The sequence below is a fragment of the Pseudomonas sp. So3.2b genome (assembly GCF_019464415.1).
Classification (GTDB): Bacteria; Pseudomonadota; Gammaproteobacteria; order Pseudomonadales; family Pseudomonadaceae; genus Aquipseudomonas; species Aquipseudomonas shahriarae.
This window is the reverse complement of the sequence record NZ_CP080494.1, coordinates 4,536,265-4,766,950: the sequence shown is the minus strand read 5'-3', so window position 1 is coordinate 4,766,950 and position 230,686 is coordinate 4,536,265. Positions and strand designations below refer to the sequence as shown.

Sequence of the window (230,686 nt, the reverse complement as noted above, 5' to 3'; positions counted from 1 at the left end):
TGGCGGCATGGGCAGCATCAAGCTGTCGCAAATTCAGACTATCGGTACATAGAGCCGGCTAAATACGGCAAGAGGAGAGAAACATGTCTTTTAATATCGGCCTTAGCGGCCTCTATGCGGCCAACAAACAACTGGACGTGACCGGCAACAACATCGCCAACGTCGCGACCACCGGTTTCAAGTCGTCCCGCGCAGAATTCGGCGACATTTATGCCGCGTCCCGCCTGGGCACCGGCAATAAAACCATCGGCACCGGCGTGAACCTGGCGGCCGTTTCCCAGCAGTTCACCCAGGGTGAAGTCAACGGCAGCGGCGGCGTGCTGGACATGGGTATCCAGGGCGGCGGCTTCTTCGTGCAGAAGGGCAGCGACGGTTCGCTGGAATACACCCGTAATGGCTCGTTCCAGGCGAACAAGGACGGCTACATCACCAACAACACCGGCACCTCGCGCCTGCAGGGCTATGCTGCCGATGAAGATGGCAAGATTTCCAAGAGCGGCCTGACCGATCTGCGGATCAACCTGTCCAACCTGCCGCCTAAAGCGTCGACCAAGGTTGACTCCAGCAGCAACCTGAACTCCTCCAAACCGGTGATCGACCAGACGACCAACCCGTTTGACCCGACTGTAGCGAGCTCGTTTACCGAGCAGTACGGCACCACCTTGTATGACACTCAAGGCAACGCCCATGAGATGGTGCAGTACATGGTGAAAACCGGCTCCAATACCTGGAACTCCTACACCCTGATCGACGGACGTAACCCTGACGGTACGCCGCTCAAGGGAACCGGTGCGGTTGCTCCGGTGGCCTCCACGGTGACATTTGATACCTCAGGCACCTTGACGGGGATCATTACCCCGCCAAGCACCGTATCCAATACCACCCTGACCATCAGCGACTGGAAGCCGGGCGTCATGGAAAATGGCGTGTGGAACCCTGACAACGGGGCTGCTGCCAACCCGGGCGGTATCGCGATCAACATGTCCGACATCACTCAGTACAACTCGGCCAGCTACCGTAACCCGCCGATCACTGATGGCTATGCCACCGGCGAAATCACCGGGCTGAAAATCGACGGCAGCGGTGTGCTGTTCGCCACCTTCAGCAACCAGCAGAGCAAGGCCATTGGCCAGATCTCCCTGGCCAGCTTCAACAATGAGCAAGGCCTGCAGCCTGCCGGTGGCACCACCTGGAAAGAAACCTTTGCCTCGGGCCAGCCTGGCTACGATACACCGGAAGCCGGGACCCTGGGCTCGATCGTGGCCAACTCCCTGGAGAACTCCAACGTCAACCTGACCAATGAGCTGGTGGACCTGATCAAGGCCCAGAGCAACTACCAGGCGAACGCCAAGACGATCTCCACCCAGAGCACCATCATGCAGACCATCATTCAGATGACGTGATGCGCTAGCGCTGGACAAGAAGCCCCTCGGAAGAGGGGCTTTTTTGTGGGCGTTGGAAAATCCCCCGCGACGCGTCAGGTAACGCGGTGAAATCCTTAGGAAGGAACACGCCGCTTCTGCCTTGCCACTGATTGGTCCAGAGCCCTGCGGGCTCATCCATCAGGGGGGCTGAGAATGTGGAGTTCAGGGGTGTCTGCGCCAGGTGCTGGGCGCGCAATGTTTGTACCTGCAGCATCAAGTGTGCCATCGCCTGCCCAGTCCGTAAGCGCAAAGTCTACGGTCAAGACGTCGCTGCGCCAGATGTTCGATGCTGAGCAAGGCGCCAGGACCCAGACGGTTCAGGATCTACGCGACAAATTGAATGTTCTGCGCGAGAAGCTGGGTGACGAGAAATTCAAGGAAATTCTCAACAGTGAGATCAAAGACGCGGATGACAAGTTTCTTGAATTTCTCAAGCGGTTGCTGGAGGAATGGTTTCCCGAGGATGTAGCACCACCGACCCCGCCATCGCCAAGAGGTGGCGGCGGGGGGGGTGGTGGCGGCGGTGGCGGTAGAGTGAGTCCGGGTGGGTTTGGCCCCACCGAGTCCATGAGCAATAAGCCGATTACCGAAGGCTCAAAGTATTACAACTACAAACCGGACAATAGTAACCCCGGGAAAAAGCCGAGCAATATCTGGAGCGGCTTCAGCCAGGGCGATGATGGCAACTGCATTACCGTTTCGGCGATAAAGGCCGCCATGATGCGGTACGGCCAGAAACCTACGGACATCTTCAAGGAGGTGAAGGAGACGGCCAACGGCTATGAAGTGACCATGCGCGATGGGGTCAAGGTGTCTTTTACCAAGGACGAATTGAAGCAGGCGGCCACACACGCTCGTTTCAAGGGTGACGACCCTCAGATGTTGACCGATGCCAACTTCCTGTATGCCGCAAGTGCCAAGCGCGCGCAGATGGAAAACAACGACGGCACGGCCGGACGCAGTTTCACGGCTGCGATGGACAGCCTCAACGATGGTGAGTACTCCCGCGAGGGGTTGGATCGTTTGGGCCTGAAGGGGCTTTACCGGCCGGCGACCGATGCTGACTTGAGAAACAGCAAGGTGGGAACCGTGGAATATAATGGCCACTCAATGGCCGTGATTGATGGCCGCATCGAGTTGTGGGGGCGGCGAGGCGGTGTACCTCAGTCGGGTCTGGCGACTGTGTTGATCTAGCCTGGGCCGGGTTTTTTGCCAGGCAAAAAAAGCCCCCGATACACCACTGGGCATATCGAGGGCTTTTTAGCCTAGGGAGTTAAACCCAAGGCGGGCTCAGCTTATTGGCAAGCTTCGCAATCCGGCTCGTCAATCGCGCAGGCCTTTGGCACTGGTGCCGGGCCGGCTGGAGCAGCGAGTACCGAATCGTCACCGTGGTTGCCGCTGGATACAGCGTTCAGCTTACCGGTGTTGATGGTCGACTTCTCGGTGCTGGTCGCGGCCAGGGCACGGAGGTAGTACGTGGTTTTCAGGCCACGGTACCAAGCCATGCGGTAGGTCACGTCGAGTTTCTTGCCCGAAGCGCCGGCGATGTACAGGTTCAGGGACTGGGCCTGGTCGATCCACTTCTGACGACGGCTGGCGGCGTCAACGATCCACTTGGTGTCCACTTCGAAGGCGGTCGCGTAGAGCTCTTTGAGTTCTTGCGGGATGCGCTCGATCTGCTGCACGGAACCGTCGTAGTACTTCAGGTCGTTGATCATTACCGAGTCCCACAGGTCGCGGGCTTTCAGGTCGCGGACCAGGTACGGGTTGATCACGGTGAATTCGCCCGACAGGTTCGATTTCACATACAGGTTCTGGTAGGTCGGTTCGATCGACTGCGATACGCCGGTGATGTTGGCGATGGTCGCGGTCGGTGCGATGGCCATGATGTTGGAGTTACGAATGCCTTTCTGCACACGGGCACGTACCGGTGCCCAGTCCAGGGATTCGTTCAGGTCAACGTCGATGTACTTCTGGCCACGCTGCTCGATCAGGATCTGTTGCGAGTCCAGCGGCAGGATGCCCTTGGACCACAGCGAACCCTGGAACGTCTCGTAGGCGCCGCGCTCGTCGGCCAGGTCGCAGGAAGCCTGGATCGCGTAGTAGCTGACCGCTTCCATGGACTTGTCGGCGAACTCGACCGCAGCATCCGAACCGTAAGGAATGTGCTGCAGGTACAAAGCGTCCTGGAAGCCCATGATCCCCAGGCCGACCGGACGATGCTTGAAGTTGGAGTTCTGCGCCTGTGGCACCGAGTAGTAGTTGATGTCGATCACGTTATCGAGCATGCGTACGGCGGTGTTGACGGTGCGTTCCAGCTTGGCGGTGTCCAGCTTGCCGTTGACGATGTGGTTCGGCAGGTTGATCGAGCCCAGGTTGCAGACGGCGATCTCGTCCTTGTTGGTGTTCAGGGTGATCTCGGTGCACAGGTTCGAGCTGTGGACCACGCCCACGTGCTGCTGCGGGCTGCGCAGGTTGCACGGGTCTTTGAAGGTCAACCATGGGTGGCCGGTTTCGAACAGCATCGACAGCATCTTGCGCCACAGATCTTTGGCCTGGATGGTCTTGAACAGCTTGATCTTGCCTGGGTACTGGGACAGGGCTTCGTAGTACTCGTAACGCTCTTCGAAGGCCTTGCCGGTCAGGTCGTGCAGGTCCGGCACTTCGGATGGCGAGAACAGGGTCCACGGGCCGTCATCGAAGACGCGCTTCATGAACAGGTCAGGGATCCAGTTGGCGGTGTTCATGTCGTGGGTACGACGACGATCATCACCGGTGTTCTTGCGCAGCTCGATGAACTCTTCAATGTCCATGTGCCAGGTTTCCAGGTAGGCACATACCGCGCCTTTGCGCTTGCCACCCTGGTTCACTGCGACGGCGGTGTCGTTCACTACCTTGAGGAACGGCACGACGCCCTGGGACTTGCCGTTGGTGCCCTTGATGTACGAACCCAGTGCACGCACCGGCGTCCAGTCGTTGCCCAGGCCGCCAGCGAATTTGGACAGCATGGCGTTATCGTGGATCGCGTGGTAGATGCCCGACAGGTCATCCGGCACGGTGGTCAGGTAGCAGCTCGACAGCTGTGGACGCAGGGTACCGGCGTTGAACAGGGTCGGGGTCGACGACATGTAGTCGAAGGACGACAACAGGTTGTAGAACTCGATGGCACGGTCTTCTTTGTTCTTCTCTTCGATCGCCAGGCCCATGGCCACGCGCATGAAGAACACTTGCGGCAGTTCGAAGCGGATCCCGTCCTTGTGGATGAAGTAACGGTCGTACAGGGTTTGCAGGCCCAGGTAGGTGAACTGCTGGTCACGCTCGTGGTTGATCGCCTTGCCGAGTTTTTCCAGGTCGAAGGTGGCCAGGATCGGGTTGAGCAATTCGAACTCGATACCCTTGGCGATGTAGGCAGGCAGGGCCTTGGCGTACAGGTCGGCCATTTCGTGGTGGGTCGCGCTCTCGGCGACTTTCAGGAAGCCCAGGCCTTCGGCACGCAGGGTGTCCATCAGCAGGCGGGCGGTGACGAACGAGTAGTTCGGCTCACGCTCGACCAGGGTACGGGCGGTCATCACCAGGGCGGTGTTGACGTCGGTCAGGGCCACGCCGTCGTACAGGTTCTTCAGGGTTTCACGCTGGATCAGGTCGCCGTCGACTTCTTCCAGGCCTTCGCAGGCTTCGGTGATGATGGTGTTCAGGCGGCCCAGGTCCAGCGGCGCGAACGAACCATCAGCCAGGGTGATGCGGATCGACGGGTGAGCTTGCACGGCTTCGGCGGACGGCGCGTGTACGGCACGCTCCTTGGCGCGCGAATCACGGTAGATCACGTAGTCGCGGGCCACTTTCTGCTCGCCGGCACGCATCAGGGCCAGTTCGACCTGGTCCTGGATTTCTTCGATGTGGATGGTGCCGCCCGAGGGCATGCGACGCTTGAAGGTCGCGGTAACTTGTTCGGTCAGGCGGGCAACGGTGTCGTGGATACGCGACGAAGCGGCAGCGGTGCCGCCTTCAACTGCAAGAAACGCTTTGGTGATGGCGACGGTGATTTTGTCATCGGTATAAGGAACGACAGTGCCGTTACGCTTGATCACGCGCAATTGGCCGGGCGCGGTGGCGGACAGATCCATATTCGAATCAGCGGCCTGCGGCACGGAGCCTTGCGGGTTCTCGCGAGTTGTGTCGGTTTGCATGGGGGGGTGTCTCCACATTCTATATTTATTTGGGCACCATCACGGTGCCCACCGTTCCGTCCTGAAGCACTTACAACAGGCCTTGGCCTGGCATAACAACCTCGGGGCAGGAGGAAGGGAGCTGTTCGCGCCGCTTCCATGCCGAAGTCTTCGGTTCCGAGCCTTAAGCTCTTTGCCGTATTCCTGAGTGGGTGTTGCTTGTATTGCAACACCCGTACCGCTTTCTCCCATTCGGGGTTGGAAAACAGCAGCCATCCGCGTGCGCGGTTTGGGCTTTCGAAAAAGGTTTAAGTTCCACCAAACAGGAGCAAGAAAGGGCTTGAGTTTCTTGTCTGATTTGTGTTTGGTCTTTTCGCTTGAAACCCTACATGTAGGGTTTTTTTAGCGACGAGGTACAAGATAATGCGTTTTGGAAGGCTTAGCAACGCACTGCCTGTGGATAACGCTGTGGGTAAAATGTGTATGAAAGGTGGAACCGCCGTGTAGGCCGCAGTACTGCTGCATCGCACCGTTTGTCACCGAATATGCCAAGCCGAGAACACCCGCTTGGATTTTTGCGGGCGCGAACCCTATCACAAAAAAAGGCGATCACCGAATGCATTTCCTGGCTTGTGTTTGAGGGCGGGGCCATGGCTACAATCGGCCTTCATTCCTACACGATTATGCCCTTTGTGCATGACAAATTAGGTACGGCTGGCGAAGATCAAAATAGGGGGGCTGGCTTGCCCGCTGCCACATTTGAACCTGCGCAGTCCTGACAGATCGCTTATAAAAACGAGGACCACCCGTGGAGCAAGAAGCCTGGCAGGTATTGATTGTCGAGGATGACCAGCGTCTGGCTGAGTTGACCCGTGACTACCTGGAAAGCCACGGCCTGCGGGTCTCGATAGAGGGCGACGGGGCCCAGGCGGTGGCGCGGATCATTGCCGAGCAGCCGGACCTGGTGATCCTCGACCTGATGCTGCCCGGCGAAGACGGCCTGAGCATCTGCCGCAAGGTGCGCGAGCGCTACGACGGGGTGATCCTGATGCTTACCGCGCGAACCGACGACATGGACCAGGTCCTGGGCCTGGACATGGGCGCCGACGACTATGTGTGCAAGCCGGTGCGCCCGCGCCTGCTGTTGGCGCGGATCCAGGCCTTGCTGCGGCGCAGCGAAAGCCCCGAGCCCGCCGTCCCGGAAAAGCAGCGGCGCCTGCAGTTCGGCCCGCTGGTGGTGGACAACGCCCTGCGCGAAGCCTGGCTGCACGACGGCGGCATCGAACTGACCAGCGCCGAATTCGACCTGCTGTGGTTATTGGTGGCCAATGCCGGACGTATCCTGTCCCGCGAAGAAATCTTCACCGCCCTGCGCGGCATCGGCTACGACGGCCAGGACCGCTCCATTGACGTGCGCATCTCGCGGATCCGCCCGAAAATCGGCGACGACCCCATCCACCCGCGCCTGATCAAGACCATTCGCAGCAAAGGCTACCTGTTCGTCCCCGAAGCTGCTGCCGATATGCTGCCGTGAACTCGATCTTCCTGCGCATCTACGGCGGCATGTGCGCGGCGCTGATCCTGGTGGCGCTGCTCGGCGTCCTGGCCCTGCACCTGCTCAATGAGGTGCGCAGCGGCCAGTACCGCGAACGCCTGGCCCACGGCACCTTTGCCCTGATGGGCGACAACCTGCAACCGATGAGCAGTATCGAGCGCCAGCGCGCCCTGGCGGTGTGGGAGCGGTTGCTGGGGATTCCCTTGCAATTGCAGGCGGTAGCGGACGCCCGCCTGGACCTGAGCCAGCGCAATCGCCTGCAACGCGGCCAGGTCCTGGTGGAGCAGACCGGACCCCATGCGGCGCGGGTCTTGCGCCTGGTCAGTGAGAAAGAGGAACTGCTGCTCAGCGGCGAAGTGCAGCAGATCAGCGAGCAATTGGCCCGGGCCACCATTTATTTGCTGGCCGACGAACTGGTGCGGTTTCCGGTGGCCGAGCAGCCGCAACGCTTGGCTGACTTGAAAGAGGCCAAGGGCTTCGGCTTTGAAATGCACCTGCTGAAGCTGGATGAAGCCGATATGGACGAGGACCAGCGGCGTCGCGTGGCCGAAGGCGATACGGTGATGGCCCTGGGCAAGGGTGGCGACTCAATCCGCGTGTTTGCCGGCATGGTCGGCACGCCATGGGTTCTGGAAATCGGCCCGCTGTACCAAATGAACCCTTATCCGGCGCAATGGCTGGTGCTGATTGCCCTGATCGGCCTGACCCTGATCGGCCTGATCGTGTACTTGCTGGTGCGTCAACTGGAGCGCCGCCTGCGTGGCTTGGAGGCGGCCGCCACGCGCATCGCCAAAGGCAACCTGGAAGCCCGGGTGCCGGCGCGCGGGGCCGACTCGGTAGGGCGTCTGGCGGCGGCCTTCAATGGCATGGCCGAGCACTTGCAGCGCCTGCTGGCGATCCAGCGCGAACTGGTGCGCGCGGTGTCCCATGAGCTGCGTACGCCGGTGGCGCGCCTGCGTTTTGGCCTGGAGATGATCGGCGACGCCGCCACGCCCGAAGCCCGGCGTAAATATATGGAAGGCATGGACAGCGATATCCAGGACCTCGACGGCCTGGTGGATGAGATGCTGACCTATGCGCGCCTGGAGCAGGGCTCGCCGGCCCTGAGTTTCCAGCGGGTCGACCTGAGTGCCTTGCTCGATCAGGTGATCGAGGAACTGGCGCCGCTGCGGCCGGGGATCGAAGTGGCGCGGGGGGTGTGCCTGTCATCGGCCCATCTGGACGCTGCCTGGGTCGATGCCGAGCCGCGCTACCTGCACCGCGCCCTGCAAAACCTGGTGAGCAATGCCATGCGCCATGCCCAGTCGCGGGTGCTGATCAGCTACCAGGTGGGCCAGGTGCGATGCCGTATCGACGTCGAAGACGATGGCCCGGGAGTTCCGGAAAGTGCCTGGGAACGGATCTTTACCCCCTTCCTGCGCCTGGATGACAGCCGCACCCGCGCCTCGGGCGGGCATGGCCTGGGCTTGTCGATTGTGCGGCGGATTATCTACTGGCACGGCGGGCGGGCGTTGATCAGCAAGAGCAACAACCTGGGTGGCGCCTGCTTCAGCCTGAGTTGGCCTCGGGACCAGGACAAAACTTGAGCCTGCGGTAGCTATCTATCAGGCGCCGATAGCCACCAAACTCAACAACTGCCCCTCGTGCACCACAAACTGCGCCTCCAGCTCCTTGCCATAACACCACTCACTGGACAGGTCCGTCAGCAACCGCAGGCGCAGCGAGCCTGCCTCAGACCACTCCAGCACCTCGGCATGTTCAAAATAGAAGCGCTTCTGCACGATCGGGTAGAGCGCCTTGAACAGGCTCTCCTTGGCCGAAAACGTCAGCGTCACCCATTGCGCAATCTGCTCTCGTGGCCCGGCGGCCATGCGTTGCAGTTCATCCGGGGTGAGGATTTCCCCGGCCAGGCGCTCGGCCCGTTCAAGGGACAGCAGGTTTTCCAGGTCCATGCCCAGCCCGCGCCATTGCGACTTATGCCCGACGATGGCCGCGGCGTGCCCGGTGCTGTGGGTGATCGAACCGCTGATATGGCCGGGCCATACCGGGGCGCGGTCCTCGCCGATGGCGGGGATGCAGTCCAGGCCTTCGAGCTGTTGCAAGGCGGCGCGGGCACACAGTCTGCCGGCGAGAAACTCGGCCTGGCGCTTGGCCACCGAGCGCTGGATACTGGCCGGTGGCGGCACGGCGCAGCGCTGGAAGTCGCCGGCCTCAAGCAATTTAGGCTCGAAGCGGGTGCTCAGGAACACCGTGCCGGGCAACGTGTCGGGCAGCGGCCAATGGTCATCAAGTGGGGTGCAGCAGGCGGGTATCGGGTTCATGGCGGCTATTCTGCACGGGGCGGCACACACCTGGGTAGCCCGCCGGTTCAGACTGTGTTCAGTTCAATGGCCGTAAACTGCGCAAGCATACCTGCAGGGCCGCTATGATGTTTCCCTGCAGGACAGTGGATTGGCCTTGGAGAGTGTTATGAAATTGCTGGTTGTCGAAGATGAGGCGTTGTTGCGCCATCACCTGTTGACCCGTCTTGGCGACAGCGGCCACGTGGTCGAAGCCGTGGCTAACGCCGAAGAAGCGCTGTACCAGACCGGGCAATTCAATCATGACCTGGCGATCATCGACCTGGGCCTGCCAGGCATGGGCGGCCTGGACCTGATCCGTCAATTGCGGGCCCAGGCCAAGACCTTCCCGATCCTGATTCTCACGGCACGCGGCAACTGGCAGGACAAGGTCGAAGGCCTGGCCGCCGGGGCTGACGACTATGTGGTCAAGCCGTTCCAGTTCGAAGAGCTGGAAGCGCGGATGAACGCACTGCTGCGCCGCTCCAGCGGTTTTACCCAATCGACCATCGTCGCCGGCCCGTTGCTGCTGGACCTCAACCGCAAGCAGGCGTCCCTCGACGAGCAGCCCCTGGCGCTGACGGCCTATGAGTACCGGATCCTCGAATACCTGATGCGCCACCACCAACAAGTGGTGGCCAAGGATCGGTTGATGGAACAGCTCTATCCCGATGACGACGAGCGCGATCCGAATGTGATCGAAGTGCTGGTCGGTCGCCTGCGTCGCAAGCTCGAGGCCCCGGCCGGGTTCAAGCCCATCGACACCGTGCGCGGCCTGGGCTACCTGTTTAACGAGCGCTGCCGTTGATCCGTTCGCTCCGTGTGCGCCTGATGCTGGCGGCCACCACCCTGGCCGTGTTGTTCATGCTGGGGCTGTTGCCGGCGATGCAGGGCGCGTTCAGCCTGGCGTTGCAGGATTCCATCGAGCAGCGCCTGGCGTCGGATGTGACCACGCTGATTTCTGCCGCGCGGGTCGATAACAACCGCTTGCTGATGCCGGCACAGTTGCCCGATGAGCGCTTCAACCTGACCGACAGCCGCCTGCTGGGCTACATCTATGACCGCGAAGGCCATCTGGTCTGGCGTTCGCGGGCCACCAGGGAAGAAAACATCAACTACCGCCCGCGCTACGACGGGCGCGGCAGCGAGTTTGCGAAGATTCGCGAGGCCAATGGCCAGGAATTCTTCGTGTATGACGTCGAGGTCAAGCTGCTGGGGGGCAAGAGCGCGGCGTTCAGTATCGTTGCCCTGCAACCGGTGCGCGAATACCAGGTGACCCTTGAGGGGCTGCGGGAAAACCTCTACCTGGGCTTCGGCGCCGCCTTGCTGGTGTTGTTGAGCCTGTTGTGGATCGGCCTGACCTGGGGCTTGCAAGCCTTGCGCCGGCTCAGCCAGGAGTTGGATGAAATCGAAGGCGGCACCCGCGAAAGCCTCAGCGAGCAACACCCACGGGAGCTGCTGCGCCTGACCGGCTCCCTCAACCGCCTGCTGCACAGCGAGCGCGAGCAGCGCACCCGTTACCGCGACTCCCTGGATGACCTGGCCCACAGCCTGAAAACCCCGCTGGCGGTATTGCAGGGCGTGAGTGAAGACATGGCCCAGCGCCCCCAGGACCTTGAGCAGGCGCGGGTGCTGCAGTCGCAGATCGAGCGCATGAGCCAGCAGATCAGCTACCAGTTACAGCGTGCCAGCCTGCGCAAAAGTGGCCTGGTGCGTCACCAGGTGCGCCTGCGCCCGGTGTTGCAGAGCCTGTGCGACACCCTGGACAAGGTCTACCGCGACAAGCGGGTGCGGGTGTCTTTTGCGTTGCCGGAGCAATGCGATGTGCCCATCGAGCAGGGCGCTTTGCTGGAATTGCTTGGCAACCTGCTGGAAAACGCCTACCGCCTGTGCCTGAGCGAGGTGCGCGTGACCCTGGATGAAAGTGCCGATGGCGTGCGCTTGTGCATCGAAGACGATGGCCCCGGCGTGCCACCCGACCAGCGCGCGCGGATCCTGCAGCGCGGCGAACGCCTGGATCGCCAGCATCCAGGGCAGGGGATCGGGTTGGCGGTGGTCAAGGACATTATTGAAAGCTATGGCGCGCGGTTGACCCTGGGGGACTCTCCTTTAGGGGGCGCGGCGTTCAGGATTCATTTTCCGGCGCTGTGACCTTTATTGATTCGCCGGCCCCATCGCAGGCAAGCCAGCTCCCACATTTAACTGTGTTCGCACATCAAAATGTAGGAGCTGGCTTGCCTGCGATGACGCCCGACCAAACACTGCATCTTCAACTCTCCTGCGCCCGATAAGCCCCCGGCGTCACCCCCGTCCACTTCTTGAACGCCCGATGAAACGCCGACGGCTCGGAAAACCCCAGTTGCTCGGCAATTTCCTGCAACGACAAATCCGCCCGCCCCAGATGAAAAATCGCAATATCGCGGCGCAATTCATCCTTGAGTGCCTGGAAACTGGTGCCTTCCTCCCGTAAATGCCGGCGCAGGGTCTGCGGGCTGATGTGCAGGTGCTGTGCCACGGCTTCCAGGTCTGGCCAGGGTGTGCGGTCGCGGCTTAGCAGGCGACGTAGCTGGCTGCTCAGGCTGTCGCCTTCGTCTGGCCGGGACAGCAGGTCGGCGGGGGAGCGTTCGAGGAAGTGTTTGAGGGTGCGTTCATCCTGCAACAGCGGCAGGTTCAGGTAGCGACTGGGGAACACCAGGCTGCTGCTGGCCGCGCTGAACACCAGGGGGCAAGGGAACAGCAGGTCGTATTCGCTGGCATGGGCCGGCATCGGGTAGCTGAAGGTCGCTTGCTCGAGGCGGATACGCTGGCCAATCAGCCAACTGCCGAGGCGATGCCAGATCACCAGCAGGGACTCGCTCAAAAAGTGATCCGGATCCCACAGGTGCGAGTCATCCAGGCTCAGGCGTGCCATATCGCCTTCACGGCTCAACCGCCAGCGCGGCCCCTGGGGGAACAGGCTGTAGAACAACAATCCGCGCTCCAGCGCCTTCTCCAGGGTGCGGCAATGAATCAATGCGTGGCACATCATGGCGAAAGTCCCGCGCTTGCTCGGTCCATCGGCAAAGCCCAGGTACTCGTCATCCAGCGCCTGCCACAACCGCTGCAACAGCTGCGTGAATTGCTCTGGCGCGATGCGCGCGCGGGGTTCTGCCAGCAGTTCCGGGGCAATCCCCAGCTGCTGCAACAGGCTCGAGTAATCGTAGCCGGCCCGGCGCGCGCCGCCCAGGGCAGCGCGGGCGTAATGACTGGCGATGGTGCGTTCGCGCATGCAGGGGCCTCGTCCATTGAGTGGCCGATGGTAGCCATCGCGCCTGGGGCGGACAAGGCGGATATCCGCCAAATTGTAGGACGAGATTGGAGTGGTGGGCGGATATCCGCCACCTGACTCAACCAAGAATGCTGCCGGTGCACAGCCGACAGGCCCATGGTTTGTGGGCTCCAGGGCTTTTGCGGAAAGTGGCACGCCGTTTGCGATAAGGAATACAGATCTGCCAGCCAGCAGCTCGCCAAAACAAATCCCTCCAGTGCAGGAGGGTTCGCAATTCAAGTGTCGTGGGCAATGGCGGATATTTGCCCCACGGGACTCTTGAGGAAACTTTGCAATGACGACTCGTCAGCCGTTCTACAAAACCCTGTATTTCCAGGTAATCGTTGCCATCGTTATCGGTATCCTGCTCGGTCACTTCTACCCGCAGACCGGTGTGGCCCTCAAGCCATTGGGTGACGGCTTTATCAAGCTGATCAAAATGGTCATCGCCCCGATCATCTTCTGTACCGTTGTCAGCGGCATTGCCGGCATGCAGAGCATGAAGTCGGTGGGCAAGACCGGCGGCTACGCGCTGCTGTACTTCGAAATCGTCTCCACCATCGCCCTGCTGATCGGCCTGGTGGTGGTCAACGTGGTGCAGCCAGGCGCTGGCATGCACATCGACGTTGCGACCCTGGACGCTTCGAAAGTCGCAGCCTACGTCACTGCCGGTAAAGACCAGAGCATCGTCGGCTTTATCCTCAACGTGATCCCTAACACCATCGTCGGCGCCTTCGCCAACGGCGATATCCTGCAAGTGCTGATGTTTTCGGTGATCTTTGGTTTCGCCCTGCATCGCCTGGGTGCCTACGGCAAGCCAGTGCTGGACTTCATTGATCGCTTCGCCCACGTGATGTTCAACATCATCAACATGATCATGAAGCTCGCGCCGATCGGTGCCCTGGGCGCCATGGCGTTCACCATCGGTGCCTACGGTGTTGGCTCGCTGGTGCAACTGGGCCAGTTGATGATCTGCTTCTACATCACCTGCATCCTGTTCGTGCTGGTAGTCCTGGGTGGCATCTGCCGCGCCCACGGCTTCAGCGTCCTGAAACTGGTGCGCTACATCCGTGAAGAGCTGCTGATCGTACTCGGGACTTCCTCCTCCGAGTCCGCACTGCCACGCATGCTGATCAAAATGGAACGCCTGGGTGCGAAGAAGTCGGTGGTGGGCCTGGTTATTCCGACCGGCTACTCCTTCAACCTCGACGGTACTTCGATCTACCTGACCATGGCTGCCGTGTTCATCGCCCAGGCGACTGACACCCACATGGACATCACCCACCAGATCACCCTGCTGCTGGTGCTGCTGCTGTCCTCCAAAGGCGCTGCTGGCGTGACCGGTAGTGGTTTCATCGTACTGGCTGCAACCCTGTCGGCGGTTGGCCACTTGCCGGTTGCCGGCCTGGCGCTGATCCTCGGTATCGACCGCTTCATGTCCGAAGCCCGTGCCCTGACCAACCTGGTCGGTAACGCCGTAGCGACCATCGTTGTGGCCAAGTGGGTCAAGGAACTGGACACCGACAAGCTGCAAAGCGAGCTGGCTTCCGGCGGTACCGGTATCTCCGAAACCCGCGAACTGGATGACCTGGGCGTGGCCGAAGGCCCGGCACCAGCGCTTAAGTAAACGCTGACGCAGTACTGAAAAACCCATCTTCGGATGGGTTTTTTTATGGGCGTACGAGCACAACGGTCACTGTCGATGATGCTTACGGTGATTGCCGCTGCCGCGCAAGATTGCCTACTCTGTGTTCCATCGAATCGGAATCGGAGCTCCCATGTCAGGCCCCTTGGCGTCCCTCAAAGTGCTGGATTTCTCGACCTTGCTGCCGGGGCCTTTTGCTTCGCTGCTGTTGGCAGACATGGGCGCCGAGGTACTGCGCATCGAATCCCCCACGCGCATGGACCTGCTGCGGGTGTTGCCGCCCCACGACCGTGGCGTGTCGGCCAGCCATGCCTACCTCAACCGCAACAAGCGCAGCCTGGCCCTGGACCTCAAGCAGCCCGAGGCGCTGGAGATCGTGCGGCAACTGGTGGCGGAGTACGACATCGTGCTGGAGCAGTTCCGCCCTGGGGTCATGGAGCGCCTGGGGTTGGGGTATGAAGCGTTGAAGGCGATCAACCCGAAGCTGATCTATGTGTCCATCACCGGCTATGGCCAGACCGGCCCCTACAAGGACCGCGCCGGGCATGACATCAATTACCTGGCTTTGTCCGGCGTCGCCAGCTACACCGGGCGCCAGGACAGCGGCCCAGTGCCCCTGGGTGTGCAATTGGCGGATGTGGGCGGCGGCTCGTTGCATGCCGTGGTCGGCCTGCTCGCGGCGGTGATTGCGCGTCAGCACAGTGGGCTGGGGCAGTACCTGGATGTGAGCATGACCGACTGCGCCTTCAGCCTCAACGCCATGGCCGGCGCGGCTTACTTGGCGTGTGGGGTGGAGCCTGGGCGCGAAGACCAGGTGCTCAATGGCGGCAGCTTCTACGATTACTACCGCTCGCGGGACGGGCGCTGGCTGTCGGTAGGCAGCCTGGAACCGGGGTTTATGCAGCAATTGTGTACTACGCTGGGGCACCCGGAGCTGGCGGCCCAGGGCTTGTCGCCCAAGCCCGAACAGCAAAAGGCCCTCAAGCAGGCGCTGCAAGTGGAGTTTGAGCGGCACAGCTTCGAGGAGCTGTGTGCGTTGTTTGCCGGGGTCGATGCTTGCGTCGAGCCGGTGCTCAGTCTGGGCGAAGCCCTGCAGCACCCGCAGTTGCAGGCCCGCGAGCTGGTGAGCCAGGTGCCCCGCGGGGATGGCTCGTTCCAGGCGCAGATGGCCTGCCCGCTGAAGTTTTCCGAAGGGGTGCCGGAGCCGAGGCATATCGGTGCTGCGGTGGGGGCGCACAGTGATGAGGTGCTGGGGGAGTTGGGTTTCAGTACTCAGCGGATAGCCGAGCTGCGGGGGGCCAAGGTGGTGGGGTAGTGGCTGTTCGGGCCCCATCGCGGGCATGGGTATCTAGACAACTCTTTTATCTAGTGCTGATTGGGTTTGTGTACATATCCGTTGCTGCGGTTACGGCGGCTATTGGTTCCGCCCTTACGGCGGCTCACTTTGGAGAAGCGCCAAAGTAAGCAAAGCGCTCTTGCCCCACCACTCGGTGCCTCGCCTAGGCTCGGCATGCCCGCAGTCAGGCATTGCTCCGTGGGCCCGCCGCGATCGGCCATCCCTGGCCGTGTCGCGGCTACCCCGGCATCCATGCCGGGGTGCCCACTGCGCAATACCTGCCTGCGGCCATCGTGGTTTAACGGGGCGCCTGAGATCAAAAGCCAGATCAAAAGCAGAGCAACAGCAACAGCAAAGCCGGGGCGCGAAGCTGCATTCCCCCCTGTGGGAGCTGGCTTGTCGGGTCGCCGCATCGCTGCGATGACCCGACAAGCCAGCTCCCACAGGAGTTCGCGCACGCCTCGACGATCAGGTCGGCTGTCAGGCCGCCTCGCTTTGCTTGTGATTTTGATCTTAGGCGCCCCGTTAAACCACGCTGGCCGTCATCCGATTTTGATTTGGGGGTAAACCGGCAGGACGCCGGTTTAGCCGCGCTGGGCCATGGATGGCCCATCGCGGCGGCCCCCCAAATCAATGTCGGATGACGGGCACACCGAGCCTAGGCGAGGTGCCGAGTGGTGGGGCAAGAGCCCTTTTGGTTACTTTTGGGGCTCTTTTCCAAAAGTGACCCGCCGTAAGGGCGGAACCAATAGCCGCCATGACCACAGCAACGGATATGTACACAAACCTAGGAATCACTAAAGAGATGTGTAGATACCTATGCCGCGATGGGGCCAGTGAAACCACCCCAAAACCTCACTCCACCCGAGTCTCCCCGGTAAACACCAACGTCCCCCGACACTTGCGGCACAAGTACCGCCGACCCTGGTTCACCAACCCATGGCGCTGGGCCGAGAACGGAAAGTCACTGTCGGCACACGGGCACCGATAGATATAGCGGGTCACCCGCCGACGCTGAATCTCATAGGTATGGCAGCGATCGGGCGGCAGTTCGTAGACCCCGCGCATGATTAACTGCCATTCCTCGCCATGGGGCTGGATGCGCTCGCCGAACAATTGGTGGGCGATCAGGTGCGCCACTTCGTGGGCCACCGTTTGTTTGAGAAAGTGTTGGCTGTTTTCCCGGTACAACTGGGGATTGAAGCGCAGCAGGTTCTCGTGCAAATGCGCGACACCGGCTTTCTGCCCACGCAGCTTGAGGCTGACCTGGGGGCGTTTGAAGCTTCGTTTGAAAAAGGATTCGGCTTGCAGGAAACAATCTTCGACGCGGGTATTGAGTTGCTCGGGCATGCTGTACATATCTCCAGAGATGTCCAGTATGCCGCATCCAGGGGTGTTTCCGAATCGGTCAGGCGCCGAATGGTCATGCATAACGCAAAAGCCACCTTGCGGTGGCTGTTCCTGCGCTGAGAAAGACGGCTAGTTGGTGTAGATCGGACCGACGCCCAGGCCCCAGACAATCACGGTAAACGCCATGATCGCCACCAGGACCACCAGGCCTACCGCCAGTACCGAGCTGGAAAACAGGAAGCCTTCATCGGGGTCGATGCTCATAAAGGTCGGTAGCCCCACATAGAGCAGGTACACCGTGTAGCAGATGGCGGCCGTACCGACGATCATGCCCAGCCACATATGCGGATACAGCGCTGCCAGCCCGCCGATAAACAGGGGCGTGGCGGTATAGGTGGCGAACGCCACGCAGCGCGCCATGCTGGGGTTGGCGTCATAGGTGCGCGCCATCCAGTGGATGAAGGCGCCCATTACCGCAACGCCGCCGAGCATCGCCAGGTAGGACATGATGGTCATCCACAGCGCACTTTCCTGGGTCAGCATGACCGGGGAGCGATTGCCGATGACCCAGCCGACCTGGGTGGTGCCGATAAAAGCTGATACGGCGGGGATCGCCGCGAGAATCAGCGTATGGGTGAGGTACATGTGGCCGATGCTTTCTTCTTTATCGCCACGAATTTCCCGCCATTCCTGGTCGGGATGGGTGAAAAGCCCCACGACGTGATGGATCATGCCAGTCACTCCTGTCGTTATTGCCATCGCCCCCCAAGCGGAGCGCCCGCCGGCCAAGTGGCCTGAAAGGTCTGGATATGTGTGCGACCTTATGTCGCAGTATAGGAAGTCATGACCGGAAAAAGTGTGGGGCTTTAGAGCAAATTGCGCTGTAAACACTGGGCTTAATCGCGCCTGGGTCTGTGACGTGGAATGCAGCCCCCTGTGGGAGCTGGCTTGCCTGCGATGGCGGTGGGTCAGCCATGAATTTGTCGACTGACCTACCGCCATCGGGAGCAAGCCCCTCCCACATTGGAACTCGGTCGTTCATATCGTTAAAATACCCGGCTTTTCGTCCCACACCTTTTCGCGGATCCAAGCGCCATGGGCACCCTTACCGTCAATCAGAACAAACTGCAAAAACGCCTGCGGCGCCTGGCCGGTGAGGCTGTCGCTGACTTCAACATGATCGAAGAGGGCGACAAGGTCATGGTCTGCCTGTCCGGCGGCAAAGACAGCTACACCATGCTGGACGTGCTGCTGCACCTGCAAAAGGTCGCGCCGATCAAATTCGACATAGTGGCCGTCAACATGGACCAGAAGCAGCCCGGGTTCCCCGAGGACGTGCTGCCGGCCTACCTCAAGACCCTGGGCATCGAGTACCACATCGTCGAGAAAGACACCTATTCGGTGGTCAAGGAGCTGATTCCGGAAGGCAAGACCACCTGCTCGCTGTGTTCGCGCCTGCGCCGTGGCACGCTGTACACCTTTGCCGATGAAATCGGTGCAACCAAGATGGCCCTGGGTCATCACCGCGATGACATCGTCGAGACCTTCTTCCTCAATATGTTCTTCAACGGCTCCCTCAAGGCCATGCCGCCCAAGCTGCGCGCTGACGACGGGCGCAACGTGGTGATCCGCCCGCTGGCGTATTGCAACGAGAAGGACATCCAGGTCTACTCCGACTTCAAGCAATTCCCGATCATCCCCTGCAACCTCTGCGGTTCCCAGGAGAACCTGCAGCGCCAGGTGGTCAAGGACATGCTCCAGGAGTGGGAGCGCAAGACGCCGGGGCGTACCGAAAGCATCTTCCGCAGCCTGCAGAACGTGATCCCCTCGCAGTTGGCCGACCGCAACCTGTTTGACTTCACCAGCCTGCGCATCGACGAAACTGCGGCTTCGCGCTTCGTCAACATTGTGAACCTCTGAGCCTTTTCCAGGCTCTGACAGACGGCGCTGATGGGCGCCGTTTTCATTTCAACCCGTAGGAGAGGGCATGCGCGATTACAAATGGCTGCACGAATACTGTCTGAACCGCTTTGGTTCGGCAGCCGAGCTGGAAGCCCACCTGCCCGTGCCCAAGACCCCGGCGCAACTGCGCCAGATCAGCGACGACCGCTACCTGTCGACTCTGTCGCTGCGGGTGTTCCGCGCCGGGCTCAAGCACAGTGTGGTGGACGCCAAATGGCCGGCGTTCGAGCAGGTGTTCTTCGGCTTCGATCCTGAGAAAGTCGTGCTGATGGGCGCCGAGCACCTTGAGCGCCTGATGCAAGACACGCGGATCATCCGCCACCTGGGCAAGCTCAAGAGCGTGCCGCGCAATGCGCAGATGATTCTCGACGTCGAGCAGGAAAAGGGCAGCTTCGCGGCATTGATCGCCGACTGGCCGGTGACCGATATCGTCGGTTTGTGGAAATACCTGAGCAAGCACGGCCATCAACTGGGCGGGTTGTCGGCGCCACGCTTCTTGCGCATGGTCGGCAAGGACACGTTCGTGCCGAGTTATGACGTGGTTGCGGCATTGAATGCGCAGGAGATTGTCGACAAGGCCCCCACCAGCCTGCGGGACCTGGCGACGGTACAGGCGGCGTTCAACCAGTGGCATGCCGAGAGTGGGCGGCCGATGTGCCAGTTGTCGATGATGCTGGCGTTTACCGTCAACCATTGAGACCGCGATGGGGCCTGATCGGCCCCATATAACCCTCAGGCTGGCTGACCTTCCCCCGCCAACCGCCGATTCAACTGGAACCGCCAGCGCACATACAGCAGCGCTGTGCAGAACACCGCCAGGCTTGCCAGCATCTCCAGCACGCCAAACCACTGGCGGTTCGGGTCATAGGCCGCCAGGGCGCCTTTGATGAAATACAGGTTCACCACAAAGCACATCCACGAATGCCCCCGCGCACTGCCCATCAGCATGCCCGGCGCAAGGATCAGCAGAGGCACCAGTTCGATCAGCAGGATGACCCAGGGCCGTGCGCCATGCAGGTCGGCGATCAGCAGGTAATACACGCAGAGCAACCCCACCAGGCCGAAAAACGCCAGCAGGCTCAAGGCCCGTGCCACTTTGACCCGGGGCTCCAGCCAGGCCTGGGCCGGCAGGACTTTAGGCTTCTTGGCCACGGCCACTCTCCAGTTTCGCCGCAGTCTTCGCCAGGCGCAGGCCCAGGGCACGGCACAGGGCGATTTCATGGGGGTCCAGGGCACGTTTGCCATCGGCGCCGGAATGGTGGCTGGCGCCGTAGGGCGTACCGCCGCCCTGGGTGTCGAGCAGGGCCTGTTCGCTGTAGGGCAGGCCGGTGATCAGCATGCCGTGGTGCAGCAACGGCAGCAGCATCGACATCAAGGTGGTTTCCTGGCCGCCGTGCAGGCTGGCGGTCGAGGTGAAGACCCCGGCCGGCTTGCCGACGAGGGCGCCGGTCAGCCACAGGTTGCTGGTGCCGTCGAGAAAGTACTTCAAGGGGGCGGCCATGTTGCCAAAGCGCGTCGGGCTGCCCAGGGCCAGGCCCGCGCAGTTCTTCAGGTCGTCGAGGCTGGCATACAGCGCGCCTTCGGCCGGGATGCTCGGGGCGACGGCTTCGCACTCGCTGGAGATCGCCGGCACGGTGCGCAGGCGCGCTTCCAGGCCGCCTTGCTCGATGCCTCGGGCAATCTGCCGGGCCATTTCGCTGACCGAGCCGTTGCGGCTGTAATACAGCACCAGGATGTAGGGCGCGCTCACGGCAGAAGCTCCAGGATGTTTTCCGGCGGCCGGCCAATCACGGCCTTGTCGGCAGTGGCCAGGATCGGCCGTTCCATCAGCTTGGGATGGGCGGCGATGGCGGCAATCAATTGCGCCTCGCTGAGGCTGGCGTCGGCCAGGTTGAGGGTCTTGTATTCGTCTTCGCCGGTGCGCAGCAATTGCCGGGCGCTGATCCCCAGCTTGCCGAGCAGGGCATCAAGCTGCGTGGCGTCCAGCGGGGTTTCCAGGTAGCGCACCACGTTCGGCGTGAGGCCACGGGCCTGCAGCAGTTCGAGCGCACCGCGGGATTTCGAGCAGCGCGGGTTGTGATAAAGCGTCAGATCGGTCATGTGCGGGTCGCATCTTGCGTAAGGTGGCGGGTATTCTACCTGCGCTGCGGTGTGTCCTTAAACCGTAAGAGGCGATCGGCCGCAGCCCACGTTCATTTTTGCTAAGGATTACCCCATGACACGGCGACTGATAGGCGCACTGGCAGTTATCACCACACTCCTGCTCAGCGGCTGCGGCAATGATTATGGCGTTGACCAATACGGCCAGAAAGTCGCGTCCGAGCGCGTCGACAAACAATGGTTGGTGATCAATTACTGGGCCGAATGGTGTGGCCCGTGCCGCATCGAAATCCCCGAGCTCAACGCCCTGGCCGAGCAGCTCAAAGGCCAGCCGGTAAGCGTGTTCGGCGTCAACTTCGATAATGTGCAGGGCGAAGAGCTCAAGAGCGCCAGCGAGAAGCTGGGCATCAAGTTCACGGTACTGGCACAGAACCCCGAGGCGATTTTTGATATCCCGCGCAGCGAAGCGTTGCCGGTGACCTACATCATTGATGACAAGGGCAAGGTGCGGGCGCAGATGTTGGGCGAGCAGACGGCGGCGGGGGTATTGGCCAAGCTCAAGGAACTGCGCGGCTAAACGGTTGTTCGCTGGCGATTGCGGTATGACCGGCACACCGCAATCGTCAACGGATCAGCCTTCTTCCAGCCACAAACGCAGTGGCTTGCCCTCGGCAGGCCAGAAACGGGTCTGCTCGATGGGCGAGATGTCCCAGCGCTGCACGGTTTCCAGGGCCTTGAAGAAGCGCTGTTCCTGCTCCATCAGGGCTTCGGCACACAGCTTGCGGGTGCTGCCGATCTTGCCGAAGCTGAGTTTGTCACCCTCCAGGCTGTACGGCGCGAACCAGTGGTTGCAGCCGCCATTGCCATAGGCCCGGCCATCGGCACCGAGGGTCACGGTCAGGTGGGCGTAATCCATCAGGGGCCGTTCGCCGATCCACTCCACGATGTAGCTGTGATCCTGCTTGAGCTTGACCTCGTCGCTGGCGCAGCCGGCAAGGCCTGCGCCCAGCACTGCGATCATCAGCAGGCTCTTCATGGCGCGGCCTGCTGGCATTTCGGGCAACGGTGCGTGTCGCCGACGGTGGCCCAGCCCAACTCGGCAATGCGCGCAGTGGCGGCCGGTTGCAACGGTTCCTTGGTCAACTTGGTTTCCACCGCGAACTCAAACTCCAGCACGGCGTCGCAGCTGTCGCAATTGACCTTCCAGGTGTGAATCTCCAGCTCGCCGAACTTCGGCCCTTGCGCCATGGCAACCCATTGCCCGGCCGGGCGGATGGAGTAGCGCGCATCGCCTTCGACGGTCAGGCGCATCGACAGGGTTTTGCTGCCGCGCAAAGTGACGATCAGCACGTCGCCATGCTTGATCGAGCCACCATTGCCGGTGACTTGATAACGACCGGGCACCAGGGCGCGGCATTCGATCAGGGTGTGTTGTGGGCTCAGCAAACTGAAGCGGAAATCGTGTTCGGCCATGGATCCTCCAAATAGGCGCGGCATCCTATCACGCTCGCCTGTTCACCATGCGCGCGGTAGATGACCGTTGATCATCCCTGTACCAGGTTTTGCGCCTGGCCGTTGGCCCAGGCCTGGATATTGGCCAGGGTGGTCCCGGCAATCGCCGCCAGGGCCTCGCGTGTGAGGAATGCCTGGTGCGCGGTAATGATCACGTTGGGGAAGGTCAGCAGGCGTGCTAGCACGTCGTCCTGCAAGGGCAGGTCCGAACGGTCTTCAAAAAACAGCTGGGCCTCTTCTTCGTACACATCCAGGCCCAGGTAGCCCAGCTGTCCATCCTTGAGCGCTTCGATCAATGCCGGGGTGTCCACCAGGCCGCCGCGCCCGGTGTTGATCAGCATCGCTCCCGGCTGCATATGGGCCAGGGATTGCGCATTGATCAGGTGCTTGCTGTCGGCGGTCAGCGGACAGTGCAGGCTTATGATCTGTGCCTCGGCCAACAACTGGGGCAGGCTGACATAGCGCGCGCCAAGGGCTTCGACCTGCGGATTGGGGTAGGGATCGTATGCCAGCAAGCTGCAGCCAAAGCCGGCCATGATCTTGGCAAAGGTCGCGCCGATCTGCCCGGTCCCCACCACACCCACGGTCTTGCCCACCAGGTCGAAGCCGGTCAGGCCGTGCAGGCTGAAGTCGCCGTCGCGGGTACGGTTGTAGGCGCGGTGCAGGCGGCGGTTGAGGGCCAGCACCAGGGCCACGGCATGTTCGGCCACTGCATGGGGCGAGTACGCGGGCACCCGCACGATGGTCAGGCCCAGGCGCTTGGCGGCGGCCAGGTCCACATGGTTGTAGCCGGCCGAGCGCAGGGCAATCAGTTGCGTGCCGCCGGCCGCGAGGTGTTCGAGCACCGGGGCGCTGAGGTCGTCGTTGATAAAGGCACAGACCACTTTGTGCTTATCGGCCAGGGCCACGGTGTCGAGGTTCAGGCGTGCCGGTTGGAACTGCAACTCCATGCCCGCGGGCAAGGGTTCGGCGAGAAAACTGTCGCGGTCATAGGTCTGGCTGCTGAAGAGGATGATGCGCATCAAGGGGCTCTCTGCAAAATAGCGTGTGGTGACACAAAACCTGTGGGCGCCGGCTTACCGGCGCCCACAGGAGATGTTGCCCGTCATTGGCGTTGGGCGTGTTGCTCTGCATCAGGCGTTGACCCGGGCCTCGCTGGCAAGGCGGGCGATGGCCATGTCCAGTTCATCCAGGGCAGCCATGGCCTTGGCGTCATCCTGCTTGAGCAAGGTTTCGGCGCGTTGGCAGGCTGCGCGCAATTGCGGCACGCCGCAGTAGCGGGTGGCGCCGTGCAGGCGGTGGACGCGTTCGATCAGGGCATTGTTGTCGTTGGCTTCGCGGGCGACGCAGACGGCCTCACGGTCAGCTTCCAGGGACGCCAGCAACATGGCCAGCATATCGGCGGCCAAGTCCGCCTTGCCGGCCGCCAGGCGCAGGCCCTCTTCATGGTCGAGTACCGGCAGTTGCGCGGCAGGGCCATGGCCTTCGACTGCGCGTTCCGGGCCTTGATTGCGCAAGGCCAGGCCGGTCCATTTCAGCACCACCTGGGCCAGTTGCCGCTCGCTGATGGGCTTGGTCAGGTAGTCATCCATGCCGCTTTGCAGCAGGGCGCGTTTTTCATTGGCCATGGCGTGGGCCGTCAGGGCGACGATAGGCAGTGGCGTGCCGTGGCGCTCGCTTTCCCACTGACGAATCGCCTCGGTGCTCTGGCGCCCGTCCATGCCGGGCATCTGCACGTCCATCAGCACCAGGTCGAAGGCTTCTTTCTTCACCGCTTCGATGGCGCTATAGCCGCTTTCCACGGCCTGGACCTTGGCGCCCATGTCTTCGAGCAGGGTCTGTACCAGCAGCAGGTTGGCCGGGTTGTCGTCGACACACAGCACCCGTGGCGCACGGCTGGACAACGGCTCGCCCGGTTCACTGCGCAAGGGGCGCGGGCTGATCAGGTCGGACAGCGCCCGGCGCAATTTACGGGTGCAGGCCGGCTTGGCCTGCAACTGGCTATTGGGGTTGGGCACCGACAGGTTGAACAGCATCTGCTCGGTGGTCGGGCACAGCACCAGCACTTTGCAGCCCAGGTGCTCAAGGTCCCACAGGTGTTGGTTGAGGCGCTCCGGCGGAATATCGTTGGCGGTGATGCCCAGTACCGCGAGGTCGATGGCCTGCTCGGTCTGGTGTGCGCTGGTGATGCCGTTGGTCAGGTTCTCCAGGCTGTTGAACGGCGTGACCTCCAGGCCGCAGTCTTCCAACTGGTGTTGCAGGGCCTGGCGCGCCAGTTCGTGGTTCTCCAGCACCGCCACACGCCGGCCCAACAGCGGCGGGGCGGGCAAGTCTTCGATATCGTCGCGGGTTTTTGGCAGGTTGAGGCTGATCCAGAACTCCGAACCCTCGCCTGGCGTGCTGTCGACGCCGATTTCGCCGCCCATCTGCTCGATCAGGCGCTTGGAAATCACCAGCCCCAACCCGGTGCCACCGGGCTGACGGGACAAGGAGTTATCCGCCTGGCTGAAGGCCTGGAACAGGGCGCGCACATCCTGGTTCGACAGGCCGATGCCGGTGTCCTGCACGCTGATGCGCAGTTGCACGCTGTCTTCCTGCTCGTCTTCGAGCATGGCCCGGGCAACGATGGTGCCTTCGCGGGTGAACTTGATGGCGTTGCTGACCAGGTTGGTGAGGATCTGCTTGAGACGCAGCGGGTCGCCCACCAGGGACAGCGGAGTATCGCGGTAGACCAGGCTCACCAGCTCCAGCTGTTTGGCATGGGCGGCCGGGGCGAGGATGGTCAGGGTGTCTTGCAACAGGTCGCGCAGGTTGAACGGGATACTGTCGAGCACCAGCTTGCCGGCTTCGATTTTCGAGAAGTCGAGAATCTCGTTGATGATGCCCAGCAGGTTGTCGGCGGATTTTTCAATGGTGCCCAGGTAATCCAACTGACGGGGCGACAGTTCGCTTTTCTGCAACAGGTGGGTGAAACCGAGGATGCCATTGAGCGGTGTGCGGATTTCATGGCTCATATTGGCCAGGAACTCCGACTTGATGCGGCTGGCCTCCAGGGCCTCCTTGCGGGCCAGGTCCAGCTCGATGTTCTGGATCTCGATGGTTTCCAGGTTCTGGCGCACATCTTCGGTGGCCTGGTCGATGCTGTGTTGCAGTTCTTCCTGGGCGTTTTGCAGGGTTTCGGCCATGCGATTGATGCCGGACGCCAACTGATCCAGCTCCTGGCTGCCCAGGGGCGGCAAACGGGTTTCCAGGTTGCCGTCCTTGAGCTGCGCCACCGCTTGTTTGATCTGGCCGATAGGCGAGTTGATCGTGCGGCTGATGCGCAGGGCCAGGGCCGCCGTGCAGATCAGGCCGATGGCAATCAACAGCAGGCTGGCGAACAGGCTGCGATAGCCGCGCAGCAGCATGCCGTTGTGGGACAGTTCCAGCTCGACCCAGCCCAGCAGGCGATCGGCTTCGTCGGGAATCAGCTCGCCGGCGAGATTGCGATGGCGGCCGAACACCGGCAGCAGGTAGCGGGTGGCGTCATTGCCGGTGCGTTGCAGCAGGTGTGAGCTGTTGCCGATGGGCGGCTGGTTGAGCATGGTCGGGCCGGCATGGGCCAGGGCCGAGCGGTCGGGCGCCAGGAAAGACACGGCCCGCACGTCGACTTGCTCCAGGGACTGGGTGGCGATGCGTTCCAGCAGGTCGGTGTTCTTGTTACCCAGTGCCGGTGCCACCAGCGGCGCTAGCTGTTCGGCGATCATCTCGCCGCGATTGAGCAGTTGGGTTTGCAGCTCCGAGAGCTGCATCCAGGTGAAATATCCGCCCAGGAGCAATGCCATCAGGCTGGTAGGCAACAAGGTCAGCAACAGTACGCGGCCTTTTATCCCCATTCTTCTTAGCACGCCACTCTCCTGCTACCACACTGATGTCGAGATTCTACGCAGGCATCCGGCCTGCGCTACCTGGGCAGTGTAGCCATATGAGGGGCTTGGAATCTTGCAAAAGATGCTTGAGGGGGATGATGGCGGGCTTATTGAGCCCATGTCCATTGCTGCGGTGCTCACCGGGACACCTCGGGTTGTCAGGCAGACAAACCAGCTCACAACAGGGGCGTTCGCCGACTACCGATTACGTTGCTGCCGTTTTTTCCACTGATGCCCCACCCACCACCGCCAATACACCATGGTCATGCAGTACGCCAGCGCGCCCAATACCAGGCCCATCACCACCGAGCCCAGGAGGAACGGCTGCCACATGGTCGACAGTTGCCCGCTGATCCATTCCCAGGTCAGTTCATCGGGCAGGGTGCGGGCGGGGATGTTCATCAGCCAGGTGCCGGTCATATAGGTGCAGAAGAACACCACGGGCATGGTAATCGGGTTGGTCAGCCACACCAGGCTCACGGCAATGGGCATATTGCCGCGCACGGAAATGGCGAGGAAGGCCGCCAGCAGCATCTGCATGGGTATGGGAATGAAGGCGGCAAACAGGCCGACAGCCATGGCCCGGGCAACTGAATGCCGATTGAGGTGCCAGAGGTTGGGGTCATGGAGCAGCGTTCCGAGAAAGCGTAAGGACTTGTGTTCCCGAATGCTGGTCGGATCGGGCATGTACCGTTTGAATAAGTGCCGTGGCATAAGGGGTCCAGATCAGTTCGAGGGTCAAGTATGCCCGTATTCTACGAACGGGAAATTCAGACTTTGTGACAAAAAATCATAGTTTGCCCTGAACCACTCGGCTAACACTCAATGGGTCACTCTCAAGGAATGATCCATGCGTACAGGGATGTTTGCGCTGGCGTTAGGGCTGCTGGCGTTGCGCCTGCTGCCCGTCTTGCCGCCGGTCGGTTGGTTGCTGGTGTTGCCGGTGGTGGCGTTGATGCTACTGCCGTTTCGTACTTATCCGCTGGCGTTTTTCCTGTTGGGCCTGGCGTGGGTCTGTTTCAGCGCGCAACGGGCGCTCGACGACCGGCTCGTACCTGCGCTGGACGGCCAGACCCGCTGGCTGGAAGGGCGCGTCAGCGGGCTGCCGCAGCAGAGTGGTGGGGTGGTGCGCTTCGAACTGAGCGACAGCCGGTCACGCCAGGACCGGCTACCCCAGCGCATCCGTGTGAGCTGGCAGGGCGGCCCGCCCGTGCGCAGTGGTGAGCGCTGGCGTTTGGCCGTGACCCTCAAGCGACCCTCCGGCCTGTTGAATTTCCAGGGCTTCGATCAAGAGGCCTGGCTGTTGGCCCAGCGTGTGGGGGCGACGGGGTCGGTCAAGGATGGCCAGCGCCTGGCGCCGGCCCGACATGCCTGGCGCGATGGGGTCCGCCAGCAGCTATTGGCGGTAGACGCCCGGGGGCGTGAAGCCGGGCTGGCCGCACTAGTGCTGGGCGATGGCTCCGGCTTGGCCGCCGAGGATTGGCGCATTTTGCAGGACACCGGCACCGTGCATCTATTGGTCATTTCCGGCCAGCATATCGGCCTGTTGTCGGGGTTGATCTATGCCTGGGTGGCCGGGCTGGCCCGCTACGGCTGCTGGCCCAGGCGTTTGCCCTGGCTGCCTTGGGCCTGCGGCCTGGCATTTGCCGCAGCGCTGGCCTATGGCTTGCTCGCCGGCTTTGCCGTGCCAGTGCAGCGGGCCTGTGTGATGGTGGGGCTGGTGTTGCTGTGGCGCCTGCGGTTTCGCCACCTGGGGATCTGGTGGCCACTGCTGCTGGCCCTGAATGCGGTGCTGCTCCTCGAACCCCTGGCCAGCCTGCAACCGGGTTTCTGGCTGTCATTTGCCGCCGTGGCCGTGTTGCTGCTGGCCTTTAGCGGCCGCCTGGGGCCCTGGCGGGCGTGGTGGGCCTGGACCCGTGCCCAATGGCTGATCGCGATAGGGCTGTTTCCGCTGCTACTGATCCTCGGTTTGCCGATCAGCTTGAGTGCGCCGCTGGCCAATCTGTTTGCGGTGCCGTGGATCAGCCTGTTGGTGTTGCCGCTGGCGCTGGCGGGCACGCTGTTGCTGACGGTGCCATGGCTGGGCAGTGGCCTGTTGTGGCTGGCGGGGGCGCGCTGGATTGGCTGTTCAAGGCCCTGGCCTGGCTGGCCGGGCACGTGCCCGCCTGGATGCCGGCCGAGGTGCCTGTGGGCTACTGGTTGCTCAGTCTGCTGGGCGCGGTGCTGTTATTGATGCCCAAGGGCATTCCCTTTCGCCTGCTGGGTTGGCCCCTGTTGCTGCTGGCGGTGTTCCCGCCCCGTGAGTCGATCCCGTTGGGCCAGGTGGCGGTGGAGCAACTGGATGTCGGCCAGGGCTTGTCGATCGTGTTGCGCACCCGCAACCACGTGCTGTTGTATGACGCCGGGCCACGGGTGGGGGATTTCGATCTTGGCGAGCGCGTGGTATTGCCGGCGCTGCGCAAGCTGGGGGTTGGCCAGGTGGACTTGATGCTGCTCAGCCATGCCGACGCCGATCATGCCGGTGGCGCGGCGGCGGTGGCCCGTGGGTTACCCGTCCGGCGCGTGGTGGGCGGGAAACCCAGGGGTTGCCGGCGTTCCTCGACACCCAGGCCTGCGTCAGCGGTGAGCAGTGGGAGTGGGACGGCGTGGTGTTCCAGCTGTGGCAATGGGCAGATGCCCGCAACGGTAACGCGAAGTCGTGCGTGCTGCAGGTCCAGGCCAATGGCGAGCGGTTGCTGCTGACCGGCGATATCGACCGCGAGGCCGAGCGGGCCTTGCTGGCCACGCCGCTGGCGGTCGCCACGGATTGGCTGCAAGTGCCCCATCATGGCAGTCGCAGTTCCTCGTCCTGGCCGTTTGTCCAGCAACTGGCACCCAAGGCGGTGCTGATCTCCCGTGGGCGAGGCAATGGTTTCGGTCATCCGCACCCGCAAGTGGTGGCGCGTTACCAGCATTTGCGCAGCACCCTTTATGACAGCGCCGAACAGGGCGCGGTGCGTCTGCGCCTGGGGGCTTTCGAGGCGCCGGTCATGGCACGCAGCCAGCGCCGTTTCTGGCGCGCGCCTGTCATCGACAGTTACCAAAGGCCGGTGCCTGCGACATGATGGCTGTCGGCCGGCAGGCCCTTCCTCGCCAGCCTATATGCTAAAGTGGCGCACTTTTTCGAGGGGACATTCACTGTGTGGGAATTGGTCAAATCCGGCGGCTGGATGATGTTGCCGATCATTCTGAGCTCCATCGCCGCACTCGGCATTGTTGCCGAACGCCTGTGGACCCTGCGCGCCAGCCGTGTAACCCCTGATCATCTGCTGGGGCAGGTCTGGCGCTGGATCAAGGACAAGCAACTGGACAAGGAAAAGCTCAAGGAACTGCGGGCCAATTCCCCTCTGGGCGAGATCCTCGCTGCGGGCCTGGCCAACTCCAAGCACGGTCGCGAGATCATGAAGGAGTGCATTGAAGAAGCCGCCGCCCGGGTAATCCACGAACTGGAGCGCTATATCAATGCCCTGGGCACCATCGCGGCAATGGCGCCATTGCTGGGCTTGCTTGGCACCGTGCTGGGCATGATTGATATCTTCAGTGCCTTCACCGGGTCCGGCATGACCACCAACGCCTCGGTATTGGCCGGGGGTATTTCCAAGGCCCTGATCACCACGGCGGCGGGCCTGATGGTGGGGATCCCAGCGGTGTTTTTCCACCGATTCCTGCAACGCCGCATCGACGAGCTGGTGGTGGGCATGGAGCAGGAAGCAATCAAGCTGGTGGAAGTGGTCCAGGGCGACCGTGATGTCGACCTGGTCGAGGGCAAAGCGTGAAATTTCGCCGCAAGCCCCGGGAAACGGTCGATATCAACCTGGCGTCGTTGATTGATGTGGTGTTCATCCTGCTGTTGTTTTTTGTCGTCACCACCACCTTTACCCGGGAAACCCAACTACGGGTCGAACTGCCGGAAGCCGTCAGCGGCTCGCCGGCCGAAGACCAGCAGCTCAAGCAACTGGAGATCACCATCAGCGCCGAAGGGGTGTTTTCGGTGAACAACCAGTTACTCGAGAAAAACGACGTGGCCAGCGTGATGGATGCGCTGCAGAAGGAGTCCGGCGGTGATACGCAAATGCCGCTGTCCATCAGCGCCGATGGCAAGACCCCGCACCAGGCTGTGATCACCGCGATGGATGCAGCCGGCAAGCTCGGTTTCAGCCATTTGCGCATGACCACCGTCGAGGCGGCGGGGCAACCCTGATGGCCTTGTCCGATCGTTTGCTCAAGGCCTGGTATGACGGCCACCCGGCGCTCAAGCTCCTGCAACCACTGGAGGCACTCTATCGCCGGGTGGTCAGGCGCAAGCGCGAGCGGTTCCTGGCGGGTGAGGGCACGATCTACCAAGCGCCGGTGCCTATAGTAGTGGTCGGCAATATCACTGTGGGTGGCACCGGCAAGACGCCGTTGATCCTGTGGTTGATCGAGCATTGCCAGCGCAGTGGCCTGCGGGTCGGTGTGGTCAGCCGTGGCTACGGGGCCAAGCCTGCGCAGTTGCCATGGCGGGTGCAGGCCAGCGACAGCGCGCAAGTGGCCGGCGACGAGCCCTTGTTGATCGTGCAGCGCAGCGGCGTCCCGCTGATGATCGACCCCGATCGCAGCCGGGCGGTGCAGGCGCTGTTGGCCAGTGAGCCCCTGGACCTGATCCTGTCCGACGATGGCTTGCAGCATTACCGTCTGGCCCGTGACCTTGAGTTGGTGCTGATCGACAACGCCCGTGGCCTGGGCAATCGCCGCTGCCTGCCTGCCGGGCCGTTGCGCGAGCCGGCCGAGCGCCTGCGCAGCGTCGATGCCCTGCTATATAACGGCGCCGGAGCTGATCGCGAGGATGGCTTTGCTTTCCGTCTGCTGCCGACCACGTTGGTCAACCTGCTGACCGGCGAGCGGCGGCCGCTGGACCATTTTCCCGTGGGGCAACGGGTGCATGCGGTCGCGGGCATCGGCAACCCGCAACGTTTCTTCAATACCCTCGAAACGCTACACTGGCTGCCGATACCCCATGCGTTTGCCGACCATGCGCCCTACAGCGCCGAGGTCCTGAATTTTACGCCGTCACTGCCGCTGGTCATGACCGAAAAGGACGCGGTGAAGTGCCGCGCCTTTGCCCAGGCACACTGGTGGTACCTTGCAGTCGATGCCGCACCGTCACCGGCGTTTATCGCCTGGTTCGACACGCAACTGATGCGTCTGCTGCCCGCTCGACTTTTGCCTTAAAACGTTTTTATCCAGGAAACCCCCATGGACACCAAACTGCTCGATATCCTCGCTTGCCCGATCTGCAAAGGCCCGCTCAAGCTCAGTGCCGACAAGACCGAGCTGATCAGCAAGGGCGCCGGCCTGGCGTACCCGATCCGCGACGGCATCCCGGTGATGCTGGAAAGCGAAGCCCGCACCCTGACGACCGACGAGCGCCTGGATAAATGACCACTGCCTTCACTGTTGTCATCCCCGCGCGCTACGCCTCCACCCGCCTGCCCGGCAAACCGCTGCAGATGATCGGCGCCAAGCCGATGATCCAGCTGGTCTGGGAGCAGGCCTGCAAAAGCAGCGCCCAACGCGTAGTGGTGGCCACTGATGATCTGCGGATCATCGAGGCCTGCAAGGGTTTTGGCGCCGAAGCGGTACTGACCCGTGAAGATCACAACTCCGGCACCGACCGCCTGGCCGAAGTGGCCACGCACCTGGGCCTGGCGCCGGACGCCATCGTGGTCAATGTGCAAGGCGACGAGCCGTTGATCCCGCCGTGTGTCATCGACCAGGTCGCGGCCAACCTGGCCGCCCACGCCGAAGCGCGCATGGCGACCCTGGCCGAGCCTATCGAAGACCTCGAGACCCTGTTCAACCCGAACGTGGTCAAGGTGGTCAGCGACATCAATGGCCTGGCCCTGACCTTCAGCCGTTCGACCCTGCCCTGGGCACGTGACGAATTCGCCAAACAGCGTGATGTGTTGCCGGCGGGCGTGCCGTATCGCCGCCATATCGGCATTTACGCCTACCGCGCCGGCTTCCTGCATGACTTCGTCACCTGGGGCCCGTGCTGGCTGGAAAACACCGAGGCCCTGGAGCAATTGCGGGCCCTGTGGCACGGCGTGCGCATTCATGTCGATGATGCGATAGAAGCGCCGCCGGCCGGTGTCGATACGCCGGAAGACCTCGAGCGCGTGCGTCGGTTGCTGGGGGCTTGATGGAAGTCCTGTTTGTCTGCCTGGGCAATATCTGCCGCTCGCCCACCGCCGAGGGCGTGCTGCGCCACAAACTGCGGGCCGCCGGGTTGGCGGACCAGGTCGAGGTGGCGTCTGCCGGTACCGGTGAATGGCATATCGGCAAGGCCCCGGACAAGCGCAGCCAGCAAGCAGCGCTGCGTCGTGGCTACGACTTGTCGGCCCAGCGCGCTCAGCAGGTGTCGCGCGCCGACTTTGCGCGCTACGAACTGATTCTGGCGATGGACCAGAGCAACCTGCGCAACCTCAAGGCCATGCAACCGGCCCAGGGCAAGGCCGAGCTGGACCTGTTCCTGCGCCGCTACGATGGGGCGGTGGATGAAGTGCCGGATCCGTACTACGACGGCGAGCAAGGTTTCGAGCAGGTCCTGGACCTGATCGAGGCCGCTTGTGATTTGCTGGTGATCGAATTGAAGGGGCGGTTATGAGTCTGGATGTGCAGCCCCAGGTTTCCCTGAAGGCCTTTAACAGTTTTGGCATTGATGTGCGTGCGCAATGGTTCGCCGAAGCCCATAGCGACGCCGATGTGCGCGAGGGCCTGGCCTATGCGGCCGCACAGCAGTTGCCGTTGCTGGTGATCGGGGGCGGCAGCAACCTGCTGCTGACCCAGGATATCCCGGGGTTGGTGTTGCGCATGGCAACCCAGGGGATCCGAGTACTGCACGACGACGGCCAGCAGGTGGTGGTGGAAGCCGAGGCGGGCGAGGCCTGGCATCCGTTTGTGCTATGGACCCTTGCACAAGGGTTCTCTGGCCTGGAAAACCTCAGCCTGATTCCCGGCACTGTCGGGGCGGCACCGATGCAGAACATTGGCGCCTACGGTGTCGAGATCAAGGATGTCTTCGCCGGGCTGACCGCCCTCGACCGCCAGACGGGCGAGTTGCGGGATTTCAGCCTGGAGGAATGCAACTTCGCCTACCGCGACAGCCTGTTCAAGCACGAAGTGGGGCGCTGGCTGATCCTGCGGGTGCGTTTTGCCCTGAACCGCGTCGCACACCTGAAACTCGGCTATGGCCCGGTGCAGCAGCGCCTGGCGGAGCAGGGCATTGCCCAGGCGACCCCGAGCGATGTCAGTCGGGCCATTTGCAGTATCCGCAGTGAAAAGCTGCCCGATCCTGCGGTCTTGGGCAACGCCGGCAGTTTCTTCAAGAACCCACTGGTCTCCCAGGAGCTGGCGGCGCAGTTGCAGCTGCAATATCCCGATCTGGTGGCCTATCCCCAGGCCGATGGGCAAGTGAAGCTGGCGGCCGGCTGGTTGATTGAAAAGGCCGGCTGGAAGGGCTTTCGCGAGGGTGATGCCGGCGTGCATCGCTTGCAGGCGCTGGTGCTGGTCAATTATGGCGCGGCCACCGGCCTGGATATTTCCAGCCTGGCCCAGCGCATCCAGCGCGATATCGCCGAGCGCTTCAAGGTCGACCTGGAAATGGAGCCCAATCGTTATTGAGCTACGCTTCTAGCGTGTTGAACCAAGCCCTGCATTGCAGGGCTTTTTTGTTAATGCTGGGTTAACTTAGCAGGCTAACGATGCCTGTTTATTGTTCGATAGACCCTGTTTATCAAAGGCCCGGTGAAGACCTGTCTTCACAAGAGAGCCCGATTAGCCTGAGCCATCTGCGTGTACCGACTCCGCTCCCTTGAAAGCGGCAGATAGCTCGACCCCATAATCCAATCACTATGCGGGCGTGCCCATGATTACTCTGAAACTCAACGGTCAAGATCATCCACTGGATGCCACCGAGGATATGCCTCTGCTGTGGGCGATCCGCGATGTAGCGGGTTACAACGGCACCAAGTTCGGTTGCGGCATGGGGCTGTGTGGCGCCTGCACCATCCATATCGACGGTGCGCCGGCGCGCAGTTGCATCACGCCCATCGGCTCGGTCAAAGGGCAGAACGTCAGCACTATCGACAACCTGCATAACGACCCGATTGGCCAGGTGGTGCAGCAGGCGTGGCTGGATACGGCGGTGGCGCAATGCGGTTACTGCCAGGGCGGGCAGATCATGTCGGCCACGGCCTTGCTGAAAACCAACCCCAACCCCAGCGATGCACAGATTGAAGAAGCCATGGTCGGCAATATCTGCCGCTGCGGCACCTATAACCGCATCAAGACGGCGATCCGCCAGGCCGCGACTCAGTTGCAGGGGGCCAAGGCATGAGCCAGTTACCGAGCAATTTCGCCCTGAGCAACCTTAGCCGGCGCGGTTTCCTCAAGGGCGTCGGCGCGACCGGCGCCCTGGTGGTGGCTGCCAGTTGGGGCTTGCCCCAGGCCTTTGCCGACGAAGTGAAGCAATACGGCGGGGCCGCGATGCCCAATGGCCTGGTCGATGATCCCAAGGTCTATGTCAGCATCGCCACCGATGGCACCGTCACCGTGATCTGCAACCGCTCGGAGATGGGCCAGGGCGTGCGCACCAGCCTGACCATGGTGGTGGCCGATGAACTGGAGGCCGATTGGGCGCTGGTGAAGGTTGCGCAGGCGCCGGGTGACGAAGCGCGTTTTGGCAACCAGGATACCGACGGTTCGCGCAGCATGCGCCATTGGTTCGAACCGATGCGCCGGTGCGGCGCCGCCGTGCGAACCATGCTGGAACAGGCCGCTGCCGAGCAGTGGAAAGTCCCGCTGGGCGAATGCCGTGCACAGTTGCATAAAGTCATTCACCAGCCCAGCGGCCGCGAACTGGGCTATGGCGCCCTGGCCGCTGCCGCCAGCGCGTTGGCAGTGCCGGCGCGCGACAGCCTGCGGCTCAAGCAGCCCTCGGAGTTTCGCTATATCGGCAAGGAAGCCACCAAGGCCATCGACGGTGCCGATATCGTCAACGGCCGGGCGGTGTACGGCGCCGATGTGCATTTTGACGGCATGCTGTTCGCGACCATTGCGCGGCCCAAGGTATACGGCGGCAAGGTCAAGTCGTTCGATGCCAGCGCGGCGCTGAAAGTCCCCGGGGTGATCAAGGTCCTGCAAATCGAAAGCCGACCCATACCCTCGGAATTCCAGCCATTGGGTGGTGTGGCGGTGGTTGCTAGCAATACCTGGGCGGCGATCAAGGGCCGTGAGGCGTTGCAGATTGTCTGGGACGACGGCGCGAATGCTGGCTACAACTCCATCGACTATCGCAAGACCCTGGAGGCCGCGGCGCTCCAGCCCGGCAAAGTGGTGCGCAATACCGGCAGTATCGAGCAGGCCCTGAACGATGCCGACAGCACCCTCGAAGCCACGTATTACTTGCCACACCTGGCGCAGTCGCCGATGGAGCCGATGGTGGCCGTAGCCCGTTATCAAGACGGGCGATGCGAGGCCTGGGCTCCGAGCCAGGCGCCGCAGGTCACGCGGGAACGGGTGGCCGAGCGCCTGGGCTTGCCCTTCGATAACGTCACGATCCACGTCACCCTGTTGGGCGGCGGCTTTGGGCGCAAGTCGAAACCGGACTTCATCATCGAAGCTGCGCTGCTGGCCAAGGAATTCCCCGGCAAGGCCGTACGCGTGCAGTGGACCCGTGAAGACGATATTCATAACTCCTATTTCCATACCGTCTCCGCCGAGTACCTCAAGGCCGGCCTGAACAAGGACGGCCTGCCCTCTGGCTGGCTGCACCGCACCGTGGCACCCAGCATCACTGCGCTGTTTGCGCCGGGAATGAACCACGAGGCGGCGTTCGAGTTGGGCATGGGCTTTACCAACATGGCCTACGCCATTCCCAATGTGCGCCTGGAAAACCCCGAAGCGGCTGCCCACACCCGCGTGGGTTGGTACCGTTCGGTGTCGAACATCCCCCATGGGTTTGCCATTCAGAGCTTTGTCGATGAACTGGCCCATAAGGCCGGCCAGGATCCGCTGAAATATCAACTCAAGCTGCTGGGCCCGGATCGTCAGATTGATCCGCGAACCTTGAGTGAAGAGTGGAACTACGGCGAGTCCCCCGAGCGTTATCCGATTGATACCGCGCGCATGCGCGGCGTGCTGGAAACCGCCGCCAAGGCCGCCGGCTGGGGGCGCATGCTGCCCAAGGGGCGCGGCCTGGGGCTGGCGGTGCACTACAGCTTTGTGACCTATGTGGCGGCGGTGATCGAGGTGGAGGTCAAGGATGATGGCACGCTGATCGTGCATAAGGCTGATATTGCGGTGGACTGCGGGCCGCAGATCAACCCGGAGCGCATCCGTTCACAGTTCGAGGGCGCCTGCGTCATGGGCTTGGGCAATGCGGTCCTGGGAGAAATCAGCTTCAAGGATGGCAAGGTCCAGCAGGACAACTTCCATATGTATGAAGTGGCGCGCATGTCCCTGGCCCCCCGGGAAATCGCCATACATTTGGTCACGCCAGAAGGAGAGGTGCCCCTGGGTGGCGTCGGTGAGCCGGGCGTGCCACCGATTGCGCCAGCGCTGTGCAACGCGATATTTGCCGCCACCGGCAAGCGTATCCGCAGCTTGCCCGTGCGTTATCAACTGCAGGGCTGGCAACAGGCGGCGAAAGCCTGATGGACAGCGTGGATCTGAACGTCCTGCGCAGCGTGCTGGAGTGGCGCCGCGCGGGGCAGCGGGTGGTGCTGTACAGCGTGGTCCAGACTTGGGGTAGCGCGCCACGGCCGCCGGGGGCGATGCTGGCCCTGCGCGGCGATGGGGTGGTGATCGGCTCGGTTTCCGGTGGCTGCATTGAAGATGACCTGATCGCTCGGCTTTACGATGGTCGCTTGCCTGACGAAGGGCCGCCGGTGCAACTGGTGACCTATGGCGTGACCCGGGATGAAGCGGCGCGCTTTGGCCTGCCCTGCGGCGGCACCTTGCGCCTGACGGAGGAGCGGGTAGGTGATCCTGCCTGGGTCGCCGAGTTGCTGGCGCGTTGTGAGGCCCATGAAATAGTGGCCCGGGAGTTGGACTTGGCGACGGGCACCGTGCGTCTGAGCGCGGCGAGCCAGTCCGACATTGTCAGTTTTGATGGTGAGCGCTTGCGGGCCATCTACGGCCCGCGCTGGCGCCTGTTACTGATCGGTGCGGGGCAGCTGTCGCGCTATGTGGCAGAAATGGCGCGGCTGTTGGATTTTGAAGTGCTGATCTGCGATCCACGCCAGGAGTTTGTCCATGGCTGGGAAGAACAACACGGGCGCTTTGTGCCGGGAATGCCCGATGAGGCCGTGCTCAATATCCAGACGGACGAGCGCACGGCCATTGTGGCCCTGACCCACGATCCGCGCCTGGACGACATGGCGCTGCTGACCGCGTTGAACTCCCGAGCGTTCTACATTGGTGCCCTGGGCTCGCGGGCCAATAGCCGCAAGCGTCGGGAGAACCTGGCGGTGTTGGGGCTGGGAGCCGAGGCGATTGCGCGGCTGCATGGTCCGATCGGTCTTCATATCGGCAGCCATACGCCGGCAGAGATTGCCTTGTCGCTGATGGCACACATCGTCGCGATCAAGAACGGTGTGGAACTGTTGCAAGCAAAACCGGTGCGGGAGGCGGTCAGTTGACGAGCGCCATTACCGCCATCGTCCTGGCGGCGGGGCAGGGCAGCCGCTTCCGCGCGCAAACCGGCCAAGACAAACTGCTGGCCCCTTGTAGGGGGCGAGATGGAGTGACACGGCCGGTCTTCGAGCAGGTGTTGGTCAATTTACCGGCCAGTATCACCCGGCGCTGGGTCATCACCGCGCCTGCGCGCAGCGAGGTCATTCGCCTGGCCAGGGCATACGGTTGCGAAGTGCTGCTTGTGGATTCGTCGGGCATGGGCGACAGCATTGCGGCTGCCGTGGCCGCCAGTGGCCCGGCGGCGGGTTGGCTGGTGGTGTTGGGGGATATGCCGTTTATCCAGGCGGCGAGTATTGAGCGGGTGATAGAGCGAGTGGAGGGTGTCAGTGTGCCGGTGCATGCCGGTCAGCAGGGCCATCCTGTTGCGTTTGGCCCTGAATTGGGGCCGGCCTTGATGGGGTTGACTGGGGATCGTGGGGCCAGGGCGGTGTTTGCCCTGGCTGAGGTGCGGGAAGTGCAGGTGGATGATCCTGGGGTGTTGTGGGATGTGGACGTGCCGCAATCACTGGAATTCAGGTAGGGGCTGGAAGAGCTGGTCGGGGTGTCAGGTATTTATCCGTCATCGTTAACGATCATCGCAGGCAAGCCAGCTCCCACATGTCGCATAAAAAAGCCCCGCCTGATTGCTCAGGCGGGGCTTTTTAATTGCCGTTGGAATTAAGCGAGGGGTTTAGGCTCGTGCTCTTCTTCCAGGGCTTTTGGGTTGTGCTCTACCACTTCTTCAACGGAACGCAGGTTCTCGTCGATGGTTGGGGCAGTGTGCTCAACTTCTGCTTCGATGGCCGGTGCTGGCGCAACCGCTTCGACGACGGCCGGGGCCGCCGCCGCTGCTGCTTCGGCTTCTTTCTGCAGACGCTCGGCTTCACGCTTGCGACGACGCACTTCACGCGGGTCGTTAGGCGCACGGCCGTTTTCGGTCAGGGCGCTGACAGGGGCTTCAACCACTGGGGCGACCACTTCGGCAACCACTGGGGTTTCCACAACCACCGGAGCAGGCTCGGCAACCACAACCGGTTCTGCAACCACCGCTGGTTCGGCGATAACCACTTCAGCAACCGGTGCTGGAGCTTCTTCTACCGGTGCCGGGGCAGGTGCTTCGGCGACGACGGCCGGCTCGGCAGTCCACTGGAAGGCGGTCTGTTCTTCGCGAACTTCACGCACTTCTGGGGTTGCTTCAGCGGCTGGCGCGTCGACAACAGCTTCGACCACAGGCTGGGGCTCAACCACGATTGCAGGTGCAGCCACTACTTCGGCTTCAGGCTGGGCTTCGCGGACCGGTGCAACTTCCACTTCTACAGCGGCAGGTGCTTCGACCACGGTGGTGGCTTCGACAACCGGTGCTTCAACTGCGGCAGTTTCCTGCACGGCAGCGGTGGCACGCTCGGCCTGCTGGTTGGCTTCGGCTTCGGCAGGAGCACTGATGACCGAGCTGGCAACTGCAGCGGTAACGGCCAGGCCAGCAGCCAGTTCGGTGCTGGTCGGTTCGTTGTTGGCGCTTTCTTCAGTGGCTTCGCCGGTCTCTTCCGAGCCTTCGATCACATTGCCGTTGGCGTCACGCTGACGCTCACGACGGTTGCTGCGGCGACGCTGGCCACGGGAGCGGCGGCGTGGACGATCGCCTTCGGCGTTGTCCTGGCCATCTTCCTGTGGCTGTTCGTCGTTGTTCAGCAGTTCTTCTTCGCTGGCTGCGGCAGCCTGCTCGGCGCGTGGTTGACGCTCTTCACGCGGTGGGCGTGGAGCGCGTTCTTCACGGGGCTGGCGGGCCGGGCGTTCTTCAGTCGCGACATCAGTTGCTACGGCGGCAACAGCTGGGGCAGCGTCCAAAGGTTCACGCAGTTCACGTACACGCTCTTCACGCTCGCCACGTGGCTTGCGATCTTCACGCGGGGCGCGAGGGGCACGCGGTGCGCGTTCTTCACGTGGTGCACGCTCTTCGCGCGGAGCACGTTCTTCACGGGCTACGGCCGGGGTTTCTTCACGGGCTTCGCGCGGCTGGCGCTCTTCACGGGGGGCGCGTTCTTCACGCGGTGCACGTTCTTCGCGAGGCTTGCGCTCTTCGTCACGGCGACCGTTGCGGTTACGGCTCTGCTGGCGACCGTTGCGACGCTCTTCGTTGCGGGCAGGGCGTTCAGCGGCTGGCTTCTCGACCACGGCTGGAGCAACAGGCTCTTCCTTGGTGGCGAACAGGCTGACCAGCGACTTCACCAGGCCCTTGAACAGGCTTGGCTCCGGCAGGACGGCAGGCGCGGCCACCGGGGCGGCGACTTCAGTCGGTACCGGTGCGTTGGCACGGGCCGGTGCGGTCTTGACCGCGGCTTCCTGGCGCACCAGGGTGCGGGTTGCGGCGGCTGGCTGGACTTCTTCGACTTCGGCAGCGGCAGCGGCGATTTCGTAGCTGGACTGGCCGCTGTGGGCTTCCGGGCTGTCATCACGCAGGCGCTGGACTTCGAAGTGCGGCGTCTCGAGGTGATCGTTCGGCAGGATCACGATACGGGCACGGGTGCGCAGTTCGATCTTGGTGATCGAGTTGCGTTTTTCGTTGAGCAGGAAAGCTGCAACCGGGATCGGCACTTGTGCGCGGACTTCGGCGGTGCGGTCTTTCAGGGCTTCTTCTTCGATCAGGCGCAGGATCGCCAGGGACAGCGATTCAACGTCACGGATGATGCCGGTGCCGTTGCAACGCGGGCAGACGATGCCGCTGCTTTCGCCCAGGGATGGACGCAGGCGCTGACGGGACATTTCCAGCAGGCCGAAGCGCGAGATACGGCCAACTTGTACGCGGGCACGGTCGGCTTCCAGGCATTCGCGGACTTTTTCTTCCACGGCGCGCTGGTTCTTGGCCGGGGTCATGTCGATGAAGTCGATCACGATCAGGCCGCCGATATCACGCAGGCGCAGTTGGCGAGCGATTTCTTCGGCTGCTTCCAGGTTGGTCTGCAACGCGGTTTCTTCGATGTCGCTGCCTTTGGTGGCGCGCGCCGAGTTGATGTCGATGGACACCAGGGCTTCGGTCGGATCGATCACGATGGAGCCGCCGGACGGCAGTTCGACCACGCGCTGGAAGGCGGTTTCGATCTGGCTTTCGATCTGGAAGCGGTTGAACAGCGGTACGCTGTCTTCGTACAGCTTGATCTTGCTGGCGTACTGCGGCATCACCTGGCGGATGAAGGTCAGGGCTTCGTCCTGGGCTTCAACGCTGTCGATCAGCACTTCGCCGATGTCCTGGCGCAGGTAGTCGCGGATGGCGCGGATGATCACGTTGCTTTCCTGATAGATCAGGAATGGCGCGGAGCGGTCCAGGGACGCTTCTTTAATAGCGGTCCACAGTTGCAGCAGGTAATCGAGGTCCCACTGCATTTCTTCGCTGCTGCGGCCAAGGCCGGCAGTGCGCACGATCAGGCCCATGTCGGCCGGAGCGATCAAGCCGTTCAGCGCTTCACGCAGTTCGTTGCGCTCTTCGCCTTCGATGCGACGGGAGATGCCGCCGGCACGCGGGTTGTTCGGCATCAGGACCAGGTAACGGCCAGCCAGGCTGATGAAGGTGGTCAGGGCGGCGCCCTTGTTGCCACGTTCTTCTTTTTCGACCTGGACGATGACTTCCTGGCCTTCGCTCAGGACGTCCTTGATGTTCACGCGGCCTTCAGGGGCTTTCTTGAAGTATTCGCGGGAGATTTCTTTGAGGGGCAGGAAGCCATGGCGCTCAGAGCCAAAATCGACAAAGGCAGCCTCAAGGCTTGGCTCGATGCGAGTAATCCGGCCTTTATAGATGTTGGCCTTCTTCTGCTCGCGTGCACCGGACTCGATGTCCAGGTCGTAGAGGCGTTGGCCATCTACCAGTGCAACACGCAACTCTTCGGGTTGAGTTGCGTTAATCAGCATTCTTTTCATGTTGTACCGTCGGTTTCCGGGCTGCCGGAAACGGCGTTCGGCACACACGACTTCTCACGGTCGGTGTCAGGTGCGTCAAGAGTGGTTGGCCACTCCAGTGTCCAGCAATACCGGCCAATTGGGCTGGTATCGCGACTTACGCGTCCTGCTTGCTGTGGTGACTTAATAAGCACTCAGTCAGGAGGAGGAATCAACCGGCGACTGTGGACGAGATGAAGCGTCTAAATATAAGCCTAGTGCTACACAGTCCGACGGTTGTGCATCTCCACCCTACACGTATCCCTGATAATTCGGGTGCTGCCGCGCGCAGAATCCGCAGCGGGTTGGCATTTACCGTGTTCTCCAATGGGGAGTTCACGCTCATGGCTAATAACAGGCGTTGTTTCCGAAGCATTCGCCGTGGTCTGGTACAAGACTGACTGCACTTTGTGAACTGGCCGTAAATATCGGCGCAAGAGACGAGTAATCACTCTGTTTCTTGCACTCGCTTCAGGCCTCATGTCACCTGCGCTTGTTACAATCTTGAGCCTTCCAGTGTGGCAAGAGCCCCGTAGGACGGCCTCGCGTCCTGATGAATTGCGATGGTCAGGGGCGGCAGTTTGCCGCGAGTCCTCTGTCCAGGCCGCTTTTGGCGGCGTTCGCGACTATAGCAGCAATGATTAAGTGCTTCAATTCCATAAAAAATTGTTATCATTCCCGACATGACGACTACCACCCCCCCGACCCCCAGCGTCCAGCTGCTTGAGGTCTCGCCGGAATATGCCGGCCAACGCATCGACAATTTTCTTCTGGCCAGGCTCAAGGGCGTGCCCAAGACCTTGATTTATCGCATTTTGCGTAAAGGCGAAGTGCGGGTGAACAAGGGCCGGATCAAGCCTGAGTACAAGCTGCAGGCGGGCGATATCGTCCGGGTGCCGCCGGTTCGCGTGCCTGAGCGTGACGAGCCTGTGCCGCTGGCCCAGGGCCTGTTGCAGCGCCTTGAAGCGTCGATTGTCTTCGAAGACAACAAGCTGATCGTGATCAACAAGCCGTGCGGCATTGCGGTGCACGGCGGTAGCGGCCTGAATTTCGGGGTGATCGAAGCCTTTCGTCAGTTGCGTCCGGATGCCAAGGAGCTGGAACTGGTCCATCGCCTGGACCGCGACACCTCCGGCCTGTTGATGATTGCCAAGAAGCGCAGCATGTTGCGTCACCTGCATACCGCCCTGCGCGGCGATGGCGTGGACAAGCGCTATATGGCCCTGGTGCGTGGCAACTGGGCGTCCTCGATCAAGAGCGTGCGGGCACCGTTGCAGAAGAGCAACCTGCGCTCCGGCGAGCGCATGGTCGAGGTAGACGAGGAGGGCAAGGAGGCGCTGACCCTGTTCAAGGTGCTGCGGCGCTTCGGTGACTTCGCAACCATGGTCGAGGCCAAGCCGGTGACCGGGCGTACCCACCAGATTCGTGTGCATACCCTGCATGCGGGTCACTGTATTGCGGGCGATACCAAGTACGGCGACGAGGGTTTCTCCAAGGAGATTCGTGACCTTGGCGGCAAACGCCTGTTCCTGCATGCCTACATGCTGACGGTGCCATTGCCCGATGGTGGCGAATTGAAATTGCAGGCCCCTGTGGATGAGATGTGGGCCAAGACCGTGGAGCGCCTGAGTGTCGCGCCCTGACTACAAGCTGCTGATTTTTGACTGGGATGGCACCCTGTGCGATTCCATTGGTCGGATTGTCGAGTCCATGCACGTGGCCTCGACCCGTTCCGGCTTCGAGCTGTGCAGTGATCTGGCGGTCAAGGGCATTATTGGCCTGGGATTGCCCGAAGCCATTCGCACCTTGTACCCGCAGATCGCTGACAGTGAGTTGGTAGCGTTTCGCGAGCATTACGCCGATCACTACATTGCCCTGGAGTCCGAGCCTTCGCCTTTGTTTGAAGGGGTGGTGCAGTCGTTGGCGGCATTGCGTGAGCAGGGCTATCACCTGGCCGTGGCCACCGGCAAAGCCCGGCGTGGCCTGGATCGGGTGCTCAAGGCCAATGGTTGGGAGGACTATTTCGACGTCACCCGCGCTGCCGATGAAACCGCGAGCAAGCCCCATCCATTGATGCTGGAGCAGATCATGGCCCATTGCGGCGTGTCTGCCCGTGAGTCGTTGATGGTCGGCGATGCTTCGTTCGATCTGTTGATGGCGCGCAATGCCGGCATGGACAGTGTCGCCGTCAGCTACGGCGCCCAGTCCCCCGAAGCCTTGCAGGCTTACGAGCCGCGACTGACGATTGATCGGTTTTCGCAATTGCACGCCTGGCTCAACCAGGCCCATTAAGTTTTTGCTGGGGTAGATGGCATGACCGATGAGTGGAAGGCACCGACCAAGTCCGGTGCTGACAATGGCGATGATAAAAGCTGGAAGTTGTTGGAAAAGACCCTTCTGGCGGGCGTCCAGGAACAGCGCCGCGCCCGGCGCTGGGGGATCTTCTTCAAACTCCTGACCTTCACCTACCTGATTGGCATGCTGGTGTTGTTCAGTCCTTTGGTCGATATGGAAAAAAGCGCCGCCCGCAGTGGTAGCTATACCGCGTTGATCGAGGTGAGCGGGGTGATTGCCGACAAGGAGTCGGCCAGTGCCGACAATATCGTCAGCAGCTTGCGCACGGCTTTCGAGGATCCCAAGGTCAAGGGCGTGGTGTTGCGCATCAATAGCCCTGGCGGCAGTCCGGTGCAGTCGGGTTACGTCTATGACGAGATTCGCCGGCTGCGTGCCTTGCATCCAGAGACCAAGCTGTACGCGGTAATCTCTGACCTGGGCGCCTCGGGTGCCTATTACATCGCCAGCGCCGCCGACCAGATCTACGCCGACAAGGCCAGTCTGGTGGGTTCGATTGGCGTGACGGCGGCCGGCTACGGTTTTGTCGGGGCAATGGAGAAGCTGGGGGTTGAGCGTCGTACCTACACCTCCGGGGAGCACAAGTCGTTCCTTGACCCGTTCCAGCCGCAAAAGGCTGACGAAACCCAGTTCTGGCAGAGCGTGCTCGACACCACTCATCGCCAGTTCATTGCCAGCGTCAAGCAGGGGCGCGGTGAGCGGCTCAAGGATAAAGAACATCCGGAGTTGTTCTCGGGCCTGATCTGGTCGGGTGAGCAGGCATTGCCGCTGGGCTTGATTGATGGTCTGGGCAGTGCCAGTTCAGTAGCACGGGATGTGATTGGCGAGAAGGAGTTGGTGGACTTTACCGTCCAGGAATCGCCGTTCGACCGTTTCTCCAAGAAGCTGGGGGCCAGTGTGGCGGAGAAACTGGCGCTGTACATGGGTTTCCAGGGGCCGGCCTTGCGCTGATCTCGCGATTGGCATAGCTCAAAATGTGGGAGCGGGCTTGCCCGCGATTGCGGTGGATCAGCCAGCCAATGGGTTGCTGACAGGCCGTCATCGCGGGCAAGCCCGGCTCCCACATTGGTTTTTGTGGGGCTCTCAGGGGATTTGCACGCCTTCGGCCAGCAACATATCCACCAGGCGGATCAGTGGTAGTCCGACGAGGCTGGTGGCGTCTGGCCCTGCGGTGTTCTGAAACAGGCCCACTCCCAGTCCCTCGGCCTTGAAGCTGCCAGCGCAATCGTAGGGCTGCTCGATCCGCAGGTAGCGCTCGATCTGTGCCGGCGCCAGTTGGCGCATTGTGACGGTGAAGGGGATGCAGTCCACCTGGCAGTGCCCGGTGTCGCTATTGAGCAGGGCCAGGCCGGTCAGGAAGCTGACCTGTCTGCCACTGGCCGCCAGCAATTGCTCGCGGGCCCTTTCAAAGGTGTGGGGCTTGCCGATGATCTGGCCGTCCAGGGTCGCCACCTGGTCCGAGCCGATGATCAGGTGCCCTGGATGACTACCGGCCAGGGCGCGGGCTTTCTCTTCGGCCAGGCGCTTGACCAGGTCGATCGCGGACTCATTTATGCGATGGCTTTCGTCGATATCCGGAGAGCTGCAGATGAACGGCAGATGCAGGCGGTTCAGCAGTTCCCGGCGATAAACCGAGCTGGAAGCGAGTAATAAAGGCAACATGTGGCTCTCCTCAAGGCAGTCGCGGATTCTAGCGAGCGGACAGTCTGGCGCACAGGGCTGAATTTCCTTTGACATGGGCGGGTGCATCCCTATAATGCTGCGCCTATGTTGAATGACCCGATTCCACCTCACGTTGACCCGCGCAAATTGGCTGATCGTGGCACCACCCTCCAAGGTGAAGTGTTGCTGGCCGATTTGGAGAGACTCTGCGACCCGCTTTCCGACACTGTCGGTACGGTGCAGGCTAAATTCGTTTTTGAGCGAGATGAACGTAAATCTGTGGTAATCCACAGCTTTATCGACACCGAGGTCAAAATGGTTTGCCAGCGTTGTCTTGAGCTGGTCACCCTGCCGATCCACAGCGAATGCAGTTATGCTGTGGTGAAAGAGGGTGCGAATACCCAGTCGTTGCCGAAAGGTTATGACGTGCTGGAACTGGGCGAAGATCCTTTGGATCTGCATGCACTGATCGAGGAGGAGCTTTTGCTCGCCTTGCCCATTGTGCCTGCTCATCATCCGGAAGAATGCCAGCAGCCGGCGGGGCTCGATGACGAGTCCGAACCGAGCGAGGACGAGGTAACGCGGTCCAACCCGTTCAGTGTATTGGCGCAGTTAAAGCGTGACCCAAACGTTTAGGAGTTAATCAATTATGGCTGTTCAGCAGAACAAAAAATCCCGCTCTGCCCGTGACATGCGTCGTTCGCACGATGCCCTGACGGCAAGCACTCTGTCTGTAGAAAAAACCACCGGTGAAGTTCACCTGCGTCACCACGTATCGCCAGAAGGCGTATACCGTGGCCGTAAAGTGATCGACAAGGGCGCTGACGAGTAATCACTTGTCTGCTCAAGTCATCGCGATTGACGCAATGGGCGGGGACTTCGGTCCCCGCAGCATTGTCCAGGCATGCATTGCCAGCCTGTCTGCTACGCCCTCGCTGCACCTGACCCTCGTCGGTCAACCTTCCCTTCTTGAAGAACTGATTGCCAGTCATCCGGCTGTGGATCGCGCGCGCCTGACAATAATGCCGGCCAGCGAAACCATCGGCATGGATGAAAAGCCGGCCCAGGCCCTGCGTGGCAAACCTGATTCGTCAATGCGCGTGGCGCTTGAGTTGCTGCGCGATGGCAAGGTCCAGGCCTGTGTCAGCGCTGGCAATACCGGGGCCTTGATGGCGCTGTCGCGGCATGTGCTGAAAACCCTGCCGGGTATTGATCGGCCGGCGATGGTCGCGGCGATTCCGACACAGGGTGGCTATTGCCAGTTGCTGGACCTGGGGGCAAATGTCGATTGCAGCGTCGAGCACCTGCTGCACTTTGCCCTGATGGGCTCGGTCGCGGCCGAGGCGCTGGGTGTGGTGCGGCCACGGGTGGCCTTGCTGAACATCGGCACCGAGGACATCAAGGGCAACCAGCAGGTCAAGTTGGCCGCTAGCCTGTTGCAGCAGGCGCGGGGCTTGAATTACATCGGGTTTGTCGAAGGCGATGGGTTATATCGTGGCGAGGCCGATGTGGTGGTTTGTGACGGGTTTGTCGGAAATATCCTGCTTAAGTCCAGCGAAGGCCTGGCTACGATGATTGCTGCGCGGATCGAGGCGTTGTTCAAGCGCAATCTGGCTTCGCGGCTGGTGGGTGCCTTGGCGTTGCCGTTGATGCGGCGCTTGCAGGCGGACCTGGCCCCGGCGCGGCATAACGGCGCAAGCTTCCTCGGTCTGCAGGGTATTGTGGTAAAAAGCCACGGTTCTGCAGGTGTCCAGGGCTTTCAGAGTGCTATTGCGCGCGCGCTGATCGAGATCCAGGAGAACCTGCCGCAACGCTTGCATGGCCGTCTTGAGGATCTGTTGCCTTAGGCGAATCGGGCCGGGAATGCTTAAATGTGACCGGCCAGTTCAATTGACCATCCAATCTGTCAGTTTCTTGCGCTCCCAGCTGTGGGGCGTCAATTCACCGACGACCAGATCATTAGGGGCTTGTTACATGTCTACATCCCTCGCATTCGTCTTTCCAGGGCAGGGTTCGCAGTCCCTCGGCATGTTGGCCGAGCTGGGCGCGCAATACCCGCTGATCCTGGAAACATTCAAGGAAGCTTCCGCGGCCTTGGGCTACGACCTCTGGGCATTGACCCAGGACGGTCCGGAAGAACTGCTCAATCAAACCGATAAAACCCAGCCGGCCATCCTGACGGCGTCCATCGCGCTGTGGCGCGTTTGGCTGGCCGAAGGCGGCGCACGCCCGGCTTTTGTTGCCGGTCACAGCCTGGGCGAGTACAGCGCCCTGGTTGCGGCAGGCAGTCTGACCCTCGCTGAAGCGGTCAAGCTGGTAGAGCGCCGTGGCCAACTGATGCAAGAGGCGGTTCCGGCCGGGCAGGGCGGCATGGCCGCGATCCTGGGCCTGGACGACGCGGTGGTGATCGAAGCCTGTGCCGAAGCGGCCCAGGGCGAAGTGGTCAGCGCGGTCAACTTCAACTCCCCTGGCCAGGTGGTGATCGCCGGTGCCAAGGCTGCAGTTGAGCGTGCCATCGAAGGCTGCAAGGCCCGTGGGGCCAAGCGTGCCTTGCCGCTGCCGGTCAGCGTACCGTCCCACTGCGAACTGATGCGCCCGGCGGCCGAGCGTTTTGCCGAGTCCGTCGCCGCCATCAACTGGCAGGCACCGCAGATCCCGCTGGTGCAAAACGTCAGCGCCGACGTGGCCCCGGACCTGGAAACCCTCAAGCGCGACCTGCTGGAGCAACTGTACAAGCCGGTGCGCTGGGTTGAATCCGTGCAGACCCTGGCTGCCAAGGGCGCGACCCAACTGGTTGAGTGTGGCCCGGGCAAAGTCCTGGCCGGTCTCAACAAGCGCTGCGCCGAAGGCGTGTCGACTTCCAATCTCAATACCCCGGATGGCTTCGCAGCCGCCCGCGCCGCACTGGCCTGAACTAAGGAGAAGCCTGCATGAGTCTGCAAGGTAAAGTTGCACTGGTTACCGGCGCAAGCCGTGGCATTGGCCAGGCGATTGCCCTGGAACTGGGCCGTCAGGGCGCGGTAGTGATTGGTACTGCCACCTCCGCCTCGGGCGCCGAGCGTATCGCCGCGACCCTCAAGGAAAACGGCGTGCAGGGCACCGGCCTGGAACTCAACGTGACCAGCGATGAGTCCGTGGCTGCCGTGCTTGCCGAGATCACCGCACAATTCGGTACGCCGGCTATTCTGGTGAACAACGCCGGTATCACCCGTGACAACCTGATGATGCGCATGAAAGACGACGAGTGGTACGACGTGGTCGATACCAACCTGAACAGTCTGTTTCGCCTGTCCAAGGGTGTTTTGCGCGGCATGACCAAGGCGCGTTGGGGGCGAATTATCAATATTGGCTCCGTAGTGGGTGCCATGGGCAACGCAGGCCAAGTAAACTACGCCTCTGCCAAGGCCGGCCTGGAAGGTTTCAGCCGTGCCCTGGCGCGTGAAGTCGGCTCGCGGTCGATTACGGTCAACTCGGTGGCTCCAGGGTTCATCGACACCGATATGACCCGCGAACTGCCAGAAGCGCAGCGTGAAGCGTTGCTGACGCAAATTCCGCTGGGTCGTCTGGGCCAGGCTCAAGAGATCGCCAATGTGGTCTCTTTCCTGGCATCTGACGGTGCGGCATACGTGACTGGGGCTACAATCCCGGTGAACGGCGGGATGTACATGAGTTAAATTGTGACGGATCGCTTCAAAAAAATGTCATACGAGCTGTCTAAAATCCGTTATAAAGCTGCAATCTATTTATAGACAGGTGGTCGGTAGGGTACGAGGGTGAAGCTTTCAGTTGAAAAGCTGAAAAGCCTTTCTATACACTTACCCACTGGCCAGCTGCCTGAATTTGTCCATTAGGAGTGAAAACAAGGTATGAGCACCATCGAAGAGCGCGTCAAGAAAATCGTTGCCGAGCAACTGGGCGTTAAAGAAGATGAAGTGAAAAACACTTCTTCCTTCGTTGAAGACCTGGGTGCCGACTCCCTTGACACCGTTGAGCTGGTGATGGCTCTGGAAGAGGAATTCGAGACCGAAATCCCGGACGAAGAAGCTGAAAAAATCACTACTGTTCAAGCTGCTATCGACTACGTTACTGCTCACAACGACAAGTAATTTGTAGTCGTCGCTTGCTGTTGGGAAAAACCGCACTGCTATAACGGCGTGCGGTTTTTTCTTTAGGTTTGATGCAAAGTGTCGTCATCAAGAAAAAGGAGAGTGCTGTGTCGCGTAGACGCGTCGTAGTCACCGGTATGGGTATGTTGTCGCCACTGGGCACGGATGTGCCGAGCAGTTGGCAGGGCATTCTGGCTGGCCACAGTGGTATTGGTCTGATTGAGCATACGGACCTTTCTGCCTATTCCACCCGTTTTGGCGGCTCGGTAAAGGGCTTCAATGTCGAGGAATATCTCTCGATCAAGGAATCCCGCAAACTCGACCTGTTCATTCAATACGGCCTGGCAGCCGGTTTTCAGGCAGTGCGTAATGCAGGCCTGGAAGTCACCGATGCCAACCGTGAGCGCATCGGCGTGGCCATGGGTTCGGGTATTGGCGGTTTGACCAATATCGAAGAAACCAGCCGCACGCTGCACGAATCCGGCCCTCGTCGAATTTCACCGTTCTTCGTCCCGGGCTCGATCATCAATATGATTTCCGGTTTCCTGTCCATCCATCTGGGTGCCCAGGGGCCTAACTACGCCATTTCCACGGCGTGCACCACGGGCACTCACTGCATCGGCATGGCGGCGCGCAATATCGCCTATGACGAGGCGGACGTGATGATTGCCGGTGGCGCCGAAATGGCCGCCTGTGGCCTGGGCATGGGCGGCTTCGGCGCGTCCCGTGCGCTGTCGACGCGCAATGACGAGCCAACCCGCGCCAGTCGTCCGTGGGACAAGGGCCGTGATGGCTTTGTACTGTCCGACGGTGCCGGTGCCCTGGTCCTCGAAGAGCTGGAGCACGCCAAAGCGCGCGGCGCAACGATCTATGCCGAGTTGATCGGTTTTGGCATGAGTGGCGACGCGTATCACATGACGTCGCCACCCGCCGACGGCGCAGGCGCTGCGCGCTGCATCAGCAATGCGTTGCGCGATGCGAAGATCAATGGCGATCAAGTGCAGTACATCAATGCCCACGGCACCTCGACACCCACTGGCGATCTGGCGGAAGCGCAGGCCATCAAGTCGGTGTTCGGTGAGCACGCCTACAAGCTGGCGGTCAGTTCCACCAAGTCCATGACCGGTCACCTGCTGGGTGCGGCAGGCGCGGTTGAGGCGATCTTCAGTGTGCTGGCGATCAAGGACCAGGTCGCACCGCCGACCATCAACCTGGATGAGCCGGATGAAGGCTGCGACCTGAACTTCGTACCTCACGAGGCGCAGAAAATGCCGATCGACGTGGTGCTGTCCAACTCGTTCGGCTTTGGCGGTACCAACGGTTCCCTGGTGTTCCGCCGGTTCGCCGAGTAATGCGCAGCTGGGTCGACGGTCAGCCAGCGGACGCAGTGCCGCTCAAAGATCGCGGCCTGGCCTACGGCGATGGTTTGTTTGAAACCCTCGCGGTCAAGGCCGGGCAGCCCGTGCTGCTCGACCGCCACCTGCAACGCCTCGACGAGGGTTGCAGGCGCCTGGCGCTCGTTGCGGATCAGGCACTGATCCGCAACGAGTTACTGGCCTATGCGGCGGCCCTCGGTGACGGCGTTCTCAAGTTGATCCTGACCCGAGGCGATAGCCTGCGGGGGTATGGCATCAACGCAGGCGCACCCGTGCGCCGTATCCTGCAAGGCAGCCCACCTGCTACCTATCCCCCGGCCCACGGTTCATCAGGTGTCCGCCTGTTCCCATGTGTCACGCGTTTGTCCGAGCAACCCTTGCTCGCCGGCCTCAAACACCTCAATCGCCTCGAACAGGTCCTGGCTCGCGCCGAGTGGCAGGATGCCAATCACGCGGAAGGATTGATGCTGGATATGTCCGGGCGCGTCATCGAAGGCGTGTTCAGCAACCTGTTCCTGGTGGATAACGGCCAGTTGCTGACCGCCGACCTGAGCCGCTGTGGTGTGGCTGGCGTCATGCGGGCCGAGCTGTTGGCCCGTGCCGAGGCGTTGGGGCTCGTCACGACCGTGACCGATATCAGCCTTGCGCAGCTGCAACGGGCTGACGAAGTGTTTGTCTGCAATAGCGTATATGGCATTTGGCCGGTGCTTGGATGTGGGCCAATGAGCTGGTCGGCCGGGCCGCTCACCCGTAAACTGCAAGGCATTGTTCGCGCGCTATTGGGTGTTTGATTTGAGACGTAAAATTGTATTGCTGCTGGAGATCGGTCTGGTCCTGGCGGGTTTGCTATTGGGCTTTTCCGCCTGGAAGCTGAACTCGGCCTTGAAGCAACCGCTGAATCTGCCCCAGGAGCAATTGCTGGATGTAGCTGCTGGCGCGACCCCTACGGGCACTTTCAATCGTCTGGAAAGTGACGGTGTGCTGGAGGATGCCTTTTGGCTGCGTCTCTACTGGCGCTTCAACCTTGACGGCCAACCGCTGCACAGTGGCGAATACCGCATGACGCCAGGCCTGACGGCCCAGGGCCTGATTGGCCTGTGGCAGCGTGGTGAAGTGGTGCAGTACAGCCTGACCCTGGTGGAGGGCTGGAACTTCCGTCAGGTACGCAGTGCCTTGGCCAAGCATGAAAAGATCGAGCAGACCCTGTCGGGCTTGAGTGACACTGAGGTGATGGAAAAAATCGGCCATCCCGACGTGTTCCCCGAAGGGCGGTTCTTCCCCGACACCTACCGTTTCGTGCGCGGCATGACCGATGTCGAATTCCTGAAGAAAGCCTATAACCGCCTGGACGACGTACTGGCCCAGGAATGGCAGCGACGTGCCCCGGATGCGCCCTATACCGACCCCTACCAGGCGCTGATCATGGCGTCGCTGGTCGAGAAGGAAACTGGCGTGCCTGAAGAGCGTGGGCAGATTGCCGGGGTGTTTGTGCGGCGCCTGAAGATTGGCATGCTGCTGCAAACCGATCCCACGGTGATCTACGGCATGGGCGAGCGCTACAACGGCAAGTTGACGCGCGCGCACCTGAAAGAAGCCACACCCTATAACACCTACATGATCAGCGGCCTGCCGCCGACGCCGATTGCCATGGTTGGCCGCGAGGCGATTCATGCCGCGTTGAATCCGGTACCGGGCAGCAGCCTGTATTTCGTGGCCCGGGGCGATGGCAGCCATATTTTTTCCGATAGCCTGGACGCCCATAACGCGGCGGTGCGCGAGTACCAACTCAAGCGTCGCGCCGATTACCGCTCCAGCCCGGCACCCGCGCCGACCACCGTTGAGCCTGCCGCGCCTGACGCTGCGCCCGCGCAAAGCCCGCAATGACTCTGACTAAGGACTGCCTGTGACTGGCTTGTTTATTACCCTGGAAGGCCCGGAAGGCGCTGGCAAGAGTACCAACCGTGAATACCTGGCCGAGCGCTTGCGGGCTGAAGGTATCGAGGTGCTGCTGACCCGCGAGCCTGGCGGCACGCCCCTGGCCGAGAAGATCCGTGAGGTGTTGCTGGCCACTGGCGACGAGGTCATGCACCCGGACACCGAGCTGTTGCTGGTGTTTGCCGCCCGTGCCCAGCACTTGGCCGAAGTGATTCGCCCGGCGCTGGCCCGGGGCGCGGTGGTGATCTGCGACCGCTTCACCGATTCCACCTACGCCTATCAGGGCGCTGGCCGCGGCCTGTCCCTGGAGCGCATTGCGACCCTGGAGACCTTCGTCCAAGGCGACCTGCGCCCGCACTTGACCCTGGTCTTCGACCTGCCGGTAGACATCGGCCTGGCCCGGGCCAGCGCCCGTGGGCGCCTGGATCGTTTCGAGCTGGAAGGCCGAGCCTTTTTCGAGGCGGTGCGTGCGGCCTATCTCAAGCGTGCCGAAGCCGCGCCGTCGCGCTACTGCCTGCTGGATGCCGCTCAGCCCCTGGAACAGGTGCAGCGGGCCATCGATGAGCTGCTCCCCAAACTGTTGGAGCTGTACCGTGGCTGAAGCCTATCCGTGGCAGGACAGCCTCTGGCAGCAATTGGCCGGGCGTGCCCAGCACGCCCATGCCTATCTGCTCCATGGGCCGGTAGGCATCGGCAAGCGTGCCCTGGCCGAGCGCTTGATGGCCCGCCTGCTCTGCCAGCAGCCGGCAGGGCTGGAGGCGTGCGGGCACTGTAAGTCGTGCCTGCTACTCAAGGCCGGCAGCCATCCGGACAACTACGTGCTGGAACCGGAGGAGGCGGACAAGGCGATCAAGGTCGACCAGGTGCGCGACCTGGTGAGCTTCGTGGTGCAGACCGCGCAGATGGGCGGGCGCAAGGTGGTATTGATCGAGCCGGTGGAGTCGATGAATATCAACGCCGCCAACGCCTTGCTCAAGAGCCTTGAGGAGCCTTCTGGTGATACGGTGTTGTTGCTGGTGAGTCACCAGTCCAGCCGTCTGCTGCCGACCATTCGCAGTCGCTGCGTGCAACAGGCCTGCCCACTGCCAAGCGAGGCCATGAGCTTGCAGTGGCTGGGCCAGGCCTTGCCCGAATGCACTGAGCAGGAGCGGGTCGAATTGCTGACCCTGGCAGCCGGCTCGCCCTTGGCAGCGGTCAGCCTGCAGGCCCAGGGCGTACGCGAGCAGCGTGCGCTGGTGGTCGACGGGGTGAAGAAGCTGCTCAAGCAGGAGCAGTCTGCCACGCAGTTGGCCGAAGGCTGGAAAGACGTGCCGCTGTTGCTGCTGTTTGACTGGTTCTGCGACTGGTCCAGCCTGATCCTGCGATACCAATTGACCCAGGACGAAAACGGCCTGGGCTTGATGGACATGCGCAAGGTGGTGCAATACCTGGCGCAGAAAAGTGCCCAGGACAAGGTATTGAACATCCAGGACTGGATCCTCGCCCAACGCCAGAAGGTGCTGGGCAAGGCCAACCTGAACCGGGTGCTGCTGCTTGAGGCCCTGCTGGTGCAGTGGGTCGGGCTGCTCGGTCGACGTTGATATTTTCGGGGCCGACGGATGTTTCGTCGGCCAGACACTTCCTGTGACGCAAGTTGTAACTTCTTATGCTCGTAGATTCCCATTGCCACCTTGATCGCCTCGACCTCGCCGCCCACAACGGCTCCCTGGACGCTGCCCTCGACGCTGCGCGTCAGCGTGGCGTCGGGCACTTCCTGTGCATTGGCGTCAGCGCCGAGAACGCCGCCGACGTCAAGGCCCTGGCCGAACGCTATGCCGATGTGGATTGCTCGGTGGGCATCCACCCCCTGGACCTCAAGCCCGGTGAAGCCCCGGCCCTTGAGTGGCTGCTGGACGAACTCAATCACCCGCGGGTGGTGGCTATTGGCGAGACCGGCCTGGACTACCACTACGAGCCGGAAGCCGCCGAGTTGCAGCAAGCCTCGTTCCGCCTGCACCTGCAAGCGGCGCAGCAGACCGGCAAGCCGGTGATCGTGCATACCCGCGGCGCCCGCGCCGACACCCTGGCCTTGCTGCGCGAAGCCGCTCTGCCCCAGGCGGGTGTGTTGCACTGTTTTACCGAGGACTGGGAGATGGCCAAGGCGGCCCTCGACCTGGGGTTCTATATTTCCTTGTCGGGCATCGTCACCTTCCGCAACGCCGAGGCCCTGCGGGACGTGGCGCGCCAGGTGCCGGCCGATCGCTTGCTGGTCGAGACCGATTCACCCTACCTGGCGCCGATCCCCCATCGCGGCAAACCCAACCTGCCGGAATATGTGCGGGATGTGGCGGATTACCTGGCAATGCTGCGCGGCGAGTCGGTGGAGCGTTTTGCCGAGCAGACCACCGCCAACTTCAAGCGTCTGTTCCCGCTGGCCCACGTTCGCTGAATCCCAGGCAAAAAAAACCCGGGTTCTGGGGGGTGAATCCGGGCTAAGACCATTAGGAGTAAACAAGGATACGCGGTCCGTTGGTACCCATATCGGTGTGTCACTTGGGGGAGATGTCACACCGACAGATGAAGTATTGATCAGTATCCCGTGCAGTCCAGCCGCTTCTGGTCGTTTTTTAAACAGATTTGGAATACATCCGCTTCGCTTGAGTTCTCATGGGGCGGCAGTACATCGTGCGAATCTATGCTTTATTTCTGACCGATAGCGCCTGATTCGTTGGCGTGCTGTAAGTTTAGTGTATGGGTTGTTCATATAGACGTTGCCCAACGACCGTGCAGTCGGGATAATCCCTCGCACCGGGTAAAACGTTCCGTCATCGGCACGCTCATCCCTTCCAATACTGACCTCTGCAGACCTCTTTCTATGCACAAAGAACCCCGTAAGGTCCGTGAGTTTCGCCGCCGTGAGCAGGAAATTCTCGACACCGCGCTCAAATTGTTCCTCGAACAGGGTGAAGACAGCGTCACCGTCGAGATGATTGCGGATGCCGTGGGTATCGGCAAAGGCACGATCTATAAGCACTTCAAGTCCAAGGCCGAGATTTACTTGCGCCTGATGCTCGACTACGAGCGCGATTTGAACGAGTTGCTGCATTCGGCCGATGTCGACAAGGACAAGGAAGCCCTGTCCCGGGCGTACTTTGAGTTCCGCATGCGTGACCCGCAGCGTTACCGCCTGTTTGACCGCCTGGAAGAAAAAGTGGTCAAGGGCCACCAGGTGCCGGAAATGGTCGAGGAACTGCACAAGATCCGTGCCTCGAACTTCGAACGCCTGACCCTGCTGATCAAAGGCCGGATCAGCGAAGGCAAGCTGGAAGACGTGCCGCCTTACTTCCATTACTGCGCCGCGTGGGCGTTGGTGCATGGCGCCGTGGCGCTGTACCACTCGCCATTCTGGAGCAATGTGCTGGAAGATCAGGAAGGCTTCTTCCAATTCCTGATGGACATCGGCGTGCGCATGGGCAACAAGCGCAAGCACAGCAGCGACCAGCCTAACCCCGAGACGCCTGCCACCTAAGGCATTCATCCGGGCAATGGCCGGCTGATTTACTGCCGTATGTGATAACCCAGGAATATACTCAGGCAAGGACCTTGCTAAAATCTGATTTATGAGTCAGGTTTTAGCGCGCCCGAATTATCCTCTGCCGGAGTGATCCATGATCGTTGATCGTCAAGGCAGGCGTTTTCGCAATTTGCGGATCAGCCTGACCTCAGCCTGCAATTACGCCTGTACCTACTGCGTGCCCAACGGCAAGCGGCTGGTGGCTGCGCAGGACGAACTCTCGGCCGAGGCCATGGCGCGTGGCGTGGCCTACCTGATCGAGGCAGCGGGCATTGATCGCCTGCGGATCACCGGCGGCGAGCCGCTGGTCAGCCCCAAGCTCGAAACCTTTATGCAGGCCGTCGGGCAGATGGGCTTGAGTGATATCAGCCTGACCACCAATGGCCAGTTACTGGCGCGCAAGTTGCCACTGCTGGTGGATGCCGGCATTCGTCGTATCAACGTGTCCCTCGACACCCTGGATGCCGATGCCTTTCGCGGGATTGCCCGGGGCGGCGACCTGGCCACGGTGCTTGATGGCATGGACCAGGCACGTGCGGCGGGGATCAAGATCAAGGTCAATATGGTGCCGCTGCGCGGGCAGAACCTCGACCAGGTGATGCCGCTGCTGGAATATTGCCTGGCGCGCGGTTATGAACTGCGTTTTATCGAGTTGATGCGCATGGGCCACCTGGCTAGCGACTCCAACGCCTTCCTGCAGCAATTTGTCAGCCTGCAACAACTGTTGAGCCTGATTGGCGAACATCACGAATACCTGCAGGCCGACGCCCCGGTGGATGCCACGGCCGTGCGCTATGAAATTCCCGGCCAGGGCCACTTCGGCGTGATCGCCAATGAAAGCGTGCCGTTTTGCCGAACCTGTTCACGCCTGCGTCTGTCTTCCACAGGTTGGCTGCACGGCTGTCTGTCTTCGAGCAACCGCCACTATGTCGGCGACTTGTTGGACAAGCCGCGTCATCAGGCCTTGCCGGCGTTACAGGGCTTGCTGGTCAAGGCCTTGGGCGATAAGCAGGAAGTGGCGTTTTCGGGCGGGGCGACGGTGATGAAGATCATTGGCGGCTAGCCAGGCAAGCTGGCGCAAAATCTGCATCTCGTGCCCATTCGCCGGTTTTCCGTCACCGGCCTCTGGAGGATAGGATGCGTAGTCTGGTTTTGTTGCTGGCGTCGTTTGCGCTGGGTGGCTGCATGACAGTCAGCGATATGGCCGAAGGCACTCGCTATCAGATGAGCGATGCCGGTTTGCTGGACCACAGCGACACACGTCGTTCCAACTCGGTTCGCATTCAGCCCGATTCCTTTGTGTTTATCGCCCAGGGTGCGTTCACGCCGCCGGGCAGTGCCTACCCGCGACCCAATGTGGTGGCCGAAGAAGCCTTCAACGGTTTTATCGAATACTTCCCCATGGTCCGCCGCGCCCGCGCCCCGGAAGGTTTGGAGCAGGCCATGGCCGAAGCCCGTGAAGCAGGTGCCCATTACCTGTTGTACACGCGGTTCGCCAAGGCTGATGATCGCATTGGCAATGCAGATGAATGGGCCGACCAGGAAGCCCTGGACCGGCTGGGTGTCGACAGTGGCGTGATCCAGATTATGTTGATCGAGACCAGCACCCAGTATTTGATTGATACTGCACGGATCCGCAGTCGTGGCGGTTTACTGACGTTCCACGACAATAAACCCGAAGATTTGCTTGGCCCACCGTTGCGGCAGTACGCCCGCAGCCTGCTGGGCATGAGCGACCAGTAATTCAAAGGAGAACAGCATGACGGGTTCGGCCAAGGCCAATGATTTGTTGGCACAGTTGCCCAAGGGCAAGGGACCGGCTCCGGTTCATCTGTGGAACCCGGATTTCTGTGGCGATATCGACATGCGTATCGCCCGCGACGGCACCTGGTACTACCTGGGCACCCCCATCGGGCGTAAACCGATGGTCAAGCTGTTCTCCAATATCATCCGCCGCGATGGCGATGATTACTTTTTGATCACTCCGGTGGAAAAGGTCGGGATCAAGGTAGATGACGCGCCATTTGTGGCGGTGTCGATGGAGGTCGAGGGGCAGGGCGAAAGCCAACTCCTGCGGTTTACCTCCAATGTCGAAGACGTCATCGAAGCCGGCCCCGAACACCCGTTGCGGGTGGTGATTGATCCGCAGACCCAGGAACCGTCGCCCTACGTGCGGGTGCGCAACAACCTTGAAGCACTGGTTCATCGCAACGTGTTCTACCAGATGGTGGAGCTGGCGGTGACGCGCCTGATCGATGGCGAGAGTTGGCTGGGCATCTGGAGTGGCGGGGTGTTCTTTCCGATAGGCCTGGAACCCAGGGATTGATACCGGCGTGACGCAGAATATCTACGATACCCCAGCCTTTTTCGCGGGCTACAGTCAAATGGGCCGCTCCCTGCAAGGGTTGGCAGGTGCGCCGGAATGGCCCGCGTTGCAGGCGTTGTTGCCGCTGATGCAGGGATTGAAGGTGGTGGACCTGGGCTGTGGTTATGGCTGGTTCAGCCGCTGGGCCCAGGAACAGGGCGCCGAACAGGTGCTGGGGCTGGACGTCTCACAGAAGATGCTGGCGCGGGCGAAGGAAATGACTTCATCCTCGGCCATTACTTATGCCATTGCCGACCTCGAGCAGCTTGATCTGCCCGATGCGGCTTATGACCTGGCCTACAGCTCGCTGGCCTTTCACTACATCACCGATCTACCCGGGCTGTTTGCCCGTATTCATAAAGCCCTGAAGCCGGGAGGACGGCTGGTTTTCTCTATCGAGCACCCGATCTTCATGGCGCCCCGGCAACCGGGCTGGCAGGTCGATGAGCAAGGGCGTAAAAGCTGGCCGCTGGACAGTTATCAACTGGAAGGGCCACGGGTCACCGACTGGCTGGCCAAGGGTGTGATCAAGCAGCACCGTACCCTGGGCACGCTGCTCAACATGTTGATCAAAGCAGGCTTGAGCCTGAGCCATATTGAAGAATGGGGCCCGAGTGCCGCGGACCTTGTGGCCCGGCCAGAGTTGGCGGAGGAGCTGGAGCGGCCGATGATGTTGCTGGTGGCTGCGCAACGCCCAACGCTGTAGGTGATGCCTGGCGAAAGGGCGAGCACTGCGCACTCAAGCGCAGCCTCGCCAGGGCTCGACAGCCGCTACGGCTGGCTTTCCAGCTTGCGGGCGGCGTCCACGCCAGAGGCCGTCAGTTTGATCGGCAGGTGCAGCGCGTGTTCGCCGGCCTCGTTGCAGGTCACGTGGCCTTCCTTGATCAGTCCACGCTCCTGAAGAGTGGCCAGGGTGCTGGCCACGATTTTTTCGCCCCGGTAGTTATCCAGCACCTCCTTACCCAAACCGTTCGGGTGCGCGTGCAGCAGGCGGGTGAGGACTTCTTTCTCCAGGTTTTTATCGACGTTCATGCATACCTCTTCAGGGTCAGTGGTGGGGTAGTGTTCGTCTGTCGGTCAAGGGGTCAAGGTTGTTTCGGTGCGCCGGGCAGGTTGTCATCGTTGCCGCTCGGAGCGGCGTTCTTGCCGGGGCCGATCTTGCCGTTCTCCACATCGGTACCCAGGCCCTGGCGGTTGCCGTCATTGCCTTGGGTGCGTGGGTCGGCACCGTTCTGGATGATGGCTCCGCCATTGGTATCCAGGCCGGTGCCCATGGAGTCTTTGCTCTCTTGGGTGGCAGGGTTGGGCGGGCTGCCAATCGGGTCGGTCTTGCCGGTGGAAGGGTCGGACGCGGCGAAGCTGCCTAGAGATACCGCAGACAGCAACCCGGCGAGGGCGAGGGCAGTCACTTTGGAAGTATTCATGGTGGAGCCTCCATAGGAATAAAGTCCTTACCTTAGGTTGGTCTGCCCGCCCTTATTGTTGGTGCCTGGATCACGACGAACGGTGTCAGCTCACCTGTAAGATTTTGTGTTTGGCAACCCGGCGCCAGATCAGGCGCGCCAGCGTAATCAGCCAGTTGAGCAAGGCGATGCCCAGTACGCTCGCCAGTAGGGTCGGTACGCCTTGCTCGACGATCAGCTTGCCGGCCAGCAGCGGGAAGCCGAAGACCCCTATAAAGTACGACAGGCTGAACAGCAGCAAGGCCTGGGACGTGCTGGCGTTCGGCGCTTCATTGGCGGCCAGGCCGTTGATCACCGAATAGGTCAGGCCGTAACCGACCCCCAAGGTAACGGCCGCCAGCAAGTAGCTGAAGCTGTCATGCACGCCGAAGCTCAACAGCAGGATCGACACCACCATCAACCCAGACAACACACAGGCCGACCAGTACGCATCGCGCCTGACCACAAAGCTGGCAATCAACAAACGACTGGTGATTGCCGCCCCCATGAAGCCCAGAAAGAACAGCGAATAATCCAGCCCATGGCGTGCCGCGTAGCTGGTCTGGAAACTCGACAGCCCGCCAAATACACAGCCGCCCAGGCCGACCATGATGATCGCGAATACCGCCTTGGACCCCAGCACACGCCGGGTGCTGGCCCAGGAGATTTTCGAGACGGCGCCGGCGCCCAGCGAGTTGGGTTGTTGCTGGAGATGGCTGCCCAGGCGCCAGAAGATCAGCACGCCCACGAGGCTTGCGAGGGCCGCGATATAAAACGCGGTTTCCAGGGGCAGGCCCAGGGCGCTGGCCGCCCGTCCCAACAAGGGGCCCGAACCGATGCCGGTCATCATGCTGCCCGACAGCCAGGCGAAATATTGGGCTCTTTGGCTGGGCTGCACCAGCATCGCCACGATGATCGGGCCCAGGGTATAGAACACGCCCCAGCCCAGTCCGAGGGCCAGGCCGAACAGCATCAGGCCCTGGCCAAAACCCGGCGTCAGGGCAAAGCCCAGGCAGGCGGCCACCAGCAGGCTCCCCAGGCAGGCAATCGCGCGCGCGGCACCCAGGGCGTCGGCCAGGTGCCCGGACACAATCACCGCGATAAACGTACTGAGCATCGCCATGGAGATCACGCTGCCGGCGTCATGCTCATTGCCGCCTCTGGAATCAATCAGCAGCGATAACAAAAACGTCGAACCGTACGACAGTGACAGCAGGTAGCTGGCAAGGCACAACAAGGCGAAGAGCTTTCCGCCAACCGGAGCAGTGGGGTGCATGGGCGAACCTGGGCGTCTGTTGGATTTATGGCGGACTTTTTACCATGCGCTACCGCCCGGTTTGTTCTGTGGTTACCGGTGCCAACATTGCTGCAGGGCGGAGTAATCACCTGCATAAAACCCTGCAAGCGGTCATCAAAGGGCCTTAGTATGTGTCCTTTCTTTTTTAGCCGCAGGCCTGTTCATGACCATCGAGATTCGCCCCGCCGTGCCCAGCGATGCTGCGCAGATCCTGACCTTCATCACTGAACTGGCCGAGTACGAAAAAGCCCGCCACGAAGTGATCGCCAGCGTGGTGGACATCGAGCGCAGCCTGTTCAGCGAAGGCGCTACTGCCCATGGCCTGATCTGCCTGCGTGATGGCTTGCCGATTGGTTTTGCGGTGTTTTTCTTTAGCTATTCCACCTGGCTGGGCAGCAACTGCCTGTACCTGGAAGACTTGTATATCAACCCGGAACAGCGCGGCGGGGGGGCGGGCAAGAAGTTGCTGCGCCACCTGGCCAAGATCGCCTATGACAATGGTTGTGGGCGCTTTGAATGGAGCGTGCTGGACTGGAACGAGCCGGCCATTGCCTTCTATAAGTCCATCGGTGCCCAACCCCAGGAAGAATGGGTGCGGTACCGCATGGAAGGCGACGCATTGCGCGACTTTGCCCAGGGCTGAGATCGGCCCTGTCTTGGGGCCTGGCATTTGCCATAATGGCCGCCGCTTTCGCATTTCTAGATAGGCCCTACATGCAGGAAAACCCACCCATTCCCGCCAAAGACCCCGCGCCCACGGGCACCCAGACCCTGCTGCGCGGCCTCGGCGTGGTGCAGGCGGTGGCGGCCGGCGCGCGTGACCTCAAGGAAATCGCCCGGCGCATCGGCACCACCCGCAGCACCACCCACCGCCTGGCCAGTTGCCTGGTGGATGAGCGCTACCTGCGAGTGGTGCCGCAAGTCGGTTACCTGTTGGGGCCGAAGCTGATCGAACTGGGTTTCCAGGCGCGGGAAGAGCTGCCGCTGGTGACGCTGGCGATACCCTATCTGGACGAGCTGTCGGCGCTGACCGGCGACACCATCCACCTGGCGATCCGCGAGTTCGACGATGTGCTGTACCTGCACAAGAACCCCGGGCGCAATGGTCCGGAAATGCGTTCGCGGGTCGGTCACCGCATGCCCCTGGCACGTACCGGAATCGGCAAGGCCTTGTTGCTCGATGACTCGCAAGAGGAGTGGCAGCGCCTGTATCAGGTCAGCTTGCCGGTAGGCGGGAAAAACCTGCACTGGCCGCAGCACCCGGAGCAATCCTGGGAGCAGTTTGAGCAGCGCATGCGTGAATACGTGGCGGGTGGCTATGCATTCGACCTGGAAGACAACGAACCGTCGATCCGCTGCGTCGCCGCACCGGTGCGCGATGCCAGCCGGCGGATTGTCGCCGGCATCAGCATCGCCAGTACGGTGCCCTACATGCCGCTGGAAAAAATGGCCGAGCTGATCCCCCTGGTCAAGCAGGTCGCAGCGCGGCTGTCCGCAGAGTTGGGCGCGAAGGCCTGATCAGGCTTTCAAGGTGGTCATGTCGATCACGAAGCGGTACTTCACGTCGCCCGCAATCATGCGCGCATAGGCTTCGTTGATCTGGCGGATATCGAGCATTTCGATGTCGCAGGTAATGCCGTGCTCGGCGCAGAAATCCAGGACTTCCTGGGTTTCGGCAATGCCGCCGATCAGCGAGCCAGCCAGGACTTTACGGCCCAATACCAGCTTGGCGGCATTGACCGGCGGGTCGACCGGTTCGATCAAACCTACCAGGATATGCACGCCGTCAAAGCGCAGAACATCGAGGTAGGGGTTCAGATCGTGCTGCACCGGAATGGTGTCCAGCAGGAAGTCGAAGCTGCCGGCGGCGGCTTTCATCTGCTCGGCATCGGTGGACACGATCACATGATCGGCACCCTGGCGTCGGCCTTCTTCTGCCTTGTTCGCCGAGCGGGTGAACAGCGTCACTTCGGCGCCCATGGCCTTGGCGAACTTGATGCCCATATGGCCCAGGCCGCCCATGCCGAGAACCCCCACCTTGTCGCCGGCCTTGACCCCGTAGTGCTTGAGTGGCGAGTAAGTGGTGATGCCCGCGCAGAGGATCGGCGCGGCGCTGGCCAGGTCGAGCTTGGCCGGGATCTTCACCACAAAGTGCTCGCTGACCACGATGCTGTCGGAGTAGCCGCCCATGGTGTTGCTGCCGTCTACCCGGTCCGGGGTGGCGTAGGTCATGGTCGGGCCTTCGAGGCAGTATTGCTCCAGGTCCGATTTGCACGCTTCGCAGTGGCGGCACGAATCCACCATGCAGCCCACGCCGACCAGGTCGCCAACCTTATGGGCGGTGACGCTGGCGCCGACGGCAGTGACCTTGCCGACAATCTCGTGGCCCGGCATCAATGGGTACACGGCGATGCCCCATTCGTTGCGTGCCTGGTGGATGTCGGAGTGGCAGACGCCGCAGTACAGGATTTCGATCGCCACGTCATCGGCGCGTGGGCTACGGCGCTCGAAGGACATGGGGGCGAGGGGAGTGGTGGCCGACTGGGCGGCATAACCGATGGCAGTGTACATGGTGCAAACCTCGCAAAAGCGTGGACGGGAGAGGTGGCGAATTCTGCGCGTCGACCCTGTGGGCGAACATGGCAAATGCTCCGAGTCTCATGCCTATTCGTCCGGGAGTGCCCGTGGATTGGATTCATTGGTCGCCAGACCTGCGATGATGTTCCTATCCCTTTTTCGCGAAGTTTTTTGCCATGTTGTTGACCCGCCATCTTGATGCCAACGCCACGCTGGTTTCCTTGATTGAGGGGCTTACGCCCTGCGACGGTTTTTCCCCGACCCACCTGGCAGGCGTGCAGGTGCTGCGCGCCAGTTGCGACGTGGCGCGCGGGCCGCAGATCTACGAACCGAGCCTGATGTTCGTGGCCCAAGGCAGCAAGCTCGCCTACCTGGGCCCGCGCACCCTGGAGTATGGCGCCGGGCATTACCTGATCCAGGCGATGCCGGTGCCGTTCGAGTGCGAGACGTTTGCCATGGCCGCCGATGCCCCGCTGTATGGCGTGACCGTAGGCATTGATCGGGTGGTGCTGGGCGAATTGGTGATGGCTATGGGCATGCAAGCCGGCCCGCCGCCGGCGGCGCAGACCTTGGAGTCGATGAGCTCGGTGGTGCTCGATGACGCGATGCGCGGTTGCGTCGAGCGGCTGTTGCAGTGCCTGCACGATCCACTGGAAGCCCGGATCATGGGGCCGGCGCGGGTGCGGGAATTATTGTTCACCGCCTTGCGCGGGCCACAGGCCGATGTGCTGCGGGCCCTGGTGGAACAGCAGGGGCAGTTCTCGCGGATTGCCACCTCATTGAATCACCTGCATGCCCATTACGCCGAACCGCTGAACATCGAGACCCTGGCCGGTTATGCGCATATGAGTGCGTCGACGTTTCATGAGCATTTCAAGCGCTGCACCCTGCTGTCGCCGGTGCAGTACCTCAAGCGCTTGCGCCTGCTCAAGGCCCAGCAGTTGTTACTGGCAGAAGGCATGGGTGTGGCGCAGGCGGCGCATAACGTGGGGTATCAGAGTACGTCGCAGTTCAGTCGGGAATATAAGCGCTATTTCCTGCGCAACCCGGGTGAAGAGCGAGCGGCATAGATGATCGTTCCCACGCGGAGCGGGGGAACGAGCAGGCAAGCCCACATTGACTCGAGTCGCCCATAAAAAAGGCTCCCATTTGGGAGCCTCAGTTGGCTTACATATTCGGGTAAGTCGGCCCACCCGCGCCTTCCGGCGTCACCCAGGTGATGTTCTGCGAAGGGTCCTTGATGTCACAGGTCTTGCAGTGCACACAGTTCTGGGCGTTGATCTGGAAGCGCTTCTCGCCGTCTTCCTGGGTGATCACTTCGTACACGCCAGCCGGGCAGTAGCGTTGCGCCGGTTCATCGTAGAGCGGCAGGTTGGTGCCGATCGGGATGCTCGGGTCCTTGAGTTTCAAGTGGCACGGCTGTTCTTCTTCATGGTTGGTGCTGGAGAGGAACACCGAGCTCAGCTTGTCGAAGCTCAGCTTGCCGTCGGGTTTGGGGTAGTCGATCTTCTGGCTGTCCTTGGCCAGCTTGAGGCAGGCGTAGTCCGGCTTGGTGTCATGCAGGGTGAACGGCATTTTGCCGCCGAGGATGTTCTGGTCGAACCAGTTGAAGCCGGCACCGATGATCGGGCCGAACTTGTGCATCGCCGGGCCGAAGTTACGGGTGGCGAACAGTTCCTCATAGAGCCAGCTGGCTTTGAAGCTGTCGACGTAGGCCGTCAGTTCATCACCGCCTTCGGATTCGGCGAACAGACGGTCAGCCACGGCGTCTGCGGCGAGCATGCCGGACTTCATGGCGGTGTGGCTGCCCTTGATCTTGGCCACGTTCATGGTTCCCAGGTCGCAACCGATCAGGGCGCCGCCCTTGAATACCATCTTCGGCAGCGAGTTGATGCCGCCCTTGGCCAGGGCGCGCGCGCCGTAGCTGATGCGCTTGCCGCCTTCCAGGTACTGGGCCAGCACCGGGTGATGCTTGAGGCGCTGGAACTCATCGAACGGCGACAGGAAGGTGTTGCTGTAGGACAGGTCGACGATCAGGCCTACGACCACCTGGTTGTTTTCCAGGTGATAGAGGAACGAACCACCGGTGTTCTCGTTGCGCATGATGTCCAGCGGCCAGCCGGCGGTGTGGACCACCAGGCCTGGTTGGTGCTTGGCCGGGTCGATTTCCCAGATTTCCTTGAGGCCGATGCCGTAGTGCTGTACGTCGGCATCGCTGTCCAGGTTGAAGCGCTGGATCAGTTGTTTGCCCAGGTGCCCACGGCAGCCTTCGGCGAACAGCGTGTACTTGCCGCGCAGTTCCATGCCTGGGGTGTACAGGCCTTCTTTGGGATGACCTTCACGGTCGACGCCGAGGTCGCCGGTGATGATCCCGCGCACTACGCCGTTTTCGTCGAACAGTACTTCCTGGGCCGCGAAACCTGGGTAGATTTCCACGCCCAGGTTCTCGGCCTGCTGGGCCAGCCAGCGGCACAGGTTACCCAGGGAGATGATGTAGTTGCCTTCGTTGTGCATGGTCTTGGGCACAAAGAAGTCAGGCACCTTGGTGGAGGTGTCGCTGCTGCGCAGTACATAGATGTCGTCGCGCACCACCGGGGTGTTGAGTGGAGCGCCCAGTTCTTTCCAGTCCGGGAACAATTCGTTCAGGGCGCGTGGTTCAAACACGGCGCCGGACAGGATATGTGCGCCGACTTCCGAGCCTTTTTCGACCACGCAGACGCTGATTTCCTTACCGGCTTCGGCGGCCTTCTGCTTCAGTCGGCAGGCGGCAGACAGGCCCGACGGCCCTGCGCCGACGATGACCACGTCGAATTCCATGTATTCGCGTTCCACAGGCTATCTCCTACTCAAGGCTCAACAGTTTTTTTTCTAATGGGTGGAGGTTCGGTGTTTTATCTGTCGTCTTCTGCGCCAATTTCTTACAAAAGGGCAGGGGACGACCCACCTTTCTCTCTAGGTGGCGCATTATATCTACACCACTCTCAGCGTCCAATACAAACGTTTGTTTGAATTGCCCGCGAGCTAGGTAAATCAAAGCAACGCGGCTTATATCTGACCATTTTGCTGTATTGACCGGAAAAGGTGTTCCGGTCAATATACGGTCGGTTTTGCGCTTCTCGTAGGCGGACTGCCGGTTTCAAGGCCACGTCCAAAGACAAGGCACTGCTCATGCAGGTTGACGCGCACGTAATGCTGGCGCGCAGTTTACACGTTGCAACGATGAATGACTTGTCAGTCACCCCTGACGAACGGTCTTTATTATTGAGTACGTGCAACGTTACCTGTCATGAAGGCCTGCGTTTTTAGAGGTGCCCTTGTGCGCCGTTGAGCATCTACCGCCAGGTTTATCCGGGCGGCTTCCTTTTCACCGGAGAGTAACGAGGAATCCATGAAGGTTCTTGTAGCTGTCAAACGCGTTGTCGATTACAACGTGAAAGTTCGCGTCAAGGCGGACAATTCCGGCGTCGATCTGGCTAACGTCAAAATGTCGATGAACCCCTTCTGCGAAATCGCCGTGGAAGAAGCCGTACGCCTGAAAGAAAAAGGTGTCGTGACTGAAATCGTCGTCGTTTCCATCGGTCCGACCACTGCTCAAGAGCAGCTGCGTACCGCCCTGGCCCTGGGTGCCGATCGCGCGGTTCTCGTCGAATCCGCTGAAGAGCTGACCTCGCTGGCCGTGGCCAAGCTGTTGAAAGCCGTTGTCGACAAGGAACAGCCGCAACTGGTGATCCTCGGCAAACAGGCCATCGACAGCGACAACAACCAGACTGGCCAGATGCTGGCTGCACTGACCGGTTACGGCCAGGGCACCTTTGCCTCGAAAGTCGAAGTCAGTGGCGACAGCGTTGCCGTGACCCGCGAAATCGACGGCGGCGCGCAGACCGTTTCCCTGAAACTGCCAGCCATCGTCACCACCGACCTGCGTTTGAACGAGCCGCGTTATGCGTCCCTGCCAAACATCATGAAAGCCAAGAAGAAGCCGCTTGAAGTGCTGACTCCGGATGCTTTGGGCGTTTCCACCGCCTCTACCAACAAGACCGTCAAAGTCGAAGCGCCAGCTGCACGCAGCGCGGGTATCAAGGTCAAGTCGGTGGCTGAACTGGTCGAGAAACTGAAAAACGAAGCGAAGGTGATCTGATCATGACTATCCTCGTAATCGCCGAACACGATAACAAGGTGCTGGCCCCGGCCACCCTGAACACCGTGGCTGCCGCTGCGAAAATCGGTGGTGATATCCACGTGCTGGTCGCTGGCCAGAATGTGGGTGCCGTGGCTGAAGCCGCCGCGAAAATCGCCGGTGTGAGCAAAGTACTGGCCGCCGACAACGCTGCCTACGCTCACCAGTTGCCGGAAAACGTTGCCCCTCTGGTTGCAGAGCTGGGCGCTGGCTACAGCCACATCCTGGCTGCCGCCACTTCCAACGGCAAAAACATCCTGCCGCGCGTTGCTGCGCAACTGGACGTTGACCAGATCTCCGAGATCGTTTCGGTCGAAAGCGCCGACACCTTCAAGCGCCCGATCTACGCCGGTAACGCCATTGCCACCGTACAGTCCACTGCTGCGGTCAAAGTGATCACCGTCCGTGCCACCGGTTTCGACCCGGTTGCCGCTGAAGGTGGTTCGGCTGCCGTTGAAGCGGTGGCTGCCGCGCACGACGCTGGTACTTCCAGCTTTGTTGGCGAAGAGCTGGCCAAGTCCGATCGTCCTGAGCTGACCGCTGCCAAGATCGTCGTTTCCGGCGGGCGTGGCATGCAGAACGGTGACAACTTCAAACACCTGTACGCCCTGGCCGACAAGCTGGGCGCTGCGGTCGGCGCTTCCCGCGCGGCTGTTGACGCAGGTTTCGTACCCAACGACATGCAGGTCGGCCAGACCGGCAAGATCGTTGCGCCACAGCTGTACATCGCGGTCGGTATCTCCGGCGCGATCCAGCACTTGGCCGGTATGAAAGACTCCAAGGTGATCGTTGCGATCAACAAGGACGAAGAAGCACCGATCTTCCAGGTGGCGGATTACGGCCTGGTTGCGGACTTGTTCGAAGCTGTACCTGAGTTGGAGAAGCTGGTCTAAACCAGCCGCTTCACTTATAAAGAGCCCGGTCTTATGACCGGGTTTTTTTTTGCACGCCACTCTTGATCGGGAAACACGCCATGGAACTGCGTCGCTGGACTGTACTGCTGGGCCTGTCACTGCTGCCGACCGTGTCTATCGCGGCTGGCAAATGCGAGCGCCTGGTGGTGACCGGCAGCCCGGATGCGCCGCCCTACCTGTGGCGTGACCCCCAAGCCCCCACCCACCTGATCGGCGCGAATGCCGATGTGTTGCAACAAGTGGCCAAGGAACTGGGGCTGAAAATCGACCTGCTGTACGGCGGCAAGCGTTCCCTGGCCCTTGAAGAAGTGCGCAGCGGGCGCATGGACATGCTGCTCGACGCGCCGCTGAACGTCAGCGAGCTGGAGACCCTGGACTACATCCACCCGGCGCTGATGCAGGCCGATTACCGGGTGTGGACCCGCGTCGACTCGCCCCTGGTCTACGCCAGCGCGGCCGATTTGCATGGCCACAAGGGTGCGGTCTCGGAGCGGGCGCGCCTGTCCCCTGAGTTTGAAACCTTTGTCAGCGAGCACCTGACCCTGGAACGCGTGCCAACCCTGACCCCGGCCTTGCAGAAACTGTTGCTGGGTGAAGTGGACTACGTGCTGGCGGGACGTTACTCCGGCATGGCCATGGCCCAGACCCTGGGGATGAGCAAAGACTTGCTGGCCCGTGAGCTGCCGATTGATCAGCCGGGGCTGTTCCTGGCGATTTCCCACAACTCTGCCTGCAATGATCCGTGGTTGCGCGGACAGCTCGCGAAAAAGATGACAGAATTGGCCGCGTCCGGTCTGACGGAAGCCGCGTTGCAGCGCAATATCGAACGCTGGAAGACGCAGTTGCAGCAACCCGTCGGTGCCCCAACAAAGTAGGGATTTTTAGTGACTATTCGACCTCTTTTCGCCGCCCTCGCCGTAGTAACGCTGGCGGGCTGTGCCGCAGATCCTGCGCCGAATGAGCAAATGCGCCTGACCCAGCAAGCCCTGGAGCAAGCCGCCGCCGTGGGGGCCGTTGCTGACGACGTGCCCGAGTTGAAACTCGCCGAAACGAAGCTGGCCCAGGCCAAGGCCGATATGGCGGATGAATCCTACAAGGATGCCCGCATGCTGGCTGAACAGGCCGAACTGGATGCCCGCTTGGCAGAGGCACGGGTGCTGACGCAAAAAAGCCAGGAACAGTTGAATGTCCTCGACACCCGTATCACCCGCCTGCGCAAACAGCTGGGAGATGCTCAATGAACCGTCTGACCTGTGGGCTGCTATTGAGCAGCTTGGTGCTCGGCGGCTGTGCCAGCCACCCCAATAGCGACACTGCGTTGCAACAGGCCGGCAGCGACTTCCAGAAGGTCAAGGAAGACTCCAATGTATTGCGCATCGCGCCCAAGGACGTGATCCGCGCCGGTGAGTCCCTGGCCCGCGCCGACCGTCTGTCCAGCTACTGGGGCAGTGGTGGCGACGTGGTGCATTACGCCTACCTGAGCCAGCGCTACAGCGCGATTGCCCGGGAACATACGCAACTGGTGCTCAACGAAGAACGTGCCGCCAAACGCGAACTGGAGCGCCAACGCCTGCAACTGGCGCTGCGCGAGGCCAAATTGTTGAGCGTGCAACAACAGGGCAAGTGGCTCGAAGAGCAGATCGCCAGCCTGACCACCACCCAGACCGATCGTGGCCTAGTGATGACCCTGGGCGATGTGCTGTTCGACACCGGCCAGGCTGAACTGAAAAACTCCGCCAACCGTACAGTGCTGAAGATCGTGCAATTCCTGCAACTGAACCCCAAGCGCGTAGTGCGGATCGAGGGCTATACCGACAGTACCGGCGGCGAGCAGGAAAACCTCAAACTGTCCCGTGACCGGGCACAGGCCGTTGCGGATGTACTGGTTGACCTGGGCATTGATGACAAACGCATCCAGGTGGAAGGTTATGGCGATCAGTTCCCGGTGGAAGTGAATGCTTCCGAACGGGGGCGGGCGCAGAACCGGCGTGTGGAGATTGTCTTCTCCGATGACAAGGGCCAGCTCGGCGCTGCGCGCTGAACCTCAGTTCTTGTGGGCGCCGACTTGCCTGCGATACAGGCGACGCGGACTTTCAACTGAACCGCAGCGATGCCATTGCAGGCAAGCCAGCTCCCACAGGGAATAGGCTGTGTGTCTCGCCCCGTAACCCGATCCTCGATCGGGTTTTTCATGCCCGCCATTGCGTGCTCAACCCCTACAGTTTTTTCTATCACTGCCGCCCGTCCTCGACTATTGTGGCAACTGTCCCCGTACACTTCTAAACTGTGCCGGTATGTTTCACACAAAAATAAAATACCCGTGAAATCGAGTGCTGCGTCATGACCAATCTCTTGCTTTACCAACGTATCGCCCAGCAATTGGCTGAGGATATCCGGCGCGGTGTCTATCAACCGGGTGAGCGCGTGCCTTCGGTGCGCAAGATGAGCTCCCAGCTCAATGTCAGTCATGCCACGGTGTTGCAGGCCTACGCCAATCTTGAGGATCAGGGGTTGATCCGCGCGCGGCCGCAGTCCGGGTATTACGTGCACCAGACCCCGGCCCTGACCGCACCGACGCCGGATATTGCGCGGGTCGAGCGCCCGGGCCTGGTCACACGCAGCAGTATCATTCAACAGGTCTTGGTCGAGTCCCGTCGTGAAGGGGTGTTCCCGCTCGGCGCCGCCGTGCCCAGTGTCGATTACCTGCCGGTACGCGCGCTGCACCAGCAACTGGCCAAGGTCACGCGCTTTCAGAGCCCACGGGCGTTCAGCTATATGTTCAGCCCGGGCTTTGAGCCGTTGCGGCGCCAGGTTGCGATTCGCATGCGCGATGCTGGTGTGGTGGTCGACCCGTCCGAAGTGGTGATCACCCACGGGTGTGTCGATGCGTTGCAGATGTCTTTGCGCGTGCTGACCCGTCCCGGCGACCTGATCGCCGCCGAGTCCCCCACCTATTACGGCCTGTTGCAACTGGCGGACTTGCTCGGCCTCAAGGTCATCGAGATCCCCAGCGACCCGGCCACCGGCATGAGCCTGGAGGCTCTGCAACTGGCGGCCAACCAATGGTCGATCAAGGCCCTGGTGCTGACCACGCGCCTGAGCAATCCCCTGGGCGGCACCATGCCCGAAGAGCGGCAGAAACAGTTGCTGCGCCTGGCCTCGGATTTCGATATCCAGATTGTTGAAGATGATATCTACGGCGAATTGATGTTCGAATTGGGCCGCACCAAGGCCCTCAAGGCGTATGACCGCCTGGACCGGGTGATCTACTGCTCGAGTTTTTCCAAGACCCTGTCCCCCGGCGTGCGCATCGGCTGGATGATTGCCGGCAAATACCAGCAGGAGATCCAGCGCCTGCAGATGTTCAGCACCCACTCGGCGTGCAGCGTCACGCAGATGGGGGTGGCGGCGTACCTGGAGAACGGCGGTTACGACCGGCACTTGCGCTACATTCGCCAGGAATACCGCAAGAACCTCAGCGCCTTCCAGTTGGCGGTGCAGCAGTATTTCCCCGAAGGCACGCAGATGAGCCGACCGACCGGCGGTTTTATCCTGTGGGTCAGCCTGCCGGGCAGGGTCAACACCCAGGAACTGCATGTGCGCGCCCTGCAGCAGGGCATCAGCATTGCGCCGGGGCTGATCTTCAGCAATACAGAACAGTTCAACCACTGTATCCGGCTTAATTGCGGTACCCCGTGGAACCGTGAAGCCGAGCGCGCCTTGATGACCCTGGGCATGCTGGCCAACCAGTTGTGCCAGGAGGCGGCGAGCGGGTTTTGAAGGGCCAAAGACGGGCATGAACGGTAGGTGGCTAATCACCGCGCTTGTCATGCCGCGCTCAACAAGCGAGCATATGGCCTTCTGCCGTTAATGCTGTAGGCGATATGACTTATATTTTTCCTGCCGCGCTGTTGATCTGTCTGGCGGGCCTGTGCAACGCCACGCCCGTACTGGCAGCACCTGCCAGCGCGCCGATCGTGCTGGCAGCCGCTGAACAAAAGCCGGCGCCGGCTAAAAAAACGGTCCAGGCGAAAAAGCCCGCCCCGGTTAAAAAAGCCGCCAAGGTGAAAAAGCGCGCACCTACCGCCAGCAAATCCAAGTCGGCCCGTGAAGTGGCCCAGACCAAGCTGGCGCCTGCACAACTGGACCTCAGTCTGCCCCAGGAAATGGTCCGCCATCTGCAGCCCCTTGGCACCATGCCGCAACCTAGAAACGTACCGTTGTTGCCGCCGATGTTTGATGAGAAGCCGGTCGATAACAGTGCATTTCAGATCAACGGGCGCTTGCTCAGCAATGAAATGCAGTTGCAAATGCGCAATGAAGAGCGGCGCGACGTTGAAGGCGCGGCTCTGGATTTTGAATTCAAGAATTAATCTTCCCCGCAAAGTGACCTGATCCACTGACCTTCTGTCGCAGACTGGTCGGTCACTTTTGTTTTCTGCGAAAAACCCCTGTTAGACCATTTTAAAACGGATGTTTTAGGGCGTACTCTAGCCCGGCCATCAACACTATGTCGTCGAGGACCTGTTGGTCATGAAATGCCGTGAAGGCTGTGGCGCCTGCTGTATAGCCCCCTCCATCAGTTCGCCGTTGCCCGGTATGCCTAATGGCAAACCCGCAGGCGAACGCTGCCTGCATCTGTCGGTCGAACAGCTGTGCCAATTGTTTGGCCAGCCGGAGCGGCCTGCGGTGTGCGGTGCCTTTGCGGCAGATCTTGAGGTCTGTGGTAGTAGCCAGGAAGAAGCGATCAGGTTGATCGGCTGGTGGGAGCAGATGACGGCGGCTTAGTGGGCTTTAATGTCAGAACTTCAACAATAAGGAATACAACAATGGGTTCGCTGAAACGAATGGCTGTGTTGTGCGGTTTTACGGTGTTGTTTGCGGCTGCTGCACAGGCAGAAGAGTGGCAGGTTGCCAAGGATGAAGAAGGGATCAAAGTTGCCTTGAGTGAAGTGGCTGGCTCCAAGTACAAGGCTTATCGCGGCGTTACTGTGATCAAGGCGCCATTGGCCAAGGTCCAGGCCCTGCAGGACGATGTCGTCGGTGCCTGTAAGTGGATTCACGAATGCAAGTCGCAGAAGTTGCTCAAGAAGGAAGGCGACAAGAGCTGGACCTACACCCAGTTCAAGGCGCCGTTCCCGGTGACCGATCGTGACTCGATCCTGGAAATCACCACCACCCAGGCTGCCGATGGCAGCGTGACCCGCAAGCTGCTGGAAGTACCCACCTATCTGCCGGAAGAGAAGGGTTATGTGCGTGTGGCCCAGGTAGAAGGCTTCTGGAAACTGGTGCCCAAAGGTGCCGACCAGACCGAAGTGACCTACCAGGTCCACACCGAGCCAGGCGGCAGCGTGCCTTCCTGGTTGGCCAACAAGTTTGTGGTTGAAGCCCCCTTCAACACCTTGAAAGCCCTCAAGGCAGCGGCCGAGAAGCCGTAAGCCCAACCGATCAGGTGCCTCCTGCCTTGAGTGGAACGATCGCCGCGCCCTCAAGGTCCAGATAGGTATAAGCCCATCCATGGGCTTTATCGAGGAGGCACTGATGCAAAACTGGCAAGTTACCTTCGTTGATGATCACGGCGTGCAGTCCGTGGAGCAGTTCAGCTGCGCGCAAAAGCCCAGCCTCGAAGTCGCCGCACAGATGATTCGCGCCAAATTACTGCCCATCCCCGCCAAACTGGACCTCAATGACCTGGACGGTCGCATCGCCGAACCGACGGTGAAAAGCCTGAAGGATCAGAACAGTATCCAGATCCTCGACATCTCTCCCGCCCCCTGAATATTCCCTGTACGTTGTTAAAGCGCTGCTGGTGGAGCTGATAGCTTCGCGCTACTCTGCAAGGGAGATCAGCGAATGAATCGCTAAGGTCTGGTCTTGTCAGCTACATGCTTGTTTTCCTGCGGCGATGTCATTGCCGTCTACCTGCGCTGTTCACGCGCAGGCCCTGGGAAGCACGGAAAGTCTATCCATCGGTTCAGGAGGACGTTTCATGAGCACAGCCTATCAAGAAGACATCAGCACCCACGTGTTACGCCGCATGAAAGAGGGCGGCTTTGACTTTTCACGTTTCCACCCCATCGAGTTCTACGCCATTTTCCCGGATGAGGAACGTGCGCGCCGGGCTGCGGGTCGGTTTCGTGGCGAGTCGATCAATGCCCAGGTCAGTGCGCGGGATGATGGCGCCTGGTTCCTGGAACTAAGCAAGGTCATGTTCGCCACCTATGACGGTATAGGTGATTTCGAGCAGGACTTTGAGGCGGTAGTCGAGCCCTTGGGCGGGATTATCGAAGGATGGGGCGTGAAGCACGAGGTTCGTGGGTTACCCATGTAGTCGCATGATCAATAAAGCAGCGTATCGGCTGACCCTTGGGTCGGCCGATTTTGTTTGTGGCGCGGCAAAGTACTTGGAACTTATTGCGAAAAATCCTCCACAAAAAAAAGGCCACCCGAGCAGGGTGGCCAAAAGGGAAGACCGGAAAGAAGGGGAACCGGTCGGTACTTGCACGAGCAAATTACCGGCGGTGCTGTGGGGATGCTGTAGGACGAATCCTGTTCAGCGAATGAGGGTGATTATCCGCAGGCTTTCCCGGGCAGTGAAATCAACTCTGACTATGCTGGTGATAGGCAATGCCTGCGTCGCTTTGAAGCGCGCGTGGCAACGCGTGGGCGTTAACTGCACCAGGACGGTGCGTAGCAGCCTTTTACTGTATCCAACTGATTGATACTTAAGTGTTTATGCCGCTGGCACGGGCCTTGCGACAGTCCGTTGCGTCCGGGTGACAAGGAGTTCGGCATGATCCGCACTTATTACGATGAAATGTACGATGAGGTCGGCCAGGTCCGGCCTCACTATCGCGAGTTTGCCCGCTGGCTGGCTGAAACCCCGACCGAACTGCTGGCCCAGCGCCGCCGTGAAGCCGATCTGCTGTTTCACCGCGCCGGTATCACCTTCACCCTGTACGGCGACGAACAGGGCACCGAGCGCCTGATTCCCTTCGATACCATCCCGCGCAGCATTCCCGCCAGTGAGTGGCGGGTGGTCGAACGTGGCTGTATTCAGCGGGTCAAGGCATTGAACCTGTTCCTCGCCGACCTGTATCACGACCAACGCATTATCAAGGCCGGGATTATTCCTGCCGAGCAAGTGTTGGCCAATGAGCAATACCAACTGGCGATGCAGGGCCTGGACCTGCACCGTGGTCTCTATTCCCACGTCTCTGGGGTCGATCTGGTACGGGATGGCGACGGCACGTACTACGTGCTGGAAGACAACCTGCGCACCCCCAGCGGTGTGAGCTACATGCTCGAAGACCGTAAGATGATGATGCGCCTGTTCCCTGAACTGTTCGCCGCCCAACGCATTGCGCCGATCGACCATTACCCCAACCTGCTGCTCGACACCCTGAAAAGTTCCAGCCCGCTGGACAACCCCAGTGTGGTGGTACTGACGCCAGGGCGGTTCAACAGTGCGTTTTTCGAACATGCGTTTCTCGCCCGGGAAATGGGCGTGGAACTGGTGGAGGGCGCCGACCTGTTCGTGCGTGACGACCGGGTATTCATGCGCACCACCGACGGGCCCAAGGCGGTGGACGTGATCTACCGGCGTCTCGACGATGCCTACCTCGACCCGTTGGCCTTCAACCCGGAGTCGATGCTCGGCGTGCCGGGCCTGCTGGCCGCCTATCGCTCGGGTAATGTGGTGCTGGCCAATGCCATTGGCACCGGGGTGGCGGATGACAAATCGGTGTATCCCTTCGTCACCGACATGATCCGCTTTTACCTGGATGAAGAACCCATTCTGAAGAACGTTCCGACGTTCCAGTGCCGCAAGCCTGACGAGCTGTCCCATGTACTGGCCAATTTGCCAGAGCTGGTGGTCAAGGAAACCCAGGGCTCCGGTGGCTACGGCATGCTGGTCGGGCCAGCCGCCACGGCCGCCGAGATCGAAGCCTTTCGCGCACGGATCAAGGCCAAGCCCCATGCCTACATTGCCCAGCCGACCCTGTGCCTGTCGACGTGCCCGACCTTTGTCGAAAACGGCATCGCACCGCGGCATATCGACCTGCGGCCGTTCGTCCTGTCGGGCAAGGAAACCCGCGTGGTGCCGGGCGGGCTGACCCGTGTCGCGCTGCGTGAAGGCTCGCTGGTGGTCAACTCGTCCCAGGGTGGCGGCACCAAAGACACCTGGGTGGTGGAGGATTGAAGCCATGTTGAGCAGAACTGCCTCGGATTTATATTGGATGTCGCGCTATCTGGAGCGCGCGGAAAACCTCGCGCGCATGCTGGATGTCAGCTATTCGCTGTCGCTGATGCCCCAGGATGGACGCGGCGATGGCCTGCACGAACTGGCCATGCCCCTGCTGATCACCGGCACCCTGGACGACTATCACGCGCGTCACGGCGAATTGCATGCCGAGCGTTTGTTGCACTTCTTTGCCCTGGACGCCGCCAATCCGGCGAGCATCTACAGTTGCCTGGGTGCCGCCCGCGCCAGTGCCCATGCCGTGCGTGGGCGAATCACCGCCGACATGTGGGAAAACATCAACGCCACCTGGCTGGATATTCGCGTCATCGCCCAGGAAGGCCTGAGCCGTTATGGCATGAGCCGTTTCTGCGAATGGGTCAAGGAACGCTCCCACCTGTTTCGCGGCGCCACCTACGGCACCATCATGCGCAACGACGCTTTTCGCTTTATTCGCCTGGGCACCTTTATCGAACGGGCGGACAACACTTTGCGCCTGTTGGATGCCCGCTACGAGATGGCCGGTGACCAGGCCGAAGTGGTGATTGATGGCACCGCCCACGCCTACTACCAATGGAGTGCGCTATTGCGGGCCTTGTCGTCGTTCGAGGCCTACACCGAAATCTACCGTGATGCCCCTGGCGCTCGTCAGGTGGCCGAACTGTTGCTGCTGCGTGCCGATGTGCCGCGCTCTTTGCGCGCGTGCAGCGAAGAAATCGACCAGATCCTCGCCAGCCTGCCCGGCCTCAACGGCCGCCCGGCGCAGCGCCTGGCCGCCGAGATGGACGCGCGCCTGCGCTTTACCGCGATTGACGAAATCCTCGAGGAAGGCCTGCACGCCTGGCTGACCGACTTCATCCCCCTGGTGCGCCAGTTGGGTAACGCCATTCACCATTCCTACCTGGAGGCGGCATGAGACTTTCCATCAGCCACGAAACCACCTACCGCTATGAAGACCAGGTGCGCGCAAGCATCCAGTACCTGCGCCTGACCCCTCACGACAGCGAGCGCCAGCATGTGCTCAGTTGGCAGCTGGATCTGCCGCGTCCGGTACGGGCCCAGTTGGACCCGTTCGGCAATATCCTGCATGTGCTGACCCTGGATGAGCCCCATGAATCAATCATCATCGGCGCCAGGGGCCAGGTGGATATCGACGAGTGGCGCGAGGCCGAGCATGACAGCCAGTCGCCATTTCCTTTCCAGCGTTGCACGCGCCTGACCGAGCCGGACGAGGCCCTGCGCGCCTTTGCCGAGCAGCACTGCGGCAAGCGCCGGGATCGCACTGCCCTGATTGACCTGATGCACGCCCTCAACCAGCACATAGCCTATGTGCCGGGCGCCACCCAAGTGGAGACCAGCGCGGCCGAGGCGTTCGCCGGGCGGGCCGGGGTTTGTCAGGATCATGCCCATGCCTTCCTGGCCTGCGCGCGCAGCCTGGGGATCGCCACGCGTTATGTGTCGGGGTATTTGTACAGCGAGGACAGTGAACACCTGGCCAGCCACGCCTGGGCCGAAGCCTGGCTGGATGACGCTTGGTATAGCTTCGATGTGACCAACCAGTTGGCGCGCCCGGAGCGGCATTTGAAACTGGCAGTGGGCCTGGATTACCTCGATGCATGCCCGGTGCGCGGCATGCGCCGTGGCGGCGGGCACGAGCAGATGCATGCCAGGGTATTTGTGGCACCGAGCCCGGTGATTCTGGTGCAGCAGCAATAATCCCCGCCGCATCCTGCTGAAGCCGGCTAGCCGGCTCTATCAGTGCGCGTCGGTTTTGCGCGTGGCCATATGCTTCAAATACCCTACCAGCAACTCCAGGTCGGCATCCGGCAACACGCTGGCGGCAAACGCTGGCATTTTGGCTTGCGGCCAATGCCTCAGGCTCTGGGGATCACGGATATAACGCTTGAGGAAGTCGCTGCCGAAATACTCGGTCGGGCTGTAGGGCAGATTCAGATCCGGCCCTACCTGCGCGTCACCCGCGCCGTTCAGACGATGACAGGCCAGGCAGTTTTTCTGAAACAGGGCAAACCCCTGGTTGATCGGGTCATTCACCGTCAACGCCGGGTCCGGCAGCAGCGCCGGGAAGCGTTCGGCAACGGTTTTCAGCTGTTTGATCGTCGAGATCTGAAATGGCCATTGTTCCGGGCTGATCCCGCTCGCCTGGGGCCGGGTCCATACCAGATAGAACGGCCCGGCACTGGGTTTGCCAGTGGCCAGTGGCGGCCAAGGATGAACCGGATCTTCCACCGCCAGCCACGCCTGGGCGCCGCTTTGCTGAAGCAGCGGCGCGGCGGCCAGTTCGGCGGCAAAACCATCCAGCGCCACCGCCTGCACATGGTTATGCGCCAGCAGGCCCGGTAAGAGTGCGGCCAGCGGCACCGCGCGGTAGGTCATAGTGCGCTTGTAGGAAACGTCATCGACGATCTGCACGGTCTGCGCAGCCGGGTGCTTGAGCAGGTCTGCGGTTTGCCACGTGGTGCGGCTGTGATCCAGCTCGATGGTCAACGAGGCGGCGTTGGCGGGGTAGGCCAGGATCAGCAGCAACAGAACGATAAGGTGTTTCAAGGCAGGGCCCATCCGGCAATGGCGATAGGGTCTCAGGATACCGGACAACCACCACCAAACCGCAGGCAAAAAAGGCAGCCCCGGTTACGGGAACGCTCTAGGCGGTTTCCCGGACGGTGCTGCCAAAAGCTTGAGTATTCAGGTGTGATCGGCCCGCTCAACCAATGATCTTGGTCAGGTTGGGCAAAATCAGAATCAGTGTGGTGGCGAAGAGAATAAGCCCCGCCTGGCGAACTTTCGATTGTTTGAACATGGCTGACTGCCTTTTGTTGTTATTCCTGAGCCAAGCACCATCATTGACTACATTAAGCCGGCTAGATGGCATTTTTCTTACAGCTGCTCCAGCAAGACCCGGCAGCAGCGTCATACACTTCTTACTGATTCAACCTTAGAGCCCTTGTCGGGCTTGACTTAGAACGCTTTCGTATCAAGTTATATTGAAAGCCGTTTAAAAAAGCATGAGGCATATAGCCATCTCCGCCCCAGCCCCTTGGCTAGACAGCTAAAACGATTAACCCGGTGTTTCCGATAGTCTCCTACCGTTCGTCTGAGCGTGGTCGTCAAGGTCAATGAGCGCATCGGTCATTGAATCTGCCCTCGCGGCGCTTAAGGTAAGGGCACGGTCGGCTCTCCCCTTGAGAGCTCCATTGCACAGTGGTTCGAGGACGTCATGACCCAAGCTTTGATCTTTGATGCGATACGTACGCCCCGGGGCAAAGGCAAGGCTGATGGCGCCTTGCACAGCGTCAAGCCGGTGAACCTGCTGGCCGGCTTGCTCACCGCCCTGCAACAGCGCAACGACCTGGACACGCGCCAGGTGGATGACATCGTGCTCGGTTGCGTCACGCCGGTCGGGGATCAGGGTGCGGACATCGCCAAGACCGCCGCGTTGGTGGCCGACTGGGACGTCAGCGTCGCCGGTGTGCAGGTCAACCGCTTCTGCGCGTCGGGCCTGGAGGCGGTCAACCTCGGTGCGATGAAAGTGCGGTCCGGCTTCGAGGACCTGGTGGTGGTGGGCGGTGTCGAGTCCATGTCCCGCGTGCCCATGGGCAGTGACGGCGGTGCCTGGGTGCTGGACCCGCAGACCAATATGCACAGCCACTTCACGCCCCAGGGGATTGGTGCCGACCTGATTGCCACCCTGGAAGGCTTCTCCCGCGAAGATGTCGATGCCTTCGCCTTACACTCTCAGCAGAAAGCGGCGCGGGCCAGGTCAGAGGGTTCCTTCAAGAAATCCCTGATCCCGGTGCAGGACCAGAACGGGATCGTGTTGCTCGATCACGACGAATTTATCCGTGGCGACTCAACGCTCGAGGGCCTGGGCAAGCTCAAGCCGAGCTTCGAAATGATGGGGCAGATGGGCTTTGATGCCACGGCGTTGCGGGTCTACAGCCATGTCGAGCGCATCCAGCATGTGCACACACCGGGTAACAGCTCCGGGATTGTCGATGGCGCGGCCTTGATGCTGATCGGCTCCGAGGCCCGTGGTCGTGAACTGGGGCTGCATGCGCGTGCGCGCATCGTTGCCACGGCGGTGACCAGCACCGACCCGACCATCATGCTTACCGGCCCCGCGCCCGCCACTCGCAAGGCCCTGGCCAAGGCCGGCCTGCGGGTCGAGGACATCGACCTGTTCGAGGTCAACGAAGCCTTTGCCTCGGTGGTGCTCAAGTTCATCAAGGACATGGGCATCGACGCTGCCCGGGTCAATGTCAATGGCGGCTCGATTGCCATGGGCCACCCGCTGGGGGCCACGGGGTGCGCGATCCTCGGCACCTTGCTCGACGAACTGGAGGCGCGCCAGCAGCGCTACGGCCTGGCCACACTCTGTGTGGGCGGCGGCATGGGTATCGCCACCATTATCGAACGCCTCTGAGCCTAAGGAATTTGTCATGACCGACGCCATTCGTTACGAAAAAGGCCAGGACCAGATCGTGGTGCTGACCCTCGATATGCCCGGCCAGAGTGCCAACACCATGAACGCAGCCTACCGCGAGGCCATGGCCGCCACCGTCGCGCGTCTGGACGCGGACAAGGACGCGATTGCCGGGGTCATTATTACCTCGGCGAAAAAAACCTTTTTTGCCGGCGGCGACCTCAATGAACTGATCAAAGTCGACAAGCCCCACGCCAAGGCGTTCTACGACATGGCCCTGGGCCTGAAGGCGCAACTGCGCAGCCTGGAAACCCTGGGCAAGCCGGTGGTGGCCGCGATCAACGGCGCGGCCCTCGGCGGTGGCTGGGAGTTATGCCTGGCGTGCCAGCACCGTGTGGCGCTGGATCACCCGGCCGTGCAGATCGGCTTGCCGGAAGTCACCCTCGGCCTGCTGCCGGGCGGCGGCGGGGTGGTGCGCATGGTGCGCATGCTGGGCCTGGAGAAGGCTTTGCCGTACCTGCTGGAAGGCAAGAAGATCAGCGCGCAAAAGGCTCTGCAGGCCGGTTTGATCGACGAGTTGGCGGCGGATCGCGACGAACTGCTGGCCAAGTCCCGGGCCTGGATCCTGGCCAATCCAACGGCCAGGCAGCCTTGGGATATCAAGGGCCATCAGATCCCCGGTGGCACACCGTCCAATCCGAAAGTCGCGCAAATGCTCGCCATTGCGCCGTCGATCCTGCGCAGCAAAACCAATGGCTGCTTCCCCGCGCCGGAGAAAATCCTCTGTGCTGCGGTGGAAGGCGCCCAAGTGGACTTCGACACCGCACACCTGATCGAGACCCGCTATTTCACCGAACTCACCACCGGCCAGGTGGCGAAGAACATGATCGGCACCTTCTGGTTCCAGCTCAACGAAATCAACGCCGGTGGCTCACGCCCTGGGGGATTTGCGCCGTATGTCACACGCAAGGTCGGCATCCTCGGCGCCGGCATGATGGGCGCGGGGATTGCCTATACCAGCGCATCGGCGGGCGTGGAGGTGGTGCTCAAGGACGTCACGCTGGCGGCGGCAGAGAAGGGCAAGGCCCACTCGGCAGCGTTGCTGGACAAGAAGGTCAGCCGTGGGCAACTGACCCCTGAGCAGCGCGAAAGCACCCTGGCGCGGATCCATCCTACCGATAGCGATGCCGACCTGGCCGGTTGCGACCTGATCATCGAAGCCGTATTCGAAGACCGCGACCTCAAGGCCAAGGTCTCGGCCGCCGCCCAGCAGGTGGTAGGCGCTGACGCCGTGATCGCTTCCAACACGTCCACCTTGCCCATCAGCGGCCTGGCGAGCGCGGTGCCTGATCAAGGCAAGTTTATCGGCCTGCACTTCTTCAGCCCGGTGGAAAAAATGCCCCTGGTGGAAATCATCAAGGGCGCCAACACCAGCGACGAAACCCTGGCTCGTGGTTTTGATTTCGTACTGCAAATCAAGAAGACCCCGATTGTGGTGAATGACAGTCGCGGCTTCTTCACCTCGCGGGTGTTCGGCACCTTCACCAATGAAGGCATTACCCTGCTCGGCGAAGGCGTGGCCGCGCCGATGATCGAGACCGAGGCGCGCAAGGCCGGGATGCCGATTGGCCCGCTGGCGATCTCTGACGAAGTTTCCCTCAGCCTGATGAGCCATATCCGCCAGCAGACAGCCAAGGATCTGCATGCCGAAGGCAAGGCCCTGCCCGAGCATCCGGCGTTTGCAGTGATTGACCTGCTGCTCAATGAGTACAAGCGCCCAGGCAAGGCGGCGGGCGGTGGTTTCTACGAGTACCCCAATGGTGGCCAGAAATACCTGTGGCCAGAACTCAAGGTGCGCTTTGAAAAGCCGGGCCAACAGATTTGCGCCCAGGACGTGCGCGACCGCCTGCTGTTTATCCAGGCCATCGAAACGGTACGGTGTGTGGAGGAGGACGTGTTGATGTCCACTGCCGATGCCAATATCGGCTCGATCTTCGGCATCGGCTTTGCGGCCTGGACCGGCGGGGCGCTGCAGTTTATCAACCAGTATGGGCTGAACGACTTTGTGGCCCGGGCGCGTTACCTGGCCGAGCAGTATGGCGAGCGCTTCAGCCCGCCAGCGCTGTTGCTGGAAAAAGCCGCCCAGGGCACGACGTTCTAACCTCCCGACCGGGCATGGGTGGGGCTTGCCTTGAAAGGGTATTTCAAGGCAGGCTGGTGGGTGTGCGTTATTCCCATCACCGTGTCAGGTATTTTTTATGTCGCTACGCGTCTGCATTCTGGAAACCGATATCCTGCGTCCGGAACTGGTCGATCAATATCAAGGTTACGGGCAGATGTTCCAGCGCCTGTTTTCGCAGCAGCCGATTGCCGCCGAATTCGTCGTCTACAACGTCATGGAAGGTCACTATCCGGCGGACAGCGAAGTGTTCGACGCCTACCTGGTCACGGGCAGCAAGGCCGACTCCTTCGCTACCGACCCGTGGATCGAAACCCTCAAGGCCTACCTGTTGAACCGCTATGAGCGGGGCGACAAGCTGCTTGGCATCTGTTTCGGCCATCAACTGCTGGCGCTGCTGCTGGGCGGCAAGAGCGAGCGTGCGAGCCAGGGCTGGGGCGTGGGCACCCACAACTATCAATTGGCCGCCAAGGCACCGTGGATGAGCCCGGTGGTGGAAGAATTGACCCTGTTGATCAGCCATCAGGATCAGGTCACGGCATTGCCGGAAAACGCCACGGTGATCGCTTCCAGCGACTTTTGCCCGTTTGCTGCCTACCACATCAATGACCAGGTGCTGTGCTTCCAGGGCCACCCGGAATTTATCCACGACTACTCCCGGGCCTTGCTCGATATCCGCCAGCTCAACCTGGGCGAGCAGATCTATCAGCAAGGTGTCGCCAGCCTTGCACGCGACCACCACGGCGTGACCGTGGCGGAATGGATGATGCGTTTTGTGGCCCACAAGCCGCAGGTTGCCTGACTGTGAGCGGTCGGGGTGGGCAGGCTACAGCCACCCCGAGCGCTTGAAGCTGGCCCACAACCCCGTGCACCCCACCGCGATAAACCCCAGCACCGCAAAATAGCCGTAGTGCCATTGCAGCTCCGGCATATTCTGGAAGTTCATCCCGTAGATCCCGGCCACCGCCGTGGGGAAGGCGAGGATCGCCGCCCAGGCTGCAAACTTGCGCTGCACCACGCTCTGGCGCGAGGCTTCCAGCAGCACGCCGATCTCGATGGTCTGGCTGGCGATGTCGCGCAGGGTCGAAAGGTCTTCCATCTGCCGCGTGACGTGGATCTCCACATCGCGGAAGTACGGGCGCATGTTCTTGTCGATAAACGGGAAGTCCAGCTTCTGCAGTTCCTCGCTGATTTCCACCATCGGCGCCACATGCCGGCGCAGCCGCAGTACGTCGCGGCGCAGGCCATGCAGGTTCTGGATATCGCGCTCATTCAGGGAGTTGCACAACACGTTGTGCTCCAGCGCGTCGATCTCGGCATGAATCGCCTCGCTCACCGGCTGGTAGTTTTCGGTGACAAAATCCAGCAGCGCATAGAGTACGAAATCCTCCCCGTGCTCCAGCAACAGCGGCCGCGCCTCACAGCGCTGGCGCACATAGCCGTAGGACGCCGAGTGGCCGTTGCGCGCGGTGATGATATAGCCTTTGCCGGCGAAGATATGGGTCTCGATAAACTCCAGCTTGCCCTCATGGCGCACCGGCGAGTAGGTCACGATAAACAGTGCGTCGCCAAAGGTTTCCAGCTTGGGGCGGCTGTGTTTTTCCAGGGCGTCTTCGATGGCCAGTTCATGCAGGTTGAACTGGCGTTGCAGGTTGGCCAGCTCCTGGGCGTCGGGCTCTTCCAGGCCGATCCACACAAAGTGACCGGGCTTGGCCGCCCAGGCGGCGCCTTCATCGAGGGTGATATTCTGGATTTTTTTCCCGGCGCTATAGACGGCCGCCGCAACAACTCTACCCATAATGCTGATCGCTTCTTTACAAGTGGCAGTAACCGGCCAGCTTAGCCTGAAACGCCACCTTGTAGGAGCCGGCTGGCCTTCAGGGTTGTTGCAGTGCTTGATCCATGGCTTCAATACACTCGGCCATCTGCCCCCGGCATTTCTCCATCAACTCGGGCATGTCATCCATCGTCAATCCTGCTGTAGGAATTGGCGCTAATGACCGGATCAAAATATCGCCACTGTTCCAGCGATTGAGCTTCATATGGGTCACATAGGTACTGACGCACACCGGCACAATCGGCACCCCGGCGGCAATCGCCATCTGGAACGCGCCCTTCTTGAACGGCAACAACGATTCGCCCAGGTTGCGCGTGCCTTCCGGAAACACCCAGATCGAAGTTTCTTCGTGTTGCAGGGTATGGGTGGTGGTCAACATCGACCGCCGCGCCTTCTGCGCATTGCCCCGGTCAATCAGCACATTGCCCGCCAGCCAGAACAACTGGCCGAACAGCGGCACCCACTTCAGGCTTTTCTTACCGATGCATACGGTGCGATAGGGCACTACGTTGCCGAATACGAACAAATCATAGTTGGACTGGTGATTGGCAATAATCACGCAACTGTTCGGCTTGTCGCGCAGCGAGTCCACTTGTGCCTTGACCTGCAGGCGTAGGATCCACATTGCGGGCAGGGCATACAGGCGTGCGCACAGGCGACTGTTATCCGGGTTGAACGGCCGGCACACACCCAGCAATACTCCGAGCACACCGGCGATCAGAAAATGCAGGCCCATCAATAACATGCGTAAAAAATAAAGCATCGACACGGCCCATCGGACAAAAGGTGGCGCAGTGTACGGACGTGCACTGTATTCGGCAATTACCCCAGTAGAGGTAGGAGATGGGCGATGTTTAAGGACATGTTTCAGCAGATGGAGACAGATGCCATCTAGAGCGGCTGCAAGGCGATTAACACTAGGCCGTAAGAAGAATCCCTGTGGCGAGCGGGCTTGCCCGCGTAGGGCTGCGAAGCAGCCCCAAAACTACCTGTAGGATCTGACTGGATAATTGCGGTGGCTTTAAAGGGGCTGCTCTGCAGCCCTACGCGGGCAAGCCCGCTCGCCACGGGCTTTGATTGAGGCCGGTGTTGGTGATTAGCCCAGATGTTCCTGGTCCTGGATGATCGCGTTATCCAGCAACTCCAGCAGGGCCTTACGCACCTTCAGCTTGGTGTGCTTGTGGGCATTCATATTGATCTTCTTCAACTGCCGCGCCGCTTCCAGGGCCGCGGCTTGCAGCTCTTCGGGTGCCACCACCTTATCGAGGAAACCGGCGCTCAGGGCGTCCTGCGGGGTGAACATCTCGGCATTGATCACCGAACGATGAAACGCCGACTTGCGCAAGCGATCCCGCGCCAGTTCAATCCCGGCATGGTGCATGGTCATGCCGATCATCACTTCATTCAGGCCAATGCTAAAGGGCCCCTCGACACCAATCCGGTAATCGGCCGACAACAACAGGAACGCCCCCTTGGCCACCGCATGCCCGGGGCACGCCACAATCACCGGGAACGGGTGCGACAACAGTCGGCGCGCCAGGGTCGAACCCGACGTCACCAGGCTGACCGCCTCTTTGGGGCCAGCCGTCATCACTTTCAAATCATAACCACCCGACAGAATCCCCGGCGTACCGGTGATAATCACCACTGCACGATCCTTCTCGGCCTGGTCCAGCGCTTCATTAAACGCACTGACCACGGCAGGGGAAATGGCATTGACCTTACCGTTGCTCAAGGTCAGGGTCGCGATACCGTCTTCGAGGTGGTAGGCAATCAACTCACTCATGACGCGATTCCTTGTAATACGTTTAATAGAAGGGCAGGCCGCAGACGTTACCCAGCATGACCGCCCCGGTAAAGCGCCATGACTGACTGGCCAGTCAGACTTTCCCCAACCACCGGGCCTGCAGCAGCCTACGACAGCGCTCGCCAGCCCCTGCGCACGCCTGCCGACAAGCCTTGAAAATGGCACAATCGCCACCCTTCACCCCGCGCCGCAGAGAAGGGAGCCGAGATAACCGTCTAAGCGCATGAAAATTCTGAAAAAAACCTTTGCCATCGGAAAAGCTTTCGACTACATTAGCGCGCCTCGACAGACTGAATCAGTTTGACGAGATACGGTGAAGTGTCCGAGTGGCTTAAGGAGCACGCCTGGAAAGTGTGTATACAGGAAACTGTATCGAGAGTTCGAATCTCTCCTTCACCGCCACATTCTACAAACACAAACCCCCAGTTTTCCTAGAGAAAGCCGGGGGTTTGTGATTTCTGCTGCATGGAAAACAGCAATATGGGAATAATGTGGAAACACGTAGAGCCCCTGCGTGTACTCGCTCCCCTCAAGGAAGATCCCATTGAAAGCAGCCCTAGTCGCTCTGCTCCTCACCTGCGCCACCACCACGGCCCTTGCCACTAACAACCCTGTCGGCTTCCAAACCTCGACCCTGGCAGACCCAAACAAAGAACGCCCGCTGGAGATGGTGGTCTGGTACCCCAGCTCCACTACTGCCACGCCAAAGGTGATTGACGACAACCCGGTGTTTTTCAGTGCCCTGGCCGTGCGTGATGCGCCTGCGGCGGTGGGGGAGTACCCGTTGGTTGTGCTTTCCCATGGTTTCGGCGGCAGTTGGGGCAACCAGGTGTGGTTGGCCAGTGCGATGGCCCAGCGGGGGTTTATCGTGGCGGCGGTCAATCATCCTGGCACTACCAGTAAGGACCGCAGTGCTCAAGCCGCCGCGCAGTTATGGCAGCGGCCGGTGGATATTCGTCGAGCTATCGACGCGGTGCTGGCGCAGCCAAAGCAATTTGGCAAGGTACAGCCCGATCGAATTGCGGTGGTGGGTCATTCGCTGGGGGGTTGGACGGCGCTGGAAGTCGCCGGTGCCCGTTTCGACCCCGAGCGTTTTGCCCAGGACTGCAAGGTTCACCTGCAGTTGGCCCCTTGCGCGGTCTACCAGCAGATGAACCCAGTGCAGGCGCCGTTGGCAGCGGATTTGAGTGACAAGCGGGTCACTGCCATTGTTTCACTGGACCTGGGTCTGTCCCGTGGCTTTACCGATCAAAGCCTGGCGGCGTTGCCGGTGCCGACGTTGGTGATTGCTGCGGGCGTGCCCTCAACGGAGCTTCCCGCCGAGTTGGAATCCGCTGACTTGGCCAAACGCCTGCCAGCGGCAGCGACGCGCTATGTCGAAATCAGCGACGCCACTCACTTCAGCTTTATGGCCGTGTGCAAGCCGGGTGGAGAGGCGTTGATTGAAAAAAGCTCACCAGGCGACGGCATGATCTGCCGCGATGGCGAAGGTGCCCGCCCGCGTGAGGTGATCCAGCAGCAGGTCACTTCATTGATTGTTGAGTTTCTGGCGCAGCCAAAAGGCTAGGCCAACACGTTCAGTTCCCCGCCCGTGGCCCTCGCCTGATCAGGCGTGCGTACACCGCAATATTAATCAGCAAGACCAGGGCGCCCAGGCCCAGTTGGATCTGTGGCGTCAGCCCCGCGGGGTAGATCAGGGCAATGATGTAGTGCTCGATAAACCCTGCGCCATAACCCTCTTGCCCGGCGAGGTGGCGCAGCAGGTTTTCCCAGCGGGTCAGGGGGCAGGGCAGGTGGAAGACTTCTACGGCAACGCCCCAGGCCGCAGCGGGCAGGTGCAGCCACATGACCGGTCGCCACTTGAGGGCAAGCAGGCCGCCGAACAATACGAACAGGATGAAGCCAAGGTGAAACAACACCAGGGAGTCGGCAGCGAGTCGCAAGAGCATAGAAGGGGTCGCGTCAGGTGAGGCTGCCAAGTGTGCTGGATAGAGCCGCTTGAAACCAGAGGCGGGCGGTTGCGGTTGCTTGTAGGCCCGAGGCCCCGTTATTGTGCTGAATCCTTTTAGTCATCTGCCACGGATCTGTTGTGATGAACGCACCGCGTACTGCTGTTGGCCCGATCAAGGCCGTGATTTTCGATATGGACGGGTTGTTGCTGGATACCGAGGGTATCTACACCGAAGTCACGCAGATCATCGCCGAGCGCTACGGCCGTACCTACGACTGGGGCATCAAGCAGCACATCATTGGCCGTGGCGCCCAGGACCTGGCCGAGTATGTGGTCAAGGCGCTGGACTTGCCGATCACGCCTGAGGAGTTCCTGCGTATCCGTGAGCCCTTGATGAGCGAGCGTTTCCCCAAGGCGCTGGGCATGCCGGGCGCCGAGGCGTTGGTGCGGCATTTAAGTGCGCACAACATCCCGATAGCCGTGGGCACCAGTTCGTCGCGCAATTCGTTTGGGCACAAGACCACGTTGCACCGCGAATGGTTTGGCTTGTTCGGTACGATTGTCACCGCCGACGACCCTGAAGTTGGCGCAGCCAAGCCTGCGCCGGACATCTTCCTTACCGCTGCCCGCCGCCTGGGCGTTGTGCCCGAGGATTGCCTGGTGTTTGAAGACTCACCGTTTGGCGTGACCGCTGCCAAGGCCGCGAACATGACTGCCATCGCGGTGCCCGACGAAGCCATGGCCGACAGCAAGTACGCTCACGCTGACCAGATCATCCGCAAGCTCGCGGAGTTCGATCTGGCTGCGTATGGCCTGCCGCCAATGCGCTGAGCGTTGCAAGAGCCGGCAAGCCGGCTCTTATAGGGTGTTCAGGCGCTGAAACCGCCATCAATGGTCAGGCTGGCGCCGGTGATGTAACCGGCTTCCGGCCCTACCAGATAGGCGACAAAGCTGGCCACTTCCTCGACGTGCCCATAACGACCCACCGCCATAAAGCCAATCAGGCTCTCGGCAAATTCACTGTCGGCCGGGTTCATATCGGTGTCCACCGGGCCCGGTTGTACGTTGTTGATGGTAATCCCCCGTGGCCCCAGGTCGCGCGCCAGGCCTTTGGTCAAACCCACCAGCGCGGCTTTGCTCATGGCATAGGGGCCGCCACCGGCGAAAGGCATGCGCTCGGCGTTGGTGCTGCCGATATTGATGATGCGACCCCCTTCGCCCATGTGCCGGGCAGCTTCCTGGGTGGCAATAAACACGCTGCGCACGTTAATGGCCAGGGTCTGGTCAAAGTCTTCCAGTTTGAAATCCTCCAGCGGGCCGACCGCCAGCACCCCGGCGTTGTTCACCAGGATATCCAGGCGCCCGAACGCGTCGACAGTGGCATTGACCGCATTGCGAATGGCCACGGCATCGGCGCTGTCGGCGTGAATCGCCAGGGCCTTGCCGCCGTCGCTGATCACGCTGTTCTGCAGGGCCTCGGCCTTGGCCGCAGAGCTGACGTAAGTAAAGGCAACGGCTGCACCTTGCGCGGCCAGGCGCTTGACGATGGCGGCGCCGATGCCGCGGGAACCGCCCTGGATCAAGGCAACTTTGCCGCTGAGGTTTTGCGTGGTCATGTCGATCTCCCAATGATGCAAGGCGCAGGTGCCTTGTTGTTGGCACCGAGTATTGCCCTCGCGGGCATCCCTCGGTAGACCGTGATTGCTATAGTCTGTGTAAACCAAAAGTTTAGAGTGGTGCGATATGGAAAGCTTCGGCAGTATCGAATGCTTCGTGCGCAGTGCCGAAGGCGGCAGCTTTGCCGAAGCGGCCCGGCACCTGAGCCTGACGCCGGCCGCCGTCGGCAAAAGCGTGGCCAAGCTTGAAGCGCGCCTGGGGGTGCGGCTGTTCCAGCGCAGCACCCGGCGCCTCACATTGACCGAAGCCGGCAAGCTGTTTTTGGAGCAGGTCAGCGCCAGCCTCACCACCATCCAGAATGCCGTGGCCAACCTGGCCAGCGCCGAAGGCCGGCCGGTGGGCACGCTCAAGGTGAGTATGGGCACGGTGTTCGGCAACCGTTATGTGGTGCCGTTGCTGGCGGAGTTTCTGCGGCGTTTTCCCGATATCAGTCCGGATTGGCATTTTGATAATCGCCAGGTCGACCTGATCGGCCAGGGCTTTGACGCGGCCATTGGCGGCGGGTTCGAGCTGCCCCAGGGGGTGGTCGCCCGCAAGTTGACCCCGGCCCACCGGATTCTGGTGGCCTCGCCCGATTACCTGGCCAAGCGCCTGCCCGTGCGCGTCCCCGAAGATTTGGGGCTGTGCAATGGGATCCTGATCCGCTCGCCGCAAACCGGCCGCGTGCGCACCTGGCAACTGACCAACCGCGCCCGCGAACAGCGGCCGTTGATGCTCAAGCCACGCATGACCATGGGCGACTCCGAAGCCGCGTGCTGCGCCTGCACCCAAGGTCTGGGTATTGCCCTGGTCAGCATGCCGATGGCCGTGCCGTTCCTCGACAGTGGCGCGGTGGTGCGGGTGCTGCCGGACTGGTACGTCGATGACGGCAACATCTCCCTGTACTACGCCGAACACAAGTTGCTGCCGGGCAAGACCCGGGTATTTGTCGACTTCATCCTCGAGCAGTTTGCCGAGCAACGCCTGGCGCAGCGGTTCAGCGCGGTATAGCACTCACTGCTGAACTTGCTGCCCGCTAGTGTTCTAAGCTGATACGGGCCAATGGGGCTTGCGACTGTCGAGACCGATCATGTCCATATCACGCGCTTTACTCGTATTTACCAGCCTGGCGTTGATTGCAGGCTCCCCGGCGCTGCTGGCCGATCCCGGCAACGGCAACGGCAAGGACAAAGGCAGTGCCCATGGCAATAAGGGGGGCGGCCAGGGTAATCAGGGCCAGGGTGGTGGCAAGAAGGGTGCAAGCGCCCATTACAGCGGCCCGCAAATTGATATCGGGGGTGTGCGGGTAATCCTTGGTGACAACCGCGACTACTGGCGCGGTGGTTCGTCCCTGCCGCCGGGCATCCAGAAAAACCTGGCCCGTGGCAAACCCCTGCCACCTGGAATCGCCAAGAAACTTGATGGGCGCCTGTTGGGGCGGCTGCCCCATTACGACGGCTACGAATGGCAACAGGCTGGCACCGACCTGATCCTGGTGACGATTGCCACCGGGATCATTTATGAAGTGCTCAATGACGTCTTGAACTGATCGAGATCGGCGATTCAGCGTGCGAACCTGCCCGGCCAACCGATGATGTTCTTTGGCCGGGGTGTCCCATAGGTGCGCACCTTCGACGTCGACAACCCCAGCCTCACCAAGGATTCGGCCAGGGTTACCGCTGCAGTCACTCCATCCACCACCGGCACACCGGTGCGTTGGCGGATCTGTTCATCCAGCCCGGCCATGCCGCCGCAACCCAGGCAGATCACTTCAGCCTTGTCTTCGCTGATGGCCAGTTCGGCTTGGCGCACAATCGCTTCCATGGCCCGCAGCGGGTGTTCCTCCAACTCCAGTACCGCCATGCCGCTGGCCCGTACGGAGGCACAGCGTTCATACAGCCCGGAGAGCTTGAGCCGGTCTTCGATCAGCGGCACCGTGCGATCCAGGGTGGTGACCACTGAGTAAGCATGGCCGAGGAACATCGCGGTGCTGGCCGCGGCATCGGTGATATCCACCACTGGCACGTCCAGCAACTCCTGCAGGCCTTCGCGGCCATGCTCGCCATAACCTGCCTGGATCACCGCATCGAACGGCTGATCGTAGGCCATTACTCGGTCCATCACCGCAATGGCCGCCAGATAGCTTTCGAAATTGCCTTCCACTGATTCGGCACCAAAAAACGGCGTCAGCCCGACAATTTCGGTGCCCGCTGCCGCCACGCTGCGAGCCTGTTGGGCAATGGCTTGGGTAATGGATTCGGTGGTGTTGACGTTGACGACGAGAATGCGCATGGGATGACCTCCTGATCAATGACTGACGTTGTCGACAGCGATGCTCTCGCCGCTGATATCGGCATAAAACGGCTGACGCTTGGCGATCAGCAGATACAGCACCCCGGCAATGCCAGCGCCAAACAGCCAGGAGAACGGCGAGACGCTGGCAAACCCCGGCAACAGCGCCAGGACAATGGCAATCACCGCAGCCGGGACAAACGCCGCCACCGCCCGCAGGTTCACCCCGTGGCTGTAGTAGTAAGCGCCGTTGGGGTCTTCGCTATACAACTGCGGCACGTCGATCCGGCCCTTACGGATCAGCCAGTAGTCCACCATGATCACGCCATACAGTGGGCCCAGCAGCGCGCCCAGGCCGGAGAGGAAATACACAATCACCAGCGGGCTGTTGTAGAGGTTCCACGGCAGGATGAGCACCGCGAGGAACGCGCTGATCAGCCCGGCGCGCCGGAAGTTCAGGTACTTGGGGGCCAGGTTGCTCAGCACAAAGGCCGGGGCAACGAAGTTGGCCATGATGTTCACCGCCACGGTGACGATCAGGAATGCCAGGCAACCCAGCACCAGGAACAAGGTATTGGGAATGGCCGCGATGATCTGTGTGGGGCTTTCGATTACCTGGCCATTGAGTTGGAACTGCCCGCCGCACAGCAGCACGGTGATGATTGCGAACACCAGGATGTTCACCGGCAGGCCCCAGAAGTTGCCGACCTTGATGGTCTTGCGGCAAGGCGATGAGCGGGCGAAGTCGCAGAAATTGAGGATCAGGGTGCCGTAGATCGCCAGCCACAAGGCGCCGCCGGCAAAGATATTGCGCCACATCTCGCCACCGCTCAGGGGCTCGCGGATCGACCAGGCGATTTGGCCGTCGGCCTGGAAGTACATCCAGCCGGCCAGCGCCGCGACGGTCAGCAGGATAACGGGGCCGGCAAAGCCTTCGTAGCGTCGGACCATTTCCATGCCGTAGGCCAGAATCACCAGTTGCACAAACCAGATCATCACAAAACACGCCCAGCCCAAGGTGGACAGGCCGAGGATCGTGTTGTGGTCGTAGTCGGCAAATCCTGGATTAATCGCCACCAGCAGTACGCGAAAGACGACGGATGCGAGGTAGGTTTGAATCCCGAACCAGGCGATGGCAATCACGGCGCGGATCAACGCAGGAATTTGCGCGCCATGTATACCGAAACTTATCCGGCTGATCACCGGAAACGGCACACCGGTTTTCTGGCCCATGTAGCCGGACAGGTTCATAAAGAAATACACCAACGCCGCGCCGATCCCCAGCGACAACAAAATCTGCCAGGCACCGAGGCCCAGGGCGTACAAGCCGATGGCAAAGGAGTAGTTGGCGATGTTGTGCACATCGTTGGTCCACAGGGCGAAGATGCTGTAGCCACCCCAGCGTCGACCTTCGACTTTGGTGGGCGCCAGGTCCTTGTTGTGCAGGCGTGGGCTCAGCACCAGCGGGCCGGAGTTTGCCGCCGTGGGGTTGGCTGTGGAGGAGGGCAGATCCAGTGCAAGGTTATTGGAGAGACTTGTAGGCATGCCGGCAGGCTCCTGGCATCTGCAGCGAGCGCGAGGGTTAGGCGCGGCTAGCGTGCGGACACGAAGTGTATGTGGGTTGTTGTTTAAGTTGTATACAAAAACTCCAACTCCATAAGCCACTTGTGTGCCAGGTTTATATCTAACAAAACTGTCGCTAATTTCGTTTTTATAGGTCGATTGAGTAACCGGCTGAATTTGAAGAAATATAAATTGACCGATTGAACAAGAATTTATTTTTTGGCGGGGATATGGGGATCAAGAATGTAGGAAGTTAGCAGAAATGGGGTGTAACGTTTCGGTGCGTAAAGATTAAAGTGCACACAAAAATGGCACTGTTGGTTACGTTTGTGTGTACAGGTTTAATGGTCGCTGGAAACAAATGTGGGAGCTGGCTGGCCTGCAATGGCATCACCCCGGTATTCAATTACACCGGGGTGATGCCATTGCAGGCCAGCCAGCTCCCACACGCGCTTGTTGCGAGATTTTTCGCAGGTCAGGCTTCAGGCCTTGCTGATGATATTTCCCGCGTGCAGCCCACATTCCTTCTGGGTTGCTTCTTCCCACCACCAGCGGCCTTCACGCTCGTGCTGGTTCGGCAATACCGGCCGGGTGCAGGGTTCGCAGCCGATGCTGATAAAGCCGCGCTCATGCAGGCTGTTGTACGGCAACTCGAGCATACGGATATAACCCCAGATCTCTTCACTGGTCATTTGCGCCAGCGGGTTGAACTTGTAGAGGGTGCGCTCGGGGGTGGAGAAGGCGCTATCGACTTCCAGGGCCGCCACCTGGCTACGGGTGCCGGGGCTCTGGTCGCGGCGCTGGCCGGTGGCCCAGGCACGTACGCCGGAGAGTTTGCGGCGCAGCGGTTCGATCTTGCGCACGCCGCAGCATTCGCTATGGCCGTCCTTGTAGAAGCTGAACAGGCCCTTTTCCTTGACGAAGGGCTCCAGCTTGCTCTGGTCCGGCGAGATCAATTCGATATCGATCTTGTAGAAGTCTCGTACCTGCTCGATAAACCGGTAGGTCTCCGGGTGCAGGCGGCCGGTGTCGAGGCTGAAGACCTTGACGTTTTTGTTCAGCTTCCAGGCCATATCCACCAGCACCACATCCTCGGCACCGCTGAAGGAAATCCACAGGTCATCGCCGAACTGGCTGAACGCCAGCTTGAGGATGTCCTGGGCGGACTTGTTGGCATAGGTCGCGGCGAGTTCAGCGACGTCGAAGGCTTGGTTCATCAGGGCGGTTCCTACAGGTCAGTGGCGCTGAGCGCTCTATAGGAGTGGGATGTTAACAAAATCCGCTCTGCGTTGCGGTGGCCAGCGCGAATCGCTAGAGTTCGGCAGTCCTTTTGCTCGCTCAACTGAAAAAAAATCCAAATGGGAGTGTCTTGTGGAAATTGCCTGTCTCGACCTGGAAGGGGTGCTGGTTCCGGAAATCTGGATCGCCTTCGCTGAAAAAACCGGTATTGAATCCTTGCGGGCCACCACCCGGGACATTCCCGACTACGATGTCCTGATGAAGCAACGCCTGCGCATTCTCGACGAGCACGGCTTGAAGCTGTCGGACATCCAGGAAGTGATTGCCACCCTCAAACCGCTGGAAGGTGCGATCGAGTTCGTCGACTGGCTGCGCGAGCGCTTCCAGGTGGTGATCCTGTCGGACACCTTCTATGAGTTTTCCCAGCCGTTGATGCGTCAACTGGGCTTCCCGACCCTGCTTTGCCACCGCTTGATCACCGATGAAAATGACCGGGTGGTGAGCTATCAACTGCGCCAGAAAGACCCTAAGCGTCAGTCGGTACTGGCCTTCAAGACCCTGTACTACCGGGTAATTGCTGCAGGCGATTCCTACAACGACACCACCATGTTGGGTGAGGCGGATCGTGGGATTCTGTTCCATGCACCGGAAAATGTGATTCGCGAGTTCCCGCAATTCCCGGCGGTGCATACTTTTGAGGACTTGAAGAAAGAGTTCATCAAGGCGTCGAACCGTTCGTTGAGCCTGTAAGTTATTGGGCGAGGCTGGTTGCCTCATCGCGAGCAAGCCCGCTCCCACATTCGACCGCGTTTATCCTTTGGGAGCACGGTCGAATGAGGGAGCGGGCTTGTTTGCGATGAGGCCCTCGAAAACGCCAAAGATCAAACTCCCGCAAGCAACTGCTCATAAGGAATGCGCAAACCCTCGTGCAGGCGCTTGATCATGGCCAGGCTCAATTTGCGTTTGTGGTTCAGCACTTCCGACACGCGTCCGCTGGAGCCGATAAAGGGTTCCAGGTCACGGGCCGTCAGGCCCAGTTGGTCCACGCGCGCCAGCGCAGCGGCCAGGTCTTGCGGCGTGTAAAAGGTGGACTTCTCCCTATGGCGATACCCTTCAACCAGGGGTGTTTGGGAGTCGGTGTAAGCCGGATGATTCCCAGAACTCCCTTAAGGCGGCTCTTGCGATTAGTCGCATAAATCAAGCCTCCCAATTTGGGAGAAATTAGGTGTCGCTTCCTGGATTTGTAACTCTTCACAGGGAGCGCGATGTGTAGGAAAAGGGCTTTGTTTTAACGGTGCAAACGATAAAGCGACAGAAGCAATAAGCAGTCGACCCATGTGATCCCTCACAGACGGCCAGGTGGAGTGCCAGAGCCAGACGCTATCCCTGCGCCCTGATACTGACCACGGTGGTTCTGATTCAGGTTCTTTCCCTGGGAGGTTGGCTTACAGCCCTTCCAGTGTTTCCAGCAACACCCGCACCTTGGTCATCGACTCCTGGTACTCCGCCTGCCACTCGGAATCGGCGACGATCCCGCCGCCGCCCCAGCAACAGACCTGGCCATCCTTGACCAGCAGGCTGCGAATGGCGATGGAGCTGTCCATCTCGCCACGCACGTCCAGGTACAACAATGAACCGCAGTACAAGCCGCGCCGGGTCGGTTCCAGTTCGTCGATGATCTGCATCGCACGGATCTTCGGGGCGCCGGTGATCGAGCCGCCGGGGAAGCTGCCGGCGATCAGGTCCAGGGCGTCTTTGTCGTCGGCCAGTTCGCCGGTGACACTGCTGACCAGGTGATGCACGTTGGGGTAGCTTTCCAGGCTGAACAGCTCCGGGACCTTGACCGAGCCGGTGCGGCAGGTGCGGCCCAGGTCATTGCGCAGCAGATCGACGATCATCAGGTTCTCTGCACGATCCTTGGGGCTGGCCAGGAGTTCGGCGGCGTTGGCCGCATCCTCTTGCGGAGTCAGCCCGCGGGGGCGGGTGCCCTTGATCGGACGGGTTTCCACCTGGCGCTGGTTGACCCGCACGAAACGCTCCGGTGACAGGCTGACTACCGCGCCATCATCCGGCAGGCTCTGAAAGCCCGAGAACGGCGTCGGGCAGGCGGCGCGCAAGGCGCAGTAGGCGACCCATGGATCGCCGTTGCAGGCCGCGCGAAAGCGTTGGGCGAAGTTGACCTGGTAGCAGTCGCCGGCCTGGATGTAATCCTGGATCCGCGCCAGGGCCTGTTCATAGGCTGCGGCGCTCAGGTCTGGGGTCATCCGGGTATGCAGCTTGAAGCTGGCCGGGGTGTCGGCGGCCGGTTGGCTGAACAGGGCCAGCAGGCGCAGGCGTTCGCTTTCCGGAAGTTTGGGGTGGAACACCAATTGGCTGGTGCGCGCCTGATGGTCGCTGACCAGTGCCCAGGCGTACAGGCCAAAACGGGCATCGGGCAGGCCGATATCGTCGATAGCCTGATGCGGCAGTTGCTCCAGGTGGCGGCCAAAATCGTAGCTCAGGTAGCCGATCAAGCCGCCGGCGAACGGCAGTTCATAGGGTGCGGGCAGGCTAGCCTCACCCAGCATCTTCAGATTTTCCCGCAGCCGTTGTAAGAAATCGCTACCGCTTTCGTCCGGCCATACCGCCAGGGTTGCTTCCGGCCAGGCGCTGAGCAAGTCATAGCGACCACGCTCGGCTGCCGGTCGGCCGCTGTCCAGCAGCACGGCGCCGGGTGCATGGCGGATCGCCGCAAAATACTCGGCGGGGTTTGCCCGATAGGGCAGGGGATGTACAGAGCAGGTCGACATGCGGGGTGAATCAGCCATGGGGCGGGGAGGGGATTGTAGTCCCCTGTAGGATTTGCTCCTAGAGGGGATGTCGGGGATGGTTGGATAGAGGGCGCAGCCGCGGGGCGCTGTCAGCCTTCTACGGGTGGAATATGCCCAAACATTTCCTGGGCAAACTTCACCCGTTCTTCCGCCGTTTCTGTCACGCCCGCCGCCTTCAGCTCTTCCAGTCGAGCTTCTACGGCATGGGTACGCAAGGTCAGGCCGCAATCGTTGGCAATCTGGATATTCAACCCGGGGCGCGCATTGAGTTCGAGGATCAGCGGGCCTTTTTCCTGGTCCAGCACCATGTCTACACCGATGTAACCCAGTCCGCACAGCTCGTAGCAGCCGGCGGCGAGTTTCATGAAACCGTCCCAGTTGGGCAGTTGCACACCGTCCACCGCGTTGGTGGTGTCGGGGTGCTTGGTAATGATGTTGTTCAGCCAGGTGCCGCGCAGGGTCAGGCCGGTGGCCAGGTCCACGCCCACGCCAATCGCGCCCTGGTGCAGGTTGGCCTTGCCGCCGGACTGACGGGTCGGCAAGCGCAGCATGGCCATCACCGGGTAGCCCATCAACACGATGATGCGGATATCCGGCACGCCTTCGTAGCTGATGCTCTTGAAGATCTGGTCGGGCACCACCCGGTATTCGATCAACGCGCGGTCGCGGTGACCGCCCAGGGAATACAGGCCGGTGAGGATGCTGGAAATCTGGTGCTCGATTTCCTCGTGGCTGATGATTTTGCCGGACACCGTGCGATAGCGCCCTTCAAAACGGTCGGCGATCACCAGGATGCCGTCGCCGCCGGCGCCCTGGGCCGGCTTGATCACGAAGTCGCTACGGCCACCGATGATTTCGTCGAGCTTGTCGATTTCTTTCTCGGTGGAAATGATCCCGTACATCTCCGGCACATGGATGCCGGCCTGGATCGCCCGTTCCTTGGTGATGATTTTGTCATCGACAATCGGATACAGGCTGCGCTTGTTGTACTTGAGCACGTAGTCGGCATTACGCCGGTTGATGCCCATGATGCCCCGCGCTTCCAGGGCCTTCCAGGTCTTCCAGAACCCGAACATTACGAATCAGCCTTGAGGAAGGCTTTGAAACGCACCAGCTCGGTCAGGCGGTAGCCACGGTAGCGACCCATGGCCAGCATGAAGCCCACCAGGATCAACAGGATCGCCGGGAAGGTGAACACGAAGTAGATCAACTCCGGCACGCTCATGATCAGGTGGGCCAGGGAGGCAGCGAACAGGGTGCCAATCGCGACTTTCATCGCATGGCCGCCGCCGCGCTCTTCCCAGGTAATGGACAGGCGTTCGATGGTCATGGTCAGGATCACCATCGGGAACAGCGCCACCGACAGGCCGCGCTCCAGGCCCAGCTTGTGGCTGAACAGGCTGATGGCAGCAATCAACACCACGACAAAGGTCAGGACCACCGAGAGCCTCGGCAGCATCTGCAGTTTCAAATGCTCCAGGTACGACCGCAGGGACAGCCCCAGTGCCGTAATCACCGTAAACAGCACGATGCCAAAGCCCAACTGGGTCTCGCGGAACGCCAGGGCAATCAGCACCGGGGTGAAGGTGCCCAGGGTCTGCAGGCCGATCAGGTTACGCAGGATCAGGATCACCAGCACGCCAATCGGGATCATCACCATGATCATGAAGGTCTGCTGGGTTTGCAGCGGCAGGCCGTAGAGCGAGTATTCGAGGAAGTTGGCGTCGGTGTTCTCGTCCGTCAGCTTGGCCAGGCGGATCGCGTTCATCTCGCTGTTGTTCAGGCTGAAGGTCACGGCGGCTTTCTTGCCGCCGTCGACGGTGATCAGGTTTTCATCGCCGGTCCACCACTGCAGGCGGTCGGAGGGCAGGCCCTGTTCGCCGGTTTCCGGGTTGAAGTACAGCCAGTCGTTGCCATTGAAGCTGCGCAGCCACAGTTCTGGGGTTTGCGGTTGGTCGGCTACCAGGCGGATGGTGTGGACCTTTTCCACCGGCACGTGGGCGATGGACAGCAGCAACTCGATGATCTTGGCCTTGTGCGGCGTCGACGGATCGCCCGCCAGCAGCAGCTTGACGTTGTCATCGTTGAGGTTGTTGGTGCGCTTGATGGCTTCGCTGATAAAGGTCTCGACATCGGCCGAGTGCTGGCGGATCGGTGCCAGCAGGGCCTCGGCGGCGATTTTTTCCGGGCCTTCCACGGCGATGCTGTCGCGGAAGGTCGGCCCCTTGACCTTGACCTTTTCGCCGCTGTAGCGCTTGGTCAGCACCAGGCGGTAGTAGAGGGTCTGGTTGCCCTTGGCGCGCCGGGCCGACCAGGTGACCTTGCGGTTGCCGTCGATGCGGTTGACGCTCACCCCATAGTTATTGGAGATGAAGCTCTCATTGAGGCTGACGAAGTCGCGGCTCAGGGGCGGCACGAACATCTGGACCTTGACCGGATCCTTGGCGTTGGCCACGAACTCGACCTTGGCGTCGATGTTCCACAGGTCGTCAGTGGCGTCCTCGGTCACCGGGATGCCGAGAACCAGGATCTGATAGGCCGTGACCGAAATGCCCAGTACCACCAGGATGGCGATCAGAATCTTCAAGTGCATATTAAGAGAGCGCATTGGAATTACTCGGCGGTATGAGCGTCGGCGGCGCAGGCAGGTTTGCCTGCTGCGTATTTAAGACTGGGGTCGACCAGCGCATCAAAGCGTTTCAAGGCTTCGGAGCCAATCAGCAGCGGATATTGGAAGGCGCTGCGGTCAGTCAAGTTCACTTCGATGCTGCGTAAAGCAGTGCCCATGCAGATGTCCAGGGCAATCACCGGACGGGCGGTGTAGTTCTTGTCCTCATCGGGGTCGTAGTCGCCGGCGCGGCGCTTGATCTTGCTGACGCGGGCCAGGGGACGCTCGATGGGGTGCGAATGGGCGGTGTCGATGGCCAGGTAGAAGCGGACCCAGGACTCACCGTTGCGCTTGAAGCGCTTGATGTCCCGGGCACTCAACGACGCAGTCTTGGCGCCGGTGTCGAGCTTGGCGGCGACTTCCAGGTCAATACCCGCCAGCTTGGCGTATTCATTGAGGCCATAGACGGTCTTCTCGGCAGCGATGCCAAGGCCCGGAAACATCAGTAGGCAAAACAATAGGGGGAAGGGCTTGAGTCTCATAGATCCTGAGGCGGTGCAGTGCGATGTTTGATTCAAGGCGACTGGCATTGCTGCGCAAGCTCCCTCGTGCGCCTTTTCATCCGGGGATGTCAGGCAAATGCGGCGGGCATTCTAACATGAAGGTTTTCTGGCGCCAGCGCTGGCAGCCGGCCATGCCCTTGTAGGATGCAAGGCAGGTTATTAGACGATTGTCGACAATGTGCATTTATTCTTTGACTATCAGGGGCTGATTGGCTAGTTTTTGCGACATTGCTTTTAAAGGTGTCGACAATCATGCTGGATCAGCTGGAAATTCCGGTAGTAGGGCAGGACGATTCCCAAACGATGTCTGAGAACGTCTTCCGTCGCATCCAGGCCGCCATCGTCAAGGGCGAGATTGCCCCCGGCAGCAAGATCTCCGAGCCTGAGCTGGCGCGCACCTACGGCATCAGCCGTGGCCCGCTGCGTGAGGCGATCCACCGCCTGGAGGGCCAGCGCCTGCTGGTGCGCGTGCCCCATGTCGGCGCTCGGGTGGTGTCCCTGAGCGAGGCTGAGCTGGTGGAACTCTACGAAATCCGCGAATCCCTCGAAGGCATGGCTTGCCGCCTGGCCGCCGAGCGCATGACCGACGAAGAAATCGAGGAGCTGCGCCAAGTCCTGCATACCCACGAGCGCGATGCCGCATTCCAGGCCGGTGTGGGCTACTACCAGCAGGAAGGCGACTTCGACTTTCATTACCGGATCATTCAAGGCGCGCGTAACCGCACCCTGACCCAAATGTTGTGCGGCGAGCTGTATCAACTGGTGCGCATGTACCGCATCCAGTTCTCCGCCACCCCCAATCGTCCACGCCAGGCATTTGCCGAGCATCACCGCATTCTTGACGCGATTGCCGATCGCGACGGTGAACTGGCCGAGTTGTTGATGCGCCGCCATATCGGCGCCTCCAAACGCAATATCGCCCGTCACTTCCCCGACGGCGCCCCCTCGAGAGGTGAGTCATGAGTTCCTATAAAAACAGCACCCCCGGCCAGCGTTTCCGTGATGCGGTCGCCAGCGAACACCCCCTGCAAGTGGTCGGCGCGATCAATGCCAACCACGCGCTGCTGGCCAAGCGCGCCGGTTTCAAGGCCATTTACCTGTCTGGTGGCGGGGTCGCCGCGGGCTCCCTGGGCGTGCCGGACTTGGGCATCACCGGCCTGGATGATGTGCTGACCGATGTGCGCCGTATCACCGATGTCTGCGACCTGCCGCTGTTGGTGGACGTGGACACCGGTTTCGGCTCCTCGGCGTTCAACGTGGCGCGCACCGTCAAGTCGATGATCAAGTTCGGCGCCGCCGCGATTCATATCGAGGACCAGGTGGGGGCCAAGCGTTGCGGCCATCGCCCGAACAAAGAGATCGTGTCCCAGCAGGAAATGGTCGACCGTATCAAGGCCGCCGTGGATGCCCGGACCGATGACAGCTTCGTGATCATGGCGCGTACCGACGCCCTGGCCGTGGAAGGCCTGGAGTCCGCCCTGGAACGTGCCGCCGCGTGCATCGAGGCCGGTGCCGACATGGTGTTCCCGGAAGCCATCACCGAGCTTGAGATGTACAAGCTGTTCGCTTCGCGGGTCAAAGCCCCGATCCTGGCCAACATCACGGAATTCGGCGCGACCCCGCTGTACACCACCGAACAGTTGAAATCTGCCGATGTTTCCATCGTGCTGTACCCGCTGTCGGCTTTCCGCGCCATGAACAAGGCCGCCGAGAACGTCTACACCGCGATCCGTCGCGACGGCACCCAACAGAACGTGATCGACACCATGCAAACCCGCATGGAGCTTTACGATCGCATCGACTACCACACCTTCGAGCAGAAGCTCGACGCGCTGTTCGCCGCCAAGAAGTAAGCGCAGCGCCTCCCAGATAACTACAAAATTGGAGAAGAACCATGGCTGAAGCAAAAGTACTGAGTGGCGCCGGCCTGCGTGGCCAGGTGGCCGGGCAGACGGCACTGTCCACCGTGGGCCAGGCCGGTGCCGGCCTGACCTATCGCGGCTACGACGTGCGTGAACTGGCCGCCGACGCGCAGTTTGAAGAAGTCGCCTACCTGCTGTTGTACGGCGAATTGCCGAGCAAGGCCGAGCTGGCGGCCTACAGCGCCAAGCTGAGCAAGCTGCGTGACCTGCCCCAGGCGCTCAAGGAAGTGCTGGAACGCATCCCTGCCGACGCCCACCCGATGGACGTGATGCGCACCGGTTGCTCGTTCCTCGGCAATATCGAACCGGAAAAAGACTTCAGCGTGCAACGCGATGTCACTGACCGTCTGCTGGCCGCGTTCCCGGCGATCATGTGCTACTGGTACCGCTTCAGCCACGACGGCAAGCGCATCGACTGCGTGACCGACGAGCCGAGCATCGGCGGGCATTTCCTGCACCTGCTGCACGGCAAGAAGCCGAGCGAGCTGCATGAAAAAGTCATGAACGTGTCGCTGATCCTCTACGCCGAGCACGAATTCAACGCCTCGACCTTCACCGCTCGTGTGTGTGCCTCGACCCTGTCCGACCTGTATTCCTGCGTCACCGCCGCCATCGGCTCGCTGCGCGGCCCGCTGCATGGCGGTGCCAACGAAGCGGCGATGGAAATGATCGAGCGTTTCTCCTCGGCCGAAGACGCCGTGAAAGGCACCCTCGGCATGCTGGAACGCAAGGACAAGATCATGGGCTTTGGCCACGCGATCTATAAAGACAACGACCCGCGCAATGAAGTGATCAAGGGCTGGTCGAAAAAACTCGCCGATGAAGTGGGCGACAAGGTGCTGTTCCCGGTCTCCGAAGCCATCGACAAGACCATGTGGGAACAGAAGAAACTGTTCCCCAACGCCGACTTCTACCATGCCTCGGCGTACCACTTCATGGGCATCCCGACCAAGCTGTTCACCCCGATCTTCGTCTGCTCACGCCTGACCGGCTGGGCGGCGCATGTGTTTGAGCAGCGCGCCAACAACCGCATCATCCGTCCAAGCGCCGAGTACATCGGCGTCGAGCAGCGCAAGTTCGTGCCAATCGAACGTCGCTGAATGAGGAGACCGACAATCCCGAATTGGTAGCCGAATCAAAAGTGTGGGAGCGGGCTTGCTCGCGAATGCGGGGTAGCAGTCACTGAATGTGTTGAATGACACACCACATTCGCGAGCAAGCCCGCTCCCACATTTTGACCTCATTCCAATTCTGGGGCGGCACAGGTCTTCCTTTTGTAACTACCGTGACCGAGTCCTGACGATGAACACTGAATTTCGCAAATCGCTCCCCGGCAGCCGCCTGGATTACTTCGACGCCCGTGCGGCTGTCGAGGCCATCACCCCCGGTGCCTACGCCACGCTGCCTTACACCTCCCGCGTGCTCGCCGAAAACCTGGTGCGTCGCTGCGACCCGGCGACCCTCAACGCTTCCCTGAGCCAATTGATCGAGCGCAAGCGCGACCTCGACTTCCCCTGGTTCCCGGCCCGGGTGGTATGCCATGACATCCTCGGCCAGACCGCCCTGGTAGACCTCGCCGGCCTGCGTGACGCCATCGCCCTGCAAGGCGGCGACCCGGCCAAGGTCAACCCGGTGGTGCCGACCCAACTGATCGTCGACCACTCCCTGGCCGTCGAGGCCGGAGGTTTTGACCCGCAGGCCTTCGAGAAAAACCGCGCCATTGAAGACCGCCGCAATGAAGACCGTTTCCACTTTATCGAGTGGACCAAAAAGGCTTTCAAAAACGTCGATGTGATCCCGCCGGGCAACGGCATCATGCACCAGATCAACCTGGAGAAAATGTCCCCGGTGATCCAGGTGCGTGACGGCGTGGCCTTCCCGGATACCTGCGTCGGCACCGACAGCCACACCCCCCACGTTGACGCCCTGGGCGTAATCGCCATCGGCGTCGGCGGCCTGGAAGCCGAGAGTGTGATGCTTGGCCGCGCGTCGTGGATGCGCCTGCCGGAAAGCGTTGGCGTCGAACTGACGGGCAAGCTGCAACCGGGCATCACCGCCACCGACATGGTGCTGGCCCTGACCGAGTTCCTGCGCCAGCAGAAAGTTGTCGGTGCCTGGCTGGAGTTCTTCGGCGAAGGCGCCTCAGCCCTGACCCTGGGCGACCGGGCCACCATCTCCAACATGGCTCCGGAATACGGCGCCACGGCGGCGATGTTCTACATCGACGCGCAGACCATCGCTTACCTCAAGCTCACCGGGCGTGAAGACGAACAAGTCGCCCTGGTCGAGCAGTATGCGCGGCACACCGGCCTGTGGGCCGATGACCTCAAGGGCGCGCAATACGAGCGTGGCCTGAGCTTCGACCTGTCCAGCGTCGTGCGCAATATGGCCGGCCCGAGCAACCCGCACGCCCGCGTGGCCACCAGCGACCTGGCGGCCAAGGGCATTTCCGGGCAATGGGATGACGTGCCGGGGCAAATGCCCGACGGCGCGGTGATCATCGCCGCCATCACCAGTTGCACCAACACCAGCAACCCACGCAACGTGATCGCCGCCGGCCTGCTGGCGCGCAATGCCAACAAGCTTGGGTTGGCCCGCAAGCCGTGGGTCAAGTCGTCCCTGGCGCCGGGTTCGAAAACCGTGGCCATGTACCTCGACGAAGCCGGGCTGACCAGCGAGTTGGAGCAGCTGGGTTTTGGCGTCGTGGCCTTCGCTTGCACCACTTGCAATGGCATGTCCGGTGCACTCGATCCGGTGATCCAGCAAGAAATCATCGACCGCGACCTGTACGCCACCGCCGTGCTCTCGGGTAACCGCAACTTCGACGGGCGCATCCACCCGTACGCCAAGCAGGCATTCCTGGCTTCGCCACCGCTGGTGGTGGCCTATGCGATTGCCGGTACCATCCGCTTCGATATCGAGAAGGACGTGCTGGGCCTGGACGCCACCGGCAAGGAAATCCGCCTGCAGGACATCTGGCCGAGCGATGAAGAAATCGACGCAGTGGTCAAGGCCTCGGTCAAGCCGGAGCAGTTCCGCCAGGTCTACATCCCGATGTTTGCGATCCACGAGGACACCGGCCCGAAAGTCACGCCGCTGTACGACTGGCGCCCGCAGAGCACCTACATCCGCCGCCCGCCGTACTGGGAAGGCGCCCTGGCCGGTGCGCGTCCGCTCAAGGGCATGCGCCCGCTGGCGGTGCTGCCGGACAACATCACCACTGACCACCTGTCGCCGTCCAACGCGATCATGCTCGACAGCGCCGCCGGCGAATACCTGGCGAAAATGGGCCTGCCGGAAGTCGACTTCAACTCGTATGCAACGCACCGCGGCGACCACCTGACCGCCCAGCGCGCGACCTTTGCCAACCCCAAGCTGTTCAATGAAATGGTCCAGGAAAACGGCAAGGTCAAGCAGGGTTCCCTGGCGCGCATCGAGCCGGAAGGCAAGGTCACACGGATGTGGGAAGCCATCGAAACCTACATGGAGCGCAAGCAGCCGCTGATCATCATTGCCGGCGCCGACTACGGCCAGGGTTCGTCCCGCGACTGGGCGGCCAAGGGCGTGCGCCTGGCGGGTGTGGAAGCGATTGCCGCCGAAGGCTTCGAACGCATCCACCGCACCAACCTGGTGGGCATGGGCGTGCTGCCCCTGGAATTTTTGCCGGGTACTGACCGCAAGACCCTGCAGATTGATGGCAGCGAAACCTATGACGTGATCGGCGAGCGCACCCCGCGTGCGCAGTTGACCCTGGTGATCAACCGCAAGAATGGCGAGCGTGTCGAAGTGCCGGTGACCTGCCGCCTGGACACCGCTGAAGAAGTGTCGATCTACGAGGCGGGCGGCGTGTTGCAGCGTTTTGCCCAGGACTTCCTGGAATCGGCGGCGACCGCCTGAAGAGGATAACCATGACACACGTAGCGCAAATCAAGATCGCCGCCACCTACATGCGTGGCGGCACCAGCAAGGGCGTGTTTTTCAACCTCAAGGACCTGCCCGAATCGGCCCAGGTCCCGGGTGCGGCGCGCGATGCCTTGCTGCTGCGGGTGATCGGCAGCCCCGATCCCTATGACAAACAGATCGACGGCATGGGCGGTGCCACCTCGAGTACCAGCAAAACCGTGATCCTCGCCAAGAGCACCCGCGCCGAGCATGACGTGGACTACCTGTTTGGCCAGGTCTCCATCGACAAGCCGTTCGTAGACTGGAGCGGCAACTGCGGCAACCTGTCAGCGGCGGTCGGCTCGTTTGCCATCAGCAGCGGCCTGGTGGATGCGGCCCGCATTCCCCACAACGGCGTGGCCGTGGTGCGGGTCTGGCAGGCGAATATCGGCAAGACCATCATCGCCCATGTGCCCGTCACCAACGGCGCGGTGCAGGAAACCGGCGACTTCGAGCTGGATGGTGTGACCTTCCCGGCGGCGGAAGTGCAACTGGAGTTCATGGACCCGGCAGCGGAAGAAGAGGGCGGCGGCGGTTCGATGTTCCCTACCGGCAACCTGGTCGACGACTTGGAAGTACCGGGTGTCGGCACCTTCAAGGCGACGCTGATCAACGCCGGGATCCCGACGATTTTTATCAACGCCGAAGACCTCGGCTACACCGGCACCGAGCTGCAAGGCGCGATCAATAGCGATCCCAAAGCCCTGGCCATGTTCGAGCAGGTACGGGCCTATGGTGCATTGCGCATGGGCCTGATCAAGCACCTGGACGAAGCGGCCCAGCGCCAGCACACGCCGAAGGTGGCGTTTGTGGCCAAGCCTGCGGATTACCTGGCCTCCAGTGGCAAGGCGATCAAGGCCGGCGATGTGGATCTGCTGGTGCGCGCGCTGTCCATGGGCAAGCTGCACCACGCGATGATGGGGACGGCGGCGGTGGCGATTGGCACGGCGGCGGCGATTTCCGGAACCCTGGTCAACCTCGCGGCGGGCGGTGTGGAACGCAACGCCGTGCGCTTCGGGCATCCGTCCGGCACCTTGCGCGTGGGCGCCGAAGCCAGCCAGGTCAACGGCGAATGGGTGGTAAAGAAAGCCATCATGAGCCGCAGTGCGCGGGTCTTGATGGAAGGCTACGTGCGCGTGCCCGGCGACGCATTCTAAAGCTCTGCGCCGGCCCCGATATGTGAGCGGGCTTGTGTGGGAGCGGGCTTGCCCGCGAGAGCGGCGTGTCAGTCACGCAGATACCAACTGATCCAGCGCTATCGCGGGCAAGCCCGCTCCCACAAGGGGGCGGCGGCCTCTGGATTTATGTACGAGAGCAGGCATTCAGACCTGCCACAAACCACCCACCCTGAGCCTGAGGAAGGAACACACCCAACCCATTTTGGAGTACTGCCATGAGCGCCAACGTCGACCAGAACAACCGCCCCGACTACGACCCGGTTTTGCAGGACATTGCCGATTACGTCCTCAACTACCGCATCGACTCCCCGGATGCCCTGGACACCGCCCGCAACTGCCTGATGGACACCCTCGGTTGTGGCCTGCTGGCCCTGCGTTTTCCCGAGTGCACCAAGCATTTGGGACCGATCGTCGAAGGCACAGTGGTGCCGTTCGGTGCGCGGGTGCCGGGTACGTCCTATCGCCTGGACCCGGTCAAGGCCGCGTGGGACATCGGCTGCATCGTGCGTTGGCTCGATTACAACGACACCTGGCTCGCCGCCGAATGGGGCCATCCTTCGGATAACCTCGGTGGCATTCTCGCCGTCGCTGATCACCTGTCGCAAAAACGCGTGGCCCATGGCGAGGCGCCGCTGACCGTGCGCGCGGTGCTGGAAGCGATGATCATGGCCCACGAAATCCAGGGTGTGATTGCCCTGGAAAACTCCTTCAACCGCGTCGGTCTTGACCATGTGCTGTTGGTGAAAGTGGCCTCCACTGCGGTCTGTGCCAAGTTGATGGGGGCCAACCGCGAACAGATGCTGTCGGCACTGTCTCATGCCTTTGTCGATGGTCAGGCCTTGCGGACCTACCGGCATGCGCCAAACGCCGGGTCACGCAAATCCTGGGCGGCGGGGGATGCATCCAGTCGTGGTGTACGTCTGGCGGATATCGCTCTGCGTGGCGAGATGGGCATCCCCGGCGTGCTGAGCGCACCGCAGTGGGGCTTCTACGACGTGTTGTTCAGTCACACCAACAAGGACCTGGCCCTCAAGCCTGAGGACAAGCGCGCATTCAGTTTGCCCCAGCCCTATGGCACTTATGTGATGGAAAACGTGCTGTTCAAGATCAGCTTTCCTGCAGAGTTCCACGCCCAGACCGCCTGTGAAGCTGCTGTCACCTTGCACCCGCAGGTCAGGCACCGCTTGCACGAGATCGAGCGCATCGTGATCACCACCCACGAGTCGGCCATTCGCATCATTTCCAAGGTCGGCCCACTGGCCAATGCGGCCGACCGCGACCATTGCCTGCAATACATGACAGCCGTGCCCCTGGCGTTTGGCAACCTGGTCGCCGAGCAGTACGAAGATGAGTTCCATACAGCGCACCCGATCATTGATGAGTTGCGCGGCAAAATGGAAATCGTCGAAGATCCACGCTACAGCCGCGAGTACCTGGAAGCGGACAAGCGTTCCATTGCCAACGCGGTGCAGGTGTTCTTCACCGATGGTTCGAGCACCGAGCAGGTCGCGGTGGAATACCCGATTGGCCATCGTCGGCGCCGGGCGGATGGCATTCCTTTGCTGGAAGACAAGTTCAAGGCCAACCTGGGGACACGCTTCCCCGCGCAGCGCAGCGCCGAGATTTTTGCACTGTGCAAGGATCAGGCACGGCTTGAAGCGACGCCGGTGAACCGGTTTGTGGATTTGTGGGTGATATGAGGGCGTCGGGCGGCGAGTTGTGAAGTGGACATACTTTGCTATTCGTACGCCCGACATCGCCGGAACCTTATTCCGATAATGACCAATCAGATAGCCAGATGACCTGTTTTTGCCGGGGCATCCGGGATGCAATGCCCGTGAATCAACTACCTGAATCTGAGAGGTCCACTATGACGAGCGTAAGTCATTCGCAGTACGCACCCAGCCAGCCCTATGAAATGCCTCCCAAACCAGCGTCCGTGCAGAACGAAGGCCGTGCTGAAACGGATGCCCCGCCCGGCGCGCAAGCAGATTCAACTCCACCCCGCCCACCGATGACTGCGCAGCAGCGTGGGCAGTTTGCGGCACATAAAGGCCTGGTCAATGCACCGTCATCCAATGCCAGTACTAACTCGCCTCAACTGGCGCAGCTCTCCCAGGAAAACAACCAGCTGCGTGACAGTCTTAACCAGTTGGTTGCCCACTTCACGCCGATAATCACTGAGCTTGAACAGCAGATAGCAAACCTGGGGCAGCAAGCCGGCATGATGGAGAGCCCTGCAAAAGGGGGCGCCCCATCGAAACAAGATGCCAGTGGCCGCGCAGAAGCAGGGCAGGGCAAAGTGCCGCCTGAAGCCAGTGCTCGCGCAGACAACAACACGCCGGTGTCGGGGTCGGAGGCACCTCGTAGCCTCGAGCAACTGACTGCTGAAAATGACCAACTGCGCGAGACGATTGAGCGCCTGCAAACCCAGTTCACGGCGGTGGTAACTAAGCTGCAAGAGCAGATCCAGGCGTTGACCCAGAAAATGGGGGGGGCAGATGCCTCCGCAAACGAAGCCCCTGCCGCAGGTCCGAAGACTGACAGCAATGCCCCGTCGGCCCCCACATCGGCTGAGCAAGCGCCCGGTGCCAAGGACGCTCCAGCAGCGGCTCAGCCCCATGAGCCAACGCCACCGGCGAACCGCAGCGCTGACGATCTCATGCGCGACAACCAGCAACTGCGCGCACGTATAGATCAAATGATGACTGAGTTCACCCAGGTGATTACCCAACTGCAACAGCAAGTCCAGCAATTGAGTGCCCAGATCAAAGCCCAGGCGAAGTAAAGGCAAGCGTGCCAATAGGGGCGTTTACCCCCCCCCGTTGGCAGCTTGACGCTTCACTCGAACCGCAAGATCACCCGCCGGTTGTGCTTGCTTTTTTTCTCGATTTTCTCGCAGAACACCCGGCCGATTTCTTCGGTGTTGACCACATGGGTGCCGCCACACGGCTGGATATCAATGCCGGCAATTTCAATCACCCGCACCGCGCCCTGGATCACCGGGGGCGCGACCGCCTGGGTGCGGGTGATCTGCAACAGGGTGGAGTATTCGGACGCCGGCATCGACAGCGACTTGACCTCATGGGCCTGCTCGATCAAGGCATTGAGGTCGCGGGTGATGCTCTCCTTGTCCAGGGTCATTTCCGGTAGGTCGAAATCCAGGCGGCCCTTGTCGGCGCTGATGCTGCAACCGGTCACCGGCGCGTCGATGATCGAGCACAGCAGATGCAGGCAGGTGTGCATCTTCATGTGCTGGTAGCGCCGTTCCCAGTCCAGGCCGGCGTCTACCTGTGCGCCTGCGCGCAATGACTCGGGGCAGTGGTCCACTTGATGCCAGATGATCGAGCGCAGTACCGGGTCGCGCACAGTCCCGGTCACGTTGACTCGGCTGCCGTCCGCCAGAGTGAAGTAACCGGTGTCTCCGGGCTGGCCACCCCCGGTGGGGTAGAACAGGGTGTGCTCCAGGGCCACGCCCTGTTCGCTGACGGCAATCACGCGGGCGCTGAAGGCGTTCTGGTAAGGCGCGCTGTCAAACAGCGCCAGGGTTTCCATAGTGTGTACGGACATGTTCATCCTCCAACGATCAGTGGGCTGGTTTGCAGCAGGCGCCGCACCATTGCGCTCAACCCGGGTGGGGAGAGCAGGGTGACTTCGAACTTCGCCCCGCACACCTTCAGGTTCAGGGGCAGGCGCGGGGGATAGGTGGGGGCCTGCAGCGTACGCAGGCGAAACTGCAGGTGATGACGCTCCTTGACCGTGGGCTCCAGCACCACGCCGGACAATGGATGGAAGTCGGCATCCAGCAGCGTGACCCGGTGGCTGATGTCGACTTCACCGACCACATGCAGGCGCTCGTCGAGGGCAAAGGCTCCGAGGTAGTTGCTGGCGTCCGATTCGTCGTTTTTCTGCAACTGGATCTGGTTGACCACCTTGACCTTGGTGCCTGCGGGCACGTCCTGGGTGATGACACAGGAGGGGCTGATAAACACGTTGTCGCCGATCAGCACATACCCGAGCACCCTGGCGCCTGCGCCGACTTCCACGTTATTGCCCAGGCGCGGGTGGCGCTTGCCGTCCGGGTTGTTGGCGATGCCCCGGGCGCCCAGGGTCACGCCACACAGGATGTAGCAGTCATTGCCGATCTCGCAGGTTTCGCCGATTACCGTGCCAAAGCCATGATCCAGCACAAAGCGCCGGCCAATGCGGGCGGCCGGGTGGATTTCGGCGCCGGACAGGAGCTTGCCCTGGTTGCTCAAAGTCAGCGCAATGGCGCAGAACTGGCCGTGGGCCGGGTCGGGAAGGTTCCAGACACAATGCGCCAGCCGGTAATACAGCACGGCCTTGAACGAGGCGTAGGACTCCAGGATCAGTTCACCCCGGCCGCGGGACGCCGGATCGCGCCAGGCGTAGGCGATCAGGTCCTCGGCCACTTCCTGCGCCGCTGGCTGGATCAACTCCGCCAGGTGTGGCTGCAACTGTGCCATCTGCGCTGGCGACAGGGTGGCGATGAGGTGGGTCAGCAACTCATCGTGCAGCTGTTGCATGTCGATAAAGCCTCCCATGGAAGGCACCCCCGTAATTGTCGTTATTCGAAACAGGGCAGATAACTGTCGGCGCTGTCGTACACCATGGTCAGGACGACGGTGTCGGTGGGCAGTTCCGGGGCGAGCTTGGCGATGGCCACCATATTGGCGGCCGACGACAGTCCCAGGCTGATGGCGTCGGTACGCATGATGCGCTTCATCATTTCCAGGCAGTCGAGGCGCGAGACCTTGAGCATGCCGTCCAGCACATTCAGGTTGAGAATGCTCGGGATCAAGCCGATGGACAGGCCCTGGATATGGTGCGGCGCATGGCGGTCGCTGAGCAGGTCGCACTCCTCGGGTTCTACACCCATCACGCGGATCTGCGGCCAGGCGGCCTTGAGGGTTTCACCGATCCCGGTGATATGGCCCCCGGTGCCGATACCGCTGACGAAGTAGTCGACCTGGCGCTCGCCAAAGGCGCGGATGATTTCCGGGGCGGTGGTGTCGCGATGGGTCTGGGGGTTGGCGCCGTTGCGTTGCTGGTTGAGCATGACGAAGCTGGGGTTTTCCAGCTGCAGCTCCATGCACTTTTCGCCATGGGAGTTATTGCCCAGGCGGCTGTCCGACAGCACCACCTTGGCCCCATACAGGCGCAGCAGCTTTTGCTTTTCGGGGCTGTAGTTGTCGGGAATCACCAGCACCACTTTGTAGCCCAGCACATTGCCGGCCATCACCAGGCCGATGCCAGTGTTGCCCCCGCTGGGTTCGATGATGGTTTGCCCTGAGTTACGAATCAGGATGCCCCGGCGCTCGGCGTCGAGGATCATGCCCAGGGCAATCCGTGCCTTGTGGCTACCGCCCGGGTTCAGGGATTCAAGCTTGGCGAAGACCTCGATGCCGAGGTCTTCGGAGAATTGTTCCAGGCGCACGATGGGCGTTTGGCCGATGGCGTCGAGTATGGAGTTGTGCAGCATCAGATAAGTACCCCCAGGCCTGTGATCAGTACAAAGGCATGTCGGGTTCGACGTCGCGCACCCAATGTTTCATGCCGCCTTCAAGCACCCGGGTGTTGGCAAAGCCAGCGGCTAGCAAGGTGCTGGCGGCCTGCTCGGCGCGGATGCCGGCGTAGCAGATCAGGTAGTGGGTGTTGTCACGGCTGAGCGTGTCGAGGTGCTCGTCGAGCTGGGCCAGGGGGATGTGCACCACGCCGGGCAGTTGGCATACCTCCAGCTCGCTGGCGTCGCGCACATCCAGCAGGATGTCGGCGCTGCTGCGCTGCTCCAGCAACTGCTTGAGCATCTGGGGCTTGATGTAGTGCTCTGCGGCCAGGCTTGGAGCGCTGCGGATGGCATCGGCACAGACGGTGGCTGGGGGCTGATGTTCTTCACGCAGGTCGGAGCAGCACGGGCAGTCGGCGCGGCGCTTGAAACGGATTTCACTGAACTTCATGGCCAGGGCATCAAAGCGCATCAACCGGCCGGACAAGGACTCGCCCAGGCCGATCAGCAGCTTGATCGCCTCGGTGGCCTGGATCATCCCGACCACGCCGGGCAGTACACCGATGACCCCGCCAGCACTGCAATTGGGCGCCAGTTCCGCCGGCGGGGCGTGGGGGTACAGGCAGCGGTAGCAGGGCCCGCCCTGGTAATTGAACACGCTGATCTGGCCGTCGAAACGGTAGATCGCGCCATACACCAGCGGCTTGCCCAATTGTACGCAGGCATCATTGACCCGGTAGCGGGTCTCGAAGTTGTCCGTGCCGTCGATCACCAGATCGTAGTCGCCGACCAGTTCCAGGGCATTGTCGGCGTTCAGCGCGGTGTCGTAGGTGTTGATCCGGATGTGCGCGTTGAGGTCCTGCAGCCGGCGCTTGGCGGATTCGACCTTGGGCAGGCCCAGGGTGCTGTTGCCATGCACCACCTGGCGTTGCAGGTTGCTGCTTTCCACCACATCGAAGTCCACCAGGCCCAGGGTGCCGATGCCGGCAGCGGCCAGGTACAGGCTGATGGGCGAGCCCAGGCCGCCGGTGCCGATGATCAACACCCTGGCTTTTTTCAGGCTCAGTTGCCCTTCGCGGCCGACACCCGGCAGGGTGATATGGCGCACATAGCGCTGCACTTCCTCGTTGCTCAAGGACTCGATGTCCATGCCGCCGGAGGTGGCGAGCAGCACTTCGATTTTTGCTTTTTCGGGCAGCGGCTCGTCGGGGCCGATCAGTTCTTCCCCGGCCGTGAACAGGAAGTGTTCCTTGAGCCGGCCGTTGTTCTCGTGGAACAGGTGCGCCCGCAGCTGCGGGTAGCGGGCACAGAGGCCTTCAATGACTTCGCGCAATGTCGATCCGGCACCCTCGAGGGTCGATTCTGGCAACTTGGCCACACGGGCCAGGATGTCGGGGAAAGAGACAGCGTTCATGTACAACTCCGTTTGCAGGTCGTTGAAGGGGTTGAGGGCGAAGTGCGTGCCATCCCAGGCAAACAGCTTCGACCCAAGGGCCTTGCCCTGGCGGACATCCACCACCAGGTAACTGACGGGGTAGATCGGTTCCCCCATGTAGAGGGCCTTGTCCTGATCCTCGTCGCTGAAGTAGGCACCGACATCCGGGTGGGAGTGGTAAATCACCACCACCGGGTTGTCCGTGCGAAAGGCCTTGTTCATCAGCAGCGTGTCGGTCACCGAGAAGGTGTAGCCGTTGGCCGCGCTGCGGGGGTAGGCCTCGGGGTTCTTGCGGTGCAACTCGTTCTGGATATTGCTGCCCAGGTACACGCTGCCGTCGGCAAAGACAAAGCCGCAGCACTCTTCGGGATAGGTGCTGCTGGCGTGGGCGTAGATCTGCTCCAGGGCGGTTTGGCGGAGGACTTCCATGTTTCTCTCGCGTGGTGGGTAAAGGGTCAATTGGGTTTTGCCAGCAGCTTTTCGATCGGCAGCTTGGTGATTGCAAAGCCGGCCAGCAGGATCGCCGAATACAGCATCAGGTCCCGGGACAGTTCCAGGCCTTCGTACCAGGCACCGATGATCACGGCGAACACCGGGAAAATAATGAAGACGAACGACAGGATGATCGGGCTCAGGCGCTTGAGCAGCATGAAGTACACGATAAAACCGCCCACCGACGCTACCAGGCCCAGGTAGAACAGGGCGCTCCAGGACCGCAGGGTGATGGCCTCGAAGGTCGGCGATTCAAACCAGAGGCCGGCGACGAACAGCATCAGCCCGGCAATCCCGATGGGCAGGGTGTTGTAGGTGATCACGCTGATGGCGCTGCCTTTTTGCTTGGTAATGACATAGCACAAGGCATGCATGATCGCGGCGGTCAGAATCGCCAGTACGCCGAAGAACTCGGCATGGTCAAGGTGCAGTCCCTGACTCTTGAGGATCATGTACAGGCTGCCGAAACCGATGCCGATCCCGATGACCTGGGAAAAGTAGATGCGCTCGCGTAGGAACAATGCCGAGAAGATCAGGATAAACACTGGCATACAGCTGAACAGCAGGGCGGTCAGGCCGGACGAGACGTGCATCTCGCCGTAGTTGAGCAGGTAATACGGAACGCTGAAGTAGCACAGGGTCACGAACACAAAGAACCAGCGGCTCTCCCGTGGAAACAGGATTGGTTCGCGCCGCACCAGGGCAAAGCACAGGAACAGCGGAAAGGCGATGAGGAAGCGCAAGCCCGCCGAGGTCAGTGGCGGCACGCTTTCCACCGCGATCTTGATCCCCAGCCAGGTGGTGCCCCAGCTCAGGCAGACAATCAGAAACATCACACTGGTGATCAGGCCAGCCAGCCATTGTTTGTGGTTTTTGGTTTTTTCGGCATTTTCGATGACGGCGGACATTGGCATTGTTTATTGCTTCCCTGAGCCGGAATTGAACTCTATATTGAACTTGTAATTAGAGGTTTCACCCGGTGAATGAACCCGTAAAAGCACACTATTAGGGCGAATGATGGCTGTCAAAACAAATATTGACATGGTGTCAATCATGCGAGAGGGACTGTCCAATGGGCAGGGTGTGAAGTACAAGCGCCTGTCAGATGTCATGGAGCGGGGCATCCTCGAAGGCTTGATCGAACCGGGGCGCAAACTGCCCCCTCATCGGGTGCTTTCCGACAATCTGGGGGTGACCATCGGGACCATCAGCCGTGCCTACGGTGAACTGGAACGCCTGGGCCTGGTGGTGGCACGGGTGGGCGACGGAACATTCGTGCGCAAGCGTGGGATGGAGCGCCAGCGTGACGAAGGCTTTCGCAACGTCAGCGAGGAGCCGCGGCAGTACTTCGATATGAGCCGCAATATGCATATCCCTGGGCAGGAGACCACGTTCCTGGCCCAGAGCTTTGAAACCCTGGCCACCAATGCCAAGTTCCTGCAGGACATCAGTGCCTACACCCCGGACGCCGGCTTGCCCCGCTACCGCGCGGCAGGTGCGCAATGGTTGGTGCAGCGCGACTTTCATCCGATTCCCGAGCAGGTCATCTGTGTCAATGGAGGCCAGCATGGGTTGCTGTGCGCCTTGATGGCGTTGGTGCGCGCGGGCGACACGGTGGTGACCGAGCAGTTGACCTACCCCGGCCTGATCACCGCCGCGCGGATGCTGGGCATTCGCCTGATCGGCCTGGAAATGGATGAGGAAGGCGTGTTGCCAGCAGCCCTGGAGGAAGTCTGTCGTAATCACCGGGTGGCCGCCCTGTACTGCACGCCGACCATCCAGAACCCGACGACGGCGGTGTTGTCGGTCGCCCGCCGTGAGGCACTGGTCAGGGTGTGTCGCGAGCACAACCTGCTGATCCTCGAAGACGAGGCCCACGGTGTGCTGGTGCAAGATCGCCCACCACCCCTGAGTCACTTTGCCCCGGAGCGCACGATTCTGATCAGCAGCCTGAGCAAGGCCGTGTCGGCCGGCTTGCGGGTGGGGTATGTGCATGCGCCACCGGCGCTGGTCAGCCGTATTTCTGCGGCCCTGCGTTCAACCTGCTGGATGGCCACGCCGGTGACCCTGGAGCTGGCCACGCAGTGGATTGAAAACGGCACGGCAGAGCATCTGCTGCGTCAACAGGTCAGTGAAATCAGCCGCCGCAAGGCGTTGGTCGAAGACCTGCTGAGCGGCTTGGAGTACCGGACTCACCTCAACAGCCCGCACTTCTGGATTGAAGTCCCGGAGCCTTGGCGGGCGTCGGAAATCGAGGCTGAACTCAAGCAGAACAATTACCTGATCGCCACGGCAGAAGCGTTTGCCGTAGGGCAGACGGCGGTGCCGCAGTTTATTCGGGCGAGTATCTGCAATACGTCTGAGGATGATCAGTTGCTGAGGGCCGGATTTGATGCGCTGGCTACGGCGCTGGGGCAGGGGGGGGGCCGGTTCCACCTGTAAATGTTGTGGCGAGCGGGCTTGCCCGCGTTGGGCTGCGCAGCAGCCCCAAAACCAGGCCCCGATGAGTGTCTGGTGTACCGTGTTCTTCTCTATTTAGGGCTGCTTCGCAGCCCAACGCGGGAAGCCCGCTCGCCACAGGTTATTTGAAGCGCCGCTCAACACCTTTTTCAACAAGGATCTTTGCCGAAATCTCTTCCACCGAAAAGTGCGTGGAATTGATGTGCGCAATGTTTTCCCGGCGGAACAGATTTTCCACTTCCCGCACCTCGAACTCGCACTGGGCATAGCTTGAATAACGGCTGTTGGGCTTGCGTTCGTTACGGATCGCCGTCAGCCGGTCCGGGTCGATAGTCAGGCCAAACAGCTTGTGCTGATGGGTGCGCAGCACCGCCGGCAGTTGCAGGCGCTCCATATCGTCTTCGGTCAGCGGGTAGTTGGCCGCACGGATGCCGAATTGCATGGCCATGTACAGGCAGGTCGGGGTCTTGCCGCAGCGCGACACGCCGACCAGGATCAGGTCGGCCTTGTCGTAGTAGTGGGTGCGGGCGCCGTCGTCGTTGTCCAGGGCGAAGTTGACCGCCTCGATCCGCTCCATGTAGTTGGAGTTATGGCCAATGGAATGGGACTTGCCCACGGAGTATGAGGAATGTTCACTCAGCTCCTGTTCCAGGGGCGCGAGGAAGGTCGAGAAGATGTCGATCATGAAACCATTGGAGGTCGCGAGGATCTCACGGATGTCCTGATTGACGATGGTGTCGAAAATGATCGGGCGCATACCGTCTTTTTCGGCGGCCAGATTGATTTGTTGTACCATGGCCCGCGCTTTATCCACGTTATCGATATAAGGCCGGGTGAATTTGGCGAAGGTGATGCTTTCGAACTGCGCGAGCAGGCTTTGACCCAGGGTTTCGGCGGTAATGCCGGTGCCGTCGGAGATAAAGAAAGCAGATCGTTTCATTTGAGCCTTGGGCCTTAAGCTGATGACGAATCTTGGATATGATAGGCGCGGTTTTGCCGTCCCACAGTGGGCTGCATTCTCACTTATTTTCCAGGTCCAGGCCACAAACGCCGGTAAATGCTCCTACTGAGCCACCGGCGCCCTGAGCTTTTCCAACACAGTTAGTGGAGAGATCACCTTGGTAGAGTACGTAGTTTCCCTCGATAAGCTCGGCGTCCATGATGTAGAGCATGTGGGGGGCAAGAACGCATCCCTCGGCGAGATGATCAGTAATCTTGCGGGCGCTGGTGTTTCGGTGCCCGGTGGTTTCGCCACCACCGCCCAGGCATACCGCGATTTCCTCGAACTGAGCGGCCTCAACGACCAGATCCACGCTGCCCTGGACGCGCTCGACGTCGATGACGTCAACGCCCTGGCCAAGACCGGCGCACAGATCCGTCAGTGGATCATGGAAGCCGAGTTCCCCGAGAAGCTCAACGCAGAAATTCGCACCGCCTTCGCCACCCTGTCGGCCGGCAACCCGGACATGGCTGTCGCCGTGCGTTCCTCGGCCACCGCCGAAGACTTGCCCGACGCCTCCTTCGCCGGCCAGCAGGAAACCTTCCTGAACATCCGTGGCGTGGAAAACGTCATCCGTGCAGCCAAGGAAGTATTTGCCTCGCTGTTCAACGACCGCGCCATTTCCTACCGTGTGCACCAGGGTTTCGACCACAAACTGGTGGCCCTGTCTGCCGGCGTGCAGCGCATGGTGCGTTCGGAAACCGGGACTGCCGGCGTGATGTTCACCCTGGACACCGAATCGGGCTTCCGTGACGTGGTATTTATTACCGGCGCCTACGGCCTGGGCGAAACCGTCGTACAAGGCGCGGTCAACCCGGACGAGTTCTACGTGCACAAGCACACCCTTGAAGCCGGCCGCCCGGCGATCCTGCGCCGCAACCTGGGCAGCAAGGCTATCAAGATGATCTACGGCGACGAGGCCAAGGCCGGTCGCTCGGTGAAAACCGTTGATGTCGACAAGGCCGAGCGTGCGCGTTTCTGCCTCAGCGATGCCGAAGTCAGCGAATTGGCCAAGCAGGCGATGATCATCGAGAAGCACTACAAGTGCCCGATGGACATCGAATGGGCCAAGGATGGCGACGACGGCAAGCTGTACATCGTCCAGGCCCGCCCGGAAACCGTGAAAAGCCGTACTTCGGCCAATGTCATGGAACGCTACCTGTTGAAAGAAACCGGCACCGTGCTGGTGGAAGGCCGTGCCATCGGCCAGCGCATCGGCGCGGGCAAGGTGCGGATCATCAAGGACGTGTCCGAGATGGACAAGGTCCAGCCAGGTGACGTGCTGGTCTCCGACATGACCGACCCGGACTGGGAACCGGTGATGAAGCGCGCCAGCGCCATCGTCACCAACCGTGGCGGGCGTACCTGCCACGCGGCGATCATCGCCCGTGAACTGGGGATCCCAGCGGTTGTCGGTTGTGGCAACGCCACCCAATTGCTCAAGGACGGCCAGGGCGTTACCGTTTCCTGCGCCGAAGGCGATACCGGCTTCATCTTTGAAGGTGAGCTGGGCTTCGATATCAAGCAAAACTCCATCGACGCCATGCCCGACCTGCCGTTCAAGATCATGATGAACGTCGGCAACCCCGATCGCGCCTTTGATTTTGCGCAGTTGCCGAACGCCGGTGTGGGCCTGGCCCGCCTGGAATTCATCATCAACCGCATGATCGGCGTGCACCCCAAGGCCCTGTTGAACTACGACGGCCTGCCGGTGGAAATCAAGGACAGCGTCGACAAGCGCATTGCCGGCTACAACGATCCGGTAGGTTTCTACGTCGAGAAGCTGGTGGAAGGCATCAGCACCCTGGCGGCGGCGTTCTGGCCGAAGAAAGTCATCGTGCGCCTGTCGGACTTCAAGTCCAACGAATACGCGAACCTGATCGGCGGCAAGCTTTACGAGCCGGAAGAAGAGAACCCGATGCTGGGCTTCCGTGGCGCCTCGCGTTATATCAGCGAAGCATTCCGCGATTGCTTCGAGCTTGAGTGCCGCGCCCTCAAGCGTGTGCGCAACGAGATGGGCCTGACCAACGTCGAGATTATGGTGCCCTTTGTGCGCACCCTGGGCGAAGCGAGCCAGGTCGTTGACCTGCTGGCCGAGAACGGTCTGACCCGTGGTGAAAACGGCCTGCGCGTGATCATGATGTGCGAGCTGCCGTCCAACGCCATCCTCGCCGAAGAGTTCCTGGAATTCTTCGACGGTTTCTCCATCGGCTCCAATGACCTGACCCAGTTGACCCTGGGCCTGGATCGCGACTCCGGGATCATCGCGCACCTGTTTGACGAGCGTAACCCTGCGGTCAAGAAGCTGCTGGCCAACGCCATCCAGGCCTGTAACAAGGCCGGCAAGTACATCGGGATCTGCGGCCAAGGCCCTTCCGATCACCCGGACCTGGCCAAATGGCTGATGGAACAGGGCATCGAAAGCGTCTCGCTGAACCCCGATTCCGTGCTGGAAACCTGGTTCTTCCTGGCTGAAGGTCAAGCCTCGGCGTAATTGCCATTTGCCGGCCAGCCAGTGTGGCAGGCCGGCATTTCTCATTCTGTACAGGGCGGAACTCCTACCGGACGCCGCCCTTTTTTGTGCAAGAACATTATGCAAAGCAGCAGCAACCTGTTTCCCGTCGCCTTGATCAGCGCTGAGCGTCGTGGCGACCTGAGTGAAGATGTCTATCGCCTCAAGCCTGGCAACAGCCCGGATGGCACCGTAGAACTGGCGGTGACACGCCTGGGCCTGGCCGATGTCGCGCAAAGCCGTGGCATACCGGTGGTGTTGGTGCATGGCAGCTTTTCCAATCGGCGGTTCTGGTATTCGCCCAAAGGTATTGGCCTGGGGGCGTACCTGGCGCGCCAGGGCTTTGATGTGTGGATCCCGGAGATGCGCGGCCACGGGCTTTCCCGACGTAACCACGACTACGCCAAGAATCGCGTCGCCGACTATGCTCGTTACGACTTGCCAGCCATCGCTGCTTTTGTGCGTGAGCAAAGCGCGCAGATTCCGCACTGGATCGGCCACTCGCTGGGTGGTACGACTTTGGCGGCAGCCTTGGGTGGCCAGTATCTGGGCGCGCCGGCTGTCGCGTCGGTGGCGCTGTTTGGCTGCCAGGTCAGTCGTACTTACTGGCCGTTGAAAATTCCGCCGGTGGAGTGGGGAGGGCGCTTGATTTTGAAGCGTTTTGCCCAACTCTCCGGTTCGCGGCTCAAGCGTGGGCCGGAAGATGAGCCCATCGGCCTGGCCTTGGAAAGCATGCGCTGGCACGGTTTGTTCGGGCGTTTTGGCGATGCCGAGCGCGACTGGTGGAAAGGCCTGGCTGAGGTCGATGTGCCGCTGCTGGCAGTGAGTGCCGCAGGCGATCATCAAGACCCGGACTGGGCCTGCCGCAAGCTGTTTGACCAGGTCGGCAGCGAGCACCGCCAATACCTGTGCCTGGGGCGCAAGCAGGGGTTCAGCGGTGATTTCGGGCATGTCGAAATGCTGGTCAGCAAAGCCGCCCAGGCCGAAGTATGGCCATTGGTGCAGCGTTGGTTGAATGATCCACTGACACCTTTGGTCGGCTCGCAGGCGCCTGTGCTCGAGAGCGTCTGAGAAAAGGCTCTGCCAAGGGCGTTTCACTCGCGGTGGCTTGCGGCTAAGATATGACGCTTCGGGATGTTTTGGTCATATTCAGTCGCGCAGTGGCTATTGCGTTACGGTCTGGTGGGTCTGATCATGGTCGCCTGCGCAGTGGCAGGGCTTAAAGAATGCCCCTTGCGATGCGTTTTCCTGATGTAGCTGTGGATGTTCGACACCTTCTTTCACCGACAGGAGCTTCTCGATGAACCATTACGTTACCCCCGACCTGTGTGACGCCTACCCGGACCTGGTGCAGGTGCTGGAGCCGATGTTCGCCAACTTTGGTGGCCGGGACTCCTTCGGCGGCCAGATCGTGACCGTCAAGTGTTTTGAAGACAACTCCCGGGTCAAGGAACAGGCTGAGCTGGACGGCACCGGCAAAGTGCTGGTGGTCGACGGTGGTGGTTCGCTGCGCTGCGCCTTGCTGGGCGACATGATTGCTGATCGAGCGGCGAAAAATGGCTGGGAAGGCTTGGTGATCTACGGTTGTGTGCGTGACGTTGACGTGTTGGCGCAGACCGACCTGGGCGTGCAGGCCCTGGCCAGCCACCCGAAAAAGAGTCATCGCCAGGGTGTGGGCGACCTGGGCGGGGCCGTGACTTTTGCTGGCGTGACATTCCGTCCGGGCGAATATGTCTACGCCGACAATAACGGCGTGATTGTTTCGCCCAGCCCGCTGAAAATGCCGGAATAACCGCAGTAGTCGATGGGGTGAGGATGTTCGAGGAAGAAAACGCGCAGTGGGGGCTGGTGCATGCCCTGGTGCTGGACGGTAAAGGTGGTGCGCGTTCGATTGCCCGGACCGAGCTTGACGACCTGCAACTGCAGCCCCAGGAAAGCCTGTGGCTGCATTGGGACCGCAGTCATCCCCAGACCCAGACCTGGTTGCGCAAATCCAGTGGCCTGAGCGAATTCGCCTGTGACCTGCTGCTGGAGGAGAACACCCGCCCGCGGCTGTTGCCGTTGCCGGACGACGAATTGCTGCTGTTTCTGCGCGGGATCAACCTCAATCCGGGGGCTGAGCCGGAAGACATGGTGTCGGTGCGTATCTTCGCCGCGGCTGAACGGGTCATCTCCCTGCGTCTGCGACCCTTGCGCGCCACCGACGAGTTGCTGGTGCAGTTGGCGGATGGAAAAGGCCCCAAGAGCGCTTCCGAGCTGATCTTGTACATGGCGCAGTACCTGACTCATAAAGTGCAGGATCTGGTCAGCGACCTGTCTGAAATCGTCGATATTGAAGAAGAAAAACTGGATGCCGACGAACGGTATACACCGGAACATGGCAACGTCCTGCAGATCCGTCGGCGTGCTGCTGCGCTCAAGCGTTTTCTGGCTCCGCAGCGGGATATTTTTGCGCAACTGACACGTATAAAATTGCCCTGGTTTGTCGATGACGATGCCGACTATTGGAATGAATTGAATAACAGCCTGACCCGTTACCTGGAAGAGCTGGAACTGAGCCGGGAGCGCGTGGGGCTGGTGCTGGAGGCCGAGGATCGGCGTTTGAGCGTGCGTATGAACCGCACCATGTACCGCTTCGGGATCATCACCGGGATCTTTTTGCCGATGAGTTTCCTGACCGGTTTGCTGGGGATCAACGTCGGGGGGATTCCGTTCTCCGAGAGTCCTTATGGATTCGTGGTGGCCTGCCTGTTGATGCTGTCGGTGGCCCTTGGACAATGGTGGTTGTTTCGACGTTTACGCTGGGTTTGACCTGAACGTGACCTGAACGGTCGGAGGGGTCATGTGACCCGACGAATTTTGCCCTCGTCTTTTAATTCACTTGCGAGAGGTCCCTATGCACGATCCGTTTGAACAGTCTTTGCGTGACATGCTTAACGCTTCGCCGTCCAACCGTGACGACGATGCTTGCCTGGGCCGCGTGCTGAAAACCGCCAACCGCCAGGTAGGCGCGGGCGACCTGTTTGGTCTGCTCGGCCGCTGGGTGCCGGCACTGATGATGGCGCTGAACAATGGTTCGGCCCATGTATCACCTGTTTCTCGTCGTAAACCTATTGCTCGCACTGCTGATAAGGCTGATTGAATATGGAACTTGATCTCTGGACACAGAGTCTGGTCACTGCAATGACTGCGTTGTGGACCAAGGTGGCGAATTTCATTCCCAACCTGTTTGGTGCGCTGGTGCTGGTATTGCTGGGTTTTGTCGTGGCCAAGCTGCTCGACACCCTGCTCTCCAAATTACTCGCCAAGCTGGGCCTCGATCGCCTGATGGCTGGCACCGGGTTGACCAAGCTGCTGGGGCGCGCCGGGCTGCAAGTGCCGATCTCTACGCTGATCGGCAAGATCGTCTATTGGTTTGTTTTGCTGATTTTTCTGGTTTCTGCGGCGCAATCACTTGGACTTGAGCGAGTTTCAGCTACGCTCGACATGCTTGCGCTGTATTTGCCGAAAGTATTCGGCGGCGCGCTGGTGTTGCTGGTGGGTGTGTTGCTGGCGCAACTGGCCAATGGGCTGGTGCGCGGCGCTGCCGAGGGTGTAGGCCTGGACTATGCCGGCGGCCTGGGGCGAATTGCCCAGGGCCTGGTGATCATCATCAGTATTTCGGTGGCGATCAGTCAACTGGAGGTCAAGACTGACCTGCTTAACCATGTGATTGTGATCGTTTTGATTACCGTTGGTCTGGCCGTTGCGCTGGCCATGGGGTTGGGAAGCCGGGGAATTGCCGGGCAGATTCTTGCGGGAATTTATGTGCGTGAGTTGTATCAGGTGGGGCAACACGTGCGTGTTGGCGAGGTCGAAGGGCAGATTGAAGAGATCGGTACGGTGAAAACCACGGTGCTGACCGATGATGGCGAACTAGTGTCGCTGTCCAATCGGGTTCTGCTGGAACAGCAGGTCAATAGCCGCTAACCCGGTAACCCTGCTAATGTACGCCGCCGCAAACCTGGGTATCCAGGCTGTGGCGGACATTGACCTGACTGTCGGCACGACTTGTTTTGAATAAAGCCCAAACGCTGTCCACGCGCTATGACCCCCGTGAGCTCTCTGATGAGGAGTTGGTCGCGCGCGCGCACACGGAGCTGTTTCACGTAACACGCGCGTACGAAGAATTGATGCGCAGGTATCAACGCACTCTGTTCAACGTTTGTTCAAGGTATTTAGGGAACGATCGTGATGCGGATGATGTCTGTCAGGAAGTGATGCTCAAGGTGTTGTATGGCCTGAAGAACTTCGAGGGTAAATCGAAGTTCAAAACCTGGCTCTACAGCATCACGTACAACGAGTGCATCACGCAGTATCGTAAGGAACGGCGAAAGCGTCGCTTGATGGACGCGTTGAGCCTTGACCCCCTTGAGGAGGCGTCTGAAGAAAAGACGCCGGCACCCGAGGAGAAGGGCGGGCTTGATCGCTGGTTGGTGCATGTGAACCCAATTGACCGGGAAATTCTGGTGCTACGATTTGTCGCAGAACTGGAATTTCAGGAAATTGCTGACATTATGCATATGGGTTTGAGTGCTACAAAAATGCGTTACAAACGTGCTCTTGATAAATTACGTGAGAAATTTGCGGACAGTACTGAAACTTAGTTCGGTGCAAATATCTCTTACGTGTAGGCAAGTTCTGTTAGACTTGTCGCCGAGTTGTCCCCCGGTATGTGGGACTGCTTTACAATCACCAGATGGGGATTTAACGGATGAAACTGAAAAACACCTTGGGCTTGGCCATTGGTTCTCTTATTGCCGCTACTTCTTTCGGCGTTCTGGCACAAGGCCAAGGCGCAGTTGAAGGCGAGCTGTTCTACAAGAAGCAGTACAACGATAGCGTCAAGCACATCGAAGACGGCTTCAATCCTGGCGCTCGCATCGGTTACTTCCTGACCGACGACCTGTCCTTGAACTTGTCCTACGACAAGACCAACCACACCCGTTCGACTGACGGTACTGGCAACCAGAAGATCAAAGGTGATACCGGCAGCCTCGTTGCTCAGTACCACTTCGGTCAAGCTGGCGTCGACTCCCTGCGTCCATACGTAGAAGGTGGTTTCGGTCACCAGAGCCGTGGCAACGTACGTGCTGACGGCCACACCGGTCGCGATCAGACTACTTTCGCTACCGTTGGTACCGGCGTTAAGTACTACTTCACCAACAACCTGTACGCTCGTGCCGGTGTTGAAGCTGACTACGGTCTGGACAACGGCAAGTGGGACTACTCCGCACTGGTCGGCCTGGGCGTAAACTTCGGCGGTAACGCTGGCGCAGCTGCTCCAGCTCCTACCCCAGCACCAGCTCCAGAGCCAGTTCCAGAGCCAGAAGCTCCGGTTGCTCAGGTTGTTCGTGTTGAGCTGGACGTGAAGTTCGACTTCGACAAGGCCGTTGTTAAGCCTAACAGCTACGGCGACGTGAAAAACCTGGCCGACTTCATGGCTCAGTACCCAGCTACCAACGTAGAAGTTGCTGGTCACACTGACTCCGTCGGTCCAGACGCCTACAACCAGAAGCTGTCCCAGCGTCGTGCTGACGCTGTTAAGCAAGTCCTGGTTAAAGATGGCGTAGCTCCTAGCCGTATCACTTCGGTTGGTTACGGCGAATCCCGCCCAGTTGCTGACAACGCAACTGAAGCTGGTCGCGCTGTTAACCGTCGTGTAGAAGCGTCGGTTGAAGCTCAAGCTCAGTAATTACTGAGTGCTAGAAAAAAGCCCGGCTTAGGCCGGGCTTTTTTTCGCCTGCCATTTGCTTCAGGCGCTTGCCAGCAAGGCGGCTTCCACGGCTGTGGCTGCTACCGCGCCGATCACCAGGATGGCTGGGCTCTTCAAGGCAAACCCCTGGGCATCCTCCTGCATGCGCGCCAGGGAACTGCGGCATTCGCGCTGCTGGGGCATCGAGGCGTTCTCGATCATGGCCACCGGCATATCTGCGGCCATGCCTCCTTCCAGTAACTGCTGGGCAATCTCTGCAAGCTTCGCCACACCCATGTAGACCACCAGTGTCGTGCCACCCTCGGCCAGTGCCCGCCAATTAAGGCTGCTGTCGTCCTGGGTATGGGCGGTGACAAGCGTCACGCCACGACTGATTCCCCGCAGTGTCAGCGGTATGTCGCAGTTTGTTGCACCCGCCAGCCCGGCCGTGATGCCATTGACCAACTCCACGCTGACCCCTCGCTCCTTCAGCTAACTGGCCTCTTCGCCGCCGCGTCCGAAAATGCACGGATCGCCGCCCTTCAGGCGCACCACGCATTTACCCTGGCGCGCATAACGCAGCATCAAGCGATGAATGAAATCCTGGGGTGTGGAACGGCACCCCCCGCGCTTGCCGACGGTAATCACCCGCGTACCGGGGCAATGCTCAAGTACCGCCGGGTTGACCAGATCATCAATCAGCACCACATCGGCCTCGTGCAGGGCCCGTACGGCCTTGAGGGTCAACAACTCCGGATCACCCGGGCCTGCGCCCACCAGCCAGACTTTTGCATTCATAGGTATTGCCCTCACACACTGATAGCGATTGGCTGCGAGGTGCTTGCCAATAGCCGTTTGATTTCGGGGACGCAGGAGCCACATTGCGTGCCGCAGCCCAATGCTTGTTTCAGCCCGTCCAGGTTCAGGCCGCGGCCGATGCCGGCGCATATCGCGCGTTCACTGACGTTTTTGCAGTTGCAGAGGATTCTGTTGCTGGTCGTTCCACCACCGGGCGGCGCGCTTAGCGGTGCCAGCAGCCAGCGGCGTAACTGTTCGTCGGCGCGGCCTTCCAGCCACAGGCTTTGCAGCCAGTGGCGGGCGAGGGTTTCGCCGGCCAGGCGGATCGCGGTAATCCGGCCTTTCTCGATCTTTACCCGTTTACCGATGGAGCGGCGCGGGTCGTCATAGGCCATGACCGGGCCGTCATTGAGGCCCAGCAATCGGTCGATGCTGTTGAGCAGTTGCAGGTCCGGTGCTTCGGTATGGGCAGCCCGCACCAGCAGGGCCGGCCGCTCACGCCCGGTCAGGCTCAGGCTGACGTAGGCAAACTGCTCACAAAGGGGGCGCAAGGCTTCGAAGTGTTGCTGCACATCGCCCTCGATCAGCGCGAACAAGTGCCAGGGCAATTGCACGGCTTCCAGGCGTACGCCGCTGTGTTTGAGTTCCGGCTGTTTCGACAGTGGGTCGAACGCCGGCTGGGTCAGCGCATTGACGCCACCCTTAAGGAAGCGATCGCCCCAATGCATCGGCAGGAATGCCTGGCCGGGTCGCACGCTGTCATCACTGGTCACCGCCACAATCACGTTGGCGCGACGGCTTTTGAGATTGACCAGGTCGCCTTCTTTGAAACGGTGCCGGCGCAGTTCGTCCGGGTGCAGGCTGAGCGATGCTTCGCTGACATGGCCAAAGAGTTGCGCCGCCGTGCCAGTACGGCTCATGCCGTGCCATTGGTCACGCAGGCGGCCGGTGATCAGGGTCAGTGGAAAGCGCGCGTCCCGCTGCTCTTTGGCGGCGCGATAAGGATCAGCGACAAACTGCGCACGACCACTGGCGGTCGGGAAGACGCCATCGGTGTACAGCCGTGGCGTGCCGGCCTGGGCCTTTGCGGGAAACGGCCATTGCTGCGGGCCGATGCGGTCGAGCAGGGCGTGGCTGAGGCCCGACAGGTCCAGGTCCTGACCACGGGTCAGCTGTTTGTATTCATCAAACACCTGCGCGGGCGTTTCAAAGGCAAACAGGCCGGTTTTTTGAGGACGCAAGCGGCGCTCCAGGCGCTGTGCGAAATCCACGGTAATCGCCCAGTCTGGTCGCGCTTCACCCGGTGGGGCGATGGCCTGGCGCACGTGGGAAATGCGCCGTTCGGAGTTGGTCACGGTGCCTTCTTTCTCGCCCCAACTGGCGGCGGGCAACAACAGGTCGGCAAAGGCGGCGGTTTCTGTGGTGCGGAAGGCCTCCTGCAACACCACGAACGGGCACGCGGCCAGGGCCTGGCGCACGTTGTTCTGGTCTGGCAACGATTGCGCGGGGTTGGTGCAAGCGATCCACAACGCTTTGATCTTGCCGGCCTGTACCTGCTCGAACAGTTCAATGGCGGTCAAGCCGGTGCTGCAGGGCAGTTGTTCAACCCCCCAGTAGGTGGCCACTTCGGCGCGATGCTCGGCGTTGCCGGCGTCGCGATGGCCAGGCAGCAGGTTCGACAGGCTGCCGGTCTCCCGGCCGCCCATGGCGTTGGGCTGGCCGGTCAGGGAAAAGGGCCCGCAACCCGGGCGGCCAATGGTGCCGGTGGCCAGGTGCAGGTTGATCAGCGCACTGTTTTTTGCGCTGCCGGCGGTGGACTGGTTCAACCCCATGCACCACAGCGACAGGAAGCTGGGCGAGGTGCCCACCCACTGTGCGCACTGGCGCAGTTGTTCGACACTGATCCCACACAATTGCGTGACCATCTGTGGCGTGTAGTCGTGGACCAGCCGCTTCAACTCGACCAGACCCTCGGTATGGGCCTGGATAAAGTCGCGGTCGATCCAGTCTTCCCACAGCAACAGATGCAAAATCCCATGGAACAACGCCACATCAGTACCGGGCAGGATTGCCAGGTGCATATCCGCCAAGTCGCAGGTGTCGGTGCGCCGGGGGTCGATGACCAGCACTTTCATCTCGGGTCGGCGTGCCTTGGCCTCTTCCAGCCGGCGAAACAGTACGGGGTGGGCGTAGGCCATGTTACTGCCGACGATCATCACGCAATCGCTGGCCTCCAGGTCCTCATAGCTGCACGGCGGCGCATCGGCGCCCAGGCTGCGCTTGTAGCCGACCACTGCCGAAGACATGCACAGCCGGGAATTGCTGTCGATATTGTTGGTGCCCACCAGGGCCCGCGCGAGTTTGTTGAAACTGTAGTAGTCCTCGGTCAACAGTTGCCCGGAGATATAGAACGCCACGCTGTCGGGGCCATGCTCGGCGATGGTGTCGGCGAATACATTGGCCGCGTGTTCCAGGGCCGTGTCCCAGTCGGTGCGGCCGCGGGCCAGCTCTTTGCCCAGGCGCAGCTGCGGGTACAACGCCCGCGCCGTCAGATCGCCGGTCAGGTGCAGGCTGGAACCCTTGCTGCACAACTTGCCGAAGTTGGCCGGGTGTGCCGGATCGCCGCTGACCCCGAAGATCTGCGTGCCATCGTGCTCGATCAGCACGCCGCAGCCGACCCCGCAGTAGCAGCAGGTCGATGCCGTGACCTGGCGGTTCATCAACCGGCGTCCCGCAGGGCCAGCATCACCCGGCCGTTTTCCACCCGGGTGTGGTGATGGTGGGCGCAGCCGATATCCGGGGCCTGGGCTTCGCCGGACGCCAGGTCGATCTGCCAGTTGTGCAGCGGGCAGGCCACGCGTTTGCCATAGATCAGCCCCTGGGACAGCGGCCCGCCCTTGTGCGGGCAGCGGTCATCGAGGGCGAACACTTCATCGTCACTGGTACGGAAAATCGCGATTTCCCCTTTCGGGCCACTGACAATGCGCGAGCCCAGGGAGTTGATTTCTTCGAGGGCGCAGATATCCAGCCAGTTCATAGTACTACCTCCAGGTGTTTGACGGCGATGGTGTCGAATTCCTTCTTCAGCAGCGGCTGCTCCAGGCGCTCTTTCCACGGGTCTTGTTCAAACGACAGGGAGAATTGCAGGCGCTCATTGAGGGCCTGGCGCCGCGCCGGGTCTTCCAGCACGGCCTTCTTGATGTGGTCCATGCCCACCCGTTGCAGGTAGTGCACGGTGCGCTCCAGGTAGAAGGCTTCTTCGCGGTACAGCTGTAGGAAAGCGCCGTTGTACTCACGTACTTCTTCGGCGGTCTTGAGCTTGACGAAAAACTCCGCGACCTCAGTCTTGATCCCGCCATTGCCGCCGATGTACATCTCCCAGCCCGAGTCGACGCCGATAATGCCCACATCCTTGATTCCGGCTTCCGAGCAATTGCGCGGGCACCCGGACACCGCCAGCTTGACCTTGTGGGGCGACCACATATTGAACAGGTCATGTTCCAGCTCAATGCCCAGTTGCGTGGAGTTCTGCGTGCCAAACCGGCAGAACTCGCTGCCAACACAGGTCTTCACGGTGCGGATGGATTTGCCGTAGGCATGCCCGGACGGCATATCGAGGTCTTTCCACACCCCGGGCAGGTCCTGTTTCCTGATGCCCAGCAAGTCGATGCGCTGGCCGCCGGTGACCTTGACCATCGGCACGTTGTACTTGTCGGCCACATCGGCAATCCGGCGCAGCTCGGAAGGATTGGTCACACCGCCCCACATCCGTGGGACTACCGAGTAGGTGCCGTCTTTCTGAATATTGGCGTGGGCCCGTTCGTTGATCAGGCGCGATTGCGGGTCGTCCTTGGCTTCGCCCGGCCAGGTGGAAATCAGGTAGTAGTTGAGTGCCGGGCGGCAGGTGGCGCAACCGTTGGGCGTACGCCAGTTCAGGTAGCTCATGGTGTCGGCGATGGTCAGCAAGTGCTGGTCGCGAATGGCCTGGCGGATTTGCCCGTGATTGAGGTCGCTGCAGCCGCAGATGGCTTTTTCGCTTTTGGGTTTGACGTCGGCGGCGCCGCCCACGGTGTTGATCAGGATCTGCTCCACTAGCCCGGCACAGGAGCCGCAGGAGCTGGCGGCCTTGGTGTGTTTTTTCACCTCATCGACACTGAACAGGCCCTGTTCCTGGATTGCCTTGACGATGGTGCCCTTGCACACCCCGTTGCAGCCGCAGACTTCGGCGTTGTCGGCCATGCTCATGGCTTTGTCCTGGCCTTGGTGGCCTACATCGCCCAGGGCGTTTTCGCCGAACATCAGGTGATCGCGGATCTCACTAATGCCATGGTTCTCACGGATCTGCCGGAAATACCAACCGCCGTCGGCGGTATCGCCGTACAGGCAGGCGCCGACCAGTATGTCGTCCTTGATCACCAGCTTCTTATAGACGCCACCGATAGGGTCGGAAAGGGTGATGGTCTCGGTGCCTTCGCCGCCCATGAAGTCGCCAGCAGAAAACAGGTCGATGCCGGTGACTTTCAGCTTGGTCGAGGTCACCGAGCCTTTGTAAGTGGCGAAGCCCAACTGCGCCAGGTGGTTGGCACACACCTTGGCCTGCTCGAACAGCGGCGCCACCAGGCCGTAGGCAATCCCACGATGGCTGGCGCACTCGCCGATGGCATAGATGCGCGGGTCGTAGGTTTGCATCGTGTCGTTGACCAGAATCCCACGGTTGCACGGGATGCCGGACTGTTCCGCCAGCTCGGTGTTGGGGCGGATACCGGCAGCCATCACCACCAGGTCAGCCGGAATCACCTCGCCATTTTTGAACTGCACCGAGCCCACGCGACCATTGCCGGCGTCATGCAGGGCCTGGGTCTGCTCGCACAGGCGAAACACCAGGCCCCGGCTTTCCAGTTCGGTTTGCAGCAACTGGCCGCTGGTCTTGTCCAACTGGCGTTCCAGCAGCCATTCGCCGATATGCACCACGGTCACGTGCATGCCGCGCAACATAAGGCCATTGGCCGCTTCCAGGCCAAGCAAGCCGCCACCGATGACCACCGCGTGCTTGTGGGTGCGGGCGGTGTCGATCATGGCCTGGGTGTCGGCGATATCGCGGTAGCCAATTACACCCTGCAAGGTATTGCCGGGGATCGGCAGGATAAACGGGGTCGAGCCGGTGGCGATCAGCAGGCGATCGTATTCGGCTTCCGTGCCGTCTTCGGCGATGACTTTGCGCTTGACCCGGTCGATCTGCACCACCTTGCGGTTGAGCAGCAGCTTGATGTTGTTTTGCAGGTACCAGTCCAGGTCGTTGAGCACGATCTCTTCGAACGTCTGCTCACCGGCCAGCACCGGCGACAGCAGGATGCGGTTGTAGTTGGTATGGGGCTCGGCGCCAAAGACCGTAATGTCATACAGCTCGGTGCTCAGCTTCAGCAGTTCTTCAAGGGTGCGAACCCCGGCCATGCCGTTGCCGATCATCACCAGTTTGAGTTTCTTCATGTCGTTCTCCGCAGTGGCTCGACAAATCACGCGCAAACAAAAAAGGCGTCCCGCTAGTTGCCTAGCGAGGACGCCTTTGTCCTGGTCCCGTTCTCTCGGGAAAGCCCCACCTTCGTCGTTGAAGGGTGGGCTGTATGTGGGGGTGTTGCAGAAGCTAATGCAGTGGTTGTGCCAAGTCGCGCAACGCCGGGTTTACTGGGGTTTTAGTGGATGCTCCAAGGCCTTTACGCACCATTTGAAGGCGGAACGCCCACAACTGGCGCACCTGCCTCCTATAGGGATAACAGATACAGCAACAGCAGATTGATCAGCAACGACACCAACGCCAGGGTTTGCCAGACCTTCAGCGGCTCGCGCTCCAGCAGTGGCCGCGGGCGCAGGCTCAGTTCGCGGCGGTCGGCCTGTTCCAGCACCAGCAGCCATTCCTCGGCGGTTTCGTAACGTTGGGCCGCTTGTGCCGCCACCGAGCGCTCCAGGCTCTGTTGCAACCAGTCGGGCAGGTCGGGTCGATAACGGCTGGCACTGACAGGCGTGTTGAAGCGCGGCCGCTGGAACGCTTCGATTTCACCGTAGGGATAATGCCCGGTCAGCAGGTAATACAGGCTCACGCCGACGCTGTACAAATCCTGCTGCGGTGTCGGACGTTCGCCGCTGAAGGCTTCGGGCGCGATAAAGCTGGGGGTGCCCGGCAACAGGTGAGCGCGGTCTTCGGATAAGCCGGGGCAATAGGCCAGGCCAAAATCCAGCACCCGCAGTTCGCCGTCTTCCCCCAACAGCAGGTTTTCCGGCTTGATGTCACGGTGCAGGATTTGCCGGCGATGCAGCATGCCCACCGCCCGCAGCAAGCGCTCGGCGATGGACTGCCATTGCGCCAGCGGCAAGGGGCCTTGCTGCTGGAACAGTTCGGCCAGGGTCTGCCCGCTGTATTCACGCATCACATAGTACAAATGCTGACGCCCGCTGCCCGGATGGACTTCAGGAAATGCCCGTCCCGCCACCCGGCGCAAAAACCATTCTTCCGCGAGCAGGGCCTGGGCCGCATCGTTGTCATCGTCGCGACCCGGGGCCAGGGTTTTCAGCAGCCAGGCTTGCTGCTGGGTATCACGTACCCGATACAGCAACGACTGCCGACTGTGCGCCAGCACGCACTCCACCTGCCAGCCTTCAAAGGCTTGCCCGGCCTTCAACGGCGGCGGTAGCGGCCACTGCTGCAACTGCACCAGCGCATCACCCAGGGTCGCGGCGCCAAGCTGGTCGATGCGCACCAGCAGGGCGCTGGCATTGTCCTGGCTACCCGCCAGGTGCGCCGCATTGACCAGGGTGTTCACGGCCAGATCCAGATCGGCCTGTTCGCGCAGGATCGCGCGGATGCTGTGATCGGCCAGGGTCGCCCATACCCCATCGCTGAGCAGCAGGAAGCACTCGCCCTGGCGCAGTTCACCGTCGAGAAAATCCACCACCAGATGCTGGTCCAGGCCCAGGGCGCGCTTGAGCACATGTTGCATGCCCGGTTGCTCCCAGACATGTTCTTCAGTGATGCGCTGCAACTCGCCCGCGAACCAGCGATACACCCGGCAGTCACCGACATGGGCCAAGGTAAAACGCTGGCCGCGAAACACCAGGGCGCTGAGGGTGGTCAGCAACGGCTGGCCGCCGCCATTGGCCTGCAGCCAGCGATTTTGTGCGAGCAACAGGCGATCCAGGGCCTGGGCCACGCCCCAGGTTTGCGGCGTGGCGTAGTAGTCCAGGGCCAGGGCCTGCAAAGTCGAGCGCGCGGCCAGGCCGCCGTCGGCGCATTGGCTGACACCATCGGCGATGGCACACAGATAACCCTTGCTCGCGGCCAGCTCCGGGGCCGGGGTGACCAGGCGCAGGGCGTCCTGGTTTTCCGCGCGCGGCCCAATGGCGCTGGCCTGGGCCACGCTCAGTTGCAGGCTCATCAGACCCGCGCTGCGGTGACGGCAGCCGAACCCCAGGTGGTCCTCCAACGCCGCTTCACGCCATACAGGCCGAACCACGCCAGCACGCCCAGGCTGGCGAACAGCCACAACGCCAACTGATAGCTGCCGGTGCTTTGCTTGATTGCGCCCATACCCGCCGCCAGGGCGAAACCGCCGATACCGCCGGCCATACCGATCAACCCGGTCATCACGCCGATCTCCCGGCGAAAGCGCTGGGGCACCAACTGGAAGACCGCGCCGTTACCGGCCCCCAGGCCGAGCATGGTGCATACGAACAGGGCCAGTGCAGCGTAGGAACTCGGTAGGTTGAAGCCCACTGCCGCGATGCACACCACCGCCACGCCGTACATACCCAGCAGGGTGCGGATCCCACCGAACCGGTCGGCCAGGGCACCGCCCAGGGGCCGCATCAGGCTGCCGCCGAACACACAGGCGGCGGTGTAGTAGCCGGCAGTGACCGGGCTCAAGCCATATTGGTCGTTGAAGTAGCCGGGCAGGGCGCTGGCCAGGCCGATAAAGCCACCGAAGGTCACGCTGTAGAAGAACATGAACCACCAACTGTCGCGGTCGCCCAGGGCCTTGAAGTAGTCGGCCATGGATTTGGCTTTCGGTCGCTCAGGGGCATTGCGCGCCAGCCAGGCGAATACGATCAAGGTCAGGACCAGCGGGATCAGGGCAAAGCCAAACACGTTGCTCCAGCCAAAGGCGGCGGCGATCAGCGGCGCCAGCAATGCGGCGAACACCGTGCCGGAATTGCCCGCACCGGCGATGCCCATGGCCTTGCCCTGGTGTTCGGCGGGGTACCACTGGGAGGCCAACGGCAGGGCCACGGCAAACGAGGCCCCGGCCATGCCGAGAAACAGCCCCAGCAGCAGCGCCTGTTCATAACTGTGGATCCCCAGTTTCCAGGCACAGAACAGCGCCACAATCACGATCACCTGGCCGATCAGGCCGGCGGTCTTGGGCGACAACTTGTCTGCCAGCATGCCCATCAAGAAGCGCAGGATCGCGCCCGCCAGGATCGGTGTGGCAACCATCAGCCCGCGTTGCTGGGTGGTCAGTTGCAGGTCGGCGGCGATCTGCACCGCCAGCGGGCCCAATAGATACCAGACCATGAAACTCAGGTCGAAATACAGGAACGCGGCAAACAAGGTCGGGGTGTGCCCGGATTTCCAGAAGCTTGATTTCATCACGCACCTCAGATTGGGGATCTTGTAGAAGGCCTGGTGATGGAACGGCCAGCGAAGGCCGCCCCACCCAAACGAAAAAACGCCGCCACCGGGTTCGCCTGGGCAAACCGGATGTGCGACGTCTTTGTCGTGGAGGGGCAACCGCCGTTGGTTACCTGGGATGTTTGGTTTGCAAGTCTTGCGCCAATCGGGACACTGCCATCGCGGGCAAGCCCGTTTCCACAGTGGGCGAGGGTAGTTGTGTGTCTCAGCCTAACAATTCACTCATGGCAATAATCTGCTCGGCCACCTGGATCAACTTCTGCTGGCGGCTCATGGCTTGGCGGCGCATCAGGGTGTAGGCCTGTTCTTCATTGCAGTCCTTCATTTTCATCAGCAAACCCTTGGCCAGCTCGATGCGCTTGCGTTCCGCCAGTTGCTGGTCGCGGGCCTGCAGCTGCGCACGCAGGGCCTGATCGCTCTCGAAGCGTGCCATGGCCACATCGAGGATCGGCTGCAGGCGCTGGGCCTGGATGCCCTCGACGATGTAGGCACTGACCCCGGACTTGATCGCCTGGCGCATCACGTTGGGGTCATGTTCGTCGGTAAACATCACGATGGGGCGGGGCTGGTCACGGCTGACCAGCACCACTTGCTCCATCACATCGCGGCCGGGTGACTCGGTATCGATCAGAATCACATCCGGGCGCACCGTTTCGACGCGCGCCGGCAGGTCGATGGTCAGGCCGGACTCGTCGATCACCTCAAAACCGGCCTCGGTCAGTGCACTTTTGAGGCGCCCGACTTTGCGTGGGGTGTCATTGATCAGCAGGATTCGCAACATGGGTGGCCTCCCATCAGCGCAAGGCGTGGCGGACGACATCGTCGGCCAGGGCATGCAGGCGGAAGCTACGGGCGTAGGCGGCTGGGTCCGAGCCATCCCAGACCTTGCCGTCGATCAATTGGCTGCTGCGCATGTCCGCGCCCCAGGCTGCCACACCCACTGCCGTTGCGGCCTGGCGGTAGAGGTCCAGTTGCTGCACCTGCCGGGCAACGGCGAGGTAGTCAGGGTCGTCACGCAGCAGGCCCCAGCGGCGGAACTGGGTCATGAACCACATGCCGTCGGACAGGTACGGCAGGTTGACCTCGCCACCGCCATGGAAGCGCAGCGCGTGCACGTCTTGCCAGTGGTTGCCCAGGCCATCGTCATAAGCCCCCAGCAGGCGCGGTTCGATGCAGTCGAGTGGGGCGTCCAGATATTCCCTGGCGCTGAGCAGTTGCGCGGTGGAGCGGCGGTTCTCCAGGCTGTCGTCGATAAAACGGCTGGCCTCCAGAATCGCCATTACCAGCACGCGGGCGGTGTTGGGGTATTGCTCGACAAACGCCTGGGTGCAGCCCAGGACTTTTTCCGGGTGATCCGGCCAGATCGCCTGGCTAGTGGCCAGGGTAAAGCCCTGGTTCTGCTGCACCGCGCTGGCGCACCAGGGTTCGCCCACACACAGGCCGTCAATCCGCCCGGCCTGCAAGTGCGCGACCATCTGCGGCGGCGGCACCACCACACTCTCGACATCGCGCAGCGGATGAATGCCTTGGCTGGCCAGCCAGTAATACAACCACATGGCGTGGGTGCCGGTGGGAAACGTCTGGGCGAAGGTGAGTTTTGTCCGGCTTTGGTGCACCTTGCGCGCCAGTGCCTCAGGACTGGTCACGCCCTGGTGCTGCAGGCCCTGGGACAAGTTGATGCCCTGGCCGTTCTGGTTCAGGCCCATCAGCACCGCCATGTCGGTTGGCGCCACGCCGCCGATGCCCAGGTGCACCGCATAGATCAGGCCATACAGGCTGTGGGCGGCGTCCAGTTCGCCGCTGACCAGCTTGTCGCGCAGGCCGGCCCAGGATGACTGGCGCTTGAGGTTCAGCGTCAGCCCGTACGGCTGGGCAAACCCCTGGGTCGCCGCGACCACCAGCGAGGCGCAATCGCTCAAGGCCATGAAGCCCAGGTCGAGGCTGCTCTTTTCCGGGGCATCGCTGCCGTTGACCCAGGCCAGGGGGTTATTGGCCTGGCTGTTGCCCACCTGATCACTCATCAACACCTACCTTCTGTGTGAAAAAAGGCGTCGTTCCGTAGGGCGGCTTGCAAGCCTCCTGCAGGTAACGACGCCTTTGTGCTTGAGCCCGTTCCGTCGTTGGTGCGGGCCGCGATACACAAGACAAAGCAAGGCACATGCCACGGCGCAGGGCGTTCCGTGGTTGATCAGGTTTTCATCAAGATTGCATTGCGCGGGCCTTTCACTATGGCGCTCCTTCGGGCAACACCCTTCAGGAAACCCCGCGTGCTTCTTGATCAATCTATCGCAGCGACCTGCGCTGCCTTTTTGCAGCGCTGGCTGCTGGGCGGGCTGTTGATGCTCGCTGCCCTGCCAGCCATGGGCGCGACCTACCTGGCGTTGGATGAAAGCCTTTCGGGCTTCTTCGCCCGGCTTGCGGTGCCCTTGGGGCAGCCCATCGTGGTCAGCAAGCGGGCGGCGGGCAAGCGCATCACCGGGCAATTTGATTTTGCCGACGCGCAAGCGGTCCTCGAGACGGTAGCGTTGCAGCACGAATTGATCTGGTACAGCGACGGCCAGGTGCTACATCTCTACGACGCCAGCGAGGCCAAGAGTTCCGGGGTGATTCTGCGGCACATGAGCGTCGACAGATTGCGTGTGGTCATGCGGCGCGCGGGGCTCGACGAGGCGCGCTACCCGCTGCGCAAGGCCGGTGCGCGATTGTTTTATGTGTCCGGGCCCGCCAATTATGTTGATCACGTATTGCGCCTGGCCCAACTGATGGACCGCCAACGCCCGGCACGGCGCCAGGCGTTACCGGAAGTCGGTGTCGTGCAGGTGCTGAATCATGACGTGGCAGACCACCAGTACGACATGGGGCCGCAAAAAATCACCGTGCCCGGCATGGCAACGCTGGTCGAGCGTCGGCTTGCCGAGCTTGGGCGCAAGGCCGGCACTGGCGCAGCGGTAATCGCCTACCCACAGGTCAACAGCCTGTTGATCAAGGGAAGCGCGCAGCAGTTGCGGTTTATCAAAGAACTGGTGGCTGAATTGGATACACCCACGGCTCCCGTGATGGGCTCTGTTTCGACCCCCCTGAGCTCTGATCAATACGAGCGCGTCCGGCGTGCATTTGCTCGCATCGCCGAGCAATGAAAGCAGGCATTACCTATGGCGAACGGGGGCTGTTGACCTCGAAAGTTCCTACGAAACACTCCCGGAAAACTTCGAAGCACAGGGTTTTTTCCTAACGTGCAATTGGCTGCGGGTTTCTATAGTCGCGATATCTCCAGGCGGTGCGATATCAATATTCAAGGCGCCGCGTATGTCAGACAGGAACAGAGGTTTGCATGGTTGCTGCAGTTGAGGGCTTGGTCAGGGGCTCCCTCGCCTTTGGTCATTGGAAGTTGCAGGGTGATGGCCGGCTGACCGCCGAAGGTCGCGACATTCAGTTACCCCCCAAGGAATGTCATGTGTTGCGCTTGTTGCTGGCCACGCCCGGCGTATTGGTGACCAAGGACTACCTGCTGGAGCAGGTCTGGCCCCATATCGACATCGCCGAAGAGTCCCTGACCCGTTGTATCTACTCATTGCGCAAGCAATTGGAGGGCGACAGGCGGTTGATCGCGACAGTGTATGGCCGCGGTTATCGCTTCAATGGCCGGGTAAGGGTGCTCGAGCGGCCTGGCCAGGCAGCGCAAGGTGCGGGTGCTCCACGGCGTGCTTGCCCGGCCTGTGGCTGGTACGCCGAAGCGGCTGTCGAGCAGGCATGAAACGAGCCTGCAGGCTGGGGCTGCTGTTACTTACCCTGGGCAAGGCGAGTGAGGCCGGGGCTTATTGTTGGGCCGAGGCCGCCCGCCAATACGATATCGAGCCGGAGTTACTGCAAGCCATTGCCGCCGTGGAGTCGGGCTATCGCGCCGAGGCCATGAACTACAGCAATAACAATGGCAGCCGTGACATCGGCCTGATGCAGATCAACAGCATTCATCTGCCGCGCCTGCTCAAGCAGGGGATTACCGAGCAGCGTCTGTTGGATGAGCCGTGCCTGTCGGTGGAGGTGGGGGCGTCGATTCTGGCCGACTTCATCAAGCAGTTTGGTTACAACTGGACCGCCGTGGGCGCCTACAACGTCGGGCCTGGGGCAGGGGGCGAGCGTGATGCGCTGCGCCTGCGTTATGCGCAGAAGATCTGGGCGCGCTACGAAGAGTTGATGCAGCATCGAAACGGATGATCGACCGGCGGTGTGCCATGCCTCGCACGTACCCGCCACCCCGGCTATAATCGCCGCCACCTTTCGCCGCCATCCGAGTCAAGCCCGCCCATGTATACCCTGGCCCGCCAGCTGTTGTTCAAACTCTCCCCGGAAACTTCCCACGATCTGTCCCTGGACCTGATCGGCGCGGGTGGCCGCCTGGGGCTCAATGGCCTGGTGTGCAAGGCGCCGGCAAAGATGCCGGTCTCGGTGATGGGGCTCGATTTCCCCAACCCGGTGGGCCTGGCAGCTGGCCTGGACAAGAACGGTGCTGCCATCGACGGCTTTGCGCAGTTGGGCTTCGGTTTTGTCGAGATCGGCACCGTCACGCCGCGTCCGCAGCCGGGCAATCCCAAGCCGCGCATTTTCCGCCTGCCGGAGGCCGAGGCGATCATCAATCGCATGGGGTTCAACAACCTGGGCGTCGATCACCTGCTGGCGCGGGTCCAGGCCGCCAAGTACAAGGGCATCCTCGGGATCAATATCGGCAAGAATTTCGACACCCCGGTGGAACGTGCGGTAGATGACTACCTGCTCTGCCTGGACAAGGTCTACGCCCACGCCAGCTATGTGACCGTCAACGTCAGCTCGCCCAACACCCCGGGCCTGCGCAGCCTGCAGTTTGGCGACTCGCTCAAGCAACTGCTCGAAGCCCTGCGCCAGCGCCAGGAAGACCTGGCGGTACGCCATGGCAAGCGCGTGCCCTTGGCGATCAAGATCGCCCCGGACATGAACGACGAAGAAACCGTGCTGGTGGCCCAGGCCCTGGTGGATGCGGGGATGGATGCGGTGATTGCCACCAACACCACCCTCAGCCGTGCGGGCGTTGAAGGCCTGGCTTTCGGTGACGAGGCGGGTGGGCTTTCCGGCGCGCCGGTGCGTGACCAGAGCACCCATATCGTCAAGGTGCTGGCGGCCGAGTTGGCCGGGCGTTTGCCGATCATCGCCGTGGGCGGTATCACCGAAGGCAAGCACGCCGCCGAGAAAATCGCCGCGGGTGCCAGCCTGGTGCAGTTGTATTCCGGGTTTATCTACAAGGGCCCAGCGTTGATTCGCCAATCGGTGGACGCCATTGCGGCGAGCGGGCTTGCCCCGCGTGGGACTGCAAAGCAGCCCTGAAGCTGCTGCTGCGCAGGCGTTTCAAGCCCATAAAAAAGGGCTCCTCGAAGGAGCCCCTGGGCCGAAGCCCGCCGCCCGGATGGGGCGTGCGTGGTTAAGTTGTTACATTCTTCAAGGTGGTTGTCGGAATTAAGTGCCCTGATTAGCCGACGGCGTGAAGTTCGTTGAGTCTGTGGATCCCCGCAGTGCCGGTCATACCGTCCCAGTTGTCGCCGCGTCCTTCGCGCCAGCCGTTAATCCAGGCTTGGCGTACTGACGGTAGAGTAAATGGGCAAAGCTCACGGGATTTGCCATGAACGCCATACTGATATCCGCGTAAAAATGCTCTTTCCAACGGATCACGCTTAAGTCTTCTCATAGGGTGTTTCCCTCACTTGTTGACTGTCTTGATATCCTTCGGCCTCGTCCGAGGCCGGGCAGAGTTTTTCTGCCGTTGGTGTGGCTCGCTGCCGGCGTGGCGAGCCTCTGTGTCAGCGTCGTTGTGGCGCTAACCTGTGTTGAGTTCTAACCAATAGGTCACATGGTTTCAATGATCGTTTTGTCATAAGCACGTAACGATAACGATGCTATAGCCATAAGCTGGGATGGCTTTTCGCCCCATTTATTGGGCAAAGCCAGCTATGATGTGCCCTGTATAGAGGATGGGTTTAATCCTTTAGTGAGAATACCCGCCGCTTGCAGTCGGTTATTATTCGACGAAGGGTCAGAATATTTCCTTTTGTTGCACAAATTATCTCTCTGCCCCGGCAATCAAGGCCCTGCAGGTCTGGACACCGGGGTGGAACGGCACACATTCGTGCCACGCGAGCGCTCTTCAAGAAAAGCGCTTGATTGAAAACCGAACGCGCGATGCGTCGCCCGTTCACTTATTGCTGAAAAGCCTGGAATCCCCATGTCGGACCGTTACGAACTCTTCCTCACTTGCCCCAAGGGCCTCGAAGGCCTGCTGATCGAGGAAGCCGTCGGGCTTGGCCTTGAAGACGCCCGCGAGCACACCTCGGCTGTGCGCGGCATGGCCGACATGGAAACCGCCTACCGCCTGTGCCTCTGGTCGCGTCTGGCCAACCGTGTACTGCTGGTGCTCAAGCGCTTCCCGATGAAGGATGCCGAAGACCTGTACCACGGGGTGCTGGATATCGAATGGCAAGACCATATGGTCCCTGACGGCACCCTGGCGGTGGAGTTCAGCGGCCACGGTTCGGGCATCGACAACACCCACTTCGGCGCGCTGAAGGTCAAGGATGCGATTGTCGACAAGCTGCGCACCCCGACCGGCGAACGCCCGTCCATCGACAAGATCAACCCCGACCTGCGCATTCACCTGCGCCTGGACCGTGGCGAAGCGATCCTCTCCCTCGACCTGTCCGGCCACAGCCTGCACCAGCGCGGTTACCGCCTGCAGCAGGGCGCGGCACCGTTGAAGGAAAACCTCGCGGCGGCAATTTTGATTCGTGCCGGCTGGCCGCGCATTGCTGCTGAAAACGGCGCGTTGACTGACCCGATGTGCGGCGTCGGTACCTTCCTGGTGGAAGGCGCGATGATCGCCGCCGACATGGCCCCCAACCTTAATCGCGAGCAGTGGGGCTTCACCGCCTGGCTCGGCCACGTGCCGGCCCTGTGGAAAAAACTCCACACCGAGGCCAGCGAGCGTGCGGCCATCGGCATGAACAAGCCGCCACTGTGGATCCGCGGTTACGAAGCCGATCCGCGTCTGATCCAGCCTGCGCGCAACAACATCGAGCGTGCCGGCCTGAGCCACTGGATCAAGATTTACCAGGGCGAAGTTGGCACCTTCGAGCCGCGTCCGGACCAGAACCAGAAAGGCCTGGTGATCTGCAACCCGCCGTATGGCGAGCGCCTGGGTGACGAAGCCAGCCTGTTGTACCTCTACCAGAATCTCGGTGAGCGTCTGCGCCAGGCGTGCATGGGCTGGGAGGCGGCGGTGTTCACCGGCGCCCCGGACCTGGGCAAGCGCATGGGCATTCGTAGCCACAAGCAGTATTCGTTCTGGAACGGCGCGTTGCCGTGCAAGCTGCTGCTGATCAAGGTCAACCCGGACCAGTTCGTCACCGGCGAGCGCCGCACCCCGGAGCAGCGCCAGGCCGAACGTGAGCAAGCCGCTTACGACCAGGCCCCGACCGAGCCGCAAGAGCGCCAATACAACAAGAACGGTAACCCGATCAAACCTGCGCCTGCACCGGCGCCAGTGGTTGAGCAGGCGCGCTTGAGCGAAGGCGGGCAGATGTTTGCCAACCGCCTGCAAAAGAACCTCAAGCTGCTGGGCAAGTGGGCCAAGCGCGAGGGTGTCGATTGCTACCGCGTGTACGATGCCGATATGCCGGAATACTCCATGGCCATCGACCTGTACCACGATTGGGTGCACGTCCAGGAATACGTGGCACCGAAGTCCATCGACCCGGAAAAAGCCTCGGCGCGCATGTTCGATGCCCTGGCCGCCATTCCCCAGGCGCTGAACATCGACAAGAGCCGTGTGGTGGTCAAGCGCCGCGAGCGTCAGAGCGGCACCAAGCAGTACGAGCGCCAGAGCGCCCAGGGCAAGTTCACCGAAGTCAGCGAAGGCGGGGTGAAGCTGCTGGTCAACCTCACTGACTACCTGGACACCGGTCTGTTTCTCGACCACCGCCCGATGCGCATGCGCATCCAGAAGGAAGCAGCCGGCAAGCGCTTCCTCAACCTGTATTGCTACACCGCCACCGCCAGCGTGCACGCGGCCAAGGGCGGCGCGCGCAGCACCACCAGCGTCGACCTGTCGAAAACCTATCTGGACTGGGCGCGCCGCAACCTGTCCCTCAATGGCTTCTCCGACAAGAACCGCCTGGAGCAGGGCGATGTGATGGCATGGCTGGAAGCCAGCCGTGATGAGTTCGATCTGATCTTCATCGACCCGCCGACCTTCTCCAACTCCAAGCGCATGGAAGGTGTGTTCGACGTCCAGCGTGATCACGTGCAATTGCTCGACCTGGCCATGGCCCGCCTGGCGCCGGGCGGGGTGCTGTATTTCTCCAACAACTTCCGCAAGTTCCAGTTGGAAGACAACCTGGGCGAGCGCTATGCCGTCGAGGAAATCAGCGATAAAACCATTGATCCGGATTTTGCCCGTAACCCGAAAATCCATCGTGCCTGGAAAATCACCGCACGCTGATCGACCTTGAAGCCGCAAGCCTGGATTTTTCCGGGCTCGCGGCTTTTTTACGCTGGTCAAAAGAGGGCTCGATGGTTATAACTAACCTCTTAGCCGAAGTAGCGCTCCTGCACGCTGGTGTTTCGAGTTTTGCCTATGCCGTTGCAAGCCGTCCGCCCGAAAATACTGGGATTTATCAGTGAGCAGGCATCCGCTTGGCTGGTGGCATTGGTGGTCTTGCTGGTGGGGGTGGCGCTCACCGCCGTGCTGGCGCTGACCACGGCCGATCGGCATCACCAGCAGGTCCGCCAGCGTTTCCAGTTATTGGTCAACGAGCGCTATAGCCGCCTGGAAGAGCGTTTCGAAGACCAGGAGCAGCGCCTGGGCAGCCTGCAGCGTTTTTTCGTCAACTCCCATGATGTTTCCCGCGAAGATTTCGATGGGTTCGCCCAGCCGTTGCTGTTGCGCGCCCGTGCCTATGCCTGGGCGCCTCGGGTAGCGCGTGATGAGCGCCGGGCGTTCGAACAACAGGTATCACGCCAGCGTGGCGCGCCTTTCTCCATTCGTGAGTTGAATGAAGCCGGGGCGCTGGTACCGGCGCAGGAGCGTGACGAGTACGTGCCGGTGTTGTACAGCCAGACCCAGAGCATCCTCGGCTCGCCCTTGGGGTTTGACCTGCTGGCCCAGCCGTTGCGCCGTTCGACGATCGAGCGGGCGTACCGTTCCGCAACCATTGCCGTATCCCAACCGATGTCGCTGGTGGGGGTGGAGCCGGCGTATACCATGGGCGTGTTGCTGGTAGCACCGGTCACTCGGCCGCCCACCGCGCAAATGCCCTACAACGAACCCTACGGTTTCGTCATGGCGGTGATCAGCATGCGCCAATTGGTAGCCGACGGTTTGCCCAAGCCCGCGCGGGATAACCTGGTGATGCAGATTGTCGACACCTCCGATACTCAACAGCAGCTGCTGTATGAATCGGACAATCCCGTGGGCGATAGCAGCCTGGAGTCGATCCGCCGGCTGACCCTGGGCGATCATGTCTACGCCTTGAGCCTGCGTCCCAGCCAGGTGTTCGTGCAGGCCAATCACTCTTCGACGAGCAGTATCCTGGCCATGGGCAGCTTGCTCAGCCTGTTGCTCAGTGCCTTGCTCTACGTGCTGGTCAGCCAGCGGCAGCGGGCGCTGAGGCTGGTGCAGCAGCGTACGGGGCAATTGCACCAGCGCGAGTATGAGTTGCGTGGTGCCCATGGCCAGTTGCGCAGCGTGCTCAACGCCGCGACCCAGGTGGCGATCATTGCCACGGACTTGCGGGGCGTGATCAGCACGTTCAATGCCGGCGCCGAGAAGATGCTGGGTTATCAGGCCGACCAGGTGCTCGGTCACATGACCCTCGAAAGCCTGCACCTGGCGCCCGAACTGGAAGCCCGTGCGGTGCAGTTGAGCCAGGCGCTGGGCAAACGGATCATGCCCGGCCAGGCGATGCTGGTGGAGGGCAGCGACAGCCTGCATGAGGCCCGGGAGTGGACGTTGGTGCGCCAGGACGGCAGCCAGTTGACCGTGAATATGCTGGCCACGGCATTGCTTGACGAGCATGGCTTGTGGATCGGGCACCTGGCGATCTGCCTGGATGTCACCGAGCAGAAACGCGCGTATGAGGCCCTGGCGGCGCGGGATCGTTTGCTGAAAAAACTCAGTGCCCACGTGCCGGGCGGGATCTTCCAGTTCACCCTCGAACCCAATGACAACTGGCGGTTTATCTACGCCAGCGATGGTATTCGCGATATCTACGAAATCGACCCGGGGTTGCTGCAACAGGATGCCAAGCAAGTCTTCGAGCGTATTCATCCCCAGGACGCAGAGCGCATCCGCGCCTCTATCCGCCTGTCCGCGCTGCAGTTGAGTCACTGGCGCGAAGAATATCGGGTACAACTGCCGGGCCGGGGCCTGCGTTGGATCCGTGGCGAGGCGACGCCGGAAGAGTTACCCGGTGGCGGTACGCTATGGCATGGCTATGTGTCGGATATCTCCGATCTCAAGCGGGTGGAAGAAGAGTTGCGGGCACTGTCCATCACCGATTCGTTGACGGGTATCCATAACCGTCGCTACTTCCAGGATCGGCTGAAGGCCGAGATGAGTCGGGTGCGGCGTACGTCGGGGTCGCTGGCGGTGATCATGCTGGATATTGATCACTTCAAGCGCATCAATGACCAGCATGGGCACGCGGCGGGGGATGGTGTGCTGCAGGAGCTGTGCCGGCGTATCAGCCTGCGCCTGCGCCGCAGCGATGTGTTCTGCCGCCTCGGCGGCGAGGAATTCATGGTGCTGTGTCCCAATACCGATGGTGTCCAGGCCTACAGCCTGGCCGTTGAGTTGTGGGAAGTGCTGCGCAGTACGCCAATGGACGGCGTCGGCACGGTGACGGCGAGTTTTGGCGTAGCCAGTTGGCGGGTCGATGAGGGCGTGGATGGCTTGTTGCTGCGCGCGGATTCGGCGGTGTATGCGGCCAAGCAGGCGGGCAGGGATCGGGTCGAGGCGCAGCGGTTGCCTGCCTGAGCACCGTATACCTAATGTGGGAGCGGGCTTGCTCGCGATGACGGTGTATCAGTCGCCAGATGTATTGACTGACACACCGTCATCGCGAGCAAGCCCGCTCCCACATTTAGTCCGCAGTGGTTGCAAAAGGTTGGTAAGCCAACCGCTCTATAGGCCCGGCGCAGCCGCCGCCAGCTTCGGCTGGCGATACAGATCCAGCAGCACCTGGTCCAGCACCGACGATGCACCCCACGGCTTCGGATCGTTGAGAATCGCCACCACCGCCCAGGTATTGCCATTGTTGTCACGGCTGAAGCCGGCAATCGCACGTACTGTGTTCAGGGTGCCGGTCTTGACGTGGGCTTCGCCGCGCAGGGCTGTGGTTCTCAGGCGCTTGCGCATGGTGCCGTCACTGCCGGCAATCGGCATCGAGCTGATGAACTCGGCCGCATACGGGCTTCTCCAGGCGGCCTGCAGCATAGTCGCCATTTCCCGGGCGCTGACCCGTTCGGCACGGGACAGGCCGGAACCGTTCTCCATTACCAAGTGCGGAGCCGTGATGCCTTTTTTCGCCAGCCACTGGCGGATCACGCGCTGTGCTGCCCTGGCGTCGTCGCCGTCGGCATCGGTGCGGTATTGCGCGCCGAGGCTGAGGAACAGCTGCTGGGCCATGGTGTTGTTACTGTATTTATTGATGTCGCGGATGATCTCGGCCAAGTCCGGGGAGAACGTCCGGGCCAGGACCTTGGCGGTTTTCGGCACCGGGGCCAGCACATCGCGGCCCTGGATCGTGCCGCCCAACTCTTTCCAGATCGCGCGCACGGCGCCGGCGGTGTAGGTGGCATGGTCGAGCAGCGACAGATACGTCTGCGAGCTGCAGCCATCGCCCAACTGGCCGCTGACGGTCACGGTGACACTGCCGTCGGCGGCGGTGACCGGGTTGTAGCGCACATCACCGGTGCACTGCTTGGCGTTGCTGGCCTTGACCTGATTGTCGATCTGGATGCTGGCAATCGGCGGTTCCACCGAGACCAACACCTTTCCCGAATCATTGCGGGTCACAAAGCGCAGGGCCTTGAGGTTGACCAGCAGGGCGTCCGGCTTGACCAGGAACGGCTTGTTGGCATCGTTGCCGTCGTCGTTGAACTCCGGCAGTTGGGGCTGGATAAAGAAGCCGCGGTCCAGCACCAGGTCGCCGGTGACTTGCTGTACACCATTGGCGCGCAGGTCGCGCATCAGCAGCCAGAGCTTTTCCATGTTCAGCTTGGGATCGCCGCCGCCCTTGAGGTACAGGTTGCCCCGCAGGATGCCGCCACTGAGGGTGCCGTCGGTGTAGAACTCGGTTTTCCACTGATGGTTGGGGCCGAGCATTTCCAGGGCCGCGTAGGTGGTGACCAGTTTCATGGTCGACGCCGGGTTGACCGACACGTCAGCGTTGAACACCGTGGCGCTGCCGGGGCCATTGAGCGGAATCATTACCAGGGACAGGGCATTGTTCTGCAGTTTGGCTTTCTTCAAGGCTTCCTGGACTTTGGGTGGCAGGGTGGTATTGATCGGGGCGGCGGTGACCGAGAGCGCCAGGGGCAAAAGGAAACTGGCGAGTAATAATGGACGCAAGGATTTGATCATAAGAAGTAAGACCCTACTGCAGAGGAGGGTGAATATAGCGGGGGCTATGTAAGAAAATCCCCCAGTGGTCATGAAAGTGTCGGCATTATGCCCCAAGGTGGGGCTACTTGTGCCTCAACCATAGCTGCAAATGATGGATTTTTTTCGCGCTATCGTGCCACCCGTCTTGGATTGCCGGGCAATTCGCGCCTTAAACTGGTAGAGTGCCGGCCGTTAATACTTAAGAGGATTGTTCCAATGGCGACTAACCGTTCCCGGCGTCTGCGCAAAAAACTGTGCGTTGATGAATTTCAAGAGCTGGGTTTCGAACTGAACCTGGATTTCAAAGAAGGTTTGGACGACGAAGCGGTTGACGCTTTCCTCGACGCCTTCCTGACCGAAGCGATGGATGGCAATGGCCTGGACTACGTGGGCGGCGATGACTTCGGTCTGGTCTGCAAAGCCACCCGTGGTTCGGTCAACGAAGAACAGCGTGCAGCGGTTGAAGCGTGGCTCAAGGCTCGCCCAGAGCTGACCCGCGTTGAAGTCAGCGAACTGCTGGACGCCTGGCATCCAGAGACACCGGTTAACCCGGCTGTCTGATGTCATGAAAAAGCGACCCGCCCGGGTCGCTTTTTCGTTTCAAGGTATTAAATTCAGGCCTTGCGCCAGTTCAGAATCACCAGCGTCAACACCCCCGCCACAATCCCCCAGAATGCCGAACCGATGGAAAACAGCGTCAACCCCGACGCCGTGACCATAAAGGTGATCAGTGCTGCTTCCCGTTCCTTGGGCTCATTCATGGCAATGCTCAGGCCATTGATGATCGAGCCGAACAACGCCAATGCGGCAATCGACAGCACCAACTCCTTGGGCAATGCGGCGAACAACGCCGCCAAGGTCGCGCCAAATACCCCGGCAACCCCGTAGAAAATCCCGCACCACACGGCGGCGGTGTAGCGCTTGTTGCGGTCCTCATGGGCATGGGGGCCGGTGCAGATGGCCGCGCTGATGGCGGCCAGGTTGATGCCGTGGGAGCCAAACGGCGCGAGCACCAGTGAGGCCAGGCCGGTGGCGGTGATCAGCGGTGAGGCGGGCACGTCGTAGCCATCGGCGCGCAATACCGCGACCCCGGGCATGTTCTGCGAGGTCATCGCCACCACAAACAACGGAATGCCGATGCTGATGGTCGCCGCCAGGGAAAAGTGCGGCGTGGTCCACACCGGCGTCGCCACTTCCAGGCTGAACCCGCTGAAGTCCAGGAGCCCCATCAACCCGGACAAGGCAGTACCGATCAGCAGCGCCGCCAGCACGGCATATCGAGGCGACAGGCGCTTGATGATCAGGTAGGTAAAGAACATGCCCAGCACCAGGGCGGTGCGGTGCTGCGCGGCGACGAAAATCTCGCTGCCGATCTTGAACAGGATCCCGGCCAGCAGCGCGGCGGCCAGTGAGGCAGGGATTTTCTTCACCAGTTTTTCAAAGCTGCCGGTGAGGCCACAGATCGTCACCAGTACCGCGCAGGTGATGTAGGCACCGATGGCCTCGCCGTAGCTGACCCCGCCCAGGCTGGTAATCAACAGCGCCGCGCCGGGGGTCGACCAGGCAATGGTGATGGGCGTGCGGTAGCGCAGGGACAAGCCGATGCTGCACACCGCCATGCCGATGGAAATCGCCCAGATCCACGAGGAAATTTGCCCGGTGGTCAGGCCGGCAGCCTGGCCGGCCTGGAACATCAGCACCAGGGAGCTGGTGTAGCCGGTCATCATGGCGATAAAGCCGGCGACAATGGCCGAAGGCGAAGTGTCGGCCAGTGGGCGCAGCGGTGCCTGGGTCGCATCGGTCATGGGGCGGTGTTCCTTGTACCTGGGAAATCGTGGAATCAAGCCTAAACTCAAACGTAACTGACTGTTGCAATACAGCCGGTGGCGCAAACAGCCGTACAGTGTGTTGGCGCAACGGGTTGTGTACAATGTGCGCTGTTTTTACGCGATACTTGCCAGCGACCGCTGTACTCTTATTACAGTCAACGTCAATTCGCCGCCGTTCTCCCGACCCGAGTGCCCATGAACGAACAGTTGCAGCCCCTCAAGAAACAGCCGCGAGCCGGTAAGGCCGGTCGCAGTGGAACCCAGGACGATATCGTCTACGCGCATATCTTCGAGGCCATCCTCGAGCAACGCCTGGCACCCGGTACCAAATTGAGTGAAGAAGCACTGGGCGAGATCTTTGGCGTCAGCCGCACCATCATCCGTCGCGCACTGTCGCGCCTGGCCCATGAAGGCGTGGTGTTGTTGCGCCCCAATCGGGGTGCGGTGGTGGCCAGCCCAAGTGTCGAGGAAGCCCGCCAGGTGTTCCTGGCCCGGCGCCTGGTCGAGCGGGCGATCACCGAATTGGCGGTGCAGCATGCCTCGACCGAAGAGCTGGCCGAACTGCGGCAGATGGTCAATGACGAGCGCGACAGCTTCTCCCGTGGCGATCGCGGCGCGGGTATCCGGCTCTCTGGCGAGTTCCACCTGAAACTGGCCGAAGCGGCAAAAAATGCCCCGCTGATCAGCTTCCAGCGCAGCCTGGTGTCCCAGACCTCGCTGATCATCGCCCAGTATGAAAGCGGCAACCGCTCACACTGTTCCTATGACGAGCACACCCAGTTGATCGATGCCATCGAGGCTCGGGATGTGGGGTTGGCGGTGAACCTGATGATGCACCACATGGATCACATCGACAGCAAGCTCAACCTCGATGAGGAAAGTGCGTCGGATGATCTGCATGCGGTGTTCTCACATTTGCTGCAGACCAAGAAGCCGGGTCGCTCCTCTATAAAACTGTAAACCCCGATCAAACTGTGGGAGCTGGCTTGCCTTAATGCCAGTCAGTCAAGCGCAGATCCCCTGTGGGAGCGGGCTTGCTCGCGAAAGCAGTGGGTCATGGACCGACGTCTTCGCGAGCAAGCCCGCTCCCGCATTGGTTTGTGGTGCCCTTCAAAATCAGCGTTGATGCACCAGTTGGCCGGCTGCATACGTCTGCATCACCGCCCGATCATCCCCCAGCGTCATCAACACAAACAACGTCTCGGCAATGTCCTTGGCCTGCTTCAAGCGATAGCTGAGCAGTGGCGTGGCGTTGTAGTCCAGTACCAGGAAGTCGGCATCGGTGCCCGGCTGCAGGGTGCCGATCTTGTCTTCCAGGCGCAGCGCTTTGGCGCCGCCCAGGGTCGCCAGGTACAGCGATTTGAACGGGCTCAGACGTGCGCCCTGCAATTGCATGACCTTGTAGGCCTCGTTCAGCGTCTGCAGCAGCGAGAAACTGGTACCGCCCCCCACATCCGTGCCCAGGCCCACATTGAGCTGGTGCTTCTCGGCCATCGGCAGGTTGAACAAGCCGCTGCCGAGGAAGAAGTTCGATGTCGGGCAGAACGCGACCGCTGAACCGGCTTCGGCCAGGCGCGCGCATTCGTCGTCGCACAGGTGTACGCCATGGGCGAATACCGAACGTTCCCCCAGCAGCTTGTAGTGGTCGTACACGTCCAGGTAGCCGCTGCGCTCCGGGAACAGCTCCTTGACCCATTGCACTTCCTGCAGGTTTTCACTGATGTGCGTCTGCATGTACAGGTCCGGGTATTCCCCCAGCAACTGCCCGGCGAGGGTCAACTGTTCCGGTGTGCTGGTAGGCGCGAAGCGCGGCGTAACGGCGTAGTGCAAACGGCCTTTGCCGTGCCAGCGCTCGATCAGTGCCTTGCTCTCCTGGTAGCCGGATTCGGCGGTGTCGGTCAGGTAGTCCGGCGCATTGCGGTCCATCATCACCTTGCCGGCGATCATGCGCAGGTCGAGCTTCTCGGCGGCCTCAAAAAATGAGTTCACCGATTGCGGGTGCACGCTGCCGAACACCAGGGCGGTGGTGGTGCCATTGCGCAGCAGTTCCTTGATAAAGATATCCGCCACTTCTTCGGCGTGGGCTTTATCGGCGAACTGGCTTTCACAAGGGAAGGTGTAGGTGTTGAGCCAATCCAGCAGTTGTTCGCCGTAGGCCCCGACCATGCCGGTTTGCGGCAGGTGGATATGAGTGTCGATCAGGCCGGGGGTGATCAGCGCGTCCTGGTAATGGGTGATTTCGATATCGGCCGCCAGCGTCGGCAGCAATTCGCTGGCATGCCCGAGGGCGCTGATCTGGCCGTTGTCGATCACCAGCAGGCCGTCCTCGAAATACTCATAGGAGGCGTCAATCCCGACGATGGCGGGGTCGGCGAGGCTGTGCAGAATGGCGGCACGGTAGGCTTTACGAGTCAAAGGCATGGTCGTCTCAATTCATAGCTTGGCTGCGGCGAGATACCGGCAGCAGTTTGGCAATGGGTTCGGCGCTCGCGGTGTGCTGGCCGAAGTTGGCGTTATAGGTGGCGATGATCTCGCCGGCGATGGAGATGGCGATTTCCACCGGCAATTTGCCCTTCACCTCGGTGAGGCCCATGGGGCAGCGCATGCGTTGCAACTGCGCAGCCTCGAAGCCGCGCTCACGCAGGCGGTGTTCAAACTTGACGCGTTTGGTCTGCGAGCCGATCAGGCCGAAGTAGGCAAAGTCATTGCGCTTGAGCAGGGCGGCGGTCAGTTCCAGATCCAGTGGGTGATTATGGGTCATGACGATGCAGTAACTGCCCGCAGGCAGGTCGGCAATTTCATCGACCGGCTCTTCGCTGACGATTTTACGCACGCCCTGGGGGATATGCTCCGGGAATTCCTGTTCCCGCGAGTCGATCCAGCGCACCCGGCACGGCAGGCTGGCCAGCAGCGGCACCAGGGCGCGACCGACATGGCCGGCGCCGAACACGGCAATCTGCGCCTGCACCTGGCCCATGGGTTCGAACAGCAGCACGGTGACGCCGCCACAGCACTGGCCGAGGCTGGCACCGAGGCTGAAGCGCTCCAGATGGGTGTTGTGCTGACCGCTGGCGAGCATGTCGCGGGCGATCTGCATGGCCTTGTATTCCAGGTGGCCGCCGCCGATGGTGTCGAAGGTTTGCGCGGCGCTGACTACCATCTTCGAACCGGCATTGCGCGGCGTGGAGCCGAGCTCTTCGATAATGGTCACCAGCACGCAGGGTTCACCCTGGTGTTGCAGGTCGGCGAGGGCGCTGATCCAGTTGTTCATGTCTACCTCAACATTGCTGTTGTCAGTCAGGCCGTCATCGCGGGCCAGCCCGCTCCCACAAGGGAATGCATTCCAAATGTGGGAGCGGGCTTGCCCGCGATGGCAGCACCTCGGTCTAGAGCGAAGCCATCTCGGTCTCAGCCTCAACCACCGTCGCCGCCTGCAATTGACGCATCTGCTCACAGCCCCACAACACCCGCTCCGGGGTCGCCGGCGCATCAATCTTCGGTTGATGGCGATAGTCACCCAGGCTCGCCACCGCATCCTTGATCGCGCACCACGAAGCAATCCCGAGCATAAATGGCGGTTCGCCCACGGCCTTGGAATGGAACACCGTGTCCTCCGGGTTCTTGCGGTTTTCTACCAGTTTGACCCGCAAATCCAGGGGCATGTCCGCCACGGCCGGAATCTTGTAGCTGGCCGGGCCATTGGTCATCAGCTTGCCCTTGTTGTTCCACACCAGCTCTTCCATGGTCAGCCAGCCCATGCCCTGGATAAAGCCGCCTTCGACCTGGCCAATGTCGATGGCCGGGTTCAGCGAGGCGCCCACGTCGTGGAGGATGTCGGTGCGCAGCATCTTGTACTCGCCGGTCAGGGTGTCGACGATCACTTCGCAGCAGGCCGCGCCGAAGGCGAAGTAGTAGAACGGCCGGCCCCGCGCCTGGCTGCGGTCGTAGAAAATTTTCGGGGTCTTGTAGAAGCCGGTACTCGACAGCGACACCTGGGCGAAATACGCCTGCTGGATCAGCTCCTCGAACGTCAGGATCAGCTCACGCACCCGCACATGGCCGTTGTGGAATTCCACATCCGCCTCGCTGACGTCGTACTTGCGCGCAGCGAACTCCACCAGGCGTTGCTTGATGGTTTCGGCGGCGTTCTGCGCGGCCTTGCCGTTCAGGTCGGCGCCGCTGGAGGCGGCGGTCGGCGAGGTGTTGGGCACCTTGTCGGTGTTGGTCGCGGTGATCTGCACCCGGTCGATTTCCACCTGGAAGATCTCGGCCACCACTTGCGCGACCTTAATGTTCAGGCCCTGGCCCATCTCGGTGCCGCCATGGTTCAAGTGGATGCTGCCGTCGGTGTAGATATGGATCAACGCGCCGGCCTGGTTGAGGAAGCTGGCGGTAAACGAAATACCGAACTTCACCGGCGTCAGCGCCAGGCCCTTTTTCAGGATCGGGCTGTGGGCGTTGTACAGGCGGATCGCTTCGCGGCGTTCGGCGTACTGGCTGCTGGCCTCAAGCTCGGCGGTCATTTCTTCGAGCATGTTGTGCTCGACGGTCTGGTAGTAGTGGGTGACGTTGCGCTCGGTCTTGCCATAGTAGTTGGCCTTGCGCACGGCCAGCGGGTCCAGGGCCAGATGGCGGGCGATGGCGTCCATCACTTCCTCGATGGCGACCATGCCTTGCGGGCCGCCGAAACCACGGTAGGCGGTGTTGGAGGCGGTGTTGGTCTTGCAGCGATGACCGTTGACGGTGGCATCGCCCAGGTAATACGCGTTGTCAGAGTGGAACATCGCCCGGTCGACAATCGAGTTCGACAGGTCCGGCGAGCAGCCGCAGTTACCCGCCAGGTCCAGATTGAACCCGTGCAGGCGGCCGTTGTCGTCGAAGCCCACGTCGTATTCGATGTAGAACGGGTGGCGCTTGCCGGTCATCAGCATGTCTTCGACCCGTGGCAGGCGCATCTTGGTCGGCTGGCCGGTCAGGCGCGCCACCACTGCGCACAGGCATGCCGGGCTGGCGGCCTGGGTTTCCTTGCCGCCAAAACCACCGCCCATGCGGCGCATATCCACCACGATTTTGTTCATCGACACGTCCAGTACTTCGGCCACCAGTTTCTGCACTTCGGTGGGGTTCTGGGTGGAGCAGTAGACGATCATGCCGCCGTCTTCGGTGGGCATCACCGAGGAGATCTGGGTCTCCAGGTAGAAGTGTTCCTGGCCGCCGATATGCAGGGTGCCCTGGATACGGTTTTTCGCGCTCGCCAGGGCGTTCGCCGAATCACCGCGCTGGTGGGTGTGGCTGTCCAGCACGAAATGTTTATTGCGGAAGGCCTCGACCACATCCAGCACCGGCTCCAGGTCTTCGTATTCGATCACCGCGGCCATGGCCGCCTTGCGTGCGGTTTCCAGGTCGCGGGCGGCGACGGCCAGGACTACCTGGCCGACGAACTGCACGGTGTCGATGGCCAGCAACGGGTCGCCGGGCATCAGCGGGCCGATGTCTTTCAGGCCCGGTACGTCTTCGTGGGTGATGACAATGCGCACACCGTCAAAGGCGTAGCAGGGTGCGGTGTCGATACTGAGGATTCGGGCGTGGGCGCGGTCGGACATGCGCGCATACAGGTGCAACTGGTTGGGGAATTCCAGGCGATCATCAATGTACTGCGCTTCGCCCGACACATGCTTGGCGGCGCTGTCATGCTTGACGCTACGCCCGACCCCGGACGTCAGGTCCTGGGCAAACTGCGCGGCCATTTCGGCTTGGGTTTTTACCACGGCGTGATGGTTAGACATAAGCGGTCACCCGAGTCTCGATGTGCGGCGTTTGCAGTTCGATGAAGTATTTGCGCAGCAGGTTCTGGGCGCTGAGCAGGCGGTATTCCTTGCTCGCACGGAAGTCCGACAGCGGGGTGAAATCCTCGGCCAGGGCCGCACAGGCTTTCTCCACGGTGGCGCTGTTCCAGGTGGCGCCGATCAGCAGGGCCTCGCAGTGTTGTGCGCGTTTGGGGGTGGCGGCCATACCACCGAAGGCGACGCGGGCATCGCTGATCACCCCATTGTCGATCTTCAGATTGAAGGCCGCGCAGACTGCCGAGATGTCATCGTCCAGGCGCTTGGAAACCTTGTAGGCGCGAAACAGCGCGTGGCCCTTGGGCACGATGATCTTCTCGATGAACTCACTGTCCTGACGGGCAGTGACGCGGTAGTCGATAAAGTAGTCTTCCAGGGCCAGGGTGCGGCGCACGTTGCCCTTGCACAGCACGATCTGCGCGCCGAGGGCGATCAGCAGCGGCGGTGAGTCACCGATGGGCGAGGCGTTGCCGATATTGCCGCCGAGGGTGCCCTGGTTGCGGATTTGCAAGGAGGCGAAGCGGTGCAGCAGGTCGCCGAAGTCCGGGTACTCGTGGTGCAGCGCGCTGTAGCAGTCGGAGAGGGCGGTAGCGGCGCCGATTTCCAGGCGGTCGTCAAAGGTCTCGATGCGCTTCATGGCTTCAATGTTGCCGACGTAGATCATCACCGGCAGCACGCGGTGGAACTGGGTGACCTCCAGCGCCAGGTCGGTACCGCCGGCCAGCAGCCGGGCTTGGGGGTAGGCGTCGTAGAGGTCGGCCAGGTCGGCGACGGTCAGGGGCACCAGGCAGCGTTTGTCGCCGCTGTTCAGTTCGCCGGTTTGCGTCGGCGCGATGGCCTTGAGGCGGGCGATGGTCTGCGCCTCGCGGCTGTCGAACTGGTCCTGGGGCTTGTTGCAGCAGGCTTGCTCGGCAGCGGCCAGGATCGGCCGGTAGCCGGTGCAGCGGCACAGGTTGCCGGCCAGGGCTTCGTGGGCCTTGGCGCTGTCGGGGGCGTCGCTGTTTTTTTGCAGGGCGAACAGCGACATTACAAAACCGGGGGTGCAGAAACCGCATTGGGAACCATGGCACTCGACCATGGCCTGTTGCACGCTGTGCAGTTGGCCCTGGTGCTTGAGGTCTTCCACGGTGATCAGTTGTTTGCCGTGCAGGGATGAGACAAACGTCAGGCACGAATTGAGGCTGCGATAGCGAATCTGCTCGGCACCTTGCTCGTCGGTATGCAGCTCGCCGACTACCACGGTGCAGGCACCACAGTCGCCGCTGGCGCAGCCTTCCTTGGTTCCGGATTTGCCCAGGTGCTCACGCAGGTAGTTGAGCACAGTCAGGTTCGGGTCCAGGTCATGCTCGCTACGGAGCTCCTGGTTGATTAAAAACTGGATCACGGAAGGCCTCGCAGACTCATTATTGTTGTTAACCGCTTTGCGCCGAATCTAGTCATGTCTGACTTTTCGGTCAACGATTTTCTGACCAGAAGGTCAAGAAAATGCGATTGCAACACCTTTGATTATGGTTCAGATCCCTGTAACCGCCGTTTTCAGGGGCGCCTGGGCTTTATCGTCTGCTTATTTCATGCCAAATTCGGCGTTGCTGGCTCAGTGATTGCGCTACACTGCCGCCCTTGTACCGATAGCAGATTTTGAAGGGAAAACATGACGTTCAAGGCGCCGGATAGTCTTGCCGAGCAAATCGCTCACCACCTCGCCGAACGCATCATTCGCGGCGATCTCAAGCCTGGGGAGCGGATCCAGGAACAGAAAGTCACGCTGGCGCTCAATGTCAGCCGTGGCTCCGTGCGCGAAGCCTTGCTGATCCTCGAGCGACGGCACCTGATCGCCATCCTGCCGCGCCGTGGCGCCCACGTCACCGAGCTCACCGCGCACAAGGTGCAGAGCCTGTGCACGCTGATGAGCGAGCTGTACATCCTGCTGGGCAATGCGGTCGCCGAAGGCTGGCAGACCCAGGCCGACATGGCGCCCTTCGTGCAGATCCAGCAACGGCTGGTGAGCAATTTCGAGCGCCAGGACATCCGCGCTTTTGTCGAAGAATGCTTCAATGTCATGCGCGCCGCGTACCCCTTTGCCAATAACCCATACCTGCAGGAAACCGTCGAAAATCTGCAACCGGCGATGAACCGCGCCTATTACCTGGCCCTGGATCAACGCAAGGCGTCGATGAGCGAGTACCTGGCGCTGTTCGAGCAACTGCTCGCCGCTGTACTGGCCCGTGATCTGCCGCAGATCCGCCAAGTGCTCTCGGCCTATGGCCAGCGCAGTTGTTCACTGGTTATCGCAGCCCTGGCGGACGCCTAAGCGTGCGGCTCAAGTGCATCAAACTGGCGGGGTTCAAATCCTTCGTCGACCCGACCACGGTGAACTTCCCCAGTAACATGGCGGCAGTGGTCGGGCCCAATGGCTGCGGCAAGTCGAACATCATCGACGCCGTGCGCTGGGTGATGGGCGAGAGTTCGGCGAAAAACCTGCGTGGCGAGTCGATGACCGACGTCATCTTCAATGGCTCCACCAGCCGCAAGCCGGTCAGCCAGGCCAGCATCGAACTGGTGTTCGACAACTCCGACGGTACCCTGGTGGGTGAATACGCTGCCTACGCGGAAATCTCCATCCGCCGCAAAGTGACGCGCGACAGCCAGAACAGTTACTTCCTCAACGGCACCAAGTGCCGGCGCCGCGACATTACCGACATCTTCCTCGGCACCGGCCTGGGCCCGCGCAGCTACTCGATTATCGAGCAGGGCATGATCTCCAAGCTGATCGAAGCCAAGCCCGAGGACCTGCGCAACTTTATCGAGGAAGCGGCCGGCATCTCCAAGTACAAGGAGCGCCGCCGCGAGACCGAAAACCGCATCCGCCGCACCCACGAAAACCTCGCGCGCCTGACCGACCTGCGTGAAGAGCTGGAGCGCCAACTGGAGCGCCTGCACCGCCAGGCCCAGGCCGCCGAGAAATACCAGGAATACAAAGGCGAAGAACGCCAGCTCAAGGCGCAACTCTCGGCGCTGCGCTGGCAGGCCTTGAATGACCAGGTGGGCCAGCGCGAAGCGATTATCGGCACCCAGGAAATCAGCTTCGAAGCCCTGGTGGCTGAGCAGCGCAATGCCGACGCCAGCATCGAACGCCTGCGTGACGGTCACCATGACTTGTCCGAGCGCTTCAACCTGGTGCAGGGCCGCTTCTATTCGGTGGGCGGCGATATTGCGCGGGTCGAGCAGAGCATCCAGCACGGCCAGCAGCGCTTGCGCCAGTTGCAGGATGACCTGAAGGAAGCGGAGCGCGCGCGCCTGGAAACCGAGTCGCACCTGGGCCACGACCGCACCTTGCTGCTGACCCTCGGCGAAGAGCTGGACATGCTCACCCCCGAGCAGGAAATCACCAGCGCCGCCGCCGAAGAGGCCGCCGCCGCCCTGGAAGAATCCGAAACCACCATGCACGGTTGGCAGGAGCAGTGGGATGCGTTCAACCTGCGCTCCGCCGAACCGCGGCGCCAGGCTGAGGTGCAGCAGTCGCGCATCCAGCAACTGGAAACCAGCATGGAACGCCTGGCCGAGCGCCAGCGCCGGGTCCTGGAGGAGCGCGCCTTGCTGGCCGCTGCCCCGGAAGACGCGGCGATCATGGCGCTGAGCGAGCAGCTGGCCGAAAGCGAAATGACGCTCGAAGAGCTGGAAGCCAGCGAAGAACAGCAAGTGGAGCGCCTGGAGCAATTGCGCCAGGAACTGCAGCAGGCGACCCAGGCGCAGCAGCAGGCCCAGGGCGATTTGCAGCGCCTCAACGGGCGCCTGGCCTCCCTTGAAGCCTTGCAGCAGGCGGCACTGGATCCCGGCACGGGCACCGCAGAATGGCTGCGTGACCAGCACCTTGCCGAGCGTCCGCGCCTGGCCGAAGGCTTGAAGGTCGAAGCCGGTTGGGAACTGGCCGTGGAGACCGTGCTTGGCGCGGATCTGCAGGCGGTGCTGGTGGATGACTTTGGCGGGTTTGATTTGGCCGGTTTCACCCAGGGCGACTTGCGTCTGCTCAGCCCGGCAGCCGATGGCACCCGCGTGCCGGGCAGCCTGTTGGATAAAGTCGAGGCGCCGATTGATCTGTCGCCCTGGCTGGGCCAGGTCAAGCCGGTGGAATCCCTGGAACAGGCCCTGGCGTTGCGTGGCCAATTGGCCTCTGGCGAAAGCCTGATCAGCCGCGACGGCTACTGGGTCGGCCGGCACTTTTTGCGGGTGCGCCGCGCCAGTGAAGCCGAAAGCGGCGTATTGGCCCGTGGCCAGGAAATCGTCAACCTGAGTGCCGAGCGCGAAGAGCGCGAGGCGACCCTGGAGTCCCTGGAAACCCAACTGCAAACCCTGCGCGCCACCCAGCGCCAGCAAGAGACCGGCCGCGAACATTTGCGCCGCCTGTTGCAGGACGAAGCGCGCCAGCAGGGCGAACTGAAAGCCCAGCTCTCGGCCAGCAAGGCCAAGGCCGAGCAGTTGACCCTGCGCCGTACCCGTCTCGATGAAGAAGTGGCCGAGATGGGCGAACAGCGCGCCCTCGAACATGAACAAGTCGGCGAAGCGCGCCTGCAGTTGCAGGACGCCCTCGACAGCATGGCCCTCGACACCGAGCAGCGTGAACTGCTGCTGGCCCAGCGTGACAGCCTGCGCGAACGCCTCGATCGGGTACGCCAGGAAGCGCGCCAGCACAAGGATCACGCCCACCAGTTGGCGGTGCGCCTGGGCTCGTTGCGCGCTCAGCACGATTCCACGCGCCAAGCCCTGGAGCGCTTGGAGATGCAGTCCGAGCGCCTGACGGAAAAGCGCGAGCAACTGAGTCTCAACCTGGAGGAGGGCGAGGCGCCCCTGGAAGAGCTGCGCTTGAAGCTCGAAGAGTTGCTCGATAAACGCATGAGCGTCGACGAAGAACTCAAGACCGCGCAGATCGCTCTGGAAGACGCCGACCGCGAACTGCGCGACGCAGAAAAGCGCCGGACTCAGGCCGAGCAGCAATCACAATTGATCCGCAGCCAGCTCGAACAGCAGCGCATGGAATGGCAGGCCCTGACGGTGCGCCGCAAAACCTTGCAGGATCAGTTGCTGGAAGATGGCTACGACCTGCACGGCGTGCTCAATACCTTGACCGCCGAAGCCAACGAGAAAGAAGCCGAAGAAGAACTTGAGCGCATTGCCGCGCGCATTCAGCGACTCGGCGCGATCAACCTCGCCGCCATCGACGAATACCAGCAGCAGTCCGAGCGTAAACGTTACCTGGATGCCCAGAACGCCGATCTGGTGGAAGCCCTGGACACCCTGGAAAACGTCATTCGCAAGATCGACAAGGAAACCCGTAACCGCTTCAAAGATACCTTTGATCAGATTAATGGCGGTTTACAGGCCTTATTCCCAAAAGTTTTCGGCGGTGGCAGCGCTTACTTGGAACTGACGGGCGAAGATCTACTCGATACAGGGGTAACGATCATGGCGCGGCCTCCGGGCAAGAAGAACAGCACCATCCATTTGTTGTCCGGCGGCGAGAAGGCCCTGACCGCATTGGCCCTGGTGTTTGCCATCTTCAAGTTGAACCCGGCGCCGTTCTGCATGCTCGATGAAGTTGACGCGCCGCTGGATGACGCTAACGTTGGACGCTATGCCCGCCTGGTTAAAGAGATGTCCCAGACGGTGCAGTTCATCTATATCACCCACAACAAGATCGCCATGGAAATGGCGGATCAATTGATGGGGGTGACCATGCATGAACCGGGCTGTTCGCGACTGGTGGCGGTGGATGTGGAAGAGGCGATGGCGATGGTGGAAAGTTAGCGCCAAGTTGCTAGCTTCAAGGGGCGTGAGTGTCGGCTTGAAGCTTATGATTTGTAGCTTAATTCCTGCGTCAGCCGACACATTTTGCGCCAACTGTGTAAAGTTATCTTTGGTCGTGCTAGTTTAATGTCAATTTTTCGTATGCGTGGGCAAAACGTCAGTCAGAACATAGAGTTGGCGCCACGTTTTAAAGCGGTTTGCACGGTGCTAAACCCCTTATTTTTCAGCATTTTTTATAGAGGCAAGGGATTACATGGAAATCGGTCTGCGCGAGTGGCTGATCGTCATCGGCATTATTGTAATAGCCGGTATTCTTTTTGATGGCTGGCGCCGTATGCGCGGCGGCAAGGGCAAGCTGAAATTCCGTCTGGACCGTAACCTGTCCAATTTGCCCGACGACGACGGCGCTGCCGAGCTGCTGGGGCCGCCCCGTGTCCTGGACACCCATAAAGAGCCGCAGCTGGACGAGCACGACCTGCCGTCGATGAGCGCCCCGGTGCGTGAAGCCCGCGAACCGTCGTCCAAACGTGGCAAGCGCGGCAGCGCTGCTGTGGCCGAGCCGCATCAGGGCGACCTGAACCTCGACGTGGACGAAGGCCCGAGCTTCAGCAGCCGCGATGGTGATTTCCCGGATGAAAGCCCGGCCAAGAGCGCGCCACGTGAGTCCACCAAGGACCAGCCGGCAGCTGAAGAAGTGCTGGTGATCAGCGTGATCTGCCGCGACGCGGCCGGTTTCAAGGGCCCGGCGCTGTTGCAGAACATCCTGGAAAGCGGCCTGCGTTTCGGCGAGATGGATATTTTCCACCGTCACGAAAGCATGGCCGGCAACGGTGAAGTACTGTTCTCCATGGCCAACGCGGTCAAGCCGGGCACCTTCGATCTGGACGATATCGACCTGTTCAGCACCCCTGCCGTGAGCTTCTTCCTCGGCCTGCCAGGCCCGCGTCACCCGAAACAGGCGTTCGACGTCATGGTGGCCGCAGCCCGCAAGCTGTCCCAGGAGCTCAATGGCGAGCTCAAGGACGACCAGCGCAGCGTGCTGACCGCCCAGACCATCGAACACTACCGTCAGCGCATCGTCGAGTTCGAGCGTCGCGCCCTGACACAGAAACGCTGAGGACGGGTCTTCAGCGTTGTCAGTAGAATTAAGCGCACTAACATATTGAGCAGCTTCGGCTGCTCTTTTGCTTTATGAGAGAACACCCATGACCGCCGCCCACACCCGCATACTCGAGCTGCGCGCTGAACTGGATCAGCACAACTACCGTTACCACGTACTCGACGAGCCGAGCATTCCGGACGCCGAATACGACCGGCTGTTCCACGAACTCAAGGCGCTGGAAGCCGAGCACCCGGACCTGGTGACTCGCGACTCACCGACGCAGCGGGTTGGCAGTGCGGCGCTGTCGGCCTTTACCCAGGTGCGTCACGAGATCCCGATGCTCAGCCTGGGCAACGCCTTTGATGAAACCACCATGCTGGAGTTTGATCGTCGCGTTACCGAGGGCCTCGACCTGCCGGTGGGCGATCTGTTTGGCGGTGGTGCGGCGGTGGAGTACAGCTGCGAACCCAAGCTCGATGGCCTGGCGGTCAGCCTGCTGTATCAGGATGGCGAGTTGGTACGCGGCGCGACCCGTGGCGACGGCACCACCGGCGAAGACATCAGCGTGAATGTGCGCACCGTGCGCAATATCCCGCTGAAACTGCAGGGCACGGGCTGGCCGGCAACGCTGGAAGTGCGCGGTGAAGTGTTCATGTCCAAGGCCGGTTTCGAGCGTTTGAACGCCACGCAACTGGAAGTCGGCGGCAAGACCTTCGCCAACCCGCGTAACGCGGCGGCGGGCAGCCTGCGCCAACTCGACTCGAAGATCACCGCCAGTCGCCCCCTGGAGTTCTGCTGCTACGGCGTGACCACGGACATCAGCGACACCCATATCGGCAACCTCCAGCAGTTGCAGAAGTGGGGTATGCCCATCAGCCACGAGTTGAAGCTGGCCAAGGGGATTGAGGATTGCCTGGCGTACTACCGCGACATCGGTGAGCGGCGTAACAGCCTGCCCTATGAAATCGACGGTGTGGTGTTCAAGGTCAACAGCATCGCCTACCAGCGCGAATTGGGCTTTCGCGCCCGCGAGCCGCGCTGGGCCATCGCCCATAAGTTTCCGGCGATGGAAGAACTGACTGAATTGCTCGACGTTGAATTCCAGGTCGGCCGCACCGGCGCGGTGACGCCGGTGGCGCGCTTGAAGCCGGTCAAGGTGGCGGGAGTCACCGTATCCAATGCGACATTGCACAACATGGACGAAGTGGCGCGCCTGGGCTTGATGATCGGTGACACCGTGATCATCCGCCGTGCCGGTGATGTGATCCCACAGGTCGTGTCGGTGGTTACCGAGCGTCGCCCGGAAAATGCCCGCGCCGTGCAGATCCCGGAAAGCTGCCCGGTGTGCGGTTCCCATGTGGAGCGCACGCAACTGGTCAAGCGCAGCAAGGGCAAGGAAACCGTCAGCGAGGGCGCGGTGTATCGCTGTGTCGGGCGCCTGGCCTGTGGTGCGCAGCTCAAGCAGGCGATTATCCATTTTGTCTCGCGGCGGGCCATGGATATCGACGGCCTGGGCGACAAGACCATCGAGCAGTTGGTCGATGAGAAACTCATCGGCTCGCCGGCGGACCTGTACAAGCTCAAGTACGAACAGATCATCGACCTGGAAGGCTTCGCCGATGTTTCCAGCAAGAAACTGATCGCCGCCATCGAAAACAGCAAGACCCCAACCCTGGCGCGGTTCATCTACGCCCTGGGTATTCCCGATGTGGGTGAGGAAACCGCCAAGGTCCTGGCGCGTTCCCTGGCGTCCCTGGAGCGTGTGCAGCGGGCGTTGCCGGAAGTGCTGACGTACTTGCCGGATGTGGGCCTGGAAGTGGCGCACGAGATCCACAGCTTCTTTGAAGACGGGCACAACCAGCAGGTGATCGGCGCGCTGCTGTCGCCGGACGAGTGCGCGCTGGTCTTGCAGGACCAGGGTGAGCTGAGTGCCGAGTTCGCTGCCAGTACCACCCTGGGCGGCCTGCTCGACAAGTTGCATGTACCTTCCGTGGGGCCGGGAGCCGCGCAGAAGCTGGCGGACAGGTTTGGCTCCCTGGAGGGTGTTATCCAGGCCGATTGGCTGGATATGCGCCAGGCGCTGCCGGAGAAGCAGGCCAAGGCCGTGCGTGAGTTCTTCGATAACCCGGACAATGCCCATCGTGCGCTGGCCATCGAGCAGCAGCTCAAGGACTTCGGCATGCATTGGCAGAGCGAGAAGAAGGTGGTTGAAGGCTTGCCCGAGGCGGGGCATACCTGGGTGCTGACCGGCTCGCTGGAATTGATGAGTCGCGACGTGGCCAAGGCAAAGCTCGAAAGCCTGGGGGCCAAGGTGGCGGGTTCGGTCTCGGCGAAGACCCATTGCGTGGTCGCCGGGCCGGGTGCCGGCTCGAAACTGGCCAAGGCCAGCGAGCTGGGGCTGAAGGTCCTGGACGAAGAGGCTTTTGTCGCCTTCCTGGCCAGCCATAACATTCCCCTCTGATGACCGTTCCCACGCTTTGCGTGGGAATGCATTCCAGGACGCTCCGCGACCCAACAGCGGACGTAGAGGCCCATGGCGTCATTGCCAGGCAGAACGTGGGAACGATCTTGCGCGGTAAATGATCTAGTCTTGGGCACGCCTCTGGAGAGATCGCCATGTACCGCTTCTTCGAACAGCTCAGTTCGCGCATCGCCGCGCCATTCATGGGCGGGGCTTCGCGCAACAGCAAGGTCTGGCAGTGCCGTTGCGGGCAATCCCTGTTTTTTCGCAACAGCCAATGCCTGGCCTGTTCGGCGCTGTTGGGTTACCTGCCCGAGCAAGGCCGGCTGGCGTCCCTGCAACCGGGGTCAGTGGTCGATACCTGGCTGCAGGACGACAACCTCGACGCCGGCGCCTGGCGTCGCTGCGCCAACCTCGATACCCCTGCGGCCTGCAACTGGCTGATCCCGGCCTACAGCACCGCGCCGCTGTGTGTGGCGTGCAGCCTTAATCGCACCATTCCCGACCTGTCGATTCCGGAAAACCCCGAGCGCTGGCGCAAGGTGGAAACCGCCAAACGCCGGCTGGTGGCGCAATTGATCAGCCTGGGGTTGCAGGTGATCCCCAAAACAGTCGACGAGACCAATAGCCTGGCTTTTGACTTCGTGGGTATCGACCTGGCAGGCAAGGCCCCCACCACGGGCCATGCCAATGGCTTGATCACCCTGGATATCAAGGAGGCCGACGACGAGCACCGCGAGAAAATCCGCGTGCAGATGCGCGAGCCGTACCGCACCTTGCTCGGTCACTTCCGCCATGAGGTCGGCCACTACTATTGGGATCGCCTGATCGCCGGCAGTCATTGGTTGCAGCCGTTTCGCAGCCTGTTCGGCGACGAACGCGCCAGTTATACCGACGCCCTCGACCAGCACTACCAGAACGGCCCGCGCCCGGACTGGCAGCAAACCTGCGTCAGCGCTTACGCCACCATGCACCCCTGGGAGGACTGGGCAGAAACCTGGGCCCATTACCTGCACATGATGGACGCGGTCGACACCGCCCTGGGGTTTGGCATGAGCGCACGGGAGATGGACCTGGACTACCAGCCATTTCCCCTCACCACCCTCTATGACCCGCAGCACCCTGGCGGCGCGGCGTTCCTGTCGTTCGTCAACGCCTGGATCGAGCTGGCCGGCATGCTCAACGAACTGTCCCGCAGCATGGGGCAGCCGGATTTCTATCCCTTCGTGCTACCGCCGGCGGTGATTGCCAAGTTGCACTTCATCCACTTGGTGATCCAGGAAGAGGGCGGCCGTGCGGATGAGGTATTGAAAGCCCAATGATCAAAAGGTGCGAGGGTGTTCTTGAGGGCTATGGCAAGTACTTGAACCTCTTGGCTTTTTAATCCTGCGCCAACGGTTGTAACTTCCGATGAGATCGGTACAATGGCCCCGCTTGCCGAGAGGCCAGCGTCGTTATGGTGACCCCATCGGTCCCCCCGCAACGATTACCCGTGAACCTGGTCAGATCCGGAAGGAAGCAGCCACAGCGGGAACATTGTGTGCCGGGGTGTGGCTGGTGGGGTTGCCTCCATAACGCCCCCTCGCAACAACCCTCTTGTTTATTCCGCTATCCAATTCATCAGAATTTTTCACTTGCCCAGGCCTGATTGCGCCCGAGGCCAAGCTATTTGTACGCCGCGATTGCTCGCGGCGTTTTCGTGTGTGGCGATCAGCCTTTGTTGCGGTTGAAGAACTTGCGTGCGCCTGCCAGCAACGCCACCACGCCAATCACCAGAAACTTCTTGGCGGCCAGCAGGAAGATGCCGATCTTGGCAAATAGCCCGGCCTTGCCGGCAATCCCGCCAGCGACCAGTGCGGCCAGGCCATAAGAGGCCAGCTTGTCGGTGCTCGGGTTGTAGTCGGTGTAGAGGTTGCCGTCGGTGAAGTTGGTGAAGGCCAGGACCTTGGGCAGTTCCTGCTTGATGGTGGGCAGGTCGGCCATGGCGGCGACGGCGTTGAGTTCCAGCACGCCCTCGCGGCCCAGCACGCGGATGCTGTAGTTGAGGGTGTTCTGCTCGGCGTCGTCGGCTTTCAGTTCCCGGGCCCAGTACATCTTGTGGGACGGTTGATCGTAGTGCGGCGGTTCGGCCCAGCCCAGCAGGTGCAGGCCGGCATAGCCTTGCTTCTGGCGTTCCTTGTTGTCCTCGGCATCGTCTTCCTGCATTTGCTTGAGCAGTTCGGTGTAGTCGATTTTTGCCGCATCTTCGTCGGAAATATGCCCGTCGTCCTTGTAGCTGACAATCACGCCCCAGCCGCGTGCCGACAGTGGGCTGACGGCCTTGGGCACGATCATGCCCAGGGTGTTGAAGCCCGGGGGGTTGCCCCAGCCGTCGGTGAGCAGACGTTCGGTGTCGTTGGGATCCAGATAGTAGAACTCGTCGTTGAGCTTGAGCGTAGCGATGCCGCCGGGCAGGGTGACGGTGCCGGTTTGCTGCTTGAGGGAGGCGAGGAAGTGCTCGGCGGTTTCGGCGGGTGCGCTGGCTTCGACTGGCGCCGGGGCTGCGGTGGCATAGACCGGTGCGGCAGGCAGGCTCAAGGCGGCTGCCGCCACCAGCAGGCGGAGGTAGTTCATGGTAGTCCCTTACATTTTGAAATAACTTCGCGAGAGGATACCGAATCTGCCTGGGCCGCGCGAGTATGCTGGCAAAAGGCGTGGCCCAGCGCCTGCCAGGAGAGGGGCTGTCCGGTCGGATCATGTCAGTAGGCAAAGAGCAAAGAACAGGCGACGTCAGTGGCCTGCTCTTTTTTATGTCGTACGAGCTCTAAGGCTTGGACAAGGCCTGGTCTACCGCCGCTATCAGCTTTCCCAGATCCTTCGGGGTGGCTTTATGAATGACACCGAACAGATAAGCGCGCTGTTCTTCCTCATCGCCCAGATCGGCAAAAAAGACTTTCAGCTTCACTCCCAAGGCCTCCGCAAACAAGAACAGAGCGTCAACGCTGGGTGTATAGGTGCCGGTTTCGAAGCGGCTAATGGTTTTAGGGTCAAAACCGGTTTTCTCACCTAGTTCAGCCTGAGTAAGCCCCGCTACCTTTCGGTAGCGTCTGATGGCTGGACCCAAACTTGAAATTTGCATCGCTCAATTCCCATTTAGAATCAAGAACTTAACGATAAATATTGGCATTAGACAACGGCACGCACCATCACCTTTTCTTGCAAAATGTGATGTAATTCGTAGAATCGGCGTTTAGGACAAGTATTTGGCGGTGTCGTTTCACAGGGCACCTTTATGAAACAGGAAATCATTGCTTTCTCCTCACTTTCATAAAGGTAGTTGCAAAACAGTTGCTTGGCCGCAGCGCCAAGCTCGCTCTTGCGCGCCCACGCAACCCTCGCCTTTCACACCAGACGCTCGAATTAAAGCCTAGTTGATCTTCGCTAAACCGAAGGTCAGGTGCTGGGCAAAACCTGGTTTGGCTGCCCAATGGCGCCAGCCAGCCCATTGACGGTTTACCCGTCTGGAAATACCCCTCCATCTGCAGGATCTATCCGATCCTGAGCAGGTGGATCGAATGCTGTCCATGGAGCTTTAAAGTGCGCGTCAATTTGCCGGTCACCACAGTTGAACAGACTTTCGGGGAGCAGCAACGGCTCATTTCCGCAACTGACATCAATAGCCACATTACTTACTGCAACGACGAGTTTGCCGCCATGAGCGGCTTCACCCAGGCTGAACTGATAGGCAGTACCCACAATCTGGTGCGCCACCCGGACATGCCGCCCGCGGTCTTTGAGCTGATGTGGCGCTACCTCAAGGCCGGCCAGAGCTGGATGGGCGTGGTCAAGAACCGCTGCAAAAACGGCAACTTCTATTGGGTCAGCGCCTATGTGACGCCGATCCTCGAAGACGGTCGCCTGGTAGGTTATGAGTCGGTGCGGGTCAAGCCGACGCGCGAGCAGGTGCGGCGTGCCGAAGCGCTCTACGCACGTTTGCGTGCCGGGCGTTCGGCGGTTTCGCCGTTGCAGCGCCTGGGCCAGGTCGGCAATGCCCTAGCCGTTCCCGCCTTGGCGGCAGTGCTCGCTGGCGGGGCGATGCAATGGTTGCCGGGCGGGTGGGCCCAGGCCTCTGTGGCGCTGCTGTTTCTCGGCCTCGGCGCCTGGGCGCACCTGCGTCTGGGGAGGCAGCTCAAGCAGATTGTCGAGCACACGCCCAATACCTTTTCCGACCCTATCAGCGCCATGACCTACAGCGATGCGCTGGGTCCGGCTGCGCAACTGGAAATGATCCTGATCAGCGAAGAGGCGCGCTTGAAAACCGCGCTCACGCGTCTGAGCGACCTGGCCACCCAGATGGCCGAGGCTGCTGCTCATTCCAGCATGTTATCGGGCACCACCGAGTCGGCGCTGCTGGAGCAACGCGCAGAAACCGATATGACCGCCGCCGCCATGACCGAAATGGCCGCGTCCATCGCCGAAGTGGCAACCCACGTCCAGCAGACCGCCAGCGAAGCCCGCACCGCCAATGACCTGGCTGAGCAGGGCAGTCATGTTGTCGGCACCACACGCGAGGCGATTCAACTGCTGGCCAGTACTGTCACCCAGATCAACCAGGCGGTGGGCCATCTGGCCGACCAGACCCAGGAAATCCGTGTGGCCGCTAGCATGATCCAGGCCATCGCCGACCAGACCAACCTGCTGGCCCTGAATGCCGCTATCGAAGCGGCGCGGGCCGGCGAGCAAGGCCGTGGCTTTGCCGTGGTGGCCGATGAAGTGCGGGCGCTGGCGGGCAAGACCCGGCAGTCGACCGAACAGATCCAGGGCATCATCCAGAGCTTGCGTGCCGGGGCCGATCAGGCGGTGGACATTGCCAGCACCGGTATTCAAGAGGCCGAGCAAGGCGTGCAGCAGGTACTGCAAGCGCAACAGGCACTGCTGGGCATTCGTCAGGCGGTGGAACGCATTACCGGCATGAGTCAGCAAATGGCTGCAGCCTCACAGGAACAATCCCACGTCGCAGAGGATGTTTCACAACAGATCAATAACGTCGCGGCCACGGTACAAAAGACAGCGGGCAACGCCAACGCTGCAGTCACCCGGGGCCGGGAACTTGAAAGCATCTCTTCCGGGTTGCGTGCCCTGGTCGAGCGGTTCAACCGCTAGCCACCTAGAGCCACATTCATGGATGAGAAATACCGCAGGGCCGTGGATGCCGCCGCCATTTTCTCCGAGACAGACCTCACCGGCCGCATCACCTACGTCAACGACCAATTCTGCGACATGTCCGGCTACAGCCGCGACGAGTTGCTGGGGCGTAACCACCGGATCCTCAGCTCCGGATTGCACCCTGCCGGGTTTTTCCAGGGCATGTGGCGCACCATCACTGAAGGCCGGGTCTGGCGCGGGGAAATCTGTAACCGCGCCAAGGATGGCTCGTTGTACTGGGTCGATAGCACCATGGTGCCGCTGGTCGATCAGCGTACCGGGAAGGTGCAGAAGTACGTGTCGATTCGTTTTGACGTCAGCGAAAAGCGTCAGTTGCTGCAGACCCTGCAATGGCGGGTCGGTCACGATGTGCTGACCGGGCTGCCCAATCGCGCTTACCTCTCCGAATTGCTCGTGCAGTCCCTGGAGTTTTCCCGCAACGAGCAAATCCCCCTGGCGGTGTGCATGCTCGACCTGGATGGCTTCAAGGCCGTCAACGACGGCTATGGGCATGCCAGTGGCGACTTGTTGCTGGTGGAGGTTGCGCGCCGTCTGCGTGAGATTATTCGTGGCGAAGATGTGGTCGCCAGGCTGGCCGGTGACGAGTTTGTACTGATCCTGCGCTACGTGCGCGATGCCGATGAGCTTAACGGCGCGCTGCGGCGGATCCTCACGGCCATCTCCGAGCCGTATTCGATCCAGGGCGCGCAGATCAACGTGTTTGCCAGTATCGGTGTGACCTTGTTCCCCCTGGACGATGAGGACGCCGATACGTTGCTGCGCCATGCCGACCAGGCCATGTATGTGGCCAAGCAAAGTGGGCGCAACCGCTACCAGCTGTTTGACGTGTCCCTGGAGCAGGAGGTCAAGGCCACCCACCAGACGGTCCAGCAGATTCGCCAGGCCCTGGCGGCGGGGGAGTTGTGCCTGCACTTCCACCCCAAGATCAACCTGCGCCACGGCCAGGTGGTGGGGTTTGAAGCGTTGCTGCGCTGGCAGCATCCGATGCGCGGGTTGGTGGCGCCCAAGGATTTCCTGTCGTTGATCGAGCAGACCGACCTGATCGTGGATGTCGGCGAGTGGGTGATGGATCAGGTGCTGGCGCAGATGCGTCAGTGGCAGGAGGCTGGGCACTGCTGGCCGGTCAGCGTGAACATCGCGGCCCGGCATTTCCAGCGTGCGGATTTTGTCGAGCGCCTGCAGCAACTGCTGGCCCAGCATCCCGATGTCGCGCCACACATGCTTGATCTGGAAATTGCCGAATCGGTGGCCATCGACCATATCCAACGGGTCACCGAGCACCTGGCGGCGTGCCAGGCGCTGGGGGTGCGGTTTTCCCTGGATGATTTCGGCACCGGCTATTCCTCCCTCAGCTACCTCAAGCGCCTGCCGACCCAGACCATCAAGATCGACAAGTCGTTTGTGCGTGACATCCTGCACGACAAGGACGACCTGGCCTTGACCCAGGCGGTGATCGGCCTGGCCCGGGCATTTGGCCGCGAAGTGATCGCCGAGGGCCTGGAAACTCTTGAACATGGCCAGTTGCTGCTGCGCATGGGCTGCGAAGTGGCCCAGGGTTATTACTTCGCCCAGCCCATGCCGGCTGACGAGGTGCCGGCCTGGGCCGCCGGGTTTGACCTGCTCAACTATGGTGCGGGCGACGATTGAGGCGGGCGCTCGCGGTCACCGGTGTAGAGCCTGATGATGCCGTCAATCTCCCCCGACATCTTCATGCGCAGCAATGTGCGCAAAATGTGCTGCACGGGCAGGGCTGGGTCGTTACGCACGTAGCAGCCCAGGCTCTGCTCCTCGATCACGGCCACTACGTGCAGCCTGCGGTCCACGGGTAGCCGCTGATTGAAGCGCTCCAGGGCCCATTCGTTGGTGACGGCATACCTGAAGCGTCCCGCCACCAGCTTGTGCAGCACTTGCTCTTCGCTGCGGGCGTCGTCGCGCTGCAGCTGGCCGTTGGCGAACAGCGGCTCGAGAGTCGGGTAGCTGTAGTTGAGCACGGTGCCGATATTCTGCGCAGCCAGCTTCGCCACATTCACCGACAACGGCGGGGCGTGGACGCTGACCAGCACATTACGCTGCACCAGCAAGGGGATGCTCCAGACATAATCGCCGGACAGGTTGCTCAGCCACGCCTGTGCGACGTAGCAGCGCACATCAATTTCGCCATGCTCCATGGCTGGGGCGATGCGGGCTCGGGCCAATACCTGGAACTGCGCCGGATGGCCAACCTGGGTGGCCAGGCTTAACATCAGGTCATACAAAATGCCCTGGGTCGGCTGGCCGGCCTCGATCTGCACCAGGGGCATGGCCCAGCTGTCGGAAATGGCGAAGCGCAACGGGGCGGGTGCCGCCAGGCTCAGTGTGGTGATCATCCATAAAGCGCCCAGGACTACGCGCATAAACTCTCCGAGATCAGCCCTTGGGAGGGGAGGCCACTACCAGCTTAGTCAGATTAGGCGAGCGTGCCGGATGCAATTTCGCCCCTGCTCCGCTAGCATTACCGGCTTCCGCTTCCCAGTTGCGACGGTTTTCGATGAGTTATCAGGTTCTTGCACGTAAATGGCGTCCGCGCTCGTTCCGCGAAATGGTCGGCCAGACCCATGTGCTCAAGGCTCTGATCAATGCCTTGGACAGCCAGCGGCTGCACCACGCCTACCTGTTCACCGGCACTCGCGGGGTGGGCAAGACCACCATTGCGCGGATCATTGCCAAGTGCCTGAACTGTGAGACAGGCATCACCTCCACCCCCTGCGGCACCTGCTCGGTGTGCCGGGAGATCGACGAGGGGCGCTTTGTCGACCTGATCGAGATCGACGCCGCGAGCCGCACCAAGGTCGAGGACACCCGCGAACTGCTCGACAACGTGCAGTACGCCCCCAGCCGTGGCCGCTTCAAGGTCTACCTGATCGACGAAGTGCACATGCTTTCCAGCCACTCCTTCAACGCCCTGTTGAAAACCCTGGAGGAGCCGCCGCCCTACGTTAAATTCATCCTGGCCACCACCGACCCGCAGAAACTTCCTGCAACGATTTTGTCGCGGTGCCTGCAGTTCTCCCTGAAGAACATGACCCCCGAGCGGGTGGTCGAGCATTTGACCCACGTGCTGGGGGTGGAGAACGTGCCGTTCGAAGACGACGCGCTGTGGCTGCTGGGCCGCGCCGCCGATGGTTCGATGCGCGACGCCATGAGCCTGACCGACCAGGCCATTGCCTTCGGTGAAGGCAAAGTGATGGCCGCTGATGTGCGCGCCATGCTCGGCACCCTCGATCACGGGCAAGTGTTTGACGTACTGCATGCGTTGATCGAAGGCGATGCCAAGGCGCTGCTCGAAGCCGTGCGCCATTTGTCGGAGCAAGGCCCGGACTGGAATGGCGTGCTCTCGGAAATTCTCAACGTGCTGCACCGCGTCGCTATCGCCCAGGCGCTGCCTGAAGGGGTCGATAACGGCCACGGCGACCGCGACCGCGTGTTGGCCCTGGCCCAGGCGTTGCCGGCCGAAGATGTGCAGTTCTACTACCAGATGGGCCTGATCGGGCGCCGAGACCTGCCCTTGGCCCCGGACCCGCGCGGCGGCTTTGAAATGGTCATGCTGCGCATGCTGGCGTTCCGCCCGGCGGACACCGCCGATGCGCCGAGACAGCCGCTAAAGCCAGTGGGGATCAGCCAGGCCACAGTTGATTCCGCCAAACCAGTGGCTGGCGCGGCGGTCGTCGCGCCAGTGATCGCGCCGGAACCTGTGGCAGTCACTGCCGCCCCGGTCGCGGTTGAGCCGGTGGCGCCTGTAGCGGTGCCGGAGCCGGTTGCCGAGCCTGAGCCCGCGCCTGTGGTCGATCTGCCCTGGAACGACCCGGTAGAGGCCGTGGCCGAGCAGGAGCCTGCAGTCGAGGCCGTGCTGGAAACCACCAGCGAGCAGCCCGAGCTCACGCCCATGCCCACGCCGACCCCCGACAGCGCAGTGCCGGACGCGCCGGAATGGGTCGCCGCCCCCGTGCCCGAGCCGACCATCGCCGAAGTGGACGCCGCTACCCCCGGCATCGACCTGGATGACGAACCGCCGCTGGACGAAGATTACATCGAGCCGGACATGGATTCGGCCTACAGCTACCTGGACGACCTGGCCAGCGAACACACCGCCGAGCCCGCGCCGGAGCCCGAGGCAGAACCTGCCGCGATGCCGGCCACCGGCCTCGCCCTGCAATGGCTGGAGCTGTTCCCGAAATTGCCGATCTCCGGCATGACCGGGAGCATCGCCGCCAACTGCACGCTGATTGCCGTCGATGGCGATCACTGGCTGTTGCACCTGGACCCGGCCCACAGTGCCCTGTTCAACGCGACCCAGCAGCGCCGCCTCAACGACGCCCTGAATCAGTTCCACGAACGCACCCTGACGGTGACCATCGAGCTGATCAAGCCCGAGCAGGAAACCCCGGCCCAGGCCGCCACCCGTCGCCGGCTCAACCGCCAGCGCGAGGCCGAGGAGTCGATCCAGGCCGATCCGCTGATCCAGCAGATGATGGAGCAGTTTGGCGCGGTGGTGCGACACGATACTATTGAACCTGTCGAAGCCCAGGCTGCAGCGGGCTGATAATTGCAGGCGCCGTGCCTTGAGGCTCGGCGCCGTATTGATCCACGTACTTTTGAGGTGATTCCCATGATGAAAGGTGGCATGGCCGGCCTGATGAAGCAGGCGCAGCAGATGCAGGAAAAAATGGCCAAGATGCAGGAAGAACTGGCCAACGCCGAAGTCACCGGTAAAGCCGGTGGCGATATGGTCAGCGTGGTGATGACCGGTCGTCACGACATCAAGCGTGTGAGCATCGACCCAAGCGTATTGCCGGGCATTGGCGAAGACGACCTGGAAATGCTCGAAGCCTTGTTCGCTGCGGCCGTCAACGACGCCGTGCGCAAGATCGAAGCCAACAGCCAGGACAAAATGTCCGGCGTGACCGCGGGCATGCAACTGCCGCCGGGCATGAAGCTGCCGTTCTGATCGACTCGCGCGACTGCAAAAATGCCAGGCATCGTGCCTGGCATTTTTGTTTGTGTCGGGCACAATCGAACGTCAGCCTTGCAATGGCTGTCTGCACTCTATACCGCTGAATTCAATCACCGATATAAAGGAGCCCCGCTGATGACCGAAGCCATGACCCTTAACCAGCGCATCGTCCTGGTATCCCGCCCGCAGGGTGCGCCCGTGCCGGAAAACTTCCGCCTGGAGCGCGTAGCGCTGCCAGACCTCGCAGACGGCCAGGTTCTGCTCAAGACCCTGTTCCTGTCCCTTGACCCCTACATGCGTGGGCGCATGAGTGACGCGCCGTCCTACGCCGCGCCGGTAGAAATCGGCGAGGTGATGACTGGCGGTGCTGTGAGCCGCATCGAGCAGTCGCGCAACCCCAAGTTCGAGGTGGGCGACCTGGTGGTCGGCGCCACCGGCTGGCAAAGCCATAGCATCAGCGACGGACGCAACCTGATGCCGGTGCCCAAGGGCCTGCCGAGCCCGTCCATGGCCCTGGGTGTGCTGGGCATGCCCGGCATGACGGCCTACATGGGCCTGATGGATATCGGCCAACCCAAGGCCGGGGAAACCCTGGTGGTGGCGGCGGCCTCCGGTGCGGTGGGCTCGGTGGTCGGCCAGGTGGCCAAGCTCAAGGGCCTGCGGGTGGTCGGCGTGGCCGGCGGTGCGGACAAGTGCCGTTATGTGGTGGAGGAGCTGGGGTTTGACGCGTGCATCGACCACAAGAGCGCGGACTTTGCCGAAGAGCTGGCCCAGGCCTGCGACAAAGGGGTGGATATCTATTATGAAAACGTCGGCGGCAAGGTCTTCGACGCTGTGCTGCCCTTGCTCAATCCCAAGGCACGGATCCCCCTGTGTGGCCTGATTGCCGGCTACAACGCCCATGAGGCGCCCACCGGCCCTGATCGCCTGCCAGCGCTGCAACGCACCCTGTTGACCAAGCGCGTGCGTATCCAGGGGTTTATCGTGTTCGACGACTATGGCGACCGCCACCCGGAATTTATCAGCGCCATGGCGCCCTGGGTGCGGGACGGCAAGGTCAAGTTCCGCGAAGACGTGGTCGATGGTCTGGAGCAGGCTCCCGAGGCCTTTATCGGCCTGTTGGAAGGGCGCAACTTCGGCAAGTTGGTCGTGCGTATTTGACGCTTATCCGAGGCGCGGGTATAAACCGCGTCTCGTTGTTTTGTCGGACCTTTGCCCCATGAGCTTCAGCCCTCTGATTCGTCAACTGATCGACGCCCTGCGCACCTTGCCGGGCGTGGGCCAGAAAACCGCCCAGCGCATGGCGCTGCAACTGCTGGAGCGTGACCGCAGCGGTGGCTCGCGACTGGCCCAGGCCTTGAGCCAGGCCATGGACGGTGTGGGCCATTGCCGCCAGTGCCGCACCCTCACCGAAGAAGAACTGTGCCCGCAATGCGCCGACCCCCGTCGCGACGATACGCTGCTGTGCGTGGTCGAAGGGCCGATGGACGTCTACGCGGTGGAGCAGACCGGCTATCGCGGGCGCTACTTCGTGCTCAAGGGCCACCTGTCGCCGCTCGACGGCCTGGGGCCGGAGGCCATTGGTATCCCGCAGTTGGTGGCGCGCATTGAAGGGCAGGGCACCTTTACCGAGGTGATTCTGGCCACCAACCCGACGGTGGAAGGGGAAGCCACGGCGCATTACATCGCCCAACTGCTGACCAACAAAGGCTTGATCACCTCGCGCATCGCCCATGGCGTGCCGTTGGGTGGCGAGCTGGAACTGGTGGACGGCGGCACCCTGGCGCACTCGTTTGCCGGGCGTAAACCTATCGCGCTCTAAGCCCAATATCCTCTGGCACGCTGGCTTGTGTGGGAGCTGGCTTGCCTGCGATGGCATCGCCTCGGTCCTCCTGATACACCGCAGTGCCTGCATCGCAGGCAAGCCCGCTCCTACATGGGTTCTGCGTTCGGCTTGATAACCAAGCAAGCGCTTGGTAAGTTCGCTCCATCTCTGCATGGAGCTTGCCGATGTCTGCCTACCAGGAATATTTCGACCCCAGTCACCAATTGGTCCGCGACAGCGTGCGCCGTTTTGTCGAGCGCGAGATTCTGCCGGGCATCGAGCAATGGGAGGAGGCCGAACACTTCCCCCGCGAGCTGTACCTCAAGGCCGGCGCGGCGGGGATTCTCGGCATTGGCTACCCTGAAGCCCTGGGCGGCAGCCATGAGGGCGACCTGTTCGCCAAGGTCGCCGCCAGCGAAGAGCTGATGCGTTGTGGCTCCGGTGGTGTAGTGGCGGGGCTGGGCTCGCTGGATATCGGCCTGCCGCCCGTCGTCAAATGGGCGCGCCCCGCAGTGCGCGAGCGCGTGGCCCCGCAGGTGCTGTCCGGTGAGAAGATCATGGCCCTGGCCGTCACCGAGCCCGGTGGCGGCTCCGACGTGGCCAGCCTGCAAACCCGTGCGGTGCGCGATGGCGATTGTTATCGGGTCAGTGGCAGCAAGACTTTTATCACCAGTGGCGCACGCGCCGACTACTACACCGTCGCCGTGCGTACCGGCGGGCCTGGCTTTGCCGGCATCAGCCTGTTATTGATCGAGAAAGACACGCCTGGCTTCACCGTCGGCCAGCCGCTGAAGAAGATGGGCTGGTGGGCGTCGGACACTGCCGAGCTGTTCTTCGATGATTGTCAGGTGCCGGTGGGTAATCTGATCGGCGGCGAAAACATGGGCTTTGCCTGCATCATGGGCAACTTCCAGAGCGAGCGCCTGGCCCTGGCATTAATGGCCAATATGACCGCGCAGATGGCCCTGGAAGAGAGCCTGAAGTGGGCTGCGCAGCGGCAGGCCTTTGGCAAGCCGATTGGCAAGTTCCAGGTGCTCAAGCACCGCCTGGCGGAGATGGCCACGGCGGTCGAGGTTTCCCGCGAGTTCACTTACCGCCAGGCGGCGAAGATGGCGGCGGGCAAGAGCGTGATCAAGGAGATCTCCATGGCCAAGAACCTGGCCACCGACACCGCCGACCGCGTGACGTATGACGCGGTGCAGATCCTGGGTGGCCTGGGCTATATGCGCGGCAGCCTGGTGGAGCGGCTATACCGCGACAATCGGATTTTGTCGATTGGCGGCGGGACCCGGGAGGTGATGAATGAAATCATCAGTAAGCAGATGGGCTTGTGATTGAGGGGGCTCCCACCTTTGAATGGGTTCGCAAATCAAAATGTGGGCTTGCCCGCGATGAAGCCCACAAGACCCGCGCAAATTACCGCTCAGTCAACCCAAACTGCGTCAAACAGAACGTAGGGATCCCCATATCCTCCAGACGCTGCGAGCCGCCCAACTCCGGCAGGTCAATAATCGCCGCCGCCTCAAAAATCCGCGCGCCCATGCGCCGCGTCAGGTTTGCTGCAGCAATCAAGGTGCCACCGGTGGCGATCAAGTCATCGAACATCAACACCGAATCCCCTTCACACAGGCTGTCGGCGTGCACTTCGAGGAAGGCTTCGCCATATTCGGTCTGATAGCCCTCGGACAGCACGTCCGCTGGCAGCTTGCCTTGCTTGCGGAACAGGATCAGCGGCTTGTTCAGTTGGTAGGCAATCACCGAACCGATCAAAAAGCCTCGGGCGTCCATCGCGCCGATATGGCTGAACTCGGCTTCGACGTAGCGGTGGATAAAGGTGTCGGCCACCAGGCGCATGGCCTTGGGCGACTGGAACAGCGGCGTGATATCACGAAAGATCACCCCAGGCTTGGGGAAGTCGATGACGGGGCGAATCAGGGATTTGATGTCGAAGGCGTCGAAAGTCATCGTCGGGAGTCCTGGGCGCAAAGACCCAGCAGTATACCTGCGGCCTCGCCGGTTGGCTTGGCCACAAGTGTCGCGCCCCTCGTGCGCCGATCAGCCGTCGAGGGAGCCGCCGGCCAGCGCGCAGAGCTGGATCGGGTCGAGGATGTGCACTTCCTTGCCCTCGGCGGCAATCAGTTCATTCTGCTGGAAGCGCGTGAACACCCGGGACACGGTTTCTACCGCCAGGCCCAGGTAATTGCCGATTTCGTTGCGCGACATGCTCAGGCGGAACTGATTGGCCGAGAAACCACGGGCGCGGAAGCGCGCCGACAGGTTGACCAGGAAGGTGGCAATCCGTTCGTCGGCGGTTTTCTTCGACAGCAACAGCATCATTTGCTGGTCGTCCCGGATTTCCCGGCTCATCACTCGCATCAACTGGCGGCGCAACTGCGGCAATTGCAGGGCCAGTTCATCCAGGCGTTCGAAGGGAATCTCGCACACCGACGTGGTTTCCAGGGCCTGGGCCGACACCGGGTGGATCTCGGTGTCCATGCCCGATAGGCCGACCAGCTCGCTGGGCAGGTGGAAACCGGTGATTTGCTCTTCGCCACTATCGCTCAGGCTGAACGTCTTCAAGGCGCCCGAGCGTACTGCATAGACGGAATCGAACTTGTCGCCCTGGCGAAACAGAAACTCGCCTTTCTTCAGTGGGCGACCACGTTTAACGATTTCGTCCAGCGCATCCATGTCTTCCAGATTCAGCGAAAGTGGCAAGCAGAGGGGAGCCAGGCTGCAATCCTTGCAGTGAGCCTGGCTATGAGCGCGCAGTTTAACTGGCTCGGACATTTCTTAAATCCTTGTGGGAAAACACACATAAGACGTAAGGGTACCGCACTGAGGGACTATCAAGCCAGCCTGTACAAAAAACCGGCAGAGATATAAAGATTTTTACCCGGTGGCCGATGAACTGCTAACGACCAAGAGCTTGGAGGCTCACGATATGCTTTCCATCGACGGCAATCTTCCGTCCCGCACCACTGTGCCGACGCTGCTTGAACCGAAAAAAACCAGCACCGTGGGCGCCGGTACCGAATCAACGGCGCTGGGTGAAACCCAGCCTGCCGAAGGCGTGAGCGTGACCTTTTCCGGTGCGTCGCTGAAGGCTGCCAGCGCCGAGAAGACGGCCAACGATGATATCGAAGAAAGCGGGCTGGACGAGAACGTGCAGAAACTGCTGAAAATGATTCGCCAGTTGAAGCAGCAGATCGCGGAAAAGATGGCAGAGATGTCGGCGATCATGTCCGACAAGCGCCTCAGCCCGGAGCAGGTCCTGGCGAAACTGAGCGGCGTGCAATCGGCGCTGGGCGGCTTGCAAGCCTCGCTGACCGGCGCCTATGCGTCGTTGAGCGAAGCGATGAAGAACCTGAGCGCCGAAGACGCGGTGAAGGCCGCCTCGTTGATGGCCAAGTAACCCGGCTCAGATCACCCGTGAAAAGCGCTGCCTATTCTGTTGCTCCAGATAGGCATCGAACACCATGCACACCGAGCGCACCAACAGGCGCCCGGCTGGCAGCACCCGGATTCCCTTGGCGTTGAGTTCGATCAGGCCGTCTCCGGCCATTACTTCGAGTTGCGGCCAGAGCTCGGCGAAATAACCGCGAAAATCCACGGTGAAGGCCTGCTCGATGCTGTCGAAGTCCAGGCTGAAGTGACAGATCAGCTGTTGGATCACCGCCCCTCGTAAACGATCGTCCGCCTTGCACAGCAGGCCGCGACTGGTGGCCAGTTGCGCGCCGGCCAGGGCATTCTGGTAATGACTCAGGTCGCTGCTGTTCTGGCAGTACAAGTCACCAATCTGACTGATGGCCGAAACGCCGAGCCCGATCAAATCGCAGTGACCGTGGGTGGTGTAGCCCTGGAAATTGCGTTGCAGGGTGCCCTCTTCCTGGGCGATGGCCAGTTCGTCGTCGGGCAGGGCGAAGTGGTCCATGCCGATGTAGGTGTAGCCGGCGGCCGTCAACTGTTCGATGGTTTCCTGCAGCATCTGCAACTTGACGGCGGGGGCCGGCAGGTCTTCGCTGTTGATCCGCCGCTGGGGCAGGAAGCGTTCCGGCAGGTGGGCATAGTTGAATACGGACAGGCGGTCGGGTTGCAGGCTGATGACTTCGGCCACGGTGTGGGCGAAATGCTCGGGGGTCTGCTTGGGCAGGCCGTAGATCAGGTCAATGTTGATCGAGCGAAACTGCAGGGTGCGCGCGGCATCAATCACCGCGCGGGTCTCTTCCAGGCTTTGCAGGCGATTGACCGCCCGTTGCACCTCGGGGTCCAGGTCCTGCACGCCGATGCTCACACGGTTAAAGCCCAGTTCACGCAACAGGCCCATGGTGGCCCAGTCGGCTTCCCGTGGGTCGATCTCAATGCCGTAGTCGCCGGAATCGTCATCCAGCAGGTTGAAGTGTTGGCGCAGTTGCGCCATCAGTTGGCGCAATTCGTCGTGGCTGAGAAAGGTCGGGGTGCCGCCGCCAAAATGCAGCTGTTGCACCTGTTGGTGGGGGTCCAGGTGGCAGGCCACCAGTTGAATCTCTTGCTCCAGGCGCTGCAGGTAGGCCTGGGCGCGACCGCGGTCCTTGGTAATGACTTTGTTGCAGGCGCAGTAGTAGCAGATGTTCGCGCAGAACGGCACGTGCACATACAGCGACAGCGGGCGCACGGCCTTGCGGCTGTCGCGCAGGGCGTGCAGCAGGTCAAAGGTGCCGACCTGGCTGGTGAATTGTACGGCGGTGGGGTAGGAGGTGTAGCGCGGTCCTGCCAGGTCGTAGCGATGAATCAGATCAGTGTCCCAACGAATGGCGTCGAGCATGCGGGCGTTCCCCGGATTGGCTAGTGGGCCGAGTCTAGGGGCATGGCTGGGCGGTCATCTTGATTTGTATCAACGGGGAGCGGCGCTATGCCACATGGCCTTTTAGTGGCCCATCAGCCAGTGCTGATGGGGCCCGGGTAGGGTCCAGATACCGAACACAATCACCAGCAGGCCGCCGGCCATGCGCACACTGCGCTTGCGTAACAGCGCGGTGACGCGCTCCGCCGCCAGCCCGGTGGCGAGCAGTACCGGCCAGGTGCCGAGGCCAAAAGCGAGCATCAGCAACCCGCTGTCCACGGCGTTGCCCTGGCTGGCCGCCCACAACAAGGTGCTGTAGACCAGGCCGCACGGCAACCAGCCCCACAGCGCGCCCAGCAGCAGGGCGCGGGGCAGGCTGGACACCGGTAGCAAACGGTTGGCAAACGGCTGGATATGCCGCCACAGGCCGCGCCCGAGGCTTTCGATACGGGTCAGGCCGCTCCACCAGCCGGCCAGGTACAAGCCCATGCTGATCAGTAGCAGGCCGGCCAGGATGCGCATGAACATCGCCGCAGGGCTGTTGGCCACGGCCCAGCCGGCCAGGCCGATCAATACGCCGGCGGCGGCATAGCTGAGGATGCGTCCCAGGTTGTACGCCAGCAGCAGGCGAAACCGCCGGCTGCGCTGTTCCGGGGGATGGCCAGGGTCAATGCGCCCATCAGGCCACCGCACATCCCCAGGCAATGGCCGCCGCCCAGCAGACCGAGGATCAGCGCGGAAACCAGCAGCGGCGCGAGGTCAAGCATGGGGCGGCGCCGGCTCGTCAGGCTTGGCCGGTGGCTGCGGGTGGCTGCTGGCCTCGTCGACAGCGGCCAGGTGCTTGGGATCCTGGTCGTCGAACAGCACGCTGTGGGCCGGCCCGTCGAGGTCGTCATACTGGCCGCTGTCCACCGCCCAGAAGAAGATGTAGATGGCGATGGCGACGATCAGCAGCGCCGCAGGAATCATTACGTAAAGAGCTGGCATCGCTACTCCATGCCCGCGCGGCTCAAGCCGGCAGCGGACGGGGCTGTGGGGTGGTGCTCGCGGCACTGGCGCGCGGCAGGCGCGTCAGGCGCAGGGCGTTGAGCACCACGGTCAACGAACTGAGGGACATGCCGATCGCGGCCCAGATCGGCGTGATCCAACCGAGGGCGGCGAACGGCAACATCAGGCCATTGTACAGCCCGGCCCACAGCAGGTTTTCAATGATTACCCGGCGCGTACGCCGCGCCAGGCTGAACGCTTGCACCAGGGCATCCAGGCGGTTGGACAGCAGCACCGCGTCGGCGCTGGTTTTTGCCAGGTCAGTGGCCGAGCCCATGGCCACGCTGATATCCGCCGCGGCCAATACCGGCACGTCATTCACGCCGTCACCGAGCATCAACACCTTGCGGCCTTCCTTGTGCAACTGTTGCAGCACTTGCAGCTTGTCATCCGGGCGCAGGCCGCCACGGGCTTCATCAATCCCCAATTCGGCGGCGACGCTGGCGACCATCGGCGAGCTGTCGCCCGATAGCAGCAAGGTGCGCCAGCCCCGCGCCTTGCACGCGGCCAGCAGTGCCGGCGCATCGCTGCGCAGGCGATCATCCAGGACAAACCAGGCCAGGGCGCCGCCAGTATCGCCCAGCAGCAGCCATTGGCCAGCGTCTTGCGGCGAATCGGGTATCGCGCAGCCGCTTAATTCACAGACGAAACCGGGCTGGCCGATCCGCAGCAGGCGTTCACCGACCCGACCTTCGAGCCCCAGGCCGGGGTGCTGAGCACTTCATCAGCCGCCAGCGGGGCGCGGCCGAAGGCCCGGGCAATCGGGTGTTCGGAGCGGTTTTCGAGGGCGGCGGCCAGGGCCAGGGCCAAGTCGCTGCTTATGCTGCCCAGTGGCCGGATGGCGCGCAGAGCCAGGCGGCCCTCGGTGAGGGTGCCGGTCTTGTCGAAAATCACTGTGTCGATCTGGTTCAAGCCTTCCAGCACATGGCCTCGGGTCAGCAACAGGCCGAGTTTGTGCAGGGTGCCGGTGGCGGCAGTCAAGGCGGTGGGGGTTGCCAGGGACAAGGCGCATGGGCAAGTCGCCACCAGCATTGCCAGGACAATCCAGAACGCCCGCGAGGGGTCCAGTTCCCACCACAGCAGGCCAATCACGGCGGCGGCGATCAGCGAGCAAAGCAGGAACCATTGCGCGGCGCGGTCGGCGATCTCAGCCAGGCGTGGCTTTTCGGCCTGGGCCCGCTCCAGCAGGCGCACGATGGCCGACAAGCGGGTGTCATGGCCCAGGGCGCGCACTTCCACGGTCAGCGCGCCTTCGACGTTGAGAGTGCCGGCGGTGACGCTATCGCCGGCTTGTCGCGGTTGTGGCAGGTATTCGCCGGTGAGCAGGGATTCATCAATGCTCGACTGGCCCTCCAGGATCACCCCGTCAGCCGGCAGGATCGCACCCGGATGCACCAGCACCCGGTCGCCCAGGGCCAATTCGGTGAGCAGGATGCGTTCGCTCTGGCCATCGCCTTTGAGGCGCAGGCACGAGGCCGGCAGCAGGTTGACCAGTTGGGCAGTGGCGGCGGCGGTGCGTTCTCGGGCGCGGCGCTCCAGGTAGCGCCCGGCCAGCAGGAACAGGGCGAACATGCCTACGGCATCGAAATACAACTCGCCCACCCCCGTGATGGCGGTCCAGATGCCCGCCAGGTAAGCGCCGCCAATGGCCAATGACACCGAGACATCCATGGTCAGGTGGCGGGTGCGCAGGTCGCGCATGGCGCCCTTGAAAAACGGTGCGCAGCTGTAGAACACAATGGGGGTGGTCAGAAACAGCGCGACCCAGCGCAGGATCACGTGCAGCTCGGGGCTCAGGTCGATATTGAATTCCGGCCAGGTGGCCATGGTCGCCATCATCGCCTGGAACCACAGCAAGCCGGCGACCCCGAGTTGGCGCAGGGCCAGGCGGTTTTCGCTGGCCAGTTGTTCGGCGGCGCGGTCGGCCTGATACGGGTGAGCGGCGTAGCCAATCTGGCGCAGCTCGCTGAGCACCTGGCTCAACGGCAATTGCGCGTCGGTCCAGCGCACATGCAGGCGATGGTTGGACAGGTTCAGCCGCGCCTCGGCCACGGCGGGCAGGCTGCGCAGGTGTTTTTCGATCAACCAGCCACAGGCGGCGCAACTGATGCCTTCCATCAACAGGGTGGCTTCGGCCAGGTCGCCGTCGTGGCGCACGAAGGGCTTTTGCACATCGGCGCGGTCGTACAGCGCCAATTCGTCGACCAGTTGCACCGGCAAGGCTTCGGGGTTGGCCGAGGCTTCACTGCGGTGCTGGTAGTAGCTTTCCAGGCCGCCCGCGACAATTGCCTCGGCCACCGCCTGGCAACCCGGGCAGCAGAGCTCGCGGGGCTCGCCGAGGATCACCGCGGTGAAGCGGCTGCCGGGCGGGACGGGGAGGGCGCAGTGGTAGCAGGGGGTTGGGGTGGTCATGGCTTTGGATCTGTGTGGGCAGGGAGGGCCTCATCGCGGGCAAGCCCGCTCCCTCTGTAGGAGCAGGCTTGTCCGCGATGCGCGAAGCGCAGGCTTTCAGTTCTTCAGGTCTTCAGCACCCTGCAACGGCTCGTCACCCAGCTTCAGGTCCGTGCCATGGCTGACCTGTTCCTCTTCAAACATACGCCAGGTACGGTCGCCTTCGACCCCCAGCAGCTCGACGAAGCGGCGGCCTTCGACCTTGTCGGTCACCTGGCCGATATAACGCCCCGGCTCGCTCTGGCTGCGGGTGAGCACGACCTTGCGGTCTTTTTCCGGCTGGGTCGGCGAAATCAGGTTCAGTTCCAGAGTGGTCGGCCCGCTGTTGCCCGTGAGGAACAGCTCCACTTCACCGGTCAATTCATCCAGGTGCAGGGTGGCGCGCATTTGCAGGGTCTGGGCCAGCAATTCGCGGTCCAGGGAGCGGTTGATGCCTTTGCCGGCCTCGTAGTAGTTGTCGTTGACCAGGTTGTCCGGGTTGTTCACCGCGATGGTCACCATGGACAAGGTCAACGTCACCGAGCAGGCCAGGATGGCAATGATGATCCAGGGCCAGAGGTGCTTGTACCAGGGGCTTGCGGCAGTTGCTACGGGCATTGTTCTGCTCTCTTTTAACGAATTTGTGGGCCGATGAATCGGCTCTTGGCTTCAACGTGGACGCTGTCATCGTCAGCATCCTTGAGGATGAATTTCACCTCGTTGGTGCTCGATGGCATTTGTTCCGGCGCGCTCGACAGCTCCACCGGCATGGTGAAGATTTCCCCGGCGGCGACCTTGATTTCGCGCTTGCCTTGTAGCTTGAGGTCCGGCAGGCCGCTGGCGTCCAGCACGTAGGTGTGATCGCGCTGGTCCTTGTTCATGATTTTCAGGCTGTAGACGTTCTCGATCCGCCCTTCGGCGTTTTCGCGGTACAGCACGCGGTCCTTGCTGACGTCGAAACCCACCAGCGAGCGCATGAAGAACGCCGTGGCCAGCAGGGTGATCATCGCCAGCAGCACCAGCGCATAGCCGATCAGGCGCGGACGCAACTTGTGGGTCTTTTGCCCCGACAGGTTATGTTCGGTGGTGTAGCTGATCAACCCACGAGGGTAGTCCATCTTGTCCATGATCGTGTCGCAAGCATCGATACAGGCCGCGCAGCCAATGCACTCAATCTGCAGGCCGTCACGGATGTCGATCCCGGTGGGGCAGACCTGTACGCACATGGTGCAGTCGATGCAATCCCCCAGGCCCAGGGCCTTGTAGTCCACGCCTTTCTTGCGCGGGCCTCGGGCTTCGCCGCGACGCGGGTCATAGGAAACGATCAGGGTGTCTTTGTCGAACATCACGCTCTGGAAGCGCGCATACGGACACATGTAGATGCACACTTGCTCACGCAGCCAGCCGGCGTTGCCGTAAGTGGCGAGGGTGAAGAAGCCAACCCAGAAGTACGACCAGCCATCGGCCTGGCCGGTGAAGAACTCGAAGACCAGTTCGCGAATCGGCGAGAAGTAGCCGACAAAGGTCATGCCGGTGACAAAACCGATCAGCAGCCACAGCGTGTGCTTGCTGAGTTTACGCAGGAACTTGTTGGCGCTCATCGGCGCCTTGTCCAGCTTGATCCGCTGGTTGCGGTCGCCTTCGGTGACCTTTTCGCACCACATGTAGATCCAGGTCCACACGCTTTGCGGGCAGGTGTAGCCGCACCAGATACGCCCGGCGTACACGGTGATAAAGAACAGGCCGAACGCCGAGATGATCAGGATGCCCGACAGCAGGATGAAGTCCTGGGGCCAGAATGTCGCACCGAAAATGAAGAACTTGCGCTCTGGCAGGTTCCACCAGACGGCCTGGTGTCCGCCCCAGTTCAGCCATACCGTACCGAAGTACAGCAGGAACAGGCCGGCACCGCCGAGCATCCGCAGATTGCGGAACATCCCGGTGAAGGCTCGAGTGTAGATTTTCTCCCGCGAGGCGTAGAGATCGACAGTGTTGCTGGTTTTTTTGGCAGGCGGGGTAACGTCGTGTACCGGAATCTGATCGCTCATCATTGCATCCCACGGCAGTGGAGATTTGCCTCGGCCAGTACGTGCCAACCGGGGTCAAAATAGGGGTCTAGCAGTGGCGCAATGATACGCCTGTAGTACGGGTGAACGGGTGCGACCTTTGGTCGCGTTGGGGGAAATCAATTGATGGTGTACGTGACTTGAATCAATTGACAGGAGGAGTATGGACGGTTTTTCAGGGCTCGAAGGTCATTGGTCCCACGGGTTGATCAGTTTCACGCCGCTGCTTTGGAAGTCGGCGACATTGCGGGTGACCACGGTCAGGCCATGAACCAGAGCGGTTGCGGCGATCAGCGCATCACCTTCGTTAGCGCGATCTGGCACATGCAGGCTGGCGCAGCGCAAGGCCACGGCAGCGTCAATTGGCAGGATCCTGGCATCGAAGGCCGGCATGACATGGCGTTTGAGCCAGGTGCGCAAGACCTTGCCCTGCGCGGGGTCACGGCGTTCCATTCGCAGCACCCCAGTCTCCAGTTCCTTCAAGGTAATCGCCGAAATATACAGGCGTGGCGCAGCGACGGTTTTGGCCCACGCCACCACATTTTTGTCGGCTTGGGGTTTGCGTAACTCGGAAATGACATTGGTATCGAGCAGATACATCAAGAGGGGTCCACGGGTCGATGGATAATCACGGCACGTTCGGTTTCAAACTCGATATCCGCCGCTTCGGGCATCACCAACAGGTCAACAATATCGGCGTTGATGCCTGTCAATTTTTGGTAGTCCTCAATACTTAGCAGCACATGAGCAGGCTTGCCTCGGTCGGTAATAAAAACCGGTCCTTGGCGCGCGGCTTTTTTGGCACCGCTTGTGTCTTGGTTGAATTCGCGGCTGGAGATTGTCGTGATAGTCATGGGGCGCCTCCCAGCGGGATGGGGGAATGTAGTTACGTTACTACGGCGCAGTTGCAAGCTACAAGCAGTCGATGCGCTTCACTGGAAACAAAAAAGCCCCGTCAGCATGCGCTATACGGGGCTTTCTCTTGCGGCTTGCAGCTTACTTCTGTTCTTGCTGCTCTTGCTGCTCTTTGTGCGACAGGCTGTAAACATACGCCGCCAGCAAGTGCACCTTGTCGTTACCTTGCAGTTGCTCCTGCGCAGGCATCTGGCCCTGGCGGCCGTAACGGATGGTCTGCTGCAGTTGGGCGAAGCTGGAACCGTAGATGAACGCGCCCGGGTGGGTCAGGTCAGGTGCGCCCATCGCTGGCGTACCTTTACCGGCCGGGCCGTGGCAGGCCACGCAGTTGGCGGCGAAGAGTTTCTCGCCGTTGGCCACGTCGGCCTTGGCGCCTTCCGGCAGCTTGCGGCCATCGAGGTTGGTCAGCACAAAGCCGGCCACGTCGGCCACGCCTTGTTCGCCGATGACTTCAGACCAGCCCGGCATCACCGCATGGCGGCCGGCCATGATGCTGGCCTTGATGGTCTCCGGCTCGCCGCCCCAGCGCCAGTCGGCGTCGGTCAGGTTGGGGAAGCCGTAGGCACCCTTGGCGTCGGAGCCGTGGCAGACCGAGCAGTTGGAGGCGAACAGGCGGCCCCCCATCTTCAGGGCTTGCGGGTCCTTGGCTACTTCCTCAATGGGCATGGCCGCAAATTTGGCGAAGATCGGCCCAAACTTGGCGTCCGAGCGTGCCATTTCCTTTTCCCACTCGTGCACGCCGGTCCAGCCGGTCTGGCCGTTGGCGAATGGGGTTTGCTTGTCATTATCGAGGTAGGCATAGCCCGGCAGCAGGCCTTTCCAGTTGCCCAGGCCCGGGTACAGCACCAGGTAACCCAGGGCAAACACGATGGTGCCGACGAACAGCATGAACCACCACTTTGGCAGTGGGTTGTCGTATTCCTCGATGCCATCGAACGAGTGACCAACTGTCTCGTCCGTTTGCTCGGCGCGCTGGCCCTTGCGGGTCGACAGCAGCAGCCAGGTCAGGGCAAAAATGGTACCCAGACTGAGGACTGTGACGTACAGACTCCAGAACGTAGTCATTCTTTGTTACTCCTAGAAGCTTGCTCGACGTGCTTGATGGCTTCGGGATCATCCGCAAAAGGCAGCAAGGTCGCGTCTTCAAACTCTGACTTGCGCTTGGGGCTGAATACCCACAACGCCAGACCGATAAAGGCCACCATCACGACAACGGTGCCCAGGCCTCGAATCATCCCGATATCCATTCAGATCACCGTTTGCTTTTGATGATGGTGCCCAGGCCTTGCAGGTAGGCCACCAGCGCGTCCATTTCGGTCTTGCCCTTGACGGCTGCCTCGGCACCGGCGATGTCTTCGTCGGTGTAAGGCACGCCGAGGGTGCGCAAGACTTCCATTTTCTTGGCGGTGTCTTTGCCGTCGAGCTTGTTTTCCACGAGGAACGGGTACGCCGGCATTTTCGATTCGGGCACTACGTTGCGCGGGTTGTACAAGTGCGCACGCTGCCAGTCATCGGAGTAACGACCGCCAACACGGGCCAGGTCCGGACCAGTACGCTTGGAACCCCACAGGAACGGGTGGTCCCACACGCTTTCACCGGCGACCGAGTAGTGGCCGTAGCGTTCGGTTTCAGCACGGAACGGGCGGATCATCTGCGAGTGGCAGCCGACGCAGCCATTGGCGATGTAGACATCGCGGCCTTCCAGTTCAAGGGCGGTACGCGGCTTCATGCCTTCGACCGGCTTGTTGGTCACGTCCTGGAAAAACAGCGGAACGATCTGGGTCAGGCCGCCGATACTCACGGCGATGACCATGAAGAAGGCCAGCAGGCCGATATTCTTCTCGACTACTTCGTGCTTCATCAGTGAGCTCCCACGGCGGCGATCTTGGTGGCGGCTTCAGCCTCTACAGGGTTGGAAGCACGCACGGTGCGCCATACGTTGTAGGCCATGAACAGCATGCCGCTGGCAAAGAACGCACCACCGAGGGCGCGGACGATGAAACCAGGATGGCTGGCTTGCAGCGCTTCGACGAAGGAATAGGTGAGGGTGCCGTCGTCGTTGATCGCACGCCACATCAGGCCCTGGGTGATGCCGTTGACCCACATCGAGGCGATGTAGAGCACGGTGCCGATAGTGGCCAGCCAGAAGTGGGTGTTGATCAGGCTGGTGCTGTGCATCTGCGCCCGGCCATACAGCTTGGGAATCATGTGGTACAGCGCGCCGATGGAAATCATCGCTACCCAGCCGAGAGCGCCGGCGTGTACGTGGCCGATGGTCCAGTCGGTGTAGTGGGACAGCGAGTTGACGGTCTTGATGGCCATCATCGGGCCTTCGAAGGTCGACATGCCGTAGAACGCCAGCGACACCACCAGAAAGCGCAGGATCGGGTCGGTGCGCAGCTTATGCCAGGCGCCCGACAGGGTCATCATGCCGTTGATCATGCCGCCCCAGCTCGGAGCCAGCAGGATGATCGACATGGCCATGCCCAGGGACTGTGCCCAATCCGGCAGTGCGGTGTAGTGCAGGTGGTGCGGACCGGCCCAGATATACAGGGTGATCAGTGCCCAGAAGTGCACGATGGACAGGCGATAGGAGTAGATCGGACGCTCGGCCTGTTTCGGCACGAAGTAGTACATCATCCCCAGAAAGCCCGTGGTCAGGAAGAACCCTACGGCGTTGTGGCCGTACCACCACTGGATCATCGCATCGGTCGCACCGGCGTAGGCCGAGTAGGACTTGAAGAAACTCACCGGCAACGAGGCGTGGTTGACGATGTGCAGCATCGCCGTCACGACGATGAATGCGCCGTAGAACCAGTTGCCAACGTAGATGTGCTTGGTCTTGCGCTTGACGATGGTGCCAAAGAACACGATGCCATAGGTCACCCAGACGATCGCCAGAAGGATGGCAAGGGGCCATTCCAATTCCGCGTATTCCTTGGTGGTGGTGAAGCCCATTGGCAGGGTGATGATGGCGCCCACGATAACCGCTTGCCAGCCCCAGAAGGTGAAGGCGGCGAGACCGTCGGAAATCAGTCGCGTCTGGCAGGTTCGCTGCACGACATAGTAGGAAGTGGCAAATAGTGCACATCCGCCGAAGGCGAAGATCACCAGGTTGGTGTGCAGCGGGCGTAGGCGTCCAAACGTCGTCCATGGCAGGTCGAAGTTCAACTCCGGCCAGACCAGTTGCGAGGCGATGAAGACACCGAGCCCCATGCCAAGGATCCCCCAGACCACCGTCATGATGGCGAACTGGCGGACTACCTTATAGTTATAAGCAGTCGGACTGATTGCTGTGCTCATTCTAAGGTTCCACGGTTTAGGTGTTTTATTAGGATAAAAATCGGTCGCAAGTATGGAGAAAGCGGGGTGCCATTGCAACGTAACGCTGACCTGCGTCAATGCTTTACAAACCAGATTCTGCGCCCTTTCCATGTTTGGCGTAAGGACAAAATCAAAAATGAAAAGCTGACGGGTTGGACAGGAATTTTGCAGGGGTGCAGGCACTTGCGCGCAGGTCTGAGCAAACAAGCTGACGCAGTGACGAATGGTCAATGGCGTGACAGCCGGTAACTGTCAGCCTTTGCGCCTGTCACCTTGCTTGAATGTCAGACTCATCGCGTGCAAGTCGGTCTGCGACCGCTCAACACCGGTCTACTGTCGGAACAAGCGTAGACCCGAATGGCGGGAGGGGAAAGGTGTGCTTTAGAAGGGTGCGACAATGGGGCGCAGGGGGCAGCGGTGAGTGGCAAGTCTGGAGCGGGAGAGGGGGAGGGCTGCAAGAGCCGAGTTGAGAGCTCTTCTCTTGCAGCTTGTAGCGTGAAGCTTACTTCTGCTCTTTCTGCGACAGGCTGTAGACGTAGGCCGCCAGCAGGTGGACCTTGTCGTTGCCTTGCAGTGCTTCCTGCGCCGGCATCTGGCCTTGGCGACCGTGACGGATGGTCTGTTGCAACTGCGCCAGGCTGGTGCCGTAGATGAAGCCGGCAGGTTGCGTCAGGTTCGGCGCGCCCATGGCTTCTACACCGTGGCCCTCTGGGCCGTGGCAGGCCACGCAAGTGGTGCTGAACGCTTGCTGGCCGGCGGCCAGGTCAACCTTGCTGTCAGCCGGCAGCGGCAACTTGGCCAGGTCGTGGCGTACATAGGCAGCGACGTTTTTCACACCGTCTTCGCCCAGTACTTCACCCCAGGCCGGCATTGCAGCGTGGCGACCGTTCATGATGGTCAGCTTGATTGCATCCGCCGAACCACCCCAGCGCCAGTTGTCGTCCGCCAGGTTCGGGAAGCCGTAGGCGCCCTTGGCATCGGAACCGTGGCACACCGCGCAGTTGGAGGCAAACAGGCGACCGCCCATTTTCAGCGCTTGTGGGTCTTTGGCGACCTCTTCCACGGGCATGGCTGCGAATTTGGCGAAGATCGGCCCGAACTTGGCGTCGGCCTTGGCCATTTCCTTGTCCCATTCCTTGGTCTGGGTCCAGCCGTCTTCATAGCCCGGCAAGACGCCTTTCCAGTTGCCCAGGCCCGGATAGAGGATCAGGTAGCCGACGGCAAATACCAGGGTGCCGGCGAACAACAGGAACCACCATTGGGGCAGAGGGTTGTCGTACTCCTCAATCCCGTCGAAGGCGTGGCCCATGGTCTGGTCGACGCTGCCCTTGGTCTCGCCCTTGCGGGTGCCGAACAACAGCCAGGTCAGGCCGATCAGGCTGCCGAGGGTCAGTACACAGATCCATGTACTCCAAAAGGTAGTCATGGCCGAATGCTCCTTGTTACAGGCTCTTCTTGAGCGTCGGATGGGGTGCCGGTGGCGTCAGGCTTAGGCTCATCGGCAAATGGCAGCAGGCAGGCCTCGGCGAACTCCGGGTTGCGCTTGGAGTTGAACACCCACAGCGACAGGCCGATGAAGGCAATTGCCACCACCAGCGTGCCGAGGCCGCGGATCATTCCGGTATCCAGTTCAAAACCCATGGTTCACCTCTTGCTCTTGATTGCAGTGCCGAGCACTTGCAGGTAGGAGACCAGAGCGTCCATTTCGGTCTTGCCCTTGAGGCTGTCCACGGCGGCGGTGATGTCCGCGTCGGTGTACGGCACGCCGAGGGTGCGCATGACCTTGAGCTTGGTTTCGGTGTGGCTGCTGTCGACCTGGGCGGTGACCAGCCATGGATAGGCCGGCATCTTCGACTCAGGCACGACGTTGCGCGGGTTGTACAAGTGCGCGCGGTGCCAGTCGTCGGAGTAGCGTGCACCTACCCGGGCCAGGTCCGGACCGGTGCGCTTGGAGCCCCACAGGAACGGGTGGTCCCACACGCTTTCGCCGGCGACCGAGTAGTGGCCGTAGCGTTCGGTCTCGGCGCGGAACGGCCGGATCATTTGCGAGTGGCACTGTACGCAGCCTTCGCGGATGTAGATGTCACGGCCTTCCAGTTGCAGCGCGGTGTAGGGCTTCATGCCTTCGACCGGCTTGTTGGTGACGTCCTGGAAGAACAGCGGGACGATCTGCGTCAGGCCACCGATACTCACGGCAAGCACCATCAGCAGCATCAGCAGGCCGACGTTCTTTTCAATCGTTTCGTGTTTCATCATCGACTCCTCAGGCCATCTGCGCCGCAGCGGCTACTTCGGCAGGTTGTGCCGAACGCACGGTGCGCCAAGTGTTGTAAGCCATCAGGAACATGCCGCTGAGGAAGATCGCACCACCCACCAACCGCACGATGAAGCCTGGGTGGCTGGCCACCAGGGTTTCGACGAAGGAGTAGGTCAAGGTGCCGTCTTCGTTGACTGCACGCCACATCAGGCCCTGGGCAATGCCGTTGACCCACATCGAAGCGATGTAGAGCACGGTGCCGATAGTGGCCAGCCAGAAGTGCGCGTTGATCAGGCCGAGGCTGTACATCTGCTCGCGACCGAAGACTTTCGGGATCATGTGGTACAGCGCGCCGATGGAAATCATCGCCACCCAACCCAGAGCGCCGGCGTGTACGTGGCCGATGGTCCAGTCGGTGTAGTGGGACAGGGCGTTGACCGTCTTGATCGCCATCATCGGACCTTCAAAGGTCGACATGCCGTAGAACGCCAGCGATACAACGAGGAAGCGCAGGATCGGGTCGCTGCGCAGCTTATGCCAGGCGCCCGAGAGGGTCATCATGCCGTTGATCATGCCGCCCCAGCTTGGCGCCAGCAGAACCAGCGACATCACCATGCCCAGGGACTGTGCCCAGTCCGGCAGCGCGGTGTAGTGCAAGTGGTGCGGACCGGCCCAGATGTACAGGGTGATCAGTGCCCAGAAGTGCACGATGGACAAGCGATAGGAGTAAACCGGACGCTCGGCCTGTTTCGGCACGAAGTAGTACATCATCCCCAGGAAGCCTGCAGTGAGGAAGAAACCTACGGCGTTATGGCCGTACCACCACTGCACCATGGCATCCGTCGCACCGCCGTACAGCGAGTAGGACTTGGTCAGGCTGACCGGGATTTCCAGGTTGTTGACGATATGCAGGATCGCTACTGTGATGATGAACGCACCGAAGAACCAGTTACCGACGTAGATATGCTTGGTGTTGCGCTTGGCCACGGTGCCGAAGAACACGATGGCATAGGCGACCCAGACAATGGTGATCAGGATGTCGATCGGCCATTCCAGCTCGGCGTATTCCTTGGAACTGGTATAGCCCAGTGGCAAGCTGATTGCCGCCAGCAGGATCACCAATTGCCAGCCCCAGAAGCAGAACGCGGCGACTTTCGGCGCGAACAGCTGGGTCTGGCAGGTGCGTTGCACCGCGTAGAAGGAGCTGGCAAACAGCGCGCAGCCACCAAACGCGAAAATCACCGCGTTGGTGTGCAGTGGGCGCAATCGACCGAAACTGGTCCAAGGCAGGTTGAAGTTGAGTTCGGGCCATACCAACTGGGCAGCGAGAAAAACCCCGAGCCCCATGCCGACGATGCCCCACACCACCGTCATAATGGCGAATTGGCGGACCACCTTGTAGTTATAGGCGGTACTTAAAGTAGTGTTCATGGTTCCCCATCCACGGTTCAACCCAAGCAGATGCAGCACTTGGGCTGGAGTTATAGGCAGACTAAAAAGCGAGGCAAGCATGGGCAAAGAGCACAAGGCCAGTATTGACGGGGATCAATGGGCGCAGTGTGTGGGTGAATACGGTTGGTTGTGGAATGCAGCCACGCGCGAGGGCGCTGGCCCATCACCCACGCTGATCCTGGCCCACGGTGCTGGCGCGCCGATGGACTCCGGCTTTATGGACGACATGGCTGCACGCCTTGCCGGGCATGGCGTGAACGTATTGCGCTTCGAGTTTCCCTACATGGCCCAGCGCCGTGTGGACGGGGGCAGGCGCCCACCGAATCCGGCTCCAAAGCTGCTGGAATGCTGGCGCGAGGTATATGCCCAGGTGCGACGTCATGTCGCTGGGCCTTTGGCTATTGGCGGCAAGTCCATGGGCGGGCGGATGGCCAGTTTATTGGCCGATGAATTGGCGGCTGATGCACTGGTGTGCCTGGGGTATCCGTTCTATGCGGTGGGCAAGCCAGAAAAGCCACGGGTCGAGCATCTGGCCGGGCTGAAGACCCCGACCTTGATAGTGCAGGGCGAGCGCGATGCGCTGGGTAATCGGGCGGCGGTGGAGGGGTATGTGCTGTCGCCGAGCATCGAGGTGAAGTGGCTGGTGGCGGGGGATCATGATTTGAAGCCGTTGAAGGCTTCGGGGTTTAGTCATGCGCAGCATTTGGAAGCTGCGGCGCAGAGGGTTGCTGGGTTTCTCGGCGCCTGTTAGGGCCTCATCGCGAGCAAGCTCGCTCCCATATTTTGAATGTATTCACAAATCAAAGTGTGGGAGCGAGCTTGCTCGCGATAGCGCTAGATCAGGCAGTAAATCCCTAGCGGTTAAACCGCTCCACCAACGAATACTGCGTATTCGCCGTATGCGTCAGCTCTTCACTCAACTGCGCCGAGTTCAACGCCTGCTCCGAAGTCTGGTCCGCCAACAGCGCAATGGTGCTGATATTGCGGCTGATCTCTTCGGCCACCGAGCTTTGCTCCTCGGTCGCGGCGGCGATCTGGGTGGTCATGTCGGTAATATGGGCCACCGCCTCACTGATCCCCACCAGCGCCGCGTCAGCTTCCATCACCCGTGCCACGCCTTCTTCAGCCTGGCGATGCCCGGCATCCATGGTCTGCACGGCGGTGCTGGCGGTCTGTTGCAGCTTGGCGATCAGGGCATGGATCTGCCCGGTGGATTCGCTGGTGCGTTGCGCCAGCTGCCGCACTTCATCGGCTACCACTGCAAACCCACGGCCCATCTCACCGGCACGCGCCGCTTCGATGGCGGCGTTGAGGGCCAGCAGGTTGGTCTGGTCGGCAATGCCTTTGATCACATCTACAACACCGCCAATCTCATCGCTGTCCTTGGCCAGTTGGGTCACGGTTGTCCCGGTCTCTCCAACCACTACCGACAGGCGCTGGATGGCTTCGCGGGTTTCCCCGGCAATGTCCCGGCCACGGCTGGTCAGGCGATTGGCTTCCTGGGTCGCATCGGCCGTGCGCTGTACATGGCTGGCGACTTCCTGGGTGGTGGCGGCCATCTGATTGACGGCGGTGGCCACCTGCTCGGTCTCGACGCGCTGGCGTTCCAGGCCGGTTGAACTGTTGTGGGCCAGGGTGTTGGACTGGCGCGCCTGGTCGTTGAGGTGCTCGGCGGTGTCCTGCAAACGGGTCAGGCAGGTCTTCAGGCGGGCTTCCTGGCTGAGGATCGACATCTCCAGTCGCGCCTGCGCGCCACGGCTGTCGGTGTACATCTGCGCAATCAGCGGGTCGGAGGTGGTCTGTTCGGCCAGGCGCAGCAGGCGCTTGAGGCCGCGCTGCTGCCAGCTCAGGCCGAGCAGGCCCAGGGGCACCGACAAGGCGGCGGCCAGGGCAAAACCCCAGTGGGAGTCGAACCAGACGCCGATCAGGAAGCTCAATTGGCTGACCAGGATAAACGGCAGCCAGTCCTGCAGTACCGGCAACCATTTATCGCTGCGCGGGATGGCCGACTTGCCCTGGTTGATTCGTTGGTACAGCGCTTCGGCACGGCGGATCTGCTCGGCGGTCGGCTTGACCCGCACCGATTCGTAGCCGATCACCTGTTCGCCGTCGAATACCGGGGTCACGTAGGCGTTGACCCAGTAGTGATCGCCGGTCTTGCAGCGGTTTTTAACGATGCCCATCCATGGCAAGCCTTGTTTGAGCGTCGTCCACATATGCGCGAACACGGCCGCCGGCACATCCGGGTGGCGAACCAGGTTGTGCGGGGCGCGCATCAGTTCATCCCGGGAAAACCCACTGATCTCGACAAACGCATCGTTGCAGTAAGTGATCACGCCTTTGGCATCGGTCGTGGAGATCAACCGTTGTTGAGCGGGGAAGGTACGTTCGCGCTGGGTAACGGGCTGGTTGTTACGCATATTGATTCAATCCGCAAGGCTTTGTCAGGTTGTCGGCAGGCTGAGGCAATGGTTGAAGGGAATCTTTACTGAAATGTAAATAATGGCGGGAACCGCTCTGTACCCGGTAGCTCTCAGCCCAGAAAGGACGCTGTCAATACTTCGGCAACAACCGGGTAGCGCGAGCCCGCACCGATCCACTCGATCTGGATGAAGATCCAGCGTTTGAGGCGCAGATACCTGGTTGAGGGGCCATTGCTCAATTCCGGTGTGCCCAATACGTCCAACGCCATGCGCTGCTGAATAGCGACGCGGGAGTAATCCTCGACAAAAACCGAACGGTTTATTGATGTCAGTTCCAGGCGATTCAGTGCTTCCATCGCACCGTTGAGGTCGCCGGGTTCGAACACCGTGGCATTGGCAATTTTCGACTTGGTGAACTGTCTTGCATAACCCCCCAAACCCGCCAGGATGGGTTTGCCAGTCGCTGCATATTCAAACAGCTTGGAAGGCAAAACCCGTCGAAAGGATTTGAAGGTGTTGAGGTGCAGGAAAAGTATGTCAGCCTCCCGGTAATGATCGATCAGGTTTGAGCGTTTGGTCGGCGCTATCAGTTTTACATTGGAGATGTTTTTACTGGCCAGCGCTTGCCGAAGCTTATCGGCAGCTCCACCGTCACCAATGATGTAGAACTGCGCGAGACCTTCAAGCTGTTCAGCCATCGCCGGAATGATTCTATCCAGCCCCTGGCCAGCGCCGATATTGCCCGCGTACACGATTTTCAGCTCGGTCGAGGGCGCGCGTAGTTTTTCCAGATTGGTCAACGGTTGCAGGAAAAGGTCATCCACACCATTGGTATGGGTGGAAAAACACCTGTGGGGGTAGCGTTCGTTGAAGTACCCCAGAAAACCCGGCGAAATCAGGTTGACCTGAGTTGCCTGGCGAATGGTCAGGCGTTCCACCCACGAAAAGAAATACGTCATGGTCCGGCCGACCATACCAGGATACAGCTCTGGTAGCGTCTCTACGAAGATGTCGCGTATATCGAGGTATAGCGGCGTTTTGCTCTGGAACGAAATCGACGCGCCCAAGGCAGCAGTCATCAATCTTGAAGAGGACGCCACCACCAAATCGTAGTCTTTGCCACGAGCGGCTTTACGGGCCCCCAAGGCGTAGGAGAGGAATGCCTTGGCCTGGTCAACGACGCCATTTTTATGGGGCGGCAAGTCAATGCGCGTGATCGACAGTCGCGAGAAGCCTTGAGTGCTTTCAGCCGGCGCTTTGTAGGAGTGATAGCGATTCGGTTGCGTGGTGATCAGGTCAATGTGCAATTTGCAGTTATTTTGCTCAAGCAGCGCCCTTACCAAGGCTTCGACCCTGAACGAACCCGCCGCCAGATCAGGCGGGTAATAGAAGCTCAAGAGAAGAATGCGGACGGTCATTGGCGAGCGTCAGCGCAGTAAGTCTGGCCCTTGAGAACGCGGCCATACAGGTTGACCAACAGTTCTTCCTGTTGCTCCCAGTTCAATTGGGCTGCGGCATTCACGGCATTGGCCGCCAGGGTGCGGCGCAGCTGCGGATCGCTTACCAGGCGATTGAGTGCATCGATCAACTGCTGGTCGTCGCTTTCGCGCACCAGCAAACCGATGTCGAACGCTCTGATGATACGGCGAATCTCTGGCAGGTCAGTCGCGACGACGGGCAGGCCGGCAATCAGGTACTCGAATAATTTGTTGGAGTCGGTGGTGAAGTGGTTCAGGCAGGTGTTTTCAATGGGCTGCACGCCAATGTCTGCAGAGGCGGTGTAGCTGGGCAGATCGGCCAACGAGACGGTTGGAATGAAATGCACACGCTCCGTCAGTCCGAGTTCCTGGCTCAACGCGGTCAATGGCGCCGTCAGCCTGCCGCCACCAATGAACACGAAATAGGCGTCCTTGACTGAGGCCGAGATCCGTACCAAGCGCTCCAGGCCTCGGCCCTGCTGCAACCCACCCTGATAAATGATGATTGGCCATGGCTGCTGCAACTGCAGCTCCTGGCGAATCCGCTGACTGGCGGGGCTGACCGTCAAGCGCGGTCGGTTCTGCAACACCACCGGGCGTGGCACGCCATAGGCCCGAGCAAAAAACTTGGCCCGCGCATCTGTAGTGGTAATGCTGCCCTGCACTCGGGGCATCAACACGCCTTCGACCCGCGCGACCAGGCCGCGAAAGCTGTTATAGCCTTCGCGGCTGGTGCTGATTTCATGGGCGTCATACACCACGCGGGCGCCACTGAGTTTCGCCGCCAACCATGCCGTTGGCAGTGTATTGACGTCATGGGCGTGCACCACTGCGGCGCGATGCCAGGCGATCCGCGCCAGCAAGCCTGCATGGGTCCACAGCCGCGCGACAATCCGCAGCGCTTGCCTGGTCGGGCTCAAGCGACCGATAGGGCCGCTGGCTGAGGCCGGTGCAGAAGCTGCGCCGCCAGTTTTGGTTTTGCGCAGCTTCCACAATGGACTGCGTGCAACACGCACCACGTTGATACCGCCCGGCAGTGTCTCTTTCTCTTGGGTGACGCCCGGTGTGTGCAGGGCGAACACGGTTACGGCGTAGCCGGCAGCTTGAAGCGTCTGCGCCTCTTTTAATACACGGGCGTCGTTGCGGAATTCATTCCAGACGATCATTGCTATGCGGGTCACAGGGGGCCACCTTTAATAAAATAAATATTCAAACTTTATTTTGTAGGCCAGGCGAGAATTACATGCACTTTTTCATTGGCTGATTTTTTTTCGGAAGACCCAATAAAGTACGAGTCAATCCCTGTTTCATTTGCGACACTATAAAACACACGCATGGTATTTTCACCAGTATCTGTGACTCGGCGAGTATAGTTCTTATCTTGAAGTGTTTTATAGAAAATCTGCTCTGCTGAAGTCGCATCGTCAGCTGCTATTTTGAAGGAAAGTTTTCTGATTTTTTTACCGTTTTGATCAGTTGTTTCATCTTTGAGTGCTTTTGCTTCGAGTGAAATTTTCGCACCGCCCGGCAGCAGTAATTGCTGCTCTACGCCACTGTGTAGTTTTTCATTGTTCTCGCTGTTGCAGCCATAAAGACCGATTAGTAGGCCTAGGGTAATAATCTTTTTCATAGGGTATTAACTTCTATTTTTTCACTGGTTGGATGATTTTTTAGTTGTGCCAGTGCGTCGGGAATTAACTCGATGACCGACAGGTAGTTTTGGCGGCTGAATTGTGACTCAAGCGCGTACATAATTGCAATTAACGCAACAGCTTCAATCGGAGTGTCAAGGAGCTCAGGTCGGGTTTTACTCGCCTCAAGGAAATACCTCTCAAGAGCATCAATGTCTTGTTTCCCTGTAGGCCAAATAGCGCCAATAGGTTCAACTGCCCAGCGGGTCCAGTTATAGGTAATAAAATCGTCCTCTGCGCACTCAAGGATCGTGCCCATGTGTAAATCAGGATTGACGATGCAAAGAGGAACCGTTCGAATCAGCTCTTTGATTTTAGGAAGACTTTCTGAAAGCTGTTGGGCCAAAGCTATATGTTCAGGGTCTTCTAGTACCGAGATTAATCTAAGGCCTATCTCGGCAGTCAAACGCTCGGAAAGCAAGGGTTTGGACCTGGAAAATTGGTCAATTATACTTGCTGGCGGTGCCACTATCCAAAGTTTGGATAGTGCAGAGTACCACTTCAATTTCAATAGGTGTGCCTGAGGTTTTGTAGTCTTTATTTTTTTAAAAAATAATGCATTAAAAGAGCCGATTTGCGCCGCTCCGACCAGTTGAGGCGCAGGGAGTCGTGTTGACCACTGTTGAGCCAACAATGAGGCTTCGTGTTTGCATGAGGTTTCGCGGCCGATACCAAATAATTTTGCAGAGTACTCTGATAAAAGCTCTGCATTTTTTCCGTGCGCAGAAATATCAAGTCCGATTATGTTTGGTGTTCCAAGCTGGACGTAAGAAGAGGTCACATACTCTATCGGCTTTCCGGTCAGGTCAATTAGAGAGTTAAGGGCCCACTGCTGCCGGGTATCTTTGTTGATGTGGCTCCAGAAGTGTTCTTCTTGAGGTGTCTTCTTCTCATGGGCGTGAAGAGAAGTATAAAAAAGTGAATTTATTTTAGCAGAGTTTTCCAGCAAAAAAATCGAGTCGTATAGGAGAGCTGTAATGCGTTGCAGTATTTGTCTGGAAAGGAGAAGCCCTATAATTGAAGAAAATATGCTAAACGGCAAGCCAAAAAAATAGCTGACTATTACAAAGGCAAATAAGGAAAAAAAACAAATTCCGCTAAAAGCCTTTATAAGGGTAAGCGATTTTTTTGGTTGGTCTACTTTTTGAGTTAGTAGCATGATGCTGATGGAAAGCGAAAAATAAATAACGCAAAATATGAGAAAGAAAGAAAAAAGCTCAGGTGTTATCGCTAGTCCAAGCGCTGAGCCGGCTAGGAAAAATAAGAGGGAGGCTAGGACGTTACAGACTTTTTGATATATGGAGGCTGCGAGAATGTCTTGATTTTCAAAGATTGTTATTTTTTTTGCTTTTTTTACTAAGGATTGCGCACCCTGATTGATAAATTTTGTAGAAAGGTGGGTGCAGATATAATAAAGGGCATAAAAAATAATTGCGCACGTGGATAGACCAATAATGTAATCGTCTTTTTCGAATCCTTCAATTAGACCTACCATATAACTCGGGGTGGACTCAGATCCCACAAGTATGAGGGTCTTCAACGGTAAGAAAAATGCTAGAACCAGTGAAATATTGGAAAGGATGATAAGGAAAATGATCGCGCACGTTCGCGACAGCGTAATACGTGCCACTTTTTTATAAAGCGACGCGAGCCAGAAAGCATTGCTTTTCGAACGATAGAGCAGTGACACGTCTAGTAGCCTCTGTATGTAAAGGCAGCTATTAAAAGCTGCCTGTACGGGGTCGTTGTTTTAACAGTGCTGTTGTAAGGCGTTGTTAAGTGTGTAGGTTTTACTCTCGCTGGAGCCTACTGGCATTACGCAGTATTGATCCCGGATACTGTAGATGTTTTTTACTGCCAGAGAACCTAGGTTGATAATTCGCTCCCGTATGGCGGCTTCGAAAATATTTTGATCGATCCACCACTGGCTTTCGTCGGTTTTACATTGCAAACCGCCCAAGTAGGCCAAGTTTCTAGCAACGATTTTTCCGTTTTCAGAGTGAGCGAAGAATGCGAAACCTCCGGTGTATTTTTCCCACGGCGCCATACCGTTTTCAAGTATCCGCGATAAGATATCAACTTTTTCTTCAGCCATCATGTCAACAAGTTCGTTGAATGGTTTTTTAATAACCGTATCAAGATCAAGTACCAATATGGGAAGGTTGTGTTTTTCCATTAATGGATAAACGCTCATGAATCTCAGCATCGAGGCAATTGGACCTTTGTTAACCTCGGTACTGATATTCACGATGGTGAAGTAGATATTATTTCCACCCCAGGTATCGATTTTTTCTGAGTAATATTCTGTATCACCATCAAGCAGGCTGATGTGCATAGCTGCATCGGCTGCACAGTGTTTGGTGAACGATTTTATTATGTACTCGCCATACAGTGTAAAGTACTTCATGTCGCAAGAAATACTGACGATGTACTTGGCACTTTGCGAAGGAAAATCCGTGACTGTAATGGGTGTTTTCTCAATCGCAATGTCAGTTGATTTGAAATTGTCTGATGAGTAAGTGTTGTCCGTATGTACACTTCCTACAGGGATTGCGATATAGGGGTTGTAGTCTTTTGATTTTTGCGAATTGAAAAGTTTTATGAGTTTTGAGTACTCGTCATAGTTTTCAAGATTATAATTGATTATTGCTTTGAAAATATTGCCAACGTTAGAAATTTGTGAGTCTTTGCAATGAGTGATCAGTGTTTCAATTGCAGCGCTAGCAGTCGCCGGCTCTTGATTATAGAGATAGCCTCGGCAGCAGTAGATAAAGCCTTCCAATGTCTCTTTTCTGGACATCGCCGATAACGCGGCATCAAGTATGCGCTGGTTGAAAGAGTTGCTCCATTGCTTTTCAATGGAGCAGATTTTTAGCAGCGGCCAATCTGCGAGGGGGTTGAGTTCGCTGGCTTCATAGAAACGTGCCAAGGTCCTTTCATAAATGATTTTGTCTTCTGGGGTTCTAATAAATTTAATTGTTTTGGCCAGTTCAATGGCGTCGTCAAGAATTTCTTTGTAGCTTTCTTTGACTTTTGAGTCGGGCGTAATGCTTGGTTTTTCATTACGGGTGGGAATGGTTGCACCGTTCCAAGCTCTTATGAGCTCTTCTTTTATTACGGTGATACCGATGGCAGTTGGTAGCGGTTTGTGACCAATGGGGTCCGGCAAAACACAGACCTCTACACGACCTTGGAAGTTAACTTTGTCACGGATTTCTGCTACGTCTTTTAAGAAATCAACCGCGTGAGCGTATTCCAAGTCTGCGGTGTTGGTCAAAATTTTGAAATTGGGTACATTTTGTTCATGTAAAAAACGCTCAATAACGGAAGTTGAATAAGGCTTGCTTGCCGATTGCTCAATAAGGCTGTGTCCCAGACAGTACTTTTCAATGTCACGAATAGATGACTTGTGCGGATATTTATGCAGGTCTAGCTGAGGCACTTCTGCGATGGCCAAAGAACCTTTATTTAGGCTGGCCATCACTAGGCTGCCAAATCCACCCATTGACGATCCATAAAAAATTATATCTTCTTTCTTAATGTTCAGCTTTTTTGCAATCCGACTAACATGCCCTGACAAAATCTTCAGAACATCTTCTTCGCCATCGCCCAAAAACCAACCGCAATGAACTTCTGGTAATGAAAATGTTGGGTCATTCAGGGAGATTACGTTCTCTTTCAAATGATGACACCAAGACCAGCGATGGAAGACTGCCTCTGGTTTTTCTTTGCTCGCAGGGAGTGCTGACGGCATTAGGCAAACCAGCTTCTTAGAATCTTCAACGAAGTGTCCAAAACAGTCGAATTTGTGTATGGGCGTAGCATTGTCATAAATATGCAGGTGCGTATTGTACTTTACAGTTTCTGTCTCAAACTGCTCAATGGCGATTTTTTCAGGTGAAAATTCCACTGTCTCAAAGCCTTTCAATAATAAGTATTTCTTTGGAAGCGATTTTTTCGCTTGAGCGATTTTGTGCAACATTTCGGCTGGCATTTGCAGATAATGATTTAAATTTTTCAGCGTCAAAATAAATCGCTTCAATGGCGTTTGCAATTTCGCTCGGGTCTTCTGGCGTGACAAGTCTTCCGCATGTTTCATCTACAAACTCCGGAATTGCTGCCACATGATTTGTGATCGGGACTAAGCCCGCCGCCATTGCCTCATCCCGCGACACTCCTTGGGTGTCCATGCGGCTTGGGCATAAAAAGACGCCATAATTCTTTTGAATGTCGGCTATAGCTTCCTGTCTAAGAAAACCTCTATCTATCTGAACATTCGAATACTGCCGCAACGGCGCCAACGTCTCTTCAAATAATGGTCCATCACCAATCATCCGGAACTCCAGCTCATTGAACCAAGGTTTCTGTGCCAGCAACTGAATGGCCTTGACGCTCAAGTCATTGGCGTAGGTGCGTGACGCATACGGCCGAATCGACAAGATCTTCTTACGCTGTTCAACCGGCTTTTCCACATAAGAAAACAGCTCGGTATTGATCGGGTTATGAATGATCTCGTACTGGTTTTCTGGCAGGCGGAAGCCGAGGTCTTCCATCACTTCTTCGGCGAAGTAGCGGGATACAAACACCAGTTTCAGGTTGGCCGGCATGGGTTGCAGCAGGTTGCGCCAGAAGCTCATGCGCTTGTCGCTGTCGAGTTTGCCCAGGGCCAGTTGTTCATCGGTGGTGAAGTTGTATTCGCGGCGCCACCACGGTTGGATCTCGGCGCCGTGGACCCATACGATGACCTTGGTGGTGTTCAGGTGTCGGCGCAGGACTTCCCACATGTCTGGGTCGAGGAAGTGAACCAGGATGGTCTTGTAGGCACCCGACTCCAGCATCTTCGCCAGGGTGGCCTGGGAGCCGGTCATGACGTCGACGTTTTCAAACTCGTGATAGCTGACCGCTTCGTTCTTGCGCAGGCGGAATACGTCCACGTTGACGCCACGTTCCTGATAGGCGGTGACGCGGGTGTGGACGAAACCGTTGCGGTACAGATCGTCATAGGCCGGGTAATGGTTGGTCAACAGCAGGTGTTCGGATTTGGCGAGCATTTCCGATGGCTGCAGATCGCGGTGCCCCAGGACCAGTGCCTTGATACCGGCGCTGCCATTGGCATAGGCACGGATGCCCAGGCGAATGAAGGCGGCCTCTGGCGGGATATCGCTGGTCTGGTTGCGGTTGGCGTGTTGCATGACATGACTGATGCGTTGTTTCTGGGCATCGAGGAACAGCACGACCAACTGGATGTTCAGGCCAGGGGTGGCGTCAAGGAACAGTTTGAGTTGTTCACCCGATGCCAATTCGGCGACAGGCAAATCCGTCTTGGCGTACTGGTACTCGTGCTTGCCGTCGGCGAGCGAAGAGCTGATCTGCCAGGTGTCTACGTCAATGTGTTCTTCCAGATGCTTGCTACGAATCGGTCCGAACATTGCGGCCAGGTCACGCCCGCAGATCTCTGCGCTGGTGTGGCTGACCTTGAGCGGTTCAATGGCTTCGGCACGGCGTTGCAGCTCGTCAATGCCGATGCCGGTGTACAGATTGAGGTCGTCTACGACCTCCGTCACGTCTTGCCCGCGGGCACCCGCGGCGTTTCGGCAGTAGTTGAACGCATCGATCGCCAGTGATTGCTCGAACTCGTAGTTCAACTTCGGCAGGGTTTTGAGCCACTCGCTGGTTTGTTGCTCGGCAATCAGTGCGGTTTTGATCAGTGCGGCGCGCGCAGCAATGCTGGCCGGGCGACGATAAGCCTGACCTGGGTTCTGCAAATGGATGCCGTCATCCTTGCGCACATAGTGGGCAACTTTACCGATGACTTCAGCCTGGTTGTAGCGCGTCGCCAGGACCATATCGAGCAGGTAGTTCGGGCCGTAGTAGTCCTCGCTGGCCATGGCCGCGAACCACGGCGCATCACCGGCCAGTTCACCAAGGCTGGTTTTTTTCAGCTGTTTGCGCGAGATCAGTTTTATCCGTGGGTCTTTGACTGCAGTTTTGCCGACGGTGTCGTTGACGACGACATGCATGCTCACGTTGGTGTAGCGCTGACGAAGCAGGTGCTGGGTCAGGGCTTCGACTTCGGCGCTGTTGGCAGCATCGGCGATAATGCAAATGCGCGGCTGGCTTTCTTCCTGGGCCTTGCCGGTCACTTTGCTCATCACATAGTTGAGGCGGTGCCCATAGGTGTGTTCTTGCATCACTTTGCGCAGGGCAGCCAGGCGCAGCTTGTCACTGTCGCGTTCGTTACCTGCCAGTGTGTTCAGGCGGCGCAGCATTTCCGGGCCGCTGTCGGTGGTGATCACCAGGTCGCCAAACAACAGGCGCACACCGCGGGAGAAGTTGCTGACTGTCACGGTGTTGGAGCCAAGCAATTCAAACACTCGGCGGGCGAACATTGACTGCGACTGCTTGATCGAGTTGAGGTTGATCGCGTAACGGTAGCCTTTGTAGGCGCGGTCGATCTGCTCGAAGCTCAACGTACCAACGATGTACGGCTGGTATTGCTCGGGGAACTGGTAGTTGGGGTCGTTCTTGCCAAAGTTGCGGTCGAAAATTTCCAGCGGACGGAAGTTCGGCAGTTCGCTGACAAAATTACCCAGGTCGCGGGTACGGTCGGGGTAACGGGTGTAGTAGGCGCCAGCGAAGCAAAACGCATCTTTACGCTCGTACAGTTCAACCGGGTTGTGCACCGCCGGTTGGCAGGCGAACGGCAACAGATACACCCGATCATGTCCGAGCGCACCCTTGTAGCGATGAATGCAGTCGATGTCGGTAGTGAACACGAAGTCGAACTGTTTGGCGGTAGACAAGAAGGTCTCGAAGTGGACCGGATCCTCTTTGTTCCAGAAAACCGAGGGTACCTTGTGGTCTTTGCACCATTTAAGGATGTCTTGCAGTTCGTGGCTGTTATGGCCGACTTTGCTGCCCCACAAGTCATCTTTGCCGCGCCAGGCTGATTCGATAAACACCAGTTCGGGCTGGAATTGCTGCAGTTGTTCCTGCCAATCCGCAGGGGTCAGTTGCAGCAGGTTGCATTCATGGCGGTATGAGCCGTAGGTGAATTCGTCCATCACACAGGCGACTTTCAAGGATGCGGCATTGCCCTGCTCGTGGTTGAGCAAGCAGTTGCGCACATACTCGGTGTCGGCGAGTGCTGCGGGCAAGGCGACGTCTGTTTTGGCGATGTGTTGTGGCGCAGGCAGCAGCGCTGACGGGCCGTCAAAACCAATGGCTTTCTGGGCTATGTCTTTGCGGGTTTTGCTGGCCTGGCGGTACAGGTTGAACAAGGTGCCTGGCAAGCGAATGATGCCGCCCAGCGAGCTGCCGCTGGCCTTTAGTTGATAACCCAGCTGGTAGGTAAGGCTTGAGCGGGTTTTGATCAGGCGCTGCTCTGCCAGATGGCGTTTGGCATTGGCACGATGCAGGTTGTCGTTGAGCTCTTCGATTTTTTGCTGCTGGGCGGCGGTTTGTCCAAGCAGTTTTTCAAGATTGCTTTTCAGATGAGGGATCTGCGTACCCGTGGCTTCGCGATACTTTTGATTGGCGGCCTCAAGCCAGCCTTTTGAAGACTGCAGCTCGCTTTCCATGCGCAGGCGAGCGTCATCCCATTGCTCCTGCGTGGTGGCAAGCAGTTGCTCGGCAGCCTCGCGACTGGACAACTCCAGTTGCACCTGTTCTTGCAGGTCGGCATTTTGCTGGCGAAGCTCTTCCAGGGCGCAGGTCTGTTGCTGCAGGGCCGTCGTGAGCTTGTCTCGTTGCAGCAGAGCCTCCTGGGATTGATGCTCAAGTTGGTTGAGGCTCAACTCCAGGTTTTGTCGGGTTGCGCGTTCGGCTTCAAGCTGGTTGGTGATAATTAGATGCTGGTCGGTCTTGATCTGCAGCTCTCTGTCCAACTGCGCCACATGGGCTTCGCAGGTGGCCAGTTCGTTCTCCAGCAGTGGGCGGATGGCGCGCTCTTGTTCAAGGTGGCCGGACAGCTCGGTAATGCGTGCGCGGCACTCCTTGAGCTGGCTGTTCAGCTCCTGCATTTCCTGTGCGTGGAGATTTGTCAGGTCATCGACTTGCAGTAGCAGCGTGTCGATATCTTCTTCCAGCCGTGCCTGGATGGCTTCGTGGGCGTGCAGCTGTTGTTCGGCATCATGGTTGATGCTGATGAGTGCTGTCTCTGCCTGATGGCGCCCCGATTGTTCTTCGGTCACCAACTCCTGCAGCCGAGCGTTCTGGGAGGCAAGGGTCTGCAATTGCTGGGTGAGCGCATGCAGCTCTATCAGTTGCTGGTCTTGTTGTTCGACCGCTGACTGGTTTTCTGTTTGCAAGGCTGCTACTTGTGCCTTGAGCAACTCGTGCTGGGTTTGGGTGTGCTGCAATTGTTCCTGGGTGTTTTCAAGTCGGGCATGCAGGTCTGTGAGCTCTTTATCATTCTGCTCAAGACGGGCCTTTTTGGTGTTTTCCAGTTCAGTTAATTGTGACTTGAGCTGTTGCACCTGCTCGGTGGCCACGCGGTATTTTTTGTTCGCCTCGTCCAGGCGCAGCTTGATATCAGCCTGCTCGGCAAGCATTGCTTCCTGGGCAAGATTTTTTTTCGTGAGTTCTTCCACCTGTTGTGCCTTGGGCTTGAGCTGGGCAATTTGTTCGGTGGCCGCACGGTATTTCTTGTTGGCTTCGGTCAGGTTCTTGCTGGTGTTGGACAGGCTGTTCTGCAGGTTGCGCTCGATCGCTTCGAAGGCTTTTTCCAGGTTTTGTACCTGGGCCATATCCAACTGCACGGGGGAAGGGGCGGTGGCGTCGGTTTTTTTGACCGCCACCATGCCCAGCCACTTGCCCAGTACTTTGATCTGGGTGATGTGCAGGTATTCGTTCAGCAGGCGGAAGGGCTCAAGCAGGTAGAACGTGTGCTTGTGGTCGATGAAATCATTTACCCCGAATGGCACGGTGATGATCAGTCGCCCGTCGGGCTTGAGCAGCGACGCAGCTTTCTCGACAAACATTTCCGGACGTACGAGGTGTTCGAGTACTTCGCTGATGACGATGGTGTCGGGTTCAGCATCCTCGACGTTCAGGGACAGGAAATCCGCGTTCACGTAGGAGACTTTGGCCTGTACATGGGACGGCTCGGCCGCCATGTACGATTTGGCTTCTTCAATAGCCTGGGGGCTGGTGTCGACACCGATCACGTCGCAGCCCTCGCGGGCCAGCAATAGCGGCACGATGCCCTGTGAGCAACCTACATCGAGTACCTTCTTGCCCGAAACCTGTGCACAGATCCAATGGATACGTGCCTGGGTTTCGCGCATGAAATGCTCGCCCAACTTCCCGTAGTAGGCCTCCATTACACGGTCGTGAATGTCTGCCAGGGCTGTAGGGGCTTCCGGCGGCGTGGGGAGTTGGACGCTAGTCATCTTTAATTCTCTTCTCAGGCAGCAAACACGCCAGCAGCATCGATTACAACGGCGCCATCTCGCATTTTTGCCATCTCTTTGAATTCACGGTGCTTGACCAGCAATACGTGAATGTGCGCGCTGTCCAGGGCATAGTCAGTGTCTACCAACTGATGCGCGGCCAACTTTTCAGGCAGCTCCTGAATGTTGGGTTCGATGAGCTGTAGCGTCACGCCCAGTTCATCGCTCAACTGTCGGGCGATGTTGAGGGCTGGGCTTTCACGCAAGTCATCGATGTCTGGCTTGAAAGCCAAGCCATAGCACGCGATCTGCACGGTGCTGGCGGACTGTTCCGGATGGCTCAGCAAATAGTCGGCCACGGCCAGTTTCACTTGTTGAACGACCCACTGCGGCTTCTGGTCATTGACTTCGCGGGCACTACGGATCAAGCGGGCCAGCTCTGGGGTTTTGCTGACGATGAACCAGGGGTCGACCGCGATACAGTGACCACCGACGCCGGGGCCGGGCTGCAGGATATTGACCCGAGGGTGGTGGTTGGCCAGGCGGATCAACTCCCACGGGTTGATTTCCAGTTCGGCGCAAATCATTGACAGTTCGTTGGCGAACGCGATGTTGACGTCACGAAAGCTGTTCTCGGTGAGCTTGCACATCTCGGCCGTGCGGGTGTCGGTGATAATGCACTCGCCCTCGACAAACGCGCGGTAAAGACTCACGGCGGCGTTGGAGCACTTGGGGGTCATACCGCCAATGATGCGATCGTTGGCAACCAGTTCCCGCAAGACATGGCCTGGCAACACACGCTCAGGACAGTGCGCGATACGGATGTCGGAATCTTCGCCATGGGTGGCCGGGAAGGTCAGGTCCGGGCGAGCTTGGGCAAGCCACTCGGCCATGCACTCCGTCGCTCCGACAGGGGAGGTTGACTCCAGGATAACCAAGTCATTCTTTTTCAAGACGCTGGCAATCGACTTGCTTGCCGCCTCGATGTAGCCCAGGTCCGGCTCGTGGTTTTCCTTGAAGGGTGTTGGAACCGCAATCAGGAACGCATCGGCCGGTTCGGGTACCGTCGTTGCCCGCAGGTAACCTTCGGTGACGGCGGCATGAACCAACATATCAAGATCGGGCTCGACGATATGAATCTCGCCACGATTGATGATGTCTACAGCGCGCTGATTGACATCAACGCCAATGACTTGCTTCTTGCGTGAGGCGAAAATGGCTGCTGTGGGCAGGCCGATGTAACCAAGTCCAATGACCGAAATGCGGGAGAAATTCATGCTGCTGCCTCGTTTCGTTGCGCGACCAAAACCATCAGCGCCTCACGGATGTGTGCACAAGCCTTACCGTCGCCATAAGGGTTATGGGCAAAACTCATTTTTTGATAAGCCACTTCGTCGCTCAGCAACTCGCTGAGGTGGTGGGTAATGGAGTCCACTTCTGTGCCAACCAGCTTCACTGTGCCGGCTTCGACGGCTTCGGGGCGTTCAGTCGTGTCACGCATCACCAGGACAGGTTTGCCCAAGGCAGGTGCTTCTTCCTGGATACCGCCGGAGTCGGTAAGGATCACGTAAGAGCGCGTCATCAGGTAAACGAACGGCAGATAATCCAGTGGTTCGATCAGATGCACGTTGTTGATACCTGCCAGCAGGCGTTTTACGGGTTCACGAACGTTCGGGTTCAGGTGCACCGGGTATACGAACTCAACATCGGGGAATTGCTGGGCAGTGTTGACCAGCGCTTGGCAAATACGCTCGAAACCGCCACCGAAGTTTTCGCGCCGATGGCCGGTGATCAACACCATGCGCTTGTCACGAGGCAAGAATGCAAACTGCTCCTCGAATTGCGCTTGGAGTGGCGAAGCTGGACTACTTAAACGATCGACCACGCTGAGCAGGGCATCAATCACGGTGTTGCCGGTAACGTGAATGGCCGAGGAGGCGACTCCTTCTTTCAGCAGGTTCTGCCGCGATGTTTCAGTGGGCGCAAAATGGAGGGCAGCAAGAGTACCTGTTAACCGCCGGTTGCCTTCTTCGGGCCATGGCGAATAGAGGTCGTTGGTACGCAGGCCTGCCTCGACATGGGCAATCGGGACTTGTTGGTAATAGGCGGCCAGGCTAGCGGCAAAGGTAGTGGCGGTGTCGCCATGAACAAGGATCACATCGGGCTTGAAGTCTTCAAGGATGGGTTTGAGCCCTTGAATAATCGCCGTCGTCACGTCTGTCAGTGTTTGCCCGGCTTTCATGATGTTCAAGTCGAAGTCGGGCGTCAGCTCGAATAGTTCAAGCACTTGGTCGAGCATCTCACGGTGCTGCGCGGTGACGCACACCCTCGACTCAAAACGAGGGTCGCTTGCCAGTTCCAGAACCAAAGGGGCCATTTTTATGGCTTCGGGCCGGGTCCCGAAAATGGAAAGCGTCTTGAGGGGCATATATGAATACTTCTTCACAGATTTAGCGGTGAGCCAATGTCAGGATGCGACGCGCTTGCTGGCACGTCACTAGAATCCATTCCAATGGTAAAAAACGTCTGCAGCAGACCGCAGATGCGGTTTTGCGCAACTGAAAATGCATAGGTGGGAGGGCAAGAGGCGTAGCTTTTGGGCACTCCGTGCTCGTGACAACTCCATAACTGGCGCATGAAGATTTTTTATATCTTTTCACTGGCAATTTTGCTGGAACCGCCTACGCAGCACGGAAGATATCATTTTGAATTTGTTGTGCCACTAACAAATTCACAAACTTTTCACTTTACAAGCTCTGCTTGGACTGCTAACAAATTTTGACTTTATGCTAGTGAAAAACGTGCACATTCAGGCAAAAGTCTCGATAGATGTGCGATTTTTCTGATGTTATTGAAGATTTTACGTAGCTGGCGTTTTCAATTTCTCTTGGTAAAGCTCAGACAAAAAAAATTACAAAAAAATGAATTGTCTGACCAATATCGAGTCTGGGAGTGCGGCAGGCGGGTATGGCTTTTAAATACTGAAAGGCTATGGCTCTGGCAGCGGGCGCTTTCAACCATCCTAGTGGAGGTCCTGCTTTCTTTCTGTATGAGGTGATAGCAGGGTTTTGGCGTTGTATTTCCCTTCACGGGACAGCTGCTCATACAGCCACATACCTTGGGCTGGACAACAGTGGGCGGAGTCTGTTGTCCAGCCCTCAGGTCAGGCGCGATTGTGGTTTTGATCGAAGATCAACCCGCCAGCATCGGGTAGCTAAACAACCCGAAATGCAGCAGATTCAAACCAAAGTGTGTGGCGATCGCCGCGCCCAGGCCGCCGAAGCGGTAGGCCAGGCCATACCCCGCGCCGGCGATACTGGCCAGCAGCACCCATTGCCAACCTGCACCCACATGCACCAGGCCAAACAGCAGCGAGGCCAGCAGCAAGGCGAGGTTTTCGCCATAAGGCAGTTGCTTGAAGCGCCGGCTCAGGCCGCCCTGGATATAGCCGCGAAACAGTGCTTCCTCAACCAGGGTCACCAGTAACAGGTTGTTCAACACCCAGAGCCAGGCCTGGTCCGGCCATTTGGGCGCCCAACTGATAATGCCCAGAAGCACCGCCCCGCCGAGGGCGGCGATGGTGGTCAGGGTCAAGGCCAGGGCCGTGGCATAGATCGACAGGCGCAACGGGCGGCGAGCGACGATCCACGGGCAGACCAGCAGCAGCCAGAAACCAATCAACGGTTTGTCCTGGTTCAGGTACATCGAGAAGGGCACGGCATCAGCGCTGAAGCGCTGCGGGTCGATCCCGCGACCGTTGTAGAAACCGGGCAGCCAGTGCATCGCCAGGCCGAGGGCCAATACAATGAACAGGCCATGGCCGAGGTAGCGGGCCCATGGGATGTGTTGTTGGCGCACGGCGTAACCTGCCACCAGCAAGAGGCCGATGGACACCAGGGCCAGTAAACCCAGTTGCCCGTAGGCCAGGGCCAGTGCATAGCCGATGGATAGAAGTGCCAGGTACAGCCAGGGTAAAGCGGGCATTGAAAATCCTTGTGACGTAAAAATGACGCAATTGCTTTTGCAGGAACCGGCAAGCCGGTTCCTGCAACGGGTGCGTATTATAGCGGCGGGACCTGGAGGCAAAAATGAAAACACCGCCCGTAGGCGGTGTTTTGTCTGGCTTGACGCGTTATGAAGCAATCAACTGACGCAGTACATAGTGCAGAATCCCGCCCGCCTTGAAGTACTCAACTTCATTGAGGGTGTCGATCCGGCACAGCACCTCGACTTTCTCGCTGCGGCCATCTTCGCGGGTAATCACCAGCGTCAGGTTCATGCGTGGCTCGATCTCGGCATGGGTCAGGCCGAGGATGTCGATCTTCTCCTTGCCGGTCAGCTGCAGGGCCTTGCGGTTCTGGTCCAGCTTGAACTGCAACGGCAGCACGCCCATGCCCACCAGGTTGGAGCGGTGGATGCGCTCGAAGCTCTCGGCGATCACCGCCTTGACCCCCAGCAAGTTGGTGCCCTTGGCGGCCCAGTCGCGGCTGGAGCCGGTGCCGTATTCCTGGCCGGCGATCACCACCAATGGCGTGCCGGATGCCTGGTATTTCATGGCCGCATCGTAGATCGGCATCTTCTCGCCGGTAGGAATGTAGAGGGTGTTGCCCCCTTCTTCGCCGCCGAGCATTTCGTTGCGGATGCGGATGTTGGCGAAGGTGCCGCGCATCATCACTTCATGGTTGCCGCGGCGCGAGCCGTAGGAGTTGAAGTCCCGCGGTTCCACACCCTGTTCGCGCAGGTAGCGTCCGGCAGGACTGTCGGCCTTGATATTGCCGGCAGGGGAGATGTGGTCGGTGGTCACCGAGTCGCCAAGCAGCGCCAGGATATTGGCGCCCTGCACATCCTTGATCACCGGCAGCGGACCGGCGATGTCATCGAAAAACGGTGGATGCTGGATATAGGTGGAGTCTTCTTGCCACACATAGGTTGCGGCCTGCGGCACTTCAATGGCTTGCCACTGTGCGTCACCGGCAAACACCTCGGCGTATTCCTTGTGGAACATGCCGGTGCTGACCTGGGCCACCGCGTCGGCGATCTCCTGGCTGCTGGGCCAGATATCGCGCAGGTAGACCGGCTGGCCATCCTTGCCGGTACCCAGGGGCTCGCTGCTGATATCAATGCGCACGGTCCCGGCCAGGGCATAGGCCACCACCAGCGGTGGCGAGGCCAGCCAGTTGGTTTTCACCAGCGGGTGCACGCGGCCTTCGAAGTTTCGGTTGCCGGACAGCACCGACGCTACCGTCAGGTCGGCTTGCTGAATGGCTTTCTCGATAGGCTCAGGCAGCGGCCCGGAGTTGCCGATGCAGGTGGTGCAGCCATAGCCCACCAGGTCGAAGCCCAGTTGGTCCAGGTAGGGGGTCAGGCCGGCGGCGTTGTAGTAGTCGGTGACCACCTTGGAGCCGGGCGCCAGCGAGCTTTTTACCCAGGGCTTGCGGCTCAGGCCCTTTTCCACGGCTTTTTTCGCGACCAGGCCGGCGGCCATCATCACGCTCGGGTTGGAGGTGTTGGTGCACGAAGTAATCGCCGCAATCACCACCGCGCCGTTTTTCAGGCGATAGGTCTGGCCTTCGAAGTCGTAGTCGGCTTCACCCACCAGGTCGGCATTGCCCACCGCAACACCGCCACCGCCTTCACTTTCCAGGCGACCTTCTTCCTTGCTGGCAGGCTTGAACTGCAAGTCGAGGAAGTCGCTGAAGGCCTGGCTCACATCCGGCAGTGAGACCCGGTCCTGTGGGCGTTTCGGCCCGGCCAGGCTGGCCTCGACAGTGCCCATGTCGAGGGCCAGGCTGTCGGTGAACACTGGTTCTTCACCGGCGTTGCGCCACAGGCCCTGGGCCTTGGTATAGGCCTCGACCAGCTTGACGGTGGCGGTAGGCCGGCCCGACAGGCGCAGGTAGTCCAGGGTCACGTCATCCACTGGGAAAAAGCCGCAGGTGGCGCCGTATTCCGGGGCCATGTTGGCGATGGTGGCGCGGTCGGCCAGGGGCAGGTCGGCGAGGCCGTCGCCATAGAACTCGACGAACTTGCCCACTACGCCTTTTTTACGCAGCATCTGCGTGACCGTCAGCACCAGGTCGGTGGCGGTGATGCCTTCTTTCAATTTGCCGGTGAGCTTGAAGCCGATCACTTCCGGGATCAGCATCGACACCGGCTGGCCGAGCATCGCCGCTTCTGCCTCGATACCGCCCACGCCCCAGCCCAGCACGCCGAGGCCGTTGATCATGGTGGTGTGGGAGTCGGTGCCCACCAGGGTGTCGGGGAAGGCGTAGGTGCGGCCATCTTCGTCCTTGGTCCACACGGTGCGGCCCAGGTATTCCAGGTTGACCTGGTGACAGATGCCGGTACCCGGCGGCACGACGCTGAAATTATCAAAGGCGCTCTGGCCCCAGCGCAGGAACGCATAACGTTCGCCGTTGCGCTGCATTTCGATATCGACGTTTTGCTCGAAGGCGTCGGCATTGCCGAACTTGTCGACCATCACCGAGTGGTCAATCACCAGGTCCACCGGCGACAGCGGGTTGATGCGCTGCGGATCGCCACCGGCCTTGGCCACGGCGGCGCGCATGGCGGCCAGGTCGACCACGGCGGGTACGCCGGTAAAGTCCTGCATCAATACCCGGGCCGGGCGGTACTGGATTTCGCGATCGGAGCGGCGCTCCTTGAGCCAGGCGGCAAGGGCCTTGAGGTCGGCGCCGGTGACGGTTTTGTCGTCCTCCCAGCGCAGCAGGTTTTCCAGCAGCACCTTGAGGGACATCGGCAACTTGTCCAGGTCTCCCAGGCTCTTGGCGGCTTCGGGCAGGCTGAAGTAGTGGTAGGTCTTGCTGTCGATCTGCAGGGTCTTAAGGGTTCTCAGGCTATCAACGGATGACATTACATGACTCCTTATGGTCCGCACGGCTACGGACCTGACGGGACGAACAGAGCTTATAAGCTAGCCCGGTTTTCAGTAGCAGGCTAATTACTGGACTCTATGGGCAAGTCCAAGGTTCCGAACTCAGCTATCATGCGCGCGTTTTCATGACAGGCATTGCGATAGAGCAAGCCAGTTGCCAGGAGATTCAATGAACACCCTTTTTATGCACTGCCGCCCGGGTTTTGAAGGCGAAGTCTGTTCCGAGATCGCGGAACACGCCGCGCGCCTGAACGTTTCCGGCTATGCCAAGGCCAAGACCGGCAGCGCCTGCGCCGAATTTGTCTGCACCGAAGAAGACGGCGCCCAGCGCCTGATGCGCGGCCAACGCTTTGCCGAGCTGATCTTCCCAAGGCAGTGGGCGCGCGGGGTGTTCATCGACTTGCCGGAAACCGACCGCATCAGCGTGATCCTCGCGCACCTGCGGGATTTCCCGGTGTGCGGCAGCCTGTGGCTGGAGATGGTCGATACCAACGACGGCAAGGAACTGTCGAACTTCTGCAAGAAATTCGAAGTGCATCTGCGTAAGGCCCTGCTGGCCGCCGGCAAACTGGTCGAAGACCCGAGCAAGCCGCGCCTGCTGCTGACCTTCAAGAGCGGTCGCGAAGTGTTTATGGGCCTGGCCGAGTCAAATAACTCGGCGATGTGGCCGATGGGCATCCCGCGCCTGAAATTCCCCCGTGACGCGCCCAGCCGCTCGACCTTGAAGCTGGAGGAGGCCTGGCACCACTTTATCCCCCGCGACCAGTGGGACGAGCGCCTGCACGGCGACATGACCGGCATAGACCTCGGCGCAGCGCCAGGCGGCTGGACCTGGCAGTTGGTCAATCGCGGCATGCTGGTGACGGCGATTGATAACGGCCCCATGGCCGAAAGCCTGATGGACACCGGCCTGGTGCAACACTTGATGGCGGATGGTTTTACCTTCACCCCCAAGCAGCCGGTGGACTGGATGGTCTGCGATATCGTCGAGAAACCGGCGCGTAACGCGGCCCTGCTGGAAACCTGGATTGGCGAGGGGCATTGCCGCGAAGCGGTGGTCAACCTCAAGTTGCCGATGAAACAGCGCTACGCCGAAGTAAAACGCCTGCTGGAGCGCATCGAAGAAGGCTTCAAGGCGCGGGGCATCCGGGTAGAAATCGGTTGCAAGCAGCTGTACCACGACCGTGAGGAAGTGACCTGCCACCTGCGCCGCCTGGACGTAAAGAAACCCAAGGCCCGCTAAAGACGACCTTGTAGGAGTGAGTGATGAGCGACATTTTTGACCCTGCCGTCGACGGCACCCTCGACGCCACCGGCCTCAACTGCCCGGAGCCGGTAATGATGCTGCACCAGCACATCCGTGACCTGGCGCCCGGCGGCCTGCTCAAGGTGATCGCGACCGATCCCTCGACCCGCCGCGATATCCCCAAGTTCTGCGTGTTCCTGGACCATGAACTGGTGGAACAGCGCGAAGAGGCGGGGACTTACCTGTACTGGATCCGCAAGAAGCTCGCTTAAACCGCCGTGCGGATGCGCTTGCGCGCACTGCGTGCCAGGCGCACCACCAGCATCGCCGCCGCGCAACTGAGGCCGACGATCAGGCCCTGCCACAAGCCGCTCGGGCCGCTGGGCTGGCCCAGCCAGTCGGTCAGCCCCAGCAAGTAACCCACCGGCAGGCCCAAGCCCCAATAGGCGAACAGGGTCAGGACCATGGTCACCCGGGTGTCCTGGTAGCCACGCAACGCGCCGGCGGCCGTCACCTGGATCGCATCCGAGAACTGGAACAGCGCCGCAAACACAATCAGCATCGCCGCCACCTGGACCACCTGCGGGTCGGCGGTGTAGATCGTGGCGATCTGCTCGCGAAACAACAGCATCAGGCTGCACGATAGGCAGGCATAGGCCAGTGCGGTGCCCATCCCCACGCCAGCGGCGAAGCGCGCTTCACGGGGTTCGCCACGGCCCAGGGCCTGGCCGACCCGCACGGTCACGGCCATGCTCAGGGAGTAGGGGATCATGAACACCAGGGAACTGAAGTTCAGGGCGATCTGATGCCCGGCGACCACGGTTGCGCCCAGGCTGCCGATCAGCAGGGCGATCACCGCAAAGATGCTCGACTCGGCAAATACGGCGATGCCAATCGGCAGGCCGATGCTCAGGATACGCTTGATCACCGACCATTTCGGCCAGTCGAAGCGTTTGAACAGCTCGCTGGCGTGATAGGCCGGGGCCCAGCGGGTCCACCCGACGAAGCCCAGCATCATTGCCCACATCACAATCCCGGTGGCCCAGCCGCAGCCCACGCCGCCCATGGCCGGCACACCGAAATGGCCATAGATGAACACGTAGTTCAACGGAATATTCAACGCCAGCCCGCCCAGGCCGAGGAGCATGCTTGGGCGCGTGCGGCCCAGGCCGTCACTGAAGCAGCGCAGCACGTAGTACAGCGCCACCGCCGGCATGCCCGCCGCGATGCCGTGCAGGTAGCCCATGCAGGGGGCGATCAGCTCGGGATCGACGTTCATCGCATGCAGGATCGGTTCGGCACTGATCAGCAGCAATGACGCGGTGCCTCCCACCACCAGCGCCAACCACAACGCCTGGCGCACCAGCGGGCCGATCTCGGCGTGGCTGCCGGCGCCAAAGCGCTGCGCGACTTTGGGGGTGGTGGCCAGCAAGGTGCCGGTCATCAACAGATACACCGGAATCCAGATGGAGTTGCCCAGGGCCACTGCCGCCAGGTCTCGCGCACTGACGCGCCCGGCCATCACCGCATCGACAAAACCCATGGCGGTGGTTGCCAGTTGCCCGATCATGATCGGCAGGGCCAGCGCCAGCAGGCTGTGGACTTCCCGGCGAACGCGGGCAGGGCGGGAGAGGGTTGTGGTGGCAGTGTTCACGTACAGATGTCCGATAAGGGAGAACTCAGGACGGCGCATTCTACGCCTTGACGGATGGGTCAGGAAAATACCTGTGTAGCGGATTTGTAAACGTGCCACAGGCTGGTGCCTGTACACTGCGGGTCCGCCAAAGGAGCCTGCCATGCTGATTGTTGCCGACGAAAATATCCCGCTGCTCGATGCGTTCTTCGAAGGGTTTGGCGAGATCCGCCGCGTGCCCGGTCGGGCCATTGACCGCGCCGCCATTGAACAGGCCGATGTGCTGCTGGTGCGCTCGGTGACCAACGTCAACCGCGCGCTGCTGGAAGGCACGCCGGTACGGTTCGTCGGCACCTGCACCATCGGCACCGATCACCTGGACCTCGATTACTTTCAGCGGGCCGGTATCCAATGGTCCAGCGCGCCGGGTTGCAACGCCCGGGGGGTGGTGGATTATGTGCTGGGGAGCCTGTTGACCCTGGCTGAAATCGAGGGCGCAGACCTGAACCAGCGGACGTATGGCATCGTCGGTGCCGGTGAAGTGGGCGGGCGCCTGGTCAAGGTGCTCAAGGGCCTGGGTTGGAAAGTGCTGGTCTGCGATCCGCCACGCCAGGTCGCCGAAGACGGTGATTACGTCAGCCTGGAACAGATCATCGAGCAATGTGATGTGATCAGCCTGCATACCCCGCTGAAAAAATCCGGCAGTGGCTCGACCTGGCACCTGCTGGATCGCCAGCGCCTGGAGCAGTTGCAGCCGGGTACCTGGCTGATCAACGCCAGCCGCGGCCCGGTGGTGGATAATGCGGCGCTGCGCGAGGTGTTGCTGGACCGCGAAGACCTGCAGGCGGTGCTGGATGTGTGGGAAGGCGAGCCCGAAGTGGATGTCGAGTTGGCCGAGTTGTGCGTGCTGGCGACCCCGCATATCGCCGGCTACAGCCTGGACGGCAAGCAGCGCGGCACGGCGCAGATCTACCAGGCGCTGTGCGCGCACCTTGGGCAGCCGGCGAGCATTCAGTTGAGTGACTTGCTGCCTGAGCCTTGGCTGGCGGAGGTTAACCTCAATGCCAGCACCGACCCGGCCTGGGCCCTGGCGACGCTGTGCCGCAGCGTCTACGACCCGCGGCGCGATGATGCAGATTTCCGCCGCAGCCTCGTGGGCACTGTGGAGGAGCAGCGCAAGGCGTTCGACCTGCTGCGCAAGCACTATCCGGACCGCCGCGAGATTGACGGCTTGAAGGTGCGGATCAGCGGTGAGTCGGCAGCCTTGCAGGCCCTCGTCACCAGCTTGGGCGCAAGCCTTTGCTGATCGACATAGCGCAGGCATAAAAAACCCGGCCACCTGGGCCGGGTCTGAAAGAGCTGGGGCGTATCAGCCTTGCTGGGCAGGCTTGACCAGTTTCTGCTCCAGTTCGGCGCAGGCGCCCTGGATCATCTCTTCGGTAATCTGCACTTCACGGCCCTGTGCATCGATGTACGAGCAAGGCAACTGCTGTGGCTGGCGGATTACTTCAACTTTGTCAGTGCTGCTGGTTTGCAAGGACATGGCCTGTCTCCTCATCAGGTTGTGTACCTACTCTAATTCCCCCGCGTGACCGAGCTGTTACAACTCCATGGCCCGTCGACGGATCGAATGCCCACTCCAGCAGAAATCACGCTGGATTTCCAGCCGGAGTTTAGACCGATAGCCTCTAGGGCCTAGTCTTGCCGAGCATAATTAACCTGACTCATTGTGATTTGCCCAAGTTCAATCCGATTGCAGTGTAGGCTTGGGGTTGTCTTCCTCAGGTGATGCTTTCCATGCTTTCAGCCCGTCAACGCCGCGCCATTCGCCTGGCCACCCGCTTTATTGCCCCCTATCGCTGGCAGGCCGTCGGCGCCTTGCTCGCGCTGATCGTTACCGCAGGCATTACCTTGTCCATGGGCCAGGGCATTCGGCTGTTGGTGGACCAGGGCTTTATGACCCAATCGCCGCACCTGCTCAACCAGTCCATCGGCCTGTTCATGATCCTCGTGCTGGGCCTGGCGGTGGGCACGTTTGCGCGCTTTTACCTGGTGTCGTGGATCGGCGAGCGGGTGGTGGCGGACATTCGTCGGCTGGTGTTCAACCACCTGATCTACCTGCATCCGGGGTTCTACGAGCACAACCGCAGCTCGGAAATCCAGTCGCGCTTGACCGCCGACACCACATTGCTGCAATCGGTGATCGGCTCGTCCTTGTCGCTGTTCCTGCGCAACGCGTTGATGGTGATCGGCGGGATTGTGTTGCTGTTTATCACCAACCCCAAGCTCACCAGCATTGTGGTGGTGGCGCTGCCGCTGGTGCTGGCGCCGATTCTGATCTTCGGTCGCCGCGTGCGCAGCTTGTCGCGCCAGAGCCAGGACCGGATTGCCGACGTCGGCAGCTACGTGTCCGAGACCCTGGGCCAGATCAAGACCGTGCAGGCCTACAACCATCAGGTGCAGGATGAGCAGCGCTTCGCGCGGACGGTGGAGGAGGCGTTCACCACGGCGCGCAAACGCATCGTCCAGCGTGCCTGGCTGATCACCCTGGTGATTGTGCTGGTGCTGGGTGCCGTCGGCGTGATGCTGTGGGTGGGCGGCATGGATGTGATTGCCGGGCGCATCTCCGGCGGTGAGCTGGCGGCCTTTGTGTTCTACAGCCTGATCGTCGGCAGCGCCTTTGGCACCTTGAGCGAAGTGATCGGCGAGTTGCAACGGGCTGCCGGGGCGGCAGAGCGAATCGCCGAGCTGTTGCAGTCGAGCAATGACATCCAGGCGCCGGCGACTGGTGCGATCAAGTTGCCGCAACGGGTCAGTGGCCGTCTGGAGCTGCAAGACCTGTATTTCTCCTACCCCTCGCGTCCTGACCGCTATGCCATCGAAGGCCTGAACCTGAGCGTCAAGGCTGGCGAAACCCTGGCCCTGGTCGGCCCGTCCGGGGCGGGCAAGTCCACCCTGTTCGACTTGCTGTTGCGTTTCTATGACCCGCAGCAGGGGTAGGTGCTGCTCGAAGGCCAGCCGCTGACCGATCTCGACCCGCTGGACCTGCGCCGCTGCTTTGCCTTGGTGTCCCAGAGCCCGGCGCTGTTTTTTGGCAGCGTCGAAGACAACATCCGCTACGGCAACCCGCAGGCCAGTTTTGCCCAGGTCGAAGAAGCGGCGCGCATTGCCCATGCCCACGATTTCATCCTGCAAATGCCTGACGGTTACCAGACCCATCTGGGGGATGGCGGCCTGGGCCTTTCCGGCGGTCAGCGCCAGCGTCTGGCCATTGCCCGGGCCTTGCTGGTGGATGCGCCCATTCTGTTGCTGGACGAGGCCACCAGTGCCTTGGACGCGCAGAGCGAGCATTTGATCCAGCAGGCGTTGCCGCAACTGATGCAGGGGCGCACCACTCTGGTGATCGCCCACCGCCTGGCCACGGTAAAAAACGCCGACCGGATCGCGGTGATGGATCAAGGGAAATTGGTCGCAGTGGGCACCCATCAGCAGCTGATTGCCAGCAACCCGCTGTATGCGCGGCTGGCGGCCCTGCAATTCAGCGATGGCCACGACGAACCCTAAAAAAATGCCCGCGTCTCACAACGCGGGCACTTGCAGCTTCAAGCGGGCAGCATTGACCGGCTGTTACTGGTCATCAAAATAACGTTCGTGCCAGTCCACCAGCGGCTGTGGCGAGTTGAGCTTCTGCCCGTAGATCACCGAATAAGACAGCACGTTCTGCACATACTGGCGGGTTTCGTCGAACGGGATGCTCTCCACCCACACGTCGAAACTCAGGTGGTCGGCGCCGCGCAGCCATTGGCGTACGCGGCCAGGGCCGGCGTTGTAGGCCGCGGAGGCGAGCACGCGGTTGCCGTTGAACTGGCTGTGCACCTGGCTCAGGTAGGCGGCGCCGAGTTGGATATTCTTGTCCGGGTCCAGCACCTGCTGCGGTGACGCCAGCGGGATGCTGAACTTGCGCGCGGTTTCCTTGGCGGTGGCGGGCATCAGTTGCATCAGGCCGCTGGCGCCGACGCCGGAGCGGGCGTCATCCATAAACGCGCTTTCCTGACGGGTAATGGCAAACACCCAGCTCGAATGCAGGCCACGGACCTTGGCTTCACGCACCAGAGTGTCGCGGTGGGCCATGGGGAAACGGATATCCAGGTCGTCCCAGTACTTGGCCTGGCTGATGGTGCGGATCGCCGGGAAGTACCACTTCATGTCGTAGGCAAGCTTGGCTTGGGCAACCATTTCGTCACGGTTGAAGTGGCGGCTGACGTGATACCACTCGCGGCGGCCGTCGACGATCTGGCCACGGGCATAAAATTCCAGGGCGCGGCGTACACCCGGGGTATTGCGCACCTTGTTGACCAGCGCCTGGCTCATGACCAGCGGCTGATTATTGAGTTGATACGGGGCCTGGGAGCGATCCGCGGCAAGGAAACCATAAAAATCCCGCTCCTTTGCCAGGCCCTTGTACAGCACCAGTGCATGGGGGTTCTTCGGCTCGGCCAGTTCCAGGGCGCGGGCCTGCCAGTAGCGCCAGCGGTTGGTGGTGGCCAGGTCCTGGGGCAGCTTGCGGGTCAACTGGTAGGCATCTTCCCAGCGGGCCAGGCGCAGCAGCAGGCGCAGGCGCCATTCGGAGACGGTGTTGTCACGCAGTTCCGGGTCGTATTTGGTCATCACATCCAGGGCGCGCGGGTCGTAGCGGCGCGCCAGGGTCAGGCCGATTTCCCGGGCGATGGAGACTTTTTCGTCACGGGAGAAGTGCATGCTGCTGGCATACCCATCCAGCAGGGCCATGGCTTGTTCCGGATTCTGGCGCGCCAGGCGGCGCAAGCCCAGGCCGACGGCGTCGGACATGGCCGCGGTGGCCGGCAGGAAGCGTGATGGGTCGCTGAGCATGGCGGGCTTTTGCGCCACATCCACCATCAAGCGGCCCTGGGCGCCCAGGGTGGGCAAGGTTTTCACCAGGCTGTTGGCCAGCGCATAGTTACGGGCTTCGGCGGCCAGCTTGGTGCGGTCCCAGATTTTCTGTTCGGTCAATTGCCCGGCGGCGGCCCATTGGCCAAAGGTGGCATCGCAGGCGGCGGGTTGGGATTTACCGGTCATCCACAGGGCTTCGGCGGTCTTGTAGCCTTCGGCCTTGAGGTTGTGGCTCAACTGGTATTGGCCGTGGAGGCAGTCCAGTTCGGTGAAATTGAGCTTGGCGTCGTAGTACTTTTCAAAGGTCTGCCAATCGCCACGCTCGGCCAGCCAGCGCAACCAGCGCAGTTTCATCCAGTTGGCCTGGGGCAGGTCGCCATGTTTGGCCAGGAACTGTTCGATTTCCTGGTTGCTCGCGGACTTCAGGCGGGCGGTCAGTTCGTCATAGGCCAGGTAAGGCGTCAGTGGATAGTCGGCCAGGGCCTGGCTGTATTGCATGTACGGCCCGGTGTCACCTTTGGCCAGGGCGCGCTTGGCTTGGTCGTAATATTGGCGTTGGGTGGTCAGGTCCACGGCCTGGGCGGTCTGGACGGCGGTGGAGGAAAGAAGCAGGCAAGATAAAAAGCTGAAAAGGCGACTGCGCATGAGACGTCCGTGCAAAGAAATCAGGACTAGTGCCGGCGCCGCCGACACTGATTACCCCTAGCTTAGCCTTTTGCCTACAGCCGGTGAAAGCTTTGCTGGCTGCTTCGCTGAAGTTCTCAAGAAATGTCCTACAGAACGTGTCGGGCACGAAAATGCCGGCCGCTTCACCCCCCAACTCAGGTAGAATGCGCGCCCAGTTTTTGGAGAAGCGTATGACCCTGCTCAAATTCAGCGATGTGTCCCTTGCTTTCGGCGCTATGCCGTTGTTGGACAAGGTGTCCTGGCAGATCGCCCGTGGTGAGCGGGTGTGCATCATCGGCCGCAACGGCACCGGCAAGTCCAGCATGATGAAGCTGGTAAAAGGCGACCAGAAGCCCGATGACGGCTCCGTGTGGCGCGCCCCGGGCCTGAAGATCGGCGAATTGCCGCAAGAATTGCCGGTGGCCGACGAACGGACCGTGTTCGACGTGGTTGCCGAAGGCCTCGACGGTGTGGGCGCATTGCTTGCCGAATACCATCACCTGGCGCAGAACTGCGTCACCGATGCCGACCTGGACAAACTGATGCACGTCCAGCAAGACCTCGAAGCCCGTGATGGCTGGCGCTTGCAGCAATTGGTCGACAGCACCCTGAGCCGCCTGCAACTGCCGGCCGACAAGACCCTCGCCGAGTTGTCCGGCGGCTGGCGTCGCCGTGTGCTGCTGGCCCAGGCTCTGGTTTCCGAGCCGGATCTGCTGCTGCTCGACGAACCAACCAACCACCTGGATATCGGCGCGATTGCCTGGCTTGAAGAGGCCCTCAAAGACTTCCAGGGCGCCGTGCTGTTCATCACGCACGACCGTTCTTTCCTGCAGAACCTCGCCACGCGCATCCTCGAGCTGGATCGCGGCGGCCTGATCGACTGGAACGGCGACTACGCCAGCTTCCTGGTGCACAAGGAAGCCACCCTGGCCGCTGAAGAAACCGCCAACGCGCTGTTCGACAAGAAACTGGCCCAGGAAGAAGTGTGGATCCGCCAGGGCATCAAGGCCCGCCGCACCCGTAACGAAGGCCGTGTACGGGCCCTGAAAGCCTTGCGTGTGGAACGCAGCGAACGTCGCGAGCGCACCGGCAAGGCCAATATCCAGCTCGATACCGCCGACAAGTCGGGCAAGCAGGTGATGGTCCTGGAGAACGTCAGCTTCCATCACCCGGATGGCCCGTTCCTGATCAAAGACTTCTCCATGGTCCTGCAGCGCGGCGACCGCATCGGCCTGCTGGGTGCCAACGGTACCGGCAAGACCACCCTGCTCAAGCTGATGCTCAGCGGTCTGCAACCGACCAGCGGCACCGTGGAAGAGGGGACGCGCATCGACGTGGCCTACTTCGACCAGTTGCGCCACCAGTTGGACCTGGAAAAGACCGTGATCGA

196 protein-coding genes, 1 tRNA gene, 1 other RNA gene and 7 pseudogenes (2 of these 205 running past the window's edge) are annotated in these 230,686 nt (G+C 60.7%); 115 read left to right on the top strand and 90 right to left on the bottom strand.

All coding sequences use genetic code 11. The features are described from left to right. From flgD to K1X80_RS21325, 3 genes are all read left to right on the top strand, one after another. Positions 1–52: the 3' portion of a flagellar hook assembly protein FlgD gene (gene flgD, locus K1X80_RS21335; RefSeq protein ID WP_057960429.1), read on the top strand. Its footprint begins 680 nt before the window's first position; only the last 52 of its 732 coding nucleotides appear in the window; the start codon falls outside the window, past its left edge; it ends in the stop codon at positions 50–52. 31 nt (positions 53–83) lie between these two features. After that, a complete protein-coding gene (flgE, locus tag K1X80_RS21330) occupies positions 84–1,403 on the top strand; it encodes a flagellar hook protein FlgE (protein WP_057960428.1) in 1,320 nt (439 codons plus the stop codon). Between the two features lie 216 nt (positions 1,404–1,619). Beyond that, positions 1,620–2,618 carry a hypothetical protein gene (locus K1X80_RS21325; protein ID WP_258571532.1) on the top strand — a complete coding sequence of 333 codons (999 nt, stop codon included), beginning with the start codon at positions 1,620–1,622 and terminating at the stop codon, positions 2,616–2,618. Positions 2,619–2,719: 101 nt separating this feature from the next. Here the strand turns inward: K1X80_RS21325 and K1X80_RS21320 are convergent, their stop codons facing one another. Next, positions 2,720–5,611: a ribonucleoside-diphosphate reductase subunit alpha gene (locus K1X80_RS21320; RefSeq protein WP_057960426.1), complete on the bottom strand. Its 2,892-nt coding sequence runs from the start codon at positions 5,609–5,611 to the stop codon at positions 2,720–2,722. 787 nt (positions 5,612–6,398) lie between these two features. Here K1X80_RS21320 and K1X80_RS21315 point away from each other — a divergent pair. Then, positions 6,399–7,124, top strand: coding sequence for a response regulator (locus tag K1X80_RS21315; RefSeq protein ID WP_057960425.1), 726 nt, complete (start codon positions 6,399–6,401; stop codon positions 7,122–7,124). After that, positions 7,121–8,731, top strand: coding sequence for an ATP-binding protein (locus K1X80_RS21310; protein WP_057960424.1), 1,611 nt, complete (start codon positions 7,121–7,123; stop codon positions 8,729–8,731). The genes K1X80_RS21315 and K1X80_RS21310 overlap by 4 nt, the downstream gene beginning before the upstream one ends. Positions 8,732–8,749: 18 nt before the next feature. On the opposite strand, the gene K1X80_RS21305 is transcribed toward K1X80_RS21310, so the two are convergent. Next, complete coding sequence (locus tag K1X80_RS21305; protein ID WP_057439681.1) at positions 8,750–9,466, bottom strand: 4'-phosphopantetheinyl transferase; 717 nt, start codon at positions 9,464–9,466, stop codon at positions 8,750–8,752. Between the two features lie 148 nt (positions 9,467–9,614). Between K1X80_RS21305 and K1X80_RS21300 the strand changes: the two genes are divergently transcribed. Together K1X80_RS21300 and K1X80_RS21295 are read left to right on the top strand one after the other, a co-directional pair. Beyond that, positions 9,615–10,292: a response regulator transcription factor gene (locus K1X80_RS21300; RefSeq protein ID WP_057960423.1), complete on the top strand. Its 678-nt coding sequence runs from the start codon at positions 9,615–9,617 to the stop codon at positions 10,290–10,292. Further along, positions 10,289–11,635, top strand: a complete 1,347-nt coding sequence (locus tag K1X80_RS21295; RefSeq protein ID WP_120733926.1) for an ATP-binding protein — start codon at positions 10,289–10,291, stop codon at positions 11,633–11,635. Before K1X80_RS21300 ends, K1X80_RS21295 begins: the two co-directional genes overlap by 4 nt. Positions 11,636–11,753: 118 nt before the next feature. On the opposite strand, the gene K1X80_RS21290 is transcribed toward K1X80_RS21295, so the two are convergent. After that, positions 11,754–12,752, bottom strand: a complete 999-nt coding sequence (locus K1X80_RS21290; RefSeq protein ID WP_057960421.1) for an AraC family transcriptional regulator — start codon at positions 12,750–12,752, stop codon at positions 11,754–11,756. A gap of 334 nt (positions 12,753–13,086) precedes the next feature. On the opposite strand from K1X80_RS21290, the gene K1X80_RS21285 reads away from it, so the two are divergent. Further along, complete coding sequence (locus K1X80_RS21285; RefSeq protein WP_057439678.1) at positions 13,087–14,418, top strand: dicarboxylate/amino acid:cation symporter; 1,332 nt, start codon at positions 13,087–13,089, stop codon at positions 14,416–14,418. Positions 14,419–14,569: 151 nt separating this feature from the next. Further along, the gene (locus tag K1X80_RS21280) at positions 14,570–15,751 is read left to right on the top strand and encodes a CaiB/BaiF CoA-transferase family protein (RefSeq protein WP_198792054.1); all 1,182 of its coding nucleotides are present in this window, start codon (positions 14,570–14,572) and stop codon (positions 15,749–15,751) included. 876 nt (positions 15,752–16,627) lie between these two features. Here the strand turns inward: K1X80_RS21280 and K1X80_RS21275 are convergent. Both K1X80_RS21275 and K1X80_RS21270 read right to left on the bottom strand, forming a co-directional pair. After that, positions 16,628–17,122, bottom strand: coding sequence for a SprT family zinc-dependent metalloprotease (locus K1X80_RS21275; protein ID WP_057960419.1), 495 nt, complete (start codon positions 17,120–17,122; stop codon positions 16,628–16,630). A 129-nt stretch (positions 17,123–17,251) separates the two neighbouring features. Next, complete coding sequence (locus K1X80_RS21270) at positions 17,252–17,854, bottom strand: Yip1 family protein (protein ID WP_057960416.1); 603 nt, start codon at positions 17,852–17,854, stop codon at positions 17,252–17,254. Positions 17,855–18,217: 363 nt separating this feature from the next. Between K1X80_RS21270 and ttcA the strand changes: the two genes are divergently transcribed. Together ttcA and K1X80_RS21260 are read left to right on the top strand one after the other, a co-directional pair. Next, positions 18,218–19,042, top strand: a complete 825-nt coding sequence (gene ttcA, locus K1X80_RS21265; RefSeq protein ID WP_198818472.1) for a tRNA 2-thiocytidine(32) synthetase TtcA — start codon at positions 18,218–18,220, stop codon at positions 19,040–19,042. 67 nt (positions 19,043–19,109) lie between these two features. After that, the gene (locus tag K1X80_RS21260; RefSeq protein WP_057960415.1) at positions 19,110–19,781 is read left to right on the top strand and encodes a DNA-3-methyladenine glycosylase I; all 672 of its coding nucleotides are present in this window, start codon (positions 19,110–19,112) and stop codon (positions 19,779–19,781) included. Between the two features lie 35 nt (positions 19,782–19,816). On the opposite strand, the gene K1X80_RS21255 is transcribed toward K1X80_RS21260, so the two are convergent. Genes K1X80_RS21255 through arsC form a run of 3 tightly spaced genes read right to left on the bottom strand, consistent with a single transcriptional unit; the run spans position 19,817 to position 21,184 of the window. Continuing rightward, positions 19,817–20,236: a DUF2069 domain-containing protein gene (locus K1X80_RS21255; protein ID WP_057439625.1), complete on the bottom strand. Its 420-nt coding sequence runs from the start codon at positions 20,234–20,236 to the stop codon at positions 19,817–19,819. Continuing rightward, complete coding sequence (gene wrbA, locus K1X80_RS21250; protein WP_169955192.1) at positions 20,220–20,834, bottom strand: NAD(P)H:quinone oxidoreductase; 615 nt, start codon at positions 20,832–20,834, stop codon at positions 20,220–20,222. Before wrbA ends, K1X80_RS21255 begins: the two co-directional genes overlap by 17 nt. After that, on the bottom strand, positions 20,831–21,184 hold the full coding sequence (arsC, locus tag K1X80_RS21245) for an arsenate reductase (glutaredoxin) (RefSeq protein ID WP_128592832.1): 354 nt from the start codon (positions 21,182–21,184) through the stop codon (positions 20,831–20,833). Before arsC ends, wrbA begins: the two co-directional genes overlap by 4 nt. 115 nt (positions 21,185–21,299) lie before the next feature. On the opposite strand from arsC, the gene K1X80_RS21240 reads away from it, so the two are divergent. Beyond that, positions 21,300–21,761, top strand: a complete 462-nt coding sequence (locus tag K1X80_RS21240) for a TlpA disulfide reductase family protein (protein ID WP_057439622.1) — start codon at positions 21,300–21,302, stop codon at positions 21,759–21,761. 54 nt (positions 21,762–21,815) lie between these two features. Here K1X80_RS21240 and K1X80_RS21235 read toward each other — a convergent pair whose 3' ends face one another. The 5 genes from K1X80_RS21235 to K1X80_RS21215 form a co-directional block, all read right to left on the bottom strand. Then, positions 21,816–22,220 carry an META domain-containing protein gene (locus K1X80_RS21235; RefSeq protein WP_057439621.1) on the bottom strand — a complete coding sequence of 135 codons (405 nt, stop codon included), beginning with the start codon at positions 22,218–22,220 and terminating at the stop codon, positions 21,816–21,818. Then, positions 22,217–22,657 carry a hypothetical protein gene (locus K1X80_RS21230; protein WP_057960412.1) on the bottom strand — a complete coding sequence of 147 codons (441 nt, stop codon included), beginning with the start codon at positions 22,655–22,657 and terminating at the stop codon, positions 22,217–22,219. Before K1X80_RS21230 ends, K1X80_RS21235 begins: the two co-directional genes overlap by 4 nt. A 71-nt stretch (positions 22,658–22,728) precedes the next feature. Then, positions 22,729–23,718 (bottom strand): 2-hydroxyacid dehydrogenase, encoded by a 990-nt coding sequence (locus K1X80_RS21225; RefSeq protein ID WP_120733922.1) that lies wholly within the window; start codon positions 23,716–23,718, stop codon positions 22,729–22,731. Positions 23,719–23,829: 111 nt separating this feature from the next. Next, positions 23,830–26,583, bottom strand: a complete 2,754-nt coding sequence (locus tag K1X80_RS21220) for a response regulator (RefSeq protein ID WP_057960410.1) — start codon at positions 26,581–26,583, stop codon at positions 23,830–23,832. Between the two features lie 219 nt (positions 26,584–26,802). Beyond that, the gene (locus K1X80_RS21215; RefSeq protein ID WP_057960409.1) at positions 26,803–27,318 is read right to left on the bottom strand and encodes a DUF2062 domain-containing protein; all 516 of its coding nucleotides are present in this window, start codon (positions 27,316–27,318) and stop codon (positions 26,803–26,805) included. Positions 27,319–27,454: 136 nt separating this feature from the next. Between K1X80_RS21215 and K1X80_RS21210 the strand changes: the two are divergent. The 12 genes and pseudogenes from K1X80_RS21210 (at position 27,455) to K1X80_RS21155 (ending at position 38,899) form a co-directional block, all read left to right on the top strand. Beyond that, a pseudogene (locus tag K1X80_RS21210) lies at positions 27,455–29,708 on the top strand (DNA internalization-related competence protein ComEC/Rec2). 75 nt (positions 29,709–29,783) lie between these two features. Continuing rightward, the gene (locus tag K1X80_RS21205; RefSeq protein ID WP_029299724.1) at positions 29,784–30,419 is read left to right on the top strand and encodes a MotA/TolQ/ExbB proton channel family protein; all 636 of its coding nucleotides are present in this window, start codon (positions 29,784–29,786) and stop codon (positions 30,417–30,419) included. Then, positions 30,416–30,844, top strand: coding sequence for a biopolymer transporter ExbD (locus K1X80_RS21200; protein ID WP_029299722.1), 429 nt, complete (start codon positions 30,416–30,418; stop codon positions 30,842–30,844). The genes K1X80_RS21205 and K1X80_RS21200 overlap by 4 nt, the downstream gene beginning before the upstream one ends. Further along, positions 30,844–31,854 (top strand): tetraacyldisaccharide 4'-kinase, encoded by a 1,011-nt coding sequence (gene lpxK, locus K1X80_RS21195; RefSeq protein ID WP_169990641.1) that lies wholly within the window; start codon positions 30,844–30,846, stop codon positions 31,852–31,854. The genes K1X80_RS21200 and lpxK overlap by 1 nt, the downstream gene beginning before the upstream one ends. 24 nt (positions 31,855–31,878) lie before the next feature. After that, entirely contained in the window at positions 31,879–32,064 is a 186-nt protein-coding gene (locus tag K1X80_RS21190; RefSeq protein ID WP_003174668.1) for a Trm112 family protein, read from the top strand. Then, positions 32,061–32,825, top strand: a complete 765-nt coding sequence (gene kdsB, locus K1X80_RS21185) for a 3-deoxy-manno-octulosonate cytidylyltransferase (protein ID WP_057960406.1) — start codon at positions 32,061–32,063, stop codon at positions 32,823–32,825. Before K1X80_RS21190 ends, kdsB begins: the two co-directional genes overlap by 4 nt. Further along, the gene (locus tag K1X80_RS21180) at positions 32,825–33,289 is read left to right on the top strand and encodes a low molecular weight protein-tyrosine-phosphatase (protein ID WP_057960405.1); all 465 of its coding nucleotides are present in this window, start codon (positions 32,825–32,827) and stop codon (positions 33,287–33,289) included. Before kdsB ends, K1X80_RS21180 begins: the two co-directional genes overlap by 1 nt. Further along, positions 33,286–34,305, top strand: coding sequence for a UDP-N-acetylmuramate dehydrogenase (gene murB / locus K1X80_RS21175; RefSeq protein ID WP_200659463.1), 1,020 nt, complete (start codon positions 33,286–33,288; stop codon positions 34,303–34,305). Before K1X80_RS21180 ends, murB begins: the two co-directional genes overlap by 4 nt. A gap of 244 nt (positions 34,306–34,549) precedes the next feature. After that, positions 34,550–35,020, top strand: coding sequence for a (2Fe-2S)-binding protein (locus K1X80_RS21170; RefSeq protein ID WP_057960403.1), 471 nt, complete (start codon positions 34,550–34,552; stop codon positions 35,018–35,020). Then, entirely contained in the window at positions 35,017–37,338 is a 2,322-nt protein-coding gene (locus K1X80_RS21165) for a xanthine dehydrogenase family protein molybdopterin-binding subunit (RefSeq protein ID WP_220172506.1), read from the top strand. Before K1X80_RS21170 ends, K1X80_RS21165 begins: the two co-directional genes overlap by 4 nt. Continuing rightward, on the top strand, positions 37,338–38,324 hold the full coding sequence (locus K1X80_RS21160) for an XdhC family protein (protein ID WP_057960401.1): 987 nt from the start codon (positions 37,338–37,340) through the stop codon (positions 38,322–38,324). Before K1X80_RS21165 ends, K1X80_RS21160 begins: the two co-directional genes overlap by 1 nt. Beyond that, entirely contained in the window at positions 38,321–38,899 is a 579-nt protein-coding gene (locus K1X80_RS21155) for an NTP transferase domain-containing protein (RefSeq protein ID WP_178118177.1), read from the top strand. Before K1X80_RS21160 ends, K1X80_RS21155 begins: the two co-directional genes overlap by 4 nt. Before the next feature lie 137 nt (positions 38,900–39,036). Here K1X80_RS21155 and rne read toward each other — a convergent pair whose 3' ends face one another. After that, positions 39,037–42,267 carry a ribonuclease E gene (rne, locus tag K1X80_RS21150; RefSeq protein ID WP_169960816.1) on the bottom strand — a complete coding sequence of 1,077 codons (3,231 nt, stop codon included), beginning with the start codon at positions 42,265–42,267 and terminating at the stop codon, positions 39,037–39,039. A 701-nt stretch (positions 42,268–42,968) separates the two neighbouring features. Here rne and rluC point away from each other — a divergent pair. From rluC to sppA, 3 genes are read left to right on the top strand one after another with little or no spacing between them, the layout of a single operon-like run. After that, a complete protein-coding gene (gene rluC / locus K1X80_RS21145; protein ID WP_005790558.1) occupies positions 42,969–43,928 on the top strand; it encodes a 23S rRNA pseudouridine(955/2504/2580) synthase RluC in 960 nt (319 codons plus the stop codon). After that, positions 43,915–44,577: an HAD-IIIA family hydrolase gene (locus K1X80_RS21140; protein WP_057439607.1), complete on the top strand. Its 663-nt coding sequence runs from the start codon at positions 43,915–43,917 to the stop codon at positions 44,575–44,577. Before rluC ends, K1X80_RS21140 begins: the two co-directional genes overlap by 14 nt. Before the next feature lie 21 nt (positions 44,578–44,598). Next, on the top strand, positions 44,599–45,588 hold the full coding sequence (sppA, locus tag K1X80_RS21135) for a signal peptide peptidase SppA (RefSeq protein ID WP_057439606.1): 990 nt from the start codon (positions 44,599–44,601) through the stop codon (positions 45,586–45,588). Positions 45,589–45,720: 132 nt separating this feature from the next. Here the strand turns inward: sppA and K1X80_RS21130 are convergent, their stop codons facing one another. Next, the gene (locus tag K1X80_RS21130) at positions 45,721–46,299 is read right to left on the bottom strand and encodes a nucleoside triphosphate pyrophosphatase (RefSeq protein WP_220172505.1); all 579 of its coding nucleotides are present in this window, start codon (positions 46,297–46,299) and stop codon (positions 45,721–45,723) included. A 105-nt stretch (positions 46,300–46,404) separates the two neighbouring features. Between K1X80_RS21130 and K1X80_RS21125 the strand changes: the two genes are divergently transcribed. The 17 genes from K1X80_RS21125 to K1X80_RS21045 all read left to right on the top strand — a co-directional run bounded on the left by K1X80_RS21125 (position 46,405) and on the right by K1X80_RS21045 (position 60,340). Next, complete coding sequence (locus K1X80_RS21125) at positions 46,405–46,935, top strand: YceD family protein (RefSeq protein WP_057960396.1); 531 nt, start codon at positions 46,405–46,407, stop codon at positions 46,933–46,935. A 13-nt stretch (positions 46,936–46,948) separates the two neighbouring features. Beyond that, positions 46,949–47,131 (top strand): 50S ribosomal protein L32, encoded by a 183-nt coding sequence (gene rpmF / locus K1X80_RS21120; protein WP_004371305.1) that lies wholly within the window; start codon positions 46,949–46,951, stop codon positions 47,129–47,131. Between the two features lie 4 nt (positions 47,132–47,135). Further along, on the top strand, positions 47,136–48,146 hold the full coding sequence (gene plsX / locus K1X80_RS21115) for a phosphate acyltransferase PlsX (protein ID WP_220172504.1): 1,011 nt from the start codon (positions 47,136–47,138) through the stop codon (positions 48,144–48,146). A gap of 127 nt (positions 48,147–48,273) precedes the next feature. After that, the gene (gene fabD, locus K1X80_RS21110; protein ID WP_057960394.1) at positions 48,274–49,212 is read left to right on the top strand and encodes an ACP S-malonyltransferase; all 939 of its coding nucleotides are present in this window, start codon (positions 48,274–48,276) and stop codon (positions 49,210–49,212) included. Between the two features lie 17 nt (positions 49,213–49,229). Next, positions 49,230–49,973 carry a 3-oxoacyl-ACP reductase FabG gene (gene fabG, locus K1X80_RS21105; RefSeq protein ID WP_057439602.1) on the top strand — a complete coding sequence of 248 codons (744 nt, stop codon included), beginning with the start codon at positions 49,230–49,232 and terminating at the stop codon, positions 49,971–49,973. A gap of 192 nt (positions 49,974–50,165) precedes the next feature. Next, the gene (gene acpP, locus K1X80_RS21100; protein WP_057439601.1) at positions 50,166–50,405 is read left to right on the top strand and encodes an acyl carrier protein; all 240 of its coding nucleotides are present in this window, start codon (positions 50,166–50,168) and stop codon (positions 50,403–50,405) included. 107 nt (positions 50,406–50,512) lie between these two features. Beyond that, positions 50,513–51,757 (top strand): beta-ketoacyl-ACP synthase II, encoded by a 1,245-nt coding sequence (fabF, locus tag K1X80_RS21095; protein WP_057960393.1) that lies wholly within the window; start codon positions 50,513–50,515, stop codon positions 51,755–51,757. Then, complete coding sequence (gene pabC, locus K1X80_RS21090; RefSeq protein ID WP_220172503.1) at positions 51,757–52,572, top strand: aminodeoxychorismate lyase; 816 nt, start codon at positions 51,757–51,759, stop codon at positions 52,570–52,572. The genes fabF and pabC overlap by 1 nt, the downstream gene beginning before the upstream one ends. Position 52,573: 1 nt before the next feature. Beyond that, positions 52,574–53,665 carry an endolytic transglycosylase MltG gene (mltG, locus tag K1X80_RS21085; RefSeq protein ID WP_057960418.1) on the top strand — a complete coding sequence of 364 codons (1,092 nt, stop codon included), beginning with the start codon at positions 52,574–52,576 and terminating at the stop codon, positions 53,663–53,665. A gap of 19 nt (positions 53,666–53,684) precedes the next feature. Then, positions 53,685–54,317 (top strand): dTMP kinase, encoded by a 633-nt coding sequence (gene tmk, locus K1X80_RS21080; RefSeq protein ID WP_057960391.1) that lies wholly within the window; start codon positions 53,685–53,687, stop codon positions 54,315–54,317. Further along, entirely contained in the window at positions 54,310–55,296 is a 987-nt protein-coding gene (locus K1X80_RS21075; protein WP_057439598.1) for a DNA polymerase III subunit delta', read from the top strand. Before tmk ends, K1X80_RS21075 begins: the two co-directional genes overlap by 8 nt. A gap of 65 nt (positions 55,297–55,361) precedes the next feature. Continuing rightward, complete coding sequence (locus K1X80_RS21070) at positions 55,362–56,144, top strand: TatD family hydrolase (protein ID WP_120733904.1); 783 nt, start codon at positions 55,362–55,364, stop codon at positions 56,142–56,144. A 426-nt stretch (positions 56,145–56,570) separates the two neighbouring features. Beyond that, complete coding sequence (locus K1X80_RS21065; protein WP_057439597.1) at positions 56,571–57,224, top strand: TetR/AcrR family transcriptional regulator; 654 nt, start codon at positions 56,571–56,573, stop codon at positions 57,222–57,224. Positions 57,225–57,363: 139 nt separating this feature from the next. Then, positions 57,364–58,332, top strand: coding sequence for a GTP 3',8-cyclase MoaA (locus K1X80_RS21060; protein ID WP_057960389.1), 969 nt, complete (start codon positions 57,364–57,366; stop codon positions 58,330–58,332). Positions 58,333–58,406: 74 nt separating this feature from the next. Continuing rightward, positions 58,407–59,012 carry a DUF4823 domain-containing protein gene (locus K1X80_RS21055; protein ID WP_057439595.1) on the top strand — a complete coding sequence of 202 codons (606 nt, stop codon included), beginning with the start codon at positions 58,407–58,409 and terminating at the stop codon, positions 59,010–59,012. A 16-nt stretch (positions 59,013–59,028) separates the two neighbouring features. After that, complete coding sequence (locus K1X80_RS21050; RefSeq protein WP_057439594.1) at positions 59,029–59,595, top strand: DUF1285 domain-containing protein; 567 nt, start codon at positions 59,029–59,031, stop codon at positions 59,593–59,595. A gap of 7 nt (positions 59,596–59,602) precedes the next feature. After that, a complete protein-coding gene (locus tag K1X80_RS21045) occupies positions 59,603–60,340 on the top strand; it encodes a bifunctional 2-polyprenyl-6-hydroxyphenol methylase/3-demethylubiquinol 3-O-methyltransferase UbiG (protein WP_057960388.1) in 738 nt (245 codons plus the stop codon). A gap of 65 nt (positions 60,341–60,405) precedes the next feature. Here the strand turns inward: K1X80_RS21045 and K1X80_RS21040 are convergent, their stop codons facing one another. The 3 genes from K1X80_RS21040 to K1X80_RS21030 form a co-directional block, all read right to left on the bottom strand. Then, on the bottom strand, positions 60,406–60,666 hold the full coding sequence (locus K1X80_RS21040; RefSeq protein ID WP_057960387.1) for a hypothetical protein: 261 nt from the start codon (positions 60,664–60,666) through the stop codon (positions 60,406–60,408). Between the two features lie 53 nt (positions 60,667–60,719). After that, positions 60,720–61,058 carry a hypothetical protein gene (locus K1X80_RS21035; RefSeq protein ID WP_057439593.1) on the bottom strand — a complete coding sequence of 113 codons (339 nt, stop codon included), beginning with the start codon at positions 61,056–61,058 and terminating at the stop codon, positions 60,720–60,722. An 85-nt stretch (positions 61,059–61,143) separates the two neighbouring features. Next, positions 61,144–62,352 (bottom strand): MFS transporter, encoded by a 1,209-nt coding sequence (locus K1X80_RS21030; RefSeq protein ID WP_220172502.1) that lies wholly within the window; start codon positions 62,350–62,352, stop codon positions 61,144–61,146. A gap of 184 nt (positions 62,353–62,536) precedes the next feature. On the opposite strand from K1X80_RS21030, the gene K1X80_RS21025 reads away from it, so the two are divergent. Together K1X80_RS21025 and K1X80_RS21020 are read left to right on the top strand one after the other, a co-directional pair. Then, positions 62,537–63,016: a GNAT family N-acetyltransferase gene (locus K1X80_RS21025; protein ID WP_057439591.1), complete on the top strand. Its 480-nt coding sequence runs from the start codon at positions 62,537–62,539 to the stop codon at positions 63,014–63,016. Between the two features lie 71 nt (positions 63,017–63,087). Then, the gene (locus K1X80_RS21020) at positions 63,088–63,891 is read left to right on the top strand and encodes an IclR family transcriptional regulator (RefSeq protein WP_057960385.1); all 804 of its coding nucleotides are present in this window, start codon (positions 63,088–63,090) and stop codon (positions 63,889–63,891) included. Here K1X80_RS21020 and K1X80_RS21015 read toward each other — a convergent pair whose 3' ends face one another. Next, positions 63,892–64,944: an NAD(P)-dependent alcohol dehydrogenase gene (locus K1X80_RS21015; protein ID WP_057960384.1), complete on the bottom strand. Its 1,053-nt coding sequence runs from the start codon at positions 64,942–64,944 to the stop codon at positions 63,892–63,894. A gap of 182 nt (positions 64,945–65,126) precedes the next feature. Here K1X80_RS21015 and K1X80_RS21010 point away from each other — a divergent pair, with 182 nt between their 5' ends. Further along, on the top strand, positions 65,127–66,020 hold the full coding sequence (locus tag K1X80_RS21010) for an AraC family transcriptional regulator (RefSeq protein WP_057439589.1): 894 nt from the start codon (positions 65,127–65,129) through the stop codon (positions 66,018–66,020). Positions 66,021–66,117: 97 nt separating this feature from the next. Here the strand turns inward: K1X80_RS21010 and K1X80_RS21005 are convergent, their stop codons facing one another. Next, on the bottom strand, positions 66,118–67,782 hold the full coding sequence (locus K1X80_RS21005; RefSeq protein WP_115128743.1) for an electron transfer flavoprotein-ubiquinone oxidoreductase: 1,665 nt from the start codon (positions 67,780–67,782) through the stop codon (positions 66,118–66,120). A gap of 556 nt (positions 67,783–68,338) precedes the next feature. Between K1X80_RS21005 and K1X80_RS21000 the strand changes: the two genes are divergently transcribed. The 14 genes from K1X80_RS21000 (at position 68,339) to K1X80_RS20935 (ending at position 79,999) form a co-directional block, all read left to right on the top strand. Continuing rightward, complete coding sequence (locus K1X80_RS21000) at positions 68,339–69,088, top strand: electron transfer flavoprotein subunit beta/FixA family protein (protein ID WP_057960382.1); 750 nt, start codon at positions 68,339–68,341, stop codon at positions 69,086–69,088. Between the two features lie 2 nt (positions 69,089–69,090). Continuing rightward, entirely contained in the window at positions 69,091–70,020 is a 930-nt protein-coding gene (locus K1X80_RS20995) for an electron transfer flavoprotein subunit alpha/FixB family protein (RefSeq protein ID WP_057960381.1), read from the top strand. Positions 70,021–70,100: 80 nt separating this feature from the next. Then, positions 70,101–70,916, top strand: coding sequence for an ABC transporter substrate-binding protein (locus tag K1X80_RS20990; protein ID WP_220172501.1), 816 nt, complete (start codon positions 70,101–70,103; stop codon positions 70,914–70,916). Between the two features lie 9 nt (positions 70,917–70,925). Further along, positions 70,926–71,282: a DUF4398 domain-containing protein gene (locus K1X80_RS20985; protein WP_057439585.1), complete on the top strand. Its 357-nt coding sequence runs from the start codon at positions 70,926–70,928 to the stop codon at positions 71,280–71,282. Next, on the top strand, positions 71,279–72,082 hold the full coding sequence (locus K1X80_RS20980; RefSeq protein ID WP_057439584.1) for an OmpA family protein: 804 nt from the start codon (positions 71,279–71,281) through the stop codon (positions 72,080–72,082). Before K1X80_RS20985 ends, K1X80_RS20980 begins: the two co-directional genes overlap by 4 nt. Positions 72,083–72,381: 299 nt before the next feature. Further along, positions 72,382–73,821, top strand: coding sequence for a PLP-dependent aminotransferase family protein (locus K1X80_RS20975; protein WP_057960378.1), 1,440 nt, complete (start codon positions 72,382–72,384; stop codon positions 73,819–73,821). A 104-nt stretch (positions 73,822–73,925) separates the two neighbouring features. After that, complete coding sequence (locus K1X80_RS20970; protein ID WP_115128740.1) at positions 73,926–74,414, top strand: translation initiation factor 2; 489 nt, start codon at positions 73,926–73,928, stop codon at positions 74,412–74,414. 160 nt (positions 74,415–74,574) lie between these two features. Beyond that, positions 74,575–74,829 carry a YkgJ family cysteine cluster protein gene (locus tag K1X80_RS20965; protein WP_076961156.1) on the top strand — a complete coding sequence of 85 codons (255 nt, stop codon included), beginning with the start codon at positions 74,575–74,577 and terminating at the stop codon, positions 74,827–74,829. A 41-nt stretch (positions 74,830–74,870) separates the two neighbouring features. Further along, positions 74,871–75,479 (top strand): START domain-containing protein, encoded by a 609-nt coding sequence (locus K1X80_RS20960; protein ID WP_057439582.1) that lies wholly within the window; start codon positions 74,871–74,873, stop codon positions 75,477–75,479. A gap of 103 nt (positions 75,480–75,582) precedes the next feature. Beyond that, entirely contained in the window at positions 75,583–75,819 is a 237-nt protein-coding gene (locus K1X80_RS20955) for a hypothetical protein (protein WP_225923814.1), read from the top strand. 211 nt (positions 75,820–76,030) lie between these two features. Further along, a complete protein-coding gene (locus tag K1X80_RS20950) occupies positions 76,031–76,372 on the top strand; it encodes a ribonuclease E inhibitor RraB (protein ID WP_029299641.1) in 342 nt (113 codons plus the stop codon). 462 nt (positions 76,373–76,834) lie between these two features. Then, positions 76,835–78,244, top strand: a complete 1,410-nt coding sequence (locus tag K1X80_RS20945; protein ID WP_057960374.1) for a circularly permuted type 2 ATP-grasp protein — start codon at positions 76,835–76,837, stop codon at positions 78,242–78,244. Positions 78,245–78,248: 4 nt separating this feature from the next. Next, complete coding sequence (locus K1X80_RS20940) at positions 78,249–79,199, top strand: alpha-E domain-containing protein (RefSeq protein ID WP_057439581.1); 951 nt, start codon at positions 78,249–78,251, stop codon at positions 79,197–79,199. Further along, positions 79,196–79,999 carry a transglutaminase family protein gene (locus tag K1X80_RS20935; RefSeq protein WP_057960372.1) on the top strand — a complete coding sequence of 268 codons (804 nt, stop codon included), beginning with the start codon at positions 79,196–79,198 and terminating at the stop codon, positions 79,997–79,999. Before K1X80_RS20940 ends, K1X80_RS20935 begins: the two co-directional genes overlap by 4 nt. Before the next feature lie 39 nt (positions 80,000–80,038). On the opposite strand, the gene K1X80_RS20930 is transcribed toward K1X80_RS20935, so the two are convergent. After that, the gene (locus tag K1X80_RS20930; RefSeq protein ID WP_408980314.1) at positions 80,039–80,860 is read right to left on the bottom strand and encodes a c-type cytochrome; all 822 of its coding nucleotides are present in this window, start codon (positions 80,858–80,860) and stop codon (positions 80,039–80,041) included. A 145-nt stretch (positions 80,861–81,005) separates the two neighbouring features. Beyond that, a complete protein-coding gene (locus K1X80_RS20925; RefSeq protein ID WP_128592835.1) occupies positions 81,006–81,215 on the bottom strand; it encodes a hypothetical protein in 210 nt (69 codons plus the stop codon). Between the two features lie 303 nt (positions 81,216–81,518). Here K1X80_RS20925 and K1X80_RS20920 point away from each other — a divergent pair, with 303 nt between their 5' ends. The 3 genes from K1X80_RS20920 (at position 81,519) to K1X80_RS20910 (ending at position 85,705) form a co-directional block, all read left to right on the top strand. Then, entirely contained in the window at positions 81,519–82,724 is a 1,206-nt protein-coding gene (locus K1X80_RS20920) for an acetyl-CoA C-acetyltransferase (protein WP_057960371.1), read from the top strand. Positions 82,725–82,740: 16 nt separating this feature from the next. Next, a complete protein-coding gene (locus tag K1X80_RS20915; protein WP_220172500.1) occupies positions 82,741–84,885 on the top strand; it encodes a 3-hydroxyacyl-CoA dehydrogenase NAD-binding domain-containing protein in 2,145 nt (714 codons plus the stop codon). Positions 84,886–84,982: 97 nt separating this feature from the next. Next, on the top strand, positions 84,983–85,705 hold the full coding sequence (locus K1X80_RS20910) for an amidotransferase (protein WP_057439578.1): 723 nt from the start codon (positions 84,983–84,985) through the stop codon (positions 85,703–85,705). Positions 85,706–85,729: 24 nt separating this feature from the next. Here the strand turns inward: K1X80_RS20910 and K1X80_RS20905 are convergent, their stop codons facing one another. The 3 genes from K1X80_RS20905 to K1X80_RS20895 all read right to left on the bottom strand — a co-directional run bounded on the left by K1X80_RS20905 (position 85,730) and on the right by K1X80_RS20895 (position 88,526). Beyond that, complete coding sequence (locus K1X80_RS20905; RefSeq protein ID WP_057960369.1) at positions 85,730–86,701, bottom strand: magnesium and cobalt transport protein CorA; 972 nt, start codon at positions 86,699–86,701, stop codon at positions 85,730–85,732. Between the two features lie 79 nt (positions 86,702–86,780). Continuing rightward, positions 86,781–87,503 (bottom strand): 1-acylglycerol-3-phosphate O-acyltransferase, encoded by a 723-nt coding sequence (locus K1X80_RS20900; protein ID WP_198818222.1) that lies wholly within the window; start codon positions 87,501–87,503, stop codon positions 86,781–86,783. Between the two features lie 333 nt (positions 87,504–87,836). Next, positions 87,837–88,526, bottom strand: coding sequence for a crotonase/enoyl-CoA hydratase family protein (locus K1X80_RS20895; RefSeq protein ID WP_057960362.1), 690 nt, complete (start codon positions 88,524–88,526; stop codon positions 87,837–87,839). Between the two features lie 333 nt (positions 88,527–88,859). Here K1X80_RS20895 and K1X80_RS20890 point away from each other — a divergent pair. Both K1X80_RS20890 and K1X80_RS20885 read left to right on the top strand, forming a co-directional pair. Then, a tRNA-Ser gene (locus K1X80_RS20890) sits at positions 88,860–88,949 on the top strand. 142 nt (positions 88,950–89,091) lie between these two features. Beyond that, the gene (locus K1X80_RS20885) at positions 89,092–90,114 is read left to right on the top strand and encodes an alpha/beta fold hydrolase (RefSeq protein ID WP_220172499.1); all 1,023 of its coding nucleotides are present in this window, start codon (positions 89,092–89,094) and stop codon (positions 90,112–90,114) included. Positions 90,115–90,124: 10 nt separating this feature from the next. Here K1X80_RS20885 and K1X80_RS20880 read toward each other — a convergent pair whose 3' ends face one another. Beyond that, positions 90,125–90,496, bottom strand: a complete 372-nt coding sequence (locus K1X80_RS20880) for a DUF2784 domain-containing protein (RefSeq protein ID WP_057439546.1) — start codon at positions 90,494–90,496, stop codon at positions 90,125–90,127. A gap of 143 nt (positions 90,497–90,639) precedes the next feature. Between K1X80_RS20880 and K1X80_RS20875 the strand changes: the two genes are divergently transcribed. After that, positions 90,640–91,329 carry an HAD-IA family hydrolase gene (locus K1X80_RS20875; RefSeq protein WP_220172498.1) on the top strand — a complete coding sequence of 230 codons (690 nt, stop codon included), beginning with the start codon at positions 90,640–90,642 and terminating at the stop codon, positions 91,327–91,329. Positions 91,330–91,367: 38 nt separating this feature from the next. Here the strand turns inward: K1X80_RS20875 and K1X80_RS20870 are convergent, their stop codons facing one another. Then, on the bottom strand, positions 91,368–92,114 hold the full coding sequence (locus K1X80_RS20870; protein WP_057444986.1) for a 3-oxoacyl-ACP reductase family protein: 747 nt from the start codon (positions 92,112–92,114) through the stop codon (positions 91,368–91,370). A 127-nt stretch (positions 92,115–92,241) separates the two neighbouring features. Between K1X80_RS20870 and K1X80_RS20865 the strand changes: the two genes are divergently transcribed. Continuing rightward, entirely contained in the window at positions 92,242–93,165 is a 924-nt protein-coding gene (locus K1X80_RS20865) for a LysR family transcriptional regulator (protein WP_057960359.1), read from the top strand. 76 nt (positions 93,166–93,241) lie between these two features. Further along, complete coding sequence (locus K1X80_RS20860; protein ID WP_370693746.1) at positions 93,242–93,703, top strand: anti-virulence regulator CigR family protein; 462 nt, start codon at positions 93,242–93,244, stop codon at positions 93,701–93,703. Positions 93,704–93,717: 14 nt separating this feature from the next. Here the strand turns inward: K1X80_RS20860 and K1X80_RS20855 are convergent, their stop codons facing one another. The 3 genes from K1X80_RS20855 to K1X80_RS20845 all read right to left on the bottom strand — a co-directional run bounded on the left by K1X80_RS20855 (position 93,718) and on the right by K1X80_RS20845 (position 97,226). Further along, the gene (locus tag K1X80_RS20855) at positions 93,718–94,446 is read right to left on the bottom strand and encodes an aspartate/glutamate racemase family protein (RefSeq protein WP_057960357.1); all 729 of its coding nucleotides are present in this window, start codon (positions 94,444–94,446) and stop codon (positions 93,718–93,720) included. A 15-nt stretch (positions 94,447–94,461) separates the two neighbouring features. Beyond that, positions 94,462–95,991 carry an NCS1 family nucleobase:cation symporter-1 gene (locus tag K1X80_RS20850; RefSeq protein WP_115128728.1) on the bottom strand — a complete coding sequence of 510 codons (1,530 nt, stop codon included), beginning with the start codon at positions 95,989–95,991 and terminating at the stop codon, positions 94,462–94,464. Between the two features lie 500 nt (positions 95,992–96,491). Next, a complete protein-coding gene (locus K1X80_RS20845) occupies positions 96,492–97,226 on the bottom strand; it encodes a phosphoadenylyl-sulfate reductase (protein ID WP_220172496.1) in 735 nt (244 codons plus the stop codon). 154 nt (positions 97,227–97,380) lie between these two features. Between K1X80_RS20845 and thrH the strand changes: the two genes are divergently transcribed. After that, the gene (gene thrH, locus K1X80_RS20840) at positions 97,381–97,998 is read left to right on the top strand and encodes a bifunctional phosphoserine phosphatase/homoserine phosphotransferase ThrH (RefSeq protein WP_057439541.1); all 618 of its coding nucleotides are present in this window, start codon (positions 97,381–97,383) and stop codon (positions 97,996–97,998) included. 131 nt (positions 97,999–98,129) lie between these two features. Here the strand turns inward: thrH and K1X80_RS20835 are convergent. The 5 genes and pseudogenes from K1X80_RS20835 to K1X80_RS20815 all read right to left on the bottom strand — a co-directional run. Beyond that, a pseudogene (locus tag K1X80_RS20835) lies at positions 98,130–98,297 on the bottom strand (type II toxin-antitoxin system HigA family antitoxin); the annotation flags it as partial. A 396-nt stretch (positions 98,298–98,693) separates the two neighbouring features. Then, positions 98,694–100,037: an aminodeoxychorismate synthase component I gene (gene pabB, locus K1X80_RS20830; protein ID WP_128592851.1), complete on the bottom strand. Its 1,344-nt coding sequence runs from the start codon at positions 100,035–100,037 to the stop codon at positions 98,694–98,696. Positions 100,038–100,147: 110 nt separating this feature from the next. Continuing rightward, complete coding sequence (locus K1X80_RS20825) at positions 100,148–101,134, bottom strand: alpha-L-glutamate ligase-like protein (protein ID WP_057960353.1); 987 nt, start codon at positions 101,132–101,134, stop codon at positions 100,148–100,150. After that, entirely contained in the window at positions 101,134–102,666 is a 1,533-nt protein-coding gene (locus K1X80_RS20820) for an inactive transglutaminase family protein (RefSeq protein ID WP_057960352.1), read from the bottom strand. Before K1X80_RS20820 ends, K1X80_RS20825 begins: the two co-directional genes overlap by 1 nt. 5 nt (positions 102,667–102,671) lie before the next feature. Beyond that, entirely contained in the window at positions 102,672–103,208 is a 537-nt protein-coding gene (locus K1X80_RS20815; RefSeq protein WP_057960351.1) for an ATP-dependent zinc protease, read from the bottom strand. A gap of 273 nt (positions 103,209–103,481) precedes the next feature. On the opposite strand from K1X80_RS20815, the gene K1X80_RS20810 reads away from it, so the two are divergent. From K1X80_RS20810 to K1X80_RS20780, 7 genes are all read left to right on the top strand, one after another. Beyond that, the gene (locus K1X80_RS20810; RefSeq protein WP_057439536.1) at positions 103,482–104,192 is read left to right on the top strand and encodes a GntR family transcriptional regulator; all 711 of its coding nucleotides are present in this window, start codon (positions 103,482–103,484) and stop codon (positions 104,190–104,192) included. Next, positions 104,189–105,082 (top strand): methylisocitrate lyase, encoded by an 894-nt coding sequence (gene prpB / locus K1X80_RS20805; protein ID WP_029298299.1) that lies wholly within the window; start codon positions 104,189–104,191, stop codon positions 105,080–105,082. The genes K1X80_RS20810 and prpB overlap by 4 nt, the downstream gene beginning before the upstream one ends. Before the next feature lie 41 nt (positions 105,083–105,123). Then, complete coding sequence (gene prpC / locus K1X80_RS20800) at positions 105,124–106,251, top strand: 2-methylcitrate synthase (RefSeq protein WP_057439535.1); 1,128 nt, start codon at positions 105,124–105,126, stop codon at positions 106,249–106,251. A 202-nt stretch (positions 106,252–106,453) separates the two neighbouring features. Next, positions 106,454–109,048: a Fe/S-dependent 2-methylisocitrate dehydratase AcnD gene (gene acnD / locus K1X80_RS20795; RefSeq protein ID WP_198792187.1), complete on the top strand. Its 2,595-nt coding sequence runs from the start codon at positions 106,454–106,456 to the stop codon at positions 109,046–109,048. An 11-nt stretch (positions 109,049–109,059) separates the two neighbouring features. Next, positions 109,060–110,250, top strand: a complete 1,191-nt coding sequence (prpF, locus tag K1X80_RS20790) for a 2-methylaconitate cis-trans isomerase PrpF (protein ID WP_057960349.1) — start codon at positions 109,060–109,062, stop codon at positions 110,248–110,250. A gap of 236 nt (positions 110,251–110,486) precedes the next feature. Next, entirely contained in the window at positions 110,487–111,971 is a 1,485-nt protein-coding gene (gene prpD, locus K1X80_RS20785; protein ID WP_169989633.1) for a 2-methylcitrate dehydratase, read from the top strand. A gap of 137 nt (positions 111,972–112,108) precedes the next feature. Next, positions 112,109–113,059, top strand: a complete 951-nt coding sequence (locus tag K1X80_RS20780; protein WP_152987970.1) for a hypothetical protein — start codon at positions 112,109–112,111, stop codon at positions 113,057–113,059. 53 nt (positions 113,060–113,112) lie between these two features. Here the strand turns inward: K1X80_RS20780 and K1X80_RS20775 are convergent, their stop codons facing one another. Genes K1X80_RS20775 through K1X80_RS20755 form a run of 5 tightly spaced genes read right to left on the bottom strand, consistent with a single transcriptional unit; the run spans position 113,113 to position 118,582 of the window. After that, the gene (locus tag K1X80_RS20775) at positions 113,113–113,841 is read right to left on the bottom strand and encodes an alanyl-tRNA editing protein (protein WP_057960346.1); all 729 of its coding nucleotides are present in this window, start codon (positions 113,839–113,841) and stop codon (positions 113,113–113,115) included. Between the two features lie 2 nt (positions 113,842–113,843). Then, complete coding sequence (locus K1X80_RS20770; RefSeq protein ID WP_120733866.1) at positions 113,844–114,836, bottom strand: serine O-acetyltransferase; 993 nt, start codon at positions 114,834–114,836, stop codon at positions 113,844–113,846. Between the two features lie 23 nt (positions 114,837–114,859). Further along, positions 114,860–115,774 (bottom strand): PLP-dependent cysteine synthase family protein, encoded by a 915-nt coding sequence (locus tag K1X80_RS20765; RefSeq protein WP_057439531.1) that lies wholly within the window; start codon positions 115,772–115,774, stop codon positions 114,860–114,862. Positions 115,775–115,799: 25 nt separating this feature from the next. Beyond that, positions 115,800–117,662, bottom strand: a complete 1,863-nt coding sequence (gene moeB / locus K1X80_RS20760; protein WP_198792186.1) for a molybdopterin-synthase adenylyltransferase MoeB — start codon at positions 117,660–117,662, stop codon at positions 115,800–115,802. 26 nt (positions 117,663–117,688) lie between these two features. Continuing rightward, positions 117,689–118,582, bottom strand: coding sequence for a DMT family transporter (locus K1X80_RS20755; protein ID WP_162947804.1), 894 nt, complete (start codon positions 118,580–118,582; stop codon positions 117,689–117,691). A 160-nt stretch (positions 118,583–118,742) separates the two neighbouring features. Here K1X80_RS20755 and K1X80_RS20750 point away from each other — a divergent pair, with 160 nt between their 5' ends. Beyond that, positions 118,743–120,167 (top strand): PLP-dependent aminotransferase family protein, encoded by a 1,425-nt coding sequence (locus K1X80_RS20750; protein WP_198799613.1) that lies wholly within the window; start codon positions 118,743–118,745, stop codon positions 120,165–120,167. Positions 120,168–120,306: 139 nt separating this feature from the next. On the opposite strand, the gene K1X80_RS20745 is transcribed toward K1X80_RS20750, so the two are convergent. Further along, a complete protein-coding gene (locus K1X80_RS20745; RefSeq protein WP_032863389.1) occupies positions 120,307–121,125 on the bottom strand; it encodes a pyruvate, water dikinase regulatory protein in 819 nt (272 codons plus the stop codon). 178 nt (positions 121,126–121,303) lie between these two features. Here K1X80_RS20745 and ppsA point away from each other — a divergent pair, with 178 nt between their 5' ends. The 8 genes from ppsA to K1X80_RS20705 all read left to right on the top strand — a co-directional run bounded on the left by ppsA (position 121,304) and on the right by K1X80_RS20705 (position 129,431). After that, positions 121,304–123,679 carry a phosphoenolpyruvate synthase gene (gene ppsA, locus K1X80_RS20740; RefSeq protein ID WP_029298284.1) on the top strand — a complete coding sequence of 792 codons (2,376 nt, stop codon included), beginning with the start codon at positions 121,304–121,306 and terminating at the stop codon, positions 123,677–123,679. Positions 123,680–123,778: 99 nt separating this feature from the next. Continuing rightward, a complete protein-coding gene (locus tag K1X80_RS20735; RefSeq protein WP_057960344.1) occupies positions 123,779–124,768 on the top strand; it encodes an alpha/beta fold hydrolase in 990 nt (329 codons plus the stop codon). A 229-nt stretch (positions 124,769–124,997) separates the two neighbouring features. Then, positions 124,998–125,489: a ribonuclease E activity regulator RraA gene (gene rraA, locus K1X80_RS20730; protein ID WP_029298280.1), complete on the top strand. Its 492-nt coding sequence runs from the start codon at positions 124,998–125,000 to the stop codon at positions 125,487–125,489. 23 nt (positions 125,490–125,512) lie between these two features. Next, the gene (locus K1X80_RS20725) at positions 125,513–126,508 is read left to right on the top strand and encodes a zinc transporter ZntB (RefSeq protein ID WP_057439526.1); all 996 of its coding nucleotides are present in this window, start codon (positions 125,513–125,515) and stop codon (positions 126,506–126,508) included. An 85-nt stretch (positions 126,509–126,593) separates the two neighbouring features. Next, positions 126,594–126,839 (top strand): hypothetical protein, encoded by a 246-nt coding sequence (locus K1X80_RS20720; protein ID WP_038442312.1) that lies wholly within the window; start codon positions 126,594–126,596, stop codon positions 126,837–126,839. A gap of 2 nt (positions 126,840–126,841) precedes the next feature. Continuing rightward, positions 126,842–127,666 carry a mechanosensitive ion channel family protein gene (locus tag K1X80_RS20715; RefSeq protein WP_057439525.1) on the top strand — a complete coding sequence of 275 codons (825 nt, stop codon included), beginning with the start codon at positions 126,842–126,844 and terminating at the stop codon, positions 127,664–127,666. 86 nt (positions 127,667–127,752) lie between these two features. Continuing rightward, the gene (gene sigX, locus K1X80_RS20710; RefSeq protein WP_057439524.1) at positions 127,753–128,343 is read left to right on the top strand and encodes an RNA polymerase sigma factor SigX; all 591 of its coding nucleotides are present in this window, start codon (positions 127,753–127,755) and stop codon (positions 128,341–128,343) included. 107 nt (positions 128,344–128,450) lie between these two features. After that, on the top strand, positions 128,451–129,431 hold the full coding sequence (locus K1X80_RS20705) for an OmpA family protein (RefSeq protein ID WP_057444927.1): 981 nt from the start codon (positions 128,451–128,453) through the stop codon (positions 129,429–129,431). Positions 129,432–129,491: 60 nt separating this feature from the next. On the opposite strand, the pseudogene cobA reads toward K1X80_RS20705, so the two are convergent. The 8 genes and pseudogenes from cobA to K1X80_RS20665 all read right to left on the bottom strand — a co-directional run bounded on the left by cobA (position 129,492) and on the right by K1X80_RS20665 (position 140,930). Next, positions 129,492–130,229, bottom strand: a pseudogene (gene cobA / locus K1X80_RS20700) (uroporphyrinogen-III C-methyltransferase). 11 nt (positions 130,230–130,240) lie between these two features. Next, positions 130,241–132,949, bottom strand: a complete 2,709-nt coding sequence (locus tag K1X80_RS20695; RefSeq protein ID WP_220172495.1) for a nitrate reductase — start codon at positions 132,947–132,949, stop codon at positions 130,241–130,243. Continuing rightward, the gene (nirD, locus tag K1X80_RS20690) at positions 132,949–133,266 is read right to left on the bottom strand and encodes a nitrite reductase small subunit NirD (protein WP_220172494.1); all 318 of its coding nucleotides are present in this window, start codon (positions 133,264–133,266) and stop codon (positions 132,949–132,951) included. The genes K1X80_RS20695 and nirD overlap by 1 nt, the downstream gene beginning before the upstream one ends. Further along, positions 133,263–135,716, bottom strand: coding sequence for a nitrite reductase large subunit NirB (gene nirB / locus K1X80_RS20685; protein ID WP_220172493.1), 2,454 nt, complete (start codon positions 135,714–135,716; stop codon positions 133,263–133,265). Before nirB ends, nirD begins: the two co-directional genes overlap by 4 nt. Before the next feature lie 272 nt (positions 135,717–135,988). Beyond that, a complete protein-coding gene (locus K1X80_RS20680) occupies positions 135,989–137,656 on the bottom strand; it encodes a bifunctional protein-serine/threonine kinase/phosphatase (RefSeq protein ID WP_170044412.1) in 1,668 nt (555 codons plus the stop codon). After that, positions 137,656–138,867 carry a NarK/NasA family nitrate transporter gene (locus K1X80_RS20675; protein WP_057960340.1) on the bottom strand — a complete coding sequence of 404 codons (1,212 nt, stop codon included), beginning with the start codon at positions 138,865–138,867 and terminating at the stop codon, positions 137,656–137,658. Before K1X80_RS20675 ends, K1X80_RS20680 begins: the two co-directional genes overlap by 1 nt. A 247-nt stretch (positions 138,868–139,114) precedes the next feature. Beyond that, the gene (locus K1X80_RS20670; protein ID WP_057439520.1) at positions 139,115–139,690 is read right to left on the bottom strand and encodes an ANTAR domain-containing response regulator; all 576 of its coding nucleotides are present in this window, start codon (positions 139,688–139,690) and stop codon (positions 139,115–139,117) included. 13 nt (positions 139,691–139,703) lie between these two features. Beyond that, the gene (locus K1X80_RS20665; RefSeq protein ID WP_120733854.1) at positions 139,704–140,930 is read right to left on the bottom strand and encodes a CmpA/NrtA family ABC transporter substrate-binding protein; all 1,227 of its coding nucleotides are present in this window, start codon (positions 140,928–140,930) and stop codon (positions 139,704–139,706) included. A 246-nt stretch (positions 140,931–141,176) separates the two neighbouring features. On the opposite strand from K1X80_RS20665, the gene K1X80_RS20660 reads away from it, so the two are divergent. The 4 genes from K1X80_RS20660 (at position 141,177) to K1X80_RS20645 (ending at position 144,264) form a co-directional block, all read left to right on the top strand. Next, complete coding sequence (locus K1X80_RS20660; protein WP_057960338.1) at positions 141,177–142,046, top strand: secretin N-terminal domain-containing protein; 870 nt, start codon at positions 141,177–141,179, stop codon at positions 142,044–142,046. A 194-nt stretch (positions 142,047–142,240) separates the two neighbouring features. After that, the gene (locus K1X80_RS20655) at positions 142,241–142,663 is read left to right on the top strand and encodes a winged helix-turn-helix domain-containing protein (RefSeq protein ID WP_081044293.1); all 423 of its coding nucleotides are present in this window, start codon (positions 142,241–142,243) and stop codon (positions 142,661–142,663) included. After that, positions 142,660–143,124 carry a transglycosylase SLT domain-containing protein gene (locus K1X80_RS20650; protein WP_128592856.1) on the top strand — a complete coding sequence of 155 codons (465 nt, stop codon included), beginning with the start codon at positions 142,660–142,662 and terminating at the stop codon, positions 143,122–143,124. Before K1X80_RS20655 ends, K1X80_RS20650 begins: the two co-directional genes overlap by 4 nt. Before the next feature lie 90 nt (positions 143,125–143,214). Further along, positions 143,215–144,264: a quinone-dependent dihydroorotate dehydrogenase gene (locus K1X80_RS20645; protein ID WP_057960337.1), complete on the top strand. Its 1,050-nt coding sequence runs from the start codon at positions 143,215–143,217 to the stop codon at positions 144,262–144,264. A gap of 142 nt (positions 144,265–144,406) precedes the next feature. Here K1X80_RS20645 and rmf read toward each other — a convergent pair whose 3' ends face one another. Further along, entirely contained in the window at positions 144,407–144,622 is a 216-nt protein-coding gene (gene rmf / locus K1X80_RS20640) for a ribosome modulation factor (protein ID WP_002553055.1), read from the bottom strand. A gap of 534 nt (positions 144,623–145,156) precedes the next feature. Between rmf and rlmKL the strand changes: the two genes are divergently transcribed. Continuing rightward, positions 145,157–147,427 (top strand): bifunctional 23S rRNA (guanine(2069)-N(7))-methyltransferase RlmK/23S rRNA (guanine(2445)-N(2))-methyltransferase RlmL, encoded by a 2,271-nt coding sequence (rlmKL, locus tag K1X80_RS20635; protein ID WP_057439518.1) that lies wholly within the window; start codon positions 145,157–145,159, stop codon positions 147,425–147,427. Positions 147,428–147,562: 135 nt separating this feature from the next. After that, positions 147,563–149,962, top strand: a complete 2,400-nt coding sequence (locus K1X80_RS20630; protein ID WP_220172492.1) for a GGDEF domain-containing protein — start codon at positions 147,563–147,565, stop codon at positions 149,960–149,962. A 147-nt stretch (positions 149,963–150,109) separates the two neighbouring features. Here the strand turns inward: K1X80_RS20630 and dacB are convergent, their stop codons facing one another. Further along, complete coding sequence (gene dacB / locus K1X80_RS20625) at positions 150,110–151,570, bottom strand: D-alanyl-D-alanine carboxypeptidase/D-alanyl-D-alanine-endopeptidase (RefSeq protein ID WP_216312428.1); 1,461 nt, start codon at positions 151,568–151,570, stop codon at positions 150,110–150,112. A gap of 237 nt (positions 151,571–151,807) precedes the next feature. Here dacB and K1X80_RS20620 point away from each other — a divergent pair, with 237 nt between their 5' ends. Beyond that, a complete protein-coding gene (locus K1X80_RS20620) occupies positions 151,808–152,152 on the top strand; it encodes a YggL family protein (protein WP_038442289.1) in 345 nt (114 codons plus the stop codon). Positions 152,153–152,205: 53 nt separating this feature from the next. Here the strand turns inward: K1X80_RS20620 and K1X80_RS20615 are convergent, their stop codons facing one another. After that, the gene (locus K1X80_RS20615) at positions 152,206–153,396 is read right to left on the bottom strand and encodes a benzoate/H(+) symporter BenE family transporter (protein ID WP_057439514.1); all 1,191 of its coding nucleotides are present in this window, start codon (positions 153,394–153,396) and stop codon (positions 152,206–152,208) included. 219 nt (positions 153,397–153,615) lie between these two features. Between K1X80_RS20615 and K1X80_RS20610 the strand changes: the two genes are divergently transcribed. Further along, positions 153,616–154,380: a GntR family transcriptional regulator gene (locus K1X80_RS20610; protein ID WP_057439513.1), complete on the top strand. Its 765-nt coding sequence runs from the start codon at positions 153,616–153,618 to the stop codon at positions 154,378–154,380. A gap of 156 nt (positions 154,381–154,536) precedes the next feature. On the opposite strand, the gene guaD is transcribed toward K1X80_RS20610, so the two are convergent. The 4 genes from guaD to xdhA all read right to left on the bottom strand — a co-directional run bounded on the left by guaD (position 154,537) and on the right by xdhA (position 160,647). Then, positions 154,537–155,841, bottom strand: coding sequence for a guanine deaminase (gene guaD, locus K1X80_RS20605; protein WP_057439512.1), 1,305 nt, complete (start codon positions 155,839–155,841; stop codon positions 154,537–154,539). 7 nt (positions 155,842–155,848) lie between these two features. Then, positions 155,849–156,691, bottom strand: a complete 843-nt coding sequence (gene xdhC, locus K1X80_RS20600) for a xanthine dehydrogenase accessory protein XdhC (RefSeq protein WP_057960333.1) — start codon at positions 156,689–156,691, stop codon at positions 155,849–155,851. Between the two features lie 115 nt (positions 156,692–156,806). Continuing rightward, the gene (gene xdhB / locus K1X80_RS20595) at positions 156,807–159,206 is read right to left on the bottom strand and encodes a xanthine dehydrogenase molybdopterin binding subunit (protein ID WP_220172491.1); all 2,400 of its coding nucleotides are present in this window, start codon (positions 159,204–159,206) and stop codon (positions 156,807–156,809) included. Next, positions 159,199–160,647: a xanthine dehydrogenase small subunit gene (gene xdhA / locus K1X80_RS20590; RefSeq protein WP_057960331.1), complete on the bottom strand. Its 1,449-nt coding sequence runs from the start codon at positions 160,645–160,647 to the stop codon at positions 159,199–159,201. Before xdhA ends, xdhB begins: the two co-directional genes overlap by 8 nt. Positions 160,648–160,914: 267 nt before the next feature. Between xdhA and K1X80_RS20585 the strand changes: the two genes are divergently transcribed. The 6 genes from K1X80_RS20585 to ffs all read left to right on the top strand — a co-directional run bounded on the left by K1X80_RS20585 (position 160,915) and on the right by ffs (position 170,191). Next, positions 160,915–161,574, top strand: a complete 660-nt coding sequence (locus K1X80_RS20585) for a GntR family transcriptional regulator (RefSeq protein ID WP_057439508.1) — start codon at positions 160,915–160,917, stop codon at positions 161,572–161,574. Positions 161,575–161,576: 2 nt separating this feature from the next. Next, positions 161,577–165,065: a chromosome segregation protein SMC gene (gene smc / locus K1X80_RS20580; RefSeq protein WP_220172490.1), complete on the top strand. Its 3,489-nt coding sequence runs from the start codon at positions 161,577–161,579 to the stop codon at positions 165,063–165,065. A gap of 253 nt (positions 165,066–165,318) precedes the next feature. Beyond that, positions 165,319–166,182, top strand: coding sequence for a cell division protein ZipA (gene zipA, locus K1X80_RS20575; RefSeq protein WP_057444921.1), 864 nt, complete (start codon positions 165,319–165,321; stop codon positions 166,180–166,182). A gap of 88 nt (positions 166,183–166,270) precedes the next feature. Further along, the gene (gene ligA, locus K1X80_RS20570) at positions 166,271–168,628 is read left to right on the top strand and encodes an NAD-dependent DNA ligase LigA (RefSeq protein WP_169989639.1); all 2,358 of its coding nucleotides are present in this window, start codon (positions 166,271–166,273) and stop codon (positions 168,626–168,628) included. Positions 168,629–168,783: 155 nt separating this feature from the next. Beyond that, positions 168,784–169,950 carry a putative zinc-binding metallopeptidase gene (locus K1X80_RS20565; protein ID WP_186625615.1) on the top strand — a complete coding sequence of 389 codons (1,167 nt, stop codon included), beginning with the start codon at positions 168,784–168,786 and terminating at the stop codon, positions 169,948–169,950. Between the two features lie 144 nt (positions 169,951–170,094). After that, an RNA gene (ffs, locus tag K1X80_RS20560) (signal recognition particle sRNA small type) lies at positions 170,095–170,191 on the top strand. 147 nt (positions 170,192–170,338) lie between these two features. Here the strand turns inward: ffs and K1X80_RS20555 are convergent. Both K1X80_RS20555 and K1X80_RS20550 read right to left on the bottom strand, forming a co-directional pair. Then, complete coding sequence (locus K1X80_RS20555) at positions 170,339–171,241, bottom strand: DUF2167 domain-containing protein (RefSeq protein ID WP_057960327.1); 903 nt, start codon at positions 171,239–171,241, stop codon at positions 170,339–170,341. Between the two features lie 190 nt (positions 171,242–171,431). Next, positions 171,432–171,746, bottom strand: a complete 315-nt coding sequence (locus K1X80_RS20550; RefSeq protein ID WP_029298195.1) for a helix-turn-helix domain-containing protein — start codon at positions 171,744–171,746, stop codon at positions 171,432–171,434. A 458-nt stretch (positions 171,747–172,204) separates the two neighbouring features. Between K1X80_RS20550 and K1X80_RS28610 the strand changes: the two are divergent. The 3 genes and pseudogenes from K1X80_RS28610 to K1X80_RS20540 all read left to right on the top strand — a co-directional run. Beyond that, positions 172,205–172,486 (top strand): annotated as a pseudogene (locus tag K1X80_RS28610) (PAS domain-containing protein); the annotation flags it as partial. A gap of 216 nt (positions 172,487–172,702) precedes the next feature. After that, positions 172,703–173,770 carry a methyl-accepting chemotaxis protein gene (locus K1X80_RS20545; RefSeq protein ID WP_374068243.1) on the top strand — a complete coding sequence of 356 codons (1,068 nt, stop codon included), beginning with the start codon at positions 172,703–172,705 and terminating at the stop codon, positions 173,768–173,770. A gap of 18 nt (positions 173,771–173,788) precedes the next feature. After that, positions 173,789–175,480 (top strand): bifunctional diguanylate cyclase/phosphodiesterase, encoded by a 1,692-nt coding sequence (locus tag K1X80_RS20540; RefSeq protein WP_128592860.1) that lies wholly within the window; start codon positions 173,789–173,791, stop codon positions 175,478–175,480. Here the strand turns inward: K1X80_RS20540 and K1X80_RS20535 are convergent. Then, positions 175,459–176,226 (bottom strand): ABC transporter substrate-binding protein, encoded by a 768-nt coding sequence (locus K1X80_RS20535; RefSeq protein ID WP_057960324.1) that lies wholly within the window; start codon positions 176,224–176,226, stop codon positions 175,459–175,461. The genes K1X80_RS20540 and K1X80_RS20535 overlap by 22 nt on opposite strands. A 134-nt stretch (positions 176,227–176,360) precedes the next feature. Here K1X80_RS20535 and dnaX point away from each other — a divergent pair, with 134 nt between their 5' ends. The 5 genes from dnaX (at position 176,361) to K1X80_RS20510 (ending at position 181,982) form a co-directional block, all read left to right on the top strand. Next, a complete protein-coding gene (gene dnaX / locus K1X80_RS20530) occupies positions 176,361–178,412 on the top strand; it encodes a DNA polymerase III subunit gamma/tau (protein ID WP_198799607.1) in 2,052 nt (683 codons plus the stop codon). 66 nt (positions 178,413–178,478) lie between these two features. Further along, on the top strand, positions 178,479–178,817 hold the full coding sequence (locus K1X80_RS20525; protein WP_057439500.1) for a YbaB/EbfC family nucleoid-associated protein: 339 nt from the start codon (positions 178,479–178,481) through the stop codon (positions 178,815–178,817). Between the two features lie 141 nt (positions 178,818–178,958). Then, on the top strand, positions 178,959–179,984 hold the full coding sequence (locus K1X80_RS20520) for an NADP-dependent oxidoreductase (RefSeq protein ID WP_057439499.1): 1,026 nt from the start codon (positions 178,959–178,961) through the stop codon (positions 179,982–179,984). Between the two features lie 58 nt (positions 179,985–180,042). After that, positions 180,043–180,645, top strand: a complete 603-nt coding sequence (gene recR / locus K1X80_RS20515) for a recombination mediator RecR (RefSeq protein ID WP_057439498.1) — start codon at positions 180,043–180,045, stop codon at positions 180,643–180,645. A 188-nt stretch (positions 180,646–180,833) separates the two neighbouring features. After that, the gene (locus K1X80_RS20510) at positions 180,834–181,982 is read left to right on the top strand and encodes an acyl-CoA dehydrogenase family protein (RefSeq protein WP_057439497.1); all 1,149 of its coding nucleotides are present in this window, start codon (positions 180,834–180,836) and stop codon (positions 181,980–181,982) included. 82 nt (positions 181,983–182,064) lie between these two features. On the opposite strand, the gene K1X80_RS20505 is transcribed toward K1X80_RS20510, so the two are convergent. Together K1X80_RS20505 and fnr are read right to left on the bottom strand one after the other, a co-directional pair. After that, positions 182,065–182,613: an adenine phosphoribosyltransferase gene (locus tag K1X80_RS20505; RefSeq protein ID WP_057439496.1), complete on the bottom strand. Its 549-nt coding sequence runs from the start codon at positions 182,611–182,613 to the stop codon at positions 182,065–182,067. A gap of 90 nt (positions 182,614–182,703) precedes the next feature. Then, positions 182,704–183,438: a fumarate/nitrate reduction transcriptional regulator Fnr gene (gene fnr / locus K1X80_RS20500; RefSeq protein ID WP_032863348.1), complete on the bottom strand. Its 735-nt coding sequence runs from the start codon at positions 183,436–183,438 to the stop codon at positions 182,704–182,706. Positions 183,439–183,592: 154 nt separating this feature from the next. On the opposite strand from fnr, the gene K1X80_RS20495 reads away from it, so the two are divergent. Next, positions 183,593–184,063: a hypothetical protein gene (locus tag K1X80_RS20495; RefSeq protein WP_057960322.1), complete on the top strand. Its 471-nt coding sequence runs from the start codon at positions 183,593–183,595 to the stop codon at positions 184,061–184,063. Between the two features lie 6 nt (positions 184,064–184,069). On the opposite strand, the gene hemN is transcribed toward K1X80_RS20495, so the two are convergent. From hemN to ccoN (K1X80_RS20415), 16 genes and pseudogenes are all read right to left on the bottom strand, one after another. Then, positions 184,070–185,452: an oxygen-independent coproporphyrinogen III oxidase gene (gene hemN / locus K1X80_RS20490; RefSeq protein ID WP_057960321.1), complete on the bottom strand. Its 1,383-nt coding sequence runs from the start codon at positions 185,450–185,452 to the stop codon at positions 184,070–184,072. A gap of 102 nt (positions 185,453–185,554) precedes the next feature. Continuing rightward, positions 185,555–186,237, bottom strand: a pseudogene (locus tag K1X80_RS20485) (sulfite exporter TauE/SafE family protein). Further along, positions 186,230–186,457 (bottom strand): cbb3-type cytochrome oxidase assembly protein CcoS, encoded by a 228-nt coding sequence (gene ccoS, locus K1X80_RS20480; RefSeq protein WP_057960320.1) that lies wholly within the window; start codon positions 186,455–186,457, stop codon positions 186,230–186,232. The pseudogene K1X80_RS20485 and the gene ccoS overlap by 8 nt, the downstream one beginning before the upstream one ends. 22 nt (positions 186,458–186,479) lie before the next feature. Then, positions 186,480–188,929: pseudogene (locus K1X80_RS20475) on the bottom strand (heavy metal translocating P-type ATPase). A gap of 96 nt (positions 188,930–189,025) precedes the next feature. After that, positions 189,026–189,565 carry a FixH family protein gene (locus K1X80_RS20470; protein WP_057439490.1) on the bottom strand — a complete coding sequence of 180 codons (540 nt, stop codon included), beginning with the start codon at positions 189,563–189,565 and terminating at the stop codon, positions 189,026–189,028. A 14-nt stretch (positions 189,566–189,579) separates the two neighbouring features. After that, positions 189,580–190,995 carry a cytochrome c oxidase accessory protein CcoG gene (ccoG, locus tag K1X80_RS20465; RefSeq protein WP_057960317.1) on the bottom strand — a complete coding sequence of 472 codons (1,416 nt, stop codon included), beginning with the start codon at positions 190,993–190,995 and terminating at the stop codon, positions 189,580–189,582. 207 nt (positions 190,996–191,202) lie between these two features. Next, complete coding sequence (locus tag K1X80_RS20460; RefSeq protein WP_057439489.1) at positions 191,203–191,613, bottom strand: type II toxin-antitoxin system VapC family toxin; 411 nt, start codon at positions 191,611–191,613, stop codon at positions 191,203–191,205. Next, positions 191,613–191,867: a type II toxin-antitoxin system Phd/YefM family antitoxin gene (locus tag K1X80_RS20455; protein ID WP_220172489.1), complete on the bottom strand. Its 255-nt coding sequence runs from the start codon at positions 191,865–191,867 to the stop codon at positions 191,613–191,615. Before K1X80_RS20455 ends, K1X80_RS20460 begins: the two co-directional genes overlap by 1 nt. A gap of 142 nt (positions 191,868–192,009) precedes the next feature. Beyond that, on the bottom strand, positions 192,010–192,993 hold the full coding sequence (gene ccoP / locus K1X80_RS20450; RefSeq protein WP_186625609.1) for a cytochrome-c oxidase, cbb3-type subunit III: 984 nt from the start codon (positions 192,991–192,993) through the stop codon (positions 192,010–192,012). Next, positions 192,990–193,175 (bottom strand): CcoQ/FixQ family Cbb3-type cytochrome c oxidase assembly chaperone, encoded by a 186-nt coding sequence (locus K1X80_RS20445; RefSeq protein ID WP_003175465.1) that lies wholly within the window; start codon positions 193,173–193,175, stop codon positions 192,990–192,992. The genes ccoP (K1X80_RS20450) and K1X80_RS20445 overlap by 4 nt, the downstream gene beginning before the upstream one ends. Positions 193,176–193,180: 5 nt before the next feature. Continuing rightward, positions 193,181–193,789 (bottom strand): cytochrome-c oxidase, cbb3-type subunit II, encoded by a 609-nt coding sequence (gene ccoO / locus K1X80_RS20440; protein WP_220172488.1) that lies wholly within the window; start codon positions 193,787–193,789, stop codon positions 193,181–193,183. Beyond that, positions 193,789–195,231 carry a cytochrome-c oxidase, cbb3-type subunit I gene (gene ccoN / locus K1X80_RS20435; RefSeq protein WP_057960314.1) on the bottom strand — a complete coding sequence of 481 codons (1,443 nt, stop codon included), beginning with the start codon at positions 195,229–195,231 and terminating at the stop codon, positions 193,789–193,791. The genes ccoO (K1X80_RS20440) and ccoN (K1X80_RS20435) overlap by 1 nt, the downstream gene beginning before the upstream one ends. A gap of 523 nt (positions 195,232–195,754) precedes the next feature. After that, entirely contained in the window at positions 195,755–196,678 is a 924-nt protein-coding gene (gene ccoP / locus K1X80_RS20430) for a cytochrome-c oxidase, cbb3-type subunit III (RefSeq protein WP_057439485.1), read from the bottom strand. Then, positions 196,675–196,893 carry a cbb3-type cytochrome c oxidase subunit 3 gene (locus K1X80_RS20425; protein WP_057439484.1) on the bottom strand — a complete coding sequence of 73 codons (219 nt, stop codon included), beginning with the start codon at positions 196,891–196,893 and terminating at the stop codon, positions 196,675–196,677. Before K1X80_RS20425 ends, ccoP (K1X80_RS20430) begins: the two co-directional genes overlap by 4 nt. 3 nt (positions 196,894–196,896) lie before the next feature. Then, positions 196,897–197,505: a cytochrome-c oxidase, cbb3-type subunit II gene (gene ccoO / locus K1X80_RS20420; RefSeq protein ID WP_029300055.1), complete on the bottom strand. Its 609-nt coding sequence runs from the start codon at positions 197,503–197,505 to the stop codon at positions 196,897–196,899. 10 nt (positions 197,506–197,515) lie between these two features. Continuing rightward, a complete protein-coding gene (gene ccoN, locus K1X80_RS20415) occupies positions 197,516–198,940 on the bottom strand; it encodes a cytochrome-c oxidase, cbb3-type subunit I (RefSeq protein WP_029300057.1) in 1,425 nt (474 codons plus the stop codon). Between the two features lie 79 nt (positions 198,941–199,019). Here ccoN (K1X80_RS20415) and K1X80_RS20410 point away from each other — a divergent pair, with 79 nt between their 5' ends. Further along, positions 199,020–199,712: an alpha/beta family hydrolase gene (locus K1X80_RS20410; RefSeq protein ID WP_220172487.1), complete on the top strand. Its 693-nt coding sequence runs from the start codon at positions 199,020–199,022 to the stop codon at positions 199,710–199,712. A gap of 103 nt (positions 199,713–199,815) precedes the next feature. Here K1X80_RS20410 and K1X80_RS20405 read toward each other — a convergent pair whose 3' ends face one another. From K1X80_RS20405 to acnA, 10 genes are all read right to left on the bottom strand, one after another. Beyond that, positions 199,816–201,381 (bottom strand): PAS domain-containing methyl-accepting chemotaxis protein, encoded by a 1,566-nt coding sequence (locus K1X80_RS20405; RefSeq protein WP_057960312.1) that lies wholly within the window; start codon positions 201,379–201,381, stop codon positions 199,816–199,818. 113 nt (positions 201,382–201,494) lie between these two features. Further along, a complete protein-coding gene (locus K1X80_RS20400; RefSeq protein WP_198792174.1) occupies positions 201,495–202,802 on the bottom strand; it encodes a glycosyltransferase family 4 protein in 1,308 nt (435 codons plus the stop codon). Beyond that, positions 202,799–204,043, bottom strand: coding sequence for a glycosyltransferase family 4 protein (locus K1X80_RS20395; protein WP_120733814.1), 1,245 nt, complete (start codon positions 204,041–204,043; stop codon positions 202,799–202,801). The genes K1X80_RS20400 and K1X80_RS20395 overlap by 4 nt, the downstream gene beginning before the upstream one ends. A 35-nt stretch (positions 204,044–204,078) precedes the next feature. Next, positions 204,079–204,492 carry a hypothetical protein gene (locus tag K1X80_RS20390; RefSeq protein ID WP_220172486.1) on the bottom strand — a complete coding sequence of 138 codons (414 nt, stop codon included), beginning with the start codon at positions 204,490–204,492 and terminating at the stop codon, positions 204,079–204,081. Continuing rightward, positions 204,489–206,243: a hypothetical protein gene (locus K1X80_RS20385; protein WP_220172485.1), complete on the bottom strand. Its 1,755-nt coding sequence runs from the start codon at positions 206,241–206,243 to the stop codon at positions 204,489–204,491. Before K1X80_RS20385 ends, K1X80_RS20390 begins: the two co-directional genes overlap by 4 nt. 2,224 nt (positions 206,244–208,467) lie before the next feature. Beyond that, complete coding sequence (locus K1X80_RS20380; RefSeq protein WP_220172484.1) at positions 208,468–213,945, bottom strand: methyltransferase domain-containing protein; 5,478 nt, start codon at positions 213,943–213,945, stop codon at positions 208,468–208,470. Between the two features lie 14 nt (positions 213,946–213,959). After that, on the bottom strand, positions 213,960–215,222 hold the full coding sequence (gene wecC, locus K1X80_RS20375) for a UDP-N-acetyl-D-mannosamine dehydrogenase (protein ID WP_198792170.1): 1,263 nt from the start codon (positions 215,220–215,222) through the stop codon (positions 213,960–213,962). Then, the gene (wecB, locus tag K1X80_RS20370; RefSeq protein ID WP_120733806.1) at positions 215,219–216,373 is read right to left on the bottom strand and encodes a non-hydrolyzing UDP-N-acetylglucosamine 2-epimerase; all 1,155 of its coding nucleotides are present in this window, start codon (positions 216,371–216,373) and stop codon (positions 215,219–215,221) included. The genes wecC and wecB overlap by 4 nt, the downstream gene beginning before the upstream one ends. Before the next feature lie 764 nt (positions 216,374–217,137). Beyond that, on the bottom strand, positions 217,138–217,929 hold the full coding sequence (locus tag K1X80_RS20365) for a CPBP family intramembrane glutamic endopeptidase (RefSeq protein WP_057960306.1): 792 nt from the start codon (positions 217,927–217,929) through the stop codon (positions 217,138–217,140). 148 nt (positions 217,930–218,077) lie between these two features. Then, complete coding sequence (acnA, locus tag K1X80_RS20360) at positions 218,078–220,819, bottom strand: aconitate hydratase AcnA (protein WP_120733803.1); 2,742 nt, start codon at positions 220,817–220,819, stop codon at positions 218,078–218,080. A 190-nt stretch (positions 220,820–221,009) separates the two neighbouring features. Between acnA and rlmM the strand changes: the two genes are divergently transcribed. Together rlmM and tusA are read left to right on the top strand one after the other, a co-directional pair. Continuing rightward, positions 221,010–222,083, top strand: a complete 1,074-nt coding sequence (rlmM, locus tag K1X80_RS20355; RefSeq protein ID WP_200657087.1) for a 23S rRNA (cytidine(2498)-2'-O)-methyltransferase RlmM — start codon at positions 221,010–221,012, stop codon at positions 222,081–222,083. A 23-nt stretch (positions 222,084–222,106) separates the two neighbouring features. Beyond that, positions 222,107–222,358: a sulfurtransferase TusA gene (gene tusA, locus K1X80_RS20350; protein ID WP_057438513.1), complete on the top strand. Its 252-nt coding sequence runs from the start codon at positions 222,107–222,109 to the stop codon at positions 222,356–222,358. Here the strand turns inward: tusA and K1X80_RS20345 are convergent. Beyond that, a complete protein-coding gene (locus K1X80_RS20345) occupies positions 222,355–223,740 on the bottom strand; it encodes an MATE family efflux transporter (protein ID WP_057438638.1) in 1,386 nt (461 codons plus the stop codon). The genes tusA and K1X80_RS20345 overlap by 4 nt on opposite strands. A 142-nt stretch (positions 223,741–223,882) precedes the next feature. Here K1X80_RS20345 and pdxB point away from each other — a divergent pair, with 142 nt between their 5' ends. Further along, positions 223,883–225,025: a 4-phosphoerythronate dehydrogenase PdxB gene (gene pdxB, locus K1X80_RS20340; protein WP_057960303.1), complete on the top strand. Its 1,143-nt coding sequence runs from the start codon at positions 223,883–223,885 to the stop codon at positions 225,023–225,025. Between the two features lie 63 nt (positions 225,026–225,088). Here pdxB and K1X80_RS20335 read toward each other — a convergent pair whose 3' ends face one another. After that, entirely contained in the window at positions 225,089–225,262 is a 174-nt protein-coding gene (locus tag K1X80_RS20335; protein ID WP_032863322.1) for a PA1571 family protein, read from the bottom strand. A 245-nt stretch (positions 225,263–225,507) separates the two neighbouring features. Here K1X80_RS20335 and K1X80_RS20330 point away from each other — a divergent pair. Beyond that, positions 225,508–227,283, top strand: a pseudogene (locus tag K1X80_RS20330) (ABC transporter transmembrane domain-containing protein). Between the two features lie 63 nt (positions 227,284–227,346). On the opposite strand, the gene K1X80_RS20325 reads toward K1X80_RS20330, so the two are convergent. After that, positions 227,347–229,275 carry a transglycosylase SLT domain-containing protein gene (locus tag K1X80_RS20325; RefSeq protein ID WP_057960301.1) on the bottom strand — a complete coding sequence of 643 codons (1,929 nt, stop codon included), beginning with the start codon at positions 229,273–229,275 and terminating at the stop codon, positions 227,347–227,349. Between the two features lie 212 nt (positions 229,276–229,487). Here K1X80_RS20325 and K1X80_RS20320 point away from each other — a divergent pair, with 212 nt between their 5' ends. Further along, positions 229,488–230,686 carry the 5' portion of an ATP-binding cassette domain-containing protein gene (locus tag K1X80_RS20320; protein WP_057960300.1) on the top strand. The gene runs 718 nt beyond the window's last position, so the window shows 1,199 of its 1,917 coding nt (coding positions 1–1,199); its start codon is at positions 229,488–229,490; its stop codon lies beyond the right edge, outside the window.

What these genes read in the sequence shown, in the direction of transcription:
- K1X80_RS20720 (WP_038442312.1), top strand. Translation starts at nt 126,594, where the DNA reads ATGCACGATCCGTTTGAACAGTCTTTGCGTGACATGCTTAACGCTTCG.
- recR (WP_057439498.1), top strand. Translation starts at nt 180,043, where the DNA reads ATGAGCTTCAGCCCTCTGATTCGTCAACTGATCGACGCCCTGCGCACC.
- K1X80_RS20995 (WP_057960381.1), top strand. Translation starts at nt 69,091, where the DNA reads ATGACTATCCTCGTAATCGCCGAACACGATAACAAGGTGCTGGCCCCG.
- K1X80_RS20510 (WP_057439497.1), top strand. Translation starts at nt 180,834, where the DNA reads ATGTCTGCCTACCAGGAATATTTCGACCCCAGTCACCAATTGGTCCGC.
- K1X80_RS20750 (WP_198799613.1), top strand. Translation starts at nt 118,743, where the DNA reads ATGGCTGTCAAAACAAATATTGACATGGTGTCAATCATGCGAGAGGGA.
- K1X80_RS20735 (WP_057960344.1), top strand. Translation starts at nt 123,779, where the DNA reads ATGCAAAGCAGCAGCAACCTGTTTCCCGTCGCCTTGATCAGCGCTGAG.
- K1X80_RS20810 (WP_057439536.1), top strand. Translation starts at nt 103,482, where the DNA reads ATGCTGGATCAGCTGGAAATTCCGGTAGTAGGGCAGGACGATTCCCAA.
- acpP (WP_057439601.1), top strand. Translation starts at nt 50,166, where the DNA reads ATGAGCACCATCGAAGAGCGCGTCAAGAAAATCGTTGCCGAGCAACTG.
- K1X80_RS20820 (WP_057960352.1), bottom strand. Translation starts at nt 102,666, where the DNA reads ATGCGCTCTCTTAATATGCACTTGAAGATTCTGATCGCCATCCTGGTG.
- K1X80_RS20620 (WP_038442289.1), top strand. Translation starts at nt 151,808, where the DNA reads ATGGCGACTAACCGTTCCCGGCGTCTGCGCAAAAAACTGTGCGTTGAT.
- rne (WP_169960816.1), bottom strand. Translation starts at nt 42,267, where the DNA reads ATGAAAAGAATGCTGATTAACGCAACTCAACCCGAAGAGTTGCGTGTT.
- prpB (WP_029298299.1), top strand. Translation starts at nt 104,189, where the DNA reads ATGAGTTCCTATAAAAACAGCACCCCCGGCCAGCGTTTCCGTGATGCG.
- K1X80_RS21190 (WP_003174668.1), top strand. Translation starts at nt 31,879, where the DNA reads ATGGACACCAAACTGCTCGATATCCTCGCTTGCCCGATCTGCAAAGGC.
- K1X80_RS20725 (WP_057439526.1), top strand. Translation starts at nt 125,513, where the DNA reads ATGTTCGAGGAAGAAAACGCGCAGTGGGGGCTGGTGCATGCCCTGGTG.
- hemN (WP_057960321.1), bottom strand. Translation starts at nt 185,452, where the DNA reads ATGCTCGACGCCATTCGTTGGGACACTGATCTGATTCATCGCTACGAC.
- nirD (WP_220172494.1), bottom strand. Translation starts at nt 133,266, where the DNA reads ATGAACTGGCTGGATATCTGCGCCCTCGAAGAAATCAACTCCCTGGGC.
- K1X80_RS20875 (WP_220172498.1), top strand. Translation starts at nt 90,640, where the DNA reads ATGAACGCACCGCGTACTGCTGTTGGCCCGATCAAGGCCGTGATTTTC.
- kdsB (WP_057960406.1), top strand. Translation starts at nt 32,061, where the DNA reads ATGACCACTGCCTTCACTGTTGTCATCCCCGCGCGCTACGCCTCCACC.
- K1X80_RS20915 (WP_220172500.1), top strand. Translation starts at nt 82,741, where the DNA reads ATGACCGACGCCATTCGTTACGAAAAAGGCCAGGACCAGATCGTGGTG.
- K1X80_RS20900 (WP_198818222.1), bottom strand. Translation starts at nt 87,503, where the DNA reads ATGCTTTATTTTTTACGCATGTTATTGATGGGCCTGCATTTTCTGATC.
- K1X80_RS20365 (WP_057960306.1), bottom strand. Translation starts at nt 217,929, where the DNA reads ATGCCCGCTTTACCCTGGCTGTACCTGGCACTTCTATCCATCGGCTAT.
- K1X80_RS21050 (WP_057439594.1), top strand. Translation starts at nt 59,029, where the DNA reads ATGACGGGTTCGGCCAAGGCCAATGATTTGTTGGCACAGTTGCCCAAG.
- K1X80_RS21305 (WP_057439681.1), bottom strand. Translation starts at nt 9,466, where the DNA reads ATGAACCCGATACCCGCCTGCTGCACCCCACTTGATGACCATTGGCCG.
- K1X80_RS20460 (WP_057439489.1), bottom strand. Translation starts at nt 191,613, where the DNA reads ATGTATCTGCTCGATACCAATGTCATTTCCGAGTTACGCAAACCCCAA.
- K1X80_RS21035 (WP_057439593.1), bottom strand. Translation starts at nt 61,058, where the DNA reads ATGAATACTTCCAAAGTGACTGCCCTCGCCCTCGCCGGGTTGCTGTCT.
- K1X80_RS20855 (WP_057960357.1), bottom strand. Translation starts at nt 94,446, where the DNA reads ATGCGCATTCTCGTCGTCAACGTCAACACCACCGAATCCATTACCCAA.
- ccoN (WP_057960314.1), bottom strand. Translation starts at nt 195,231, where the DNA reads ATGAGCACAGCAATCAGTCCGACTGCTTATAACTATAAGGTAGTCCGC.
- K1X80_RS20935 (WP_057960372.1), top strand. Translation starts at nt 79,196, where the DNA reads ATGAGACTTTCCATCAGCCACGAAACCACCTACCGCTATGAAGACCAG.
- lpxK (WP_169990641.1), top strand. Translation starts at nt 30,844, where the DNA reads ATGGCCTTGTCCGATCGTTTGCTCAAGGCCTGGTATGACGGCCACCCG.
- K1X80_RS21165 (WP_220172506.1), top strand. Translation starts at nt 35,017, where the DNA reads ATGAGCCAGTTACCGAGCAATTTCGCCCTGAGCAACCTTAGCCGGCGC.
- wecB (WP_120733806.1), bottom strand. Translation starts at nt 216,373, where the DNA reads ATGCCCCTCAAGACGCTTTCCATTTTCGGGACCCGGCCCGAAGCCATA.
- pdxB (WP_057960303.1), top strand. Translation starts at nt 223,883, where the DNA reads ATGCTGATTGTTGCCGACGAAAATATCCCGCTGCTCGATGCGTTCTTC.
- fnr (WP_032863348.1), bottom strand. Translation starts at nt 183,438, where the DNA reads ATGTCCGAGCCAGTTAAACTGCGCGCTCATAGCCAGGCTCACTGCAAG.
- K1X80_RS20445 (WP_003175465.1), bottom strand. Translation starts at nt 193,175, where the DNA reads ATGGATATCGGGATGATTCGAGGCCTGGGCACCGTTGTCGTGATGGTG.
- K1X80_RS20525 (WP_057439500.1), top strand. Translation starts at nt 178,479, where the DNA reads ATGATGAAAGGTGGCATGGCCGGCCTGATGAAGCAGGCGCAGCAGATG.
- K1X80_RS20680 (WP_170044412.1), bottom strand. Translation starts at nt 137,656, where the DNA reads ATGAGCCTGCAACTGAGCGTGGCCCAGGCCAGCGCCATTGGGCCGCGC.
- K1X80_RS20495 (WP_057960322.1), top strand. Translation starts at nt 183,593, where the DNA reads ATGCTTTCCATCGACGGCAATCTTCCGTCCCGCACCACTGTGCCGACG.
- zipA (WP_057444921.1), top strand. Translation starts at nt 165,319, where the DNA reads ATGGAAATCGGTCTGCGCGAGTGGCTGATCGTCATCGGCATTATTGTA.
- K1X80_RS20565 (WP_186625615.1), top strand. Translation starts at nt 168,784, where the DNA reads ATGTACCGCTTCTTCGAACAGCTCAGTTCGCGCATCGCCGCGCCATTC.
- K1X80_RS20670 (WP_057439520.1), bottom strand. Translation starts at nt 139,690, where the DNA reads ATGTTGCGAATCCTGCTGATCAATGACACCCCACGCAAAGTCGGGCGC.
- ccoP (WP_186625609.1), bottom strand. Translation starts at nt 192,993, where the DNA reads ATGACTACGTTCTGGAGTCTGTACGTCACAGTCCTCAGTCTGGGTACC.
- K1X80_RS20675 (WP_057960340.1), bottom strand. Translation starts at nt 138,867, where the DNA reads ATGAAATCAAGCTTCTGGAAATCCGGGCACACCCCGACCTTGTTTGCC.
- K1X80_RS20400 (WP_198792174.1), bottom strand. Translation starts at nt 202,802, where the DNA reads ATGACCGTCCGCATTCTTCTCTTGAGCTTCTATTACCCGCCTGATCTG.
- K1X80_RS21180 (WP_057960405.1), top strand. Translation starts at nt 32,825, where the DNA reads ATGGAAGTCCTGTTTGTCTGCCTGGGCAATATCTGCCGCTCGCCCACC.
- tusA (WP_057438513.1), top strand. Translation starts at nt 222,107, where the DNA reads ATGAGCGACATTTTTGACCCTGCCGTCGACGGCACCCTCGACGCCACC.
- K1X80_RS21030 (WP_220172502.1), bottom strand. Translation starts at nt 62,352, where the DNA reads ATGCACCCCACTGCTCCGGTTGGCGGAAAGCTCTTCGCCTTGTTGTGC.
- K1X80_RS21055 (WP_057439595.1), top strand. Translation starts at nt 58,407, where the DNA reads ATGCGTAGTCTGGTTTTGTTGCTGGCGTCGTTTGCGCTGGGTGGCTGC.
- arsC (WP_128592832.1), bottom strand. Translation starts at nt 21,184, where the DNA reads ATGACCGATCTGACGCTTTATCACAACCCGCGCTGCTCGAAATCCCGC.
- K1X80_RS21125 (WP_057960396.1), top strand. Translation starts at nt 46,405, where the DNA reads ATGTTGAATGACCCGATTCCACCTCACGTTGACCCGCGCAAATTGGCT.
- K1X80_RS21240 (WP_057439622.1), top strand. Translation starts at nt 21,300, where the DNA reads ATGACACGGCGACTGATAGGCGCACTGGCAGTTATCACCACACTCCTG.
- K1X80_RS21160 (WP_057960401.1), top strand. Translation starts at nt 37,338, where the DNA reads ATGGACAGCGTGGATCTGAACGTCCTGCGCAGCGTGCTGGAGTGGCGC.
- K1X80_RS21260 (WP_057960415.1), top strand. Translation starts at nt 19,110, where the DNA reads ATGCGCGATTACAAATGGCTGCACGAATACTGTCTGAACCGCTTTGGT.
- K1X80_RS20325 (WP_057960301.1), bottom strand. Translation starts at nt 229,275, where the DNA reads ATGCGCAGTCGCCTTTTCAGCTTTTTATCTTGCCTGCTTCTTTCCTCC.
- K1X80_RS20470 (WP_057439490.1), bottom strand. Translation starts at nt 189,565, where the DNA reads ATGCCCGTAGCAACTGCCGCAAGCCCCTGGTACAAGCACCTCTGGCCC.
- K1X80_RS20610 (WP_057439513.1), top strand. Translation starts at nt 153,616, where the DNA reads ATGAACGAACAGTTGCAGCCCCTCAAGAAACAGCCGCGAGCCGGTAAG.
- K1X80_RS21300 (WP_057960423.1), top strand. Translation starts at nt 9,615, where the DNA reads ATGAAATTGCTGGTTGTCGAAGATGAGGCGTTGTTGCGCCATCACCTG.
- K1X80_RS20390 (WP_220172486.1), bottom strand. Translation starts at nt 204,492, where the DNA reads ATGAAAAAGATTATTACCCTAGGCCTACTAATCGGTCTTTATGGCTGC.
- K1X80_RS21000 (WP_057960382.1), top strand. Translation starts at nt 68,339, where the DNA reads ATGAAGGTTCTTGTAGCTGTCAAACGCGTTGTCGATTACAACGTGAAA.
- K1X80_RS20980 (WP_057439584.1), top strand. Translation starts at nt 71,279, where the DNA reads ATGAACCGTCTGACCTGTGGGCTGCTATTGAGCAGCTTGGTGCTCGGC.
- K1X80_RS21025 (WP_057439591.1), top strand. Translation starts at nt 62,537, where the DNA reads ATGACCATCGAGATTCGCCCCGCCGTGCCCAGCGATGCTGCGCAGATC.
- K1X80_RS21170 (WP_057960403.1), top strand. Translation starts at nt 34,550, where the DNA reads ATGATTACTCTGAAACTCAACGGTCAAGATCATCCACTGGATGCCACC.
- K1X80_RS20905 (WP_057960369.1), bottom strand. Translation starts at nt 86,701, where the DNA reads ATGGGTAGAGTTGTTGCGGCGGCCGTCTATAGCGCCGGGAAAAAAATC.
- K1X80_RS20815 (WP_057960351.1), bottom strand. Translation starts at nt 103,208, where the DNA reads ATGAGACTCAAGCCCTTCCCCCTATTGTTTTGCCTACTGATGTTTCCG.
- fabG (WP_057439602.1), top strand. Translation starts at nt 49,230, where the DNA reads ATGAGTCTGCAAGGTAAAGTTGCACTGGTTACCGGCGCAAGCCGTGGC.
- K1X80_RS20920 (WP_057960371.1), top strand. Translation starts at nt 81,519, where the DNA reads ATGACCCAAGCTTTGATCTTTGATGCGATACGTACGCCCCGGGGCAAA.
- fabD (WP_057960394.1), top strand. Translation starts at nt 48,274, where the DNA reads ATGTCTACATCCCTCGCATTCGTCTTTCCAGGGCAGGGTTCGCAGTCC.
- pabC (WP_220172503.1), top strand. Translation starts at nt 51,757, where the DNA reads ATGCGCAGCTGGGTCGACGGTCAGCCAGCGGACGCAGTGCCGCTCAAA.
- K1X80_RS20335 (WP_032863322.1), bottom strand. Translation starts at nt 225,262, where the DNA reads ATGTCCTTGCAAACCAGCAGCACTGACAAAGTTGAAGTAATCCGCCAG.
- ccoG (WP_057960317.1), bottom strand. Translation starts at nt 190,995, where the DNA reads ATGAGCGATCAGATTCCGGTACACGACGTTACCCCGCCTGCCAAAAAA.
- K1X80_RS21225 (WP_120733922.1), bottom strand. Translation starts at nt 23,718, where the DNA reads ATGCGCATCATCCTCTTCAGCAGCCAGACCTATGACCGCGACAGTTTT.
- prpC (WP_057439535.1), top strand. Translation starts at nt 105,124, where the DNA reads ATGGCTGAAGCAAAAGTACTGAGTGGCGCCGGCCTGCGTGGCCAGGTG.
- prpF (WP_057960349.1), top strand. Translation starts at nt 109,060, where the DNA reads ATGACACACGTAGCGCAAATCAAGATCGCCGCCACCTACATGCGTGGC.
- K1X80_RS20545 (WP_374068243.1), top strand. Translation starts at nt 172,703, where the DNA reads ATGCAATGGTTGCCGGGCGGGTGGGCCCAGGCCTCTGTGGCGCTGCTG.
- K1X80_RS20970 (WP_115128740.1), top strand. Translation starts at nt 73,926, where the DNA reads ATGACTTATATTTTTCCTGCCGCGCTGTTGATCTGTCTGGCGGGCCTG.
- K1X80_RS20895 (WP_057960362.1), bottom strand. Translation starts at nt 88,526, where the DNA reads ATGAGTGAGTTGATTGCCTACCACCTCGAAGACGGTATCGCGACCCTG.
- K1X80_RS20540 (WP_128592860.1), top strand. Translation starts at nt 173,789, where the DNA reads ATGGATGAGAAATACCGCAGGGCCGTGGATGCCGCCGCCATTTTCTCC.
- K1X80_RS20975 (WP_057960378.1), top strand. Translation starts at nt 72,382, where the DNA reads ATGACCAATCTCTTGCTTTACCAACGTATCGCCCAGCAATTGGCTGAG.
- acnA (WP_120733803.1), bottom strand. Translation starts at nt 220,819, where the DNA reads ATGTCATCCGTTGATAGCCTGAGAACCCTTAAGACCCTGCAGATCGAC.
- K1X80_RS20645 (WP_057960337.1), top strand. Translation starts at nt 143,215, where the DNA reads ATGTATACCCTGGCCCGCCAGCTGTTGTTCAAACTCTCCCCGGAAACT.
- K1X80_RS20770 (WP_120733866.1), bottom strand. Translation starts at nt 114,836, where the DNA reads ATGGGAGGCTTTATCGACATGCAACAGCTGCACGATGAGTTGCTGACC.
- K1X80_RS21325 (WP_258571532.1), top strand. Translation starts at nt 1,620, where the DNA reads ATGTTTGTACCTGCAGCATCAAGTGTGCCATCGCCTGCCCAGTCCGTA.
- K1X80_RS21040 (WP_057960387.1), bottom strand. Translation starts at nt 60,666, where the DNA reads ATGAACGTCGATAAAAACCTGGAGAAAGAAGTCCTCACCCGCCTGCTG.
- xdhB (WP_220172491.1), bottom strand. Translation starts at nt 159,206, where the DNA reads ATGTCTAACCATCACGCCGTGGTAAAAACCCAAGCCGAAATGGCCGCG.
- K1X80_RS21010 (WP_057439589.1), top strand. Translation starts at nt 65,127, where the DNA reads ATGTTGTTGACCCGCCATCTTGATGCCAACGCCACGCTGGTTTCCTTG.
- ccoN (WP_029300057.1), bottom strand. Translation starts at nt 198,940, where the DNA reads ATGAACACTACTTTAAGTACCGCCTATAACTACAAGGTGGTCCGCCAA.
- guaD (WP_057439512.1), bottom strand. Translation starts at nt 155,841, where the DNA reads ATGCCTTTGACTCGTAAAGCCTACCGTGCCGCCATTCTGCACAGCCTC.
- K1X80_RS20555 (WP_057960327.1), bottom strand. Translation starts at nt 171,241, where the DNA reads ATGAACTACCTCCGCCTGCTGGTGGCGGCAGCCGCCTTGAGCCTGCCT.
- ccoP (WP_057439485.1), bottom strand. Translation starts at nt 196,678, where the DNA reads ATGACTACCTTTTGGAGTACATGGATCTGTGTACTGACCCTCGGCAGC.
- K1X80_RS20705 (WP_057444927.1), top strand. Translation starts at nt 128,451, where the DNA reads ATGAAACTGAAAAACACCTTGGGCTTGGCCATTGGTTCTCTTATTGCC.
- ttcA (WP_198818472.1), top strand. Translation starts at nt 18,218, where the DNA reads ATGGGCACCCTTACCGTCAATCAGAACAAACTGCAAAAACGCCTGCGG.
- K1X80_RS20425 (WP_057439484.1), bottom strand. Translation starts at nt 196,893, where the DNA reads ATGGGTTTTGAACTGGATACCGGAATGATCCGCGGCCTCGGCACGCTG.
- K1X80_RS20715 (WP_057439525.1), top strand. Translation starts at nt 126,842, where the DNA reads ATGGAACTTGATCTCTGGACACAGAGTCTGGTCACTGCAATGACTGCG.
- K1X80_RS20550 (WP_029298195.1), bottom strand. Translation starts at nt 171,746, where the DNA reads ATGCAAATTTCAAGTTTGGGTCCAGCCATCAGACGCTACCGAAAGGTA.
- K1X80_RS20650 (WP_128592856.1), top strand. Translation starts at nt 142,660, where the DNA reads ATGAAACGAGCCTGCAGGCTGGGGCTGCTGTTACTTACCCTGGGCAAG.
- K1X80_RS21275 (WP_057960419.1), bottom strand. Translation starts at nt 17,122, where the DNA reads ATGCCCGAGCAACTCAATACCCGCGTCGAAGATTGTTTCCTGCAAGCC.
- acnD (WP_198792187.1), top strand. Translation starts at nt 106,454, where the DNA reads ATGAACACTGAATTTCGCAAATCGCTCCCCGGCAGCCGCCTGGATTAC.
- K1X80_RS21130 (WP_220172505.1), bottom strand. Translation starts at nt 46,299, where the DNA reads ATGTTGCCTTTATTACTCGCTTCCAGCTCGGTTTATCGCCGGGAACTG.
- sppA (WP_057439606.1), top strand. Translation starts at nt 44,599, where the DNA reads ATGACCGATGAGTGGAAGGCACCGACCAAGTCCGGTGCTGACAATGGC.
- K1X80_RS21060 (WP_057960389.1), top strand. Translation starts at nt 57,364, where the DNA reads ATGATCGTTGATCGTCAAGGCAGGCGTTTTCGCAATTTGCGGATCAGC.
- K1X80_RS20775 (WP_057960346.1), bottom strand. Translation starts at nt 113,841, where the DNA reads ATGTCCGTACACACTATGGAAACCCTGGCGCTGTTTGACAGCGCGCCT.
- K1X80_RS20880 (WP_057439546.1), bottom strand. Translation starts at nt 90,496, where the DNA reads ATGCTCTTGCGACTCGCTGCCGACTCCCTGGTGTTGTTTCACCTTGGC.
- K1X80_RS20655 (WP_081044293.1), top strand. Translation starts at nt 142,241, where the DNA reads ATGGTTGCTGCAGTTGAGGGCTTGGTCAGGGGCTCCCTCGCCTTTGGT.
- ligA (WP_169989639.1), top strand. Translation starts at nt 166,271, where the DNA reads ATGACCGCCGCCCACACCCGCATACTCGAGCTGCGCGCTGAACTGGAT.
- rmf (WP_002553055.1), bottom strand. Translation starts at nt 144,622, where the DNA reads ATGAGAAGACTTAAGCGTGATCCGTTGGAAAGAGCATTTTTACGCGGA.
- ccoO (WP_220172488.1), bottom strand. Translation starts at nt 193,789, where the DNA reads ATGAAGCACGAAGTAGTCGAGAAGAATATCGGCCTGCTGGCCTTCTTC.
- K1X80_RS21065 (WP_057439597.1), top strand. Translation starts at nt 56,571, where the DNA reads ATGCACAAAGAACCCCGTAAGGTCCGTGAGTTTCGCCGCCGTGAGCAG.
- K1X80_RS21070 (WP_120733904.1), top strand. Translation starts at nt 55,362, where the DNA reads ATGCTCGTAGATTCCCATTGCCACCTTGATCGCCTCGACCTCGCCGCC.
- ccoO (WP_029300055.1), bottom strand. Translation starts at nt 197,505, where the DNA reads ATGAAACACGAAACGATTGAAAAGAACGTCGGCCTGCTGATGCTGCTG.
- moeB (WP_198792186.1), bottom strand. Translation starts at nt 117,662, where the DNA reads ATGGAAGTCCTCCGCCAAACCGCCCTGGAGCAGATCTACGCCCACGCC.
- rlmKL (WP_057439518.1), top strand. Translation starts at nt 145,157, where the DNA reads ATGTCGGACCGTTACGAACTCTTCCTCACTTGCCCCAAGGGCCTCGAA.
- K1X80_RS21270 (WP_057960416.1), bottom strand. Translation starts at nt 17,854, where the DNA reads ATGATCCATCACGTCGTGGGGCTTTTCACCCATCCCGACCAGGAATGG.
- K1X80_RS20745 (WP_032863389.1), bottom strand. Translation starts at nt 121,125, where the DNA reads ATGAAACGATCTGCTTTCTTTATCTCCGACGGCACCGGCATTACCGCC.
- K1X80_RS21215 (WP_057960409.1), bottom strand. Translation starts at nt 27,318, where the DNA reads ATGCCACGGCACTTATTCAAACGGTACATGCCCGATCCGACCAGCATT.
- K1X80_RS21020 (WP_057960385.1), top strand. Translation starts at nt 63,088, where the DNA reads ATGCAGGAAAACCCACCCATTCCCGCCAAAGACCCCGCGCCCACGGGC.
- K1X80_RS20585 (WP_057439508.1), top strand. Translation starts at nt 160,915, where the DNA reads ATGACGTTCAAGGCGCCGGATAGTCTTGCCGAGCAAATCGCTCACCAC.
- rpmF (WP_004371305.1), top strand. Translation starts at nt 46,949, where the DNA reads ATGGCTGTTCAGCAGAACAAAAAATCCCGCTCTGCCCGTGACATGCGT.
- K1X80_RS20505 (WP_057439496.1), bottom strand. Translation starts at nt 182,613, where the DNA reads ATGACTTTCGACGCCTTCGACATCAAATCCCTGATTCGCCCCGTCATC.
- xdhC (WP_057960333.1), bottom strand. Translation starts at nt 156,691, where the DNA reads ATGAACAACTGGATCAGCGCCCTCGCCGACCTGCAACACCAGGGTGAA.
- K1X80_RS20535 (WP_057960324.1), bottom strand. Translation starts at nt 176,226, where the DNA reads ATGCGCGTAGTCCTGGGCGCTTTATGGATGATCACCACACTGAGCCTG.
- K1X80_RS20845 (WP_220172496.1), bottom strand. Translation starts at nt 97,226, where the DNA reads ATGAACCAAGCCTTCGACGTCGCTGAACTCGCCGCGACCTATGCCAAC.
- K1X80_RS20410 (WP_220172487.1), top strand. Translation starts at nt 199,020, where the DNA reads ATGGGCAAAGAGCACAAGGCCAGTATTGACGGGGATCAATGGGCGCAG.
- K1X80_RS20940 (WP_057439581.1), top strand. Translation starts at nt 78,249, where the DNA reads ATGTTGAGCAGAACTGCCTCGGATTTATATTGGATGTCGCGCTATCTG.
- K1X80_RS21320 (WP_057960426.1), bottom strand. Translation starts at nt 5,611, where the DNA reads ATGCAAACCGACACAACTCGCGAGAACCCGCAAGGCTCCGTGCCGCAG.
- K1X80_RS20865 (WP_057960359.1), top strand. Translation starts at nt 92,242, where the DNA reads ATGGAAAGCTTCGGCAGTATCGAATGCTTCGTGCGCAGTGCCGAAGGC.
- K1X80_RS20825 (WP_057960353.1), bottom strand. Translation starts at nt 101,134, where the DNA reads ATGTTCGGGTTCTGGAAGACCTGGAAGGCCCTGGAAGCGCGGGGCATC.
- rluC (WP_005790558.1), top strand. Translation starts at nt 42,969, where the DNA reads ATGACGACTACCACCCCCCCGACCCCCAGCGTCCAGCTGCTTGAGGTC.
- K1X80_RS20955 (WP_225923814.1), top strand. Translation starts at nt 75,583, where the DNA reads ATGCAAAACTGGCAAGTTACCTTCGTTGATGATCACGGCGTGCAGTCC.
- K1X80_RS20925 (WP_128592835.1), bottom strand. Translation starts at nt 81,215, where the DNA reads ATGACGCTGCTGCCGGGTCTTGCTGGAGCAGCTGTAAGAAAAATGCCA.
- rlmM (WP_200657087.1), top strand. Translation starts at nt 221,010, where the DNA reads ATGAACACCCTTTTTATGCACTGCCGCCCGGGTTTTGAAGGCGAAGTC.
- K1X80_RS20945 (WP_057960374.1), top strand. Translation starts at nt 76,835, where the DNA reads ATGATCCGCACTTATTACGATGAAATGTACGATGAGGTCGGCCAGGTC.
- K1X80_RS20930 (WP_408980314.1), bottom strand. Translation starts at nt 80,860, where the DNA reads ATGGGCCCTGCCTTGAAACACCTTATCGTTCTGTTGCTGCTGATCCTG.
- dnaX (WP_198799607.1), top strand. Translation starts at nt 176,361, where the DNA reads ATGAGTTATCAGGTTCTTGCACGTAAATGGCGTCCGCGCTCGTTCCGC.
- K1X80_RS20455 (WP_220172489.1), bottom strand. Translation starts at nt 191,867, where the DNA reads ATGACTATCACGACAATCTCCAGCCGCGAATTCAACCAAGACACAAGC.
- K1X80_RS21280 (WP_198792054.1), top strand. Translation starts at nt 14,570, where the DNA reads ATGTCAGGCCCCTTGGCGTCCCTCAAAGTGCTGGATTTCTCGACCTTG.
- K1X80_RS21235 (WP_057439621.1), bottom strand. Translation starts at nt 22,220, where the DNA reads ATGAAGAGCCTGCTGATGATCGCAGTGCTGGGCGCAGGCCTTGCCGGC.
- nirB (WP_220172493.1), bottom strand. Translation starts at nt 135,716, where the DNA reads ATGAAGAAACTCAAACTGGTGATGATCGGCAACGGCATGGCCGGGGTT.
- K1X80_RS21290 (WP_057960421.1), bottom strand. Translation starts at nt 12,752, where the DNA reads ATGCGCGAACGCACCATCGCCAGTCATTACGCCCGCGCTGCCCTGGGC.
- K1X80_RS20870 (WP_057444986.1), bottom strand. Translation starts at nt 92,114, where the DNA reads ATGACCACGCAAAACCTCAGCGGCAAAGTTGCCTTGATCCAGGGCGGT.
- K1X80_RS20630 (WP_220172492.1), top strand. Translation starts at nt 147,563, where the DNA reads ATGCCGTTGCAAGCCGTCCGCCCGAAAATACTGGGATTTATCAGTGAG.
- K1X80_RS20960 (WP_057439582.1), top strand. Translation starts at nt 74,871, where the DNA reads ATGGGTTCGCTGAAACGAATGGCTGTGTTGTGCGGTTTTACGGTGTTG.
- K1X80_RS20950 (WP_029299641.1), top strand. Translation starts at nt 76,031, where the DNA reads ATGAGCACAGCCTATCAAGAAGACATCAGCACCCACGTGTTACGCCGC.
- pabB (WP_128592851.1), bottom strand. Translation starts at nt 100,037, where the DNA reads ATGTCGACCTGCTCTGTACATCCCCTGCCCTATCGGGCAAACCCCGCC.
- K1X80_RS20520 (WP_057439499.1), top strand. Translation starts at nt 178,959, where the DNA reads ATGACCGAAGCCATGACCCTTAACCAGCGCATCGTCCTGGTATCCCGC.
- wecC (WP_198792170.1), bottom strand. Translation starts at nt 215,222, where the DNA reads ATGAATTTCTCCCGCATTTCGGTCATTGGACTTGGTTACATCGGCCTG.
- dacB (WP_216312428.1), bottom strand. Translation starts at nt 151,570, where the DNA reads ATGATCAAATCCTTGCGTCCATTATTACTCGCCAGTTTCCTTTTGCCC.
- K1X80_RS20990 (WP_220172501.1), top strand. Translation starts at nt 70,101, where the DNA reads ATGGAACTGCGTCGCTGGACTGTACTGCTGGGCCTGTCACTGCTGCCG.
- K1X80_RS20665 (WP_120733854.1), bottom strand. Translation starts at nt 140,930, where the DNA reads ATGAGTGATCAGGTGGGCAACAGCCAGGCCAATAACCCCCTGGCCTGG.
- K1X80_RS20765 (WP_057439531.1), bottom strand. Translation starts at nt 115,774, where the DNA reads ATGCTGCACAACTCCATACTCGACGCCATCGGCCAAACGCCCATCGTG.
- murB (WP_200659463.1), top strand. Translation starts at nt 33,286, where the DNA reads ATGAGTCTGGATGTGCAGCCCCAGGTTTCCCTGAAGGCCTTTAACAGT.
- ccoS (WP_057960320.1), bottom strand. Translation starts at nt 186,457, where the DNA reads ATGCCAGCTCTTTACGTAATGATTCCTGCGGCGCTGCTGATCGTCGCC.
- K1X80_RS20615 (WP_057439514.1), bottom strand. Translation starts at nt 153,396, where the DNA reads ATGACCGATGCGACCCAGGCACCGCTGCGCCCACTGGCCGACACTTCG.
- K1X80_RS20380 (WP_220172484.1), bottom strand. Translation starts at nt 213,945, where the DNA reads ATGACTAGCGTCCAACTCCCCACGCCGCCGGAAGCCCCTACAGCCCTG.
- K1X80_RS20850 (WP_115128728.1), bottom strand. Translation starts at nt 95,991, where the DNA reads ATGCCTACAAGTCTCTCCAATAACCTTGCACTGGATCTGCCCTCCTCC.
- K1X80_RS20910 (WP_057439578.1), top strand. Translation starts at nt 84,983, where the DNA reads ATGTCGCTACGCGTCTGCATTCTGGAAACCGATATCCTGCGTCCGGAA.
- K1X80_RS21230 (WP_057960412.1), bottom strand. Translation starts at nt 22,657, where the DNA reads ATGGCCGAACACGATTTCCGCTTCAGTTTGCTGAGCCCACAACACACC.
- K1X80_RS20965 (WP_076961156.1), top strand. Translation starts at nt 74,575, where the DNA reads ATGAAATGCCGTGAAGGCTGTGGCGCCTGCTGTATAGCCCCCTCCATC.
- prpD (WP_169989633.1), top strand. Translation starts at nt 110,487, where the DNA reads ATGAGCGCCAACGTCGACCAGAACAACCGCCCCGACTACGACCCGGTT.
- K1X80_RS20405 (WP_057960312.1), bottom strand. Translation starts at nt 201,381, where the DNA reads ATGCGTAACAACCAGCCCGTTACCCAGCGCGAACGTACCTTCCCCGCT.
- flgE (WP_057960428.1), top strand. Translation starts at nt 84, where the DNA reads ATGTCTTTTAATATCGGCCTTAGCGGCCTCTATGCGGCCAACAAACAA.
- K1X80_RS21285 (WP_057439678.1), top strand. Translation starts at nt 13,087, where the DNA reads ATGACGACTCGTCAGCCGTTCTACAAAACCCTGTATTTCCAGGTAATC.
- K1X80_RS20695 (WP_220172495.1), bottom strand. Translation starts at nt 132,949, where the DNA reads ATGAACCGCCAGGTCACGGCATCGACCTGCTGCTACTGCGGGGTCGGC.
- K1X80_RS21015 (WP_057960384.1), bottom strand. Translation starts at nt 64,944, where the DNA reads ATGTACACTGCCATCGGTTATGCCGCCCAGTCGGCCACCACTCCCCTC.
- rraA (WP_029298280.1), top strand. Translation starts at nt 124,998, where the DNA reads ATGAACCATTACGTTACCCCCGACCTGTGTGACGCCTACCCGGACCTG.